Below are 230,686 nucleotides of genomic sequence, written 5' to 3' on the forward strand. Positions count from 1 at the left end.
ATATAAACGATCTGCTTTTAAAACAATAATCTGAGCTTAAAGTTCGTTAAGAATTTCGAGCATGGCATTGGTAGCCAGTTCCACATCAGCTACTGAAGTGCGCCAGTTTACAAAAGCAGCACGTATTCCTTTTTTCCCGTTATAAAACGTAGGGGTCATGAATACTTTTCCGCCTTTATTTAACTTATTCAGGAAAACTGCAACTAAACTTTCATCTCTTAACGAAAAACAAACGGTATTTAAACGTACAGGCGCCAACAACCCGAAGTTTGGATTTTCATTAATAAAATCAGCAAACTGTAAAGCCATTTCCACATTGGTTTCTATAATTTCCTGATAACCCCTTTTTCCATAACTTGTAAGGGTAAACCAAGCCGGTAAAGCTTTCAGGCGGCGGGAGTTTTCGGGCAGGAAATTGAGGTAGCTGAAGTTTTCCATCGGATCGCCCAGATAGGCTGCATTCGAGTTCTGAAACGTTTCTACCTGCAGCAACTGGTGTTTTTCTTTCACAAAAAACACAGCACTTTCATAAGGTACATTTAACCACTTATGGCAATCAACGGTAATACTATCGGCATTTTCCCAGCCTTTAAGCAGGTGGCGGTATTTCGGTGAACAGGATGCAAAGCCGCCAAAGGCGGCATCGATATGCCACCAAAAATTATATTTTTCTTTCAGGATATTAATCGCTTCAAAATCATCAAAATCTACTGTATTTACCGTTCCCGCACTCGAGATCAAGATAAAGGGTTCGCCGTTTAAGGCTTGTATTTTCAGTTCCAGATCAGCAACATCCAGCGCTTCTCGATTGCCTTCCATAACTTTTACCTGAATAAAATTACCACTTCCTAAACCCAGCATCGACAAGGATTTTACGGCAGATGAATGTGGTGTGGCCGATAATACTTTTACGGTTCCAGACACCCCTTCTCTTGCAAAATCTTTACCCAACTGTTTGCCAATCCATTGTCTGGCCACAGCCAGGCAGGTGAAATTAGACAGGGTTGCCCCGGTTACAAAACCACCAAAATAATCCTTAGGCAAGTTAAACAGGGAAAGCAATAGCTGGATGGTCTCCAGTTCGATAACTGCTGAAATATCGCCAGTACCCTTTGCGGTCTGTGTGTTTTGATCGTAGATGGTGGATAACCAATCGCCGGCAATGGCTGCAGGAGTTGTTCCTCCGGTTACAAAGCCCCAATATCTCGGGCCAGATGAAGCCACCATAACGGGTTCGAAACGCCGGTTAAACTGGGCGAAGGTATTTTTAACACCTATACCCTCTTCACTTAAATCAGGAATAATTTCCACTTCTGAGGGATTTGCTGTTGAGCGCTCATGAATATGATTTAAATAGTCTATGCCCTGTTGTTTCACTTCTGTTAATATGGCATCAAGGTTTTGTTGGTCGGTACTTAAAGTATTCATGATCATTTCAATTTTCCATCATCCTCAATTCAATCAGCATCTTTTGGTTAAGACCCTGAAAATAAATCAGATCAGTGGTTCTCTCCTTAAAAAATAGCCTTTGCAATCTTTTTAGTCTGCTTAGGGCGGCCCATGGTATAAAAGTGCAATACCGGAACTCCAAAATCAATCAATTCTTTACATTGTTTAATCATGGCTTCTGTACCGATTTCTTTTGCCTCGTTATTATTTTTAGCGTGAGCCAGGGCATCGGTTAACTCATCAGGTAAATCGATGTGGAAAACCTTAGGCAGCACATTTAACTGCGATAAGGTACTGATGGGCTTTAATCCCGGAATAATCGGGATATTAATATCATTTTCCCTGCATTTCTTTACAAAATCGAAATACTTCTGGTTATCGAAAAACATCTGTGTTACAATAAACTCTGCACCTGCCTCTACCTTCTTTTTCAGGTATTTGAAATCGGTATTCATATTAGGGGCCTCAAAATGTTTTTCGGGATAGCCGGCAACACCGATACAAAAATCGCTCTTAAAGGTTTCTACATCTTCATGCAAAAATTTACCTTCGTTATGGTTCTTAATGTGTTCAATCAGGTCTGTGGCATAACAATGTCCGCCCGGGGTAGGAACAAAATTTCCATCCGCTTTACGGGCGTCGCCGCGCAGGGCCAGTACGTTATCAATGCCTAAAAACTGGAGATCGATCAGGGCATTTTCCGTTTCTTCTTTGGTAAAACCGCCACAAATAAGATGCGGAACGGCATCAACCTTATATTTATGGATAATGGCTGCACAAATGGCAATGGTACCCGGACGTTTACGGTACGACACCTTTTCCAATAAACCATTTGCCTGTTCTTTATAAATGTAATCTTCGCGGAGCGAGGTTACATCGATAAAAGGCGGATTAAACTCCAAAAGTGGTTCTATGGCATCGTAAATCCATTGGATGCTTTGCCCTTTTATAGGCGGTAATAATTCAAAAGAAAATAAGGTCTTACCCTTCGCGTTTTTTATATGGTCTGTAATCTTCATAACCTAATTTAGTTGTGATGCCGGATGCTGATGAAACATCTCTAACACCATAGCAGTTCCTGTTTTTTGATGACTGCTCACATCAAAATCATCTGTTCTCCGCGCCCGGGTTCCTTCGTTGCACGCAGGATAACCAGGCGAAGGTTAATAAGCTAAATTCGGACTTAACCATCGCTCCACTTCTTCAATAGGCATGTTCTTCCTGATGGCGTAGTCTTCGATCTGATCTTTGGTAATTTTTCCCAATCCGAAATACCTCGAATCCGGGTGTGCGAAATAAAACCCGCTTACCGCAGCCGTTGGGTACATGGCATAACTTTCAGTTAAACGCAGGCCAATTTTATTTTCAGCATCGAGTAATTGAAATAAGGTTCCTTTTTCGGTATGCTCCGGGCAGGCCGGATAACCGGGTGCCGGGCGGATCCCCACATATTCTTCCTTGATCAGTTCCTGGTTAGTCAGGCTTTCATTCTGTGCATACCCCCAATATTCTTTACGTACACGTTCGTGCATGCGCTCGGCAAAAGCCTCTGCTAAACGATCGGCCAATGCTTTTGCCATGATGCTGTTATAATCATCGTAATTGGATTCGAATTCATTCACCAGCTCATCAATCCCAATACCTGCAGTTAAAGCAAAACCACCAAAATAATCCTGGATTCCGCTTTCTTTTGGTGCAATAAAATCAGATAAAGCGTAATAGGGCTGCCCATCTACTTTTTCGGCCTGCTGGCGGAGGGTGTGGATGGTTACCGGTCTTGGGTCCTGAGTCTCAAGTCCTGAGTCGCTGGACAAACTTCCGACTTCCAAAACAATATCATCTCCAACCGAATTTGCTGGCCAGAAACCGATTACAGCCCTTGCGGTTAGCAGTTTTTCGTCGAGGATGCGTTTTAGCAAAACCTGTGCATCATCAAAAAGTTTCCTTGCTTCGTCGCCTACATTTTTATCGTCGAAAATTTTCGGATAACTTCCACGTAGCTCCCAGGTATGGAAAAACGGTGTCCAATCGATATACGGAACCAATTCTTCTAAGGGATAATTATCAAACACCCTTGTGCCGGTAAATTCGGGAACAGGTAAGTTAGGTTGAAAATCAATCTTAAACTTATTATTCCGGGCCTCTTCCAACGTTTTAAACCGTTTATCTGATCGCTTATTTAAATGCGCTTCACGTGCCTTATCGTATTCAGCCCGGATGCCCGCAATATATTCATCCCTGGTATCGGGATTCATCAAAGTGCTGCAAACCGTAACACTCCTCGAAGCATCCAGTACATGGATAGCCGGGCCTGAATAATTTGGCGCCACCTTTACTGCAGCGTGGATCCTGGAGGTAGTTGCTCCACCTATGATCAATGGGATGGTAAAACCTTCGCGCTCCATTTCTTTGGCGAAGTGAACCATCTCATCCAATGACGGCGTAATCAACCCGCTTAAACCAATAATATCGGCATTTATTTCTTTAGCCTTTTTGATGATATCCTGTGCAGGAACCATCACGCCCATATCTACAATTTCAAAGTTGTTACAGGCCAGTACCACCCCTACAATGTTTTTACCGATATCGTGTACATCACCTTTCACTGTGGCCATCAATACCTTACCCGCTGAAGAATTCTGATCCTGGTCGGGATTACTCAGTTTCTCCTGCTCAATATAAGGCAACAGATAAGCAACTGCTTTTTTCATTACCCTGGCCGATTTTACCACTTGTGGAAGGAACATTTTTCCGGCACCGAACAGATCGCCAACAATGTTCATTCCATCCATCAACGGCCCTTCGATAACCTGTATCGGACGGTCGTATTTTTGCCGTGCTTCTTCAACGTCATCATCCAGGTACTCAACAAGGCCTTTTACCAGTGAATGTGATAATCTTTCTTCAACCGTTCCCTTACGCCACTCCTCATCTTTAACCACTTCTTTGCCTTTAGTTTTAACCGTATCGGCATATTCGACCAGGCGTTCAGTTGCATCTTCCCTGCGGTTTAAGAGTACGTCTTCTACCCTTTCCAACAGTTCGGGCGGAATTTCCTGGTAAACCTCTAACATCCCTGCATTTACGATTCCCATATCTAAACCAGCCTTGATAGCGTGATAAAGAAAGGCCGAGTGCATGGCTTCGCGTACCACATTATTTCCCCTGAAAGAGAACGAAATGTTAGAAACTCCTCCGCTCACTTTAGCATGAGGCAGGTTTTCTTTGATCCAACGGGTTGCATTAATAAAATCAACCGCGTAATTATTGTGCTCTTCCAATCCGGTGGCCACCGTTAAAATATTCGGGTCGAAAATGATATCCTCTGCCGGGAAACCGATTTCGTTTACCAGGATATCGTAACTGCGCTTGCAGATTTCTATCCTTCGTTCGTAATTATCTGCCTGCCCCTGTTCATCAAAAGCCATTACCACTACTGCAGCCCCATACTGCATAATTTTACGGGCACTTTCGCGGAATTTATCTTCGCCTTCTTTTAGAGAAATGGAGTTTACGATGCCTTTTCCCTGCAGGCATTTTAAGCCATTTTCGATCACTGACCATTTCGATGAATCGACCATAATCGGAAGTTTGGCAATATCCGGTTCGGAGGCAATCAGGTTCAGGAATTTGGTCATGGCTGCTTCTGAATCCAACATCCCTTCATCCATGTTCACATCAATTACCTGAGCACCACCTTCAACCTGTTGCAGGGCAACGGCCAAAGCAGCTTCATAATCGCCGCCCAGAATCAGTTTCGAGAATTTCGGAGATCCGGTAATATTGGTTCTTTCACCAATGTTTACAAAAATACTATCTGGGGTAATGGTTACAGGTTCCAATCCGCTTAAACGCATGTAAGGCTCAATAACCGGTACTTTCCGGGGTGCTGCTTTTCTTGCGTTTTTAGCAATACAACCAATGTGTTCGGGAGTAGTACCACAGCAGCCACCCACAATATTAACAAATCCCGAGGCAATAAAATCATCAACCAGGTGTGCGGTTTCGTGTGGTTGCTCATCGTAAGCACCAAATTCGTTTGGCAAACCGGCGTTAGGATAGGCTGATACATAACAGCCCGCTTTTGCAGCCAGTTCTTCAATATGCGGACGCATTTCTTTAGCGCCCAAAGCACAGTTAAAACCGATACTTAAAGGGTTGGCATGCCTTACAGAGTTTAAGAAAGCCTCAGCCGTTTGGCCCGAAAGCGTTCTTCCGGAGGCATCGGTAATGGTTCCCGAAATCATGATTTCGAGTTTACGGCCAATTACCTCCTCATATTTTTTAATGGCTACAATAGCCACTTTTGCATTTAAAGTATCAAAAATGGTTTCGATCAATAAAACATCCGAGCCTCCATCAACCAGGCCTCGTACCTGCTCATAATAGGCTTCTTCCAGCTCATCAAAATAAACTGCCCTGAAACCGGGGTCGTTTACATTCGGCGACATCGAAAGGGTACGGTTGGTTGGGCCAATGGCACCGGCAACAAAGCATTTACGATCGGGATTTGCCGCCATAAATTCTTCTGCAGCTTCTTTTGCCACGCGCGCGCCTTCAAAACTCAGCTCGTAAGAAAGGTCCTCCATCTGATAATCGGCCATGGAAATGCGCTGCGTACTGAAGGTATTGGTTTCGATAATATCGGCACCAGCCGCCAGGTACTCCAGGTGTATGGATTTTATAATATCCGGACGCGTGATGTTGAGCAAATCGTTATTGCCTTTTACATCACAGGGATGGTTTTTAAAGCGTTCTCCCCTAAAATCTTCTTCGGTTAATGTATAACGCTGAATCATGGTGCCCATAGCCCCATCAATCACCAAAATACGTTTCTCTAATTCTTCTCTTATGCTCATTCTTGTTGTTAGATATGAGAGATGAGAGGTTAGCTATAAGCTGTTAGGCATGAGATGGGCGATACGAGAATGGATAAACACAATGTCCCAAATCTCAAATCTGTGGTCTCAAATCCACTACTTTAATCTATTGTCTCAAATCTCAAAAAAAAGCTTATTTAAAAAGTTGGTACGTGAATCGTAATCCTAAACTTATCTGTTTCCGCTATTTGCAGAATAGAATTTAGCACCTTGTAAGGTTACAGGTTGCTAAGACTTCGTTGGGTCTAATCCCTCCGTCTTTCTTAATAAGCATACAAAAATGCAACAAAGCAACATCAATTCCAAAAATTATCGCTTTGCAACCAAATAAAATTACAAAGGCCATGCAAAACTGCACGGCCTTAAGAATATTGTTTTGTATTTGAAGGTTATCTTCTGCTACCGAAAATACGCAATAGCGATAAGAACAAATTAATAAAAGTGATGTAAAGCGATAAAGCGCCTAAAATAGCGAGCTTTTTACCTTCATTTACAGCCAGAGTATTACCATTTTCGTCTAATCCCTGACCAATTCTTTTTAGTTCCTGTACTTTATAAGCAGTTAATGCAGTAAAAACAGCAACACCGATAAATCCCATAATGTAACTTAAAGTGGAGCTTCCTAAAAAGAAATTAATGAAACTAATGATGACTAAACCAATTACTCCGGCAAATAATATTGGCCCAAACTTACTTAAATCTGTATCTGTGGTATATCCCATTACAGCCATCACAGCAAAAATTGCTGCTGCAGCAGCAAAACATATTACAACTGACGGCAAAGAATAAATTAACAAGATAAAGCTGAGCATTACCCCAGTTAATACCGAGTATAGCAAAAATACGCCTATTAATGCTTGATATGACATTCTTTGCATGCCAGCTCCTAATAGTAATACTAAGCCAAGCGGGGCGAATATGGCAATATAACCGAGCACGGTAAATCCACCTTTCCCTGTTTCAGGATTAGATGTTACAAGATAATTCATTACGGCTGGTGTACTTGCTATAAAATATGCTGCTCCGGTAGAGACTACCAATGCAACAAACATCCATAAAAATACATTCCCGAAAAAACGTTTAGATTCAGGTCTTGTCTGTACGAAAACACTGTTGTCCTGATATTGATAATTTTGTTGTTCCATTTTAAATTTGTGTATTTAACTATATAAAAATAATGGTTTAGCTCAGTCTTTTTGTCAGCAGTTCTTCAACTTTTTTGAAAAACTGCAGGGGTTTTAAGGTACGCCAAGGCAGACTATCAAATGCCCCGCCAAAGTTAATATAATAATCGATGTTATTATCTCGAAATTCAGCGATAACGTGTTCCTGAAAGTTCACTCCAACAATCCAGCCATCTTCCACTTCCTGAAACCATTCTTCATAATAACTGTCATCAGAGGCATGAAAATTCAGTACATTTTCACCGATCAGGATAAATTTATTGATTCCCTCATCCATCATCAGTTCCAGAATATCGCGCTTCAGCAACATAATATCGTTGTTAATGGCATCGTTCCATTCGCCTATAAATTCTATAATGACATAACCGCGATCGTAATCGGCATATAACACTTTTATATAAAGCGTATTGGATCCAAACTCATCCCACTGCGGATGCAGTAAAAAATTATAAATCTGCTTATCGAAATAAAGTTCTGAATATTCGGTATTATAAAACGGCGAACGTTCGTCTTCAGCCGAAATATAATCATCTCTCCATTGGTAATAAGGCTCTATCTCGTGCATATATTTTAATTATTGAATGAGTGAATTTTGGACGAGCGAACATATCATGGTGATTTCTACATCGCATCTCTCTTTCATTCAATCCTCTATCTTTCTCTAAATTCCCTAGTGCCCCGCTTCTACTGCTTTTCTTACACTTCCGTAACGGCTTAGCAATGCAGCAGCTTCATCGTAGGCAATATTCAGTTCATTGGCCACCATTTGCGTGCCACGGTCTACCAGTTTATGATTGGTTAACTGCATATCGACCATTTTATTGCCAACCACGCGCCCCAGCTGAACCATCACCGTGGTGCTTAACATGTTTAGCACCATTTTCTGCGCCGTACCCGATTTCATTCGGGTAGAACCGGTAACAAACTCTGGTCCAACCACTACTTCAACCGGAAAATCAGATTCGGCAGCTATCGGTCCACCGGTATTGCAAACAATGCAACCGGTTAAAATGCCATGCTTACGTGCCGTATTTAATCCGCCAACTACATATGGAGTAGTGCCTGATGCGGCCAGGCCTACCAGGCAATCTTTTTCATTGATCTTAAATTCCTGAAGATCTTTCCAGGCTTGTTCGGCATCATCTTCGGCAAATTCAACTGCTTTCCTGATGGCAGTATCTCCGCCGGCAATAATTCCTACAACCCAATCAAAAGGAACGCCATAAGTAGGCGGGCATTCCGAAGCATCGACTACACCTAAGCGACCACTGGTACCGGCACCGATATAAAAAAGACGACCGCCTTTTTTCATTCGCTCGGCAACGGCAGATGTTAATTTTTCGATCTGCGGCAAAGATTTTTCGACAGCAAATGCGACCGTTTTATCCTCGTTATTAATGCCCTGCAAAATTTCTAATACCGACATCTGATCAATATGATCATAGTTAGATTCTTGCTCGGTAACTCTATTCATAAATTTAATTTTGATAAAATTCGGTAAATTCTTTCTAAAAATTGTCTTAAAAAAACAAAAATATCACTTACAGCAGCCAACTACACTCCCTGGGCAATAATTTTTATTAAAATATTATAAACAAAAGACACTTAAATGCAATTATAAAATACATCAACCCGCTAATTTTCATAAATTTGCAACAACGCTGATGAAAAAAAATACCCGTACCAATATACTGATCGCCGCAAGCTATTCTGTAATCTTAATAGCCGGGATGTTTTTGGGCATAAAATTCATTAAAGACCAAGGTTTTGGCGTTAAAAAAAGTCCTCAGCTGGCCATTAACAGTGACGAAAAATTAAACGAAATCTTACACATCATTAATGGCAATTACGTTGATGATATTAATACCGATTCGCTCCAAAACTTACCCATCGACAGTGTTTTACACCAGCTTGATCCGCATAGCGTTTATCTACCGCCAACTGATGCGCAGGATATGGCCGATAACCTGGAAGGAAACTTTGAGGGTGTAGGGATAGAATACTACATGCTTAACGATACCATGATGGTTACCAGTGTGGTAAAAGATGGGCCTGCTTACCAGGCTGGGATAAAACTTGGAGATAAAATTCTAAGTATTGATACCGCAACAGTAAGTGGCAGAAACCTGCCAAAAGACCAGTTAACAGGGCGTTTTAAAGGCAAAGCCGGAACCGGGGTAAGTGTGGTGCTGTTGCACCCGGGTGCAGCACAGAGCAACCGCATTATGGTTACGCGCGGTAAAGTAAACATCAGTAGTATCGACGCTGCTTACATGATCAATAATGAAACGGGGTATGTGCGCATCAGTAAGTTTGGAGCCAATACCGATAACGATTTTTCTGTAGCAGCCAATAGCCTTAAAGCCAAGGGGATGAAAAAGCTCATCCTCGATCTGCGCGATAATGGCGGGGGCTATTTTACCGCTGCAACAGGCCTGGCCGATCAGTTTTTACCGGAGAATAAGCTTATTGTTTATACACAAGGCAAACACGAACCGCGTACTGATTATTTTTCGACCGGGACCGGCGCTTTTCAAAATGGAAAACTGGCTGTTTTGATCAATGAAAATACCGCTTCTGCAAGCGAAATTGTAGCCGGTGCGATCCAGGACCTCGGCCGGGGAATAATTGTTGGCCGCCGTTCTTTCGGAAAAGGCTTGGTACAGGAACAATTTGCCTTTGGCGACGGCTCGGCACTAAACCTGACCATTGCCCGCTATTATACGCCATCGGGCCGCAGTATTCAGAAATCTTATAAAAAAGGCTACGATGCCTATAAACATGAACTGGATGAACGTATGATGGACGGAGAGTTAACCGGCGACCGCACTTCATTCCAGGATTCCATAGAGAAAACGGAAGGTGTAAATATCCAGCCCGGTAAAAAGATTAAACCACTGGGCGGTATCCAGCCTGATATCTTTGTGAAGTTAGACACCAATGGCTATAATAAATTCTATAGCAATCTGGTGAGTAAAAAAGTACTTTCTGACTATGTTTTTAATGTATTGACAGCAAAATACAGTGCCAGTTTTGTAGAACAGAACATTAACATCTTCACCATAAACGATAACGATTTTAAAGACTTTATTGGCTTTCTTCAGCGCAAAAATGTGCCGATAGACCGTTTTCAATTATATAACGCCAAAAATGTAATCTTAAATGATTTAAAAGCACTGCTGTGCAGGTATTATTTGGGCGATGTTGGTTATTATAAGGCAGCAAACCAAACCGACAATACCGTAAGACAGGCATTACTGAACCTGCAATAGCCATATTTTATACTTTATCAGATTTAAATAAACCACCTAAAAAAGAATTAAATACTGAAAAAAATCATAAAATCAGCATAATATTCTTATTTAACCAAACAAACAAAAACTATATTCCGGATTGTTAACTTTGCCTGTAAATCATATTTTATGGAAACGAACAGGTTACAGGCAGAAGATCAGGAGGTTTTAGATCATTTGTTAGAAAAAGTTAAAGAGCAGACGGAATTGTTTCTTGGTTATCCCGTTTCGAAAGACTTCGATTATCAAAACCTGTATGATTTCTTCAAATACCCGATGAACAACCTGGGCGATCCTTTTGTGGCTTCCACTTACGGCGTCGGATCCCGTGAGCTGGAAAAAGAAGTAGTGCAATTTTTTGCCGAACTATTTCGCGCACCCCAAAATAACTGGTGGGGTTATGTAACCAATGGCGGCTCGGAAGGTAATCTTTATGGCTTATACCTGGCGCGCGAACTGCATCCAAAAGCAATGGTTTATTATTCGGAGGCTACCCATTACAGCGTACAAAAAAACCTGCATCTGCTTAATATGGGCAACATCGTAATCCGTACCCAGGAAAATGGCGAAATCGATTACGATGACCTAGAATATACCATTAGGATGAACCGCCACATGCCGGTAATCATTATGGCCAATATTGGCACCACCATGACCGAAGCGCGCGATGATGTAGCCAGAATTAAAGCTATTTTAAAAAAACTGGCCATTCAACATTATTATATCCATGCCGATGCAGCACTTTCCGGTACCTACAGCGCATTAATTGAACCAAGACCGGCATTTGATTTTGAAGATGGTGCAGACAGTATTGCCATTAGCGGTCATAAGTTTTTCGGTTCGCCAATGCCTTGCGGAGTGGTGGTTGCTAAAAAATCGAACCGCGACAGGATTGCCCGTTCGGTGGATTACATTGGCAGTGTTGATACCACCATTACCGGGTCGAGAAATGGCCACAGTCCGTTATTCTTATGGCATACCATTAAACGTTTGGGGATAGCAGGTTTAAAAAGCAGGGCCATGCAGAGCTTAGCCACCGCAGCTTATACCGAAATGAAACTTAAGGAGATCGGTATTGCTGCCTGGCGAAATCAGGATGCCATTACTGTAAATTTCCCAACCCCATCTGCTACCATCTGTAAAAAATGGCAACTAGCTGCAGAACAGGGGCATTCGCACATCATCTGCATGCCAAATGTAAGGCCATCGCATATCGACCTGTTGATTGCCGATCTCGAAGCTGAAATGGTGTTGCGGAATTAATGCGGCACAAACATTTCAATAACCCCAGGTGTTTAATCGGATACGAAATTAGTATTTACGCACGAAAAGGTCTAGATGAAAATAATAATTATAGGTGCAACGGGCACGCTGGGTAAAAAGGTGGCTGAAGCTTTTGCACAAAAACACGAAGTAATCCGGGTAGGAAACACCAGAGGTGAGGTTCAGGTAGATATTACCGATGAAGCATCGATTAAAAAGATGTTCGAGCAGATCGGTGCTTTTGATGCCCTGATCAGCACCAGCGGAAAAGGCCCTTTTAGCCCTGTAAGCCAAATGACGGGTGAAACATTTAAAAGCGGCCTGCTCGATAAATTATTGGGACAGGTTAATCTTGTGCTTATCGGTCAGCATTACATTAATAAAGGCGGCTCGTTTACGCTAACCTCTGGTATACTGGCCGAACATCCTGTTGCTGCAGGCGCAGCATTGAGTGCCATAAACGGTGGTTTAAATGCATTTGTTTTGGCCGCTGCCCCAGAACTCAAAAACGGGGTACGTATAAATGCCGTTAGCCCTAATGTGGTTGAAGATTCGCCTGCTTATTTCGATGCTTTTCCGGGAGAAGTTCCTGTTACGATGGAGAAAGTGGTTAAAGCTTACGAGAAAAGTGTACTGGGCATTTTAACAGGTCAGGTAATAAAGGTTTATTAATCAGGCCCGGCATTTAAAAATCCAGGGCGCGTTTTTTAATAAAACCTTATTATTAAATTTTGGTTATTCAAAACCCAAATTTTTATATTGGCCTGCTTAACAATCCAGAGCATGATAGAAACAAAGCGACTCATTTTAAGACCGTTAACACATGATCAGCTTTTGAAATACATCAAAGATGACCATTCATTAGAACAGGAGTTTGACCTTTTGCCCACCCGCAAAAATATCTCTCCCTCCCTGCAGGATGCCCTGGAACAAACGATTTTACCTAACGTTTTTGATAAGGACAAAGATTATTTATACCATACGCTGTGGACCATCATATCCAAACCCGACCATAGAATGGTAGGTGATATCTGTTTTGTTGGTGAGCCTGATGCAAATGGAGAAATTGAAATAGGTTATGGTACTTATGAAGAATTTAGAGGTAAAGGTTTTATGACGGAAGCAATTGGAAGGTTACTGGAATGGGCCAGGGAACAGCCTAAGGTAAAATCGGTTTTTGCCGCCACAACAAAAGACAATGTGGCCTCCTATTCTGTTCTGAAAAAAAACAATTTTGTTCATATTGGAGAAGTTGATGATATGTTAAGCTGGAAAGTTGAATTGAAATAATTTAACCCCATTACATTCGTTTGCATTGAAAGCATTCTCTTTTTTGAATCGATTATTAAACTTAACCTATGCGATTTCTTCTTTCTTTATTATTCTGTTTATCGGCATCAGCCTCTTTTGCGCAAAATCCAAAATTAAAAATCAAACATTTAACCGGCGATCTTTATGCCTACACCACATACAACACCTATAAAGGTACCTTAACAGATGCTAATGCCGTTTACCTGGTTACCAATAAAGGTGTTGTCGTAATCGATGCACCCTGGGATAGTACGCAATTCCAGCCATTTTTAGACTCCATCCAGGCCAAACACCACCAAAAAGTAGTGCTGGCCATTGCTACACATTCGCACGGCGACCGTGCAGGTGGCTTAGCTTTTTTTAAAAGCAAGGGTATAAAAACGTATACCAGTAAATTAACCGATGAACTATTGAAAACCAACAAGGAACCGCGAGCCGCTTATACGTTTACCAACGATACCACTTTTACAGTAGGACAGTATAAAATAAACACCTATTATGCCGGCAAAGGGCATACAAAGGATAACCTGGTGATCTGGTTTCCAAAGGATAAAGTTTTATTTGGCGGCTGCCTGATTAAAAGCCCGGAAGCCGATGATCTGGGTTATATTGGAGAGGCTGATTTAGCCGCGTGGCCAAAAAGTATCGAAAAACTGAAGCAGCAATATCCGTATACCAGATTTGTTATTACAGGGCACGATGCATGGGGTAACCGTGAATCTTTAGATCATACCCTAAAGTTGTTGAAGGAGAAAAAATAAGATCCTGAAACAGATTTTTGGTTATTACAGTACAATTTCGAACAGACTTAAACTGATACCTTCATAGTGTTTCGGTAACCCCTCAGTTTCATCCATGGTTACTACCCCAACATAATTAAAGCCACAACCCGTATAATATTCAAGCAGCTTTTTATTATCTGCCCAGGTGTCCATTCTGATAAATTTAATGTCATTCTTTATGGCGTAATCTTTTGCCCATTTGATAATTTCCTTCACAAAAGCATAACCCCGGAATTCGGGATGGGTTACAATCCTATGAATATAAATTGCATCCTGATCACGTTCTCCCCAAATTAACGGATCGTTAAACGTAACGGCAAATACACAGGCCACTGCACCATCAGCAAGAATTTTATATTGGCGGTATTCATCGATTTCGGTCTGCACCATCTCCCGGCTAAAGCCTTGCCAATGTTTGTTAAACACTCTCTTTTGATAGGCAATGGCCATATCATAAAATCTGAAAATGATATCGATATCAGCCGCCTGGCTATTTAGAACTTGTAACTGCATAAAACAAAGGTAAGGGTAAATTTTACGTCATGTTAGTTGAGATTTACAACCTCAACTCAGGAGCTGAAATACAAAATCAAAATTTACCATCGTTGATAGCTTTCCTGTATTCAGAATAAAAATAAAAAAAGGCTGCATTCAATCGCGAAAGCAGCCTTGTTTAAAGAATATCGTCTTTTTGGGTAATTGGCCTTTCGCCTTTAAACGCTCAACCCTAACTATTTCTGCCTGAAATAAATCTGGATCGGTGCACCAGAAAAATCGAAGTTTTCTCTTAATTTATTTTCCAGAAAACGTTTATATGGATCTTTGATGTACTGTGGCAGGTTGCAGAAAAAGGCAAACATTGGTGAAGTTGCATTAATCTGTGTAATGTATTTGATTTTAATATGCTTTCCTTTTAAAGCCGGTGGCGGGTAATTCTCAATCAACGGCAACATTACATCGTTTAATTTTGACGTAGGAATTTTCTTACCACGGTTTTTATATACATCCAACGCAGCCTCAACAGCTTTAAAAATACGTTGTTTATTCAGCACTGATGTAAAAATAATCGGCACATCGGTAAACGGACGGATGCGATCTTTAATCTCATCTTCGAAAGCCTTCATGGTTTTGGTATTCTTTTCAATCAAATCCCATTTGTTTATCAGAATCACAATACCTTTTTTATTCTTCTCGGCCAGGTGGAAAATGTTGATATCCTGGCTTTCAATCCCCTCTACAGCATCGATCATTAATACTACAACATCAGCTTCTTCCAGGGCTTTGATGGTACGCATTACCGAATAAAACTCCAGGTTTTCCTTAACCTTGGTTTTTTTACGTAATCCGGCAGTATCGATCAGCATAAACTCATGACCGAACTGGTTGTAGTGGATTTTAATTGAATCGCGGGTTGTACCGGCATTTGCAGTAACAATATTACGTTCTTTACCGATCAGTGCATTAACCAGGGAAGATTTACCCACATTCGGACGTCCTGCAATGGTAATTTTAGGCAATTGGTTTTCTTCTTCCTGAATATCTTCGAAATTTTTAACAATCTCATCCAATAATTCGCCCGTTCCGGAGCCTGTCATTGACGACAAGGGGTATACCTCACCTAATCCGAAGCCATAAAAAGTATGTATTTCGTTATACAAAGCAGTGTTATCTACTTTATTTGCACAAACAAAAACAGGTTTATTACTTCTGCGCAGTACCTGAGCAATATCGTCATCTAAATCGGTAATGCCTGTGGTTACATCCACCATAAAGATCAATACAGTAGCCTCTTCAATGGCAATCATTACCTGTTCGCGGATAGCTGCTTCATAAACATCTTCAGAGTTGGCTACATAACCACCCGTGTCAATTACGGTAAATTGTTTATCTATCCACTCGCCCACACCATAGTGCCTGTCGCGGGTTACGCCGCTCATATCATCTACAATGGCCTTACGGCTTTCTGTTAATCTATTAAATAGGGTACTCTTTCCTACGTTTGGCCTGCCTACGATGGCTATAATGTTACTCATGGGTGTTCTTTTGATAGTTAATGGCTATAGTTAATGGTCGTGGTGTTCAGGCAAGCTGCTCAAACTATTGGCTATCAGCCATTGACTATCAACTACTAACCGATTTATTTCGGGCTGCAAAGGTACGGTTATTTTTCGTAACCTCTATCAATATTAATTTTTATACTTTTCTAAAAGTCCTTTTATTACTTCCTCGGTTAATTGGTTTCCCTGCAATAATGGAAAGCCCTCCCACCTTACTATTCCTTTCGGATCGATAAGGATAGCATGCGGAATACCCTTAACCTGAAGCGAGTCTTTTATTACCCCTTTAGTATCTATGGCTTCAAAATAGTTGATTTTTGGATTATCAAAAGCTTCTACTTTTTCTGCCGCCTCATTAGAAAGGCCGATAATGGCCAGTTTATCGGCATATTTTTTCTGAAGGTTGTTCAAGGTCGGGATATAAGCCCTGCAGGGTCCGCACCAGGTTGCCCAAAAATCAATCAAAACAAATTTCCCTTTAGTATCGGGCTGTTTTGAAATCCATTTCTCCACAACCAGGTCTGGTGCTTTTTCATTCAGGATCGATTTGGCCCACAACCTTTTACCATTATTTGATTCCTGGGCGGCAACAAGCGTAGCCCAGAACAGCAATAAAACCGTTATGCTTTTCTTCATCCTTAAAAATCGAAATTAATTATCGTATCCGAAACTTTTTAAGTAGTTCTTTTTACTTCTCCAATCAGGGATAACCTTCACAAACAATTCGAGGAATACCTTGGCATCTAAAAACTTCTCGATTTCGAGCCTGGCTTCTGTACCTACTTTCTTTAACATACTACCGCCGGTACCGATCAGGATATTTTTCTGCGAATCGCGCTCTACCACCACCTCAGCATTGATGCGTACCATTAAACCCTTGCCGTTTTTAAGCGGCTCTTCTTTAAAACTCTTCACAATTACCTCTGTACTGTAAGGAATTTCTTTCTGGTAATTTAAAAAGATCTTTTCCCGTACAATTTCAGAAACAAAGAAACGCTCAGAGCGGTCGGTTAAATCTTCCTTATCGTAATATGGCGGATGCTCAGGCAACATTTCCAAAATACGATCAAGCAAACCATTAACATTATGGTTATGTAAAGCAGAAATAGCGTAAATGGCTACCGGTTTTAATTTTTCGTTCCAGTAAGCAATTTTCTCATCTACCTGCTCTTGCGTAGCCTGGTCTATCTTATTAATCAAGACAATGGTTGGAATGTTACGGTTGATGATCTTCTCCAGAACATCGTCTTCATCATGCTCCTCATTGATGTCGGTTACAAATAAAAGTACATCGGCATCGGTTAAAGATCCGTTAACAAAATCCATCATACTCTCCTGTAAACTGTATTTTGGCTTAATTATACCCGGCGTATCGGAGAAAACAACCTGGTATTCTTCTTCATTTACGATACCCAATATACGGTGCCTCGTGGTTTGCGCCTTAGGGGTTATAATGCTAAGCCGCTCGCCTACAAGCACATTCATGAGGGTAGATTTACCTACATTTGGTTTACCTATTATACTAACAAAACCTGCTTTATGCGCCATTAAAATATTTTTTAAAAAAAATTTGCAGTACAAAGAAACGAATTATATCTTTGCATTCCAATTCGGAAACAGCGTTAAGGATTTAATTCTGGCTAAAAACGAGTTGTATAGAATGCGGGGTGGAGCAGTTGGTAGCTCGTCGGGCTCATAACCCGAAGGTCGCACGTTCGAGTCGTGTCCCCGCTACCAATTCAGTTGGGAGTTGAGCATTTTTAGTTGGGGTTATTCCAAACTAGAAACTCAAAATCAAACTCAGATTAATGGCCCGTTCGTCTAGGGGTGAGGACGCCAGATTTTCATTCTGGAAACAGGGGTTCGATTCCCCTACGGGCTACATAAGAGGAATTTATTCCAAAAATCACAGGGCTGCTCCAAAAGAGCGGCCCTTTTTATTTCATTCCCCACAAATTATTTTCAATCATCTTATTCACCTGAAGAATTCTTGCAGATGAATTCGCTAATGTGATCTGGTTTCCCTTTCAGATCTATGCTTCCTGATTGCGATACTGGAAATAAAACAATATATTTATAGGCCACCAGGCTTGCCATAACGGTAGCGGGCCTGTTTTTTGCCTTTATATTACCGGTCATTATACAACAACATTAATCCAGATTTCATGTACCTATTTGCTTTTGTTATTCTGATAACTTTCTCCAAAAAGATAAATGACATGGTACGGGATTTTAGAAGAAAAGATATGGGTTAACTAAAAGCAGATGGTTTCTTTCTGATGCTGATGATTATAACGGTCCTATTGGTTTACCTGGCACTTTCAAAGTTCAATCCCGATAGTTAATTCTGTGAAGAACCTAGTTTATTAACCGATTTATCTTTTTGAACTCAGGCTGAACATCCATCTAAAAGGCCTTTTACCAACATTTTCCATTGCGGATAAGAAAGTCCGAATTTAGCGGCTAAGCCCACAATAAGATTACGCCCCCTATCCAGTAACTTACCTTCTGAAATATTAGGCCGCTCATTTCTTCCGTGTTCTTCGGCCGTTATTACGGTACCTTTTCTCCTGATCAGGAAAGTGGAAGTCGCCTCATCTTGCAAGAAATGTGCTGCAACCCTTTCATCTGACAAGGGAAATTCGGCCGGTCTGACCCGCACGCCCAAAAATTGCTCGTCTGCTTCATTTTTAGATACGATTTCCTCGACTTTAACCCAATCATACCCCTCACCGGATGAAGGGCCCGGGCCGGGAATATCAATACGGATATAATCTCCTTTTTCGGCTTTTCTGGCCACTTTAGATCCTCCCGCATCGAACAATACAAATGCAGACATCCCCGAAATTTCTCCCCAGTTGTTGACAGCCAATAAACGATCGCTGGCTGACTCGAAACACTTTTTCGCCGTTATTTCGTCCGGTGCCACCCTCTCTTCAACCACATCCATCTGGCTGCCTTTCTCTTGTTCAGGAATTAGCGCCTCTGCTTTTTTTAGTTTCATATTGGGACCCTCCGCTTGTAAAACCATTCCGGTTACTCAAAAGTTTTATAAATCACCTTTCCGGTATTCAAGCCCGAAACAGAAAACCTTTTAGACTTTCATAATGTTACATGGATAAATGACTTAAAACGCTATGAAAAAACAAGATCACTTAGAAAACATGCGGGATGGTCAAACAGAATCACCCTGGCAATCCTCTTTAAGCAGAGAAATTGAGCAGCCTGCTGCTGAAAATGGTGTAATTTATGATACGCTGATTGTTGGTGGTGGTATTACCGGGATAACGACAGCTTTTTTGCTGCAAAAATCAGGTCAAAAATGTGTGCTGGCCGAAGCACATTGCCTGGGTTTTGGCACCACCGGGGGAACGACGGCGCATTTAAACACTTTTTTTGATACTACCTATCCCGAAATTGATGGCGCATTTGGCACTGAAGCTTCCAAAATGATGGCCACCGCAGCAAAAAATGTTATTGATTTTATCCAGGCGAATGTTGATACATTGGGTATAAATGCAGATTTTGAATATAAAGATGCCTATCTTTTCTCGCAGACTGAAAAAGAAACTGCGCAGCTACAGGAAATCTTAAGCGCTGCCAAACAAGCCGGTGTAGCTGTTTCCGAAGTTTTTGAAAACGGCCTCCCAATCGATTTTGAGCACGCACTGCTGTTTAAAGACCAGGCGCAGTTTCATCCACTAAAATACATTTATGCCATGGCCGAAGCCTTTCAAAAGCTTGGGGGTATCTTATTGGAAAACACCATCATTACCGGCAGCAGCTTTAAAGATGAAATCCACAATGCTGAGGCTGAACACATTACCTTGCAAGCTAAAAATTTAGTATATGCCACGCACATCCCACCGGGGGTGAACCTGCTCTCTCTGCGTAACGCACCCTACAGAAGTTATGTTTTAGGTGTTAAACTGGAAGATGGCAACTATCCGGAAAGCCTGGCTTATGATATGCAGGAGCCCTATCACTACTTTAGAACCCATAAGATTAATGGCGAAAAGATATTGATTGTTGGAGGTGAGGATCATAAAACAGGCCACGAAGATCCTCAGCAAGCCTTTGAAAACCTTGAACAGTATGTGCGAAAGTATTTTAAAGTAAGTGATATTCCATATCGATGGTCATCTCAATATTATGTCCCGGTTGATGGTTTACCTTACATAGGCCATTTACCCGGCGGAGAAGAAAGGGTTTTCGCAGCAACCGGATTTAATGGAAATGGGATGATCCTGGGCACCTTGTCAGCCCTGATCCTTCACGATTTAATCCTTAAAAAAGAAAATCGCCTTGCCGATTTGTTTAAACCCTCGCGGCTTAAACCTGTAGCAGGGTTTGTAGAATTTATAAAGGAAAACGCAGATGTAGCCTATCATTTTGTTGCCGATAGGTTTTCTGCAGAAACACTTGATTCCATTAACCAGCTTGAACCGGATGAAGGCAAAATAGTTTCTTTTGAAGGACATAAAATGGCCATCTACAAAGATGCCAAAGGACAGGTAACAGCACTAAGTCCTACCTGTACGCATGCCGGGTGTACCGTAAAGTGGAACGGGACTGAAAAAAGCTGGGATTGCCCTTGCCATGGCGGGCGCTATGCCATTAATGGGAAAGTAATTACCGGCCCGCCCCAAAAAGACCTTGAGCAGATTAACATCAGTAAAATGACCTTTCTTAATGAGATTTAGTAATGGCCAAAGAGATTTTCGAAGCCGCCGGAAAAATACTTATTGAGCGGAAATTAACTATTGCTTTTGCAGAAAGTGCAACGGCAGGCAGACTGGCAGCCGAATTTTCTCTTATTACTGATGCCGGAAAATTTCTCAGAGGAGCGGTGGTTTGTTACGATGCCAATTTAAAAGTTGAACTTTTAAAGGTTAAAAAAGAATTGATAGACAAATATACACCCGAATCTATGGAAGTTACCCGCGCTATAGCGCTGGGACTAAGAAGTTTGATTGAAGCCGATATTTACATAGGAGTTACGGGTTTACCCGCACCGGGAGGAAGCGAAAATTCGGAAAAACCGGTTGGAACGATGTTTCTTTATGCGATAAAGGATAACGAAATCATCTTTGCTGAGCGTTGCAATTTCCTGGGCGAACCTGAAGCGATTATTATGGCTACCGTTAATCATTGTGCCAAATTATTATTGGAATATCTGGAGCATTAAACACAAAAAAATTATGACTGCAGTTAAAGAATATCCTAAAAAGACCTGGTTTTACCGCAATGGGCTTTCGATTGTATTTCTTTCCCTTTTCATTGTTACGCTCCTGGCCCAGGCCATTACCGGCTGGCATACACATAACGATGAGCTGCAGGAAGAAAATGGCCTGCCGCTTTCTTTTTCTACTTATTTAACTTCCGGGCATTTTGTAAGTGCAACATTCGAAAACTTTGAAAGTGAATTCCTCCAAATGGCTTTATACGTGTTATTAACCGTTCAGCTCAGACAAATCGGGTCTGCTGAATCTAAGAAACTGGATGAAGAGGAAGAAGTTGACCGCGAACCTGTAGCTTCTCCCCAGGCGCCGTGGGCAGTTAAAAAAGGTGGCTGGATTTTAAAGTTATACCGCAATTCATTGTCTATCGCATTTGTCATTCTTTTCCTGTTTAGCTGGGCAATGCATTTTTACGGCAGCTGGCAAGATCATAATGCCGAAAATTTACTAAAGGGAAAAGCGCTGATGAACGTGTGGGAGTATATTGGCCGTGCAGATTTTTGGTTTGAAACCTTTCAAAACTGGCAAAGTGAGTTTCTGTCGGTAGCTGCAATCGTGATTTTAACGATCTTTTTAAGACAAAAAGGATCACCAGAATCCAAACCAGTAGATGCTCCTGACCTGGAAACCGGCAAATAACCTTATAACTGCATTCATTTTAATTAAGGCTATGTTTAGGGCTTAAGCACAACCTTTACGCAATCGTCTTCCTTTTCATCAAATATTTTATAAGCATTGGTGGCATCATCAAGTGGCAGCACATGCGTAATGATATCATCCAGGACTACTTTATTATCACTAACCAAATCAATAAGCTTATCGATATAGTTTAATACCGGGGCTTGTCCTTGTTTGATGGTAATGCCTTTATCAAAAATCCGGTGTAATGGAAAATTATTGTACATAGAACCGTAAACCCCCATAATAGAAACGGTTCCCATTCGCCTCACGGCTTCGAAACACATTTCGAGCACTTTAATCGATCCTTTTTCAAAGTTAACCGTTGCTTTTACTTTATCCATAAAAGAACGTTCCGGCTCAAAACCGCAGGCATCAACACAAACATCGGCACCTCGCCCATCGGTCATCTCTCTTATGGCTGCCACTACATCATCTCTATCGGGGTTTAACGTGTCGACATTATTTACCTGCCTGGCCTTTTGTAAACGGTAATCCAGCGGGTCAATGGCGATTACCCGCCCGGCACCATTAATCCATGCCGCTTTTTGAGCCATAAGACCAACCGGCCCCGAGCCAAATATGGCTACCACCTCTTCTCCCTTTAGCTGGGCCCAATCTATTGCGGCCCATCCCGTCGGAAAAATATCCGTCAGGAACAACGCCTGCTCATCTTCCAGGAATTCAGGCACAATCCTGGGACTGATATCGGCATAAGGTACCCGCACGTACTGTGCCTGCCCTCCTGAATAACCTCCATACAAATCGGTATAACCAAATAATGCGCCGCCTTTTTGGTCCGTTAAATTCCCATTCGGCCCATAATTCTTGTAGTTGGAGTTTTCACACGCCGGTGAGGCCTGGTGGGTACAGAAAAAACATTGGCCACAGGCAATTGGAAAAGGAACAATTACGCGATCGCCCTTTTTTAGATTCAGAACAGCCGAACCGGTTTCTTCAACAATCCCCATAAATTCGTGCCCCATAATCATGGGATCTTTTTGTGGTACTGCTCCGCTTAAAATGTGAAGATCTGAACCACAAATGGCTGTAGATGTGATCCGGAGAATTACATCACGGGGATCAAGAATCGAGGGATCAGGTACGTTGTCTACCCGGATATCTCCGGGTTTGTGAAATACTGCTGCTTTCATAGTTAGTGATTTTTAGAACTTTTAACTGAATAAAAGTTTTGTGAATGATCAATAACTGGCTAACACCGGCAACTTTTGATTGGTTTATCTTATTCTAAAAACAGGTATATGTACCTTCATCAGCCAGAAAAGCCGCAACAGCTTATATTTTATTAAAACTTCCGGACGGAAAATGATTTCCAAAGGTTTTCTATCTGATGTGGCCTGTTGCTGATACCCGCTTTACAGCAATGGTTTTATTTTTTTCGGACTTAAGCGCTGTAAAGGTTATGGCACAACCGTATCCCTGCAGGCATTAGCAATCCATTACGTATAAATACGGGGTAATGATATAAATACCCTAAATGTAAAAAGCGTAAACCAATACTCCTTAAAGTTGTACTTAACAGTATAAATGAATAAGCTGCCATTAACGGCAAAGCAATACGGGATATTCATTTACAAATACGGTATCGATTAAACTATACACATGATAGCATAAACTAAAAATTTAAACCCCATCTACCTAAATCTAAACTTATGAACAGAACAGAATTCAGTAAACTCGTCATTATTAATTCAAGCTCTTTACAAATGCATGCTATGCAATTTACCAAAGACCTGGATGATGCCAATGATCTTGTGCAGGATACCCTGGTAAAGGCCATTCGTTTCTTTCATAAATTTCAGGAAGGCACCAATCTGAAGGGCTGGCTGTTTGTAATTATGCGTAATACCTTTGTTAACCAGTACAGGAGCAGCACCAGGAGAAAATCCATTATAAGTAACGAGGAAGAAATCAACGATTCGAGCCTTAACCATAGCGCCGAATATAATGCAGCAGAAAACAAGCTTTTAATGGATGATATTAACATGGCTCTTTCAAAGTTGCCCGATCAATATAAAATTCCCTTTATCAGGCATTTTGAGGGTTATAAATATTGTGAAATTGCAGAGGAACTGGATCTGCCTCTGGGTACCATTAAAACGCATATCCACCAGGCCAGAATTATGCTCAAGAAACAGCTTAAGCGTTATTCGATAAGCCATAGCGGATAATAAAAATGGCCTGTTGTAAATACCCCGTTCCTGGCTTTACCGTACCACTGGTAAAGAAATAAATAATGAACAGAACTTTTTTCCCTTGAAGTTGTTATAACTGGCATATAAGTCTTTTAGCTGGAATAGGCCCTCCCATTGCTAGTGGGCCCAACACTGCATCAGCATTTTAACGCCATTATCGAAAAAACAAGAAATAAAATTGAGTCACACTCAATAGGATTATTATTAATAATGTTTTGATTTTGAGGCTAAAAAAAACACGAAGAAAAGGACTGAGTAAAATCTCGAAAGAAGCAATTTTAACAGCACTCCGTTTAAGGGCAGAACAATTATCGGTTAAACAGAATGAATCTGACGATAATACGGGGACCGGAGAAGTTGCAGCCTTATTAAATGAACTCGAAATCCATGAGCTTGAACTGGAAATGCAAAACGATGAGCTTAAGGCTTCGTACAAGACAACAGAGATGGAACGTTCCAGGTTCGCCGATTTTTTCGATTCTGCCCCAATTAGTTATTTTATACTGGACGGCCAATGCATTGTTAAAGAACTCAACCATGCAGGTTCAAAATTACTTAAACAGCAAAAATGGGAGATTAAAGGCAGGTATTTTACTGATTGGTTATTGCCTGCTGTACGGGAAGATTTTTATGAATTTGTAAAAAGGCTTAAACATTCTGATAGTGGCAACTGCTACGAAACAAAATTAACAACAAGAGAGGAAAAGGTACTTTTTGTTCAGGTTGGGGGTACGGCGATAAAAAATCCCGATACAGAACAAATAGACTATTATATTACCTTAACTGATGTTACAGAATCTAAAAATGTGGCCCAAAACCTTACAGACACCACCGAAAGCTTAAATCAAATTCTTAAGGCATCACTTACAGGTACCTGGAGAATCTGGCCAAAACAAAACCGGGTTTTCCTTGATGAATTCAGTAAAAACATATTATCGATTAACAACGGGGAGTTGACTAATACGATTGAATCATTTTTAGATTTAATCGTGCCGCAGGACCGCCAAAAAGTCTGTTCGATTTGTAAAACATCAGGTTCGTTAAGGGAAGTAGACCTGGAATTAGGTTTGCAAACCCAAAAAAAGGAGCAGGAAACCATTCTGGTTAAAGGCAAAGAAGTAATTTCAAATGAAGGGGAGCATTATTTCACAGGCATTTTACTTGATATTTCTGAAAGGAAACGTGCAATTGCAAAAGAGTATGAAGATAAAAGCGAGCAACAGCGGCTTTTAACCGAGGCTTCGATCAATGCCCAGGAAAAGGAGAGAAATAAAATCAGTGCTGCGCTTCACGATAGCATCTGCCAGTTGCTTTATGGCATCCGCTTTAATTTTCATCATTTAAAAAAAGGAAAACATGAGCAGGAAGAGCTTAATAATATTACCATTTTGATTGATGAGGTTATCCGGGAGATCAGGGCAATATCTTATGAGCTTACCCCCTCTATCCTTAAAGATTTTGGTTTTACAGCAGGTATAAAAGAAATGGCCCACCGCCTTAGCCATGAAACCTTCAAAATTTATTGTAAAATCCATCATCACGCGGATAAGTTACCTGCCAATGTACAACTCTATGTATTTCGGATCGTACAGGAATTATTGAACAACTGCATAAAACATGCACAGGCGAGCGAAGTTCAAATTACAGTATGCCTGGAAAATAACATAGCCAGTGTCGTGATTTCGGATAACGGGAAAGGCTTTGATGAAGATATAGAAATAGCCCTGCGCAGGGGCTCCGGACTGAGGGGAATTAAAAACAGGGTATCGTTGTTGAACGGAGAACTTAAAATATATAACCACGCCGGTGCCCGCTTTAGTTTATCCTTTAACTTTTCAGATTTTAAGGAAGTTTTTCCATGATCGATACTGAAATGATGAAACTAAATATTTTTTAACCTAAATAAATATAACACATTGAAAATCATACTTGCAGAAGACCACATCATCGTACGCAATGGCATTAAGATACTGCTGGAATCACAGCCTGAAATTTCAGTAGTTGCAGAAGCAGCTCATGGCCTTGAGGTACTCTCCTACTTCGAAAACGGTGGGGAAGGTGATATTGTACTTGCAGATATCAATATGCCAGAAATGGATGGTATTAACCTGACTAAAAAACTCAAATCTTTAAAACCGCAGATAAAGGTAATTATACTCTCCATGCTGGATAATGAAAAATATGTTGCCCAGGCTTTTATGGAGGGAGCATCGGGTTATTTACTAAAAAGTATTGGAGCGGATGAGCTGGCCTTTGCATTAAAGTGGGTTTCAAAAGGGGGCCAATACCTTTGTGCCGAATTATCGCAAAAACTATTGGGACAACTCATTAAAAATGTATCAAGGCAGGCTGAAGAGCAGAACCTGCAAATCGATTTCTCACTAAGGGAAATGGAAGTACTTAACCTTATTGCAGAAGGTTATACCAATAACGAAATGGCCGATAAGCTTTTTCTAAGCAAACGAACTGTTGAAGGGCATAGACAAACGCTGATCGATAAAACCGGCTCTAAAAATACGGCTGCACTGATCAGGTTTGCCATCCAAAATGGCTTCCTCCATTAATTGAGGCCAGCAAATGCCTCATCAGCCAGCGCTTTTTTCACAAAAAATTCAGGTTAATGTTTTTATGGTTTAAACCGAAAGAAATTTAACTGTGATTTTATTCCTAAGTTGCTGGCTTATATATTCTCTCCAATCCCTTGTTAGGCATCCTTAGCGGAAAAAGAACAATATTATTTCCTACCCCCTTTTCCTTTGCTGTATTTTGTTTCAATTTTTAGCTGGCCATCTCCAGATACTCCATTAATAATACACAACCTTTTTTCTTTGTACTATTTCATTTGTAAAAGTTGAGGAATGGTCAAAATCCGTATTAATTCGCGAAATAACACGTACTTGTTACGTTTCGAGAATTAAATCATAGCCTTAAATTTATACTACATCCATAACCTAATTTATGCTACATCCACAACCTATGAAAATAAATCACTCCATATCGCCCAAAACCTTTAGCGGAAAGCAAACCAGACAAAAAATTTTGTTGATTGAAAATGATTTGCCCCTGCGCGAAATTTTAATCGAAATATTTGCTGATTACCATTTTAGCGTGAAAGGTTTTGAATATACGGAGAACCTGCATGAATTGGCTTTGCGGTTTCAACCTGATATCATTATCGTGGATTACCTGCTTCCCAAAATAAATGGCGATGAACTCTGCAGGCAAATAAAAACAAAGGCTGAAACGGCTACTATCCCTGTAATTCTTTTTTCAGCTTTTGACAATGCAGTAAAATCAAAGAAAGCTTCCAACTGGGATGCTTTTATCGCCAAGCCTTTTGATTTGGACGAATTAATCAAAACCATTAAAAGGCTCATTTTTAAACGAAAAAACAATACCCAGCTGCATCCTTCCCGTCACCTGTAAGTTTCGCCCAAATGCTGTATAAGACTATCTACCGGAGAAACAGTCTCATAAGATTTGAAGTTGTGCACTTACGAGTCCAATTAAAAGCATACAATTGTATATACACATACTGTATGCCTTCTAATTGGACCCGGTTTAGTTTAACTGAGTTCATTGTGCCCCTCTAACAGAACGGGTATATCCTTCCTCCTGTTGATTTTTAGTTTATGTTCCATATTCTTAATCAGTATGTTAACGATTAATTAAGATAAGGTACCAGGATAGCTGCTCCATTGATTTTCACTAGCCGGAACAGCAGCATCAATTTCTTCTTTTCTAATTTCCCCTAGCTTCTTTTCGGCTTCCTTTACATCTTGTGCCGAACGCTTTTGAGCATTTTCAGGGTTTAAATCCGTTAAACCCGCGGTATCCCTAACGGTCTGTATAGGGTCTGCCACGTAGGTCCATTCTTCGCCTAATTGGGAACTTTTGCCCTGATTCCATGGAGCGGATGCATTACCATCCTGCGACATATTGAAATAAAGATTGCTGTACTGTGGTTCTCCCTGAAGTATTCCCGGCGGAAAATTAGGTTGGATAGTAGCCAATGCGGCCTCAAACATTTGATAATGTGCAACCTCCCTTGTCATTAAAAACTTTAACGTATCTTTAACATACGGATCATCTGTAAATTTTAGCAAATACTCGTAAACGATTTTAGCCCTCGACTCTGCAGCCATATTCGATCTCATATCTACTGTTAAATCTCCATTGGCATTGACATAAGCTGCCGTCCACGGATTTCCATTACTGTCTGTTAATGCGGGACCACCACCATTTACTATAGCAAATTGAGGATTTACCATAGCTTCGTGTACATACTGATCTTTAGCTGCCTGTCCGTCAAGCAATGTCGATAGCTCATCTTTTTCTGCTGCATCCTTTAGTTCTCCGTTCACTCCGCCAAGAAGCATCTGGATGGTTGCACCGACGATTTCAAGATGGCTAAATTCTTCTGTGGCAATATCCATGAGCATATCATACTTATCCGGATGAGGCTGCCTGCAGGTAAAGGCCTGTGTAAAATATTGCATGGCAGCTTTTAATTCGCCATTCCCTCCCCCAAACTGTTCAAGCAACAATCTCGCAAAACGAGGATCAGGTTGGGATACACGGGCATTAAACTGTAGTTCTTTAACGTGGTAAAACATAATTTTTTAATTTAATAGTTAGACTTATTTAATGACATCCTGCCGTTTAAAAAGTTCCGCATAATGTCAAATCAAGTATTAAATGAAAATTTTTGCGCTAAATACGCTCCTAACCTGATTAATTACCGGATATAGCCCAGTCTAATCGCCAGCTTTACCAAGCGAGGCGTTATGCTTAACAATACACATAATAGATTAAATATCAGTCATTTACCCCCCCTGCAAACAGACCTCTTCTGACTATAATAACCCTGCCTCAATAAAGCCTGTTGCGGTAATCATATCACGGGAAATTCGGAAACTCATGTATTAAATACGTGATTACATTTTTCGCTAAACCTTTTTAAAAAAGGGACTGTTCTTTCAGTAAACCATTATTCACTTAAACAAAAACGATATGGCAAATCAAAAAAACAATGCAGAAATGCCGAATGCGCACCTGCACGAATTATTTGTAGATGAGCTGAGAGATATTCTTGGAGCAGAAAAGCAACTTTTAAAAGGTTTAAAAAAACTTGCCGGAGCTGCAGGCAGTGAAAAGGTTAGAGAAGCTTTTGAAACGCATTACAGCCAAACTGAAGGCCAGATAGACCGTTTAAAAGAAGTATTCTCTTCAATAGACCTCACGGCAAGAGGAAAAAAATGTAAAGCAATGGAAGGTCTTTTAGAAGAGGCTGATGAAATAATTGAAAGTTTTTCTGAACAACCGGAAGTATTGGATGCAGCACTGATCTCGGCCGCTCAAAAAGTAGAGCATTACGAAATTGCAAGCTATGGCTGTTTGGTTACTTATGCAAAATTAATGGGGCATACCGATGCTGAGCAGTTATTGGCAGAAACACTTGCAGAAGAAAAAGATACTGATGCACTACTGAGTGAAATTGCGATGAGCGAAGCCAATGTAAGTGCAACCGCTTAACATCATCAACCAAATTATCTGATCCCTTTTGGTCAATTTTTCAGTATAGCGAATGCCCTATAATTTAAGGTATGTTCGTTAGCTGTTCTGGCCAAAAGGGATCAATAGGTTTCGGCTTATCCGAAATGGTACGTGGGCGCTTGACTCCCCAATAACTCCCATATTTTTGCCCTCATAAAAATCATTAAACAGCAAAAATAATTCACTAAAAATCAAGCATATAATCCAAAAAATTAAATAAAAATCTATTAAGCCTTTTAAAAACTGAAAATAATGTATACTTTTGCACTCCTTCAAACGGAGTATTGAAGTAAGATAAAGTGCGGGGTGGAGCAGTTGGTAGCTCGTCGGGCTCATAACCCGAAGGTCGCACGTTCGAGTCGTGTCCCCGCTACCAATTCAGTTGGGAGTTGAGCGTTTTTAGGTAGGAATTACTCCAAACTAGAGAACTCAAAATCAAACTCAGATTAATGGCCCGTTCGTCTAGGGGTGAGGACGCCAGATTTTCATTCTGGAAACAGGGGTTCGATTCCCCTACGGGCTACTTAAGTGAACGACCTATTAGGGTTGTTCACTTTTTTTTATAAGACTACCCTGCTGACTATTAGCGATTTAAAATTGTAGTTTCTTCAAAATAAAGGTGTTCGACAATTCATCGAATCTTATCTAGATTCTAATCTCTTTTTAAAAAAAAACCTCTTGAGCTTAGTTATAGAGCCCTTTAGGTGTTCGATTTACCCTTAAGGTCTTTGACTATTCCGGGATCCTCGAGACGTCTAAATCTCTTAGCAAGCAAATAAAGAACGTCCAAAATTTTACCCGCCTGAGTTTCATCTGCCTCAATACCATTACGCTTTAATACTCTGATTGCTTGATTAACGGTAACCGCTCTGTTTGAAAAGTCTTTAGATTTATTATTTGTGGATGATTGCATATTCGTATGTTTTTAAGATTTATAATGAAAGACAATACACTGAGATGAAAACTGAGATAAGCTAATTTGTATCAGCAGTAATTGATAACAAGTGATAACGCTTCGTCAAATTGTAGGGACGCAAGGGTTTTAGTAACTGGATTAATCTTTGAGGGCATAAACAGGCTTATGATGCTACGCTTATCTTCAATGTCTTGATTGGCATAGGAATGAAAAACCGTCACATCTTCCCGAGGCCAAACCTCATAATTCCGGCAGGCACTTAACAGTCTGATGGTAGCTCTCTCTAATTGGCTATTCAAATAACCTGATATTTCATTATACTCTTTTTTAAAGCTGCCAAAATCTTCAAAGTCTATTTTCTCACTTAAATAAAACATCCTTGCCTTTGACATCAAATTTTGTTGTTTTGAAATTTTATCGAGGATCGCCTTTCGTTCATTGATATGTATTTTCCGAGTTGAATAAATATTTTCATCTTCAAGAATTAAATTAAAAAGCTCATGAATCTCTGGTCTAAGACGTATCTTCTTTAATTCATCCTCATAAGATTCATTTAATTTATCAGCTCTAAATCTACCCTTACAATTTGGTTTAGCACAATGGTAATATGCATATTTTGCCTTTTTGCCTTGAGAAAAACTCCCTGTTAACTTACTATGACAAAAAGGACAAATTAAAAATCCTCGCAGCGGAAACCACAGGAATAAATTTTTCTTTTTACCCTTTATCCTTCGTCTGCTGTTTAAAAAAGCTTGTACCTGGTAAAACAAACTTTCTGAAATTAATGGCTGATGATCACCCCTGATAAATTGCAGCTCTTCGATCTTGGAAGCGCGCAGGGTAATAATGCCACAATACATAGGATTGCGAATAAGTTTCCAAAAATTGGTCTTGCTACATTGAAAACCGTTGGCGCATGCCATTCTCCTAACTTCCTCAACATTTAGTCTGCCTTTAACTAATTCTTTAAAGGACCATTTTATATGATCTGCCTCTGGTTGTTTTGGAGCGATAAATTTTTTTCCATCCAAAGAGGTGAGGTTAATGTACCCAATTGGTGCTTTTCCGGCCCATCGACCCATTTTCTTTGCTCTTCGCATCCCATCAGAGGTATTTAATCCTCGTCTATGATTTTCTGCCTCAGGAATAGATAAATAGACCGCAAGCATTACAATGCTCTCCGGAATTTCAAAATCAATCGGCTGATCGATAGCCATGGCCTGCACGTTTAGACTTTTTAATATTCCCATCATCTGATACGCATATTGAATATTGCGACTAAACCGATCCCATTTAAGAAATAATATATTCTGTGCGTGCATATGCTTTTTCTTTTTAATCGTAACGATTAGTTTCTTCCATTCTGGCCGGTTAAAGTCCTTTGCAGAATAATCTTCACGGAAGACACCTTTGATCTCAATGTTGTTTATTTCGCAGTATTGAATCAGACGCTCCTCTTGTTCAACAAGGGAGTAGCCTTTCCTCTTTTGTTCATCGGTACTTACGCGTACATATAAATAAGCTGTTTCCATGATCCATTTACTTTACAATCTATCACTGGCTTATGGTTAAAACTCGATCATACCGATATTATTATCCCACACAGAGAGCTTGGTGGTATAAATAAAGTTCATCATTAAAAACGATAGTTAAATATCCATTTCGCAAATTCCTATCCATAATAAACAAGAAGATTGATACCGATTAATTATCTGCACGGGGATAAGTAGAGCTCTGCTGCTTAAAAATGATGCCTTGTTGTTTGGACAATCATGATTTGTTGACGAAAAACTATTGTAACTTATACGAAGATAAACATGATATTTTTTGACTATATTTTAAGTAACAAAAGACAAGCTATAGTCAAAGTAGAATTAAGTGTCCTTAGTGGGCATTCGGCAAAAATGGTTCTTCCCCATCTTCAATCCATTGAAAATGCTATTAATCTACATTGGAGCAATGGTCCAGTCGAAGGCAATATTAACAAACTGAAGACTATTAACGTTAAATGTACGGAAGGGCAAGCTTCGATTTACTCGGGAAAAGACTAGTGTTAGCACCGGATTGACCACCAAAATTGGGGAAGAACCACTTTCACCGAATTCACAAAATACCCTTTCCCTTTTTTCACTAAGAAAATTGGCACTTATTGTCTTTAATCGATTTTCGTTGACCACTCCTGATCACCTAATCCTGTCATATTTATAAGCATTTCAAATATTTTTTTATCTTTGTGACTGTTTAGTCAGTCACTAAAATTTATACTTATGTCAACAAAAGAACTAGTTGAAAAATATTTTGATGCAATTATCAATGGGCGGTTTGAAGAAATTTCAATGTACCAGTCACCATCCTATGTACGTTGGATAAGCGGTGAGGGATCCTGGCCTTTCGGAGGTTTTCAGGATGAGCAGCGCATGGCTCAGATTTTCGGAATTATCAGGGAGCGCTTTCCTGATGGATTGAAAATTACGATTAATTCCATTATCGTAGAAGGGAACAAGGCGGTAGTACAGATCCGGAATTATGCAAAAAGGATTGATGGTCGAATTTATGATAACCAGATTGTTTTTTTAATAACAGTTGAAAACGGTCTGATTACAGAGCAAAAAGAATTTCTTGATACGATAATGGTCAATGAATTATTTTGCGGGACACTTACCTAGATTATAATAATACATCCCCCATGGATAAAAAACAGCATTTGTTGGATACTGCCCTGAAACTATTTGTAGAGTTTGGTTTTCATGGTACGCCAACTGCAAAAATCGCAAAGGAGGCAGGGCTCTCCAGTGGCACACTATTTTATTTTTTTTCAACCAAGGATGAGCTGGTCACTTCTCTCTATGTTGATATTAAGGGAAAAATGACAGCTGCTATCATGGCCGATATTGAAGGTGAAACTTCTATAAAAAGGCTCATTGAGGGATATTTTAAGACCCCTTTATTTTGGGCACTAAACAATCCGATTGAATTCAGTTTTACCGTGCAGTTCAGTAATTCCCCATATCTGAATCAGCTGGCAGCCAAAGAAATTGACTCACATATCAAACCTTTCCTTACCATCCTTAAAAGAGGTGTAAAAGAAGGGGTTTTAAAAAAAATAGATCCGGAACTTATTTTTGCATTGGTCAGGGGACACACTTTTAGCATCCATCAATACCTTATCGAACATCCGGCAAGTTTAAAAAAACAGTCCCAAATTATTGAAACTGCATTTTCAATAATTTGGGATATGATTGCTGTTTAAGTGTTTTGCCTGCCCGCGAAAAGTTCCTGACGATGTGATGCCGCCCAATTGATCAGATCGTCCATCATCGGTGCCAGCGCCTTACTGTAATCGGTAAACCGGTATTCAGTCCATGAGGGATATTCTTCCTCATGGACAACTTTAGTAATGATATGGTTTACTTCCAACTCCTTCAATTCCTTGCTAAGCATACGGGGCGTAATGCTTTTCAGCGTATTTTTAAGGTCGGAAAAACGGTTATTCCCCTCTGCCATGGCGCGTACAATATAAAGTTTCCATTTGCCGTTCAGAACATAGAGTGCATCTTGCAAAAGACGCATTTCCGTATCAGAATATATTTTTTCACATTTCATTTCCATCTTACAAAAATTAGTATACAAAAGTATATCAACCTCAGTAGTGATCTTCTATGTCGCATCTTTGTAGAAATTAAATATCGATATGAGCATAGAAGAAAAAGTTCAGTATGCAGTGGATCGTTTCGAGATCCAGGATGTAATCACCCGTTATTCTTTTGGTCAGGACCTCCATCAGGGCGATGACCCTAATATCCTTGAAATATGGAAGGATATCTTTACCAAGGACGCAGTTTTGGATTACAGTGCCGCTGGTAACCCGCCCACATCTTATGAGCACATGGCTGTTATTATGCGTGGTGATAAACATACCGTGGGAAATATGAGCAGCTTTTCCAACTGGCAGCATCTGGCCGGAAATCCTGTTGTAAAAGTTGAAGGCGAAAAAGCGAGCGCACGTACCGATCTTTGGGCCACCCATAAAGGTAAGCTCACAGATGGTAAAATAACGCCTTCGCTGTATGTTGCAGGCGCCTTTACGGACGAGCTGGTGAAGACAGCCGATGGCTGGCGCATCAGTTACCGCAAACTAGAAATCCACTTTATGGACTTACTGCAGACCCTGCCACTTCCGTCCTGATAAAAAATGGCAGTGCATAGCACCGTTAGGCCTTTGCATTGCCATTTTAATATTTATTATAAAAAGATACGCTGGTAGCCTCTTCTGCCAGTTCCCATAACTGCGCAGCGAGCTGCGTGGACTTTGCTGTTTCTGTGATCAAGGCTGGAGCAGGACAGCCTGAGTATTCGTGCTCGCCATCAGGGCCATAATATGCCCCGCCGGTCGCCTCAGGCGATGTGGCGGCATAGAGTGCCGGCAAAGCCGCCTGTGTGGGAGGCATAGTCTCCCCAAATGCTAACATCCGCTTATCCAGTTCCTTTGGGTCAATATGTCGTTGGAGGCTTGTCCTGCTCACCCCTGGATGAGCTGCAATGGAAGCAGTCTGGTGCCCCATGGTTCTTATCTGCCTGTCTAATTCCAGTGCAAAAACAAGGTCTGCCAGCTTACTGGTAGCATATGCTTGAGCAGCATCGTAACCCTTTTCCATTTTATGGTTACTGAAATCTATGTTTTCTACCCGTTTATAAGCACCGCTGGACATTGTTACAATACGTGAGCCCGGTGTTTTAAAAAGTATTGCGGACAGCCGGGCTGAAAGGGCAAAATGGCCGAGAAAATTAACCCCGAATTGCAATTCAAACCCTTCCCGCGTCCGTGTTGCAGGTGGGTACATAACACCCGCATTGTTGACAAGGATATCCAGTGCCGGGTGATGATCACAAAAAGCTTCCGAAAACCGTTTGACCGAATCAAGGTCTGCCAGGTCAAGTGCGGCATATTTTATCGAGCCACGACCCTGCCCGGACGACATGTGTGCTATTGCAGCCATTGTCTTTGTTTCATCCCTTGCGGCAATGGTAACATCAGCCCCGGCCACATAAAGTGACCGCGCAATTTCATAGCCAATTCCGGTATTGGCACCGGTAACAATAGCAGCTTTCCCCCTAAGGTCAGGCATGTCGGCAAGGGTCCAACCTTCGTTTTTAATTAACATATTTCGAAGTTTTTATGGTTCTTTAATCCGCTGGGTTAGCGACAAGCTTGGTTAAGGATATGATGACGCCAAAGTGCCTGCCTTCGTGTACGGCATTGGTTGCTATGGCATCTTCAATGCCTTCAATGGCAATACCTGATGGTAGGTCCCATGCGGCGTAATGATCCAGCTTGCCTGAGGCTACATCATCTGCCAGCTTTTCAAAAGCTTCGGAAAATGCGTCCTTGATTTTTTCAATTTCTGTGTCGTTGATAAAAGCACCGGGATGTGTATCGGGCGAAAACTGCGCAAAATAAGGGATGTCTATTGTTGGTGTAATTCCACCAAGTTGGTAACATAACATTTGTTGGGTAAACACCAGATGACCCACGTTCCAGATCAGGTTGTTTTTCATATTGGTGGGTACCAGGTTCATCTGTTCCGTACTAAGGTCTGCTATCGTTTCGAGAATACTATGCCTTACATACCTGATAAGTTCCAGTTCTTTTTCTAATTTGACTTGCATCGCATTTAATTTTAAGATTGACAATCGATCATAATATTTTGAAGATTACCTGCGCTGGCTGCGGCATCCATAGCCTGGTGCAGTTCTGCCATCCGGAACACCTGCGGTGCTATGACATCGATAGGCAGCTGCCCGCTTTTTACCAGTTCAAGCATTTTTCTGGTGGCATCTTTGGGGTACATAAAATTGCCAATGATCGACCAGCTATTGATCATCACATAAGTATAAGGGACCGGCAGGTCCACCGCCATACTCCCCATAATAATCAGGCGGCCGCCCGGCACGAGGCTGAAAAGGGCAGCCAGCGTGGAATTGGGGTCTTTGGCGTTACCAACCATATCGAAAGCCATATCTGCGCCGCCTCCACAGGCATCCTTGATGGCCAGGGCATCTTCCTGTGGATTTCCTTTTAAGACAACAGGCACAACGCGTGGGCCTGCTTTTTGGGCTACTTCAGCTAACATTGTTTTATTCCGGCCAGTGATAATAATTTTGGAGGCACCCATAGCTACGGAAAGGAAGACAGCCGCAGAACCAAACGAGCCTGTTGCGCCATTGATGACAATGGTTTCACCTGCTGCCAGCTGCCCTTTGAGCAGGCCGCCATAAGGCACTACAAAGCGGGTCACTGCAGAGAGTTGTGCATCTGTATATTGCTCAAGTCCGTCCAGTGGGGTAAGTGTTTCTGCCGGAGCGAGTACATAAGGAGCCAGCGTACCATCGGGCCAATCCAATTGGGCTGGAAGTGCTGTGTCACCGTTTTTAGTAATCCCCAAAAGGATCATCATCGGGCTCTTAACATTTTCGCGTGCTGTAATGTGGGAGGAAAGTACCACTCGCTGCCCGGGTTTAAATGCCATACATCCTGTCCAACCGCTTCGACATAGCCAATGGCATTACTGCCCATTGTAAACTCATGGGGAGGCGGATTATAAACGGCTAATTGCCCTTCCGTATAACTTTTTAGATAGGATACCAAACCCGAAACGGCTACTTTTACCAGTACGCTTCCAGCACGGACTTCAGGAACCGGAATCTCTTTTAACTCCAGTTTACCGCCCATTTTTTCGAGCCGCCAGGCCTTCATTGTTTTTTGAATACTTTCCATAACAAATAATCTTTTTGTTATGGCAAAGGTAGTTTGCGACACAGTGGCGAGCCAGCCCGTATCAAAGCAATTTGTACAAAAATCAAAGGATTTCACCTGCGTAAGGAAAGTGGTGTTGCCCCCGTATGTTTTTTAAAGAAATTATTGAAATGATTGGGGTATTCAAAACCAAGGCAATAGGCAATATCGGCAATGCTCCAATTGGAGAAATGAAGCAGTGCCTTGCTTTCGGCGATCATCCGTTCTGCAATGTGGGTCCGCGTGGATTTACCAGTTACTTCCTGAACAACGGCGTTCAGGTGGTTGACATGGATCGCAAGCACAGCGGCAAAATCCTTGGGCTTCCTGAGCACTATCGGCTCCATGGGCGTTGCTATAGGATATTGTTTTTCAAGGGTATCTAAAAATTGTCCTGCTATGCGGAATGCCGCATTCTGCCTTGTGCCATTGATTTCCGCAGGCTGCATTTTTAATCCTTCATGCATCAGCAGGTCAATATAACTTTTCAGGCTTTCGTATTTTAAGGTATAGCCCGAATGATAAGTGGAAACAATATGCTGGAACAGGAAGCTGACTGTAGCATAGCCCTCATCCTGCAAAGTTAAAATAGTGGGAGATTCCATGCGGAATAAACTGTGTAAGGAAAATCTCTCAGCACGGGCATCGGTTCTTAAAAAAGCTTCCGTAAAAATTGCCCAGTAGCCTGACCGTTCTTTTTCGTCCGGCATAAAGGCATAGGGTAATAATGGATGCAGGAACAAAAGCGATGGACCGCTAATCCGGACTGACCTTTCTGGAAACGTTAACGTACCTGAATGGTTGACCAGCCATATTTTATAAAAATCCCTGCGGCTGTAGTCCGCCTGCGAAGGTCCAGCGGAAAACTGATAGAAAGCGGCCTTAAATGCAGGCAACTGCCCATTGATTTCGTTTCTTATATGATGCGTATCCATTATGCAAAGATACAAAAATCAAAGAATTGAGATAGAGAAGTCCGGAAGTCGTAAATCTTAATCGGTAACAGTCTTCAGTTTCCGTCGATGCTGCTTGCCCCACTTGATCATTTCCAAAATAATGTCACCAAATGAGTAGCAATAATCTGTCACCGTATATTCTACCAAAACGGGGTTAGAGGGAATAACTGTTCGCACAATAATCTGGTTTGCCTCCATCTCTTTGAGTTCCCTGGAAAGCATGCGGGTAGTGATACCTGGAATACTGCGTTCAATTTCCCTGAACCGCCTGTTGCCATTGCAAAGGGAATTGATGATTGGCAGCTTCCATTTTCCGCCAATAACATAGATAGCATCCTGAAGTGCCTGAACCTCCTCTTTCTGATTACGGGGTTCAGAAAGAATTTCTTTCGCCTTTTTGCTTTTGACTTGATTGCCCATAGTGGTATACTCTGTTATACTGGTAACAAAATTATATCATTTAGTTTATAATTTTGCCCTCAAATCAATAAAAAAATGAAAGCATTAAAGGACAAGGTTGCGGTGATAACCGGTGGAAATTCAGGGATTGGTTATGCAACAGCAAAAGAATTTAAAGAACAAGGGGCGACGGTTATTATTACCGGCCGCCGGAAAGAAGCTATTGAGATCGCAGCAAAGGAACTTGGCGTCACAGGTATGATTGCCGACCAATCAGACGTCCAGGCGGTTACAGGGCTTGCAGAGCAGGTCAATATACAATTTGGCAAAATCGATATTTTATTCATTAATGCAGGGATTATTGGCCGCACCACCATAGCAGACGCCACAGAATCCATGTACGATGAAGTCATGGGCATCAATTTAAAAGGCGCCTATTTTACTTTAAGCAAATTTATCCCGCTTTTAAATGACGGAGCCTCGGTAGTATTCCTTTCTTCGAATGTGGCCAGTACAAACAATATAGCTTCCTCGATCTATTCGTCAAGTAAAGCAGCGCTGAATTCTGTTATGCGGATAGCAGCCCTTGAACTGGCCCCAAGAAAAATCAGGGTAAATGCTGTAAGCCCCGGGCCTACCGAGACAGAAATACTCAATAAAGCCGGATTTGATGAAGCAACCTTAAAGGCGGTTAAAACCGGCATACTCAGCAAGATCCCATTAGGGACTATGGGCAAAGCCGGTGACGTTGGTAAAATGGTAGCCTATTTTTGCAGCGATGCCTCCAGCTTTATTACAGGCGCAGAAATTATCATGGATGGCGGTATGCGTTTGGCATAAATGTATATTTCATCATAGCGAAAGTTACCAATAGTTATTCTTTGAACATTTACCATTAGATAAAAGTTACCTATTGAACTTCCTTTCAAGTCCAACAGATAGATTTTATTAATTTATAGTAACTTAAAATTTTACCTAAAAGTCCTGTATTATTGAAATTATCTTGTGTTCCATGAATTTAAATTTCATGGAACCATATTTTAAATCTCAAAATAAACACGTCTTGCCTTTTTATCGCGGCCAGTTAAGTAAAGTGGCCATGGTATTGATTGACGCTACAATCATTATGTCTTATCTATTTTTCTGGGCAAAACCAGTAAAAAGGTTTAGATGTTATACTGTTAGTGCCATCTCTTCTCCGCTAACGCAACTAAAAACAGATATTTGCTTTTGCCAGATATCCGCACCGTAATGCAAATATGAAGCTCTTCATGTTAAAGATTATCCATTGAAAATGCGCTTCCGGTATATTCTTCCAACCAATTCCAAACTACTTTTTCATTTGCTACATTATCATATTTCGGATTCACTTCTGCCGTCTTTCGATCTATAAAATATTTTCCTGTTACCCCCTTTATGTCAGATGAAGTTGCCAGGTAGACTAAGGTATCAGCGCCTTGCTCGGGAGTACGAAAAAAACGGCGGGCAATTTTGCCTAAAAAGTTGAACAACCAACCTAAATCACTTTGAGTCGAAAAATTGGTGGCTACGGCACCCGGATGCATACTGTTAACTGTAATACTATCTACACCATTTTCTTTTAACAGCGCGGATAGGCGTTGGGATATCAGTATAAGATACAGTTTTGCGTTACCATAAGCTTTCATTGGCGAATAATCATCTTCGCTGATATTATTGAAATTCGGTTCTGCGTTTTGACGATGGGCAGAAGAAGAAACGTTTATAATACGACCTTTATCGCTTTTTATCAAGCACGGCAGTAATCCGGTCATAAGTAAAAAGGGAGCAATCAGGTTTAATGCGATCGTCTTTTCCGTTCCTTCTGATGTATTTTCCCTGTTTTTATTCATCATTACCCCGGCATTATTAATTAATATATCAACGACTGGAAACCGGGATTTAATTTCTGCAACCATAGCTTTTGTATCGGCTGCCAGAAACAAATCAGCTGTAACTATATCGACCTGCGTGTTTCCCGTCACACGAATTATTTCTTGCTGAACATGCTTCGTTTTTTCCTCATCACGCCCATGTATAATTAAGTGAGCTCCACCTTTGGCTAACTCTATTGCAGCGGCTTTTCCAATACCACCTGTTGCACCGGTTATTAAAATAATTTTGCTTTTCATTAATTCCATGTAGCAAAAGTATCACCAAAATGATATATTTTTGATACCAGTTACTTAAAGGATACCAAAAATGTTGGAAGAATTAACCATTCAGCAAAAAATCAAATACCTGCAGGATACACTGTATGTTATATCCGGTAAATGGAAACTACTGATTTTGATGTCAATGTACGGCGGCACCTGCCGCTTTCGTGAGTTGCAGCGCAGTGTTGAAGGAATCACGACGCGCGTGCTTTCAAAAGAATTGAAGGAGTTAGAAGTAAACAAGTTAATTGAACGAAAGATTGACAATACCTATCCTGTTTTAATCACTTATCAGCTGACGCCTTATAGCTTTTCACTTAAACCCATGGTAGACGAAATGATCACCTGGGGAGCCCAACACCGAAAAGAACTGAGCAAGCCATGAGATTAGCTACCACTAGAACACACTACCAAGCTACCATGAATGGGTATTTCAGGGAAAATGGCTCTTCCCCAGTTTTGGTGGTCTTTCAAAATGAAGTGAGTAATGTAAAATCAATGGATTAAGTGTTCATTAAGACTTACTGGTGTTTAAAGCTGTATGATTCACTAATATATATAGACAAGAATCATGATCAATGTTAGTTCTAGCAAAAAATACAAAGGAACTACCGATATAATAGGCTTGTAGCAATTTAAAGTACGGTTGTTTACAAAAAGAAAACACTTATTCGTCGTGTTTTTTTACCAACAAAATTAGGGAAGAGCCAGTTTAATTGAAATACACACTCAATCTTTGAAACTGCAAATCTTTCGTTTGTTTTGAACAACCAAATACACCTGTAAACTTTGTCGGTACAAATGCCGGTTTACTGTTGCCAGATAACCTGCTGAACAGTTTTCAGCAAATCATGCGGATAGCCGTATTCAAACGCACTTACACCGTCAAGTCTGTCGACCTGTTCGGCCGACAAACTGACGCTCAGCACTTGCAGGCTTTCCTGTAAATGCGATAATTTTCTTGCGCCGAGGATCGGAAATCCCTTTTTGGTCATTGACCACGCCAGCGCGATCTGCCCCGGGGTATTCCCGGTTTCCGAAGCGATAGACTCCAGTCCATCGATCAGGCTTTTTGTAGCATTATCTTCTGATCCGGTATCCTTACCCATCGCCGTCAGCCTGCCTGATTCACCTTTACGGTATTTCCCGGTAAGCAGTCCTCCGGCAAGCGGTGAATAGAACATCGTTCCTAAACCAAGATAGGCCGCCGCGGGAAGAAGTTCACGCTCCGCTGTGCGTTGCGCCAGATTGTATTGGACCTGCAGAGCGGTCAATTGTATTTCGCCCGCAATCGCAGCTACCTTCCAGGCCGGGAAATTGGCCAGGCCGGTGTATAGTATCTTGCCTGATCTTACCAGATCTTCGAGTCCCCTTGCTATCTCTTCGACAGGAGTCATCCCGTCATCGTAATGAGGCATGTAAATATCAATGTAGTCTGTCTTCAGGCGTTTCAGACTGGCTTCGACCGCCTGCCGCATGGCTTTGCGGTGATTCCCTGAATTGGCCGGTGCCGGACAGACTTCACTGCTTCGGGTATATTTGCTGCAGATCACAAAATTGTCGCGCTGGCCATCCAGAAAGCTGCCCACGATCTCCTCGGCCTGTCCTAACTGATACTGATCTGCCACGTCGATACAGTTACCGCCCGCGTCCGCGTAAGCGGATAATATTTGAGAGATCTCTTCCTGTGAAGCCCCGTAGCCGCGCCGGTCTCCTAAACTGGCTGCACCTAATATCAGCTCACTCACGGGAACGCCCGACGTCGTTCCGAATAACAGCATTTTCATAATCTAAAGTTCCGCATAACCGCTCTTTCAGGCAAGTACGGCTGAATTCAGCCGTATCGGATCAGACAGTAAGATGACTATATTTGTCTATGTACGAGCGAAAACTACCTGTGAATCTTAATTGCGGCCTGCATGTTTTTATGCATGTCCTGAACGGAAAGTGGAAAGCTAACCTGATCTGGAATATCCATAGCGGTATCAAAAGACCGGGTGAACTGCACCGGAGATTGTCGCAAGCTTCAAGGCGGCTGCTGGACACCCAGCTGAAGGAACTGACAGAAATTGGCATTCTTTCAAAAAAAATACTGGAACAGAAACCGCTGAAGGTAGAATATGAACTTACTGAACTGGGCAAAAGTTTGTTACCCGTTTTCGAGGTAACAGCACGCTGGGGCGAGGCTCACCGATACCTGCTCGAGCCTGCAGAAGCGACGGTCTAAAACTCCGTCAATGGTCACCACACTTTCGTTTAAAAGCAAGAATCAATGATATCATCAATAAAACATGTGACCACCTCAGCGCTGGAGCTCGCCTATCTCGATCTGGGTTCTGCACAGGGCTGGCCGGTCGTCCTGACCCATGGGTTTCCCTATGATGTCCATGCTTTCGATGAAGTAGCTGTGATGTTCGCAGGTAAAGGTGCCAGGGTGATCCTGCCTTATGTCAGGGGGTTTGGTCCAACAACATTTCTCTCAGATGCGACCATGCGCAGCGGGCAACAAACCGCCAGGGCAAGTGACCTTATTGAGCTGATCGACGCTCTAGGTTTGAGAAAGCCGATTATCGCTGGTTTTGACTGGGGCGGCAACGCCTCCTGTACTGCGGCGGCTTTATGGCCGGAACGCATCGGTGGTCTGGTATCTTACGCCGGTTATGATATTATCGATATTGCGGAACAGCAGCAGGCGTTCAGTCCTTCACTGGAACGTGTTTGCTGGTACCAGCACCTCTTTCAAAGTCAACGCGGACGGGAATGCCTGTTAAGAGACCGGCGCGCTTTATGCCTGTTGCTTTGGACAGAATGGTCTCCGAATTGGGATTTCGATGATGATACGTTTGAACGTTCAGCAGCTTCATTCGATAATCCTGATTTCGTCGATGTGGTGATCCATAGCTACCGGCACATGCACGGCCGGGAGAATGGCGATGCGCGATTTGAGTTACTGGAACAGAAACTGGCTCAGAAACCGAACATCAGGGTTCCGGCTGTTACTCTCGACGGCCGGTCTGATCCGCTTAAGCCCGGCGGGACCGCTGATCATGCGAAATATTTTACCGAAAGACATGAGCATCGCGTTTTTTCCTGCGGTCACAATGCTCCACAGGAAGATCCCCAGGCTTTTGCAGAGGCTGTTCTGACGGTACGGGACTGGATCAGTTAAGCGGTTCTTGATTATCTAACCAGCTCAACGATCCTGCTGCTAAACATGGCATCCCGTACCAGCCGGGCTATCCGCGTCTTTGATACCGAGGCTATTTACGAATTGAACGTAGACAGGACCTCGCAAAATTCCAGATAACTCACCTCCATTCCCAATTAAATTTTAATTTTATATTATTATTTTTAATAATTCATAAATGTTTATATCTTTGCCAACCGAAAGTCAAAAACGACTTGATTTTCTAGATACAGATCTCTGGAGTAATTTTTCCAAAAGATCTAAAAAATTAAAAAGCGGTTCAAAGAATTTCCCGTTAGGGCTACAAAAAAAGACCTCGCAATTGCGGGGTCTTTTTGTTTTTACCGGGCTTGCCTTAATGGCTTATGATTACAGAGACTGTCCTTCCTTTTTGGGATCAATACAATACCCTATAGCAAATGCAAGAGATAAATGCGTATCAAAGGAAAAGGCAATCTTTTTGCTTTTAGCAATGAGTTCTGTTACGAACTTGTCAATTTTTGGAAAAACCTATTTTTGCCATTCGTTATGATCTATAATCTTCCCGCCATTATATAAATGTGATAGGCAAAGCAAATCCTGAGTTTCATGGCGTGCCTTTCCACAATGTATGGAAATGCGTTTCCGTTGAAGATTTAAAAAAATTAAGTCCTTTTCCGACTCAAAAAACCAGACACTTCTTCTAAATCAATGGAATGATGAAATTGATTACCCAAACGCCAAAAGATCTCACGTCCAGATTACAAATATCAGGTCATTATCCAAGATCCTTTGAAAACCGTGATAAATGTCACGCTTAAATCGTGTCATATCACTTCGTTTCTGAAATACATCTACATCTAATTTTGTATCAGGCGCTGAAAGCAAAAAGCGCAAATTGAAAATTAAATGTAATAGAGTTATGAAAACACAGACAATCAACAGTGAGCCGCTCTTCTTTCAGGATGCAACCACGCTGGCAGAGCTGATCCGTACCAAAGAGGTGTCTCCGGTAGAAGTGATTAAAGCTCACCTTGATCGGATAGAAGCGGTTAACCCAGCTGTAAATGCCGTGGTAGTTGTAGCTGATTCGGCTATTGAAGCTGCAAAAAAAGCAGAAGCCGCAGTGATGCGCGGAGATAAATTAGGTCCGTTACACGGTGTTCCCTTCAGCGTTAAAGATTCAATAGACACAGAAAACATACTCACTCAACGCGGCTCACCAATCTTCAAAGGCCGTATACCGGATAATGATGCTACCAGTGTTGCCCGGATGAAAACGGCTGGGGGTATCCTGCTGGCCAAGACAAACCTGCCTGAATTCTCTTATTGGATTGAAAGTGATAACCTGTTGAGTGGACGGACTAATAATCCCTGGGACCTGACCCGTACTCCGGGCGGATCAAGTGGCGGTGAATCCGCCGCTATCGCAGCGGGCATGTCACCGTTAGGGCTGGGTACCGACCTCGCCATCTCCGTTCGCGGTCCGGCCGCACAGACAGGTATTGTGTCTTTAAAAGCGACGCATGGACGCATACCTATGACCGGTATTTGGCCGCGGGCTCCCCGCCGGTTTTGGCATGTTGGGCCAATGGCACGTAGCATTCGTGACCTGACACTGGCTTTTTCACTGCTTGCAGGCCCCGATGGTAAGGATGCGTATTCAACCAGTACAACTCTATTTGATAACGGTTCCGGTTTCCTGCCATACCGTCCGCTACGCATCGGCTGGATGGTCGGCCCCGGTTTTGGTCCCGTAGATTCCGAAGTAGCTGCTACAGTCAAGGCCGCTGCTGAAGCTTTAAAAAGTATCGGGTTGTTTGTAGAACCGGTAGGCATTCCGGCATTGGAAAAAGATTTTGCGTTGGATGTTTTTAACCGCATCCACGTGATGGAAATGAAACCAGCTTTCAGGGAAGCGATTGCTGGTCGTTCAGACAATGAGATATATAAGATGGCTAAAACCATGTTATCATTGCCGGATACCTCGATAACAGATTTTATTGATGCTGAACAGGCCGCAGAGCGCATACGCGATGGTTATGCGGAATATTTCAAGGATTATGATGCGCTGATTACCCATGTACTGCCGATCCCAGCCCATAAGCACGGAGAGACTGAATTTGTGATTGACGGCCAGAAGGTAGATGCCACTTACCTGCAGGGGGCTACCGTTCCGTTGAACGTGACTGGTCTGCCAGGTATATCCATGCGTTTTGGCACCAGTAAGGAGGGCATGCCGATCAATGTACAGATTGTAGGCAAATGGTCTGCTGAATCAACCATTCTGCATATCGCTTCCCTACTGGAAAGCATCAGCGCGGTACGAGGCCTATATGCTAAACTTTAGTTTCAAGGTATCTTAAATAGCAAGGTTATATTGACCTCCCTGGCTCAAGCCGGGGAGTCTTTGCAGACCTTGAAAAGTCTTTTCGAATTCTGCTCAGGGTTTCTCTGGAAATGCCCAGGTAAGAGGCAACCATGTGCAGGGGAACTTTATTAAATACATTGGGATACGCCCGTTGGAATTCCAGGTACCTTTCTTCTGCAGAGCCGCTGATGAGTGAAAAGATTCTTTGTTGGCTGGTCTCATATGCACTGGCATTCAGCCGGTCATAAAATTGTTTAAATGCAGATATTGTTACCAGTAGTTGTTCCCAGTCATTTTTGCCCCATATGATAACCGTACTCGAAGAGAGTGCTTCGATATTGTAATTGGATGGGGTCTGATGGTTAAAACTTTCGGTATCGGTCATCCACCAATTTTCAATCCCAAACCTGACTGTATGGTCAATTCCTTTTTGATCAAACCGGTAAAGCCGGAAACAGCCACTTACAACAAAGCACATAGATTTCCATACCTCACCATCGTGAAGCAGAGATTGCCATTTCCTGATTTTCTTGACAGTCGCTACAGACTTAATCCTTTCCAGGTCGGCCCCTGAGATCTGTACAAATCCGAGCAGGTATTTTTCAAAGGGTGCAAACATCCCATAAAGATAAAAAATTAACCATGGCGCAAAGCAATTGTAGTTTATTATTCGAAACCGGTTTATCTCTTTCAATTATTATAATGTATCCAGCCATCATCTATTCCTAAATACAACATAGGCTTATTGAAGGCCATGCGGGAACAACCTCTATAAAAGTGTTAATAAATCTCGCTCCTGCGCAGCGTTTATAACCTTTCCGTTAAGGTACAAGATTCAACCGTCCTTCAAACAATGAAACGATTATTTGCTAATAATTATTTAGACTTATTTTAAATTAGATATATTTGTGCCCATATTTTTCCCTTTAAATTGAATTTATGGTCAGTTATTTACGCCTGCTCTTAATTATTTCTATCCTATCAACCGCTCTGGCAGCAACCGCTCAAACCACTGGAAACATTACGGGTAAAATTCTCCTTGTAGATGGTACGCCTTATACCTCAGCATCCGTTACCATAACAGAACTCGCAAAGGGTACGCTTACAGATGAAAAGGGTACTTATCATTTCAATAAGGTTAACCCCGGCAATTACCATTTAAAGATTCAGGTTTTGGGTGCACCAGAATACATCATCAATGTAACCGTTGCGGCAGGTCAAACAGCCTTAGGCGACTTTCAGTTACCCAAGGAAAATGTTCAGGCTTTACAGGAAGTAACCATCGCTTCCAATATCAATAAATTTTCAAAACGGGAAAGCCGCTATGTGGCCCGTTTGCCGCTCAAAAACCTGGAGAACCCGCAGGTATACAATGCTGTATCGAAAGAATTGATGCAGGAACAAGTGGCGATTGATTTGGGTAGCATCTCTAAAAACGTGCCTGGAGCCGGCATCCCCCTGATCCTGAACCAAGGTAGGGTTACTTTCCGATCGCGCGGTTTTGAAACCGAGCCAAACGCCCGTAATGGTGTGGCCGGGCCTGCTTTTTCATTCATTGATCCGGTTAACCTGGAACGTATTGAAGCGATCAAAGGTCCTTCCACTACCCTGTTCGGTCCTAATATTTCAAGCAGTTACGGCGGCTTATACAACCGGGTGACTAAAAAACCTTATAATGATTTTGGCGGCGAGGTAGATTATACAGCCGGAAGCTGGAATCTTAACCGTCTTTCGGTAGATGTAAATACTCCCGTTAATCAGGATAAAACCGCATTATTCCGCCTGAATGCCGCTACTACCCATCAAAAAAGTTTCCAGGATCTGGGCTTCACCAATAACATCGCGATAGCACCGAGTTTCTCTTACCAGCTAACCGACAAATTATCGATGTTGATCGATGTTGAATTTGGACAGGAAAAAGGCACGTCTGTGGTGCGTTTCAATCCATTTATCATAGCCAACACCAATCAATCCGTTACCGATATCGGCTTTCCGTACAATAAGACCTTTCTGAGCAACGACCTTACTTATTCTACGCAGATGTTAAACATCTTTACGCAGGTAAATTATAAAATATCAGGCAGCTGGACATCTCAAACCATCCTTTCAAGAAACCGCTCAACCATTGATGGATACATTACCGCGCTGAACGGAAGATCTGCCACTACGGTACGCCCGCAGATCATCGTAGGAAATACCAATTTTATTGCAACCAATATACAACAGAACTTTATAGGCGATTTCAAGATAGGTAAACTTCGCAACCGCATTGTTGCCGGTATAGATTTTTATAATAATTTTAATGATTTTGACCGCGTTACGGTTAATTATAACCAGGATGTTAACTTTATTAACCCGCAGCCAACTTACCGTATTAGCCGTTTCAAGGTAGATTCCTTAAGCAGCAGGGGTTCTTTACGTAAAGAATATAACCGCGACAATACTTATGGCGCTTACGTATCAGACGTCATTAACCTTACCGAAAAACTGCTCGTAATGGGAAGTATCCGGGTAAATACATTCGATTACAAAGGTGTTTATAATGTTGTAACCGGGCAGATTACCGGAGGCCTGGGCTCAAGCGGCACATCAGCAGGTCCTTATAAACAAACCGCAGTTTCACAAAAGCTGGGATTAGTTTACGAAATCAGTAAAGACCGCCTGTCGTTATTCGGAAATTATATGGGCGGATTTTTTAACCGCAACGGGCAATCGCTGGATGGAACCGCATTTAAGCCAGAGCATGCCAATCAGCTCGAATTTGGTTTGAAAGGAGATCTGTTCAACAACCGTTTATCAGGAACGGTGAGTTACTATAATATCAAAGTGAATAATGTTTTGCGTCTGGACCCGAGGGATATTAATTATTCGATCCAGGATGGCGCACAACTCAGTCGCGGTGTAGAAGTAGATATCACTGCAAACCCGCTCAGCGGTTTAAACATTATAGCAGGTTATGCTTATAATCACAGCGTATTTACCAATGCTGATGCTACAGTAAATGGTCTGCGTCCGGCACTTTCCGGACCGGATAAAATGGTTAATTTCTGGGTAAGTTATCGATTGCCCGAAGGGAGCCTGCGCGGATTAGGGCTTGGCTTTGGCGGCAATTACGGGAGCATGTCTTACCAGACCAATACACAGAGCACCAAGATCACGATACCGGCTTACACCATGCTGGATGCCGCCCTCTTTTATGATCAACCCAGGTACCGCGTAAACTTTAAAGTAAACAACCTGACAAGTGAAAAAGCCTGGTCGGTTAGGTTAACCCCACAGGCACCGGCGCAATTTATTGGCAGCGTAGTCCTTAAATTTTAAAGGCATGGCAAAGAACCGGTTTAAAAAGGTAATGGGCTGGCTCCATTTGTGGTTGGGATTAATATCAGGTACCGTATTAATACTGGTTGCAATTTCGGGCTGTATACTTTCATTTGAAGCTGAGCTGGAACCGGTGCTTTTCAAAGAACGTCATTTTGTAAAAACGTTCCCTAACCGGCTGAGCGCCGACAGTTTACTCCTGATCGCCAACAGCGTTTATCCGGGTAAAAAAACTTCTAAATTGATTATTAACGCCGAGCCCGACAGGAGCGCTGAGGCGCGTATTGGTAAAGGGCCGGAAATGAAAGTGGTCTATATCGATCCATATACCGGAAAAGTATTATACAAGGGGCTTTTTCAAAAGCAGTTCTTCAGGGTGGTACGTAATGTACATCGCTATTTACTCCTTGGCGAAACGGGAAAGGCTATAACTGGTTTTTCCTGTATTATTTGTTTGTTTCTCTCCATTAGCGGTATTGTTATCTGGTGGCCGGCCAACAAAAGTGCTATCAAACAACGTTTTAAAATAAAGTGGAATGCCAAAAGCAAACGCCTCAACTGGGACCTGCATGCAGTAACCGGCTTTTACCTGTCTTTTTTCCTCATCCTGATCACCCTTACAGGCATAGTAATGAGTTACGACTGGGCAGAAAACCTGATCTATAAACTGGCAGACGGCAAAGTGCAAAAGGAGCTTACACCAAAAAATTTGGTCAGGATAAAACAAGCTAAGCCAGGAGTTTTGCAAAAGATAGAGGACAGTATGAATGCGTTGTACCCGAACGCAGGACGCCTTAACTTCAACATCCCACCAAAAGGCGGCCTGGCGATAATGGGGCAAAAGGAAAGCGAACAATTACCACCCGGATGTACAGATGCTGCTTATTTTGACAGCAAAACCGGACAACTCATCAAACAACAGCCATTTGCTGCAGTAAGCCTGGGTACGAAGATCAAGAAATATGTTTTGCCCCTGCACTCGGGAAGTATATATGGTTGGGGGACGAAAATTCTGGCCTTTGCCGTTTCATTATTTACAGTAAGCCTGCCGGTAACGGGTTTTCTGATATGGCTGGGTAAACGCAAAAAGAAAAAAAAGCCGCTGGCCATTAAACACACTTCAAAAAAATTGGCAACGGTTTAAGAATCCGTGGGGATCATGATTACCTGCTTAGAATTAAAATATTGGATCTGATTACCTGGGAAAAATTCACAAAAAATTAAACAGATTAAGAAATTTAGCTGATTTTTTACCGATTTGAAGGTAAATTAACTACTTTATTCAAAAAAAAATTGCCATAAGTCACTTTTTATATAAATTAGTATAACTAAACGACTATGGCTAAGTGAAGTCTATACCCATTACTGACGAAAAGGAATTATTAACTGGATTAAAGGCCGGGGATAAGGTCGCCTTTAAACAGTTATACGAAGTATATTCCGGTAGACTCGCCAGTAAATTAATATATCTGTTAAAATCTGAGGAATTAGCCCAGGATATTTTACAGGATGTGTTTCTAAAGATCTGGACCAACCGCGAAATGATCGATATTGAGCTCAGTTTTGGTGCTTTCCTCTATAAGATCGCTACAAATCTTTCCAAAAATGTAATCCGGAAAAATGTTTATGATCAGCTAATGCGCCATCAAATTGGCCAGGAGGAGGTTTATCACCCTATAGAGGAAGGCGATGATGCCGAAGAGGCCAAAGCTATTTTAGATCAGGCTATGGGTCAACTCACGGACCGGCAGCGGGAAGTTTACACCCTACACAAGATAGAAGGACTTAGTTATCAGGAAATAAGTGAAAAGCTGAATATCAGTCTTTCAGCCATTAATCATCACATTCAAAAAGCCAATAAACAATTAAAGGCTATTCTAAAATCAAGGTCGTTTGAGCTATTTATCTGTCTTTTGCCTGCCTTATTGAAAAAATAATTTAACAAGAGGTGCTATTTTTTCTTTTTCATGTGTATTCTATTCTAAAGGGGCGAAATTTCCCCTAGTTTAACATGATCAAGCCAACAAGAATCAAACTTTTATTTGATCGGTACCTCAACAATATCATCACAGCAGATGAATTGGCCGAGCTATACCAATATCTTGAGGATGACAGGCATCAGGCAGAATTTGATGAGGCTATTAGCGATTATTTTGATGCAACATCGCACACAGACCACCTAAAATCCGGAGAAGTTGGCGATTTAGCCTGGCAGAAAATTGCTCAGCATATAGATGACACGAATCCGGTTAAAAAGCTAAGGCTGTTTTCAATGCTTAAATTTGTAGCCGCCGCTGCTGCGATCGTGATTTTATTATGCACTACCTTTTATATCTATCAATCAAGCCGTACTCAAGACCATTCCAAAACAGCAGTTGCCCATGATATTCAGCCCGGCACCCATCGGGCAACATTGCAGGCCGCAAACGGAAAGGTATACCAGTTAGCAGGCAGCAAAGAAGAAATTATTGCTGGCGAAAAAGCGATCCGTTATAAGGATGGCACCGTGCTGGAAACGGAAGCTCATGTCGAAAACTTTATTTTAAGCACACCGAAAGGCGGGCAATACCGGATCACCTTAAATGATGGCACCAAAGTATGGCTGAATGCGGCCTCATCGCTTTCCTATCCAAGCCAGTTTACAGGAAAAGAAAGGCGTGTAGTACTTCAGGGAGAAGCCTATTTTGAGGTGGCGCATAATGCCCGTAAACCTTTTATCGTGAGCACCGAAGCACAAGAAATCAGGGTATTGGGAACCATGTTTAATGTTAATGCTTATGAAAATGAAGGGATGACGGTTACCACCCTGGTAAACGGCCGGGTGCAGCTTAATAGCCAAAATGTTTCAAAAGCAGCATATTTAAGCCCTGGGGAACAATCTGTACTCAACCAAAATACTTTCCGGATTAAATCCGTTGATGCAAGCTTTTACACCGCCTGGAAAGACGGGGAGTTTATTTTTAAAGCCACTCCACTTACAGCGGTCCTCCGCCAGCTTGAGCGCTGGTATAACCTGGATATTGATTACAGCGGCATCCCGGAAGATATCCAGATCCATGCCTCTATACAGCGCGACAAGCCATTATCTGCTGTACTTACCGCACTCGAAAAAATCACCAATTTAAAATTTGACATCAAAGGAAGGAGCATGAAACTGATGAAATAACTATATTATTCCAGGCCTACACCAGGGCAAGGAGAAAACGAATCCATGCCATAGCCTGACAACTAAAAACCAATCAACAACCAATAACCAACAAACTAATCACATTATGAACGATTTCCTTTTTCGTAAGGAGTATAGCGGGCGTATGTCCGGTCATAAAATTAATGGCGAAACCACTAATACCAATTCACGATCATCTTTTCGGTGGATTATCATTTTGTTTTTTGTGTTCGCGCTATCATTTTCGAATGAATTGTATGCACAAACCGTAACGCTCGATCTCAAGAACGCAACAATTATTAAGGCAACAACAGAAATAAGGAAGCAAACCAAATATGATTTCACCTATAACGACCTCATCTTAAAAAAAGCAAAACCTGTTACCATAAAACTTGTTAAGGAACCACTTAACAGTGCATTGAAAAAGCTGTTTTCAGGCCAGGATCTTGATTATGAAATTAAAGATCGGATTATCATTATTACGGAAAGAAAAGCTAGCGTGGCCAATGATAATAATGCTTTGAATGGTCCGGTAAACGGAAGTGTAACCAACGAAAATGGTAAACCGATGGAGGGGGTTACGGTAAGGGTTAAGGGCACAAAGTTCTCTACCCAAACTGATAAAAATGGTCATTTTACCATTCCTGCCCAATATTCAACCAGTTTGCTTGAAATTAATCATTTAGGTTATTCTCATTTGGAGATACCTGCTCAACGGGCACGGGTTGTCTCACTTAAAATATTTGCATCCGAGCTGGAAGATATTGTGGTAAATACAGGTTATCAGCAAATCGATAGCCGGCAGCTAACCAGTGCAGTTACCAGTATTAAAGTTGAGGATATTCTTACACCTGGCGTTAATACCATTGATAAGTTACTGGAGGGCAGGGTACCCGGACTGGTTTTTATGCAAAACTCAGGACAGGTTGGCGCAGCACCTAAGCTTAGAATACGTGGAACATCTACTATTTTAGGTAACCGCGAACCGCTGTGGGTACTGGATGGAATTGTACTTCAAGACCCTGTAAATATAGATCCAAAATCAATTAATGACCTTGACTTTGTTAACTTATTAGGTAATGCCATTGCAGGATTAAACCCTGAGGACATTGATCAGATTGACGTACTTAAGGATGCTTCTGCTACCGCTTTATACGGCGCCAAGGCAGGTAACGGTGTAATTGTAATTACTACAAAAAAGGGTAAGCCTGGTAAACCGACTATTTCCTATTCAGCCAATACAACTTTCAACAGGCGTCCGCGTTATTCGGACCGGAACATGAATATGATGAATTCTGAAGAACGCATGGATGTTTCAAAGGAAATGGTAGAACGAAGAATACAATACAACAATGTAACGCAATGGTCGGGCTACGAAGATGCACTTCAAAAATATTATAAAGGGACCATCGATTATAACGAATTTAAACGCCAGAGCGATTATTATGCCGGTGTAAATACAGATTGGTTAGGCCTGATTACTCAGGATTCTTATTCGCAAAATCACACTCTAACTTTATCTGGAGGTTCAAACCGCATCAAATTTTATTCTTCACTGGGTTATCTGGATGAGCGGGGGACAATTAAAGGGGAATACAATAAGCGGTATTCATCAGTAGTTAATGTTACTGCAGATTATGATCAGTTTCTGGCACAGGTAAGTTTTGCAGGAAACTACTCCTCCAGGAATTATTCCCCATCCGATCTCGGCATCATGAATTATGCCTATAATACCAGCAGAACATTGCCTGCTTACAATCCAGACGGCAGTTATTTTTACTATCCGATAACCAACGGAAGTCAGATTTTCAACTACAATATCCTGAAAGACAGAGAATACAGCGCCGATCACACAGACTTGATTTCAAGCAACTTAAAGGCATTATTAAGGTTAAAAATCTCTCCGAAGTTTAATTTAGAAGGTACTTTTGCCTATGCGATCAGTAATAACGACAGGCAATTGTATTATACAAAAGATTCGTATTACATCAATAAACTTCGCAGTGATTTTACTGCCCGTAATGACATGGCTCCGGTGGGAGGAGAATGGACAAAAAATGAAACCCGCAATAACAACTATACTGGCCGTTTGCAGGCAAACTACGCAACAACTTTCGGCACAGAAAACAGGCACTCTCTTACCGTTTCAGGAGGTGCGGAGATAAAATCAAATGAGTATAACGGCTTTGACATTACGCGAAGAGGATATTTCCCCGAGATGGGTGGCTACTTTGATATTGTACCCACTACAAATACAGGGTATTATACCCAATGGATGTCTGATAAGCGTGCTTTAGGTTCGTTCAATCGTCAGCTCACTAACGAGTTTGCCTGGTATGGTACAACCGGTTATTCTTACCGCGATAAGTATATTTTCAATTTCCATATTCGTGGTGAACAATCGAACCTGTTTGGCACACGCTCAAATAACAGATTGTTACCTATCTACGCCTTTTCGGGTAGGTGGAATATGAGAGAAGATGTAGCTAATCATACTTCATGGGTAAATGATCTATCCTTAAAAGCATCCTGGGGCTGGCAAGGCAATATGCTTCCGGGGCAGTCGCCATATATGATCATTAAACAGAGTCCATCTACTGATCCTTATTATAATTCTTCAACTGCAACTATTTCTAATTATCCAAATCCTGACCTCAGATGGGAAAGAACGTCTTCATCCAACGTTGCGCTGGATTTCGCCTTATTTGGCAATAAAGTAACCGGATCTGTGGGGTATTTCTATAAAAGAACGCAGGATGCATTTCTTAATAAAACAGTATCAGAAATCAATGGTGTTCAGTCTTATGTAATCAATAGCGGTACGTTGGAAAATAAAGGCCTGGAAGTAGCTTTAAGTATTACAGCCATTAACAATGCCGGTATGAATAAATCAAGGCGTGGTTTTGTATGGCGTTTTGATCCGCAACTGGGGCAGGTGCTGAATAAAATTATTAACCAGGCCATCAATAATAGAAATAACGTTCTTATTGATAATATCAACTATTCCAATTACCTGAGCGGCAATATTCAGCTGGCAGGTAAACCTATTAACACCTTTTATTCTTACAAATTCAAAAGTTTAAGTCCTGTTGATGGTTCACCGATTTTTTACGGTTTAGAAGATGAAAATTCGGCAGCATATCAGCAACGCTATTTAAATATGGACAGACAAGACGTTTACATGGAAATCATGAGTGAATCGGGTCGTCGCGAACCTTATATTCAGGGGGGCTTATCAAATTACTTTGGATACAGGAACTTCGGGTTATCTTTCAACCTAACTTATTCTTTAGGAAACAAAATCCGGTTGATGAAAATTGCTTCAGGTTATGCCACAACCAGTGCCTATCCGCAGCAGAATCTACGTAAAGAGTTCGTAAATCGTTGGCGCAGGCCAGGTGATGAGGCTTACACCAACATTCCAGGCCTTCAGGTGTCTACGAATGTAATTACTCCTTGGTGGCAAAACTATCCGGTAAGCAGTCTTGAACTGGGTGGCAGTGCTTACGATATGTATGATAATTCGGATATCAGACTGGTGAGTGGAGATTACCTAAAACTGCAATCGGCATCTTTCCGATACAGTTTTTCAGAATCTTTAATACGTAAATTAAAATTGAGTTCGGCCTATGTAAGCCTTACAGGTACAAATTTATTTACCCTCAGCAGTAAAATGTTAAAGGGACAAGATCCTACCCAATCGGGTTCTACCCCTAACATCAATTTATCCGTTAGGCCTACCTATACTGCAAGTCTTAATGTTTCATTTTAAAAGAGAACAAACTATGAAATATCTTTTAACCCTTTTAGCTTGCCTTTTGCTTCTGAGCTCTTGCAGCAAGTTTTTGGAAGAATATTCTACAGATCAGAAATACCTGGAAACCACCGACGACCTGAACAAGGTAATGATTGGAGAAGCATTCCTTAATAACGTATTTAGTTTATCCTTCACGAGTAATGTGGCAACCATGGGAAGTATCACTTCCGATAATGACCTTTCCGCACCGTGGCTTCATGTAATGGATGATGACAGTGAAGCCTTTGTGCTGGGCGCTACAGAGCGCGATCAGTCTACCCCGCTTTATATGCTTTCTGGCTTTCATAACTGGGGCCAGAACCCTACTGTTAATATCCTGGGTTTTTCCTGGAACGATGTCATGTGGAAAAAAGTGTATAAGCGTATTGGCGCAATTAATGCCCTGATTTATCAGGGAGCTCAAATAGCAGACAAAAATCCCGGCGATGTGAACCTGAAACACCTGCGCGGGGAAGCTTATTTTTTAAGGGCTTATTATTATTTTCTGCTCCAGAATATTTATGGATCTCCCTACCGCAAAGCAACGGCCTCCGCTGATGAAGGCGTGCCGCTGAAGATTTCGGAAAAAGTGGAAGATATTTATTTCAAACGGACGAATAATGAGACGGTGTATAACCAGATTGTGGCAGATCTTGACCAAGCCGCAGACTTACTTCAAGGTTACAACCCCGCTACTAAAATCAGGGTAGGTATTGCAGCTGTTAAATGCCTGCAAAGCCGGGTATATCTGTTTACCGAACAATATGATAAAGTGTTGCAGGCGACTACGGGATACGAAACCATGGGATATAGTCTCATCGATTTGAAGCGCTATATTGCAAACAGTAATTTCACTTACCGCAGTTCTACGGAAACCATATTTACCATGGCACCCAATGCTATAGTAGCGGTATTCCCCAACGACTCCTTATCTGCCTATTCCGGCAATGACCGACGTGCATCGGGTTTTAAAGCTGCAGATAATCTGATGCAGAATTATAGCGCTAACGATTTACGTCTGAATGCTTTTTTTATGAAGTCTGCTAAAACAAAGTCGTGGCTTCCGGCCAAATACCGTACCTGGAAAACTTATAACGATCCTGAACAGGTCTCCTGCCTTTTTTCCCTCAGGCTTTCGGAGATGTTGCTGAACCGTGCGGAAGCACAAGCCATGATGGGAGCTGACGGAGATGCATGGAGCGAGCTACAGAAGTTGCAGGCCATGCGCTTCAACAATAATTCGGGCAGTGCCCAACCTGCATCCAATCAGGCCCTGATAGAGTTTATCCGGAATGAGCGCAGGCGCGAATTGTGTTTTGAAGGCCATCGCTGGTTCGACCTGAGGCGGTATGCGGTTAATTCAAAATATCCGCTAGGGGCAGATTTCGAGATCAAACATCCAACTTACAACTACGATGCCCAAACCAATACTTACACCCGTGCAGGATATTATGTTTTAAAATCCATTGCTCAGGATGGAGCCAGCTGGCAGGTTCCTATTCCTAATTATGCCATAGAATTTAACAGGGGATCATTAACGAACCCCGTTCGCAGCGTCCGTAATATTCAACCTTAACTTGATAAAGATGAAAAATATTTTATTTGCTATAGCAACACTCTTTACACTTACGCTGGTTTCCTGCAGAAAAGAGCCCGTTACTGTATTCCCTGATTATGATAAAAACTGGTTGGCCATGGAAGATAATCCCAATGATCCGACTATCCATGCCAACTTCCAGTTTTATAAAGAAACCGGTATTCCGGTATTTGTTAACGATACCATAGGTTCGCAAACGCGCGTGGATGTTTTCGGAAAAACCTATACCTATTACGAAGTTTTATCATTAAGTTATTCGCTTGGTGGCTTGCAAAGCGGGCCGCCACCTATGGTGCAATCATTTACCTATTGTAATAAAGCCGATGTGCCAACTGCACTGGCCTTTTTAAGAGCTGAAATTATGCCCATAATAGCAGGCAAAATCCATGTTCCGAGTATTCTTTTGGTTGAGAACATGAGTACCAATGCTTTTGGAACATACGCTTATAAAGGACTGAATACCGTGGCAGTAGCACAGATTTCAAAAATCCAGGCCATGAGCCAAACCACCAAAGCCGATTACAAAGCCGCCATATTAAGGGCCATACTCACCAATACGGTATTGGATAATAAATATGCTGATATCCTGGATAAGTTTTATGCCGTTTCCAGAAAGTTTGTAAGCGGTAGGGATGCTTATGGATTAAACTCTTTCTACTTAACAAGCACTTATATTGTGGGTTTACCGGCGGGCACTCCCTTCACTTTCCAGGCGATTGGCTTTCTTGGGCCTGATGCCAGGATCACCTCGTCGTCGCCCATTTCTACCTGGCTGGATGTATGCATGTATATAGAGGCCGCTTCGGTAAATACGGATGCGCAATTCAAACAGAAATATGCTGCGTATCCCAATATTCTGACAAAATACGGCTACATCCGCCAAATTTTAACTGACATAGGCATAAAATAATCAATAAAAACACATAATCAACTGTTGGCAAGCACTATTCAGCTTGCCAATTTCAAAACAACTATAAATTTATAATGAAAAAAGCACTAATTTTTTCTGTGATGCTGGCGGTATCTGCATCATCATGGGCACAAACCGCTGTTATTAAAGGAAAATTCCACAAACTTCTGCCCAATGGCAGGGAAACTCAGGAGGTTTTCTTTTCCAAACCTGAAGAAGGTGAAATTCAGGTTATTCTCCCGATGATAAAAAGCAAGCCAGACCAAATCTTCCGTGGAGAAGTAAAGAAGGAAGATCTTAATACCATCCGTTATGTAGGGGTATTTGATGAACAGTACGCTGTTTACATGAAACCTGGTGAGGAACTGAATGTAGACGCCGGCGACGGACAAATTGCTTATTCAGGCAATGTCAATAAAGAGAACCAGGTATTTGCAGACTGGTATAAAATGATAAAGCCACTTAGACGTTATGGTTACACTAAAGACGGTTATAAATTACCTTCTGCCGGTTATCTTAAAACTATCGACTCATTGAAAGTACCGGTTGAGCAGTTTATTAAAAATATCAATACCGGAAATACAGCCTTTGATAAACAGGCTAAATATTTTTTAACCTATAGTTATAAATATGATGTGATTATCCCTACTGCCTCTGGTTTGAACATTGGAAAGAAAGATGAATATCCTGAGAGTCTGGTCAAATTTTATAATGATGAAAAATGGACAGATGCGAATATCTGGAACCTGCCTATGGGCTACCATTACATGCTTTACTTCGCCTTTGTGAAACATATCATCTATAATTCCAAACAAGGAATGGCTGCCGATATGCTAATCCCGGAAATTTCTAATAAAGAGCTGAAAGCTAAATTTATTGTGGCACAGGCAGAAAGAGGCGCAAACATGAACTTTGTTCAATACCTGGAGCGTAATGAGCAATTTATGCAGACTGATCAGCAACGCGACAAAATGAAAACAATGTTGAAAAGAGCCCGTATGCAAAAGCCTGGTGGCGATTGGATCGACTTTTCTTATCCTGATGCTGCAGGTAAGATGCATAAACTCTCAGATAACCTTGGCAAAGTTGTTTTAATTGATGTTTGGGCAACCTGGTGTGCTCCTTGCCTGCAAGAACAACCTGCTTTAGAGGAACTTGAAAAATCTTTTGAAGGTAAAGATGTTGTTTTTATCAGCTTATCTATCGATACCGACCAAGCTAAATGGCAGAAAATGGTAGCGGAGAAAAAACTATCCGGATTACACCTGTTCTCGAATAATAAAGGTCCGATCATCGCAGATTATGAAACAACCGAAATACCAAGGTTTATCCTGTTCGACAAAACCGGCAAAACGGTAAACTTTAACGCTCCTCGTCCGTCAGACCCGAAATTAAAAGCCCTTATTGAATCGAATTTATAACAGATAAGCACATGAAACATTTTTTTAAATTCATTTTTTTAATTGCTTGTACTTTAAATATACAAGCTGTACTGGCGCAAGGAATAAATTTCGAAACAACCAGCCTTGCTGTGGCCATGGGAAAAGCAGGAAATCCGGCTGAACCAAAATTGATTTTAGTAGACTGTTACACCACCTGGTGTATTCCGTGTTTGGAAATGTCTCAGCAAGAATTTCCTAAAAAAGTGGCCGGCGACTATTTTAACCCCAGGTTTGTGTCTATCAAGTTTGACATGGAAAAGGGAGAAGGTAAGGAGATTGGGAAAAAATACAATGTTACTACGTATCCTACCTTTCTCATTTTAAATGCTCAAGGTCAGGAAATTAACAGGATTGTTGGTAAAGCGAGTGCTGAAGAATTTATAGAAAAGGCGAAAAGTGCACTGGATCCCAAAAACTCTTTAGCTGGTTTAAAAGCCGCTTATGAGGAGAGCAAAAATATGCAAACAGGATTTCCTTACGCTTTAGCACTTTATCAAAGTTCAAAAGATCCTTCTCCTGTTCTTGAAGAACTATTTGACAACGCACAGGATTTTGAGCGGTTCAGTAAAGCTTACCTGGAGTTGGCTTTTGGCATTACGAAGTTCGGTAGCCCTTTCTTCAGAAAACTAATGTTAGAGAAAGCAAATATTGATGCAGCCTGGGGTACGGAAGTAACGAACCGAATCATATTTGATAAAATCCGTAAAGACATGTACCAAATTGCCAATGAAACTGCGGCAAAGTACAATATCGTTTATACGCCGAAAGAAGTAGAGGAGATTGCCTATACGGTATCCTTGCTGAAGTTACCTAAAGATAAAGCAGAATCACATATGTGCCGACTTGCGCTTTATGTAATTAACCAGGATTTAGATGGATTAATTGCTTACTATAAACGCCATATTGCATTGATACCAAATACTGATGTATTTAAAGATATGTTAGACGGGATGTTAATGCAAAAAATGGCTAAAGCCAATGAGAAACAAAAAATTGCCATCAAAGAATATTTTACCGGATTAGTGAAGGTTCATGATAGGGAAGCTCAAAGATATCGCTCTCTAACTGAAGCTTTGAATAGAACAGCTGTTAAATAGTCAAGAAGGCAAATGCATAAGAAGATGTCAGCACAAAAAACATTAAAAAAGGGCTTGTATATTGCAACTGCAATATTCTTTCTTGCAGTTGGTTCCGGCTATGCCCAAACCTTTACCGATGACGCAAAGATTTTAGCGGATTACCAAAAGTCATTAGATTCTTTGTTTCTAAAAGTAAAGACGATTACCGCTACCGATGCGCAAACCCAATTGGCAGAAAATACGCAAGCCATCTCCCTGAACCTGGTGAAAGCTAACAAAAAGTTACAAACCGGGAACGAAATCTACAAGCATGCAAAATCTGCAACGGTTACCGTTGGTATTGCCTACCTCTGCCCAAGATGCAGCAATTCTCATATCAGCGAATCTTCAGGGTACGTAATAGATCCTAAAGGAATTGTGGTCACAAATTATCATGTAGCCGCAATGTATGCCAATATTAAGGATGGAAACAAGCCTTTAGGGCTTACCGTCAGGATGGCCAATGGAAAGATTTATGCCGTAAAAAGTATACTGGCCTGTTCAAAAAACAACGATTTAGCGGTACTTGAATTAGTAACGGAGGGGGAGAAAATCCCTGCTTTGCCATTAGCGCAGGCCGGCAAGGTGGGTGATCAGGTATATGTATTAGGCCACCCTAAAGGCATGCACTACTTTTTTAGTGAAGGGATGGTAACCAACAAATACATGGAAGAAGCAGGAGAACATGACAAGAAATTTTTTCGTCAAATGATGGCTATTTCGGCTGATTATGCCACTGGTTCAAGCGGTGGTCCGGTAATGGATCATTACGGGAATGTAATTGGTACGGTATCCAACACCAAAATGTTTACCCATAGCGAAATGAACCCCAGCGTGCAGATGGTAGTAAAGAATACGGTCCCTGTAGAATCACTATGGAAACTGGTTCGATAGCGAACAAATCATTAAAATTTATTGAAGCTGTTTAAGCTTAACAGCACGCTCAGATGCCCGCGGTACTTACCGCGGGCATTCTTTTTACTGCTAAAATGGGCCTGGTTAAGCATTGTAGTTCAGCTGGCTTAAACCACCCTAAAATTGTCTGTTATCGGCACCTTATTTCCGCTGTAGCTTATTTAGATTTGTGTAGCAAATTTTACACTAAAACCGATGGCAACATACAACAAATCAGGATATGAAAAGGTAAATGGCATTAACATGTATTATGAAATTTACGGTGAAGGAGTAACTCCACTGGTATTGATACATGGCGGTGGTTCAACCATTCAATCTACATTCGGGAAACTTATTCCGTTTTTGGCGAAATCTAACCAGCTTATAGCTGTTGAACTTCAGGCACACGGACGTACCAGCGACCGCGACCAGGCCGAATCTTTTGAGCAGGATGCAAAGGATGTGACTACGTTATTAGGTCAGCTAAACATAACAAAGGCCAATTTTTTAGGTTTCAGCAATGGCGGTACAACAACCTTGCATATTGCAGCACACTATCCGGCGGTGGCGAATAAAATCGTTGTTATTTCGGCTAATTACCAAAGGGAAGGCTTAATCGAAGGTTTTTATAATGGCTTTGGAGATGCCACCATAGCGCATATGCCAGAACCGCTTAAAGCGGCTTTCTTAGCCGTAAATCCTGATCATAATGCGTTGCAAACGATGTTCGAAAAGGACAAACAACGCATGCTGGATTTTACCGATCTGAGCGATAACGACCTTAAAGGCATTACTTCCGATACACTTTTAATGGTTGGGGATCAAGATGTGATCAGGCCCGAACATGTGGTTAAAATGTCGGGATTGATTGCAAATGCGCAACTGGTGATTTTACCTGGCGCGCATGGTGCCATGATCGGCGAAAACCTTAATCCCGGTGTAAGCGACAAAACAATAGAGATTACTGCACATCTGATAGATACTTTTTTAAATCAATAAGTATGGCGATGAATTTAACAGGTTAACCTGAATAAAAATTACCCCCGTCTGATGAAGCATTTAATATCTTTACCGGATGGAATACGTATTGGATAATCCGATTTATTATGCCTTAACCTCCGCACACAGCCATATTGCAAAAGGATCTGATCAGGTAAAATATTATGTTGAAGACATCACGGCATTTGCCGGTTTAAGAGATAATTCTCCGGACGATCTAAATGCCCTTTACCAGGTCAGCCCTGCAGAAAGCCTTTTTGTATTTTTCTCAAAAACACCGGTCTATATCCCTGAAAAGTGGAAACTATTAACCCAGATCGACATGTTTCAATTTATTTTTCGTGGTAAAGAGATACCAATGGCAGATGCAGTGGGAATAACAAACCTCGATCTAGAACATGTTACGGAAATGATCGGCCTGGTGGAGCTGACCAAACCCGGACCGTTTCTGGCCAAAACCATCGAACTTGGCAATTACACCGGTATATTTGTTGAGGGAAAATTGGCCGCCATGGCCGGCCACCGTTTTTTCCCCAGCCCTTATCGCGAAATAAGTGCGGTTTGTACCCATCCCGATCATTTAGGTAAAGGCTACGCCTTTAAAATTTTACAGGAACAGGTTAAAAGAATATTGCTCCGTTCGGAAATACCTTTTCTGCATGTTAGAAATGACAATGATGGCGCAATTAAACTTTACCAGAAACTTGGTTTTGAGATCAGAACAGATATGATTGCCTACGTTATCAAAAAAGAGTTTTAAACCAAGAAGAGAATGGTTCTAAATAGAAATCTCACCAAAAATTGCAGTTTCTATGTTTTAGTTTTGTGGCAAACAAACACATACATGTCTAAAACAAAACTTACCATTAACAATAACGGCTCAGTTAAAATTGAGGGCGATTTCGAAATTGTAGATAGAGATGGCAATGCTTACGGCCTACAGGGCAGAGAAGTGGTTTCGATCTGCCGTTGTGGTTTATCCAAAAACAAACCTTTTTGCGATGGTGCACATAAAGGCCATTTTGAACACGAAGCAGTTGCATTCGATCTTCCCCCTAAAAAAGTTTAATAAACAACAATTTAAAAGCATCAATCTACTCAGATTGGTGCTTTTTTTTCAAAGAAGAAAATTGATGCCCAATCTGCATCCAAAAGTGGCCGACTAATCAGTAAAGTTTGGCTTTAAACTTAATAGGTTTGCCACATTTTTACTGGAACTTTTTATAGAATTCAATGTTAAATGAATAGATAATCTATACATTATGGCAAAAGAGAAGAAAAAGAGTAAAAAGAAAAAAGATAAAAAGAAAGGCAAGAAAAAGAATAAGTTGGGCGTTAAAAATTCACTGGTAAACAATATTAACGCCCGTAAGAAAAAAGGCAAATCAAGATCCAAGAAGAAATCAAAAATTAGTAAAAAGGCATACAAAAAAATGCAGGAAGGCTGGAAGAAATAGCTGGTGGTTTAGGTGCTTGCGCAGCGAAAGGTAGATAATGATAAAATTCGGCTATCTTTGCACAAAATAAAATCGATGGCGGTATTACATAAAAAAGAAGAAAAAATTCAGGCAGTGCTTGGCAGGTTGCCTAAAAAATATACAGACGAGCAATTTGTAGAGATGTTCATTAAGCTTTACTCTAAAGATTGGGGCAAAATTAAATCAGCGTACATCAAACAATCGCAGGATAAAGAACCCGGAGCCGTTATTAATATGCCTAAACCAGAAGTATATTTACGGCAAATCCTCTCCACCTACCTCCAACAGGATCATGCTCCTAAAGCAGTAGAGATGAAAGAAGAACCTGTTATCGAAGTTAAAAAAACGAAAGCACCTGCAAAGAAAAACCCCGAAGCTGCTGGACAAAACCAGGCAGTTGAAAAGAAAGCAAAAACGGCGGTAAAAAAAACAACAATAAAAAAATAAAAAATATTTTTCATCAGATATAATAAATCACCTTTTTGGTTGTTTATATATATGAGAGCGTTAATTTAGATGACGGGGATAGGTCGGTATGATTTATCCCCGTTCTTTTTTGGCATTTTTTCCATTCTATTTTTTGTTGTCATGCTGCTGAGTGAGCGAAGAATCTTTAGCTTTCAGCCCATACCACAATTCACTTATCCATCCCAAGTTTTACATCCAATTGTAAACTTTATTCCTTTAATTGGTATATCGGGAAAAGTCGATATACCTTTGTACCATGGAACAAGTAGAAATATTTAAAGCCCTTTCGAACAAAACACGTTTAGAGATTCTAGGCTGGCTAAAGGAACCGGCACTGCATTTCCCCGATCAGCCAAATCCCGATTTTGAAACGGTTGGTGTCTGCGTCGGTCAGATCCAGATTAAAAGCGGCTTATCTCAGAGTACCATCTCAGAATACCTTTCTATTTTACAACGTGCCGATTTAATCAGCTCTACCCGCGTAGGCCAATGGACTTATTACAAGCGCAACCAGGAAGGTTTAGAAAAATTAAGTAAAATCATTAATACCGAATTATAATTTAAAAACATATGAACACAGATAGTTTATTCAGGCCTTTTAGCCTTAAAACGTTAAATATCAAAAACAGAATAGTAATGGCGCCTATGACGAGGTCGTTTTCTCCGGGAGGTGTACCAACGGCTGAGGTTGCAGCGTATTACGCAAAGAGAGCAGCTGGAGAAGTGGGTTTAATTTTATCAGAAGGAACAGTAATTAACCGCCCCTCTTCATCTGCAGATCCCAACATTCCGCATTTTTACGGCACTGAAGCATTAGCAGGCTGGGAAAAGGTGATTAAAAGTGTGCACCAGGCTGGTGGTAAAATGGGTCCGCAGATCTGGCACCAGGGTATTCATGCCAATCACGCTTCCGGTTGGTTGCCAAGTGCGCCATTTGAAGGCCCCTCATCTTTTAACAGCCCGGGATTCGAAAACGGTGTAGCGATGACAGACGCGGCCATTGCTGATACCATCGCTGCCTTTGGCCAGGCTGCTGCAGACGCTAAAGCCCTGGGTTTCGACACTGTTGAAATACATGGCGCACATCAATACCTGATTGACCAGTTTTTCTGGGATGCCACGAATAACCGTACGGATATTTATGGCGGTAAAACATTGGCAGAACGTACCCGTTTTGCGGTTGAGGTAATTAAAGAAGTACGCAAAAGAGTTGGAGAAGATTTCGCCTTAATTATTCGCTTATCACAATTTAAACCCGCTGCTTACGATTTCAAACTCGCTAAAAACGAACAGGAATTAGAGCAATGGTTAACCCCGCTGGCCGAAGCAGGAATTGATATTTTCCATTGTTCGCAACGCCGTTTCTGGGAACCTGAGTTTGAAGGCTCTGACTTAAATTTTGCAGGATGGGCTAAAAAAGTAACAGGAAAAGCCACAATCTCAGTGGGCTCAGTTGGTTTAGACGGCGATTTCTTTGGCGCCTTCGCAGGTCAAAGCTCACAACCTAGCTCACTAGATGAATTGGTACGTAGAATGGACCGTGGCGACTTCGATTTAATAGCAGTTGGCCGTCCGCTCCTGGCAGATCCGAACTGGGTAGAAAAAATTAAACACAATCGCAAAGAAGATTTGAAAGGCTTTAGCAAAGAAGCTTTAGCGCAATTGGTATAATTCCCTATTTTTTTTCTTTTTAAGTTTAGAAGGGCATCCCGAAAGGGATGCTTTTTTGATAAATAGGTTAGTGGTGATGTCAGATGTTACCATCTGACATTATTTTTTTGCTACGCAAGACAGAAATCACGGAGTTAATTAATTCTTTGCTTGTCCGTTAGGATGAGTAATCTTTTCAGCCGGCAAAACAATCTTGATTTCCAGTAAGTGTCAGAGTTACATATAATCCTGAATTTAGTCCTTATCTATCTTTTATAGAAGTACCGATAAGAATAGAATTTTTCCTTATCGTCAGGAAAGCAATATCTGCAATACTTCGGTTACTCCAGCCCCGCCCTTTGCTTAATCCGACTGGAAAAGTCGGGATAACGCTGCCGGTCGGGTTTATTTAACTTTTGACAGCAGCACTTCTGCGGCTACCTAAACCTGATCTAAGCGGGATGCCAATTTTCTTCAACTTGGCAGAAGCGGGAGCGGGACTGCTGTTGGCTAAAAGCTTCTGCACCTGCTTTCCAAATAAAATTGAGCGCAAAATTTGGTCGCTTGAAGCCCAGAATAGCAAAGTATCGAAACACTCAACCAGCAGTAGGCCCTTCGACGGGCTCAGGCTGCAATTCTGCTTTTATGATATCAATCCCAGCCTTTTTCCTTAAATTCACCACATTAAAATTGATTATCCCATGTCGAACATTAAACTCATTATAGAAGAAAGGCCTGCAAATATTGGTAATTTCATGGTTGGCAGGCTCCTCCCTTTCAGAGAGAAACGGATGGTAGGACCATTTTCCTTTATTGACCATATGGGTCCCGCCGCGATGAGCGATCATGAGAACCTCGATGTTCCACCCCATCCGCATATCGGCTTATCTACTTTAACCTTTTTGTTCGAGGGCGAAGTTGCACATAAAGACAGTTTAGGATCAGATATTGTGATTAAACCCGGGCAGGTAAACTGGATGACATCAGGCAGCGGTATTGTACACTCAGAAAGAACACCGGAATACCTGCGTCATTCCGATAAAATGTTACATGGTTTACAGATCTGGGTGGCTTTACCGAAGGCCCTGGAACAAATGGAACCGGAATTTTTCCACGTAGAAGCTACCGATATCCCGGCATGGGAACAGGATGGTGTTGCTGTTAAATTAATTGCAGGAGAAGCTTTTGGCCGTAAATCACCGGTACCTGTTTATAGCCCGCTGTATTTTTTAGAGTTAAAAAGTACCGGTCGCCAAAAGGTAAATATCGGCAGTTCTCTCTTCGGGGAAAGTGCGCTGTATATTTTAGAAGGTGCTATTGAAAGTGATGGGCATATTTTCGAACCCCGCCAGATTTTAATAGCCAACGATGCCAAACTCTGCGAATTTACCATGCACGCCAATACCACGGTTTACATTTTCGGTGGCGAACCTTTTCCCGAAGAGCGCTTTATTTATTGGAATTTTGTGGCCTCTGACAGGGAATTAATCGAAAAAGCAAAGCAAAAATGGTTAGCACAAAGTTTTAAACCCGTACCAGGCGAGACCGATTTTGTGCCTTTGCCCGATTCAACCAAAAATATTAAGCATTAATTCTTTTTAAATAGGTTCATATTTACCGAAATGGCCACTCCGGTTGACGATAACCTCGAATTTCCGTAACCAATATCTGTTAGTGGGATTTTCATAAAAGGTTTAGCGCTGATGCTTAAATTATTATTTATTTTATGTTGAAACTCTAGGCCAACATTAGCAATACCCAGATAATGCTGGTTCTGGTTTCTTACTGTATAATCTTTTGGTCCCTTGTAAGCAGCTCCATCATATGAATAGGTGTATTGCTCTTTTAACATTAAATAGCTGGATAGGCCGGTACTTACCGAAATCGAATTTCTCCGCCCATTAAAAATTTTATAATTCACGTTTAAAGGAATATCGATCACATCACAGTTGGCATGGATATTTGATGGCGTAACACTAAAAACATATGTCGTATTGGGTTTGTATAAGCTAAAATCCGAATCGTAAATTTTCTTGGCATAAACCGCTCCGGTAGTAATGCTTATCCTTTTTGTAACCGCATAAGTTGCTTCTACCCCAAAACCACCGCTTAAACTACTTTGTCCGGATTTTTGCACACTGGTTAAATCCGGTGCAGCTAAAATACTCAGTACAAATCTCGATTTTTGCTTCACGGCAAGAGGTTTCATCCGATCAGGCTTGCCTGTTTCTACCTTGGTGCTTAAAGGCTGTTCCATAAACTCAACCTCATTAATTGTTGGGCTCAGCTCTGGCTTAAACCGTATGCCGGCCAGCATATTACCATTATTTTCTAAAATTTCTTTTGTTTTTTGCCCATTTTCTACATTTGGAGCAAAAATATCCTTGTTATCCTGTTTATGGCCTTCTTCTGTGCTTCTTCTGTTGATGGATAATGGGTTTTGAGCTACATTTACTCCCCTATCAACTTGTTTTTCAGGCACCTCATTTGGCTTTACAGCATTATCGCCCGATTTTTCAATATTATTTTGGTTTCTGTTACCTGTTTTGCTCCGGGCTATCGTCTCAATTTTACCGTTCGGTTTAATTAATAAAAATACGATCAGTAACATGGCTGCAATTCCGGCCGCTGCAGCATACCAAAACAAAGGTATCCCCCTTCTTTTTGGTGCCGGATGCAATCTTTCCTCCAGATTATCCCAATCTAAATCATTAAAAGGCAGATCAGGGTTTTCCAATCCGTCTTTAAATAATTTATCTATATCTTTTCCCTCTTTCATTGCATGTTTGTGTTTAGCCTTACCTGTAAAAGGTGCCTGTCTGTTTCCGAACCCCCAACCTGGTAAGTTTTTGCATCGGTAGCTTTTAGCATTTCCTGTAATTTCTGCCGGGCCTTAAACAGGTTCGACTTTGATGTTCCGATAGATATTCCAAGCATCGCCGCTATTTCTTCATGATTATAACCATCAATTGCATAAAGGTTAAAAACCGTCCGGTAGGCAGGGCTTAGGTTTTGGATCAGGGCTAACAGATCCTGGTAAGCCAGTTTATCGTAGATTGAGTTTGCCTGCGCAATATTTTCATGATCGTGTATATCTATATGATCTGCAAATTTTAAATTGGCGCGGTAATAATCAATGGCAGTATTGGTTATGATGCGGCCCAGCCAGGGCATAAAAGCCTTCGAAGATTCATATTTAGCTATATTTTTGAAGGCTTTAAAAAAGCCGTCGTTCAATATTCCCGCAGCATCCAGCCTGTCATTTGCATACCGCAAACAAATCCCCATAGCAAAGCTATAGAAATGTTTATATAGTGCTTTCTGACTATCTCTTTCATTTCTAATACAGCCTTGGATATACTCTTGTATAATATCTTCACTATCGCGGTTAGCGGTCACAAAGTTCTCCTTTCAAAACACATTACGATGAAGAACAACGAAAGGTTGCCCCAAAAATTACTTTTCTAAAAATATTTTACATTATTCATTTTGGTTTAAAAATCTTCGTTCTGCAAGCAACCATTTACAACTTGGGGGCGTAATAGCGGCATATCAATTTTTATTAAAGTTAAAACTAAAAACAAAAATCTTATGCTAAGCGACTTAAAAAAGAATCTATTGGCTGTTAGCTGTATAGCCATGGTATTTACTGCATGTAAGAAAAATAGTTCAGACGAGCCTACAACACCGCCTGCAAACAACAATAAAGGAATCCAATTGGCAACCGATGCCAAATTCGGATCAGTACTGACGGATAAAGATGGTAAGACCTTATACTTTTTTGCCTCTGACGCCGCTGGTGTGCCAACCTGTGTTGGCGGCTGCGAAACAGCCTGGCCGCTTTATTATTCTGCTGATGCCAGTACCGATTTAAACCTGAACAAAGCGGAAGTTGGTGAGGTAACCCGGGCCGACGGGCGTAAACAAAGCACTTACCGGGGTTATCCGCTTTATTATTATGCCGGTGATGCTGCAAAAGGCGATATTAAAGGTGACGGGGTTGGTGGAATATGGTTTGTAGCAAAACCTGATTATTCGTTAATGCTGGCCAATGCGCAGTTGTTTGCAAACAACACTAATTACACCAGCACTTATGCCGTAGGTACTGGCAACACCATTTACCTGACTGATAGCAAAGGTCGCACCTTATATGCTTTTGCACCAGATAAAAATGGCGTAAATACTTATACAAAGAGCACTACACAGGAAGGTATCTGGCCGGTTTATGAATCTGAAGTACTAAGCGTGCCCTCGGCTATTGCAAAGGCTGATGTTAGCGTAATTACTGTAGCAACAATAGGCAAAAAACAGTTAACTTATAAAGGATGGCCATTATACTACTGGATATCAGATGTAAAAAGAGGCGATAACCTGGGCATCGTAATTGGTAAAGGTCCGGGTTTAACCTGGCCTGTATTACAATTGAATGCTACTGTTGCTCCGGCACAATAAAAGATTTGAGTTAGGCGGGTAGAATGGTCGGCTGATGTTTTCACAGCCGGCCTTTTTTATACCTCCAGCAAGGCCTGCCTGATTTTTTCAGCTGCCTCAGCCAATTCTTCATTTGTTGGCTTTAATTTTTCTTTACTGAAATTCATATCGCTTACGTTATTCATTGGAATTAAATGAATATGTGCATGCGGAACCTCCAGTCCAATTACCGAAACGCCTACTTTTTTGCATGGAAAAGCTATTTTTACACCTTTTGCTACAATTTTAGCGAACATCCATAAACCAACATACAGGTCTTCGTCCATATCGAAGATATAGTCCACTTCAATTTTCGGAATTACCAGTACATGGCCTGCGGTTAATGGCGAAACATCTAAAAATGCTAAATATTCTACCGTTTCAGCAACCACATGTGCAGGAATTTCGCCTGCAACAATTTTTGAGAAAATAGTCATTTAAGGTATAGGGTTTAGGGGTATAAGGCTTAGGTTTTTATAGCGGAGTGTAGGCCTTAAGCCTTAAACCCTCCGCCTTTTACCTTATCTCGAAATCTCGAGTACTTCGAACTGCATTTTACCTGCAGGCACTTCAATTTCGGCAAATTCGCCTACCGATTTACCCAACAGGCCTTGTGCAATCGGCGATTTAACCGAAATTTTTCCTGTTTTTAAATCTGCTTCACTTTCTGCAACCAACTGATAGGTCATGGTCGCACCGTTTTTAACGTTCTTTATTTTAACAATGGATAGCGCAAGCACTTTTGATAAATCCAAACGCGATTCATCAATCAAACGTGCATTCGCTAACGTGTTCTGTAATTTCGCTATTTTCGCTTCGTGCAAACCCTGCGCCTCTTTTGCCGCATCGTATTCTGCATTCTCCGATAAATCACCTTTATCCCTCGCTTCTGCAATTGCTTTAGATATTAGCTGACGACCGGTGGTTGTTAAATAATGAACTTCTTCTTTTAATTTATCTAACCCCTCTTGGGTGTAGTATGTTACCTCTGTCATTGCTCTATTAATTTTATTCAAACGCTATAAAAAACAAACAAGACTATATAGTTGGCTTGCTACATAGTCTTGCTTCAATTATAACGAAGATAAAATGTGGAAATTACAAAAGCAAATAAATACTCATGATTTTTACGATTTAAGGATTAATCAGGCTTAATATTCCCTGATAGCTTAGATAAATGGCGGGGATATTACCAGGGCCTGTCCATAAACGGATATGGCTTTATATTCCAAAAACATAACATTTTACTCATACACACATTTAAAATTCATTAATTTTACTTTTAACTTAAATTATTCTTTAAAAATGAAAAAATTATTCTCTGTTGCCCTGCTTGTTTGTTTGAGCGGCTATATTGCTTCTGCCCAGGAACTTTATATGCCCAGGAATATTAAAGCGGCATATGCCAGCGGTACACGTGCCATAAACGGAAAACCCGGCCCAAATTATTGGCAAAACCATGGCAAATACAATATGGATATCAAGGTAGATGCCGAAACGAAAGTGGTAAGCGGTAAAGAAGAAATTTTATACAGCAACAACAGTCCCGATACCTTAAAAACCCTGGCCATCCGTTTTGTAAACAACCTGCATAAACCAACCTCGCCAAGAGGTGGCGCGGTAAGTGAAGATTTTTTGAGCACTGGTTTAAACATCGCAGCTTTTTCGGTTGATGGCGAAACATATAAAGTTGATAGCAAAAGCTGGGGAACAGTGGGTAGGGTAACGCTGAAAAAACCTTTATTGCCAAAATCGAAGATTACGATTAAAATAGAGTGGGATTATCCCCTATCAAAAGAAAGCGGCCGCGAGGGGCAAATTGATCCAAACTCTTTTTTTGTAGCTTATAGCTATCCACGTATTTCGGTGTACGATGATTATAATGGTTGGGATCGTATTCCACACACCGATAGAGCAGAATTTTATAACGATTTTAACGACTATGAATTCTCGGTTAAAGCACCGAAAAATTATGTCGTGTATGCAACAGGCGATTTCCTCAACCCGGATGAGGTGTTGCAACCGGAAATTTCTGCCCGTTTAAAAAAATCATATAATGGTGATGAAATAATCCATATTGCTACCGGGGAGGAAATGAAAAACGGTAAAGTAACACAGCAAAAAGATTGGAATACCTGGAAATTTGCGGTAAACCACATTACCGATGTTACTTTTGCCATGAGCAACCACTACGTTTGGGACGGTGCAAGCGTTATTGTAGATAAAAAGACCAACCGCCGTGCAAGTGCCCAGGCCGCCTATAACCCAACCACCGGAACAGATTTTATCAACTCGGTTAAATACAATCTTAATGCTTTAGATTGGTTCTCGAACAACTGGCCGGGAATTCCTTACCCATATACTAAAACAATTGCTTTTCAGGGTTTTGCCGATATGGAATATCCAATGATGGTTAACGATTCACAATTCGGGGATCCTGTTTTCGCGCAGTTGGTACAGGACCACGAAGTGGCGCATACTTATTTTCCTTTTTATATGGGGATTAATGAAACCCGTTATGCCTATATGGACGAAGGTTGGGCCACTACTTTCGAATATTTAATTGGCATTGCCGAGCATGGCAAACAGGCTGCTGATAATTTTTACAAAAAATTCAGGGTTAACAGCTATATCAGCGATAAATCTACTGAAGAAGACCAACCTATCATCTCGATGTCAGATCAGGTTTCGGGAGTGGGTTATGGTAATAACTCTTATGGAAAAGCCTCATTATCCTACCTGGCACTTAAAGATCTGTTAGGAGACGACTTATTTAAAAAAGCGCTTCATACCTACATGAGCAACTGGAATGGTAAACACCCAATTCCATGGGATTACTTTAATTCAATGAATGCAGGCTCCGGGCAGAATTTAAACTGGTTTTTCCAAAATTGGTTTTTCACAAACAACTATCTCGATTTAGCCATTGGCAAAGTAACGCCAGCAAAAGGAAAATCGACCCTTACGGTTAAAAATGTGGGTGGATTTGCCATTCCATTTGATGTTTTGGTTACTTACTCTGATGGGCAGACCGAAACCATCCATAAAACCCCGGCAGTTTGGAAAGCAAATCAAAAAGAGGTCAATGTAACGATTAATACAGCCAAAAAAATAAAATCAATTACTTTAGATAACGGTATTTATGTAGATGCTACGCCTAAAGACAACGTTTGGGAATTGAAATAGCAAATAGTTTATAATTTTCAGTTGGGAGTCTGATACAACTGCCAACTGAAAATTGTTAATGGAGAAACTGAAAACTAATAACTGAGAACCGGCTCGTGTTTAACCGGAAAATTTAATGAATTGGCAATGAAGCACATTTTATTAGCCTCTTTATGCAGCGCTTCTGCCAGTTCGTAATGTGCGCGGTCAGCAATTAAAACCTGAGGATGCAGGGTAACTTCTCTAAAACGGCCACTTCCATCAGCCGATTCTTCCATGGTACCTACCGCCTCATCTTTATAATCGATTACGACGATCTCGTTTTTAGAGCACAGGTGTAAATACCAGAGCATGTGGCAGCTGGATATCGAAGCCAGCAAAAGATCTTCCGGGTTATATTTAGATTTGTCGCCCAAAAAAGCAGAATCAGATGAGCCATAAATATCGGCTTTACCCTTTACAGAGATTACATAATCGCGATCGTAGGAACGGTAATCCATTGTACCCGAGCCTCTATTGCCCGTCCAGGTTACAGTAGTTGAATATGAGTGATCTTTCGGCATGATAAAATTGGTTAGATTGTATAGCCAATTTAAGAAATAAAACTAACTTTTTTAAAGGCCTTCCGCATTGAAGACCATCAGCTGTAAATGTTAATCTTCTCGTTTAAATACTCATGCTAATAAAGGCTCTGCAAATTGGATATGCCCCCGCCACTAAACTTCAGAATGTCTCGGTCAACCTGCAGTGGCTTGCCCGCTAAAAATTAAGCCCCTTTAACTTTTCGGCTAAAACCTCCGAAATCTTACGGTACGAATCGAACGTCCAACCGCCAACATGTGGAGTTAAAATAACCTGATCATTATTCTTTAATTCATCGTACCAGGACTGTTCGCCCAAAGCCGGGAACTTTTCGGTTTGCAGCACATCCAATCCTGCCCCTAAAATCTTTCCGTTTTTAATGGCATTAAGTACTGCCGTGGTCTTAACAATCTCTCCTCTTGCCGTATTGATAAAGAAAATGGGCTTTTTAAAATGGAAGAAATATTCGTCATCTACCATCTGTTTGGTTTCTGCGGTTAAAGGGATATGCAAACTCAGCACATCGCTGTGTTTCACAATCTCTTCCATGCTTACCTCACGCACAAAAGCATCAGAAAAGCCGGTTTTATATTTATCGTAAGCCATTACATCTGCTTCGAAACCAGCCAGTTTTTTGGCAAAGCTCTGCCCCATAAAACCATAACCGATAATGCCGACTTTTTTGCCTTTCAATTCGTAACCGCGGTTTCCTTCACGGTCCCACACTCCATTCCTGATTTCTATATCAGCCCTGCGGAAGTTATTCATTAACGATAAAAGCAAACCTGTTGCATGTTCGCCAACTGCATCACAATTGCCTTCAGGAGCATTAATCAGTTCAATATTTCTTTCAAAAGCAATCTTATCGTCAATATTATCCAATCCGGCCCCTGCCCTCGCTACGAACTTTAGGTTTGGGGCTGCAGCAAAAATTTCGGCATCGATCCGAAATTTCGTCCGAACGGCAATGCCGGTATAATCTTTTATTTTATCCAGTGTTTGTTGACGTGTAATCTGTGGTTCATCATCAACCTGGTAGCCCATAGCAATGGCCTGCTCTTTAAACGCCGGGTGTAAATCATCAACAATTAATATCCTCTTCATAATGAAGCAAAAGTAACATTTGCAAACTGTTCAATAGTCATATTCTTTTCTTGTTTTAACAAAATAATACGGATTACCACGGCAAGGCGGGAAACAATACCCACAAAAATATTACTATAAAATGGCTGTAATAAAATGGTTACGGCGGCTTAATTAAATATAGTTGCCGTTACTTTGTCTCCCTTTATAAAAACGATGCAAATTTTAATTTCTTAATGAGACTTTTACAATTAAAAACAATACAGGTAACCCTTTTACTTTTGAGCTTATCTTTTGGCCTTTTCGCGCAAACAGGCGGAAAAGCAAAAATTACCGGAGTACTTAAAGACGCAAAAACACAAGAAACCATTCCGTTTGCTACAGCAGTTTTAATTGATAAGGCTACCGCCAAAAACGCAAAAATAGTGCAGACCGATGTAAACGGTGCTTTTGTAATGGCCGATATCCCTGCCGGTACCTTTACCTTTAAAATAAGTTTTGTGGGTTACCAAACCATGGTGAGGGATAATATAGCCATCACCAGTGCTACAGGCACGTTAAACTTTGGCGAAATCAAGATGAATGCTGCAAAAGGCAATGTACTGAGCGAAATCACTGTAACGGGCCAAAAACAGGGCATGCAGATGGGTATCGATAAAAAGATTTTCGCAGTAGACCAGAGCGTTATCAGCGAGGGCGGTTCGGCAAGCGATTTATTGCAGAATGTTCCTTCTGTTTCTACCGATATGGACGGCAATGTGAGCCTGCGCGGATCAACCGGGGTAAAAGTTTTAATTGATGGAAAACCTTCTTTAATTGCAGGTGGTAATGTGGCACAGATTCTTCAGTCGATACCCGCCAGCTCTATCGAAAGTGTGGAGGTTATTACCAATCCGTCAGCCAAATATGATGCAGAAGGCCAGTCGGGTATCATCAACATTGTGTTAAAGAAAAACACCAAACTTGGTTTTAATGGTTCGGCAGCCCTAACCGCCGGTAACCGCAATAATTACAATGCCAACACCAACTTAAGTTTTCAAAACAGTAAGGTTAATATTTACGGGAACTATGGCTACCGTTATGGAAACCGGGTTGGAGGTGGTTTTCAGGACATTACCTATAAATCAGACTCGTTAAGAACAAGGTTTGCCAGCCAAAACACAGTTTCCGGTTCATTGGATAAAGGACACAATGCCAAAGCGGGTATCGATTATTACTTAGCACCAAAAAGCGTAATCAGCCTATCGGGTGGTTTTAACTCAAGAGATAATGAGCGTAACGACCAACTCAACATCAGGCAACTAGATAAAAACCAGTTGCCGGTTCTACTAAGCAACAGAACCAATAACACCGATGGTTTCGGAACAAGTTATGATGCCAATCTGGATTACGTACAGAAGTTTAACAAACCTAAGGAAGAACTAACCTTTAATTTCGGTTACTCTTACGGGACCAACAACAGCAATCAGTATTATAGCACCAATACCACCAACCGCAATGGAGTACCCATTGATGAAACCTTAAGTTTGCAGCGCGTATTTAATACCGGCAACAACACCAATTACAATATCCAAACAGATTATGCCTTACCTGTAGGTAAAGCGGGTAAAATTGAAATGGGTTACCGCAGCCAGATCCGTTTAGGGGAAAACGATCAGTATGCAGATTCGATCTTAACCAATAGCAGTATCTATATCACTAACAACAAGCTGATCAATGGCTTTAACAGTAAAGATCAGGTGCATGCCCTATATTTCAATTACCAGAACCAGATTAAAGATTTTGGTTATCAGATAGGTTTAAGGGGAGAAGATGCACGTTTAGATACGCATTTAGAAGGCTATTCGAACAATGTATTAACCGCTGCCGAAGGAAATATCCATTACAAAAGAATATATCCAAGCGTGTTCTTAACCCAGAAACTAAAAGGCGATAATCAGCTTCAACTGAGTTATACCCGACGTGTAAACCGTCCACGGCCATGGGATACCAATCCATTTTTAGATGTTTCTGATCCATTAAACTACAGAGGCGGTAACCCAAATTTATTGCCGGAGGATGTACACTCTTTTGAGTTAGGTTATAGCAAATACTGGGAAAAAGTAACCTTAACTTCAAGCCTGTATTTCCGTCAGACCAACGACGTGATCCAGCGCGTAAGAAGCACACCGGTTAACGGGATCATTACTTCAACCCCTCAAAACTTATCGCACCAAATTAATAGCGGACTAGAATTAATTGGCCGCTTTGATCTGGTTAAAGCGCTAAACTTTACCACTAACGTAAATTTATATCAGGCTAAGTTTGCCGGAGATGCGAGATTTGATATCCCATCAAGCAGTGGATTTAGCTGGAATGCCAACCTCACCGGAAATTTAACGGTAGTTAAAAATTTATCGTTACAGGTGCGCGGCGACTACAGGGCGCCGGAAGTTATGGCACAGGGAAAACGCAACGCCATGTACGGAATTGACGGCGGAGCCAAATACGATTTCCCAAATAAAAAGGCATCTTTAAGTTTTAATGTCAGGGATGTGTTTAACACCAGAAGATGGAGTATGACCACCGAAGACCGGTCAACAATTGTTGATTTTGAACGCCAGTTTCAGGGAACTATGGGAAATTTAACCTTCTCTTACCGTTTTGGAAAAACAACTTTTACTGGTACAAATAAAAAGAAAAAAGATGATCAACAGGACAACCGTCCTGATGAAGGGTCATTTTAATAGCCAAAGGGCTGTATCATAAATATAGCTCATCAATCGTCATTTGACCGCAGTGGAGAAATCTTTAACATTAGTTTAAAGATTTCTCCTTTTTCGCGATACCCCAGTTGCACCTGGTTGGGGTACAAATTTTTCTACATAAGCCAATTGAAGAAATCTTCGTTAACCATCATAAAATAGATCATTTCTTATCTTGCAGGCATGGAAGAGACCAACCCCTGGAAAACGCTTGAGAGCGATGTAAAATACGACAATAACTGGATCCGTTTAACCGAACACCAGGTGATTAATCCCTCTGGTGGGCAAGGCATTTACGGTACTGTTCATTTTAAGAACCTGGCCATCGGAATCCTTCCTTTGGACGAAAACTACAATACCTGGCTGGTTGGCCAATACCGGTATGCACTTAATGCCTACAGCTGGGAAATTCCTGAAGGCGGAGGCCCGTTCCACGAAGCGCCATTGGAAAGTGCCAGAAGAGAATTACTGGAAGAAACGGGAATGAGCGCCAAAAACTGGAAAGAGATACAAAGAATGCATCTTTCCAATTCAGTAAGCGACGAATTAAGTATCATCTATATTGCCACCGGCCTTATTCAAGGCATTGCCATGCCCGAAGAAACAGAACAACTCGCTATCAGAAAACTTACCTTTAACGAAGCTTATCAAATGGTTTTGGATGGAACGATTACCGATTCGGTGAGCGTTGCTGCAATTTTAAAAGCAAAGCTGATGATCATAAATGGCGAATTGTAATAATCACCAAAGGTTCCTAACCGAACATAAAAAATTGCATATTTTTTTTACCCGGGATATGTCCCGATGGGACCTCATTAGTCAATCTTTTTGACCATACAAACAGCGGGATTAATCTGGATTTTTAAACCCACTAAACCGCTGTTTCTTGGCTTATTTAAGCTCGGGCCGGAATAACAGGCATTAGCATTTCAGACAAAGCGTTGAAACTAAAATTGATATATTGTTCCATAGGAACAATCCCCCTCCGGTAGAAAAACAATTCAATTAATTATTTCGCTCCAGAGGAGCGTTTGATATTGATTTAATTTAGCCATAACCAACAGGTTATCCAATATATCCAAAATCAAGAACAGCACCATAAAAGCAAGACCTTTTTGGAAGAATACACCAATTATTAAAAATGTTTGAGATTGAATATGAAGAAAAATACATCTTCAAAGAACCAGAATAATTTATTATTATCTTTGCCTTCTATTAAATCGACCAGATGAGCAAGCTTTTCGGCTATATTTTAAGCCCTGTTTTTTATATCTTTTTTGGATTAATCCTTTGTATCTTCCATCCCATACAATGGCTTTGTTTTAAGCTTTTTGGTTATAAAGCGCATAAGGTTTCTGTAGATATCCTTAATTTTTTTCTAACCTATTGCCAGATTTTACTTTTCAATTCGATCTCTTTTAAAAACGAATACGATCTGCCAACGGATAGACCTATCATTTTTGCAGCTAACCACCAAAGCATGTACGATATCCCTTCGCTAATTTGGTTCTTAAGAAAACACAGTGCAAAATTTATTTCTAAAATTGAGCTGACCAAAGGTATTCCCTCGATATCCATTAACCTGCGTTTGGGTGGTGGTGCAAACATTAACCGGAAAGACAACAAGCAGGCCATTTCTGAAATTATAAAACTTGGCCGTAGAATGAAAGAGAATAATTGGAGCACTGTTATTTTTCCGGAGGGAACACGGGCAAAAGATGGTCAGTTGAAAACATTCCAGTATGGGGGTATTGCCACGATATTAAAAGTAGTCCCAAATGCATTGATCGTTCCGGTAGCTATAGAAAATTCATGGAAAATTGTTCGTTTTGGCAAGTTTCCATTATCCACAGGAAATGCCTTAAAATGGACAGTTTTAAAACCAATAGAACCAGGGGTAAAACCGCCGAACGATATTACACTGGAAGTAGAAAATGAAATCAGAAAGGTTTTGGGCCAACCCATGGCACAGCCTGCTTCCCAGTCAGTTTAATCGCTTTATTTGGTTAATCGATTGCTGTCAGACGCATCTTCCATTTTTACATTTCCGTACTTACATTACCCTGTTAGATGTTCTTATTTCCGATCACCCTGAAAAATTCATCGCGGTAGGTATCGCCAACAGGGATAATTTTTTGGTTAATGGTGATGCGGCTGCGTTCAATGCTTTCTATCTTATCAACCGCTACAATATAAGATTTATGCACCCTGATAAACTGGCTTTGAGGCAAGGCTTCTTCCATTTTTTTCATGCTCTGCAGGGTAATTACCCGCTCGTCTTTGGTAAAAATGGAAATGTAATCTTTTAAGCCCTCAATGAATAAAATATCGTGCAGGTAAATTTTTTGGATCTTATGCTCCGTTTTTACAAAAATATAATCCTGAACGGGATTTGGCGGGGCTGAAAACGGTGCTGGTGTAACAATCGGTTGTGCCACGCTGGCAGGAGCTTCAACCGGTTTTACCTGGTTGTGTACTTTTTCTACTGCTTTATAAAAACGGTCAAACGCAATGGGTTTCAACAGATAATCCGAAACATTCAGGTCGTAACTTTCTAAAGCATATTGCGGGTAAGCGGTAGTTAATATGTAATGGCATTTATTGCCGGCAATTTTCAAAAACTGGATTCCGGTTAGCTCGGGCATCTGAATGTCCAAAAATACCAGATCTATTCCCCCACCCTGAACAATCTGCAAAGCTTCAATGGGGTTTTCGCATCTTTTAACCAAGGTTAAAAATGGCACTTTCGAAATGTAGTCCTGTAAAATATCTAGCGCTAAAGGCTCATCATCAACAACAATACAGTTTAAATTCATTTTAGGTTATTATTTTAATTAATGATTTATACCCGGTTATGCTTGGTTATCGGATTATATATCAATCATCAGTTCACAGGTATAGTGAGTAGCCGAATTTACAACATTTAATTTATATCTGTCAGGATAAACCAATTGTAACCGACGTTCTACATTGGTTAAACCAACTCCGCCCTGTGCATCTTTATTCTGCTGGTTCTTTTTATTAACTACACTAAAATGCAAGATCTTTTGGTTGGCAATGATATTGATTTTTACCGGTTCTGCAGGATCAGTAACCACGCCATGCTTAAATGCATTTTCCACAAAAGAAATCAACATTAAAGGAACAATCTTTTGATTATCGATCTCGCCATTTAAAGTAAGCTCAATATAGGCGCCATCTTTAAACCGTATTTTCTGCAGTTCGATGTAACTGGTTAGATAATCTACTTCTTTGCTTAAAGCTACCGTAGGTGTATTGCTTTCATAGATCATGTAACGCATAATTTCAGAAAGTTTCATAATCGCATCGGCAGTTTTATCTGATTTTTGATAGGCTAACGAATAGATATTATTGAGCGAATTGAAAAGAAAATGTGGGTTTAACTGTGATTTTAGAAACTGCAGTTCCATTTCCCGGCGCTCACTTTCCAGGTTACGCTGAATTCTTTCGCTTGCAAACCAATCGATGGTGAATTTGATAATACAGCTACTAATCATGAAAAAGCCACCAACAAAAGCTTTACCGGCGAAATACTCATTCACATGATATTCTGCTTTACGGCCCCTCACGATCATCATATCCACCGGATTTAAAACTGCAATGATGGTCTTGATCAAGGCAAACACCGCAATCATCAGAAAAAAAGCAAAAACATAAAGCCAATACTTTTTTCTCCTCTTAATGAGTTCAGGGATCAAAAAAATGTAGTTGATGTAGAAAAGTGAAACATTTAGGATGCCAAATAAACCAAACGAGATAAACTCCCGCTTCATCGTTATTTCTGAGCCAGTTGTTATGATGGTAACTACAGCACCTATTATTATAGTCGCCCAAAAAATGCTGTGCAATATTAAAGCTCCCTTACCTTCTTTCATTTACAAATTGTTTACAGTTAAACAGCAGCTGATCGTATATTTCAGAACTGCCTTTTTCATGCATCCAAAATAAATAAAGTTTTATCGATTTACTTACACAATCTACCAACGGGCATTTTTTTTCTACCAACGGCCCAATGGGCAATTTTTATCGACCAACGCCAAAAATGTCTGTTGATCTAGAATCTTGAACGCTTGGTATAATAGATTTTAGCGGGTTGTTTTTCTTGAGTTTCTTTGAATCATCAAAACGAAAACAACATGAAAACTACATCAGCAATCAACTTAAAAAATCAACCATTACTTACTGATGGAGTTTTCGTAACCGCTCAAATAAAACAAACCATCATGAAAAAGTTAGGAAACACATCGCCATTTTTACTTTTATTAGTACCAGTATTTATGATGATCATTTTAACACTTACAGTAAGCACCAATCAAAATGATGCAGAAATAGTGGTTAAACCTGCTAAAAGCCCAAGTACCATCGTAACACAAGCTACCGCTATTTTTAAATAATAGCCATGCGCAATTACGCTATCGAAACTGTAGGCCTAAATTTTAACTTTGGCAATCAAACCATTGTAAAAGACCTTTCTTTACAAGTACCGAAAGGGAGCATATATGGTTTTTTAGGTCCAAACGGGGCTGGAAAAACAACCACCATAAAAATTTTGATCAACCTGTTGAAGTCGCCATCCGATCAGGTTTTTATATTTGGAAAAGAAATAAACAGCAACCGCATAGCCATTTTAAAGCGCATTGGTGCCCTGGTTGAACAACCTGCCATTTACGGACATTTAACCGGCCGCGAAAACCTGATTAATCGCTGTATCCTGTTGGGTATAAAAAAAAGCCGGGCCGACGAAATGCTATCCCTGGTGGGCCTGGCAGAAGCATCAAATAAAAAAGCAAACAACTATTCATTAGGCATGAAACAACGGCTAGGCATTGCCCAGGCGCTAATTTCAGATCCGGAGCTGCTCCTGTTGGATGAACCTACCAATGGCTTAGATCCAAATGGAATTATCGAGGTTCGGAACCTGATGATCGAGTTAGCCACAAAATACGAGAAAACAATCCTGGTTTCGAGCCACTTATTGGCAGAGATAGAAAGAACAGCAACCCACGTTGGGATTATAAATAAAGGTCAATTATTATTCCAGGGTACAATTAACGAACTTCATTTACTGAGCAAGCCCATGCTCGAAATAGAAGTAGACGATATTGAAAATGCAAGTGTCCTGTTAGCAAAACAGGGCCATGAAATTGCAGCAAAAACAGATAAGATAATTACTGTACCATTTATTTCACCGCAAAAAAGCGGAGAACTAAATGCATTATTGATCCAAAATGGTTTTACGGTCAGCAGTCTTTATCAGCAACGAAAAGATCTCGAAAATCTATTCCTCGACATTACTAAAACCAACTGACATGCACGCTCTTTATATTTCTTTAGTATCAGAATTTTACAAATCCAGAAAAACCTTAGCCTTTTGGGCTGCCATATTGTTGCCCGTTATTATTTGTGGCTTAATCAGCTTTGGTTTTTATCACGACGCTGAAAAAATTATCGCGAACCACTATCCGCCAATGATATTATGGGCAAAATACAGCGGAGCAGCGCTCGGCGTAATGGGATTCCTAATCATGCCTTTTTATGTAATATTCATGGCCTTTTCGGTTAATAACATCGAACATAAGAACGATACCTGGAAAATGTTGTTTGCGCAGCCTTTAAATAAATTTTCAATTTATGCCGCCAAATACCTGTATGCCGTATTTTTAATATTTATCTGTTTATTGTTATTTGCTGCACTTACTTACTCCTTTGGTCAGTTATTACAGGTAGTGGTTCCGAAGTTTAATTTTGATCAATACAACCCCTTAAATATTCTCATTAACTCTTATGCTAAATTATTTTTAGCTTCTTTAGGCATTTTATCGCTCCAGTTTATATTAAGCCTGCTATGGGCCGATTTCCTTAAACCGATGGGAACCGGTTTTGTTGGCACCATTATGGGCATTATTACAGCAAACGTAGGTTGGAAATATGCCTACCTGATCCCTTATTCTTTACCAGCATTGGCTTTAAAGATGACCAGGGTAAAAAAAGGAGGCGATCCAATGGATTTTGCAATTTTTACAGCGGAAATATGGACAAGTTTGATTTATGCTGTGGTATTCTTCATTATAGGGTATTTTATCGTAACCAAAAAGAGCATAAAGTAGTTGCAGTTAACAACCGCTGAAAGCGAGTTTGGCAATCCGTAATAAATACTTGCAAAAACAAAAGCCCGCTAATTTGATTTAGTGTCAAAATAGCCGGCTTTGTCGTTTAAAAATGAGAGGTTATATATATTTTAATCCTTAAAGGGATAATATTCTTTCTTTAAACGCCCAAACAATTAACTGATAAGAGTTTTTTAAATCTAATTTTCTCACCATATTTCTTCGGTGCGTATTAACCGTATGTTCACTGATAAAAAGCATCTCGCCTATTTCTTTACTGTTGTAACCCATGGATAACAAGTGTACAATCTCAACTTCTCTTTCACTGATCGAACTGTGATTTTCCTGTAGTAGGATATTGTTTATCATATCTGAAAGAATAAATAGGTTTACTGTTTATCGTCAATCTTTATCTTAAATAGACTTATTTTCGAACAAGTTCGAAAAGAGTCTTTTTTAAGGCATACAGCATTAATATGTGGTAACTCCAACTTATTGAGCTGTTATGATATACCAAAAGTAGTGGTGCAGCACAATTCAGCGTTAGTGCAAAACGCCCTAAATAAGAGGGTATTTTTACGGTATTATTGAATTTATTAAGCTCAATTACTTAAATAAGATAATGATAACTTAAATCATGAATTGTGATAAAAGACATTTTCGCTTTCAAACTACAAAAAATGTCCATATAAATATAAATAGGAGTATAATGAATGCGATTGATCGAAAGCACCGGTATATCCATCTTCGGATAAAAAAATGAGTTTCCACAACTGAGAAATTTATTTTCTATAAATCTAATTTTGGAAGCCAAATCTTACTAATAAAAAAGACTTCAATCGAGTATAATGCCAATTATTTACCATTAAGTAAACAAAAAAGTATAATTTAGTTTCTTAATTTACCAATCAAATAATGTTAGAAAAAGACTCTAAAAACAGCACAACAAATACAATACCGGTAGGTATTGCCAGCCAAATGACGGCTGCTTTCCGGAAAAGCCAGAACTCTGAAAAAGGTACTTATACGGAAGCGGCCTGGTTTCCTGCAGAACAAATTATGGCATTGACGAAAAAATTGGCAGAATTTGAAGGAGATGGCATCAGGATTTACTTCGGAAGATATACTGATGATATCATCAATCAGATCAATAACCTTGAGTATGGAGATAAAATCCCTCCAACTTATGCTGAAATGAATACATTACTTCTCGTGGTGACCAAAATAATTGATGGCAAACCCCGGGTGGATTATTTCATCGATAAAGGTGAGGGCTGTGAAGGCGACGCACCACAGCCTACCGACCCTGAGAACAGATCTGAATTATGTCCACAGGTATGTGATGATGACAGTAAATTAATGCTGTAAATAAATGATAGCGAAAACTGCCTCTCACTCAGACATACTGAATATCTTAAAATTTATTTTCCCAACCAGCAGCTCATATATTGAGCTGCTGTGCTTTATTTTTGCAATATACTTTTTAGCTAAAGACAAATCAGCATTTTGGCTAATAACGATATGCTATATGGCTATTGTAGTATTAACTGAAATGATTGGAAGGTACTTCGCCATAAAATATCATACAAATCTATGCATTTACAACATCTATTCAATATTTGAGATTTCTTTCATTACTTATGGATTTTTTACTTTTATAAAACAATACATAAATATAAAGTACTGGCTAACTGCAATATATGCAGCAACAATGATTATCTACACCACATTTACTTTTATGTATGGCATAAACATTTACAATGCTTTTACCATAAGTATAGCGTCTGTGGCTTTTGTAATCTATGGCCTATTATACTTTTATTTACTGCTCAAAGACGAAAATTATATAGATTTAAAAGCTCACCCAGCATTTTGGTGGGTCGGCGGAACATTAATATTCTATTTTGGAAGTACACTTGCCAATTTTTTCGATGATATAATTCAGCAAAAATTTTTGGGAAAATATAACACGCGAATAATAATCTATACAACACTAAATCTTTTTTTATATGGCTTTTGGGCCTACTCTTTTATATGCAGAGCTCGTCAACGGAAAATATGTCCTTAATAATATTGGCATCGTTTGTTTTTCTCTTGATGCCAATATTTCTACTCCTTTACGTCAGGTCTTACAACCGGCATAAAAAGAACCATTTTCTGGAAAAGCAGAATATGCAGCAAAAATTTGAATCCGAAATGCTTCAAACCCGGGTTGAAGTACAAGATCAAACCATGCAGAGCATCGCTACAGAATTACATGATAATGTGGGTCAGTTGCTCAGCCTTACCACCCTGACTTTAAACTCCGTAAATTTAGATGATGGAGAAAAGGCCAAAAAGAAAATCGACAATTCATTGGCACTTGTTAATAAATCCATTAAAGAACTAAGGGAGCTGGCCAAACTATTACATGGAGAGCAACTCGTACAAAATGGCATTGGCCATGCCATACATCAGGAAATTAACTGGCTTAATAAGGCAGGAACATATGAACTAAAGGTTAATAACCAACTGGCAGACCTGGGGGTCGCCTCTCCCGACAAGGATCTAATCATCCTCCGTTTATTGCAGGAAATCATCAATAATATTATAAAACATGCCCAGGCAAAACATATACAGATCGATTCTTATCTCGAGAAAAATGTATTATATTTAAGCGTAACTGATAATGGTGTAGGTTTTGTCCCAGATGAAGTTAAAACCAAAAGATCAGGAATGGGGCTGAATTCTATTTATAAAAGAATTGAGATGATCAATGGAAAATTAGCCCTAAATTCGGCGCCGGGCGAAGGCACGTCCATTTCAATTGAAATCCCCTACCCTTAAATATGCAGAACCAACGTATTTCTATCGCAATTGTTGATGATCATACCCTTTTCCGATCGGGATTAGCCAGTTTATTAGAAGAATTTGATGAAATAGAAGTGCTGTTCGAAGCCATTAACGGACTCGATCTTCAAACCAGGATCAATCACCGCCCAGAAGTTCAGCTTATTTTAATGGATATCAATATGCCTGTAATGGACGGTTTTGCTGCCACCAAATGGGTTAAGGCCAACTATCCAAACGTTCATGTACTCGCATTAAGCATGCTTGAGGATGAAAAGGCGATCATCAGCATGCTCAAAGCCGGTGCAGGAGGTTATATGCTTAAAGAATCTACACCATCTGATTTATTAATGGCTATTAAAGTGATTGTGGATAAAGGTTTCTATGTAAATGAACTCGTATCTGGCAGGCTTTTGGTGGCTTTAAAAGACAGCGATATTAAACCAACATTCTCTGCCAGGGAACTTACGTTTCTGCAACATTGCAGTACGGAGCTTACCTATAAAGAAATTGCCGATCTGATGAATGTTAGCCCCCGTACGGTTGATAACTACAGGGAATCGCTTTTTGCCAAACTGAATATTAAATCGCGCACCGGACTAGTGGTATACGGCATCAAAAACAACCTGATCACCATTTAGTCTCCGAAACCACTCAAAACGATCAATTTAAGTCCAATTCGTTCTCTGCGAAGAAAAATCTTAAGACAGCAGAAAAGCTTTAGCCATTAATTTCCAAAATAATCAAATAAAATTTGGGCAACTAATTAATTAGTTTTAACTTTAGTTAAGGCAACCTATTTGCCATCATCCTTATTATTATTAACTATCATGGAAATTAAAGATTTAACCAAGGCTGAAGAACAGATCATGCAGGTTTTATGGCAATTGGAGAAAGCATTTGTAAAGGAAGTTATTGATGAGCTCCCCCTCCCCAAACCTGCTTACAATACCGTTTCAACCATTATCAGAATTTTAGAAACCAAAGGTTTCATTGGTCACGAAGCTTTTGGCAAGGCGCATCAGTATTATCCTTTAATCAGCAGGGAAGAGTATAAACGCCATGCAACAGAAAAACTGTTAGGCAATTATTTTGAAAATTCGGTAGAAAGTATGTTTTCTTTCTTTGTTAAAGAAGAAAAGCTGGATTTAAGTGATGTTGATGAAATTTTAAAAATGATCAATAAAATTAAACATAAACCAAAATGAGTTCAGCCCACTACCTACTGCAGGTGAACTTATACTTAATTGTTTTTTTTGGCTTTTACAAATTACTGTTAGATAAGGAGACCTACTTTACTTTAAACCGCATTTATTTAGTATCTGCCGGTATTTTGTCTTTATGCATCCCCTTTATCCGTTTAGAATGGTTAACAGAACAGAAAGCGGCGCAGCAGGTCTATACATCCGTTAATTGGGAAGCCGTATTGGCACAGGCAACCGTTGTAACGGAACGTAATACTGGTTTTAACTGGGGAAATGTATTTGTTTATATTTATTGCGCAGGTATTTTTTTCTTCTTCGGTAGATTGGTGTTTAACTTAGTAACCGTTAAAAAACTCCTCAGCGTAAATAAATCCGGTTCGGCTTTTGCTTTTTTTGGAAAAAAAGTAATTGATCAGGAATTACCACAAATGGATGTGATCGATATCCATGAAGAAGCACATATCAAACAATGGCATACGGCCGACATTTTATTCTTTGAAATTATCGGGATCATTACCTGGTTAAACCCGGTTATTTATCTTTATAAAAAAGCCATTAAAAACATCCACGAGTTTTTAGCTGATGAACTTGCTGCGGAATTTCAGGGCGACAAGGCCGAATATGCCATGTTATTGCTCAGTAAGTCGTTTGGTATTTCGCCAAATAGCTTAACCAATGGCTTTTTAGAAAAATCATTGATCAAAAAAAGAATTTTCATGCTTCATAAAGAGCGGTCTAAAAAGATCGCCATTGTGAAGTATGGCATTTTCATCCCCCTCTTTGCCCTTCTAATTGTATTTTCGTCGGCTACTGTCCGTAAAAGCGAGAAGCTGATCTCCATTGCCGATCAAATCCCTATGGAAAAGCCGATCGAGATGGTTGAAAACCTGGTTACTGCACCTGAGAAAACAATTGTGGCGCCTAAAATTTCGATTGATGGCAAAACAGATCCCAACTGGAAAGGATTTTATCAGTTTCTAGGACGAAAAATCAAATATCCAAAGTCAGCCAATATCAATCAAATTCAAGGAAATGTACAAATAAGGTTTAATTTAAAAGGCGGCAAGGTTACCAATGTCAGATCAAATATAGAATTAGGTGCCGGCTGTGATGAGGAGGTAATGAAAGCAATTTTAGATTATAAAGGATTTAAAACGATAGCCGATGGCAAATATGCTTTAACGGTAAGTTTTAGAATTCCAGAATCTTCAGAAGAGTTTAAGAATAAATTATTACCTAAATCGGGCGATTATGTAAACCTGAACCAGATTAATGTCATATCCTATCTTCCCACTCCTAGTGAAACCGAAATCAGCTCGGTTAACGCCGAAAATACAGACAAAGTATACGATTTCGTTTCGATCGAGAAACAACCCGAATTCCCGGGTGGTATAACCAAGTTTTATCAATATCTGAGCGGCAGCATTAAGTATCCAAAAATGGCACAGGAAAATAATGTTCAGGGTAAGGTTTTCCTCAGCTTTGTGGTTGAAAAAGATGGCTCGCTATCGGATATCCAGATTACACGCGGTTTAGGAAGCGGCACTGATGAGGAGGCCATTAGGGTTTTAAAAGAATCACCTAAATGGAACCCGGGCATCCGGAATGGTTTAACGGTGAGGGTAAAATATAACATCAACGTTAATTTCAGGCTTAAAGATCCTATAAAAGAAGCGGATGTAAGCAATACCCAAACAGACCGGGTTATCTTTAAAGACGGCGCAGATCAAAATGCCCTGGTTATTTTAGATGGAGTTAAGCTGGCAAACAATAGTTATTTAAGCACTATAAATCCAAACACCATAGAATCTATTTCCGTCCTGAAAGATCAGGCTGCAATTAATTTATATGGCCCTAAAGCCAAAGCCGGTGTAATTGTAATTACAAGCAAAACAAAAAGTAACGTTTCCTACAAGCTTGGTGATAAGAGCTCGCCATAAAAAGCTCTAATTTTTTAAAACTCAAAAAAAATACTAACTAGATTCAATATGAAAAACATTATTATATTTAGTATGCTGATGGGCTTTGGTTTTACTGTTTTTGCTCAAAAAGCAGACAGTATTAAAACGCCTAAAATTACACTCAGGGGAATATCAACATCAGGGATTGAACCCTTAATCGTCATTGACGGGAACAAACAATATATCAGAGGCGCAGCATCACTAAACGGCGTTGATCCCAATAATATCGAATCGGTAAGTATCTTAAAGGATAGTTCAGCAACGGCCCAATATGGAGCTGATGGTTTTGCAGGGGTAATAGAGGTTAAAACCAAAAATGGTTTTCTGAGCAATAATGATGGGCTTAAAACCAACCCATTAAAAATTGATGAATCTAATTTGAATGGAAAAGTATCAGGATTTCACGTACGTCCCTTACCCAATACAGAAACTCCCGTGAAAAGGCGATACCTGCTGAACAGAGATTTCGATCCTAAAGCAAAACCACTTTACATTGTAGACGGAAAAGAGCTTACAGATCTTAACTTGAACGAAGAATCCATTAGATCGATAACGGTGCTAAAAGGTCCGGACCCGCAAAAAATATATGGAGAGAAAGGCAAAAACGGCGTGATTGTTATAACGACCAAAAAAGCAAGTTCCGGGAAAAACTAATATTTGACCCCCTTAATAAAAACAGCGATGAGAAAGCAAATCATTTTAGCCCAAACCGGCAGTGATGTGCTTTAATTCGGTAAAGGCAAAAAAAACTGGCAAAATTTAACTTTGTTAAGTTCCTTCCCAAACACAAAACCCCAGCAAAATTGCCGGGGTTTTATGTTTTCTCTCCTGTCTCGGAAGACTAAATTTAAGAAAATTTTAACGTATCTGCAAATATCACAGAATAAAATTTCTAAAAATACAAAATTTTAATATGCAAACATAAGATTATTGCGACTTTCGCAAACTTTTATTTTGAAGTAAGTTGGTTGTGCAAGCTTTCGGTTTTTAAAGCCTACAGTTTCATTTGTTTTCATAACGATTGGTAAATGGTTAATCTGTAGCAGTTTTAATTACCGGCTTGCTAACAAATCATTAAAAATTATTGATTGTTATATTTTATAATAACATCAATTTAGCAGCATTATTGTGCGATAATGATTATAAAACAAAAGCCCCCAAAAGGCGGGGGCTCAAGAACTCAGCGGTTAAGCTGAGTGCACAGTATATTTTATTTTAAACCGTTTCTTCTGAAATAAATTTTGCAGATGCAAAATCGCGGTTCATACGGGCAATGTTTTCTAAAGAGATTCCTTTCGGGCATTCTGCCTCGCAAGCTCCTGTATTGGTACAGTTACCAAAACCTTCAGCATCCATTTGTGCAACCATGCTCTGTACCCTGCGGTAGCGCTCTGGCTGACCTTGTGGTAACAATGCCAACTGAGAGATCTTAGCGGATACGAATAACATTGCTGAAGCATTTTTGCAGGTTGCCACACATGCACCACAACCGATACAAGCTGCGGCTTCGAAAGCAGCATCAGCCTGCATTTTAGGAATTGGCAGGTTGTTGGCATCTTGTGCGTTACCTGTATTTACCGAAATAAAGCCACCGGCAGCAATAATCCGGTCAAACGCAGAACGATCTACCGTTAAATCTTTCACTACCGGAAAAGCAGCGGCTCTCCAAGGCTCAACAACGATGGTATCGCCATCTTTGAACGAACGCATATGCAACTGGCAGGTAGTCACCAGGTCTTTTGGTCCATGCGGACGACCGTTGATAAACATGGAGCACATTCCGCAAATTCCTTCACGGCAATCATGGTCAAATACAACCGGCTCTTCTCCTTTGTTAATCAATTGTTCGTTTAATACATCAAACATCTCTAAAAAAGACATGTCTGGCGAAATATCGGTCAGTTTATAATCTACCAAAGCGCCTTTGGTTTTGTTATTTTTTTGACGCCAAACTTTTAGCGTTAAATTCATATTTCCTGTACTCATGGTATCTCAGATTTGAGATTTGAGAGGTTAGATATGAGGACCAAGATTTTCATCTCATGCCTCACATCTCACATCTCTTATCTATTTATAACTTCTTTGTGCTACTTTAATATTTTCAAACTTCAGCTCTTCTTTGTGAAGTTCGAAGTTTACACCTTCTTTAAATTCCCAAGCAGCTACATAAGCATAGTTCTCATCATCACGTAGTGCTTCGCCTTCTTCTGTTTGATACTCTTCACGGAAGTGTCCGCCGCAGCTTTCGTTACGGTTTAAAGCATCGATACACATTAACTCTCCAAGCTCGATAAAATCGGCTACGCGGCCAGCTTTCTCCAGTTCGGTGTTCAGCTCATCTGCTGTTCCCGGTACCCGTACATCGCTCCAGAATTCAGCGCGTAAAGCCCTGATTTCTTCGATCGCCTCTTTTAAACCTTTTTCGTTACGGGCCATACCACATTTCTCCCACATAATGTGACCTAAACGTTTGTGGAAGTGATCTACCGATTTGGTTCCTTTAATGTTGATTAAAGTATTTAAAATCCCTACAGCTCTTTCCTCGGCTTCAACAAAGGCAGGATGATCAGTAGGAATTGCTTTTATCGAAATCTCTTTCGATAAATAAGCACCAATGGTATAAGGAAGAACGAAATAACCATCGGCCAAGCCCTGCATTAAGGCAGATGCACCTAAGCGGTTTGCGCCATGATCTGAGAAGTTCGCTTCTCCTGTACAATATAAACCCGGCACGGATGTCATTAGATTATAATCAACCCAAAGCCCACCCATGGTATAGTGAACCGCAGGGTAGATACGCATTGGTGTTTCGTAAGGATTCTCACCGGTAATCTGTGCATACATATCGAACAGGTTACCGTATTTTTCCTTAATTACTGCCGTACCTAAACGCATGCAGGTTTCTTTATCCGGATTGTGATTACCTGCTTTAGCAGCTTCGATTCTTCCGTACCGCTCAGTATTGGCTTTAAAATCTAAGTAAACAGCCAGTTTAGAAGCACCTACACCATAGCCGGCATCGCAACGCTCTTTAGCTGCACGCGAAGCCACGTCACGCGGAACCAGGTTACCAAAAGCAGGATAACGTCGCTCTAAATAATAGTCTCTTTCATCTTCAGGAATTTCTGAAGGTTTACGGGTATCGTCTTTCTTTTTAGGCACCCAGATTCGTCCGTCGTTACGCAACGATTCCGACATCAGGGTTAATTTAGACTGGTGATCGCCTGAAACCGGGATACAGGTTGGGTGGATTTGGGTATAACAAGGGTTGGCAAAATAAGCACCTTGTTTATGGGCTTTCCAGGCTGCTGTAACGTTACTGCCCATCGCATTGGTAGAAAGGTAGAAAACGTTTCCATAACCACCGGTTCCCAATACTACTGCATGGCCGAAATGACGCTCAATTTCACCTGTAATTAAGTTACGGGCAATAATGCCACGTGCTTTGCCATCGATTTTTACCACTTCAAGCATTTCGTGGCGGGTATACATTTCTACTTTACCCATACCGATCTGGCGTTCTAAAGCAGAATATGCACCTAATAATAACTGCTGGCCGGTTTGACCCGCAGCATAAAAAGTACGTTGTACCTGGGTACCACCAAATGAACGGTTATCCAATAAACCACCATATTCGCGGGCCAAAGGAACCCCCTGTGCCACGCACTGGTCTATAATATTGGCACTAACCTCTGCCAAACGGTGTACATTGGCTTCACGTGCTCTATAATCGCCTCCTTTAATTGTATCGTAAAATAAACGGTATATGCTATCGCCATCATTCTGATAGTTTTTAGCGGCATTGATACCACCCTGGGCGGCGATTGAATGTGCCCTGCGAGGTGAATCCTGGAAACAGAAACATTTAACTTTATAACCCATTTCGGCTAAAGTAGCAGCAGCTGAAGCACCTGCCAAACCTGAGCCTACAATAATTACCTCAATAGTTCTTTTGTTCGATGGGTTCACCAAAGGCACAGAAGACTTATATTTTGTCCATTTGCTGGCTAATTCGCCTTCTGGAATATTTGAATTCATATCTGACATATCTTTTGTGCTGAAAATTATTGAATAAGACCGAAATAAACTGCAATCGGCATGGCTGCAAAAAGGATCGAAATAATGATCGAATACCAAACGCCTACACTTTTAATCATACCATTATATTTGGAGTGGTTCCAGCCCATAGTTTGGAAAGCTGATGCAAAACCATGTAACAGGTGATAGCATAAAGAGAACATGGCCAAAATGTATACCGCTAACCTTACCGGATCCTGGAATTTTTCTTTCATTACCGCGTAAAGATCCTCATGTCCGTTGGCATCAACCGTTGGGATACCTGTAAAACGGGAAACCACCCAAAAATCTTTCAGGTGAACCACCAAAAAGATCAATAAAAGTGTACCCAGCAAACCCATCGACCGGCTATACCATTTGCTATTTGCCTTTCCGTCGTTTACAGCATATTTAACAGGCCTGGCCTTTTGGTTCTGCAAGGTTAACCGTAATGCCTGAAAAATGTGCACAAGCAAACCAATAAACAACACTATTTCACCGGCCCGGATAATCCAGTTGGTGGCCATAAAGTGTGCGCCTACGTTGAATGTTAAACCACCGTCGTTAATAAAAATCAAAGCATTAATACCGCAGTGTACAATTAAAAAAAGTATCAGGAACAAACCTGTAATACCCATGATGAATTTCTTCCCTATTGATGAAGAAAATGCATTTCCGAAACCACTCATTTGATTAGGATTTATATCTAAATTTCTTGCAAAAGTATCTAATTATGAGTTTAATTTATAAACGAATATGACAAAACAACGATAAAACTTTTATTTAGAAACATTCTAAAGCATATTCAGATTTAATCGAAAGATTGAGGGGTTATTCGTGGTTTAAACATTGATTATGGGCGTGAAAAGAAAATTTAATCGGAACAAACAAAAAACAACTAATTTTTTAGTTATATTGCGTGATCAAACCTTCATCAATGAAAAAGTACCTCTGCATCATCGCCTTATCTGCCTGTTTATTTACAGCCTGCGATCCTAAACCTGCTGTATTTGAACTCGAAACCAAAAACTTCGGTCCCAACGCAGTAGTCTCTATCCAAAGTTCGGAAAACAATGAGACCTTAAAAGCCGAAAATATCACCAACGGCAATCAAACATTTAAGATCAATATACCCAAAAAGGGTTATGCCATATTGAAAACCCAAGACAACGAAAATAAAGAAGAATTTTATTTTTATCTGGACAAAGGCAGTTATAAAGGCATTCTGGACGGTGCAAAAAGCAACACTTACCCATTCACTGCTGTTCCAACACAGCAAGGAGAAGAATTTATCAATTTCTATAAGTTGAAAAAAAATATGAGTAAAAATTTGTTTGACAGTTTAGCTATCGCAGAACATGAATTTGACATCGCTACACGCAGTAATATAATGGAAAAGGCAAAAAAAGTGGATATCTGGAGGGAGAAAAAACATCAGTCCGAGCTGGAGGAGATTAAAGCTTTTGCTAAAAAATACCCAACATCTGAAGCAACCATTTTTTTACTGAACAGGTTTGGAAGAGCAGATTCTGAAACCAAAAAGTACCTGTCTATTTTTAAAAGTTTAGACCAGGATGTACAGGAAAGCAAAATGGGTAAAAAGCTATTCGCAGAAATTATGCAGGCCAACCAAATGATGGCCGGAAACAAAATGCCCAATATTGAGGGTGAAACACCTGATGGGAAAAAATTTGACCTGAGTATCCTGAAAAGAGTCAACCTGGTGATCTGCTGGGTTTCCTACAGTGGAAAAAGCAGAAAGAATAATAAGGTACTGGTTGATCTGTACGAGAAATACAGACATCAGAACGTAGAATTTATCGGCGTATCGTACGACAAGAACAAAGATAGCTGGGAAAAAATAATTAAAGCGGATAAACTTATTTGGCCGCAATACTCTGATCTTTTAGGGGCAAAATCGCCTAATGCAAAAAATCTGAGCAATTATAACGCAACCTACTTTTTTTTAGTCGATAAAAATGGTATCGTGTTAAGCAATAACGATCTAACGTTGGATTTTGTTGATAGTGAGCTCAGTAAATATCTGGCCGGGAGGAAATAAACAAAATCTGATTCCATAAAAAAGTCCCGGTTTGCACCGGGACCTTTTACGATTTATGTGTTGGAGTTTTCTTAAGCTACTTTAACATTTACCGCGTTTAGGCCTTTTCTACCTTCTTCTACATCGTAGTTTACGGTATCATTCTCGCGAATGTTGTCGATTAAGCCTGAAGCATGAACAAAAATTTCGGCATCGCCATTTGAAGGGATGATAAATCCGAAACCTTTTGTTTCATTAAAAAATTTTACTGTTCCTTGTTGCATTATATTGTATTTTAATTTGCACCAAAGATATACTTAAATACCTATAGATCAATTTTTTATTTTTTTTATTTAAATAAGGTCCAAATAGATTGACTATATGCCCTTTAGCTACCTTTTAAGCCTGAAGTTCACCCCATTAATACCCGATCCACCCCCCGGTTCTAACGGTAAATCAGGCTAAAAACTGACTTTCGTTCCGGTTTTCCAATCAAAAAAACATCGCCGGCGGCAAAAAAACACCTTGCCTTAATTGTTTTCTAATAGCGGATCACAGCGAAAAAGATAACCCTGCCACAGAATAAGTGTAAATTTAGCTGTAAACGAGGGTTTCTCGCTGCTCATAATTCACCGTCAGATTTTCGGTAATTTTTATTACCAGGGTTTCCTCTTCCTTACCACTATAGCTTAAAATCATTAAATCGCCGATGATTTCGTGCAGGATTAATTTCGGACTGGTATAGGTAATGGAAACTACATGAGCACCTTTATTCAGCAGGTCGGAATCATAGATATGTAATTCAGCCCAATCAAAAAGTACCGGGCGCTCTTCGAGATCGCTTAATACCGGCATTTTACCTTCTAATGCCGTGATATTGTTCATTACTGCGTATTGCAATTTCTGGTGCAAAGCATTCGCTTTACTATTGGCCTGCTGCATTTGCGAGAAAGTATGCAGGTGCCGGTCTAGGCTGTATATTTTTGATCTTTTTTGAAATTCTTTATAGGTATCGTGAAATATGCGTCTTTCAAAATCGGTTCTGCACATGAAATTAAAATATTGTACTACGCTGAGGTTGATGTGAGCTAAAGCCATAATAATAACACGGTTTGGGTTGTTGATTCAAATATGGAACAATAAAAAAAATTAATCGACAGAATATCGGTAAACACTGATTATCAATCGGTAAACAACTAAGCTAAATCATGATTATGAAAAACGGATGAATATTGGTTTGCGTATAACAAACATTACTGATCCGTGAAGATTTAAGGTATTTTAACAATTAAGCCCTGCAAATGCCTGATGATACCTCAGGGCAACTGCCGATAGTCACTAATCCATAGAACAGGGCATCTGGCATCCCCGGATATGTTCTCCATGTTCATGCCAATAAAAAGAACAAGCCGTTCATTTTTTAAAACCCTTTTATGGCCAGAGGGTTATTATTATACAAAACATTTATAACTAAATAATTACCGATATGGAAACGAGAAACAACCATGGTTTAATCCAGGCTTTATTGGATTGTGCGTTAGCATGCGAACATTGTGCTTCATCGTGTTTGAAGGAAGAAGATATTAACATGATGGTTGAGTGCATTAAACTCGACCGGGATTGTGCAGACATCTGTACCCAGGCGGCCAGGTTATTGCAGAGAGAGTCAGTTATTGCCCATCAATACCTGTTGCTTTGCGAGAAAATATGCAGGCTTTGTGCGGAGGAATGCAGCAAACATGACCATGAACATTGCAGACAATGTGCAGTAGCCTGTGAAGAATGTGCGGAGGCCTGCCATGCCCACCATGAACCGATCAATCAGGACTAAAAAGAAAAGCCTCCTGACGAAAATCAGGAGGCTTTATCAAAATTGATTACAACCAACTATTGTGCAGGGAAACTGTAGTTATACGAACCTTGCTCACCAACACCGGAAATACTCACCATGTTGTTTCTGCCTAAAGGCAATGCTTTTTGAACATCAGCCACAGAATTTACCGGTTGTCCGTTTACTTTGGTGATAATTAAACCTTTTTCTACCCCAATATTATCGAAAGCTTTGCCAGTAGTAACCGATGTTACCACCACACCACTGTTAATTCCATATTTCGATTTTTGTGCCTGGGTAGCCGGAGCGAAAGTTGCACCTAATTTACTTACCTCAGCACCTTTGCTTGCATTATTATTTGCAGTTAAACCTACACTGGCTTCGCCTTTAAGGGTAACAGTATAATCTTTTAAGGCGCCATCACGTAATATTGTCAATTTAACTTTATCACCAGGGTTTAAACGGCCAACTCTTTCCTGAAGATCAGGAGAATCGTTAATTACAACTCCGTCAACTTTTTTGATTACGTCGCCAGCTTTGATGCCTGCCGCAGCAGCACCACCACCAGGAACTACATCATTTACATATAAGCCACTGATTTCGTTTGTTTTAATGCCTTCTGGTTTTTCTTCGCCACTTAACGGCACGAAATTAACACCGATATAACCACGTTTTACCGATCCGTATTTCATAAAATCGTCAACGATTTTACGGGCAAGGTTAACCGGGATCGCAAATCCATACCCTTGGTTATAACCACTTTGTGAAGCAATTGCCGAGTTGATCCCTACAAGTTCGCCATTTGCATTTACTAAAGCACCACCGCTGTTACCCGGGTTAATGGCCGCATCAGTCTGGATAAATGATTCGATACTGGTGTTTGCCGGACGATCTGGTCTCTTACCAGTACGTTGATATTCACGGTACTCTTCTTCTGTGATCTCGTTACCTTGTTGTTCGCGGCCGATAATACCGATACTACGGTTTTTGGCACTTACAATACCTGCAGTTACTGTTGTATTTAAATCCAGCGGGAAACCGACAGCCAAAACCCACTCTCCTACCTGAACATTATCAGAGTTACCCATTTTCACTACAGGTAAACCTGTTGCATTTACTTTAATTAAAGCCAGGTCGGTATTTGGATCGCGGCCGATTACTTTCGCCTCCACCTTACGTCTGTCTGTTAATACCACCTCAACCTTCTCTGCATTTTCTACCACGTGATTGTTGGTTACGATATAACCATCCTGACTGATAATTACACCCGAACCTGATGCCGCTCTTGGCTGACGCTGCATCCGGCCGCCACCACCAAAGAAATCTTCCATCATATCAAACGGAGAAGAGCTTCTGCCGCCGCTTTGTGCGGCGTAAGTGGTTTTAATGTGCACCACACCCGGAGCTACAGCTGCCGCCGCCTGAGTAAAATCGGCTGTACCTGCAGATGATACTTTTAGTGGATTATTGGCAAAATATAAGTTCTGTTTTTCAGAAATTGTACTGCCAGTTTGATTACGCTCAAATAGTTTGTAACCTCCTATTGCTGCTGCCCCACCTATAAAAGCAGCCAACACGGTAATTCCTAATATCTTTTTCATGTTTCTGTATATTATTTTTTAAAGTCATGATAATAATATAAGCCAATTGCTAGCTAATTGTTTGTTAGCTTATCATATTTCATTTCTTAAATGTTATAATTAGCAAGAGCATATTCATTTTGATTTAAGCAGCGTGCTCCAGCAGTTTTTATCTGCTCAAATTTTCTTTAGTAAATTTATTCAAATTTAATACCATATAAACGATATTTGCATCCTCAAAGCACTTAGTTTTGTGTTAAAAAATGTTAAATTAAAAAACACAAACCGCTTATTACCTTTTGCAACTCGAATATTGCATAAAAAAATGAAGCTTTCATGAAAATTAATTTTTATAAATACCAGGGCGCAGGCAACGATTTTATTTTAATAGACCACACATCCGGTCCGTTAAAAAACATTGACAATCAACTAGTTGAACAATTATGTCATAGAAGATTTGGCATTGGTGCAGATGGATTAATGTTCATTACAAAGCACGAAAATTACGATTTTGAAATGCATTATTTTAATGCTGATGGTAAGCTGGGCAGCATGTGCGGAAATGGTGGCCGGTGTATCGTTGCTTTTGCCAAACAACTGGGCATGATTGATCGTGAAACCAACTTTTTGGCAGTAGACGGGCCTCACTATGCCAGAATTTCAGAAAATGGCGAATGGGTTGACCTACAGATGATTGATGTAGACACCATTACCAAAGATGGTGAAGCTTACGTGCTTAATACCGGTTCGCCACATTACGTGGCTTTACAGAGCGGATTGAAAGACCTGGATGTTTTTACTGCAGGAAAAAATATACGTTATAATGCCACTTATGCAGAAAAAGGAATAAACGTAAATTTTGTTGAGGATAAAGGCGACCATTTGTTTGTACGTACCTACGAGCGTGGCGTTGAAGATGAAACTTATGCTTGTGGTACCGGAGTAACAGCAGTTGCCATGGCTATGGCAAAACATAAAAACCAAACCGGCCATATTAAAACTGACATTAAGGTTTTGGGCGGAGATATTAAAATAGAATTCGACTACGATGGCAAAGCATTTACCAATGTATTTTTATGCGGACCGGCCAAATTGGTTTTTGAGGGAGACGTAGACTAGTCCTGTAGATTTCCTGGAGCCCACAAGTTTTGGCCGCCACACCAATATCCCGTATAAAATATACAACACCAACGCTTTCTGTTTGCTAAAATAAACAGGATTAATCGTTTAAAAAATGCATTAATACAAGCGATTTTAACACCATTTAACATCTGTCGCAAGATATTTACACATCGTTTTCAGCAAGAAAAAACCAACTTAACCAACTAAAAAACAGCTATTTAAACTCTTCCAGGCACATTTACATTCAAAATATAAATCAATCGATTGATTAAATTGACAGAATTTGGACGGATTTATTTTTGGTTAGGCTCTATTTTTGGGCGTTTATTGGCACGAATTGAAGTTCTATATTTTAACGACGCCCTTAATTCCGGAAATTTAAATTTATACACACAGAAATAACCCATGAGAAAAGTAACAACTCTCTTTTTTAGCCTGAGCATTGGTATGCTTTTAGTATCCTGCGGAAATAATGATGCAGCTAAAAAAGCTGCTGCCTCTGCAGCAGCTGGCCCTCAAGCCTATCCGGTTTTTACCGTAAGTACACAAAACACCACTTTAGATTCTGATTATCCGGCAACGATTGAAGGTATTCAAAATATCGACATCCGCCCAAAAGTTGATGGTTTTATCGAAAAGATTTTTGTAGATGAAGGCGCAGTGGTTAAAAAAGGCCAGTTACTTTTCACGATTAATGCACCTCAATACGAACAACAGGTACGCACAGCAAGGGCTGCCATCAGTAGTGCAGAAGCAGATGTTAACGCAGCCCAGTTAACCGTAAATAAAACGAGGCCCTTGGTAGAGAAAGATATTATCAGTAAGTATGATCTTGATGCCGCTCAATTAACACTCCAAAGCAGGAAGGCAGCATTGGCACAGGCAAAAGCCGAACTGGTGAATGCCCAGGTTAACTTAGGTTACACCTCTGTTAAAAGCCCGGTTGATGGTGTAGTTGGCAGCATCCCTTTCAGAAATGGAAGTTTGGTAAGCAGTACCAGTACACAGCCGTTAACTACAGTATCTAACATATCGAAGGTTTATGCCTACTTTTCTTTAAACGAGAAACAGCTTTTAGATTTTTCTAAAACCTACAAAGGAAAAACCCTAGCAGAGCAAATGAAAAATATTCCGCCGGTTAGCCTGGTTTTAGCAGATGGAACAGTTTATGCACAAAATGGCAAGATCGAATCCATCAACGGGCAGATTAATACCAGTACAGGTTCTGCAAGTTTAAGGGCAACCTTCCCCAATCCTACTTCTTTATTAAAAAATGGTGCAAGTGCATCTGTAAGGATTCCTCAGCACATCGAAAATGCAATTTTAGTCCCTCAAAAATCAACCATTGATCTGCAGGGCAAAAAATTTGTCTATGTTTTAGGCGATTCGGCTAAAATTACCAGTACCGAGATCGAAATTATGGATTTGGCCAAAGGAAAGTTCTATGTAGTAACAAAGGGGCTTAAAGCCGGAGACAAAGTTGTTCTGGAAGGCTTCCAATCGTTAAAAGATGGAACAAAAATCAAACCTGAAGAAAAAAGCGCCGATTCAGTTTATGCTGATATCAAGAAATAGCAATATAACCTTGCCAATTACACGATAGCATTGTAATCAATATTAATTATGTTTAAGAAATTTATAGAAAGACCGGTTTTATCAACGGTTATATCCATTATCATCGTTATACTCGGTGTTTTAGGTTTAGCTACGTTACCGGTTTCACAATATCCGGAAATTGCCCCGCCAACGGTGCAGGTTTCTACCTCATACCAGGGTGCAAATGCCGATGTGGTTATGAACAGTGTTGTTGTTCCGCTGGAAGAGCAGATCAACGGTGTGGAAGACATGACCTACATGACTTCCAGTGCCAGTAATGATGGTACCGCCACTATTACCGTAAACTTTAAACTGGGTACCAACCCCGATCTGGCAGCGGTAAACGTACAGAACAGGGTTGCACGGGCAACCAGTTTATTACCTGCAGAGGTAACCAGATCAGGAGTTATTACCGCTAAAAGGCAGGCGAGTAACGTACTGATATTTGGTTTGTACAGCGACGACCCTTCTTACGATCAGAAGTTTTTGCAGAACTACGCCAACATCAACATCATCCCGCAGATTAAACGTATTAATGGTGTAGGTGATGCCAGTGCATTCGGAACGTTGGATTATACCATGCGTATCTGGTTAAAACCTGATGTGATGGCAACCTACGGATTGGTTCCGAACGATATTAATGTTGCGCTTGCCGATCAGAATGTGGAGGCGGCGCCAGGTCAGTTTGGTGAGCTTGGTAATCAGGCATTTCAATATACCTTAAAATATACGGGCAGGTTAAAAGATGAGACGCAGTTTGGTAACATTATTATCCGCACTACCGATAACGGCCAGATACTCCGTTTAAAAGACATTGCAAGAATTGAATTAGGTGCACAGAGTTATGCCAGTTCAGTTAAATTTAACGGTAAACAGGCGCTGGGTATCGCCATTAACCAAACAGCCGGTTCTAATGCAAAAGAGGTAATCGAAAACTCCATTAAAACCCTCGATGAAGCTCAAAAATCTTTTCCGAAGGGTGTGCACTACTCAACCCTGGTTAATGTAAACGACTTTTTGGATGCCTCTATTGAAAAGGTGCTTCATACCCTGATCGAAGCATTCATTTTAGTGTTCCTGGTGGTGTTTATCTTCTTACAGGATTTCCGTTCAACCCTGATTCCGGCAATCAGTGTGCCGGTGGCGATTATAGGAACATTTTTCTTCCTGAGTTTATTTGGTTTTACCATCAACCTGCTAACCCTCTTCGCCCTCGTGCTTGCCATTGGTATTGTGGTGGATGATGCAATTGTGGTTGTAGAGGCTGTACATGCCAAGCTAGATGAAGGTTATACCGATGCCAAAAAGGCAACCATAGATGCAATGGACGATATCAGTGGAGCGATTATTTCGATCACCCTGGTCATGGCTGCCGTATTTATTCCCGTGAGTTTTATCTCTGGATCATCAGGCGTGTTTTATAAGCAATTTGGTTTAACGCTGGCCATTTCGATCATTTTATCGGCCATTAACGCCTTAACCTTAAGCCCGGCATTATGTGCTTTATTCTTAAAGCCGCATAAAGAAGAGCATGAAAAATCTAAAAACTTTTTAACCCGTTTTTACAGTGCTTTTAATACTTCATTCGATGCCGTAACCGGAAAATATAAAAAATCGATCGGCTTTCTATCCAGGAAAAAATGGATTGTTGGATTAGCCATTGCCTTCTTCGCGGTAGCATTGGTCTGGACGATGAACACCACACCTAAGGGTTTCGTACCGAATGAGGATTTGGGAACCATAATGAGCGATATTTCATTACCGGCAGGAACTTCTCAAGAGGAAACCAGCGTTATAATTACCAAAATCGATAGTATTGCGCACCAAATTCCTGAAATTAAAAATACCCTGAGGGTTGTTGGCCGTAGTATGATCAGTGGTTCGGGCAGTTCGTATGGTATGGTAATTTCGCGTTTAATCCCATGGGATGAACGTAAAGGCCGTGATGTAAAAACGATAATCGGCGAATTGTTTGCCAAAACAGCAGGCATTAAAGGAGCCAAAATAATTTTCTTTGCCCCGCCAACGATCCAGGGTTTTGGTACCAGCGGAGGTTTTGAATTTCAGTTACAGGATAAAACCGGTGGGGATATTAAAAAATTCAACGAAATCGGAAATGGATTTTTGGCCGCATTGAGTAAACGTCCTGAGATCCAATACGCTTCTACTTCTTTTAATCCAAATTTCCCGCAATACCAGATTGATGTAAATGTGGCAAAGGTTAAACAGGCCGGCTTAACGGTTAGCGATGTATTGGGAGTAATGCAGGGTTATTATGGTGGTGTTTATGCCTCCAACTTTAACAAATTCGGTAAACAGTTTAGGGTAATGTTCCAGGCTGATGCCCAATACCGTGCAAATGAGCAGACATTAACCCGCATTTTTGTTAGAAATTCATCAGGAGAAATGGCTCCGGTATCCGAGTTTATTACTTTAACCAAAGTATACGGTCCGCAAGCTATTTCGCGCTTTAATTTGTTTACTTCAATTTCGGTAACCGGTAATCCAAATGCGGGCTACAGTTCGGGTGATGCTTTAAAAGCTGTTCAGGAAGAAGCCGCTAAAAATCTTCCTGCAGGATACGGCTACGAATTTTCGGGTCTGTCACGCGAGGAGATGGCAGGCGGAAGTCAGACAGTTTTCATCTTTTTACTTTGCGTAATCTTCGTGTATTTCCTGCTTGCTGCACAATACGAAAGTTATATATTGCCGTTAGCGGTTTTATTCTCCTTACCGGTTGGTTTAGCAGGTGTATTCATTTTTGATAAAATTTTTGGGGTTGACAATAACATTTATACGCAGATTACCCTGATCATGCTTGTTGGACTGCTTGCCAAAAATGCCATTTTGATTGTTGAATATGCAGTAGACAGGAGAAGAAAAGGAATGAATATTGCCAATGCAGCAATTGATGGCGCAACGGCACGTTTACGTCCTATTTTGATGACCTCTTTCGCTTTTATTCTGGGATTATTACCGCTGATGTTATCGTCAGGTGTTGGCGCGGCAGGTAATACCTCCATCGGAACAGGTGCTGTAGGCGGTATGTTGATCGGAACAATTTTCGGGGTCTTTGTAATCCCGGCCCTGTTTATCGTATTCCAGTCCTTACAGGAGCGCATCAGTAATAAATCACCTTTTAACGAAGGCATTGACCGTGAACAAACGCCAGAGGAATATGAATTGGCAACCGCGAACAGCAAACATTAATATGAAGAAAATGAATTTTAGATATAAGCATTCCATTTTAACCGGCTTAGCCATTGTTGCCCTGAGTGCCTGCGTAACTAAAAAATACGAACGCCCCCAGTTAAAGAGCGAGGGTTTATACCGCGACAATAACACAACAGATACCACTACCATGGCAGATCTGCAGTGGAAAACGTTGTTTTCAGACACCACCTTACAATCGTTGATCCAACAGGGATTAAATGAAAATTTAGACTTGAAACAAGCGATCGAGAGGATCAAAATTGCAGAAGCGACCTTAATACAGAGTCGTGGTGCACTATTGCCAAGCTTACAGGCTGATGTAAACGTAACCGATAATAAACAATCGCAGGCCTCCTTAAACTTTCCTCCAGGGATTAACATTAATTTAGAAACCCAAACCTATAAAGCACAGTTGAGCACCAGCTGGGAAGCTGATATATGGGGAAAGCTTAGCAGTGCAAAACGCGGGGCCTATGCAACTTTACTGCAAACTGATGCAGCAAAAAGAGCGGTTCAGACGCAATTAATTGCCACCATTGCAAATAACTATTATTCCCTATTGGCGCTCGATAAGCAATTGGCCATTACCGAGCAAACCATTAAAGTGAGGACGCAGGACGTGGAAACCATGAAAGAACTAAAACAAGGGGCTGTGGTAAACGGTGCGGCGGTTGTACAGAGCGAGGCCAATTTATATGCTGCCCAGGTAACCTTGCCCGATTTAAAAAGAAGCATTAAGGAAGCCGAAAATGCATTGAGTGTTTTGGTCGCCAAAGCACCAGATGCAATTAAACGCACCACCTTAGATCAGCAGACCCCTTATGCGAATTTACAAACCGGTGTTTCTGCACAACTGTTAAAAAACCGTCCGGATGTGATTGCTGCTGAATTTGGTTTTAGATCAGCTTTCGAAAATACCAACGTAGCCAAAGCTTATTTTTATCCCGCTTTAACCATTACCGCAACCGGAGGGTTATCTAGTCTGCAATTACAGGATTTCTTCAGCAAATCCATCTTCTATAACTTAGTAGGTGGTTTAACGCAGCCAATTTTTGCAAAAGGTGCCAATAAGGCCCGTTTAAAAACTGCAGAAGCCAATCAACAGATTGCCCTCTACACGTTCCAACAAACACTTTTAACCGGTGGACAGGAAGTATCAAATGCTTTATATGCTTACCAAACCGCTGCTGAAAAAGAGGAAACCAGGGCAAAACAGATCGCATCGTTAACCAAAGCAGTTGATTTTACCAAGGAGTTGTTACGTTACAGCTCAGCAACCAATTATACTGATGTATTAACTTCAGAACAAAGTTTGCTAAGTGCTCAATTAAGCGGTATTAACGATCGTTTACAAAAATTACAGGCGGTGGTAAACTTGTACCGCGCGTTAGGCGGAGGCTGGAAATAAGCAATAATTAAATAAGCACATTGAAGGCATTCTGATTTTCAGGATGCCTTTTTTCATTCTATGGCATACGTTTCAACATTCTACAGCGTTTTTTTTGTCATCCTGAGCACAGCGAAAGATCTTTCTGGCGAACTTGGCAGTAAAAAAAGATGACACCTAATTTTCAGAAAAATTAATGTAGGTTTGTGAACTAAAACCCTAGCCACTAAACTTTTATTTGTATTTTGGCTACACCAAACAATTTTATGCGTCTCTCAAAACTACTGTCCCTATTTTTGGGCTTATTTTTTCTTAATAATATTTACGCTCAAACTTATGTGGTTACCAGTAATGCCGATAGCGGCCCTGGAACATTAAGGGAAGGCTTAACACAGGCCGCTATAGCCAATAGGACCACTACCTATACCATCAATTTTAACTTACCTGGTAACCCAAGCGATAATGCCAACCGTACCATAAGGTTACGTTCTGCTTTACCCGTTGTTTCTTCTAACGTGATTATCGATGGCAGCTCGCAAACAGCATGGCCAGTACTTGGTGTTTCGGGAGCGAAAGTAATTTTAGAGCCTGAATATCCCAACAGCACCTTTTCGGGTTTAACAATCGGCCAATCTTTAGACACTCAAATTCAGACCACAGGTGTAGAAGTTTATGGCTTGTATATCAGAAATTTCGCTACCATCACCAATTTACAAAATGTAAATACAGCACAGGGGTCAGGTATTGTGATCGACTACCGTGCAAATAACATTACCATTGGCGCACCTGGGAAAGGGAACGTAATTGGAGGGAATATTAACGGTATAGCCATTCGGAACAACTATATTTATTCAAATATAACCGCTACAAAAATTAATATCCAATCAAATTTAATCGGGGTAATATATGATGGGATCACCCCGAACACCAATGTTATCGGTATCTCTGCTAATTTATACGACAGTGCTTTGGATATTGGTGGCGATAATGCCGGCCAAGGTAACGTAATTGCCGCAAACCGAATCAATTTAGATATTACTCGCTCATCTTATTCTACCGCGGCAAGATTCGACATCAATATCATCAACAACAAAATCGGGGTCGATTATACGGGTAAAAAAGATTTTCATGAGCTACCTATTTTTCTCTCTTCCTCTTCCTTAGAAATAGCAGGTTTAAAGGTCAATGCGGTTAATACAGCACTTTATGTTCGCAATAATATTATTGGGGGGAATAGAACCACCGGTGTTTCGATTACCAATTCGGATTTTATTTTAACGGGCAATGCAATTGGAACAGATGCCGCCGGAGCTGTAATAATGGGCAATGGCATCGGTGTTAAAATAGAAACTGGTGCAGGTGGAACTATAGGTGGGGCAACGACTACTGAAACAAACTTAATTGCCAATAACAGCTTTGGGGTTGAAACTGTATCGTCAAAACCAGTAAAAATAACCAGGAATAGTTTTTTTTGTAACAGAACATTTGGGATTGGGAAAACCCTGACTATCCTTCAGCCCTATATTCAAATCCTCAAAAAAAGAAACGATTATGTTTCTGGTAGGGCTACACCAAACGCTGAAGTAGAACTGTTTTATACCGTAAACTGCCAGGGCATCTGTGAGGGTAAAACTTATATTGCCACGGTACAGGCTGGTAGTGACGGCCGATGGGAATACAATGGCAGCCTTAGCGGAATGGTTACTGCAACTGCCAGCTTGTTGAATGCCACAACTTCTCCATTTTCAACTGCAGAGTTATTGGCAAATGAAGCGATAGTAGAACCCGTAACCTGCAACGCCAATGGCTCAATCACCATCTCTGAACCGCGTGAGGGATTTACCTTCAGCTGGGTAAAGATAGAAACTGATGGCAGCCGTGTACCTAAAGGAAATACGCAAAGTATTGCTAATTTAGAAGTTGGTACTTACGAAGTAACGGTTGATGATGGTTGTAAAGCATTTCCAACTGTATTCATTATTAAAGATCAGAAGTTAACTAAACCAACTATTTTACCAATAAATCCGGTATGTGGGCAAACTTCTTTTACTTTTACTGCAGAAGTTTTAAGAGGAAAAGGAGTTTTAAAATACGAATGGATCAATACTGCGACAAATACAGTAGTAAGCAGGAGCAATCCAGCTACTTTACCCGAAGGTACTTATTACGTTAAAGTATCTGATGAGGCGAGTTGCTCATTGGATTCAGACCCAATTACCGTTAAAAGGAAGCCACAACCGAAAATAAGCGGACCAACATCAAACATTCCAGCTGCTTGTGGCAAAGAAAATGGAAGCCTAACAGGCTTTACAATTACCGATGCCACAGGAACTTTAAGTTACAAATGGTTCAAATACGATGCCGATGGAAAGCTCGGCACAGACGTCATTTCCGATAAGCTCGATCTGGTAAATGTAGGGGGAGGCAGATATAGTCTCTCTGTATATGATGAAGGCCCATGTTCTCCTGCTCCTGCTCAAACTTATTTCATAAGTACTTACAGCGATGTCGCCATTAATGGCGGATCGATTTTACCAGCCAGATGCGGGGTTAATAATGGTGTTATAGATAATGTTTCTATCGTAAATGCCGATACTTACGAGTGGTTAGATCCTGCCAAACAGCGTATTATAAAGGGAGTATACTCGCCAGGCATGTCAATCAAAATCTCGAACTTAGCACCTGGCACTTACACCTTGGTTGCCAGCAACTCTCTATATACCTGTACCAAAGAATTAACTTTTAGGGTGGACGCATTAACACCAACTGTTTACACCTTTACACCAACAGTAAATAACACCACCTGTGGATTAATTAATGGAAATATTAGTCTAAACTTTAGCTCAGTTCTTCCAACATCCTATAAATGGGTAGATGAATCAGGTACAACCATTAATGGATCAATCAAAACCGCAACTACAATTGAACTCAAAAACCTGCCAGGCGGTAACTACAGAATGTTTGCTTACGATATTAATAATTGCGAAACCATCTTAGGGCCATATCCCGTAAATGTTACCCCTCTACTTACCATTGTGCCTAATACCGGAACTGCAATTAAAGATGGTTGCTCTTTGCAGAGAGGTTCTGTTACAGGCGTTCAGGTCATTGGCGGTGTACCTGGTTACGATTTTAAATGGATAAATGAAAAAGGCGAGGCTATTCAATTTACACAGGATTTAACCAACATAGGTGCTGGCACCTACCGCTTGGAAGTGAAAGACAAAACAAGCTGTGGTTATGCCATTAGTGAGCCTTTTACCATAGTTGATGAATCTTTTAAAATCCTGGCTCCGGTTATACATGATTTACGTGTTTGCTACGTTTCTGATATTGTACTGCCCGTAATCGCTCCAGAAGAAGGCACTTATCAGTTGTTCGAAAAGCTTGACGATATCAAGCCATTTTTAGAAAGTACTACAGGTGTATTCAAATTTAAAGTGGCTAAAACCGCTGATTATTTTGTCCGCAGAAAACTCGGTTCCTGTACCAGCGAATTTACCAAAGTGCATGTAGAAGTAACACATGATAACCTGGAGATTACCAACACCATGACTCCAAATGGCGACGGCATGAACGATGTTTGGCAAGTACGTGGCTTACCCGATTTTAAAGGCACTAATATCAAAGTTTATACCCGTGGTGGTCAGTTGGTTTACGAATCTATCGGAAATTACAACAAACCATTTGATGGCCGTTTCAGGGATAAGGAATTACCGGCAGGTGTTTATTATTATGTAATCGATTTACGTGCCGAATGCAAACCACTAGGCGGCAGCATTACACTTTTGCGTTAAAACTGTCTGCTCGGGCAGGCTACCTGATAGCGGTTATTTAACAAAATGCCCAGTACAATTTCATGGGTACCATTATTTACCGAGCGCAAACCTGAAGTATTTACATCATATGAATAGCTCAGGTTTACCAGTGAGGCTACGTTAAATCCTGCCAGAAGCGAAAAAGAATCATTGTTCCTGAAACTTGTACCTAGCCAGAATTTGTCTTTATAGGCAAATTTCAGGTTGGCATCAAATGCGGCAGGCGCATTGGCCCAATAAGTAATCAATGCAGATGGAATCATGGCGATATCTTCATCCAGGAATATTTTATAACCAGCAGTTCCGTAAAAAGTTGCTGCCTGGTAAGCATCAATTCTAATTTTATTGCCTACAACACTACTCTTATTACCAATTAGCTGCTTGGCCGAAAGCCCTGCAAAAAACCTCGGGCTGTACAGCCAGATACCGGCGCCGATATCAGGTCTGATTTTATTATTATAATCGGCTGAAAATAACGGGTCTCCAGATTCGTCTGCAACAATTCCTCGTACATCCATATTGATCGATTTAAACCCTGCAGATAAACCTAACGACAAATTGATTTCGTTAGTAAGACCAAGATGATAAGCATAGGTTACACTCACATTAGTCTGCCTGATCAATCCCGCTTTATCCGTCATTGCTACAAGGCCGATACCATGATGTGGCTCAGCAGCCGTGTAATTGTTTACAAAACTCCTGCTCATCGGATTTTCGCCATTGCCAGCAAACGAGTTTACATTACTGCGTACAAAATCTTCGCCAATGGCAGTACTTAAAGAAAGGTATTGTGTGCTTGGTGAGCCTTCCAAACCGCTCCACTGTTTACGCAAACCGATCTTTAAATCGGTATAGTTATCAATACCCGATAAAGCAGGGTTTAGCAGGATATTGTTAAAAATATATTGGGTACTCCGTGGAGTTTCCTGTCCATAGCCAGAAAAAAACAGACAAGTGAACACAGAGAGCGCGTAAAAAAACTTCATTTAAGTTGGAATGATGCGTTAACTGACTGATAATAACATGCCTACCAATCAAAGGCCTAAGATAATAAGTTGTTGGCAATTATAAAGTATTAATATTGCTTGGAAAGCCAAATATTTCAGCATTGCAATTAATACCCCCCTAATTAAACTGCTGCCCCAGGCTGGTTTTTCAGTGCAGATTAAAAATTCATAATTTTTATCCCAAAAATGGTCAGTTCTTTTGATGTATTCGCAAAATATTGTAAGTTTAAAGTTTTTTAAGCGCTTAGCTTACCAAAATTTTAAACCAATCAATGTTACGTGTCGATAGTTCTAAAGCCTGTAAAGTGGTGTACTCTTTGTGCAAACATGAGTACCTTGGCTATCTAATTGAACCACACGTAGTTCAGCTTAACCCCCAAGGCGATTTTTCTTTTACCTACCAAAGAATTTTTACTCATACCGCCGAAGAATTTAAAGCCTGTTTAAGCGATATCGATTATAAACTGATCAAAATTTTAGACGACATTGAGCAGGATTCGCTGATTAAAAAATATTACAAGAAACTAATAAGGCCAACCGAGTTTTTCACCAAAGTTTTCGATGATAAATTCTATGAGAATGTGCGTCCGAAAATTGAGAAGAAGCTCGCCGAAGCCTTAGAGCTTTTAAAGGTTAAGAATGAGCTCTATGTAATGGATAAAGATGGCTGGCCGGTTGAGCGTAAAATTGAACTTGCCGGCGAACCGGCGTCTATCCTTTTCCACTTCAGGAGGAATGAAACCGAAACGCGCTACTTCCCTACTATCAAGTACCAGAACCTGCGCATTGAATTTATGTTTAAAGAAGCACAGATCATCAGCAACAAACCTGCCTGGTTATTGCTTAACGATGTATTGTACTTTTTTGATCAGGATATCGAAGGAAAAAAATTACAGCCTTTTCTGAACAAACGTTACATTGCCATCCCGAAAACTACCGAAGCGACCTACTTCGAAAAGTTTGTAGCGCCTTTAATCGAAAAACACCATGTATATGCAGAGGGTTTCGAAATCAGGACTGAACAGTTCGAGGCCACACCAGTAATCAAGATTTTATATGTTGATGGCGGTCTTTCGCAGATACAGCTGTACTTTAAATATGGTGAATATACTTTTCCGGTCGAAAATGCGCATAAAGTAACCGTACGTTTAGAAAAAACAGCCGATAACTATATTTTCCACCGGATAAAACGCTCGGCAGACTGGGAGAAAAAACAATTTAACCTGCTTTTATCCCTGGGTCTTAAAAAGACAAGCTCACTATTCAGCAACCTGGAAGTAGTCTCGGCCGAAGAAAACCCGAGTTACGCTGCCATAAACTGGGTAAATGAGCATATTGAAATATTACAGGCTTCGGGCTTTGAAATTGAACAAGCTACCGGACAAAAGAAATTTGTGTTTGGGGCAAGCAAAATCGATCTTCAGGTTAAAGAAGAAAATGATTGGTTCGATATTCATGCTGTAGTTTGGTTTGGCAAATACCAGATTCCTTTTCTCTCTTTAAAACAGCACATCCTGCATAAAAAGCGCGAATTTCTATTACCCGATGGTGAAGTAGCCATTATTCCGGATAAATGGTTTACGCAATACGGCAGTTTATTTAGTTTGGCTGAAGCCGGCAAAAGTTTAAAGCTCAAGAAGCACCACATCGGCTTAATCAACGATCTGGCTGAAGATAGCCTGGCCAATGTAACCCTAGAGCGCAAGCTTCAGCGCTTATCTGATTTTGAGGATATCGCCGATACGCAGATGCCCGCCAATTTTAAAGGCAGTTTGCGCGATTACCAGAAAGCCGGCTACAACTGGTTTAGCTTTTTGCGCGAATACAATTTCGGTGGTTGCCTTGCAGATGATATGGGTTTGGGTAAAACCATCCAAACGCTGGCCATGCTGCAAAAAGTAAAAGAGGATGATCAGGCACAGGGCCTGCGAACTTCCTCGCTCATTATCATGCCCACCTCTTTAATTTACAACTGGTTAACAGAGGCCAAAAAATTTACACCAAAGCTTAAAATACTGGCGCATACAGGGAGCAACAGAAATAAGGATGTTGCTAATTTTGCGAATTACGACATTATTATTACCACCTATGGGGTAACCAGGGTAGATGTAGATGAATTGAAAAATTTCTATTTCAATTACATCATTCTGGATGAAAGCCAGAACATTAAAAACCCTGCTTCCAAATCGTTCAAAGCCGTTAGAAGCCTTAAATCGAAACACCGTTTAATTTTGAGCGGTACACCGGTAGAAAATTCGGTTAGCGATTTATGGTCGCAGTTAACTTTTTTAAATCCTGGCCTGTTAGGAACCCAGGCCTTCTTTTTTGAAGAATACGTGCAGGCTATTGAAAAGAAAAAGGATGAAGAAAAAGCACGTAAACTGCAATCCATTATCAAACCTTTTGTGCTGCGCAGAACGAAAGAGCAGGTAGCTGCAGAATTGCCTCCTAAAACTGAACAGGTAATTTATTGCGATATGAGCGAAGACCAGGCGGCCTACTACGAAAAAACCAAATCGGCCTACCGCAATGATCTCTTACAGAGCATGGATGATGGAACTTTTGCACAAAAACAGGTGCAGCTTTTGCAAGGATTAACAGCCTTACGTCAGTTGGCCAACCACCCTGTAATGATAGATGGAGAGTACCTTTCCGATTCGGGAAAATTTGAAAACGTGATCCATACTTTAGATAACGTGCTTAAGGGCGGGCATAAGGTTCTGGTTTTTTCACAATTTGTAAAACACCTCGATATCTTTAAAAAACATTTTGAGACCGAAAACATTTCATTTGCTTATTTAGATGGAGCCACACGTAACCGTGGCGAAATTGTAGCCGAATTTCAGCAAAATATCGATTTGAAAGTGTTCCTGATTTCAATAAAGGCGGGCGGTGTTGGCTTAAACTTAACACAGGCCGATTACGTTTTCATTCTCGATCCATGGTGGAACCCCGCCGTAGAACAACAAGCTATAGACAGGACACACCGCATTGGGCAGGATAAAAAGGTTTTTATCTATAAATTCATCGCCAAAGACACCGTTGAAGAGAAAATTTTAGCCTTGCAAAACCGCAAAAAGTCACTGGCCAATTCACTCATCACCACTGAGGAGAGTTTCTTTAAATCGTTGAGTAAGGACGATATCCGGGAGATCCTGAACTAATAGAAGCAGCTTACCATGCCCCGAAATTCGTCGGCCGGAACCTGGTGTCAGCGAGCTATCTGAAGGTAATTTATTTCAAGGCTCTCCAGGGCTCAACACCAAAAGATGCTGATCTAAACCTGATGGCTGTCCGGCCAGCAAGGCCATAAGCTCAAGATCCTATGTTATCACCAAAAGAGATTCTTCATTACGTTCAGAATGACAGGATTACTTAATGCCTCATAGGTCTCAGGTGGTGAAATAATCGTTATTAGTTCAACAATTTAAATTACTTCAAACTCATTCCCTCCCAACTTGTTATAATGTAGAACACAAATTCTACCACCATGACAAATCAAGATTTTAATACTGCAGTAAATAATGTTAAAGAAGCCTGGAAATATCCCGAACTATTTCAGAACGTATCCCAATCCGAACGTTGGTTATCTGGTGTTACAGGTACCTATTTATTGTTTAAAGGCATTACAAGTATTTTTTCGCACCCTGTAATTGGGTTAACCGGCGCTGCCATTGGTGCCGGCCTGTTATACCGCGGTATTACCGGTTATTGTCCCATGCGCGACCTGGCAGAGCAAAGCAAAGAGGGTATTGCCCCTGATGAAGTGATTATAAGTGAAACCTATGTTGTTGATGATTTGGGGTAATATTTTAAATACTAAATTTCCATTTCTTAATAAACTGGTTAACTTTAAAAAGTTAAACCACAATTATGAACAAGTACACACTTTTATTTATTCCTGTTTTATTTGCAGGGCAGGCTATGGCACAGGATAAAAAACCAGATCCAGCCAAAGACCCAAAAACCACCGAGGTTTGGGAACCCGTACCAAAGGTTGTTACACCGGGCAAATTACCTCAGGATGCCCCTTCTGATGCGATTATTCTTTTTAATGGTCGCAATTTAGATGCTTGGCATTCAGTTAAAGATCCGTCAAAACCAGCCGCATGGACCGTAGACGATGGATTTTTTACCGTAAAAAAAGGCACAGGAAATATCGAAACCAATAAAAAATTTACCGATTACCAACTGCATTTGGAATGGAAAATTCCTGAAAACATTTCTGGCGAAGGGCAGGCGCGTGGAAACAGCGGTATATTTTTAGCTTCAACCGGCGGTGGTGATGATGGCTATGAAATCCAGATTTTAGATGTTTATAACAACAAAACCTATGTAAACGGACAAACAGGCAGCATTTATAAACAAGCGATTCCATTAGCCAATGCCAACAAAAAGCCGGGCGAATGGCAATATTATGATATCATTTGGAATGCACCACGTTTTAACGAGGATGGAACCGTACAAAAACCAGCAAGTGTTACAGTATTCTTAAATGGAGTACTTTTACAAAATGGTTTTGTATTAAAAGGTGCGACGAGGTATATCGGTGCTCCTGAATATAAAAAACATGGGCCTTCTTCGATCAAATTACAGGATCATGGCGACCCAAGCCCTGCCATTAGCTTCAGGAACATTTGGGTGAGAGAATTATAATTTCCATAAAACAACAATAAGGAACCTGCAGGGCAAAAGCCTGCAGGTTTTGTTTTATCAAATAATTTGATTGATAATTGTAGTAAATCTCAGGTATTTTATGAACAAAGGCAGATTGGAAGCTTTTAGTGATGGTGTAATCGCCATTATCATCACCATTATGGTTCTGGAGATTAAAGTGCCAGAACATGGCGAAACTTTAGCTACCTTAAAGCCATTGATTCCCAAATTCATCAGTTACATCCTAAGTTTCATTTATGTTGGCATTTACTGGAATAACCATCACCATTTATTACATGCCGTTAAAAAAGTAAACGGATCAATGCTTTGGGCCAACCTGAATTTCCTTTTTTGGCTTTCGCTATTTCCGTTTACGGCAGGCTGGATGGGTGAACACCACTTTGCCTTATGGCCCGTTATTACCTATGGCACGGTGCTACTTCTTGCTGCTATTTCATATACTTTATTGGTGATTATTATTAAAAAAACCGAAGGGCAACACTCTTTAGTGGTGCATGCCATTGGCAATGATACCAAAGGGAAGCTTTCACTGCCCTTCTATATTGCCGGTATCGGATTAAGCTTATAAACCCCTGGATTGGTTTTGCACTTTATTTCCTGGTGGCCTGTATTTGGTTTATTCCCGACAGAAGAATTGAAAACGCCATACGTGAGCAAAGTTTAATTGATGACAATAAACACTAACATAAAGTTTTAACACCATCAATCATATTAAATAGTACCCAACCGTTATAACGCCCTTACCTGCTAATTCTAACGGGAAATCGAAATCGCTACTCCTGGTTTATTGAGCAAAGGCCGAAAGAAAAATTTAATTCTACCACGATAAACCCAAGCTTTAGCATTAGGGTGCCTGAAGCATTTCCAGATACAATTCCCGGCTGATCATTTCGGCACCCAAACTCATTAAATGATCATTTGGCAACTGGCAATCGATTAAATCGATATTCATTTTGCTTAAAAAGATAAGGGCAGCTTTTGAACTATTACTGACATGACTAAACATGCTTTCTCCACAAAATACGCGGTTAAACTTAATGCCATATAAACCGCCCACCAATGTACCGCCCTGCCAAACTTCTACACTGTGTGCATAGCCCTGCTGATGAAGGTTGATGTAAGCCTGCTGCATTTCGTTGGTTATCCAGGTCCCATCCTGCCCTTTCCTTTCCGTAGTTGCACAGTTTCTGATCACTTCTGCAAAAGCCTGGTTAAAAGTAATTTCGAAAACCTTCTGCTTTAAAATTTTACGCATGCTTTTGCTGACTTTAATTTTAGACGGGTATATCACACACCGTTCGTGCGGCGAATACCATAGGATCGGTTCGCCTTCGCTAAACCATGGGAATATGCCATTAGAATAAGCAATCAACAATCTTTCCATACTCAGATCTCCACCAATGGCCAGCAAACCATCCTCTTCTGCCAGGGCCGGGTCAGGAAAGCCCGGATTGTCGTCTAGTAACTGAAAAAACATAGACAAAAATAAGAAAGAAAACAAAGATTAAACCCTGGCGTTTTAAATAAGTCATACTGTAAAACAGTTCATTATGAGCGCAAAAGATAATTTTTTAAAAGTAAAACATCTTTACAACCGGGCGGGTTTCGGAGTTTCTTATACCGACTTACAAAAATTAAGCAAAAAACGACTTGATAAGGTGGTTGATAACTTGCTTAAAGATTCTCAAAAAGACGATCCAATTAATTTGGTAAATGATTTTGAATCAAAACGACAGCTTTTGGTACAGGCAGGCTTATATGCTAAAAAAGACCTGACAGATGATGAAAAGAAAATGCGTCAGCAGATTATAAGAGAACAAAACGAAGTAAGCCGCGACCTCAATATTGCCTTCATAACCAAAATGATCAATACAGATGCTCCATTGAGGGAAAAGATGACACTCTTTTGGCATGGACATTTTGCCTGTCGCAGCAACAACCCGTTTTTTGCACAGCAACTAAACAATATTCAAAGAAAAAATGCCCTGGGAAGCTTTAAAACCTTATTGGTTGAAGTTTCGAAGTCGCCAGCGATGCTGCAATACCTGAACAACCAGCAGAATAGAAAGGGTAAACCTAATGAGAATTTTGCCCGCGAACTTATGGAACTTTTTACCTTAGGAAGGGGAAATTATTCAGAACAGGATATTAAAGAATCTGCCCGGGCTTTTACCGGCTGGATGTATGACAAGGATGGTTCTTTTATTTTTAGGGAAAACCTGCATGATACAGGAACCAAGACCTTTTTCGGTAAAATCGGGAATTTTGAAGGCGAAAACATTATCGACATCATTCTCGAAAAACCGGAAACCGCACAGTTTATTGCCTGGAAAGTATATAAATTCTTTGTTAATGACAGCCCAAATGAGGCACATGTTAAAGAACTCGCCACACATTTTTACAATTCGAAATACGACATCGCCTCGATGATGAAAAAAATGTTTACTTCCGATTGGTTCTATAGCCCCGAAAATGTAGGTACAAAAATTAAATCACCGGCCGAATTTTTGGTAGGCTTAAGTCGCGAGTTTTATGTTACCTATAACAAACCACAGGTTTTAATTCAGTTGCAGAGCAGTTTAGGCCAATATTTATTTAATCCACCCAATGTAGCCGGCTGGCCGGGCGGACAAAGCTGGATTGATAGTTCGTCGTTAATGCTGCGGATGCGTATCCCTTCTCTTGTTTTAAATGATGGAGAAATTGATTTTAGCGGTAAAGCCGATCCTGAAGATGAAGCAGTAATAGCCCTAAGCCGGACAGCTACCACCAAGGCAAATGCCAATATGAAACCAAAATCGTATGTAAATGCTAGTGTTGACTGGCCTAAATTTTTAAACACCTTGCCTAAGGGCTTAACACCATTGGCCCTTACCGAGTTTTTATTACAGCCAAAATTAAACGATAAAATTACGACCATGGTAAGTGATAATAAGGGACTTCGGAGTACCGCGGTTGAGATTACGAGCATGCCGGAGTACCAATTGTGTTAAAATGCTGTGGGTTAATGGTTAAATGGCTTATGGTTGATAGCCGTTTCGCTAAACATCCATGCCATCAGTTATCAAACTATATATAAACCATCAACTAATGAACCACTAAAACTTCATTAACTACTAACACCATGAACAGAAGAACTTTTTTAAGAAATACAGGCTTTGTTGCAGCAGGTTCGCTTTTCGTTCCCGCTTTCATGAAACCGCTTGAGGCCATGGCTCTTGATGAGTTGAGCCTTTACAAAAACCTGGTGGTGATACAGCTTTCAGGCGGAAATGATGGCTTAAACACTGTTGTTCCTTTCGGGAATGACATTTACTATCAAAAAAGAAAAAGTATTGCCATTAAACCTGATGAGGTAATTAAGCTGAACGACATGCAGGGCTTAAACCCTAATATGGCGGCATTACAGGAGATCTATGATCAGGGCTGGATGACCATTATTAACGAAGTTGGTTATCCCAACCCCGACCGCTCGCATTTCCGCTCGATGGACATTTGGCAAACCGGCAGCGATAGCAATCAATTCTTATCTACCGGATGGATTGGCCGCTATTTAGACAGCAATTGCCAAACCTGCAAATTCCCTTATACTGCAATAGAAGTAGACGATTCACTTTCTTTAGCCATGAAAGGGGAGACCAAAAAAGGGATTGCATTAAAAGATCCTGCAGCTTTATTCCGCAATACAAACGATCCGTTTTTTAAGGCCATGTTGCAGAATGATAAGGAACATTTAGATGAAGATAATTTAGGATACCTGTACAAAACGATGATTGAAACATCATCGTCTGCCAGTTATATCCAGAATACTTCGAAAATTTATCAGTCTAAATCAACTTACCCTAATTCTGGCTTTGCCAACCAGTTAAAAACGGTTTCAAAATTTATTTCTTCAGGACTAAAAACGAGGGTCTATTATGTTTCTTTAAGTGGTTTCGATACCCATGTGAACCAGGTTGGTCAGCAAGGGAACCTGCTTAAACAATACAGCGAAGGGATGGCCGCTTTCTTAAAAGATTTAAAAACGAATAATAAATTAGACGACACCCTGGTGATTACCTTCTCTGAGTTTGGCCGCAGGGTAGAGCAAAATGCCAGCAATGGAACCGATCACGGAACAGCAAACAACATGTTCATTTTCGGCGGAAAATTGAAGAAACAAGGTATTTTTAATGCTGCTCCAAACCTGAGTGATTTAGATACGGGCGATTTAAAATACCAGTTGGATTTCAGGCAGGTTTATGGTACCATTTTAGATAAATGGCTGGATGTAAACAATGCTGATATTCTGAATAAAAAATTTAATACGCTGGATTTTATATAGCGCTTACAAAGAAGTCAAGTTTAATAACCAACTTGCTGCAAAAAACTTGACTTCTTGTTATTATTTCCTTTTCAACACATATACAGGCCGGTTTGATGATGGGTCTACCTGTTCGGTGTATACACTCAGTAACTCGTAGCCGTAGGCTTTCATTTTGTTAACGGCATCAATTGCTGAATTAAATTCCATTTTTTTATCATTATCATCCCTGATATACAGTTCGCTGTAATCATTTACCTTTTGGCCATGTTCAAGCGCAATCCATTGTTTATCTGTTAAAAAACTTTTTACTGCAAGGATCTGGATATAATCTACGTGAATATCGGTCAGCTTAACGCCGTTTACATTTTGGGCTTTGGCATGCGACAGCCCAAAGCAGGCGGTGAGTGCCGCTGCAAAAATTAATTTTTTCATGTTGTGTTTCTTTTGTGTGTAATTCTAAATTACAAAGAAATCTGTTAAGAATACATGATGTTATCTGTAACAAAAAGCAAATTTTTAAATCTTAACTCAAACAAGCGAAATGAACTTTTTAGGCAATATCATCTGGATTATTTTTGGCGGGATCTTTATTTTTTTCGAATATATTATCGGAGGGCTGATCCTTTGCCTTACCATTATAGGTATTCCTTTTGGTATCCAATGTTTTAAATTTGCCATTGTTGGCCTTGCGCCTTTTGGGGTTAAAATAACCGATACCTCATCAAACACTGGCTGTTTATCTACCATCATGAATCTGATCTGGATTTTTTGTGGTGGCTTTTGGATTGCCTTAACCCATTTGTTTTTCGGTATCCTGCTCTGCATTACCATCATAGGTATTCCGTTTGGCCGCCAGCATTTTAAACTCATGAACCTGGCCTTTACCCCTTTTGGGAAGTCAATTTCTTAATTTAAAACACCTGCGTACATTCGTCATTTCGACCGAACTGCGGAATCTGTATCCATCTTTTTTGAAAAGCAGACTATTGAATTAATCCTATTGATTTGGAATGTTCAATAGCCTCTTCACTGGTATTAAATAAACAGGTGCAAACCCCTTCGCCCTCTACTTTTTTAAGCAACAGCATGGTTTCTCCGGCTTTTTGAGGCCGGATGTTCCGGATATACACCGCTTCAATATTTTTAGGATATTTTTCTACTATTGAGCTGTAAATTTCAGGATCCTGTTGCGAATTGTCCCCAAAAAACACAAATTTCTGGTTAGGGAAGGCATCAAGGATGCGCATTACCCTCAATAATTTCCCTTCATGCCCGGTTTTTCCCGTTTTGATCAGATCTTTCCATCTTTTCAGGGTATTTAAGAGAAAGGCGCCATCGGGCAATTTGTTAAACTTAAAGGTTTCTACCAGGTAATCGTACAGATTCCATTCACTACTGCTCACGTAAAAAAAGGGATTGGGCTGTACCACATCCGTATGAGATAAAGCCAATTGCTGATAATGACTCGCCGCATCGGGAAAGGTTTTGCGGGTATGTGGATTTTTAATGAAAAGTTCTCTTAATCGCCTCCCAATGGTTGCCGAATGTGAAATCATGATGGTATCATCCACATCAGAGATGAAAGCATATTGCGTAATATGAGGTACATACACCTTACCTTCACCTGCATTTAAAACAGAGCCGTCCCTGTTAAGCGCTTCCACTTTAACATCGTGCCAGCCTGCCGGGATATCCTGATTGGCTTTCCATTCAAATTTAAAAAAGCCATCGCTCTCTGTTTTGTTATAGATAACCTGATCAAAAAACCGCAAGCGAACATCAACAAAAGCATAAGGCTTTAAAATAAAAAGTTTTAACAGATGAGCGATATTAACCAGGATATTATTGCTGTAAACCTGCTGCGTTTTAGCCTTATATTTAAAAACATGACCATAAACAACTAAATTATGCGCATGGCCGTACCCATGATATACTTTTACACTAACAGATTTATTCATCCATATTAAAACAGAGTTTATTAAAAGTTGTTTGTGAGGTAAGATAAGGTAACTATAATGAAATTACTGTTCATCATCAATCCGGGTTCAGGTAATCACGGCATAAACTTAAGGGAAATAATTTCTGCACATTTCGATGCAAAAAAAATCGAAATCGATCTGTTCGAGCTGCCAAAAGACTGTTCGATAGAAAAAATAAAAGCAAGAATAGGCAGTTCTAAAGCCGACCGGGTGGTTGCTGTTGGTGGCGATGGTACATTAAAACTTGTAGCAGAATGTTTATTGCATACCGAAACGCCTATTGGCATTGTTCCTGCAGGATCGGCGAATGGAATGGCAAAAGAACTGGGTATACCAACCGATATTGAATTGGCTTTATCGCTTTTAGAAGGTGGCCGGTTACAGAAAATACATGTGGTTAAACTGAACGATGAAATCTGCATCCATTTATCCGATCTGGGTTTTAATGCCTACCTGGTAAAGAAATTCGACACCTTGCCCGAACGCGGTATGTGGGGGTATGCAAAAGCGACCTGGCACGCCTTGTGGAACCACCACCGAATGGACGTACAACTGAAGCTTAAAGACGAAACCATTACCTCTAAAGCAGCCATGGTGGCCATTGCCAATGCAACCATGTATGGCTCGGGGCTAAAAATCAACCCCGATGGAAAATTAGATGATCAGCTTTTTGAAGTGATTTTGGTAAAGGATTACTCCTATCTCGAAATATTAAAAATCTGGATCACAAAATTGCCTTTTAATCCTAAAAAGATAGAAGTGTTCCAAACGGCAGAGGTAAAAATTTCTTCAAAACACCATGCCCATTTTCAGATAGACGGAGAATACATCGGCAGGGTGAATACTGTAGAGGCAGGCATTCTTCCTGCGGCCATCACCGTGATTTTACCCGGCTTGTCAGAATGATGCGCGGTGAATTTTAATGCTGAAATATAACCTGAAAAACTCGGCAATAAAACAGATTCTGAACAATATATCAAACCAGCGATCGCCCAGGTTTAAAATTTCGGGTAAATAAGTAATAAAACCTATCGAAAAAACCCAAACCACTAAACGGAAGGGAAACTGGATGTAATAGGTGATAAAGCCAAATTTCTTATTCAGGATTAAACCGGCAGCAGAGATAAACAGCGAAACAAATAAGGGCAACAGCAATACTACCTTCGCCTGCGAAAGTACCTGATCGGGAATTTCGTTTAAGTGGGTTAAAATCTGCCAAAATTGTTTGGACAACAAAACGATACTGATGATATCCAGTAAGGCAAAAAACCGGGTCGTATTTTTCATTAATTTATCCTACTTACAATATTGAGCCAAATACTCATCAGCTTTTTTACTGCCCATATATTTAACAAAGGTAAAATCTTCACAGGCACCCTGTTTATCACCTTGCTTTATTTTTTTTAAGCCCATTTTTACCCGGTCATCCAGATACTCGTCATCAATACCCAACTGATTTTTAATGGCTATGATCTGAGCTTCTTGCCCTGGCTTAGCCTGATCGATGTTTTTATAAAAATTAATGACCGAATTGGTTAATGCTTCTTCTGCCTGATAGCTTCGGATAGACTCCTGCATCTCTTCGCTCGATTTTCCCTCGCAATTATAGCCCGAAAGCACAAAATTAACAGGAACGACAATCGAAACAGTAGTATCGTAGCCAGCCGGAATCTGCCATTTTCCACTGCTTAGCCGCACTAAACGCAGCGCTTCCTGATCAAGATCAGATAATATACCCTTGCTTATTTTCGAAAAATAAACCTTTCCCTGCTCGTTAAGCTTAAAACTTACGTTTACTGTACCCTGAACGCAGTTATTTTTAGAAAACCGCGGATAAACCGTATTATCTCTTAAAAAATCAGCAAAACCATTTTTACCTGATTTGAACTGAACCTGCGACATCGCCAGCGAACAGCAAAAAAGTAAAAAAATGGTGAACAGGTTTCTCATCCTACTAATTTACGGTTTATTCAGGTTTAACCACAGAGAACGCAAAAATTTTCGTAGCGGAATAGAAGTTTTGCGACGGAACTATTGCGGTCGTCATGCTGAATTTATTTCGCTCAGTCTCGATTTGGGTATGCTGTGGTTAAAAATAGGCGACTGAGAATAATGTTTGTTCATCTTAAAAACAGAGCAATGAGAGACACTAAAATAAATGCGGGGTAACGACATGATAGAAAGCTAAGAAAAATTAACCTTCAAAATTAAATTGGGGTCAGGACAATTGGCCAAATACTTTTCCCTTTCGCTAAACTTACACACCCCGGGATAATCGCCTTTTAGCCCTCCCATATCTTTGATCAATTGAAAATGAAGATGCGGTGGCCATGATCCGTTTTCTTCTTTTGCGCCGAGTTCTGCAATTTTTGTTCCTGCTGCAATAAATTTACCCTCCTTCAATCCATTTAAAGAGGCCAAACTTAAATGGCCGTACAAGGCATTGAATTTATATCCATTTATATCGTAAGTTAGAATGATGGTAGCACCATAATCGCCAAGGTTATCGTTGTAGGCAAAACTTTGCACGGTTGCATCGTAAAAGTTGTAGACCGGAGTTCCTGCCGGCGCCCAGATATCTACCCCTAAATGCAACCTTCGGGCTTCTTCTCCGGTATCAAAATGTGCACTTCGCGAATAAATGGTGCGGTGTTCATTGTATCCGCCAATTCCGTAACGGGCATGGTTTTTAGCCAGCTTTTCGTTAACCCAATCCGAGAACAGATCGGTATTACCTAAAATTTCATCTGTTAATTCCGTATTGGATGCTGTAAAGTCCAGAGGCAGAAGCTGATCTCTTTTTACATCGAAATCGACAACTTTTTGGATCCATGCGGCATTGGATTGAATAACCTGATCGAAAGTTTGCATCTGGAATTATTTAAAGATATATACAAAATTATAAATGTAGTGCGATAACGCTCCGCCAATCACAAACAGGTGCCATAATTCATGGCTGTGCATCCACCTGAACAGCTGTTTATCTTTGGCATAATAATAAGTTCCGCCGATATAAAAAACACCCCCGAGCAATAACCAGAAAATTGCACCTACAGGCAAAGCTACCAGCATTTTCTGTAACAAGGGAACAATTAAACAGCCCATTAAAATATAAATGGATAAGGATATAGCCGTACTTTTTAGGCGGTTAAAGATTTTGAGCAGGCAGCCTACAAGGGCGATAATCCACACAATGGCGAAAAGCCCCCAACGCAGCCAACCTTCAAACACCAATAAGGCTGTTGGCGTGTAAGAGCCTGCAATCATTAAATAAATGCAGCAATGATCAAATTTCTGCCAGAAACGAACCCCATAATCGGTAGCCGGGTAACCGTGGTACATGGCACTTACTCCAAAAAGAATAAAGGTTCCGATACTGTAAATCCACGCAGCCGTAAATTCGATGGGGATATGGCACTTTTGAAGCAATAGGTAGCCGGCCGGAACTGTAATTAATGCCGGGATAAAGTGTGTGAAGAAATTAACGGGTTCCCTTAGCTTCCTCACCAAAATTATTCGCTGTCTTCGTCTTTTTGCCTGGGTTCTTTTGCAATCTTATCGAAAAGATGGTCCATCCGTTCTACATATTCATTGGTATCATCCACAAAGAAAGTAAGCTCTGGCACCACCCTCACCTGGTGGCGAATACGACTACCGAGCTTATACCTGATCTCCCCGGCATGTGCATTAACCGTATTGATTGAAAGCGTGGTATTGTTGGTATTGAGAAAGCTCAGGTAAACCTTAGCTACGGCCAAATCAGGTGAAACCCTAACGCGGGTAATGGTTACCAATGTATTAGGCAAAAATGCAGCTCCTTCACGCTGAAAAACCTGGGCCAACTCCTCTTGTAATACTCCTGCAAATTTCTGCTGACGTTTACTTTCCATAATGTTATAATTATCAATTACCAATAATTAATTATCAGACCATATAGGGTCTTTTAAATTAAATTGATAAGGTTTAAAATTATCAATAACCAATTGTCAATTATCAGACCATAATAAATCTGCTAAAGGAAAAAGACAATAATATTAAAATGCTATCCTCGGGACAATTAACTCCCTTAGTTTTCTGTAAAAATACTTATATTTAATTAATGAGCAACGGAACAAATTTTAATCTTGAAGAAAGAACTTTCTTGTTCGCTCAATCTGTTAGATCTTACTGCAAAAAGGTTACCCATAACATCATTAATATTCAAGACATTAAGCAGGCAGTCCGGTCTTCCGGCTCGGTATCTGCAAATTACATCGAAGCCAATGAAGCACTAAGCAAAGCTGACTTTATTTACCGGCTAAAAGTTTGCAGAAAAGAGGCAAAAGAAACCAAACTTTGGCTTAATCTGATCGATATTGAAGATAAGAAAGACCTGGAACCTACAAAATTACTTTTAGTTAGTGAAGCAAATCAATTGATGCTGATATTTAATGCAATAATTAAAAAATCTCAATAGCTAATGACAAATTACAATCAACAAATCACAACAACCAAATTCAATTGAAAAAGACAATTTTTGATTATTTACTCATCTTTCTAGGCCCATTGCTATGGTTTGATCATTAAAAATTGGTGTTTATTATTAATCTACCAGATTCTTTTCCTAACAATTAATACAAAAGGTTACTATCATATGGGTACCTAGCTACATGTGCAGCTTTTACCTTATCATACAACAGCGTTTTAAATTCTTCAAGGTTTTCTTTTTGGGTAGCTGAAATAAACAGTACAGGTACTTTATCGTGGCTCATCCAGCTTTTTTTGAAGTCTTCCAAAGTGAGCTTGCCGTCATCCTCTTCATTATCCACCTCTGGCGAAACATAGGCATCAATTTTATTAAAAACCAAAATCATGTCTTTATCAATTGCGCCGATATCTTTTAATGTTTCGTTAACAGTATTGATCTGGTCTTCAAAGTTGGGATGCGAAACATCAACCACATGGACCAACAAATCGGCCTCACGCACCTCATCTAAAGTAGACTTAAAACATTCTACCAAATGGTGAGGCAATTTGCGGATAAACCCAACGGTATCTGAAAGCAGAAAAGGCAAATTCTCGATCACTACTTTACGAACAGTTGTGTCTAAAGTTGCAAACAACTTATTTTCTGCAAACACTTCTGATTTGGAAAGCATATTCATAATGGTCGATTTACCCACGTTGGTATAGCCAACCAAAGCTACACGGATCAACTGACCCCGGTTTTTACGCTGTGTTTCGTTCTGCCGGTCGATATTCCTTAAACGCTCTTTTAGCAACGAAATTTTATTTAAAATGATACGCCTGTCACTTTCAATCTGTGTTTCACCCGGACCACGCATCCCTATACCGCCTTTCTGGCGTTCCAAGTGGGTCCACATACCGGTTAAACGTGGTAAAACGTATTGTAGTTGTGCCAGCTCTACCTGTGTTTTTGCCTGTGCCGTTTGGGCCCTGTTGGCAAAAATATCGAGGATTAAATTACTTCTATCCAACACTTTTACACCAAGCTCGCGGTCGATATTACGCAGCTGCGACGGAGATAGTTCGTCATCAAAAACAACCACATCGATCTCTTCCGATTTCACGTAAGCTTTAATTTCTTCGAGCTTACCAGTACCAACAAATGTGGCACGGTCTGGTTTTAACATTTTTTGGGTAAAAACCTTTTCCACCTTCCCGCCAGCTGTATCAACTAAAAAGGCCAGCTCATCTAAATATTCTTTTGTTTGGGCTTCTTTTTCTCCTGGAGTAACTACTCCAACTAAAATTACCCTTTCCTGCACAATGGCAGTATCATAAAATTTTTGTTTTCCCATGTAATTGGTACAAAGATACGAAATTTGACATCGTAAATTTAAGCTGTAAAGGCTTCCGAAGTTTCTAAAGCCAGATAAACTAATAAACTCCGGAAGTTAGCGTTAACTAAATCTGCGCTACAAATTCTTTAATGGCAGTTCCAGGATGATCGGTTTTCATGAAATTCTCACCGATCAGAAACCCGTTAAAGCCTGCAATTTTTAACTCCTTAATGGTTTGCGGGTTACTGATGGCACTTTCTGAAATCTTTAAAAATTCATCCGGGATTTGGTTCACCAGGTTGAACGAGGTCTGGATATCGACCGTAAAATCGCCAAGGTTTCTGTTATTTACCCCGATAGCATCCAGGTTTGGACAGATACTTCTTTCCAGTTCTTCGAGGTTATGAACTTCTAAAAGTACATTTAAGCCCAAATTATGTGCAAACTTACCGAAGTCGTTAATCTGTTGCGGAGTTAATATAGAGGCAATCAATAAAATAATATCTGCTCCCCATGCTTTTGCTTCCAGGATCTGGTATTCATCGATCATGAAATCCTTTCTCAGAACCGGGATATTGTTTGCTGCCCTCGCGGCTAAAAGATCCTCCTTCTTACCGCCAAAAAAATCAACATCGGTTAATACCGAAAGTGCTGATGCACCGGCATGGTTATAGGCCTGTGTAACTTCAGCTACATCGGCTACACCATTAATCAGCCCTTTCGAAGGCGATCGGCGCTTGAATTCGGCAATAATACCGGTACGGTCTGCTGCCAGTAAAAAGTCTTTAAAAGAATGAGGTGTTCTTTTAAAATGCACCGCATTTTCTAAATCCCGGACAGAAACCAAAGCCTTGGCCGCCGCGACTTCTTCTTTTTTACGTAATACGATTTTATCTAAAATATTCATTATATCAATCTATCATGAGGGTGCATTATAAATATAAATTGTCATCCTGAGCTTGTCGAAGGACTTTTATTAACTACTTAAGAAGCGTTTCGACAGGCTCAATATTGAGAAAAATACTCGACGATATACCCTTATCTAAAATTTAACTAATCCCAGTAAGATCCTGAAATAAGTTCAGGATAACGACCTGATGATAAGCACTACAGGGTCGATGTTAACCAATTGGCCATCATTTGCTTACCGTATTCGGTAAGCACACTTTCCGGATGGAACTGTACCCCCCTGACATCCAATGTTTCGTGCCTCAAAGCCATAATTTCACTTTTGTGATCTCTTGCCGTAATTTTTAAACACGAAGGGAAATTCTCTTTACTCACTACCCAACTGTGGTAACGCCCAACATTTATGGTTTGCGGGCATTCCCAGAACAGCGGTTCATCACCATCTACAACCGTTACCGGTGTGGCAATTCCATGCATCGGCCGGCCCAGATTTAATAAGGTACCTCCAAAAACTTCGGCAATGGCCTGTTGGCCCAAACATACGCCAAAAATGCTTTTGGTCGGCGCATAAGTTCTGATTACATCTAACAATAAGCCGGCTTCTTCCGGAATGCCGGGCCCCGGAGAAAGTAAAATTTTATCGTACTTTTCTACATCTGCCAGATCGAACTTATCATTTCTCCAAACTTCGGCCTCATAACCAACTTCGTTAATGAGGTGTACCAAATTGTAGGTAAAACTGTCGTAATTATCGATAACCAGGACGGTTTTCTTATCTATATTTTCCATTGTATTTCTTCTTATCGGTGGAATTCATTCCAAACTAAAAATTCCCTATTCCAAACTAGATTTCTTCTGCCATTTCCACTGCTTTGCGCAATGCGGCGATTTTGTTGTTCACTTCCTGCATTTCTGTTTCGGGCACTGAATCGGCAACAATACCTGCGCCGGCGCGGTAATGCAGTTCATTATTCTTACTCATAAAGGTTCTGATCATGATGGCATGGTTAAAATCTTCGTTAAAGCCCATAAAACCGATAGCACCTGCGTAGAAATTCCTGCCCAGTTTTTCGTTTTCATCAATCAGCTGCATGGCTTTATATTTTGGTGCACCGCTTAAAGTACCTGCCGGATAGGTATCGGCAACCACTTTAAAAGCACTTACATTTTCCTGGAGGTGTCCGCTCACTTTACTTACCAGGTGGATCAGGTGCGAATAGTATTGCACCTCTTTAAAAGATTTCACTTCTACCCGGTTACAGTGCCTGCTTAGGTCGTTCCTGGCCAAATCGACCAACATCACATGTTCGGCACTTTCTTTAGGATCCTGCTCCAGTTTACGGGCCTGTTCCGCATCTTCGATATCGTTTCCGCTGCGCTTAAAGGTGCCGGCGATCGGGAAAATGTTGGCCGAATTATTTTTGATGGTGATCTGGGCCTCCGGTGAGGAACCAAATAATTTGAAATTGCCGTAATCGAAGTAAAACAGATAAGGTGAAGGATTGATCGAACGCAAACAACGGTATACATTAAATTCATCCCCCGAAAATGCCTGTTTAAATGCTCTTGATGGGACAATCTGGAAAACATCGCCACGGTAAATGTGCTTCTGTAATTTTGCTACCAGATCCATAAAACCCTGATCGGTCAAGTTTGATGATTCTTTTCCGCGCTTCTGGAATTTATATTCAGGATAATTTTTATTTTGGATCAGGTATTCTATTTTCTCCAATCCACCTTCCTCTTCGCCCTCGAAAGTATTTTTGAAAAGGGTAATTTCGTTTTTAAAGTGATCGATAGCGATGATGTAGCGGTACAAATGGTACTGCATCTCCGGAATCTCTTCTCCTTCCGGTGTTTCGGAAGTAAACTTAATATCCTCGAAATGCTGTACAGCGTTCCAGGTAAAATAGCCGAATAATCCGCTCGAGATAAACTTAATTTCAGGCAATTCGGTTTCTTTGAATTTGTCTTTAAAATCGGCGATCTCATCAATCAGGTTTTTACTTTCGGTAATTTCTACCGTTCCATCGGGAAAATAGGTTTCCAGGCGGGATCCCTTTAATATAATGCCGGCAACAGGATCAGCACAAACGAAACTCATGGAATTTTCTCTGCTGTGGTAATCTGAACTTTCCAATAAGATACTGTTCGGGTACACATCACGTAAGCGTAAATAAATGCTCACAGGAGTAGTGGTATCGGCGAGCATTTTTTTGTAAGTGGTATTTATTTTATACATGATAAAGCTAAAATGGTATAAGGCTTATGGTTTCTATTTTTGTATTTTTATTTAACAATAAAAAGCCCGGCGTGTGGTTCTACGCCGGGCTTTAATGGTTCTTTAATAAGGTTTAGGTTGATAAACTATATTTCTTTCATACGCAGCCAGCGCAATCCGTTTTCGAATTACTTTGCCAAAGCCATGTATGTATATTGTTGATCATTAGACACAAAAATATAAAGAATTTTGAAAACGCGAAATATTTATAAAAATAATTTAAACAAATCAGCAAACAACTGAAAACTTCGCAATGGTGCGTTTTTTTACCAAATAAGAAATGTAAGGAAATATAAGAAAGCAAGTTTCCTCTGTGCAAATCAGCGTAATCTGCGGCTCTCAACTTTGCGACCTCCGCGCCTTTTCTCTGCGTGCTTTGCGGTAAAAAACGAGTTTATTAAAAACAAAAAATCCCGCTCTGTTAAAACGGGATTCTATATCAATTACAGGATATTAAATTAGGAAACTCCAAAGAAAGATCTTCCTGGAACTTCCTTTACCATCAGTAACAGCGTTACAATAATAAGAATCAGGGCCAGCCCGAAGAAAACAGCAATGGTGCGGTGTTTGGCTACAGCATCAGCCACTTTTTTCGATTTCGCATTACCCACAGTAATCAGGATAATGGCGATAATCATCATACTGATATGTTCCATTTTAAAATAGCGTACCACCGGTGCGCCTGCACTGCTTAATTTATACCAGCCTTCGCTAAAATAAAGCACTAATCCGATCAACAGCTGAATGTGCGCGCTGATTAAAGTGAAAACATTAAGTTTCCGGTCGCCTTCTGTATAGGTTTTGTTGCCAAACCAGCCTGATAAGGCTTTAATAACCGCAATAACCAATAAAAGAAATACTACATAACGCCATCCCGAGTGTGCGCTTTTTAAAATATCGTTCATATCAATAAATTTCTATGTTTCAAAAATAGGCAATAATTGTAAAAAATAGGATATTCTTCAAAATGAACGCTTATTTATATTAGTTTTAAACAATTTAAACCCTAAAACTTATTATGAAGAAAATTTTACTTGCCATTGGGCTGGTAATTTCTACTACATTTCTGTTTGCACAGCAAACTACCTTTCCGGTTAATGGCTCTTTTGATACCAGGCCTGGAATGTTTGCCTTTACCAACGCAACAATTGTAGTTAATGCCAACCAAACCCTTAACAATGCTACCCTCTTAATTAAAGGACAAACCATTCAGGCTGTTGGAGCCGGTCTGGCCGTTCCCAAAGGCTATGTGGTGATTGATTTAAAAGGAAAATTTATTTATCCATCACTTGTTGATGCTTTTACCAGTTATGGCCTTAGCGAAACACCTGCAGCGCAGCGTGGTTTTGGCGGTCAGCGCCAATCTATTTTTGTTTCGACCAAAAAAGGTGCTTACGGCTGGAACGAAGCGATCAGGCCGGAAACTTATGTAAAAAATATTTTCTCAACCGATAGTAAAAAAGCAGACGAACTGCGCAAGGTTGGTTTTGGAAGTGTAAATGTGATTAACCGCGATGGTATTGCCAGAGGGGTTTCTGCAGCCGTTACCTTAAACGAAGGTGCAGATAACAGCGTGATCCTGAAAGACCAGAGTGCTGCCAATTATTCTTTTAACAAAGGGACTTCCTCGAACGATTACCCTACCTCGTTAATGGGTTCTATTGCTTTATTGCGCCAGACCTATTACGATGCGCAATGGTATGCCAAACAAAAAGAGGAATACAACATTTCTTTAGATGAATTCGGTAAACAGCAGGATATCCCCCAGATTTTTGAAGTAGACGGATGGCAGAATGTACTCCGCGCGGATAAGATCGGCAAAGAGTTTGGCAAAAAATACATCATCAAATCAACCGGCGATGAATATCAGCGTATTAATGAAGTTAAAGCTACTGGTGCGAGTTTAATTATTCCATTAACTTTCCCTAAAGCTTATGATGTAGAAGATCCTGCAGAAGCCAGAAACGTAAGTTTATCGCAGATGAAAGGCTGGGAACTGGCACCTACAAATCCTGCAGCACTTGAAAAAGCAGGGATTAAATTTGCACTAACAGCTTTCGGTCTGGAGAACAGCCGCGATTTTTGGGCAAATATCCGAACCGCAATCGAAAATGGGTTAAGCGAAAAACAGGCATTACAATCGGTTACCGAAATCCCTGCTTCCCTTTTGGGCATCAGCGATAAGGTCGGTTCGTTAGAAAAGGGCAAAGTTGCCAACTTTTTAATCTCATCTGATAACCTGTTTAAAAACGGAAACATCATTTTCGAAAACTGGGTACAGGGCAAACGTTTTGTGGTAAACAAAATGGACGTAAGCGATATACGTGGCACTTACAATTTAACTGTTGACGGTGTTGGTGCCTTAACCCTAAAAATTACCGGAACCGGTGGCGGATCTACCGCGGCGATTGAAAGAGTTGGTGCAGACAGCGTAAAAACGACCGCTAATTTTACCAGAAACGGCGATTGGATCAGCATTAATTTTAACTTAAAGAAAAATCCAAAAGGCGATATCCGTTTAAGCGGCTACCTTACTTCGGCAAATCCGGTTACGATTAAGGGCGAATCGGCATTGGCTGATGCTACTACCGGAAAGTTTACCGCCACTTACAAAGAACCTGCGAAAGAAACCCCTAAAAAAGACGAACCTAAAGCTACTTTAGCTTTAGGCCAGGTCATTTATCCCTTTTCAGCTTTCGGCAGCACTGAACCGCCTAAGCAAGAAACCGTACTGATTAAAAACGGTACCGTTTGGACCAACGAAAAAGACGGCATCCTTCAAAATGCCGATGTACTTTTAGAAAATGGGAAAATTAAAGCTGTTGGTAAAAACCTTTCAGCTAGCGGTGCCAAAGTGATCGATGCTACCGGTAAACATGTTACTGCAGGCATTATCGATGAGCACTCACATATTGCAGGCTCGGGAGGAATTAATGAAGGTGCACAATCCGTTTCGGCAGAGGTACGTGTTGCTGATATCATCAACTCTGAAGATGTAAACATTTACCGCCAGCTGGCCGGAGGGGTTACAACTTCACATATTCTACATGGTTCTGCAAACCCGATTGGCGGACAATCGCAGTTGATCAAATTACGTTGGGGCAAATCTCCTGAAGAATTAAAATTCGCAGGAGCCGATGGTTTTATCAAGTTCGCATTGGGTGAAAATGTTAAACAGAGTAATTTTGGTACAGGTGCCCGTTTCCCGGTTACGCGCATGGGTGTTGAGCAGACTTTTGTTGATGAATTTACCCGTGCAAAAGAATACGCCAAAGCCCTGTCGGTAAAAGGCAATAGTGTACGCCGCGATTTAGAATTGGATGCTATTGTTGAAATTTTAAACAACAAGCGTTTCATCACCTGCCACTCTTATGTGCAGAGCGAAATTAACATGCTGATTCACGTAGCTGATAGCCTTGGCTTTAAAATCAACACTTTTACACACATTTTAGAAGGCTATAAAGTGGCCGATAAAATGAAGGCGCACAGCATTGCTGGTTCAACTTTTTCTGATTGGTGGGCTTATAAAAACGAAGTGGCCGAAGCGATCCCTTATAACGGAAAAATTATGCACAACGTGGGTATTACCACTGCTTTCAATTCTGATGATGCAGAAATGGCCCGTCACTTAAACCAGGAAGCCGGAAAATCGGTTTTATACGGTAACGTTCCGGAAGAAGATGCACTGAAATTCGTAACGCTTAACCCGGCAAGGATGCTGCATATTGACGATAAAGTGGGAAGTTTAAAGGCAGGTAAAGATGCCGATGTGGTAATCTGGACGGCCAACCCGCTTTCTATTTATGCCAAAGCGGAAAAGACTTTTGTAGATGGTATTGCATATTGGGACATCGATAAAGATGCCCAGATGATCAAAGCACAACAGGTAGAGAAAGCCCGTTTGATCCAAAAAATGTTAGAAAGCAAGAGCAAAGGTGGCCGCATGCAGCGCCCAATGGGTGATACCCCGCGCTTATACAATTGCGAAACTTTAGAAAACTATTCAGCAGAATTAACCGGAAAAGAACATGCATATTGAAACCATCATGAGCCTTCAAATTACAATTTACAGGCCCACGATAGTTTGAATGCATTTGAAAAATATAAAAACGCGATGAAAAGATATATATTCAGTCTGGCTTTATCGGCAACAAGCCTGATATGCTTTGCACAGGCAAACATTTCGCCAGCTAAAAAACAAAGTAAAACCATTGCCATTACCGGTGCAACCGTACATGTAGGCAATGGAACAGTGATCGAAAACGGCACCATCCTTTTTGGCAAGGGAAAAATTATTTCGGTTACGGCCAACGGACAGGTACCACAGGATGATGTGCTTCGGATTGTAGCCACAGGGAAACATATTTATCCTGGTTTTATTGCTGCTACCACGAACCTGGGTTTAACAGAAATTGAAGCAGTAAAAGCAACTTTGGATTTTCAGGAAATAGGTGATTTTAATTCGCATATACGCTCAATTGTTGCCTACAATACCGACTCTAAGGTACCGGCTACCCTGCGCAGCAACGGCATTTTAATGGCACAGCCAACCCCGCAGGGCGGAACGGTTTCGGGCAGCTCGTCTGTAGTACAGCTTGATGCCTGGAACTGGGAAGATGCCGTTATTAAAACCGACGATGCCATGCACGTTACCTGGCCGGTTACCCCACGCTTCAGGGGTGGTTTTGGTGGTTTCGGCCGTCCGCAGCAATCGCCCGAAGCCTTAGCCGAAAGAACACAGGCCGCCATTGCGCAGTTAACTTCTTTTTTTGCCGAAGCAAAAGCCTATTCCGAAATGGGCAAGCCAGATGTAATCAATACCCGTTTCGAAGCCATGAAAAAGGTATTTGCAGGTAACGAGAAATTGTTTATTTCGGCCGACAGTCAGAAAGATATTGTTGCAGCGGTTAATTTCGCCAAAAAATTTGGCATTACACCAGTAATCACCGGCGCAGATGAAGCTTACCTGATTATCGATTTCCTTAAAGACAATAACATTACTTTGGTGGTAAAACAGCCTCATGCTTTACCCAACAACAATGATGATGATGTAAACATGCCCTATAAAAATGCTGCTGTACTGGCCAATGCAGGTTTAAATGTAGTATTGAGTATTGATGGCTACTGGCAACAGCGTAACCTGCCTTTTATGGCGGGCACAGTTACGGCCTGGGGCCTTGACAAAGAAAAAGCTTTATCCACCATTACCTTAAACGCAGCAAAAGCCATGGGTGTTGATAAAACTACGGGCAGTATAGAAGCCGGTAAAGATGCTACGTTCTTTATCTCTGCCGGCGATGCATTAGATATGCGCACCAATAAGGTAGAGCAGGCATTTATCCAGGGCAGAGATATCAATCTCGATAACCTGCACAAACAATTGGATAAAAAATTCAGCGATAAATATGCCGCTGAGAAGAAATAATGTAATTAACCGGTTAATTGTTTAAAGTGGTTAACCATTTATTCCATAAAATACAACGGCCGATATTCATTTATTGGCCGTTGTATTTTAAAACAACTCAGGATCATAAAGTTAAAGAGGCAAATGCAGACTTCTATCTAACCTTATCAGAATTAAAATGAAAAAAGTTTATAAACGATATTTCCATCATTAAATGTAATTTTTACTCCAAGTTGTAACGGATATTCATTTTTAGCAGCCCATATAAACCTTTCAGCTTGGTCAAATACAGATACTGGGACAAAATCAGCCCCTGTATTAGCACCCCACGCTTCTACACTTGCTATCTCATTAGCAATTGCCGGATTAATCACTAGCGAATTAGCAAAGAAATTTGGATTAAATTTTACTGACCTGCTAAATCCATCGTAAACCTCTCCTGGATAGCCATATTCATCTGTTACCCAAGTGTAATGGGTAACCTCTTCAACAACTGCATTTGAAGTTTCCAGATAAAAAATTCCCCAAGGGATATTTTGTACTGCCCGATAAGCTACACTTCCTGCTAATGGCTTTAAATATACGCTAAAGGATGTTTTTGGCGATGTTAACTTAATCGATCCAGTTTGATTGATTGTTCCCTTTAGTTTAATATTATAAGGAACTGCAGATTCTCCTCCCGAAAAACCTGTTACTAATCCCAATATACTTTTTAAAAATAGTGCACCACCTCCTGCAATTCTACCTGCAGCATCTGCCTCAGGTATTTTTAAAACATTTGCAACACCTTCGGCAGTTTTAGTATAAAAGCTTTCTGCATTTTTAATTATGCCTATTGCACTAGGGCCACCAGCTGCCTGTGGTTGAGCAGTACCATCCAGTTGTATATTTCCGTTCAAAACAACATCAGATTGTGTCACTTCAGAAACACTAATATTGAATGAGGTATTTTCATCAAAACTTGTGCTATATCCGCTAACATCAAAATCTGCAATCATCCATTGTTGTACTCCCGCAAAAGTAACGGCAGTTTGTTTGTAATCGCTACTTTGGGTATTAACAGGATTAGCCGGATATTCAGTAGTCCATGCATAAGGGGGCTTTGTACTGCTGTATAAAAAGAATTTTGGATAAGTTGCATTTGTAGCATAACCAAGTGTAATCTGTTGATAAGACGATTGAACATCATAAGTTCTTAATACACAAACTCTTAAAACACCTCTATGTTTATTATAAAGTAATAAAAATGGGTAAGCATTAGCTTCAGTTGGCGTTCCAAAATCACGCGATACCAGCATCCACCCTTGAGCAGGATACATATCCGCTTTTGAAACATCAACATTACCATAAACTTTTTGAGCTCCATCGATAAACGGATTCAAAGTAGTAACACTGCCAACAGCGCCATTGGCATTGTTAAAATAAGCAGTCCAACTGGGCTGTGTCCAGTCCCAAGAGGCATCCAAATTCGGATCGCCCGGATTTAATGGACGGGAACTGGTTAACTTGGATTTTGATCTGGAAAACAATTCTGTTTCTTTTGAAAGCTGTGGCTCTTTCTTACAAGATAAAATTAGTACCAACAGGACTAATAATAGAGTGTTAATTTTTTTCATATCTGATATTTTTCCATAAAAAGACAGTTTTAAAATTAATCCCATGTAAGACTAATATTACTTTATCGTAAATACTTTAAACACACCCGATTACTGATAACCACACAAACACCCAATATTGCTTATAAGAGCCATAGTAACAAAGCCAAAAACTATCTTAATGCAGTTTTCTTAACATTAAATAGAATTTCTAAATCATTTCATAATACAAAATCGCATTCGGCTTAACATTGCAGTAACATCTTTGTGGTCATAAATCAGAAAACTATTCATGATGATACCTGCTTGGGCAGCACACGAAATAACATGCTCAGGCGAGCTTCATGACAGCTAAAAAAATCAAAAGATGATGAAAAATTTACTTATTGCAGTGTTGCTAATGCTGTGTTGTACTTACAATGCAGCCCTGGCGCAAACTACACAGGCATCCATTTCGGGTATTATTACGGATCAGCAAAAGAAACCCATCCCTGGCGTTTCAGTACAGATCCGGAACAATTCAACCGGTTTTACTACCAAAACTTCTACCAATGCACAGGGAGAGTACACTTTTAAGGAACTTCCATTAGGTGGGCCTTATGCTGTAAAAGCCGTCTATGTGGGTTTTGGTGAGCAAACCAGAAGTGGTTATTACTTAAATCAGGGCGACGCGGTAAAAGTTTCCATCAATATGCAGGAAGCTTCCCAGGATTTGGAAGCAGTACAGGTAGTAGGCACCACCTTAAAAAACAAAATCGAAAATATCGGCGCAGCTACAGCCATTTCAGCAAAAGCAATTACACAGTTGCCTGTTAATGGGCGCAACTTTACCTCATTAATGGATTTATCTCCATTGAGCAGGGGTGGTAATATCTCTGGACAATTAGGATCTTCTACCAATTATACCATTGATGGTATGAATGCAAAAAACCCAACATCGGCTGGAAGTACAACCAGCCGCAGCGGTGCACCATATTCTATTTCAATCGAGGCTGTACGTGAGTTTAAGGTCGTAACCAATCAATACGATGTTACTTATGGACGTAGCGGTGGTGGTACGGTAAGTGCGGTAACCAAACAAGGAACCAACACTTTAAGCGGAAGTGCATTTACCTATGGCCGTGCCGATTGGTTATCAAGCGGATACGATATCAGGGGAAATAAACGTCAGGCAGATTTCTCTACCTACCAATATGGTTTCTCGTTGGGCGGACCAATTATTAAGGACAAATTACACTTTTTTGTAGCCTGGGATCATCAACGCGATGCACGTCCCTTGTTAATTGCTGATGTTCAATCTCCGGCTGATGAACTTCGTTACAACATTAACCGCTCTACTTTGGATTATTTTGTTGGGGTTGCCCGCTCTAAATATGGTGTTGCAAATTCTCCTCAATATGGTTCATTCCCTAAAAAAAGAGGTTCTGATGCAGCATTTGCACGTTTAGACTGGCAAATTGATGAGAAAAACTTGTTAACTATTCGCGACAATTATACCAACGATCGCAATAAATTAGGTTTGGAAGATAACACTGCCATCAACTTGTACGAATCAACCGGTAATGATAAAAACGTCGATAATAGTTTACTAGCTACTTTACGTACATCAATCAATTCGAAATTGACTAACGAATTAAAGGTTCAGCATTTATACACTTACCAAAAAAGTTCTCCTGGCGATCAATTGCCTTCAGCGAATATTCCACGAGTAATTGTAGAGGGTGTAACTTCTGTAATAAACGGCACAAACCGGGCAACCAATATCGAAATTGGCGGACACCGTTTCGCACAGGAAGGTTTTACCAACAACGTATTGCAATTTGTAGATAACCTTTATTATAATACCGACAAGATTAAATATACTTTCGGTGTCGATTTTATGTATACTCATGCCAAATCTTTATATGGCAGTGAGGTAAATGGTCGTTTCCATGTTCAGGCCGGCACAAAAGATGTAATTACCAGCGCTCCTGGGGTAACACCTGTAGTAACAACTAAAGTACCTAACTTTGATAATTATGAGAATGGGACAGCTTACCGTTATTTTAGGGAAGTACCTTTAGTGGCCGATCCAAGTGTCCGTTCGAACATTATCAATGCGGGTATTTATGCCCAAATGCAGACTAAGCTGGCTAAAGGTTTAGATTTAACTGCTGGTATCCGTTTAGATTATGCGCACTATCCTTCCTCACCATTAAATCAGCTGGTATTTGATGAATTGGGCGTACGTACCGATAATAAGCTAAAATCGTTCGTCATACAGCCGCGTGCACAGTTTAGCTGGGATATTAACGAGCAAAAAACAGACTTTGTACGTTTAGGGGCGGGTATCTTCGCTTCTGATATCAATAACTATGTTACCATTAACAACTTAACTTTTGATGGTAAACATTACGGAACCGTTGATACGCGTGTTGGCATACCTACAGCTTATTTAACAGGTTACAGAAACGATCCTTCAAGTACGCCAACATTAAGCCAATACCAAATTCCGACGATCAACACCTATGGTAAGGATGCTAAAGTACCCGTTGTTTATAAATCAAATTTATCTTATAGCCACTTCTTCACTCCAAAATTAAGGGTAGGTATTGCTGGCTATGCAACTTTAGGTAGAAACAACTACGTGTATGTAGACCGCAACATGGTTGCTAATCCATATTTCAGGTTATCGAATGAAGACAACCGTGGTGTATATGTTCCGTTAGCAAGTATCCCTCTTACCAATGGTGCAACCGATTGGCAAAAAGGGCGCATTAGCGATAAAATTGGTCGCGTGTTAGAAATGAACAGTGATGGTAAAGTGAACCAGTTTGCGGTTGTTCTTGATGCTACCTGGCAGTATTTCAGGGATGGCGAGGTTACTGTAAGTTACACCTATAATGATACAAAAGATAACACTTCATTTAATGGAAACGTTGCCAATACATCAACTTTATCATTACCTGTAAAAGATGATCCACGTAATTTAAGCAATATGACCTATTCTGATAACCAGTTCAGAAACAAGGTTGTTTTTTACGCAACATCACCTAGTTTGGCAGGGTTTAACATTGGTGTTCGTTACTCTGGCATTGGTGGAACGCGTTACAGTTTACTATCAGGTGCCAATACCAATGGTGATTTTGTAGGCACTAACGATCTTGCATTCATTTTCGATAGGAACAACCCAAACGTTGCCTCCAATGTGCGTAATGGCTTACAAGCTATCCTGGATAATCCTTTGGCCAGCCAGAGCTTAAAAGATTACATCAATAAATACTCAGGCCATATTGCCCAGCGTAATGGTGGTATTAATGGATTTTACGGCATTGTTGATGTGAGGGTAACCAAAAAATTCAAACTCTACAAAACCCATATTTTCGAATTATCTGTTGATGCATTTAACGTAGGCAATATCTTCAAAAAAACTTGGGGTGTTAACGAATCGTTGGGTTCGCAAGCCTTATATGCGTTGCAAAACCCTGCATTTGATGCCACCAACCAAAAATTTAATTACAACGTTAACAATGCCGGTATTGTAACCCCTTCAGGTAATCCTTACCAGTTTCAGATCGGTTTGCGCTACGGTTTTTAGCCTTTAGCTTAGCTAACTTTCTTAGCTTAAAGTCATAAAAAAAGGGAATGGATTTTTATCCGTTCCCTTTTTTTATGTTTGCATTAACAAACGACAAAACTTTAATGGGATTATTACTTAACTACCTGAAACAACACAAGTGGATTGTGGTTTTAGCGCTATTGCTTGCAGGTATAAATATCGGCTTTTCACTTTTAGATCCATATATCACCGGGCGGATTTTAGACCGTTTTATCAATAAAAAAGATACTTTAACTTATAACCAATATCTTTGGGGATCATTAGGTTTAATAGGCCTGGCTATCGGCGCTGCGATGGTTTCGCGTATTGCCAAGAATTTTCAGGATTATTTCACCAGCGTAATCGTTCAAAAGGTTGGGGCAAAAATGTATGCTGACGGATTACAGCATTCGCTAAAATTGCCATACCAGGTTTTCGAAGATCAGCGTAGTGGCGAAACTTTGGGCATTTTACAAAAGGTACGCTTAGATTCGGAGAAGTTTATTACAGCTTTTATCAGCATTCTTTTTGTAAGCTTGATCGGTATGATCTTCGTGATCGTATATTCTGTCTCGGTAAGTTATAAAGTTACTTTGGTTTATTTTTCTGCCATTCCGATCATCAGTTTCGTAAGCTGGTTTTTGAGCCGTAAGATCAAAATTATACAACGCTCTATTGTTGGCGAAACTACGGCCCTTGCAGGTTCAACTACCGAATCGTTAAGAAATATAGAGCTGGTTAAAAGCTTGGGGCTTGCCGATCAGGAAATCGAAAGATTGAACAAAACGACATATAAGATCCTGGGGTTGGAGCTTAAAAAGGTGAAATATGTACGCAGTATGAGTTTCGTTCAGGGTACTACGGTAAACCTGGTGCGCAGTACCATGGTATTGGTTTTATTGCTGCTTATTTTCGACAATACGATTTCTGCAGGACAATATTTCTCGTTCCTTTTTTATTCATTCTTCCTTTTCGGGCCGCTACAGGAATTGGGTAATGTAATTCTAACCTGGCGTGAGGCTGAAGTTTCGTTAGGTAACTTCAAAAAGATCTTAAGCACACCTGTTGATAAAAAGCCGGTGAACCCGACATCTATCGCCAAAATTAAAGACCTTACCTTTAGCGCTGTTGGCTTTAAACACCTTACCGCAAACAGGAATGCTTTAGAGAACATTTCGTTTAAAACCCAAAACGGACAGACCATTGCTTTTGTTGGTCCATCAGGATCAGGTAAAACTACTTTGGTGAAATTACTGGTGGGTTTATACCAGCCTAAAGAAGGTGAAATTTTATATAACGGTATTTCGAGCAATGACATAGACCTGGATGCCTTACGCGAAAAAATTGGTTTCGTAACGCAGGATACACAGCTGTTTTCGGGTACCATACGCGAAAACCTGTTATTTGTTAATCCAAGCGCAACCGACGATGACTGTTACAAAGTGTTAAATCAGGCGGCCTGTCAGACCTTATTGGCACGGGCAGATAAGGGGTTAGATTCAATTATCGGAGAAGGTGGCGTGAAGGTTTCAGGCGGTGAAAAACAGCGCCTGTCGATAGCAAGGGCATTGTTACGTCAGCCTGATATCCTGGTATTTGATGAGGCTACTTCTTCGCTCGATTCGATCACTGAAGAAGAAATTACCAAAACAATCCGTTCGGTTTCAGATTTGACCGATCACATCACAATTTTGATTGCGCACCGCCTGTCGACCATCAAACATGCAGATAAAATTTATGTGTTAGAGAAAGGGCATATCATCGAGCAGGGTAAACATGAGGAGCTGATTGCACAAAATGGCCTTTATCAGGCGATGTGGCGCCAACAAATTGGCGAAAGAGTTGTTGAAGCTTAGGAACAAAAGATATTTACCATGTTACTAGCACAAGTAGAAAGCAACCGGATCGCCATAATTATTATTATTGCAGCCATATTGTGGTTGGCTCTGATATTAACCGCATTATATCACATATCCAGGAATAGCAGTATGGCCTTCACGGTAAAAGTACTCTGGTTTATCATTATCCTTTTTGCCCCGTTTATAGGCTCAATTATATACCTCATCTGGGGCAAGAACAAGAAGTTTTAAAATGTTTTGAAATTTATATGCAAGGGCAGTGTTCCCGTCGCCAAGGTCAGTACCTCCACTTACCTTGTGCGTTTTTAGCACAACAATTAATCTAAAATAATTTTGAATCAGCTTTGAACGCCTTGCCTGGCAACCGCAAATAGCAGCAAAACCTTTACTAAAAAAACCTGACTGCACGGAATAATTTTGCAGCCCCTATCCTGCGGGCACAACCACGGCTGCCAAAAAGCTTGGAGGAAAGGCAGGACTAGCGCCAAACCTTGTAGGCCATTGCCTTCCTATCTATAAAGAAAATTATAATATTGGCATTTACATGATGGATGGCATAACAACTTCGGTAAATTAAGCGACCTTCGTGGTCTGCTTGTTAATGTCTTCTAAACTTAATTTGGTAAGCGGTTTAGTTTTTAACCAGGTAAAGAAAGCGATCCCAATGGTCATACTGCCTCCAAAAACGACAGCCGGTACCAGCGTTAACAGCCTGGCTGAAAGTCCAGATTCGAATTCGCCGATTTCGTTAGATGAGCCGATAAACATACTGTTTACTGCCGAAACCCTGCCACGCATATTATCGGGTGTAAGCAATTGCATAATGGTTTGGCGGATAATTACGCTAACGCTATCGAATGATCCTTCGAGGAATAAGAAAAACAAGGTTAAATAGAAGTTTTTAGATAAACCATAACAGATGATACTTAGGCCAAAACCGGTTACGGCAATCAGCAAATTTCTCCAGGGCCTTCCCATCGGCGAAAAGCGGGTCATGGCCAACATGGTAATTACTGCACCTAAAGAAGCTGCTCCACGCATCATGCCCAAACCATAGGAGCCAAGGTGAAAAACATCTTTGGCGAACATGGGCAACAGTGCCACAGCCCCGCCAAAAAATACAGAGAACAGATCTAAGCTCATGGCCCAAACCATCATTTTTGTTTTGAATACAAACTGGATACCTTCTTTTAAACTGTGAAATATATTTTCTTTCGGAACGTAAATTGACGGATGTTTTTTAAGTGTAAAAATACAGATCAAAGAAATCGAAATCAGCACTACAATAAAACCATAAGCGGCCGTAATACCCCATAACCAGTTTACAAAACCACCTGCAATGGGGCCGATAATTGTTGCCAATTGCCAGCTGCTGCTGTTCCATGTACTCGAATTTGGATACAGTTCTTTAGGTACGATTTTCGCCATCAAAGAGAAGGTTGCCGGCCCAAAAAAGCCCCTGGCAATCCCGATGCAGAACACCAAACCGTACATAATAAGTACCAGAAGATCTTCTTTAAGATGAAGGTATTTACTGGTTATGATGAGCATTAAAACAGATGCCAACCAAACCCCCGAAAAAATTTTAACAAGCAAACTGCGCTTTTCACTTTTATCAGCAATGTAACCGCCGTATAACGCAATTCCGATAGCAGGTATCGCTTCACAGAGACCTACCAAGCCCAGTTTTAACGGATCGTGTGTTAAATCGTAGATGTGATAGCCAATAACAACAGCCTGCATTTGGTATGCGAGTGTAAAAAAGAACCGCATACCGAGGAAAGATCTGAACTCTTTATAGCGCAATGCTGCAAAGGGATCTGGTTTTACAATAACGGGTTGGGGATCTGAATCTGCCACAGAAAAAAATTTATCTGCAAAACTAAGCTTTGAAAATTAAATACAGGAATATAGAAACGTTTAATATCGGTCCTTCCCTTTAAAAAGTAAAAATGCCTGTCTGTAGTTTCAGATTTTTGTAGCATAAAAAACCCGATGAATCGTTTGATCCATCGGGTTATCCAATAGGGTCAGTCTAGTAACCCGGATTCTGTTCAAGTAAATTATTTTTATTTACTTCATCGCGGCTAAATGGCCTGAAATAAAGTTTATCATTCCAACTCCTGTTCTCCTGTGCATTTTCCTCTACCGGGCTGTAGGTATAATCGTAAACGGTAGGATCGTAATGGTAAGGGGCCGACATGGTTTTACCAGCTTTAAATTTACCGGTAACTTTGATATAAGTAACTTTTCTACCCAGTGTTTCATTTGCGATTAACCACCTGCGGGTATCATGATAACGTTGTTCTTCGTAAGCCATTTCTATACGGCGCTCGTGGCGGTAAACCTGTCTAAGTCCATCCTGGTCTGTTGCGGTAACCGCTGGCATACCTGCCCTGAAACGGATTTTGTTTAACCACTCCGTTGCTTTACTTAACTCACCAAGCTCGATACTGGCTTCAATGAAGTTAAATACTGCCTCGGTATACCTGAAGAAAGGCCATGGTATATTCTGCGACATAGAAGCATCTACAATGGTTGGATCCGGATCGATAAATTTATGATAATAATAGCCTGTCCAGCTGCCGTTCCAGTTTTCAATCGAGCTTCCGCGGGTATCTAAGCCTTTAAAATCAATTCTGCTGCCATTATCAATTAAATCATAAATACCGGTCTGGATCTGGTTTGCCGGATCAACGTTTCCTGAAGCTTTATCGCGTGGTTTCCAACCTGCGCCATCGTATAAAATGGTCGCATAAAAACGAGGGTCTCTATTCTGATAAGGATTCGCTTTCTGCGCCGCATTTGCCCAGCTAAATTTACTGCCGTCTTTCATCTCATAATCATCGACCAATAAACCTATAGGCGTATTGCCGGCCCAGTTATGGTAACCATTAGGGCCATTCTGCTGCGCATGTTTAATGTTGTTCTGGATAATAAAATATCGGGCAAAAATAAGCTCTGATGCTGCTGTAGCATCTATGCCAGGTGCTTTACTTGCTCCGCCCATGGCAATGCTTTTATAGTTTGTCTGACCATCGGTAGCAGAAACCGGGGCGGTAAGGTTTAATTTATAACCTGTACCCAGTTTCATCACCGCATCTGCAGCAGCTTGTGCTAAACGGTAACGGTCAAGCTGGTTTCCACTGGCATAACTTAGAAAATCTAATTTTTGAGCAGCAATACCAGTAATTTTAGCCGTAAGCTTTGCCCTGTCATGCAAGTCGCTTGCAGCGTAAATCAACACTCTTGATTTTAGGGCCAATGCGGCAGTAGCTGTAGTTCGTCCTTTATCGAGTGTTTTACCGGTTAACAACCTGTTGGCTTCATCGCAATCTTTAACGATAAAATTTACACACTCTTCGTAAGTATTTCTTTTTACGTTATAGTTATCATCCAGCACATAAACTTTTGTAATAAGAGGTACAGCGCCGTAATAACGCAGTAATTGCTGATAAAAGTAAGCCCTTAAAAAATAAGCTTCACCTAACAACTGATCTTTTAACGATTGGCTGCTCAAACCATTATCGCCAGTGGTTATTCTTTCGATGGTAATATTACAGGCCCTGATGCGGTTATACATCTGTTTATATGCCCAGGTATCATTTACCCAACCCAATGTAGATGGGTTGATGGTGGCATTATTAACCAGGTCGATACCACGCGTTGGGTGTGTAAACAGGGCTTCATCCGAAACGGAAGCCAGCATTTCCTCAGAGAAACCACCATTACCCAACCCGTTATAAATATCATTAACGAAGGCCTGTGCAGTTGCCGGATCTTTCCATACCGATTCTGCTGGCACCTGACTAGGCGATTCTACATTTAAAAAATCTTTTTTACAGGATACTGCAAAAATGGTAGTGAAAATTAATATATAGAATTTTATATTTTTATTTATTGCTTTCATATTCTTGATTGTAACGGTTAAACTTGATTACATTTTAAAAAGCGGCTTTAATACCAAAGTTGATTACCCTGGCCTGCGGATAATACTGGCCGCTCGAATTGGTTGATTCGGGATCCCATATCTTGATTTTATCCAGCGTAAACAGGTTTAATCCGTTTGCATAAACCCTTACACTGTTCAGCCCCACTTTTTCTACCAGGGTATTTGGTAAGGTATAGCCTAACTCTACGTTTTTAAGTCTGATGTAATTATTGCTCCGCAACCAATAGGTATTGTTTAAGGCATTGTTGCCGTCGGTGTAATAAGTAGCCCCGCGATTAGATAAACGTGGATTTACTGAACTTGGGTTATCAATGCTCCAACGGTTCTTATACGACCACTCCAGGAAATTACCAATATCGCCCGATTCTGTTATACCTACAATCTGCATCCCGCCGGTTGCACCCTGAATCAGAACAGATAAATCGAAACCTTTATATTGCAGGTTTAAGTTAACTCCTCCGGTAAAGGTTGGCGTACCGTTTTTATCCAAACGTACCTTATCGTCTGCATTGATTTTGCCATCGCCGTTAATATCCTTAAACTTCATATCACCAGGGCGTAAATTGTTTGTTAGCGCTCCATAATTTAAAGTATTGGCACTAATTTCTGCCTGATCTTTAAAAACACCATCATATTCGTATACCAACCACGAATTGGTTACACGTCCGGTTGAGCGTTGCCATTCAGGTGCACCAGGGGTTTCATCCCAAAAAATAATTTTATTTTTCGCATAACCACCATTTACACTTACACCATAATTTAATTCGCCAACCTGGTCGTTATAGCTTAATTTAAATTCGAAACCTTTATTGTTTACCTTCCCTAAGTTAACAGGTGGCAAACGGTCAGTAATACCCGAGCTTTCAGGTACCGAACTCCCCCTGCTGATCAGAATATTAGTACGTTTATTATAGAAATAATCAAATTCAAGTGATAGTTTGTTATTGAGGAACGATGCATCCAAACCTACGTTCGTATTATTGGCCACTTCCCATCCAAAGTTGAAATTAGGCACTTTTCCTTCTGTTAACGTTTTAGTAACGAGATCATTAAAGGTATACGTTCCAAAATTCATTAAGCTGAGGTACTGATATTCTTGCAATGCATCTCCAAAATAGGCTTCAGCACCCATCTGGCCATACGATGCCCTCAGTTTTAAATTGTTTACGAACTTAACATTTTCTTTGAAAAACGGTTCTTCAGATAAGCGCCAGCCCACCGATACCCCTGGGAAGAATCCAAAACGCCTGTTGGTTGGAAAGATATAAGAACCATCTACCCGCCACAAAAATTCGGCAAGGTATTTTTCTTTATAGTTATATCCTGCCCTTCCAAAATAACTTAAACGAGCCCGCTTAAATAAGTTGTTCGGATCACCCGGATTATTACCTAATGATTGTTCGCGTTCATCACCAGCCAGTAATTCCTGAACAGACTGAGAAATAAAGTATCTTCTGAAAGCCGTAAAACCATCGTTATCAACTGTTTCACGGGTTACACCAGCCATTAAACCAATATTATGGTTGCCGATTTTCTTGTCATAATTGATCATTCCGGTTAAGTTGATGGCCAATTGTCCGCCAGCGGTTTCCCTCAGCCTTGGATCGGTATATTGCGACCTTACCGTACCCGTTAAAACAGGCGTTACACCATCAGCCTGGAAGGTTTTTTTATCCCAATCGTAAAGTGTCCAGGGTAATTGCCAATTTTTCTGCCTGCCGGAGTATTTATCTATCGCAGCAGTTCCTGTTACTTTTAATCCTTCAACACCCGGGATTTTGATTTCTACCTTACCGGTGGTTTGAAAGTAATCCCGCACATCTTTATTGTACCCGGTTAAATCAGTTGTAGATACTACCGGGTTATAACCATATTCAATATCCCTTCCCGGCTTGCCATCGGGCCATATTGCGATTTCATTAGGGCGCCCTCTCATCAGAAACCTGAATATATCGCCCGCACTAACGGTAGGGAAATTACGGTCTTCTTCCCTTGCCGATACGCCCAAAGTAGTGGTAATATATTTACTCAGCTTTGCTTCGAGGTTAAACCGCATATCGTACTGTTTATACCCGGTGGCAGAATTTTTATAATATCCGTCCTGATCAAGATAACCCAGCGAAACGAGGTACTTCACGTTTTCACTGCCCCCATTGATCTGAACATTGTGCCTTTGTTGTGGAGACCAATTTTGGAAAGTAGTTTTAAACCAATCGGTATTAGGATACCTAAGCGGATCTGATCCATCGCCAAACTTCCTGATTTCATCAGCTTTATAAGCAGCATTAATTGTTTTTCCAGTGGTAGAAGTATAAGCTCCTGTTGCTTTAAAACTGTTCCATGCTGCCGCCCACTCGTTAGGATTAAGATCGGATCCAAAAATGTTCAGTTCATTCAGAATCTCGGCATATTGTACCGAATTAGACATTTTAGGTATGCGTGTAGGCTGTTGTAAACCATAACTAAAATCGTAAGAAAACTGAGGCTTACCTGATTTACCTAATCTGGTGGTAATTAAAATTACCCCGTTGGCCGCCTGCGAACCATAAATGGCGGCAGAAGCATCCTTTAAAACCGACACACTTTCAATATCGTTTGGATTTAGCCTTTCAATACCGCCAGCACGGTTGGGAATACCATCGATTACAATTAATGCATTGTTGTTTCCAAGTGAATTTGTACCACGGATCCTGATGGTAGAGCCATCATAACCCGGTTCCCCACTGCTTTGCAAGGCCGTTACACCCGGTAAACGACCGGCTAAAGAGTTGGTTAAGTTTACGGATGATGATTTAGCAAGTTCTGTACCTTTAACTGAAGCAACCGCACCTGATACAACTGCTTTCTTCTGTGTGCCATAACCCACTACCACAACTTCTGAAAGGTTTTGGTTAGTTTCGGTCAGGCGGACATTAATATTTGTTTGATTTTTTACCTGTATCTCCTGATCTACATACCCCACATAGGTAAATACCAGCGTTGCATCTTCAGGTACTTTAATGCTAAAATTTCCGGAGCCATCGGTTACTGTAGCCGCTGTGCCTCCTTTCAACTTCACACTTACACCAGGAATCGGACCTTTGGCATCTGTAACTTTCCCCTTCACAATAATATCCTGTAGAGGAAGTTTGTAAAAATCAAAAGGTTCCTTTTCATGAAATGATGCTTTGGCAGACATGCCGGCAAGCGGAGAAAAAACGAGACAACCACCGCAAACAAGAAACATGCTACTTCTGGCAAAAGTCCTCAATAGATTTTTTTTCATAGTTTTTCAAATTATTATGGTTAGATATTGATTGTAATACAATTTAGTATTCATGAATTACCATGAACGGTCAGTAGTTGCATTAGTAATATTGATTTATTGAGCCAGCCACTAACTTTATCCCTTACGGGAAACGATTAGTTTGGATAAATTGGTCAATAAATCATGGTTAACCATTATGAATCCCCTTATCTGATACATAAACTAATTATGGTTAATAAAACTACCGAACAGGTACGTGCTGATTTAAGCTTGTTTACTGAAAAGGTTCATAATTGGTTATACGCAAGATAGGGATATTAGACATGTAAAAAAGGGGGTATAATAATAATTATAAGGGGCTGAATCGTAAAAAATCCATTACAAAACGACAGGAAGTAAAACAAATAATACAGCGTTAAATATTATTGTAAATAAGCAAAAAAACCTGCTGTTAATGCGTTAACTTATCTTATCGAAAGAAATCCCCCTATTTAATTTCTGAAGGTATGCTTTTAACGCTGCATGCTCGATTTTTTCCAATTGAGGATCTTCCGCGAAAAGTTCAATAACCGTATTCCGTGCTTCAGATAAAATAATCTGATCTTTGGCCAGATCGGCAAGCTTTAAATCTAAAACGCCGCTTTGCTGTGTTCCGGTAATATCGCCGGGGCCACGAAGCTGCAAATCAATCTCAGAAATTTCGAAACCATTGTTCGTTCTTACCATGGTTTCTAAACGAACTTTTCCTTCTTTGCTCAGCCTGTTACTGCTCATTAAAATACAAAAAGACTGTTCGGCACCCCGCCCAACCCTGCCCCGCAGCTGATGGAGTTGCGAAAGTCCAAACCGCTCGGCATTTTCGATTACCATTACTGATGCATTAGGCACATTAACCCCAACCTCGATTACTGTAGTGGCTACCATAATCTGGCTTTTACCCGCTATAAACTGCTCCATCTCGAACTGTTTATCTATATTAGCCATCTGGCCATGAACAATACTGATCTGGTAATTGGGGCGTGGGAAATGATAACTCAATTGTTCTATTCCTGCCTCAAGATGTAAAAGATCAAGTTTTTCACTTTCCTTAATCAAGGGATAAACGATATACACCTGACGCCCTTTGGCAATCTCCTGTTTCATAAAACCGAACATCCGAAGCCTTTGTCCTTCAAAAAGATGCCTGGTTTCAATAGGTTTTCTTCCTGCGGGCAGTTCATCAATGATCGAGACATCCAAATCACCATAAAGGGTCATCGCAAGGGTTCTCGGAATCGGAGTTGCTGTCATGACCAAAATATGTGGTGGAATAACATTTTTACGCCAGAGCTTGGCGCGCTGTTCCACACCAAAACGGTGTTGTTCATCAATAACCACCAAACCCAGGTTTTTAAACTGAACTTTGTCTTCGATCAGCGCATGGGTCCCAATTAATATATCAATTTCGCCATTTTCAAGCTGTTCATGTAAAATAGTTCGTTCTTTCTTTTTGGTATTGCCCGTTAAGATGGCAACTCTGACCAGGTCATCACTTACCAAGCCGGTTATCGATGCGTAGTGCTGTCGCGCTAAAATCTCCGTAGGGGCCATCATACAAGCTTGATAGCCGTTATCATTCGCCAAAAGCATGCTCATTAGTGCCACAGCTGTTTTTCCGCTGCCAACATCACCCTGAACAAGCCTGTTCATCTGTACACCGCGTTGGGTATCGAGCCTGATTTCCTTTACTACACGCTTTTGAGCATTGGTGAGTTCGAAGGGTAAAAATTCATTGTAGAAACGGTTCACTTTCTCGCCCACTTTATCAAAGGTTACGCCTTTAAATTTCAATTGCCTAAGCTGTTTGTTATGCAACAGCTGAAGCTGAATAAAAAACAGTTCTTCGAATTTTAAACGTCTTTCGGCAGCATTTAAATCTTTTTGGTTCTTTGGAAAATGTACATTAAGCAGTGCTATCCTTTTATCGGGAAGCTGGTATTTATCAATAATATAGGCAGGTAAATTTTCCGGCACCTGCTGTATCACCTGGTCAAGCAATCCGGCAATTAAACGCTGCAGGCCTTTAGAGTCGAGGTTAAACTTTTTTAATTTTTCTGTAGAGTTATAAACAGGTTGTAATGTTAAATTTCCCCTTCCAACCTGCCGGTTCTGGTACAGCTCCATCTCGGGGTGCGAAATGCTAAAGGTCCCGTTAAAAAAAGTTGGTTTACCAAAAGCCACATAAGCAGCCCCTACGGTAATATGATCTTCAACCCATCGTAAACTCTGGAACCATACCAATTCCATAATTCCGGTTTCATCTTTAAAAACAGCAACAATGCGTTTTGCCCTTTTATCGCCAATTACCTTTTTTCCTATCACCCGGCCAATAATCTGGATATATTGCGAATCGATATTGATCTGGTTGATCTTAAAATATTTTGTACGGTCGATGTAACGAAAGGGATAATGCGATAACAGGTCCTGATAGGTAAAAATGCCAAGGTCTTTTTTTAGCACATCCGCACGGCTTGGCCCAACGCCTTTTAAAAACTCAACAGGTGTATCTAAAACCGGATTAAACAAAATATTTACTGTTTCTTGTAAACAACACTTTTTAGCAATTGTGCATTAAAAATAACGATCGATAGCAGCAAAAGCAAATAAGCAAAAAGTTGGTGCAGATCTATTTTCTCTTTAAAGTAGAAAAATGCAACGGTAAAAGCAACAATTGGATTGAGGTAGATTAAAATACCCAAGGCAGAAGAGGGCATTCCTATCAGGGCATAGGAATTTAAAAAAAGTGGAATAATGGTAAATACAATGGCAATCAAAAATATATGCAACCAAAAAGAGGTTTGGATAGGAAAAGGCGCAGCATTGAAAAAATATAGTGGCAGCATCATTAACCCTGATAAAATTAGCTGAATGCCTAAAAGGTTAAATTTATCTACACCTTTAATTATTTTTAGCACAATAACATATATGGCATAAAAAGAGGCAACGATAATGGCCCATATTACTTCATGTAAAGACCCTGTTGCCAAAAGGATGATGCTTATAAACGCAACAACCAGCGCAATAACCTTTGCCTTGGTTAATTGCTCTTTTAAAATGATAAATCCGCAGAGTGCAGTTAATAGCGGACACACCATGTAAGCAAAGGCTGCTGCCTTTAAACTCACACTATTTACAGCATAAATATAAGTGAACCAATTTCCTGTAATTAGAAATGACGATACTACAGTAAGCAGCATGAGTCTGGTTTTCTTGCGGGAGCTTAAGGATTTGAAGAGATTCAGATCATTTTTTAAAGCTTCTTTTCTAAATAAAAAAATGATTCCCCAAACTACAAATATGGAAACAAGTATCCTGTAAAATAAAATTTCGTGTGGCGGAAAATCTTTTATGTTACGCAAAGGTACCGACATTGTTCCCCAGATGATGTATGGAACAATGCCCGATATAAAATATTTACGCTTATTTTCTGCCAAAACTAGCCTATAACGGCAATTACAGAGATTTCTAGATTAACATTTTTTGGTAATACAGAAACCTGAACCGTTTCACGAGCTGGAAAATCAGCAGTAAAGTACTGCCCGTAAACCTCGTTTACCTGAGCAAAGGTACCCATATCACTTAAGAAGATAGTAGACTTTACTACGTTATCGAATGTTAAACCCGCCTCAAGTAAAACTGCTTTTAGATTACGCATTACCTGGTGTGTTTCTTCTTCGATATTGCCAATATTCAATTCTCCGTTTTCAGGATTAATGGCTACCTGACCTGATACGAATAAAAAGTTTCCGGCCTGTACAGCCTGGCTATATGGCCCAATTGGAGCTGGAGCATTAGTGGTATTGATAATTTGTTTCATACTATTTTGAGGTTATTTGGCAAGCCACTGGATAAGCTTATAGATGATACCTGCCAGAAAAATTGAAATGGCCAATGCATTGATAAAATGCATAATTTTAATATTGATATTATTTGGCCTGTTTGGATCCTTTTTTCTAAAGAAGTACATGATACAAACTTAGCGAAAAAGCTTAACAGGCGAAACTGAATGGCATAAAAAAAGTCCCGATTTGCATCGGGACTTTCTTAATTTTTATATTGAAATACTAGTTTCTAGCAGTTTCAACACGACGGTTTTGGATACGACCTTCTTCAGTATCGTTAGAAGCAATTGGATTAGCTTCGCCATAACCTTTAGTAGCAACTTGACTAGCGTTAACGCCAGAGTTTACTAAGTAAGTTTTAACAGAGTTAGCTCTGTCTTTAGATAATTTCAAGTTATATGCAGCAGTACCTTCGCTTGAAGCGTAACCGTTTACAGTTACTTTACCACCGTTTTCACGTAACACTGAAGATAATTTATCTAAAGTAGGGTAAGACTCAGTTTTTAAAACTGAAGAGTTGAAATCGAAACCGATTTTTTCGAAACCAGTTACATTGCTAGTTGGAGCAGTAGGCTCTGGTGCTTTTGGAAGAGGACAACCTGAACCATCAACAGCAGTACCAGCAGGAGTACCTGGGCATTTATCGAACTGATCAGCAACACCGTCACCATCAGAATCTTTTTTCAAATCTTCAACAGATTTTTCAACAGCAGAAACACGGTTTTTCAATGCTTCAACTTCTTGACGTAAAGTTGGATCTTTTAACTCATCGTACATAGTAGCTAATGGGTTAGTCCATTCTAAAGTTGGTTTAGCAGAAGAACCTAAAGAGAATTCTAAACCAGCATAACCGTAAGAGAATTTATCTTTAGTTTGACCTTTTGCATAAACTCCGTCTAAGTTATCAGCATCAACAAAGTTCATGGTATAACCTAAGTTAAAGTTAACACGCTCAGAAACTTTGAATTTAACACCAGCACCTACTGGAATGTAGAAACCTTTTACGTAATCTTTAGCATCGTGTCTGTCATCAGCAGGACCAATAGCTTTACCTTTCCAATCGATTACTGAACCATTAGCTAAAGTAATTTTTGGAGCATAAGCCATATAACCAGCACCAGCTGTTACGAAGAAACCTACTGAGTTTTCACGACGTAAGAAATCGATAGAACCAACATTTACAACTCCACGTAAATCAACAGCATATTGTAATTGAGTTTCGAAATCTTTTACAGCTGGGTTAGAAATACCTTCGTTAGTACCTGAAAGTTTACCACGGGTTCCATTTAATTCTAAACCGAATGAGTGACCTAATTGTTTACGGATGTTTAAACCGTAACCTAAGTTAGCATCCCATTTGTTAAAGTCGTTTGAACCGCCGATTGCTACAACTGGCATTAAAACGCCACCATGTACACCAATAGACCAAGTTCTGTACTGTCCTCTACCGCCAAATACCTTAACAGCAGAAGAGGTTGCAGGAGCATCCTGAGCGACAGCAAGAGAAGCAACTCCTGTTAATGCCACTAAAGAAAGCGCAACACTTTTCTTTAAAGTAGAATAATTCATAATCTTTTTTTTCTTTTTTAAGGGTTAAACAATTTAATTGATTAATTTTTTAGTAATCGCAAAATTAAACAAAATTTTAAATTTTCAAACTTTTATACAAACTCCGTTCCAAACTTCACAGTAAATAATCATTTTATTACTTTTGGCCACTTCCATATAAAAATACCATTTTCATGAAATATCCTACTATTGATCAGTCATTATTTATTTTAAATAGAAAAAAATTTACTAATCACCTAAAAAACAACTCATTAGCTATATTCAATTCAAGTGATGAATTTCCTAGAAGTGGCGATCAGAACTTTATTTTTAAGCAAAATCCAGATTTATTTTATTTATCGGGAATTGATCAGGAACAAACCATATTGCTATTATTTCCCGATTGTCCTAATCCCCTGTACAGAGAAGTCCTGTTTTTAAGACAGACTAACGATTTCATTAAAATTTGGGAAGGATACAAGTATACCAAAGAACAAGCTAAAGCAGCATCGGGTATTCAGTCCGTATACTGGTTAGAGGATTTTGACAATATCCTGCATAGCATTGTGAACTATGCAGAGCATCTTTATTTAAATACAAATGAAAACGACCGATATGCCCACGAAGTCCCTTATCGGGATATGCGTTTCATTGAGAAAATGAGAGCAAAATATCCCTTGCATCATTATGAACGTTCGGCACCAATTATGCGAAATTTACGCGCAGTTAAATCTGAAATAGAGATTGAACTAACTAAAAAAGCATGTGCAATAACCCTCGATGCTTTTATCAGGGTATTAAAATTCACCAGGCCCGGCGTTAAAGAATATGAAATTGAAGCAGAGATTATACACGAATTTATCCGCCAGGGGGCAACAGGCCACGCTTATACACCTATTATTGCTTCCGGCCATAATGCAAATATTCTGCACTACAATGATAATAACCAGGAATGTAAGGATGGGGAGGTAATACTTTTCGATTTTGGGGCCGAATATGCCAATTACAATGCCGATATGAGTAGAGCGATTCCTGTTAATGGCAGGTTTACACAAAGACAAAAGGATGTATACAATGCCGTATTGCACGTAATGAAAGAATCGATCAAATTAATTGGCGAAGGAACCATATGGAATACCTACCACGAACAAGTTGGCGAAATCATGACTGAGCAGCTGGTTAATCTTGGGCTTATTTCTTTATCAGATGTAAAGAACCAAACGGCCGCTTGGCCAGCTTATAAAAAATACTTTATGCATGGCAACTCGCATCATTTAGGCATTGATGTACATGATTTTGCCGGAAGGTACACACCATTTGCAGCAGGCAATATCCTTACTGTAGAACCGGGTATTTATATACCAGAAGAAAATCTGGGCATCCGTTTAGAAAACAACATTCTCATTACTCCGGATGGAAATGTAGACCTCATGGCCGATATCCCATTAGCTGCTGAAGAGATTGAAGACATCATGAACAGTTAAATCGGTTTGCAATTTCCAGTAAAAAAGCCAACCCCTTAGCTTTCATTCACAAATTCTTCTGCAAAACGGTAAATATTAAAATTGTCAAGTTTAATGGCTGCCTGGATTCGTTCAAGCAGCCTTTTTTTATCAATGTGCTGCATTTTTTGATGCTGAATAATTTTCCAGGCTTTCTCCGCAAATAGAAAAACCCTTCGGCTGTGATCGGGAGTAAGAGGTTGGATTATCCAAGCGCACAATTCATCAATACCCGTATTTTTATCTGCCACTGTTTTTAATATCGGTATAGCTTTCGTCCCCTGATGAACAATTTTCTTCAGGTTATTGGCAAAAACATCGGCACCTTCCCTATCAGCCTTATTGATCACAAAACAATCGGCAATTTCCATCAGACCCGATTTTATGTGCTGAACTTCATCCCCCGATTCTGGCACCAATACAACAACAGTTTTATCCGCAAGTCCGGCAATTTCCACTTCTGATTGTCCAACACCAACCGTTTCAACAATGATCAGGTCAAAATTGGAGCCTTTTAAAACATCAACCATTTCGATGGTTTTTGCAGAAATTCCACCCAGCGCACCTCTCGTAGCCAACGACCGGATATATACATTTGGATTGTTAAACTGGTTGGACATGCGGATACGATCGCCTAGCAGAGAACCAAAATTAAACGGAGAAGTAGGATCGATCGCCAAAATTGCAATACATTTTCCAATCGCTGCAAAATAATTCGTTACCGCATTTACAAGCGTACTTTTACCTGCTCCCGGGGGGCCGGTAATCCCCAGAACAGTTGTATTGGCTTTACTGTCTAACCCCTTTAAAATGGAATCGGCCGGACCAATATTATTTTCGACGAATGTTAACGCTCTTGCTAAAGCTTTATAATTCCCTGCTTTTACTTCGCTTAAAATGGATAGATGCGTATTCATCAATAAAACTATCTTTGTACAAATAAACAAAAATTATCAGCTACCAAGCACGCCCATCATGAAAGTGACCGGTTTTTCCTTTTTAAGAAACGCAATTGTAAACGATTATCCGGCAAAAGAAGCCATACTTTCGATATTACCCCTGTGTGATGATTTTATAGTTGCATTGGGCAATTCATCTGATGAAACATCAGAAATGGTTAAAAGTATCGACCCGAAGATCAGGACAATTGATACAGTTTGGGATGACAGCATTCGCGAAGGTGGACGTGTTTTTGCCGACGAAACCAATAAAGCTTTGGCAGAAATAAGCGAAGATACCGATTGGATGATCTACATTCAGGGTGATGAAGCCATACACGAAGACTATCTTCCACTGATTAAAAAAGAAATGGAGCAGGAGCTGAACAACAGCAAGGTTGAGGCTCTACTTTTAAAGTATAAGCATTTTTATGCCTCTTATGATTATCTGGCAGAATCCAGGCGCTGGTACAGAAGAGAAGTCAGGATTATCAAAAACCTGCCTGGGGTTCGCTCTTACCGTGATGCCCAGGGCTTCAGGATTAATGACAGGAAGTTGAAGGCTAAATTAATCGATGCCTACGTTTATCATTATGGCTGGGTAAAACCGCCAAAAGGCCTGCAGGGTAAAGTGCGTAATTTTAACCAATTTTATCAAACACCGGAATGGATAGAGGAGAATTACCCTATCCAGGATACCTATGATATGCACAATGCCGACCGTTTGGTTCATTTTAAGGGTAGCCACCCAAAAGTGATGCAGGCCAGAATTGCCGCCGCAAACTGGAAATTTGATAAAGATTTAACTAAAGAAACCCCAAAAATGAATTTCCGCAGAAGGCTGCTACAGAAAATTGAAGATTTAACCGGATTGCGCCTGTTCGAATACCGTAACTATAAAATGGTAAAGTAGGCCACAACTTAAATCTGTCTATATTTGCATCAACTAATAAATGTTATTGAATGAAAAAGCCTAAAGTCTTAGTCACCTTTGATTCGATGAAAGATGCCAATTGTGGCTATTTCTCCTTTGGAAAAGGGCTGGGCGATGCACTGATCCAGGAAAACAAAGGTAAATTTGATTTAAAATTTTATCTCTTTAAACACACTCAATATCTTTTTAACGGCCTGGTTGATATCATCTATCTCTCCAGATTAGACCGGTTGTTCTTTAAGGGCAAAAATGATTTCGATGTGGTCCATTTATCCGATCAAACCTGCAGGTTAAGGCCCAAAAGGGTTAATGCAAAAAAAATAATGACCATTCATGACATGAATAAGGTACATTTAAAGTTTAGTAAGCCACACAGGATCAAAGTATATTTAAAAAAACTGGGTAAACTGATTTCACAATGCGACAAAATCGTATGCATTTCGCAGTTTGTTGCAAATGACGTAGCCCACTATTTTCCGGAGGCCAAAGCGAAAGTTAGCGTAATTTATAATGGTGCCGATAAGTTGATTTCGGATGAAAAACATCAACCAAGCTTTGTCCCACCAAAACCTTTCCTGTTTACCATAGGATTATTATCCGTACAAAAAGGATTCCACCTGCTGCCAGCCTTATTAAAAGATAACGACTTTCATCTTGTTATTTCGGGTAGGGAAACCCCACATAAACAAAGGATTTTGGAAGAAGCTGAAAAATACGATTGTTTAGACAGGGTACACATCACAGGGCCGATCTCTGATGAAGATAAGGCCTGGTATTATAAAAATTGTGATGCTTTTTTATTCCCTTCTGTTGCCGAAGGCTTTGGACTTCCTGTAATTGAGGCGATGCATTTCGGGAAACCCGTTTTCCTCTCAAAATTTACTTCACTCCCTGAGGTTGGTGGCGATGTTGCTTACTATTTTGATAATTTTGAGCCTCAACATATGCAGGAGGTGTTTACTGCCGGAATGGTTGATTTCATACAAAACAATCGTGGTGAAGAAGCAAAAGCCCAGGCCGAAAAGTTTTCGTGGGAAATTGCCGCGAAACAGTACATGAATTTATATCAGCACTGCCTGGGAAACAGCAAAGAAAAATAGGCTATTAATCAAAAACCAGCAATATAGAAAAAAGTTAATAGTGAGGACTATTAACGGTCTACTTTTTCTAAAACAGCATATCTGCCAATTCCAAAAAACCAAGAATTGTAATTTTAATTCTGCCAGGAGCCTGCATCTTATTGATATGTATGAAAAACCGTACATTTGCCTGAACTTTATTATATTTTTTACGGCGGGGTATTCCCCCTGAATTCCGTTACATACATTAACATTAATGAAAACTTATTTTCGTTTATTATCATTTGCCAAGCCTATTGAAAAGTTTGCAATACCTTATGTAATTACCACATTGTTTGCAATTTTTTTTAATACTTTTCTTTTTACATTGTTGGGCCCTTTAATGCAGGCCCTGTTTTTGGGGAAATGCGATCCGGCCAAAATTGCAGAAGAGAAAAGCGACTGGGATTTATTGGGCCGCTTTAACAATTACATAGATGGCATTATTGCAGAGGATAAAATCCTGGCGTTAAAAGTAATTTGCGTAGTTATTATTGGAACGGTATTTCTTGCTAATTTTTTCCGTTATTTTTCTCAACGTTTTATGGAAGATTTACGTGTACACACGCTCTTAAACATCCGTAAAACCGTTTTTAATAATGTAATGAACTTACATGTTGGCTACTTTAATAATGAGCGCAAGGGCGATATTATATCAAAAGTGGCCTCTGATGTTCAGGTGGTCCAGTTTACGGTTACCAACACGTTGCAGGTAGTTTTCAAGGAACCCTTACAACTACTTTTTTTTATTGGTGTGCTGATTTCTATATCTGTCAAATTAACCTTATTTTCTCTGCTGGTAATTCCGGTTTCGGGCTTTATCATCAGTAAAATCGTGAAAAGATTAAAACAACAGGCCACACAGTCACACGAATCTTTTGCAAAGATGATCGGCTTTTTGGATGAATCGCTTAGTGGCATAAAGATTATCAAAGCCTTTAACTCTACCGAACGTACAAAGGAAAAGTTTGATACCGAAAACAGGTTTTATTCGTTTTTAAATAGAAAAATGGCCAGAAGGCAACAATTGGCTTCTCCGGTTTCTCAAACGTTGGGTGTTTTGGTGGTTGTATTTATTCTTTTATATGGTGGTACCCTGATATTGAGTGGAGAAGGCGATTTGAAAGCAGCAGAATTTGTGGTTTACCTTGCTACTTTTTCACAGGTACTACAGCCGGTAAAAGCCCTTGCCGATTCTTTTAGCGGCATCCACTCTGGTATCGCTGCTGGCGAACGCGTATTAGACCTGATCGATACCGAACCTGCGCTTAAAAATAAAGCCGGAGCAGAAACATTAGGCGATTTCAGTACTGCCTTAACCTTAAAGGATGTTTCATTCAATTATGGCGATAAAGAGGTATTAAAAAATATTAACATTGATATAGAAAAAGGTAAAACAGTGGCTCTGGTGGGCCCTTCCGGAGGTGGCAAAAGCACGTTGATGGATTTACTACCACGTTTTCATGATCCAAAATCGGGGGTTATCAAAATCGATGGTCATGATTACCGGGACCTTACAGTAGAAAGTATCCGTTCGCAAATGGGTATCGTTAACCAGGAGTCGTTTTTATTTAACGACACCATTTTTAATAATATCGCTTTTGCGAAGCCAGATGCAACCGAAGAAGAAGTTATGGCGGCGGCGAAAATTGCAAATGCACACGATTTTATCCTCAATACAGAAAATGGTTACCAAACCAATGTGGGCGACAGGGGCAATAAATTATCTGGCGGGCAAAAACAACGGGTTTGTATTGCCAGGGCAGTTTTGGCCAACCCACCCATTATGCTTTTAGATGAAGCTACATCAGCCTTAGATACTGAATCTGAAAAACTGGTACAGGACGCGTTAAATAATTTAATGAAAAACCGTACTTCAATTGTCATAGCGCACCGTTTAAGTACCATACAACATGCGGATAAAATTGTGGTGATTGATAAAGGCGAAGTTGTAGAAAACGGAAGTCATAACGAATTGATGAATAAAAATGGTTTATACAGGCGTTTAATCGACATGCAGGCCTTTAACGATTAATATATCGGATGAAAAAAGTATTATTTTTTATGCCCGATAACCCGTTAAAAAAAAATGCGGGAAATAGAACCAGGGCCTTAAGTATGCTGGATTACTTCAAATCAAGAAATTTCGAGATTGATTTTGTAAGCGAATACTACACTGGGCAATGGAATGCATCAGATATTCAGGCATTTGAACAATCTGGCCTGGCAGATAAGACCTATGTGATCAAAAAAAAGCCTTCTAAAAAAAATATCCTCTTTTACCTGTTATTTTATAAGTTACCCAATTTTTTTTACCAGAACAAAGCCTGGTTTTTTCCGCTTAATTTTCCCGAACTGGTTACCTTGAGATTTAAGCGGGCTTTTAAAAAAATCCTGGAAAGCAAGGATTACGATTATATCTTCATCAATTATGCAAGCTGGGCCACACTGGTTGAGGATAACCCACTTGCAAAAAAACCGGTAAAAATAATCGATACGCACGATTTTATAACTGCCCAGCTTCAAAGAAAAGTAAATATCGGAAGTTCTTTTAAAGAAGAGATCCGCAGGATTTCATTATTTGATATTGCTTTGGCCATTTCTGTAGAAGAGCAATATATCTTTAGTCAGTTCTGTAAAAACAAGGTCGCACTTGCCCCCATGATGCTGGATAAGCCGGAGAACCGTCATTCTACTGAAGAGAAACCGTTTGATCTGATCTATGTGGCTTCCGATAACATACACAATCAAAAATCGGCCACCTGGTTTTTTAACAAGGTATACCCATTATTACCTGGCAATATACACATATGCATTATAGGGCAGATCAATAAGCATCTATCCGTTAAGGCACCCAATATTATTGCGGTAAACTTTGCTGAAGATTTATCAACTTATTATCAAAAGGCAAAAGTAGCCTTATGCCCAATGTTAACCGGCACCGGAACCAAAATAAAAGTGGTAGAGGCACTATCTTATGGCCTGCCCGTGGTATGTAATACGAGGGGCATTGATGGCTTGATCGACAAAACAAACAATGGTTGTTTAGTTAGCGATGATCCTGTCCAGTTTAAGAACAATATCCTCAGGTTATTAACTGATGATGCAACATATCAACAAGAGGCAAAAAATGCAGCCGCAGCTTTTAACCTCAACTATGAAAAAGAACAGTGCTTTAAGAATCTTGACACCGTTTTTGGTATAGTTTAATCACTCAAAATAAAATTTCTATGATGAGTAAAAAATTATCAATTATAACTATCAATTACAACAATAAGGCAGGGCTGGAAAAAACAGTTCAAAGCGTAGCAAACCAAACTTGGCAAGACTTTGAGTTTATCGTTATTGATGGAAATAGTTCGGACGGTAGCAAAGATGTTCTTAACGCCCACTCTTCATTTTTTAGCTATGCTGTATCTGAACCTGACAGCGGTATATATAATGCCATGAATAAGGGCATTAAGATTTCAACAGGTGATTATTTAATGTTTTTAAATAGTGGAGATGCTTTAATTGATAATACTATTTTAGAGAAATTGAATGCGGAATTAAATGGTCAATATGATATTTACTATGGTGATATCCTACAGGTAGATGGTATAAAACAAGAGATTCGCACTTTCCCAAAAAAGTTAAATTTTGCTTTTTTTTATGAACAAAACATCTCACATCAGGCAAGTTTTATTCGAGCTAAGCTGTTTAAGGATATTTTCTTATATAATGAAAATTTCAAAATCGTATCGGATTGGGAATTCTTCACTTATGCAATTTGTAAACGCGAGGCTTCATATAAGCACTTAGATTGCATAATTGTAACTTATGATGGAACTGGGATATCCGCAAATTCACAAAATCATCCGGAAATCAATAAAGAAAGAGAAGCTTCTTTGAACAGATATTTTCCAGAATTTGTCAAGGACTATGAATATTTGAAAGAGATAAAATTTAAAAAGGCAGAACAATTTATGCATATAAAAAAGTATCCGATCGCCTACAAAATTTTGAAAGCCTTCATGAATATTATACTGTTATTTTTGCCAAAATTCAATAGAAGCTAAAATGAATAGTTCTTGCGTTATTGTAATACCAATTTATAAATCCGAGCTTTCAATTTACGAAAAGATAGCATTGGCTCAATGTGGAAAGTTACTGTCTGACTACGATATTGTAATACTTAAACCAGATGACCTGGAAATATCGAATATACAGATAGCATTTTCTTATAGTGAAGTGTCTTTCCCAAGCTTTTATTTTAAAAGCGTGTTTAGTTACAACGATTTAATGCTTTCGGAACTCTTTTATGAGAAATTCTTGAATTACAACTATCTGCTTATCTACCAATTGGATGCTTTCGTATTTAAAAATGAATTAGCATATTGGTGCAGCTTGGGTTATGATTATATAGGTGCGCCATGGTTGAGAGAAAAAGAATTTCCAACTTTATTTAAAAGAACTAAAGAGAAACTTAGGTCGTACCTGCATAGGAGATATAATCTACTTGATAAACAAGGTAGGCCTGACATTGAACGACAATTGTACAATTACGTCGGCAATGGAGGCTTTTCTTTGAGAAAAGTTGAATCCTTTTATAATGTTTGTATCCAGGAAAAAGAACTCATAGAAAATTATATTGGTAGGAAAAGCAGCGACTATAATGAGGACATGTTCTGGACCGTAGAAGTGAATCGAAAGAAAAAAAGAATAAAGATTCCTACTTATAAAAAGGCATTGAACTTTTCTATTGAAACAGCTCCGCAAAGGGCAATGGCTTTACTTAAAGGAAATATGCCTTTTGGTTGTCATGCATGGGACAAAAACATTCATTTTTGGAAACCGTACTTTAAACAAGCAGGTTACCAGATTTAACTACGCCAAATTTCTTTATTTAACATTAAAAACAAGCTAAAGTTGTTTTTAAGTTTACTTCGCCAAAATATTTTGAATATTTCTATCTTTTTATATCCAGTTATTTTCATCTGCTTTAGAAAGAATTTAAGTGAATGTTTTTCAGCAAAGAAAATTTCTTTTTTTGATAACCCTTCTACATCTATCGGTAAATCAGCTACCCATTTTTCATGTAATTTTAATGTTTCCTCTACCCAGGTTTTACCATAATTTCCTTCTGAGAAATGTTCTAATAATACCTGAAAAGTTACAACTGCACGGTATGTTTTTTGTACTTGAAGTGAAAAATCGAGATCATAACAGTGAAACTTTTTAAATGTTTCCTCATCAAACTTATGAACTTTAACGATTTCTTTTTTTGTACAGAACCAAACGCCATCTACCACAACTACACTCGAATATTTTTCATTTTTTACATTTTGAGAAATGTGTTGTGTTTTCTCTTCGCTAAATTTATAGCGTTGAAGAATATTAATATAATTGATTTTTTTTTCACCTGCGCTGCAAAACCATCCAGACGGAACTTGAGTTTTATAACTGCTCCCGGCTATGCCAATCAGTCCTATTTTCTGATCTTCATTAAAAATAGCTGCAACAATACTACCCCAGTCTTTCGTTCTAATACTGATATCCTCGTGCATATAGCAAAGTAGCTCATATTTGGCCCGCTTTGCTCCTTCATTGTAAATTTCGCATAATCCACGTTTCCCATCAGCATTATCAAAACTGATAATTTCATGATCTACTCCTATGGTTGCAGCAATGTTCTCCTTTATATCAGAAAGCTGATCTTTATTTACGGAGGCTATAATTATTGATATCATCTCCTTCAAAAATAAAATAAAAAACAGTACCTATTGTAGAAAATCAGATACCTTTGCATCCAAATTTATAATTCGATATGGGTTTAACCTCGTTTCTTTATAAGAAGATCGACAAAATAAGCATTAGCCGTAAGTTTCTGGAAAAAAAGTACAGAAACCTATGGCCACATGTAGAACTCGTAAAAAAGAATGGTTTTACGGCAGTTAACCTAGTAGGCAAGAGTCAGACCAGGGGACAAGCTACAGCCAAGATTTTGCTCGACTGCCTTAAAGAACTGGTTACGGATAAGGAACTGTACTTTAAATTTTTCATCAATGATAAACCTGCAGGCGGATACGAAGATGATTCTTTTTATTATTGCATAGACGACGATCAAAAGCAGGATTTTCTGATCCCTGATTTTGCCTTTGAAAGTTGGAAAGAAGCAGGGATTAACAGTTTTTCAAATACAGTGGCAGAAATTGAGGCCAAAGGAAAAGAAACCTGGCTCGACCCACGTATATTTTGGGCCGGAAATGTCAAAACCAATATGATAAGGGAGAAATTGATAGAAATCGGAAATCAGGCCCCCGAGATTTTTGACTTTTATAATACCTACGTGGATGATTATTTTATCCATAAAAAGGATGTTCCATATTTTACCCTGCCCCAACATACACAGTATAAATATTTAATCGATGTAGAAGGAAATAGCTATTCTGCCCGCCTAAAATTTCTTTTTTACAGCCAGAGGGTTATATTTTTACAGGAAAGGAAATGGAAAGAATACTTTCATTACGATTTAAAGCCCTACGAGCATTATATCCCTGTAAAGAACGACCTGAGCGATCTGGTAAATCAATATTACCAGATTGAGAAAGATCCCATGCTTTATAAACAGATTACGGAGAACGCATTAAAATTTGCCCATGAGAAGCTCACATACCAATGCGCAGTTGCCAAAATGAGATCTGCTATCGAAAACAGAATCAATAAGCCACAATATAATAAATGAAAAGTGAGAAAAAATATGATTATTTAATTGTTGGTTCTGGACTTTTTGGTGCCACTTTTGCACACGAGATGACCAAAGCTGGCAAAAAATGCCTTGTTATTGATAAAAGGGATCATACAGGAGGCAATATTCACTGTAAAAAAATAGAGGATATAAATGTGCACTGGTATGGTGCCCATATTTTTCATACGAATGATAAGTTTTTATGGGACTTTGTCAACCAGTTTACTGATTTTAACCGCTATACTAATTCGCCCATAGCCAATTACAAGGGAGAACTGTATAACCTGCCGTTCAACATGAACACCTTTTATTCACTTTGGGGAACAAAAACTCCGAAAGAGGCTAAGGAAGAAATTGCCAGACAGATTAAACATCTGAATATTGGGGAACCACAAAACCTGGAAGAGCAGGCCTTAAAACTTGTAGGTACAGATATTTATGAAAAGTTGATCAAACATTACACCGAAAAACAATGGGGAAAAAAAGCAACGGCACTGCCTGCCTTTATCATTAAACGTCTTCCTGTTAGGTTTACCTACGATAATAATTATTTTAACGATAAATACCAAGGAATTCCCATTGGTGGATTTAACAAGGTAATAGATGGTTTATTAGCTGGCTGTGACCTAAGATTAAATACCGATTTTTTTGACAATAAATCTGAATGGCTAAATGCGGCAGAAAAAATTGTATACACCGGAAAGATAGATGCTTATTACGATTACCGTTTTGGTGAGCTTGAGTATAGAAGCTTAAGGTATGAGCTGGAAGTTCATGATACCGAAAACTACCAGGGCAATGCTGTGATGAATTTTACAGATGCAGAAACCCCTTATACCCGTGTATATGAACATAAGCATTTTGAATTTGGTACGCAGCCTAAAACGGTAATTACAAAAGAATATCCAGTAAAAGATGCCCAGAATGCAGAGCCCTATTACCCCGTAAACGACGAGAAAAATATGCATATCCTGAAAAAATACCAGGATTTGGCCTCAAAAGAAGAAAAAGTGATTTTCGGAGGCCGGCTGGCTGAATACCGCTATTATGATATGCACCAGGTAATTGCCTCGGCGCTGTTAAAATCGAAAAATGAATTAAAAAATGAGTAGTTCGGACTTAAAAATATTCTCCGTTTTCCACAAGGAGTACCCTATTCCTGTGTGCGATTACATTGTGCCGATACAGGTAGGTAAAGGAAGCTCAGGCATTGATCTGGGTTTTATAGCCGATAATACCGGAGACCATATAGCGAATAAGAACAGTACTTACAGTGAGCTTACTGCTTTGTACTGGATATGGAAAAATCTCGAAAGCTTCGACTGTAAATGGGTTGGATTGAGCCATTACCGTAGGTATTTTATCGTTCCCGAAACCATTGTTAAAAAGAAACTGCTTCTGACCAAGATAATAACCGATGAGCGGCCAGTTTATGAAAAAGAGCTTAGCCAGGAAACGCTAGATTTTATTGCTTCTGATAAGGTAAAAAATGCATTATTGGAAAAATTGATGGCTAATAAAATAATTGTGCCAACAGCATTACCATTGCGTATTGATATGACGTGCAGGTGCTCAATCAAAAACCATTATATCTTTTATCATATTAAGGAAGATTGGTATTTAATGAGGGATGTAGTTACACAGATGTACCCCAACCAAACGCAATCTTTTGACGACTTTTTTAACAGTAGGGATATGATGTACTGCTGTAATATGTTTATTGCAGATAAAAACACATTTTCAGATTATTGTGCCTGGCTATTCCCCATCCTGTCAGAGTTGGAGAAAGTGGTTAAATTAAGCGAATACCCATATCAACGCCGAATTTTCGGTTTCTTTTCAGAACGTTTGTTAAATTTTTACCTTTACCAGAAAAAAGCAGAATTGGCGGAGTTTCCGTCACTATACTTAATATAATTATCCACCCACGGTCCATTTTAGCCTTGTCTTCAACAACAGTCTTGTCAAAAAGAAACTCAGGCCATAAACCAATGTAAAACGCAATATTGAGTATAAAATATTCTCGGTTACCGTAAAAGTGGTGGTATTCCACTTATTCCATTTAAAAATTTCTGGCATTAGCCTGATAATCAGAATCTGATGCAGCAGATAAATACCAAATGTGGTTTTGCGGGGCTCGAGGTTTTTGTCGATAAATTTCACACTGCCCATCTTTAATAGCAACACAAACATGCTTAGCGAATAAAGGATATTTGAGATACGCAGCGTATTATACTCATCCTTCGATCCATGTTTAGCCAGGTAGATCACCTCCAGGCAGGACAAGAGAAAAAACAGCACATTGACTATAGCAACATAGGACCATTTTATTTTTTTAATATAGCTCATTACCTGCTCGTAATACCGGTTGAGGTATACGCCAAGCCACAAATAGAACACAAAACCGAACAGGGCTGCCGAATGATGTGTTACAAACCATTCAAAATAGAGGTTAACACTATATACCAAAGAAACTGCAGCCCATATCAATCCAAACCAAAGCTTATATAAATGTTTTTTAAAAATCAACAGAATGCTTATACAGATGAGAAAATTTAGGATAAACCAAAAGCTACTTTCAAATAGAATATACCTAAATTCTTCAGTAAAATAAGCGAGCGGACTGGTTAAAAAAACGGCATCACCTCCCCTTGATGCAATTATGATCCGCTGTATCAGGGTTGCAATTACCAGGAAAAATATCCAGAACAACCAGGGTTTAATCGTGTTTTTAAATCTGCGAACCAGATATTGCCCCGGTGTGTATTCTGTAAATTTATAATTGATCAGAAACCCACCAATCAGAAAAAAGGCAATTGTGGCAAACTTCCAAAACTGCATGGTAACCACCTGTAACCAGGTATCCCCAATGGCCGAATATTTTATTCCCCACAATACCGCTGAGTGTTCGAAGACAATGCCAAACATAGAAATGCACCTTATTGTATCAACAAAATCAAAATTCTTTTTCTCTGGTGTTGTCTGCTGGTTTATAACTGTATTCATTTAATGCGTTTGGTAGATGAACAGGCAAATATCCGTTAAAAAAAAGAGTCCTGAATTAATTTGGAACTCTTTTAACATTTATGTACGTAAAATATTACAGGAACAATATGACCATTTTATTATAACAGATAACTTTAACATACTAGTTAGCGCTACTAAATTATTTAATCTGATTTTAAGCAGAGCAAGATAATTTTACTTTACAAAGCACATAAATATTTAGTGGATTAATATTTCGGTAGCAAGCTATAATCTAATGGCCTCTATTCCTCCTTCTTTGGTAATTATCTTACAGACACATTTCAAGTTAAAATTGGGATAGGCCTCTGCAAATTTCTTGTACTTGTTAGGTTTAAACTGAGCATCGTTATATTTAACCTCGTAAGCAGGGCCTGTTTTTAATTGTTCTTCTACTACAAAATCAACTTCGTTACCATCGGCAGTACGCCAAAAATGCAAGCTATCAGCATCGTATAACTGTCTTAATCTACAGTATGTATAATTTTCTAATAATTCGCCTTTATCTGCTCTATCGGCTAACTTCGAAAAGTTATTTAACAAGGCATTACGCAAGCCGTTATCGTTAAAATAAACCTTTGGCATTTTGGTTAATTCTTTACGCACGTTACCATAAAAAGGAGACAATAATTGTACAATATAGGTTTTCTGCATCAGGTAGATATAATTTTCTACCGTAGAACTGGCCATCTGCAGGGTATTTCCCAACTCATGGTTATTTACGAGATTCCCAGTCTGATCGGCCAACAGCCTAGCCAGTTGAAAAAATTTGAGTTCTTCTTTAATACCGGCTTCCAAGGCGTCCTTCTTCATATAACTGTTTACTAGCTCCTTAAGCATTTCCTGCTTTTCCTGCTCGGTACCTGCTAAAACAACAGCCGGATAACCACCATAAACCAGGTATTCATCAAACAAAGCATTTATACGACTGAATTGAAGTCCTTGATAGGCAGGCCTTCTGGTCATCTGTTCCCACTCAGTGATTAAGCCATCCTCACCTTTAAAATGGAGAAATTCATCAAAAGCCAAAGGGAAAAATTCAAATACCTTTTTCCTGCCCGCCAGGCTATCCTTAAAACTTTTATCGATATAAAAGGCACTGCTCCCTGTTGCAATAATTTTTAGTTTTGGCGAATATTTATCATACAGCAGCTTTAAAAAATTACTAGGATCTTTTGCATACTGCACCTCATCGATGATAATGTACAAGCGCTTATCTACCGGTACGTCAGCCGGTAATAAGGTATAATTGAATATATTTTCTGCATGCTTGTTTACAGCCTCTAAAATGGCAGGATCTTCGAAAGTTAAGAAATAGACAAACTCATTATCATTCTGCAACTGCGCTGCCAGCTGTTTAACAAGTGTGGTTTTACCGATCTGCCTTGGTCCTATCAAAATGGTGTGCTGGGGCTTAGCTAGGTGATTTTTGAGAGATTTTAATGCCGTTGACCTTTCCATAAAATAAATCTTAAATGCAAATATCGATATTTTTAAGACAAAAAACTAAAATTATCAGATATTTTTAATATACAAACTTAAAATTATCTGATAATTTTAACATGAATAATTTAACAGCATAAAAAAAAGTGGCCATTTCGGGCCACTTTAAATTTTATATTATTAAGATATTATAGCTTTCTAGCTACTTCTACCTGTTCGTAAGCTTCTACGATATCGCCCACTTCGATGTTGTTAAAGTTCTGGATATTTAAACCACACTCGTAACCTTTGGCTACTTCTTTTACATCATCTTTGAAGCGTTTTAACGAAGCCAATTCACCGGTATAAATTACCACACCGTCACGCACTACACGGATTTTGCTGTTACGGGTAATTTTACCATCCAGTACCATACAACCTGCAATGGTACCCACTTTAGTGATTTTGAAGGTTTCGCGGATCTCCACATTAGCCACGATTTTCTCTTCAAATTCTGGATCCAGCATACCCTCCATTGCCGATTTAATCTCGTTGATGGCATCGTAAATGATAGAATATAGACGGATATCGATTTGCTCAGCTTCTGCCAGTTTACGTGCACCTGTTGATGGACGAACCTGGAAACCGATAATAATCGCATCTGAAGCCGAAGCTAATAATACATCGGATTCTGAAATCTGACCAACACCTTTGCTGATCACATTGATCTGAATCTGCTCGGTAGATAATTTCAGTAATGAATCTGATAAGGCTTCGATAGAACCATCCACATCACCTTTAACGATAATGTTAAGCTCTTTAAAGTTACCGATTGCCAAACGACGGCCAATTTCATCCAAAGTAATGTGTTTCTGCGTACGCAAGCCCTGTTCGCGCTGTAACTGCATCCGTTTGTTTGCAATATCACGGGCTTCGGTTTCACTTTCTAAAGCATTAAATCGATCACCTGCTGTAGGAGCACCCTGCATACCCAAAACCTGTACCGGTTGTGATGGGCCTGCCGAATCTACTTTAGCACCACGCTCATTGGTTAACGCTTTTACACGTCCGCTATAGCTACCCGCTAAAATCGGATCTCCAACTTTTAAGGTACCGCCCTGAACAAGTACCGTAGTTACAATACCACGTCCTTTATCTAATGCCGATTCGATTACCGTACCTGTAGCACGCTTGTTAGGATTGGCTTTCAATTCCAACAACTCAGCCTCTAATAATACTTTATCTAAAAGTAAATCAACATTTAAGCCGCTTTTGCTCGAAATTTCCTGTGATTGATATTTACCACCCCAGTCTTCAACCAAAATGTTCATTACTGATAATTGCTCACGTACTTTATCTGCGTTTGCACCTGGTTTATCCACTTTAGTGAAAGCGAATACCAACGGTACACCTGCAGCCTGTGCGTGGTTAATTGCCTCTTTTGTTTGAGGCATCACGGCATCATCCGCAGCGATTACAATAATGGCAATATCGGCAGCCTTAGCACCACGTGCACGCATCGCAGTAAAAGCTTCGTGACCCGGAGTATCCAAGAATGTTACTTTTTTACCAGAAGGAGTCGTTACCATATAGGCACCAATGTGCTGGGTAATACCTCCCGCCTCACCAGCTACTACGTTGGCTTTACGGATATAATCCAGCAATGAGGTTTTACCATGATCTACGTGCCCCATAATCGTAACCACCGGAGCCCTTTCGATTAAATCTTCTTCGTTATCTTCTTCCTCAATTACATTATCTTCTTCTTCATCCGGTTTAACGAATTGGATTTCGTAACCAAACTCATCTGCAACAATGGTTAAGGTTTCAGCATCCAAACGCTGGTTAATAGAAACGAACATACCTAAACTCATACAGGTTCCAATAATTTTGGTTACCGGTACATCCATCATGTTCGCTAACTCATTAGCCGTAACAAATTCTGTTACTTTTAATATTTTCGATTGCGATTCAAGCTCATTTGCAGCCTCTTCAGCATTAGATGCAACATCATCACGTTTCTGACGGCGTAATTTAGCACGCTGTGCAAACTTACCTGATTTACCGGCACCACTTAAACGGGCAAGTGTTGCCTTAATCTGATCTTGAATTTCCTTTTCAGTAGGTTCCTCTTTAGGTCCGCTTGGTGCGGCATTTCTATTTTGGAAACCTGGCCTGTTATTGTTATTATTTCTATTTCCTTGGTAAGGGGTTCCACCTTGTCCGGCTGGTTTGTTACCCTGGTATGGTGTACCACCTGGTCTGTTGCCTTGATAAGGCTGACGAGGCTGTCCTGGTGCACCTCCCTGACCCTGACCTGCAGGATTATTTTGTCCTTGCTGGCCTTGACCACCGTGTTGACCTGGGGCTCCCGGAGTTTTTTTACGTTTACGCTTACGTTTTGCGGCCTCGCTATCGCTAGACGAAGCAACCGGACCGTTTCTGCGGTCTGGTGAGGTTGGCAAATCAATTTTACCAATAATATTCGGACCAGATAATTTAACGGTACGTGCTTTAATTACCTCCGGTTCATTATTTGCCGGTCTTGCATCAGCAGGTTTCTCTTCCGCTTTAGGTTGCTCAACTGGTTTTACAGGCTCAATTGTTTTAACTACCGGTGTTTCAGTAACTGGTGTTGATGCAGAAGGAACTTCTTCCTTTCTAGCCTCAACCGGTTTTTCTTCCACTTTAGGTTGTTCAACCGGCTTTACAGGTTCTGGTGATTTAACCGCTGGTTGTTCTACAACCGGTGCTGATGCAGCAGGTGTTTCTTCTTTCTTAGCCGGGCGTGTTTTCGGGTTAAGATCATTTAAATCTATCTTTCCTACAATTTTAACCCCTGGCAACCCGGTTTCTTCCGCCTTGGTTTCCTTTACCGGCTCTACTGCTGCCGCAGGTGCAGGTGTATCTGCCTTAGGGCTTTCTGTTACCTTTGGCTTTTCTACCGGAGGATTAAATGATTGAGCATTTTTAATTAAAATCTCTTCATTTTTCTCAAAATCGGCATTTTTTTTCGGCGCTTCTACTGGCTTTTCAGTCTCAGGCTCATCACGACGTATTTTACCAATCACTATTTGTTTGGCTTCTTCTCTTACGATCTTATCTCCCTGATACTCTTTTAATAAGGCATTATACATGTCTCCCGTAAGTTTAAACATGGGACTTTTCTCGGCAGAGAACCCCTTTTTGTTTAAAAACTCAACGGCCGTACCCATGCCTATATTAAGTTCTTTAATAGCTTTAATTAAAATGATTGGTTTGTCGTCTGACATTTAGCTCCTATTATTGTTTTTATTTAATACAAAAGTAGTGTTTATTTGGCAATTACACCACTCATTCAAATTCTGACTTCAAAATTTGAATCACTTCTTTAATCGTTTCCTCTTCAAGGTCGGTGCGTTTTACCAAATCTTCAACTGTAAGGGCTAATACACTCTTAGCAGTATCGCAACCGATAGCCTTTAATTCATCAATGATCCAGCTGTCAATCTCATCTGAGAATTCTTCTAAATCAACATCCTCGTCGCTTTCTTCTCCGGCTTCGCGGTACACATCAATTTCGTAACCGGTTAATTTACCGGCCAGTTTAATGTTGTGTCCACCACGTCCAATGGCCAATGAAACCTGATCCGGTTTTAGGTAAACCGATGCATGTTTAGTTTCATCATCCAGCTTAATGGAAGTAATTTTTGCCGGGCTTAAAGCACGGGTGATGTATAATGAAATATTATTGGTGAAGTTAATCACATCAATGTTTTCGTTTTTCAATTCACGAACAATACCGTGAATGCGGGATCCTTTCATACCCACACAGGCGCCAACCGGATCGATACGGTCATCGTACGATTCAACCGCAACTTTAGCACGTTCTCCCGGCTCGCGGACAATTTTTTTAACGGTAATTAAACCATCAAAAATTTCTGGCACTTCCTGTTCAAACAGGCGCTGTAAAAATTCCGGCGCCGTTCTCGAAATAATAATTTTAGGGTTGGCATTGATCATTTCCACTTTAGAGATTACTGCTCTTACAGAATCGCCTTTTTTGAAATAATCAGCAGGAATCTGCTCTGTTTTAGGCATTAAAAGTTCGTTACCTTCATCATCTAAAACCAAGGTCTCTTTTTTCCAAACCTGGTAAACTTCACCGGTGATGATTTCACCCACCCTATCTTTATATTTTTTGAAGATTTCATCTTTCTCTAATTCCAATACTTTAGACACTAAAGTTTGGCGGGCAGCTAAAATTGCCCTACGGCCAAAACTTTCTAAAGTAATCTGTTCGATATAATCGTCGCCAACTTCTAAAGTCGGGTCAAGTTTGTGTACATCAGCAAGCTCGATCTCTAAATCATCATCTTCAGAAAACCCATCTTCCATTACTCTTCTCGTTCTCCAAATCTCCAAATCCCCATTATCAGGATTTACAATTACATCACAGTTTTCGTCTGTTCCGTATTTTTTACGCAACATGCTACGGAAAACTTCTTCCAGCACACTGATCACTGTTGGGCGATCTATATTTTTGAAATCTTTAAACTCCTGAAAAGAGTCGATCAAATTAATTGTTGTAGTACTCATTTTTACTTAAATGAAATTAACACACTTGTTTCTAATATATCATTAAACGGCACATCTGTTTGAACTGCTACCGCCTTTTTCCCTTTTTCTTTAACCGACTCTTCAATCAGTAGGTTATTTTCTGTAACCGCCAGCAGTTTTCCTTCTTTTTTCGAGCCTTCTTTCAGCTTGATGCTCACCGTACGACCAATGTTTTTATTGTATTGACGGATCAGCTTTAAAGGCTCGCCAACACCCGGCGAGGAAACTTCCAGATTATAAGCCTGCTCTATTGCATTTTCTTCTTCAAGATGAAAACCAACGTGCCTGCTTATGGCCACACAATCCTGAATATTAATCCCTTCATCACCATCAACCTGTATAATTAATTTATTGTTTGGCAACATTTTTACTTCTACCAGAAACAACTCCGGACGGTCCGCTATTTTTTCCTCAACGAGGGCCGCAACTCTCTTTTCTACCTGCATATTTTAACCTGATTTCATAGAAAAAGGGGACTGTGTCCCCTTCTCTTTTCTTCGATTACAATGCAAATGTAGGAATTTTTTAAGAAAAATCAAACACCTGTATTAATTATTATGCTGATTATTACCGTTTAAGTGTTTGTTTTTGGGGCTGTAAGTTATGCTTTGCACTGCTTGTAATGAGGTTACCAATGGTAGCAAATTTGACACCGATATAACTTTGCACCAGATAATCTTTACCTTTAATAAAGGGTTGATCCGGGTTAAATACTAGTGAGTCTCCAAGGATTTTAACTTTTCCAGTCACCTCCAATTCGTCCTGGATGCTGTCTAACTCGCCTGGTTTTATTAAAACTGAAATCAGGTTAAGTGTATCGCTCTTAGCCTGATATGCATTTTTAACCTGCAAGAGGCTTGCCTCATCAATATTTTTAATTATTATTGAGGAGCTATCTCCCGAAAACTTAATGACCGGTCTGTTGTTTCTATTCGAACAGGAAAGTGCGGATATGACAACAGCAACTACGATCAAATAGTTGAAAAAGAATTTGAACATTTACAAAAATAAACAATTATGAAATTTATTATCGAAATCCTTTTAACAGGACTGGCATTCTTCATTGGGGCGAAACTCGTACCAGGCGTAAGCATTGATGGCTACGGCAATGCAATTATCGCCTCAATATTGATTGCTCTTGCGAATGCAACCATTGGATTTATTTTAAGGTTGTTAACTTTTCCGATCAACTTCTTAACTTTAGGACTGGTATCATTTATCATCACAGTTTTAATGATTTTATTGGTTGATAACATGATGACTTCTTTTAACACCTCAGGCTTTATTGCTGCTGCATTTTTGGCCATTGTGGTAGCCCTGATCAAGGCAGTATTTAGCGCAGTAGCCGGAGAGAAAGATTAAGTTTTGATCCGGGAGTCTGTAGTCTTGAGCAGGATCGGACTCAAGACTACTGACTTTGAACTAATGACTAACGGATCACTTCTCTCGAAATCACCATTTTCTGGATCTCTGAAGTACCTTCGTAAATCTGGGTGATTTTGGCATCACGCATCAAACGCTCAACATGGTATTCCTTTACAAATCCATAACCGCCGTGTACCTGCACCGCTTCAATGGTTACATCCATGGCCACTTTTGAAGCATAAAGTTTTGCCATGGAGCCAGCCTGCGTATAAGGCAAGCCCTGATCTTTCAGCCATGCTGCTTTATACACCAATAACCTTGCTGCTTCGATTTGTGTGGCCATATCAGCCAGTTTAAAGGCAATGGCCTGGTGCTCTGAAATTGGTTTGCCGAATGACTTCCGTTCTTTTGCATATTGTGTGGCCAGCTCAAAAGCACCCTGTGCAATACCCAAAGCCTGGGCAGCGATACCGATACGGCCGCCTTCTAAAGTTTTCATCGCGAATTTAAAGCCAAAGCCATCTTCACCTATCCTATTCTCTTTGGGTACTTTTACATCATTAAACATCAAAGAATGTGTGTCCGATCCGCGGATACCCAGTTTATTTTCTTTTGGACCGACAGTAAAACCTTCCATCCCTTTTTCTACAATAAAAGCATTTATACCTTTATGCTTTAATTCGGGATGGGTTTGGGCAATAACCAGGTAAGTTGATGCCGTACTGCCGTTCGTAATCCAGTTTTTGGTGCCATTAAGTAAATAATAATCTCCTTTATCTTCTGCCGTGGTTCGTTGCGAGGTAGCATCCGATCCGGCTTCAGGCTCGGAGAGGCAAAAAGCCCCAATTTTTTCGCCTGCAGCCAATGGCTTAAGGTATTTTTCTTTTTGGGCTTCGCTCCCATATTTTTCCAGGCCATAACAAACGAGCGAATTATTTACCGATACCACTACAGAGGCAGAGGCATCGATTTTAGACAACTCTTCCATCACCAATACGTACGATATGGTATCGAGACCGCTACCGTTATATTTTGGATCAACCATCATCCCCAGGAAACCAAGTTCTCCGAGTTTTTTAACCTGCTCGGCCGGAAATTTCTGGTGTTCGTCTCGTTCAATTACTCCAGGCTTTAATTCCTGCTGCGCAAAATCGCGGGCCGCCTGTTGGATCATTAATTGCTCTTCATTTAATTCAAAATGCATAACATTTAGTATAAAGGGTTAGTAAATCAAATGTAGCATTTCTGTTCTAAATTACTATGGCTGCATAGTAAATTATTTTGAGTGATACTATTCTTAATACTATGGTGTTTGGTTTTTCCGCACAGTTATCTGGTTTTTATGGAAATTTTAAAAAGATCAAAAATCCGGAAAAAGTATAGGATTTCTATCATTATTTCGCTTCCAACAAACTGGCCTTTAGCTTGACTTATAACTTAGGAAATTCTACTTACAATGCTAAGGAAAACAAGAGGAACGAGGATGAAAACAGGGTAAATTAACTGGATTTTACCGCACCTGTTTTTTTAAACAGAATACGGCTTAAACTAAAACCGCCCAATACCAGGATGAGCAAAACCTGCGAAGAATGGATGATGGTTGAGTAGGCTAGCCCATCTTTAAACGAAATACCGTAGAGCACAAGCGATTGGGCAACCATCCAGTGGAAAACGCCTATACCACCCTGTACCGGTGCTGCCATGGCAAAGCCCGAAAACACAATTGCGGTAAATGCAGCATTAAAATGCAAACCGGCTGTGGCCTGTATGGATGAAAAAGCAAAATACATCGAGAGTGAGTAGAAGATCCAGATCCCTAGGGTATAGGTTAAGAAGATGCCTTTTTGCCTGAGCTTTCCATAAGAACCAAACCCCTGGCGCAGGCTCACAAAAATACGCAGGAATTTTTTACTGAATTTTTTCCGCAGGAAATAAACAGCTATTAAAACCGATACTGAGATGGTAATAGTGAGGCCAACGAGCCACCAATAATTTAAACTGTCCAGTTTTTTAAGAAGATTCAGATAAATGGCATCATATAAAAAATCCGAAACAATATCGTACTGTAAGGTAACCATAGCCAAACTGGTGAAGAAAAGCATCAGCACATCAAAAAGCCTTTCGGTAATTACAGTGCCTATGGAGGCAAACATGGGTACTTTTTCGGCTCTATGGATCACCGAACAACGGCCAAGCTCTCCAAAACGCGGCAATGCAAGGTTTGCAAGGTAACCGATCATTACGGCATGATAGGCATTCCAGAAACTTACTTTGTAGTGGATAGAATGATAAAGCATCTGCCAGCGCAGTGCCCGCAGTATGTGGGCAATCCAAACAGCAAAAGCAGAAGTGATTACCCAAAAATAATCGGCAGTTTTAATTTCCTGCCAGATCTTTCCTAAATCCTGACCCCGAAACGCTAAATATAGTACCCCTATCCCGATTAAAAACAGGATGATGTATTTTAGCGCTGTTTTGAGGTCGAAGGTCACAATTTATTTTAGCAAGTGGTTGTTATCATCAGGAAAAACAAGGATAGGATTGTATTTTTTGGCTTCTTCTATAGGCAATGCACCGTACGACATGATGATCAGGATATCGCCAAGCTGTGCCAAACGTGCTGTAGCACCATTTAAACAGATGGTTCCGGTGCCGCGTTCGCCCTTAATTACATACGTTTCGAAACGTGCACCATTATTATTATTTACGATCTGCACCTTTTCATTTGCAATAATGTTAGCTGCATCCATTAAATCTTCATCTATCGTAATACTGCCTACATAATTTAATTCGGCTTGTGTTACCCTAACACGGTGTATTTTCGATTTTAATATTGTAATAACCATTCGGCAAAGTTAGTAATAAAGCACTGGATGAAAAAAATGTAAAATGTAAGTGCGATGTAATATGGGAAATGGATGATAGTTAGTATAATATGTAAAACAGATAAGGGTTTATTGCTGATGATTGGACGCAGCAGGTTATGAACTACACGCCACCATCATCCACCTTACCTCTTCCAACTTATATTACTTAATAATCATATTATCAATCAGCTTTTTGAAATACTTTTTGGATAATCTTATTATTCATCTACATTTTGTTGATTAAAACGAGACAGATAAAAACCAACTAAATAACCAGTTAAAAACATATCTTTATAGTGCACTACGAAATTAAATATAAACCATTATGAAAAAAATTAAAATTATTACTTTTTCAATAATTTTTGCCCTAGTTAATATAACTACTGCAAACGCATCTATTACTAGCAGCATCGAAATTACAAGCAAATATAAATTTTCAAATCCTCCACTAATTGAAGGTTACCTCTACAGAGATAGTAGTGATGGAAAAATTTATTGGAATGTTGGTGGAGTTCTATATCATATACAAGATTATGGATCATATCAATACCTATTTTCTAACCCAGAACATTATCAATTTGAAGTTAGTAACTTTCAACAACTGATAACATTACCATTTCCATACACCGGTACATATCCTGTTGGAATTATAAGAGGGGGAGTAGACCTAGTAAATGCTGCAGGAAGTGTCTATTTAAGATTTTACGGACAGAATGGCATACATTATAAAATACCCAACCCAGCGACCATGGATAATTATCATATTAGATGGGATTCTATAATAAATGTGAATTATGTACCCGAGATTAATATCAAACCTTTTCCTTTATCAGCAAGCTATGAACGTTTTCCTAACTAAATAAATCAATAATTATCGTAGTGCACATAATTTAATCTCTAAAAGAGACATAATTGATGATGATAAATTTACCTAATAATCATATTATCAATCAGCCTGGTAGAACCTACCTTAGCTGCAACCAAAGCAACGAGGTTGTCTTCATCTTTCGATTTTGCTGGTTCAAGCGTATTGCCGTTTGCAATGGTAAAATAATCGAGGGCAACGTCTTCAACATTATCGTACAATGCTTTGGCTTTACTTTCGAGCTCAGTGAGGGTGTATTCTTCAAAGTGATCGATTACAAACTGCAGCGATTTACTCAAAACCAGCGAGTGCTTCCGGTCTTCGGGGCTTAAATGAATATTTCGGCTGCTCATGGCCAGGCCATCATCTTCCCTGATAATCGGGCAGACAATAATGGTAATGGGCAGGTTAAAATGCGCCAGCATATTCTTAATCATCAGCACCTGCTGAAAATCTTTCTGCCCAAACATGGCCACATCGGGTTCAACCGCATCAAATAGTTTTTTTACAATCTGGGTTACGCCCTGGTAATGTCCTTTCCTGAACGCGCCTTCCAGCAGAAATTCGGCATTTCCTAAATCGATGTGCCATTTTTCGTCGGCCCCCTGAGGGTACATTTCCTCCACATTTGGCATAAAAACACCATTGCAGCCGGCATCCCGCAGCATCGCCAGATCATGCTCAATCGGTCGTGGGTATTTTTCCAGGTCCTTCGGATCGGTAAACTGGGTGGGGTTAACAAAAATACTGCAGATAATGATATCGGCATGTTGCTGGGCCAGTTTTATCAACGAGATATGGCCATTATGCAGAGCGCCCATTGTAGGCACTAATGCTATTTTTTTAGCTGATGCTTTTAACGGCTGTAAAAAAGCCTTAAGCGTTGCTTTGGTTTTAAATATTTCCAATTTGGACAATCTAAATTAAAGCCGTAAAGGTGTAAATTAATCTAAACGAAACCAAACAAATGCTTGCTATATTGATAAATAGTATTATTATGCTTACCTTTGCAGCTCATTATCTTTTATTTAACTTAATATTTTCTTAAAATATGGAGATGGCAAAAACGAAGCTGCTGATTGTTACACATGAAATGTCGCCTTTCCTCGAGCTTACTAAAATTTCTGAAATTACGCGCCAGTTACCACAGGCTATGCAAGAAAAAGGATTTGAAATCCGTATCTTGATGCCGAAATTCGGTAATATTAACGAAAGAAGAAATCGTTTACACGAAGTGATACGCTTGTCGGGAATGAACATCATTATTGATGACAATGATAATCCTTTAATCATTAAAGTAGCCTCCATCCCAGCTGCACGCATGCAGGTTTATTTCTTAGACAATGAAGAATATTTCCAGCGCAAACAGGTATTTAGAGATGCCAGTGGAAAATTCTTCGACGACAACGACGAACGTACGATTTTCTTTTGTAAAGGCGCACTGGAAACCGTTAAGAAATTAGGTTGGGCACCGGATATCGTTCACTGTCATGGCTGGATGAGTGCATTAGTACCTGCCTACATCAAAACCACTTATAAAAACGATCCTACTTTTAAAAATTCTAAAGTAGTATATTCTATTTATGAGGATGGCTTTACAGAAAAGCTGAATACCAATTTCGCCGCTAAAGCAGTAATGTCTAATATGACGGAAGATGATACTAAAGCATTCTTACCTGCTGATTGCGAGAGCATGCACATTGGTGCGGTAACACACTCTGATGCAGTAGTTTTAGCAGACGAAAACCTAAATAAAGATGTGTTAAAATTTGTTAAAGATTCCAATAAGCCAACATTAGCTTTTAACTTAACCGAGAATTTTGAAAACTTCTATACTTTTTATGAAGAAATTTCGAATGATGAATTGGTTTCAGTAGCTTAATCAGGTATTATTATTTAAAATATGAAATTTACAAAACAAGACTTATTAACCCTGTTGATAGGTCTTTTTCTTTTTGCATCGTGTAAAAACCCGGACGGTGTTGGTTTGGACGTTGATCCGAATGCTGCCATTACCGGAACATTGGTGGTGTCTCCTGTTAGCACGCAATTGGTTCCGGAAACTGCTGCAAATACCTTCGGACAGCCCCGTTATCCGTTAGGCTATATGGTTGATCCTGTTTTTGGTAAAACAGAAGCGGGTATAGCCATGACTGTTTATCCTGTAATTAATACTGATTTTGGAACAGCGCCTCAGCTTGATTCAGCTGTTTTGGTATTAAAATTCGACGAATCCAGCGCGGTAACCAAATTTTATGGAGATACCATTAACTCCAAATACAGCATAGATGTATTCCAATTGGCCAATAAAGTAACAACATATCAAAGTTCGGATGTTCAGTCCATTAACAATACTTTATTAGGGAATTTCACAGGCAAATTAGCCCCGAATACCAAAGCTAAGGTGTATGATATTGTTACCGGTAAAGCTGATACTTTAAAGACAGTACCGGCACAGGTCAGAATTCCGCTTAACAAAACATTCATTCAGAACAACATTTTAAACCTGGGTACAGCCGGCACCTCATCAAATGCAAAATTTATAGATGCTTTTAAAGGTTTATATGCTCAGGTAAATAAATCTTCGGCAACAGGTACGGGTGGCATTGGTTTCTTTAGCTTCTCAGGAACAGATTCTTATCTGCAGCTGGTTTGGAAAAAAACCAATTCATCCAACGGAATTGATACCGCTACTGTAAACTTCCCTATTGGTGCATTAAACACCAGTGGTCAAATTAGCGGTGTGGCCGCAAATATCAAACACGATTATGCTGGCACGCCTGTACAGGAACAAATTCTTACACCAGGCGGCTCATATAATGTAACTTATCTACAGGGTCTGGCCGGCGTTAAAACCAAAATCAGCTTTGATGGACTGACATCTTTTACAACCAGTTACGGAAAAGTAATTGTTAATAAGGCCGAGCTGGTTATAGAACTTGGTGGGGGAGCGCCTGCATACCCTTTTAACGCCGCACAGCGACTTTCGTTGTACCGTTGGGATATTGCACACCAACCGGCTAACCTTCCCGATTACACGAATTTTGCGTTAAGCTCTTCGGGTATTTCTGCAGCAGGTGAGGCGCTTTATGGCGGATACTTCGATTCAGTTAAAAACCGTTATATCTTTATCATAACCAATTATGTCCAAAGCTTAATTGATGGCACCACAAAAGACGAAGGCACATTCCTGGCGCCAACTTCTTTTAACCTTTTCCAAACCGTGCCAACAGCAATTTCAGCAGAGAGATCGATTATTGGAACCGGTAATACAGCCACAAATAAAATGAAACTAAATATCTATTATACCAAGATCAATTAGGTATTGATATTATCGATTTCGAAAACTCCTGTTCTTAAAAGAGCAGGAGTTTTTTCTTTATACGACAATTGGATTTTATTATCAATGAAGCGCAATAATCGTCTCTACCAAATCCTGAATTGATTCTTAATTGCGCGTCGTTTAAACCTGCATTCCCAAACAAAAAGAGCCGCCATTCGGCAGCTCTCTTAATTTAAAGCATTTTATATTAAAAAGGAAGGTCCCCATTTTCGTCAGACGATCCAATGGTAAATTCATCCTCAATTTTAGCTTCAGGACTTTGATGTGCCGGTGCAACCGGACTTTGTTCGAAATCGCTTTTTCTGCCTAACATGGTAAAGTTTTCCGCTACAATTTCTGTTACATATTTTTTTACTTTTTCTTTATCTTCAAAGGACCTTGTTCTTAATTTGCCTTCAATATAAACCAGTTTACCTTTCTGAAGGTATTTGGAAGCTACTTCTGCCAAGCCACGCCACAGTACAATATTGTGCCACTCCGTTTGTTCTACTCTTTTTCCGTCTTTGTTGTATGTTTCAGATGTAGCTAATGGAAAACTGGCTACTGTTACGCCACCGTCTAAATGCCGTACTTCAGGGTCTTTGCCTAAATGGCCTACTAAAATAACTTTGTTAATCCCAGACATAAATATTTTTGGTTAGTTGTTTCGTTTTCTAAATGCACACCGAAAAGATGGTAATTACTCCATATTGTCACTACAAAAATATTCCTGAACAAAATCATGGATTACTTTTGGCTGCGGTAGCTCATCTAATTTACTTAAAGATACCCAATTAAGTTCCTTTTGTATACTAAAGTTAAATATATAATTTTTTAATGCAAAAAATTGAACGTGGATTATTTGGTGGGTTAATACGTGTTTTTTTGAGCTGATCAGCTCAAAATCTGAAGCATTTCCAAAAGTTTTTTTCACTAAAGCCGTAAATAAACTGCCATCTGTATTTTCATGTGTGAGCGTTTCTACGCTTGGAAAATCATATAAATGCTGCCAGACATCTCCAGCCTGCCTTTCCCTTACCAATACTTTTTCACCATCAAAACAAATAAAATAATTGATATAGCGGTGCTTCTGTGCAGTTTTTTTTAACTTAACAGGTAACTCATTTACCATTTTATGGCTAAAGGCGTAGCAGGTTTGGTTAAGCGGGCAAATGCCGCAGTTCGGCGATTTAGGTTTGCACTGCATTGCTCCAAATTCCATTATTGCCTGGTTATAGAGGGCAGGATCATCCTGATAAAGCAACTCGTTTGCCAAGATAAAAAATTTCTTTTTCCCTGCAGGCGAATTGATCGGGGTATCAATACCATAATACCTGGAAAGCACCCGGAATACGTTTCCATCTACCACAGCCCTCGCTTCTCCAGATGAAAATGAAGAGATGGCAGCAGCCGTATATTCGCCAATTCCCTTTAATTTTATTAATTCATCATGCAGTTTTGGGAAAACACCATTGTAATCTTTCATCACAATCTGTGCAGTTGCATGCATATTTCTTCCTCTTGAATAATACCCCAAACCTTGCCAGAGTTTTAAAACTTTGGCTTCGGTTGCCCTGGCAAAATCATTAACAGTAGGAAAATTTTCTAAAAATTTATTGAAATAAGGAAGGCCCTGCTCTACCCTTGTTTGCTGTAATATAACCTCTGATAACCAGATGGTATAAGCGTCATTGGTATGCCTCCAGGGCAAATCTCTCTTGTTTATCCGGTACCAATTGATGAGTTCATCTTGAAATGTCATTACTGCAAATTACGATCTATTTTTCTGATTAAAAAAAAACTTGCAATTGCCTGATAAGTCTAACGATAAAAAAATCATCTTTTATTTCCCTATCTCATTAAAAAGCAATACTTTTGCAACCCCAAAACAGTAGTAATATTAAAACATAATAATATAATAAATAATAAAATATGACTAAGGCAGATATTATTTCAGAAATATCAACAAAAACCGGAATTGAGAAGGTTGATGTACAGGAAACAGTTGAGGCATTTTTCAAGGTTATCAAAACCAGCATGATTGGCGGTGAAAATGTATATGTTAGGGGCTTCGGAAGCTTTGTTGTTAAAAAGAGGGCGCAAAAAACTGCGAGAAATATCTCAAAAAACACTGCAATAATTATCCCAGAACACTTCGTTCCTAGCTTTAAACCAGCAAAAGTATTTGTTGATAAAGTGAAAAGTAATTCAAAAAAAATTAAGGTAGAAGCTTAAGTCTTATATATGGATAGCAACATCAGATCAAAACAAACCATTATTATTGGAGCGATTGTATTGCTTGTTGCATTCTTATTTACAAGAGACATAAAGGGTTTGGTTAAACCAACGGAAGAAAATGGAAAAATGCCTTCAAGCGGCAGTGTCGCGGGAACAGCTGCTCCATCATCCACCTCGGCACTAAACCTCGAAACTTCGTCTACTGCTGCAAAGAATGTGATCAACAAAAATTTGGCTACAGATATTACAGCTTTAGAAAATAGTTACAAAGGCGCAAATGGCGCAGAAAAGATTGAACTTGCTAAACAACTGGCTCAGAAATGGGACGATGTTGAGCAGATTACTCCATCTGCCCTGTATTTAGAAATTGTAGCCGAAAACGAACCATCAGCAAAATCGTGGTTAGCGGCCGGTAATCAATTTATAAAAGCTTTTGAAAGCACACAAGATAGTATTGCACAGCCTGCTTTATTGCAGAAAGCGAATGCATCTTACAAAAATGCATTAGAGAAAGACTCAACAAACATTGAAGCTAAAACAGGCTTAGGGGTAACAATAGTAAATGGCTTAGGCGCACCAATGCAAGGTATTGCAATGTTGCTGGAAGTTGTAGCTAAAGATCCTAAAAACGTAAAGGCGAACATGAATTTAGGATTATTCTCTATAAAATCAGGTCAGTTCGATAAAGCAATTCCCCGTTTTAATACGGTAATTGCCACTGCTCCAACCCCTGAGGCCTATTTTTATTTAGGCACTGCATTAGAAAATTTAGGCAGAAATAAAGAAGCAGTAAATGCTTACCTATCAAGCAAAAAATTAGCGGCTAACCCTACCTTATCATCTTTTATTGATAAGAAGGTGGCTGAACTAAAGAATAAAAATTAATTAACAGATTAATAAAAACATTTAAAACTTAAAACTATGCCAAGCGGTAAAAAAAGAAAGAGACATAAAATGGCTACCCACAAACGTAAAAAACGTTTAAGAAAAAACAGACATAAGAAAAAATAGTTTCTTATTTTGATAAAGCCAGTTAAACCTCATAGTAAACACTATGAGGTTTAAACAATTTATATGATTTTCTTATTGTATAGGTTTTTGGCTATATCACTGTTTTTTATTTACTATCCATTTGTTAATAGGCGAAAGCCTTAAATCTGTAGCTGTTGGTAAAAGAATTAATTATCAATTCGACTCCTGCCGGAGTTACCATAGCGTTGATTGAAGACAAACAACTTGTTGAGCTTCACAAAGAACAAATTAATACCAACTACGCCGTAGGGGATATTTATTTAGGCCGCATTAAAAAAATTATGCCCGGCCTGAACGCTGCTTTCGTGGATGTTGGTTATGAAAAAGATGCATTTTTGCATTACTTTGATCTGGGCCCACAGGTGCAATCTTTAATTAAGCTAACTAAGATCAAGCGTAATGGCTCGGTTACAGGCACATTATTAGATAATTTAAAGCTGGAAGCCGATATTAACAAGGCAGGCAAAATTTCTGATGTGCTCAGTAAAAACATGCTCCTACCTGTTCAAATTGCCAAAGAGCCAATTTCTACAAAAGGACCACGGTTAAGTTCCGACATTTCGATTGCCGGCAGGTATGTGGTACTGGTGCCATTCTCCAATACCATATCTGTATCAAAAAAAATAAAAAGTAATACAGAACGTAATCGGTTAAAAAAGATTATCGAAAGTATCAAACCTCAAAATTTTGGGGTTATTATCAGAACTGTTTCGGAAGGCAGAGGAGTTGCCGAAATGCAGAAAGATCTTTTGGATCTGATTGCTAAATGGGAAAACTTCATTAAAAAAATACCTTCTACCGAACCTTCGAAAAGAGTTTGGGGAGAAATGGACAGATCATCAACGTTAATCCGTGATATTCTGAATCCTGATTTTACAAACGTTTACGTAAGTACACCAGAGCTGTACGACGATATCCGTTCTTATGTTCACGATATTTCTCCTGAAATGGAAAAAATCGTTAAACTATATAAACAAAAAGAGCCGATCTTCGATCACTTTGGAATAGAAAAGCAGATTAAAAATGCTTTCGGAAAAACAGTAAACTTACCCGGTGGTGCATACCTGGTGGTAGAGCACACCGAAGCGCTGCACGTAATAGACGTGAACAGTGGAAACCGTACTGCCAGTAAAGAAAATCAAGAAGAGAATGCTTTACAGGTAAACAAAGAGGCGGCTAAAGAAATTGCCCGTCAACTGCGCTTGCGCGATATGGGCGGTATTGTGGTAATCGATTTTATCGATATGCACAAACCAACAAACCGAAAAATGCTATTCGATTATTTGCGTGAGCTGATGTTATTGGATAGGGCCAAACACACTATTTTGCCTCCAAGCAAATTTGGTTTGGTACAGATTACCCGGCAGCGTGTTCGTCCGGAAATGAATATTGTTACGGTAGAAAAATGTCCGACCTGCGATGGGACGGGAGAAATTAAAGCGAGTATCGTTTTAATGGATGATATTGAGAACAACCTTAATTATATTTTAAGAGAGCAGAATGAAAAAGGGGTTACACTTTGCGTGCACCCTTATATTGAAGCTTATATTACAAAAGGCATTTTCAACCTTCAACGCCGTTGGTTCTTTAAATATGGCCAATGGATCAAAGTTAAGGCACAATCATCGTATCACTTAACCGAGTTTCACTTTATCTCCTCAAAAGATGAAGAGATTAAATTATAACTCAAAACACATTTAACAGAAAGCCCGGATTTAAAAATCCGGGCTTTTTTATTTTGCAATAAAACCTTGCAGGTTTCAAAAACCTGCGAGGTTTATCCACGAGAAAGGTTAAATTCGTAATCTAAATTTTAATCAATTGGCAAAATCAAAAACCGCTTATTTCTGTCAGAGCTGTGGCTACGAATCTGCAAAATGGCTGGGTAAATGCCCGTCATGCAACCAATGGAATACCTTTGTAGAAGAAATTGTAGAAAAAAGCCCGGCATCTGTTCCAACCTGGAAAAGCGATACGGCCAGCCGTAAATTAAACAAACCAAGCAAGGTTGATGAAATACAATCATCAACAGAACGCAGGATATTAACCGGCGACAGAGAATTAGACCGTGTTTTAGGCGGCGGATTGGTGGAAGGATCGTTAGTGCTCATTGGCGGCGAACCGGGTATCGGAAAATCGACGTTGATGTTGCAACTCGCGTTAAATTTAAAGGGCAAAAAACTGCTCTACATCTCCGGTGAAGAAAGCGAACAGCAAATCAAAATGCGGGCAGAACGAATCCAGGAATCGGCATCATCCAACTGTTATATTTTAACAGAAACATCTACGCAAAATATATTTAAACAGATCGAAATCCTGGAACCTGAAATTCTAGTTGTAGATTCTATCCAGACCCTGTATTCTGCCCATATCGATTCAACACCAGGCAGTGTATCTCAGGTTAGGGAATGTACTGCCGAATTGTTGCGTTTTGCAAAGGAAACCGGGGTACCCGTTTTCTTAATTGGCCATATTACCAAAGACGGCGCTATTGCAGGGCCTAAAATACTCGAACACATGGTTGATACGGTTTTACAGTTTGAAGGCGACAGGCACCACGTTTACCGCATTCTACGATCTATTAAAAACAGATTTGGTGCAGCAGCAGAACTGGGTATCTACGAAATGCAGGGAGCTGGTTTAAGGGAGGTTTCTAATCCTTCTGAAATTTTATTATCCCAGCGCGACGAAGAGCTGAGCGGAATTGCAATAGCCGCAACGTTAGAAGGTGCAAGGCCCATGTTAATTGAAACACAGGCTTTGGTAAGTCAGGCAGCGTATGGAACCCCACAACGTTCTGCAACAGGCTTTGATACCAAAAGAATGAACATGCTATTGGCTGTTTTAGAAAAACGCTGTGGTTTTAGGTTGAGTACACAAGATGTTTTCCTCAATATTGCGGGAGGGATCAGAGTAGAAGATCCGGCAATTGACCTGGCAGTACTGATTGCGATTATTTCTTCCCACCAGGATATTGCCATTTCCTCGAAAAACTGCTTTGCTGCCGAGGTAGGTTTATCAGGCGAAGTAAGGGCCGTTAACCGTATAGAACAACGTATCGCCGAAGCAGACAAACTGGGTTTCGAAAGCATTTTCATCTCTAAATACAATCTGAAAGGAATTGCAATAGAAAAATACAAACTTGAGATTAAAGCTGTAAGTAAAATAGAAGAGGTATTCAGCCTGGTTTTCGGATAAATAAAAATGGGGAAACTGCTCAACAAAATTCCACAGTAAGAAGATAATATTCTACGCTTTCATTATACTATTGGATATTGGCAAACTGAACAGTAACTCAACAATAACCTGAATATCAAAACATTACCAACAACCAAAATAAAAATTAAACTTTTGGATTTTTGTTTGCCTATAAAAACCTGGATGTGCATAATAAAATGACATCTACACAATTATAGGGATGATTTTCCTCGTTAACGGATGTTAGCGAGGATTTTTTGTTTTCACTACTTAGAAAAATTTTAAATAACTTTGAGTAGATCATAACCGGATAATTATAAAATCATGAAAAAAATCATTCTAAGTTTGGGCTTCTGCCTATTTACAGCATTTTCATTTGCCCAAACCGCATACACTGGTCAAAAATTTGGAGAAGAAGTTAAACCAGGCGATGTAAAACCAGCTGCAAAAATGGAAGCTGCTATGGGGGATAAAAAAACTGTCGACATGAAAATCGAAGGCAAAGTGGTTGATGTATGTAAGAAAAAAGGATGTTGGATGACTTTAGAAATGCCGAATGGTGATCCAATGCGGGTAACTTTTAAAGATTATGCATTTTTTATGCCGATGGACATTGTTGGCAAAAAAGTAATTTTAGATGGATTAGCTAAAAGACAAACTATATCAGTAGAAACTTTACGCCACTATGCAGAAGATGCTAAAAAATCTCCCGCAGAAGTAGCCAAAATTACCGAGCCTAAAAAAGAGCTTGCTTTCGAAGCCAAGGGCGTAGTGATTTTGGATAAGTAAGATATCCTCTTCCCTCTATCCATTACCCTGAATTTAAAATGCTGAAATAATTCAGCATAACGATAATAAAAAAAAGAAACCCCGGTACAGCATATGCACCGGGGTTTCTTTGTTATAAAGTTTTCAGGTTACAAAACCCAGTTCCAGCCAAACTCATCAGGCGCTAAACCGTAACGGATATCGTTCAATTTTTTAGCAATGCCATTCGAGATTTGTCTTGTTGATGGATCAGTTAATTTATAAGTCTGGCCATTGTAGCCCAGTTCGCCAATGTGCGTTACCGTTGCGGCAGTACCCGCGGCAAAAGCTTCAGTTAAACTGCCATTTTCAATGCCTTCGATCACTTCCTTAACCGAAATCCTGCGTTCTTCAACTGCTACGCCAGCTTCTTTAGCCAGTTTGATAATGGTATCGCGTGTAACACCATCTAAAACGGTACTGCGTACCGATGGCGTGATCAGTTTCCCATCGATCACGAATAGTAGGTTAGCAGTTCCGGCTTCTTCAATAAACTCATGTGTTACCGAATCCGTCCAGATCAATTGATCATAACCTTCTTTTTTAGCCTGTTCGAAAGGATATAATGAACGGGCGTAATTTCCGGCAGTTTTAGCAAAGCCTACACCACCTTCGTCAGCACGTGTAAATTCAGTCTCAATTTTAACTTTTAATGCACTGCTGTAATATGGCCCTGTCGGAGTAGTTAACAAAGCAAATTTATACGTATCAGATGCCTTAACACCTAAATAAGGATCCATTGCAAACATTACCGGACGGATGTATAAGGCATAATCTTTCTGGTTAGGCACCCATTTCTCATCAACATTGATTAAAGCAGCCAAACCCTGCATAAAAATTTCTTCCGGAATAGTTGGCATCGACATTCTAGCGGCCGATTTATTAAAACGTTCGAAGTTTTTATCGGCACGGAATACACTGATCCTTCCATCAGGCTGACGATAAGCTTTTAGTCCTTCGAAAATTGCCTGGCCATAATGAAGTGCAGAAATTGCGGGGCTCATCGGAATGGGGCCATAAGGAAGAATTTGTAAATTTTTCCATTCGCCGTCTTCATAATTGGCAGTAAACATGTGATCGGTAAAAACCTTACCGAACGGTAATTGCGAAAAATCAGTAACAGTCAAACGCGTTTCGTTTGCTTTAGTGATTTTTATATCTAATGTCTCGGTCATTGTATTTGAATTTTGAATGGATGAATGATAGAATGAAGGAGTGTTTTACCCATTCACCCCCTAATTAACAACTCATCCACCCTGTCATTAACTATTTCGTGCAAATTAATAAAAAAGAGGCTTTTTTAATAGTTTTTTACAATATTATTCTTTGTTTTTGAGTGTTTTAAGTACACTAAGAACCCACCCTTTCCCCCATTCTTCCATCTGCTCAGGGGTCCACAGGAACGGATAAAAAATTCGCTTCTGAAAACGTGGAGGCAGGTATTTCTGCCAGTTGGTTCCGCCTGTTGCCGCAATATCAACGGGATCCTTCTCTAAATAGCGCACAGCCGATTTGTAATGCGATAAAGGCCACTCTACGTTCACATACAGATCCAGCTTGCGCAATTCTTCAGCTAGGGCCGAAACGTCGGCTCCCTGGCGCTGCAGTTGATGGTATAGCGCCGAAAAATTAGTTAACGACCGGTCTTTTGCCAATTGTAAAAACTGGGCAGCATATTTTTTAATAAACTGCTTTAACGTTAAGGTTTGTTTGCCTGAAGCCAGCTCGGTTGCGCCAAATTTCCAATAAATATGCTCAAACTGTTCTTCAATAGTGGCATCACTTAATTCTTCCCGTTTGGATTTATCTACCAGGCGGATGAAATCAGTAGCGCAGATCTCAATCATCCTGTATTGGCCGGATTGGAAGCCACTGGCTGGCAATAAAGACATGCGGAATTTTAAAAACTGTTCTTTCTCCATTCCATCAACCATTACGTCGAACGAAGTAGTTAAAGCGTTAAAATATGCATTGATTCTTTTTACCCGGGCAGTAAAAAACTCTACGGTTAAATTTTCGTGCTCGGCCAACTGTTTGCATTCGTGTAAGGCGAGTTTAAAATAAAGTTCCGTAATCTGATGGTACATAATGAAAATCTCTTCATCCGGAAACGGTGTTTTAGGGCTCTGCAGGCTCAATAAGGTATCCAAATGAATGTAATCCCAGTAGGTAAGGAAATCGGCATATAACAGGCCGTCGAGGTAGGATGCCATATCCTGCCCCATCGCAGTATACTTTTCCTGTAATTGGTTTAGTTTGTCTTTTATTTCTGGTGTGAAATCCATAATTTAAAGTTAGTTGTACAAAGGTGATAAGATTTTGCAACAAATAACTAAATTTTATACATTTGAAACGATGGCGATGGGGTTCCGCCAAAACCGCCAGAACAGGCTGATGACTCCTACGATTTTTATTTAAAATTGATTTTAAATGCCTGTTAAAAACATCTCAGAAGGGTTTCTTCTGTATATTAAAACCTTTATTAAGCGCGATTTCGGATTACTTTTAATCAGTTCCATTAAATGGCTTTTTGTCTCCTGCCTGCTTGGTGGGATCATCGGCTCTGCCTCAGCCCTATTTCTAAGTACCTTAAACTGGGCAACAGACTACCGTGAGCAACACGTCTGGATTATCGCTTTTTTACCCATAGCCGGTTTAATGATCGGTCTGGCTTACCATTATTGGGGCACTGCCGTAGTAAAAGGAAATAACCTGTTAATCGAAGAACTGCAATCGCCTAAAAAAATAATCCCCATTATTATGGCACCGCTCATTTTTACAGGCACAATTATCACCCATTTATTTGGTGGATCTGCAGGAAGAGAGGGTACAGCGGTACAAATTGGGGGTGCTTTTGCCGATCAGTTTACAAAATTGTTCAAACTTAAGGCAAGGGACAGAAAAATTATCCTTATTTGCGGCATCAGTGCGGGTTTTGCCTCTGTTTTCGGTACGTCTTTGGCCGGTGCGGTATTCGGGCTCGAGGTTTTCGTAGTAGGAAGTTTAACTTATGGTTCAATTCTGCCTTCATTTATGACCGCAGTTATTGCCGATTATGCCTGTAAAGCCTGGGGGGTTGGCCACACGCATTATGCCATATCCAGTGTGCCCGAAATGGATTCGGTTAACCTGCTGTTATCATTGGGCGCCGGCATATTATTTGGCCTTGCCGCGAGAAGTTTTTCCGCGCTAAATCATGCGCTATCTAGCCTTTTTTCGAAGATTAAATACCCTCCCCTGCGGCCTTTTATTGGTGGGATCATGTTAATTGCAATCATTTACCTGATCGGCAACACACGCTACATAGGTTTAGGTATCCCGGTAATTTCTGAGGCCTTTACACAGCGGGAAGCTTATTATACTTTCGCCATAAAATTACTCTTAACGGCCCTTACACTCAGCGCGGGTTTTAAGGGTGGTGAAGTAACGCCACTTTTCTTCATCGGGGCTACATTGGGCAGCTTTTTAAGCTTATTTATCCCCTTGCCTATTGGCTTATTGGCCGGAATGGGATTTGTAGCTGTATTTGCAGGAGCAGCCAACACGCCTTTGGCCTGTATTTTTATGGGCGTTGAGCTTTTTGGTACCGCATCGGGCATTTATATTGCACTGGCCTGTGTTACGGCTTATTTATTTTCAGGACACACCGGCATCTATAAATCCCAAACGATCGGGGCACCAAAACATTTGTTGCTGAAAAGGCACCAGTTTTTGAGGTAGCGAAGAGCGTGTGTAGCGAAAAGCGCCATATTTTGTCATTCCGAACGCGATACCTTTGTAACATAGTGTTTGCTTCGCTGAACTATCACGTTAGCGAAGCTTTACATACCACAATCTTTAGCAGACTTAAAATAAAAAAGATCGTCATCCCGACTGAAGCGCCGCGAACGGAGAGATCCGCCCAAGCAGATTTAACTTCGCTGAGTACTTCGTGGTTCCCGACTACATTACAATCCGCTAAAAATGACGATATTTAGGTTATTCCATTACCCCTCTTACATTTTACATCTAGTACAGCACCCTGAACTTTATCGTCTGCTCAATCTTTTTAAGCGATTTGAACAGCTGTTTATCGTACTGGGTATTGATATCGGTAATGGCGTAACCAATTTCAGAATTGGTCATTAAAAATTGGCTTACGATATTGATATCGTGCTTGGCAAAAACAGTATTGATTTTTGCCATAATCCCCGGCACGTTTTTGTGGATATGGATTAAGCGATGCGATTTCTCGATTTTTGGCAATTGCAGGTTCGGGAAATTACTGCTCAGATAAGTGGCGCCGGTATTCATAAAGTCGGCCACACGCCTGGGGATAAAATCGATATTACGCGGGTTGTTTTTTGGATCGTCAAAAACCACAATACCTTGCCTGGTGCAGAGGTTCAGGTCTATTTTGTTTTTTGCACTACCTAAATAACCGATGGTTTTCAGTTTAGCGGCATTTTTTAACTGCTCTCTATCTATTTTTTCGCCATTAGCCAGAAGGATAATCCCTACATCTTTTACATATTTTTCCTCAAAAGAGGTTTTATGGCGGATGGATAAACCATCGTTTTTAAGGATAGAAATGGTTAAAGGATCAACTTCCCCGATTACCAGGCAGAGAATCCTGTTTTTTGGATAAGAAATGGCCCTGGGCAGGTCATTTACATATAAAAACTCATCAAAACTTGGTGTAACATGATCGGCTTTTGAAACAATGCTCTCGCGGGCAATATTTTCCGTAAAAGCAAAAAACTTATTGATCATACCACTTTCGCGCAGTTGAAAATCAGAATAACCATCGCCGATACCAAATAATTCACCTTCCAATTTTAAATGCTGGAGCAACTTTACCTTTCCGCCTTCTTCACTTAAGGGATTGGCATGGTCATAATCGATAATTTTACCATCGCCTGTGGTTACAAAGGTATTGGCGTAGATATTTTCCTTTTTAATATGGTATTGGCTTACTACGGGCGTAATAAACTCTTTAAAGCCGCCGGAAACGATCAAAACCTCATCAGCATGTTTTTTAAAGAACTCGGCATTACGGGAAAAAGAGGTTGAAACTTTCTTTTTTAAATGCTTGATCAGCTGTTTTAAATGATCTTCATTTGCTTCGAGCAGTTTAACCCGCTGTGCCAAACTTTCGGAGAAGGACAGTTTTCCTTCCATGGCAAAATTGGTATAATCTTCTATTTTCTGGAAAATCGCTTCTTTATCGGGGTGGTTCTTGAGCGAAATCCTGGCAAGTTCATCAAGCGCTTCAACCTGTGTAAAGGTACTATCAAAATCGATGATGTAATAGGCTTTTTGTTTGGGCATTATTTTAAATGTTGGGTAATTTCTTTTATGCTTTCGGCAACAGGCTTAAAAACTATTCCAGTTTCCGATTTTACTTTATCGTTGTTATAATAACTTAAGGTAACACTGCTTTTTGCGGCATCTTTGGTAATGGAGGGTTCTTTTCCTGTAAAAACAGACACAAATTTTAAGGCACGCCAGGCTATCCCGAGCATCCATGGCTTTGCTTCTTTGGCAGGTGCCTTAACTCCAAAACCTTGTGCAATTTCGCTGAAGAGGGTTTTATAATGATAATCATCGGCAGAAATGATGTAACGTTCTCCCGAAACCTCGGCATCCATCAATAAAATCATTACTTTGGCTACATCCTCCACATCAACAAAACCTGATGCCCCATCGGTGTAAAATGGGAAACCACCCTTTACCAATTTAAAAATGGCACCACTTCCTTCAAAACCTGCATTTTTACCGATAATAACCGATGGATTAACGATGATGGCCGCTAAACCTTCGGTTATGCCGCGCCAAACTTCCATTTCTCCTTCATATTTGGATAAACCGTAGGCATGGGCATGGGCATCGTACTCCCAAAAGTCTTTTTCATTTATTTTTTGACCTTTTTTAGCATTGCCAAGCGCAGCAACCGAACTTACATGCAACAACCTGCAATGATTTTCTGTACATAAGTTAACAATGTTGGAAGTTCCTTCAATATTGACGTGAAAAAGCTGTTTTTTATCTTTTGGGTTAAAGGATACAAATGCGGCACAATGATATACTTTGGTGATCCCCTCAAAAGCATCTTCTAAAGCAGCGGGCTCGTTGATATCTGCCACGAACCATTCAATCAGCGATATATTCTGGATCAGTGGAGGAATTTTAGATTTTTCCCGCCTTAAGGCCCGTACAGTTAAACCTTTATCAGTTAACTGTTTAATTAATTCAGATCCTAAAAATCCAGTTCCTCCGGTTACCAGTATCATTTTATTTTTTTCGGGCTATATGTGGAAATACGCATTCAAAAATAGATATTTGAGCCGAGAGTTTTAAATATATGTCATTAACGGATTTCTTTTCCCCAATAAACCCCGGTAGTTTTACGCCCAAACAAGGATTTTTTACAAGTCAGTTGGGCTTAAAAGCGCATATTTACACCGAATCGTTTCCCGATCTTGAGGAACACACTTACGATTTGGCTATTTTTGGAGTGCTTGATGGAAGAGGTGCCGTTAATAATGAAGGTACTGCCCTTGCTCCGGACTATTTCAGGGAGAAGTTCTATAAACTCAACGAAGGTGCCTTTAACAGTCGGATTGTTGATTTAGGCAACATTAAGCATGGTGCTACCATTGCCGATACCTACATCGCTGTTAAGATGGTGGTTTCGGAGCTGATTAAAAAGAATATCATCCCGATTATTATCGGTGGCGGACAGGATTTAACCTACGGACAGTACCTGGGTTATGAAGAATTAGAGCAAAAAGTAGACCTGGTGATTATTGATAATCAATTTGATATAGGCGATGATGACCATGAAGGCATTGCCACCCGGTCGGACTGTTACCTGAACAAGATTTTTCTGCACCAGCCCAATTACCTGTTCAATTTTAGCAATGTGGGTTACCAAACTTATTTTGTAAACCAGGAAAGTTTGAGTGTAATGGACAAATTGTATTTTGATGTACATCGCTTGGGCGAATTTGCCCAGGATATTACCTTAACCGAACCCATTATCCGCAATGCAAACATGATCAGTTTTGACATGGGCGCTATCCGCTCTGCTGATGCTGCTGCAAATGCCAACACTACACCAAATGGGTTTGACGGGGAAGAAGCCTGCCGGATTGTTCGTTATGCCGGTATGAACGACAAGCTGACCTCAATCGGATTCTATGAATTTAATCCTGCTTACGATAACAACGGGCAAACTGCTTTCTTACTGGCACAAATGGTATGGTATTTTGTTGAGGGATTTTATGCCCGTAAAAAGGATTTTCCTTTAACACCAAAATCGCAGTTTATGATTTACCGTACCAGCTTAAAAGATGGCTCGGGTGAGATGATATTTGTGAAAAGTAAAAAATCAGACCGCTGGTGGATGCAGGTTCCGTATCCATCGGGGCAATCCAAAAATGAGCGTTACCACCTCGTGCCCTGCAGGTATGATGATTACCAAACTGCTGTTAACGGCGAAATGCCCGATTTATGGTGGCGAACCTACCAAAAGTTGAATTAAATTTGTTTAATTTCAACACTACAATTGTATCTCTCTGCTTTTTATTGTATTTTTAATAAAAAAATCAGCTATTAATCAACCAGTTAAAAGGATACAACCTAAAATAAAAAGCAAACCCTATTACTGCGGTTACTGATTCCCCACAACAGCTTTCAGCTTTATGGCAGCTTGGAGCATCAAAAACGTAGTCAATAAACGTATTAAACCGGAAATCTATAAAATACAAGGTTGTGTCGTATTAAACAGTATATCATAATTTTACATAGTAATATGCGTTTAAGCGGTACAGATTTCTATATTTGAAGAACGATTAACTTATCCCACATGAAAAAAATATTATTATCAGCAATGGCTTTATTGCCGCTTGCAGCATTGGCCCAGAAGCCATTTACAGTTAATGGCGATATAAAGGGCCTAAAAACCGGAGATAAGGTTTACCTTATTTATCAGACAGAAGGAAAAAGTGTTACCGATTCGGCAACTGTAACAAACGGGGCTTTTGCTTTTAAAGGAACACTTGCCGCTCCTGCTCAGGGAAGCCTCTTTCTAAATAAAAACCCTTATGTAAACCGCCCCGCTCAAGGAGAAAAATTAGACGCTTTATCATTATATGTAGAGCCGGGAAATATAAAACTGGCTGCGGCAGATTCTTTAAAGAAAGCAACAATTACCGGTTCTCCTGTTAATGATGATGCAAAGAAATTAAAAGCATTAACAAAACCTGTAGCAGATAAACTTGCGGCCATCAATGCAGAATATGCGGCTTATACGCCCGAGCAAAAACAAGACAAGGCTGTTATGGGAGCCTTAAGCGCCCGCTATGAAAAAGAAGCTGCAGCAATGCCTCCATTATTATTGCAGTTTGCCAACAGCAATCCAAAATCATTTATCAGCTTAAATTCAATTAGCCAGTTGGCCTCAGACCCAGATCAGGCTACCGAAGCAGAGAAAGCTTTTGTAGCACTCTCACCTGAACTTAAAGCCACTTACACAGGCAAAAAAATTGCTCAAATATTTGATGCAGGAAGAAAGACAGCTATTGGCGTAATGGCCATGGACTTTACACAGGCTGATACGGCTGGTAAACCGGTAAAATTATCTGATTTTAAAGGTAAATATGTATTGGTAGATTTTTGGGCATCGTGGTGTGGTCCATGCCGTCAGGAAAACCCAAATGTGGTAGCTGCTTACAACAAATTTAAAGATAAAGGTTTTACTGTTTTAGGCGTTTCGTTAGACCGTCCGGGTAAAAAAGATGCCTGGTTAAAAGCCATTGCTGATGACAAATTAACATGGACACATGTTTCTGACTTGAAATTTTGGGATAACGAGGTAGCTCAATTATATGGTATCCGCTCCATTCCAGCCAACTTCTTAATTGATCCAACAGGTAAAATTATTGCCAAAGGCTTAAGGGAACAAGCTTTACAGGATAAACTTCAGGAATTATTGGGAAGCAAATCGAAGTAAGAAGATTTTGTTAAAATACCAATAGCCGGATAGAAATAACAAACCCGCTGATTGATAATCAATCAGCGGGTTTCTTTTTATAAACGCTTTGGTTAAATTAAATCAAAGCCGATATCTTCCCTGAAATATTTTCCGTCAAAATAAATTCTCCCGGCATCAGCTGTTGCCGATTGTAGCGCAGTAAACAGGTCTTTTTGTAAACTGGTAATGGCAATTACCCTTCCGCCATTGGTTTTCACCACATCATTTTCTAACAACGTTCCGGCATGGAACGCGTAAGAATGGCGCAGGTTCTCAATTCCGGTAATGGCTTTACCTTTCAGGTAATCGCCCGGGTAACCTCCTGCCACAATCATTACCGTAGCAGCTGTTTGTTCAGAAATAACCAGGTTAACCTGGTTTAATTGTTGGTTAGCAGCAGCTAAAAACAGCTCTACCAAATCGTTTTCAATTCTCGGGATGACACTCTCGGTTTCAGGATCGCCCATACGTGCATTGTATTCGATCACGAAAGGATCTTCCCCTACTTTAATCAGTCCGAAAAAGATAAAACCGGTATAATTAATATGATCTTTCTTTAAACCCTCAACCGTTGGCTTAATAATGCGTTCTTCTACTTTAGCCAAAAATTCAGGTGTAGCGAAAGGAACCGGAGAAACCGATCCCATACCCCCGGTATTCAGACCGGTATCGCCCTGACCTATCCGCTTATAATCTTTAGCAGAAGGCAATGTGATATAATTTTCACCATCGGTTAAAATAAATACTGAAAGTTCTATCCCGCTTAAAAATTCTTCAATAACGACTGTTGCCCCGGCTGCTCCAAATTTACCGCCAAGCATCAGCTTTAATTCTTCCTGCGCTTCGATGGTTTCGGTACAGATTAATACACCCTTACCAGCTGCTAAACCATCTGCTTTTAAAACAATCGGTAATGCATGGTTTTGAAGATAAGCCAGGCCATCTTCCAAAGTTTCGGGGGTAAAAGATTTTGAGGCCGCCGTAGGGATACCATGACGCTCCATAAACTGTTTAGAAAAATCTTTACTTCCTTCTAAAATAGCACCTTCCTTTTTTGGGCCGATTACCGGAATGTGAGCAATGGCCTTATCTGCAAGGAAAAAATCATGAATACCATTTACAAGGGGTTCTTCCGGACCTACTACAACCATTTCGATGTTTTCGGTAAGTACCACTTTTTTAATGGCATCAAAGTCGTTCACATTGATATTGATATTGGTGCCATACGCTCCGGTACCACCGTTTCCGGGAGCAATAATTAATTTATCACAGTGCGAAGACTGGCTTATTTTCCAAGCGAATGCGCTTTCTCTGCCGCCTGAACCTAAAAGTAAGATATTCATACCGGCAAAGATAAATAAAAATGTAAGAGGGAAAATGGAAAAAGATGTATGACGGAAAATGGAAAAAGGTAGAAAAACCAAGATGGATATTGTGCCTGGCGATCGCCCCCATCTCTCCTCTTACGTCATCCCTCTTACACCCTACATCATCCACCTTACATTATCACTTCGCGCTTCTTGTCATTTGCTCAAGCATATCCCACATTTCATTAGGGATGGCTTCCAGGCCGTTCATTTGCCCGGCCCCCTGTAGCCATTCACCACCATCAATGGTAATCACTTCTCCGTTGATATAGCTTGAAAAATCGCTTACCAGAAATGCAGCTAAATTAGCCAGTTCCTGATGATCGCCAACTCTTTTTAGAGGCACACGGTTTTTAAAATCGAATTTTTTAGCCAGGTCGCCCGGTAACAGACGCTCCCATGCCCCTTTTGTTGGGAATGGCCCTGGTGCAATGGCATTGGTGCGGATGCCATATTTGCCCCATTCAACCGCTAACGACCGTGTTAAAGCCAGAACACCACCTTTTGCACAAGCGGAGGGTACGACATAAGCCGAGCCTGTAAAGGCATAGGTGGTAATGATATTTAAAACCGTTGCGGCCTGTTTTTCTTTGATCCAGTGCTTGCCAAAAGTAAGTGTACAATTCACGGTTCCTTTTAATACGATATCGATAATGGATGAAAATGCATTTGCTGATAAACGCTCAGTTGGCGAAATAAAATTTCCCGCAGCATTATTCAACAATACATCAACCGAACCAAATTTCTCCAGGGCTTTAGCCAGTACATTTTCTACCTGCTCAATCGCCCGCACATCGCAAGCTACTGCCAATACTTTGCCGCCGGTTTTTTCTTCCATTTCATCGGCAGTTTTTTGCAATACATCCTGTTTACGGCTGGTGATCACTAAATTAGCGCCCAACTTCAAAAAATAAACGCCCATTGCTTTACCTAGTCCGGTTCCGCCACCTGTAATTACGATGGTTTTCCCTTTTAAAGCATCTTCTCTGAGCATTGGTGAATTATAATTGAACATCATATCTGGTTAATTGTTGAAATCGGTTAATTGTTTGAACGGGTTAACTGTTCATGCAAATTGCCAGCTGTTAACATCTGGCTTACTTCCGCTGCAGGTTAGCTAAAATGGTTTTCAAAATATGACGTGTTGACGGGGACCACCATTGAGCCAACATTTTTTCTAAAGCAGCAGATTGGTCAGCAGAGGCCGCAGCAATGAGTTCTTCGCGGATATTCACTTTACTTTGCGACCAGGTATTGCTTTCCAGTTCCATGTATTTTTTTATTTTACGTTCGGCTGCAGTTAACAAACTCTCGTTTTTTACCACTTCATCCACCAAACCCACTTTTAATGCTTCTTCGGGATTATACAACCTGCCAGAAAGTAAGCTACGGGTAGCTTCAGCTTTACCAATCCAAAAGGCGTACAACTGAAAAATACTATTGGGCACGATAATCCCTACCGGAACTTCGTTTAAACCAATAATGTACTGCCCTTCGGCCATAATACGGTAATCGCAAGCTAAGGCCATTACACAACCGCCTGCAGGGCTATGTCCGCTTATTGCTGCGACCATTGGCTTTTTAAAGGAAATCAGATTGGCAGTAAAACCTAAAAATAACTCCCAAAACGATTTTGTTTCTTCTTCGTTATAGTTATACAGTTCTATCAGATCTAACCCGGCGGAAAAGAATGGTGAAGCTCCGGTTAAAATTACGCCGCCAATATTATCATCGGCAGCAATATTTTTAAGCATATCATCCAGCTCGGTAATCAATTCGCGGTTTAAGGCATTCGATTTACCCCTGCTTAAGGTAATCGTTGCCAAACGGTCTTTAACACTTACTTTTATTGTATTCATATGTTAAATAGTATCAGGATTAAAGCATTTAGTATCAGGACATAAAATATATCCAAGCAAAAACTATGCATGCATACTAATTCAAATTTATTTATTTTTTACTATTTAACATCATAAGTGTACACTTTTCTTGCTAAATGACCTGTAGCATCTATTCCTTCTATTACTACGCGGTAGGTTCCGGGCTCATCGGCATTATAAAACTCGAATTGTGCTTTTCCATCTTTATCTGTAATCACCTGTGGATTCCAGTAAATAGTTGTTCTTAAATCAGTCCTGCTACTATTTGAATTTCCGGTATCATATTTTGGTGAATAGAACTCTCTTGAAACCGTAAATCCTTTCGGATTAAAGGTTACGATACCCGGAGCATAACGGGCGGAGCTTGTACCTCCATCGCCACGCTTGGTGGTAATGATGATCACACCTCCACTCCCCCGTGAACCATAAATTGCCGTATTGCCAATATTTTTTAAAAGCTCTATAGATTCTACATCGTTAGGGACAACATTATCCAAAAAATCGGCTTCCATTTGCATACCGTCAACAATAATGCTCACAGGTATATTCTGGCTGCGCATTAAATACGGTACGTTGCCCCTGAAAATTACCCCCGGCAAACGGCCCTGTAAACATTGCGACAAAGTAACACAGGTGGACAGTTGATCAGCTGTCAATATAAAATCGGCCCTGCCGGCTCCATTTAGGTTGGAAGAGTTTTTAGCCGGGTTTTTCTTTTCGGTAATGGTTACTTCGTCAAGTTTAATTGTTCGCTCTAATAAGCCTAAACGGGTCATCTCGTTAAAATAATTGTCACTTTCTTTGATATACCTCATCAGGCTATTGTTCACATTAATGTCGATATCGGCACCGTTTTTATTTTTGGTTACAATCTGCCCGGGTACCACGTCGAGATTAATATCTACAAATTTACGTTCTGTTTTAGTCCTCGCCTGTACCACAAACTTGGTACTATCGCCAAAACTTAAATTATCGAAAACAAATTTTCCTTCTGCATTGGTTACGGTATCTAAAATATACATCGTTCCTTTTGTAGCCATAAGCATTACTTTTCCACCGGCTACAGGTTTATTGCCTTTGGTTACTGTTCCGCTAATGGTAATAGACTGCTCGGGCTTAAAGGTAATGTTAGGGGCCGCATTATTGATGATGTTTTTCCAAAGAAACCTTCTCCAACCCTGGGTAAGCATCAGGTTATCGAGTTCCTTCTGTGTTTGAAGATCATCTTTTAAAAAATAATGATTGGGTTTTTCTACGTATCCGGCCAAATCAGAGGTAAGTAACAATGAAGTGAGTATATTCGACTCATTATTTTCATCGGGTGCTACTTTCGCCGCATTGGTTACAGCGACCGAAAAACTACCTAAAACGGGTTTATTATCATTGGTTGCATCGAAAGTGAAAGCCGTTTTTCCTCTTTTTGAGGTAGAAATTCCCGAAGCATTAAGCGATACATTAATTAAATCGGCCTTGTTTTTAATAAAAACCAATCGTTCTGCCAAAGGTTGGTTGCTGTTCGAAAACAACGTAAACTGGACAATACCGGTTGGCAGGTTCTTTTTAGGAATATTGGCCATGAGTACCTGTTTGTCCATCTTAGCTTTCGAAATATAATATACATTGCCTCCCGATTGAGCAACAACTTTAAGTTCATTGCTATTCACAAGATCGGCGCTGGCCATAATTTTAGCTACTACTTTACCGGTGTCTAAAGCGTTTACAGAAAGTGCATAACCACTTTTTACGGCTACAGGTAATTTTAATGTTTTTTCTGATCCATCCTTAAACTTAACCTTCGCCGAATATAGTTTGCCGGCCTGGTTGTTAAACACAAAGTTTCCCATGCCCAAATAATTGGTAGTAAAGTTGGTTACTTCATTACCGCCTTCATCTACTATTGCTCCCTCTACATCTTCGCCATGGCCATCGGCATTAACGGCTTTAATGGCAACTTTTTGTGGCAATTCTTCAACAAGCGTCCCACCCTCAGGCATAAACTGTACATCAACATTGTTGGAGGTAGAAGTAATCGGGATAGATTTGATTACTTTTTGTTTGTTAGGCAGCATGATGGTCGCAATAATCTTCCCTGATTTATTTTGGAAAGATTGGTTATTGGTAAAACTGATCACAGCATCGCCGGTTAAACTGGTTTTTACCTTGCCTTTGGCAACCGAGCGATAATCTAACTGTACGTCGTAACTTACGTCGTTTTCGCTATAGGCTACACCATTTTTATCTTCGAAATGAACCGTAGCCGTAACTTTATCGGCATTGTTCTCTTTTGTAAAGTTATAGGAGGTTTTTGTAAAAACTTTGTTAGCCCAGCTATTGCCAATCTTAATGGTCTTATCGTAAAAGAATTCAGTGCCAAAATTTCTCATGTAATTGGTATAGGCCCTGATTCTGTAGTTACCCTCGCCAAGTGAATCTGTCAGCTTAAAATCGCCCCAGGTAATCCCGCCCATTATCGGCAGTTTAACCTGCTTTTTTATCGAATCCTTTTCATTGATCAGTTCTACATACAGGATTTTACTGATATTCGAAGGCGCCGAGGTTTTGGTATTCACCACATAGGCTTTAAACCAAACATCGTCTCCAATGGCATAATAAGGCTTATCTAAATGGAGGTGAACTTTTTCCTGGGGGTATTTGCTGGTGTAATCTTCGAACTTTTGTAAGAGCTGAGCAAAAGGATCATCATCCATTTTAAATGCAGCAAAAACAAGTAGAGATAGAAAACTGATGGCGAGAGTAATTTTGAATTTCATGTGGTTAGGTAACAAATAAATACATGTCAAGGTACAAAACCTAAGGCATATTTTCATGAAGATACCGTGAAATTTAGTCTGGCTTCTAAGTTTTTAGTTAACCATGCTAAAAATGCTTCAATTTATTAAATGGTTGGGCTAAAGCAATCTTTCATTTCCCCTAAAGAAAGTATCAATGTTTTGGAAATGAACAGCCAGTAATACTTGGCAACATCAGCCCCGCTTTGCGCTTTACTTCGTTGCACTCCGTGTTCGCTACAATCGGGTTTAGGAACAAAGGTTTGTGCACCCTGCAATCCTCAAAAATGAAATGCTGTTTTGGCCACTTAGCCCCGGCTGAAGCGTTACCCTGCAGCGACGAGGTATCCCGAATTTTCGGGAAAGCGTATAAGCGTAAAACGGGAAGAAACTTGCTGTTTTGCACTAGCATTCCGCTCCTTATAAAAAAATAATTTTAGGATTGAGAAATGAGCGGATTGTAGTTCTTGGCGGTGGACAGCCCCGATTAAACAAATTTAAAACTTATTCTTCCACATCATGCTTTCTACCGGCCTGGTGGTTTTATTGTTGTACTTGGCGTTACCTTTCGAATTGTACATCGTTTCGATCTTACCCTCAACAACAAAATAAATCAATTGGCCAATGGGCATTCCGGCATAAACCCTTACCGGTTGTGCTACTGATATTTCCAAAGTCCAGGTATTGCAAAAACCAACGTCGCCCTTACCTGCTGTTGCATGGATATCGATCCCTAAGCGCCCCGTGCTGCTTTTACCTTCTAAAAAAGGTACATGTCCATGCGTTTCGGTATATTCTACGGTAACTCCAAGATACAGCGTGCCCGGATAAAGTACATAACCATCTTTAGGAATTTCGAAATGTTCGATTTCGTTATGCGCCTTCGCATCAAGCACACGGCTTTTATAAGTAGCCAGGTATTTCCCTAAATGAACATCATACGAGTTGGTTCCTAAACATTCGCGTTTAAAAGGCTCAATGATGATTGTACCCTTCTCAATTTCTTCTAATATCCTGCTATCAGATAATATCATTTTTATGCGTATTTTTGGCCTAAATTATCATTTATTTAAGATAATTTTACATGTAATCTCCAATTTAATCAATGCCAATTGTTTACAATAAAAATATTGACCAGCATTCCGTTTTAGCAATCTGGAAAATTGAGGAAACAGAAGAGGAACTATTGGCCGGATTGCAGCTTAAGCAGCATGAACGCGATATCATATCTTCATTAAACAGCGGGAAAAGGCTGCTGCACTGGTTGAGCACGAGGCTTTTGTTGAGAACAATGCTTAACACCAGTGAATACATCGATTGCCAGTTTGATGAACATGGTAAACCGTACCTGGTTAATTTCGATTATCATATTTCGTTAAGCCATTCTTTCGATTATGCTGCTGTAATGATCAGCAAAGACCATCCTGTTGGTGTAGATATCGAACTGATCAAACACAAAATAAAGAGTATTAAGCATAAGTTTCTGAGCGATGTAGAACTTGCACAGAAACAGATTGGCGATAATACAGAAGGGTTATATGTGGCCTGGTGTGCAAAGGAGGCCATTTATAAATGGCATGGCAAAAAAGGGCTTGAATTTAAGCAGCATATCCACATCAAACCTTTTAAGCTTAAAAAAGAAGGTTCTTTAAATGCCATAGTTGAGCTTCCTAACGGCACCCGTGAGCTCAGCGTAAATTATTTTAAAACCAAAGATGGCTACATGTTGGGTTATGTAGCAGGCAATTCTTAAAACATACCGCGATGAACGAGACAGCAGAAAAAGTGATTGCAGCAGGTTTAATACCTACCAATTTTATCGATTGGGGCTTAACTGATTACCAGGAAGCCTGGGATAAACAGGAAGACCTATTGAATAAAACAGTGGCCATTAAAACCGAAAACCGGGTAAACAACACCCAAAACCCTACGCCTAACCACCTTATTTTTTGCGAACATCCGCATGTGTATACCTTGGGCAAAAGTGGTCACCCAGAGAATTTATTGTTGGATGAACAGGGTTTAAAAGATAAAGAGGCTACCTATTACAAAATAAACCGCGGTGGGGATATTACCTACCATGGTCCGGGGCAGATAGTAGGTTACCCTATTCTTGACCTTGATAATTTCTTTACCGATATCCATTTATACCTGCGCACCCTGGAAGAGGCCATAATCCTTACCTTAAAAGATTATGGTATCGAGGCCGGACGTTACCCAGGATATACCGGTGTTTGGCTGGATGCCGACAACGAAAAAGCCCGTAAAATATGTGCAATGGGTGTTCGTTGCAGTCGCTGGGTTACCATGCACGGTTTTGCCTTTAATGTAAATGTAGATTTAGATTACTTTAAAAATATTGTTCCCTGCGGTATTGATGACAAGGCGGTAACCTCTCTGGCAAAAGAATTGGGTTACAAACCGGATATGGAGGAAGTGAAAGGCAGGTTGAAAAACCATATTGCCGAACTTTTCAAAATGGAGCTGATTTAACCGACCGGGTAAAACTAAGCTGAAAGTTATTTCGTAGGTTAAACTATGAAGATCTTATTAAGCGCTATTTTATTTTCTTTCTTAACTTCGGGCTGCACAAAACAAGCGCCCATGATTAACGAATCAACAACCAATCCAGTCACAAATCCACCGAAAACAACAGGGAATTTTACCTATTTAGCCCTGGGCGATTCTTATACCATCGGCGAATCGGTACAACCGTCAGAGTCTTTTCCTTATCAGCTTCAGAAGCTACTAAAAAATAATGGCAGCGAAGTAGCCAACCCTAAAATTATTGCAACTACGGGCTGGACAACCGACGAGCTCCAGGCGGCCATTAAAAAGGAAAACTTAAGCGGCACTTTTAGTTTTGTTACGCTGCTGATTGGCGTAAACAACCAGTACCGTGGTTATCCGATCAGTACGTATAAACAAGAGTTTTCAGAATTGTTACAAACGGCCATTACTTATGCAGGCGGTACTAAAAGCAGGGTTTTTGTGATTTCTATTCCTGATTGGGGCGTTACTCCTTTTGGAAAAAACTCTGGAAGGAGCCCAGAAACTATTGCCGCTGAAATTGATCGTTTTAATGCCGTAAATCAGGAAATCACGCTTGCTGCAGGTGTGAGCTATACCAATATTACACCAGCATCGAGAACCGCAGCTACAGATATTTCGCTGATCGCAGCTGATGGACTGCACCCAAGCGCTAAAATGTATAGCCAATGGGCCGAAGCTCTATTTCCAAAAATAGCCGCTGTGTTGAAATAATTTAATACGTGTTTATTCTATTTTTGAATTAAAAAAATTACTTTAGATTAACTATTTAAATTAAAAATCTTAAAGTTGATACTATGGAAGATCAAAAACCTCAAGAACAAGCACCTTTCGGGCAGCCTCCTTTCGGACAACAGCCATTCGGAAATCCTGCCCCAAAAAACTGGCTTGTAGAATCAATCCTTGTGACCTTATTCTGCTGCTTACCATTCGGAATTGCTGGTATTGTAAATGCTGCCAATGTAAATAGCAAATATGCTGCTGGCGATTACGCCGGAGCTCAAGCTGCATCTGCCGCTGCCGGAAAATGGACAAAAATCGGCTTTTTTATTGGAATCGGTGTTTATGTTTTATACATATTATTCTTTGTAGTACTTGGCTTAGGCGGTGCCATGATGGGTAATTACAGATAATGAAATTATTGTACATCTTAGGATCAATTTTATTGTTATCACTTGTGATAATTTATTATAAATTCAATCCTGAGGTGTACAATTTCTTTCCTGAGTGCCCTTTTCACAAATATCTTCACTTAGATTGCCCGGGTTGTGGCTCTCAAAGAGCTGTACATGCCCTTCTTCATTTAAACCTTCAGAAAGCGATGGGTTACAATCTGCTGCTTGTACTCAGTTTGCCCATCCTCATTTTACAATTATTCTTCAAAATATACGCTTACTTCACTAAAAGAAACCTGGTATTACGTTTCTGGTACAACCCAAATACACCGAAAATAATCTTTGTTATCGTAATGATATTCTGGATTGCCAGGAATTTACCATTTATCCCATTTAAATATCTGGCCGCTTAAACACTCATATTAGCGGTAAGGAAGTTATAATCTTTTAACACCGTATCTAAAAACTGTAGCTCGTTCATCTTGTCTGGCGGGCTTACGGCAATATATTCTTTGATTTTAGCAGCCATGGTATAAATCAGTTCGGCATTTCCGGTCTGGTAATAGCCTGTTAATACTTCGTGGATCAATTCTATATCCCTATCGTTTAAATGGAGTACTTCTTTAAATTGGGGCTCGTATTCTTCAGGCAGGCTAAAGCTAAAAACTACATTTGAAAGCTCCGTACGAGGCTTGGTTTTAATCAACGTGGTTTTGGCCAATATATCGCCCACCCTTTGATGATTTTTGGTTACCGCTACCGAAACCAGTGCCACAACACCCCAGCCAAAAGGAAAGCCGAAATCGATCATCCTGAACAACCACCTAAAAATGTACTGGCTTAAAGTAGGTTGTGTGCCATCAATGCTGATTACTTTTATTTTTAACACCTTTTTACCAAATGTTTGCCCATCCATCGTGATCTCGCAAACCAGGTCGTAAAAAACAAAAATTGCTAAAAAAACAAACAGGACAATCATCCCTGCGCTACCTGATACGCCTGCCGATACTGCGCCCATCACAATAAGTGTAATTACAGCAATTACCAGAAATCCGGCCAGGTCGATGCACCTTGCGGCAATACGCTCCCCAAGTCCGGCAATTTCATAATCAATATCAATATTTTGAGCAGTGCTAATCCTGATGCTATCCATATTCAAACATAATTTTTTTTAAAGATAGTTTCGATACATCAGCCGGTAATTTTTTACACCTAAGCTTTTCTTCTATATTTAAGTTTAAATGATACATCTGCGGCCTGGTATGTTTCGCAGGCAAGATCTACCGAGGTTTCATTTCCATAAAAAATTAACTATTTTAACGCCAGATTTGGTAATGCCTTTAAATGAGAGAAGCTTTATTTGTTAAACAGAATTCGGAGAAATGGAAGCATTACGATTCCATGCAGCAGGCAAATCCCGATGAGGTAGCCAATCAGTTTATCGAAATCACCAACGATTTGGCTTACTCAAAAACGTTTTATCCAAATTCCAAAACAACAGCCTACCTCAATGGCTTAGCTTCCAAATTACATCAGGCTGTTTACAAAAACAAAAAGGAAAAATCGAACCGGTTTATCTATTTCTGGAAAACGGAACTTCCTTTACTGTTCCTGCAACATAGAAAGCAGGTATTTTATGCATTCGCATTTTTCCTGATTTCTTGTGCTATTGGCGCATTATCAGCCAAATACGACGATACCTTTGTGCGATTGATAATGGGCGACAGTTATGTAAACATGACTAATGAAAACATCGCTAAAGGCGATCCTTTTGGGGTTTATAAAAAGGATAACGGGTTTATGATGTTTATGCAGATAGGCGCCAACAATATTTATGTAGCCCTCTATACCTTTGTTTTGGGTATTATATTTTCATTTGGCGCTATTGTTTCATTATTCAGAAATGGCGTGATGCTCGGCTCCTTCCAATATTTCTTTTTTAGTAAGGGTTTGGGCCTTCAATCGGTACTGGTGATCTGGATCCATGGAACACTCGAAATTTCTGCCATTGTTTTGGCTGGTGCAGCCGGTTTAATTTTGGGCAATAGCTTTTTATTCCCCAAAACCTATACCCGTATGGCTTCAGTTTTAAAAGGAGCAAAAGATGGATTAAAAATTGTAATTGGACTGATCCCGATTTTTATCGTTGCCGCCTTTTTCGAAAGTTTTGTTACGCGACATACCGAAATGCCTGTAGGGTTAAGTATATTTATTTTATTATCCTCCGCAGCTTTCATCATATGGTATGTTATTATTTACCCTATTAAAATCCACCGTAAGGAACCTACATTAGATTAACATGACCGGCAAATTAGAATTTAGAAAAAAAAGAGACTTTGGACAGGTGATCAACGATACTTTTACCTTCATTCGTCAAAACTTCAAACCCCTCATTAAAATATATTTCACATTTTGCGGTTTATTTGTACTGGCCAGTATGTTAACCATGTTATTGCAACAATACAAAATGGTTAATATCATCAATACTGTTGGTAATGGAACAAACACCAAAGGGATCGGCTTTTCAACTTTATATGGACTGGAATATTTCTTATCTATTTTATTCTCTTTGGCAAGCTATGCCAGCATGAGTGTTGCCATACTTTCTTATATCGCCATATATGTACAGAAAGGCAATCAAACACCAACCACCGACGAGGTATGGGGATTCTTTAAGTATTACTTTTTCCGGATTTTCGGCAGTTCCATCCTGTTAATTATCCTGGTAAGTATTGCCTTTCTGTTCTGCCTTGTACCGGGCTTTTGGCTATTCCCCTATGTTGCTATGATATTCCCGATAATGGTCATCGAAAATGGTGGGTTAAATTATTCATTTAACAGGAGCTTCGCAATTATCAAAGATAATTTTTGGATTACTTTCGGTACACTGATCGTGGTATGGATTATTGTGTATGCCTGCATGAGCATGATCATTTTACCTACAAGTTTATTTAACATGATTGGGATGTTCTCGCATAAAACACCGCACATGTCTTTAACACTCACAATGATTACAACTGTTTTGCAGTCCTTATGCCAGGTATTTACCATTATACCAATCATCACCATTACGTTAACTTATTTCAGTTTGGTTGAACAGAAAGAAAATCCTGGATTGATGGAACGCATTTCCAATTTTGGCAATACTGAAAAACCTATAGATACCAGACCTGAAGAATATTAAAATGCAGTGTATTTTTACCCGATATCTTCTCGTTTTCCTTTTGTTTTTTATCCCGGTAATCAGCAATGCACAAACGGTTAAGCCTGTACCTGTGGTTAAGGAAGTGAGGATTGACAGTTCTAAAATCACCCCATCAAAATTTGACAAAGATTCCATCAGTGTTTATAAGGAGCAGAAAGAATTTAACTATGATGAAATTGGCCGGCAACAGCTGTCATGGTGGGAGAAATTCTGGATGTTGTTTTGGCGTTTAATAGGCTCGCTGATCCAGGGGGCAACCTCTAATCTAATTTCGAGGTATATTTTTATCGGGCTAGGTATAGCGGTTATCCTTTATATCGTGATCAAAAGCATCGGAGCCGAGAACATATTCAGGAAAAAATCAAAAGAAACTATTCTTCCTTATGATGTGATTACTGAAAACATCCATGAGATTGATTACGAACGGGAACTGCAGCGATTGGTTGCCGAAAGGAAATTCCGATTGGCGGTTAGGCTTTTATATTTAAGGACACTTAAAAGATTAAGTGATGCCGAAATCATCAATTGGCAGCCCAACAAAACCAATTACAATTATTTAATGGAAATCGATAAACCCGAACTTAGAAATGATTTCGGCAAACTGACCTTGCAATTCGATTACATCTGGTATGGTGATTTCCCTATCGATGAGGTGAAATTTGATCCTATTAACCAATCGTTTAACCAGTTTAACAGCCAGATTAAATGAAAGGTTATAAAATATATCTGATTATTGGTTCTATCCTGATCCTTTTTTATTTAATTGCCCAGTACAACAAACCCACACCAACAAACTGGGCACCTACTTACGCTGCAAAGGATAAAATCCCATACGGAACGTACATTTTGTACCATCGGATAAAGGATATTTTACCGAACGCTACTGTCCGGCAATCTGAGGCGGCCATTTATAATACTTTAAAAGACAAAAACTTTAACAAAACGGTATATCTGATCATTGCCCAAAAAGCAGAGATCAGCAGAACAGATTTCGATCAGCTGGTTCACTTTATGCAGGCGGGGAACGATGTTTTTATTGCCAGTTACGACCTGGGAAAAATAGAAAAGGGGCTTAAGCTACAAGCGGTTAGCACGATGTCTGCCGAAGGCAGCACGCTGAATTTTACAAACCCCAATCTAAAAACGGAGGCAAATTATGGTTTCGAAAGGGGAATTGGCACTCAGTTTTATAATAAACTTGATACCAATAAGGCTACAATACTTGGTTTAAATGGGAATGGCAAGCCTAACTTTATCCGTTACAATTATGGAAAGGGGTACCTGTACCTGATTGCGGAACCAGGTTTTTATACCAATTTTAACCTCTTGAATAAATACGGGGCAGAATATGCCGCAAAAACCCTTAGTTACCTGCAGGGAAATACCCGTGTAATTTTTGATGAATATTTTGTCCGCCAGGAAAACACCACAACCGATGTACTGCGGGTATTTTTCAAACATCCCGAACTTAAATTTGCTTATTACCTGGGCATTTTCAGTCTGATTATTTTTGTACTCTACGAGATTAAACGCAGGCAAAGGGTTATTCCAATAGCCGATCCGCTCAGCAATTCGTCATTGGACTTTGTTCATGTAGTTGGCAGTGTGTACTACAATGAGCGGAATAACCTCGATTTAGCCTTAAAAAAGATTAACTACTTTATGGAGCATCTGCGTAGCAGGTATTACCTTAAAACCAACGATATTGACAGTAAATTTGCCCAATCATTAATGGACAAAACGGGAATTAATGAAGCCCTTGCCAAAACATTAACCAAATATTTTGTCGAAATACCTAAAATGGGCGACTTGAGCGACACACAATTGATCAATTTAAACGAAAGCATAGAACAGTTTTATAAAATTACGCAAAGCCATGGAACAAGAACAGTTTAACCCACGTACCGATTTAAGTGTCTTACATACAGCTGTAAATCAGATTAGATCCGTACTTGGAAATATCATCGTAGGCCAAAAACAGGTGATCGATTTTTTGATTGTTGGCCTGCTTGCCGATGGGCACATCTTAATTGAAGGCGTTCCGGGTATAGCAAAAACGTTAAGTGCCAAACTGCTTGCCAAGTCGATCGATGCCCAATTTTCGAGGGTACAGTTTACGCCCGATCTGATGCCTTCTGATGTATTGGGAACGCCGATTTTTAACACCAAAACCGGCGATTTTGAATTCAGAAAAGGTCCGATTTTTGGAAATATTATTCTGGTCGATGAGATTAACCGCGCTCCGGCCAAAACGCAATCTGCACTTTTCGAAGTGATGGAAGAACGCCAGGTAACCATTGATGGTCAAACCTACCTAATGGATGAGCCTTTTATGGTGTTGGCTACGCAAAATCCTATCGAACAGGAAGGAACTTACCGCTTGCCTGAAGCCCAGTTAGACCGTTTTCTTTTCAAAATCGAGGTTAAATACCCATCGCTGGAAGAAGAAACAGCCATTTTAACCGCACAGCATGCTTTGGTGAATAAAACGCTGTTAAATGAGATAAAACCGGTATTATCCATACAACAGATCCAAAATGCAAGGGCCATTATCCGCAACTTGTTTGTAGAACCGAAGTTATTGGAATTTATTGCTAAGATCGTAACCGAAACCCGCAACAATGCTTCCCTTTACCTGGGTGCTTCGCCGAGGGCATCTTTAGCTATTGTACACAGTGCAAAAGCTTTTGCCGCGATACAAGACCGCGATTTTGTAACGCCAGAAGATATTATTGCTGTTGCCGTACCGGTATTGGCGCACAGAATTTTATTATCGCCTGAAAAAGAAATGGAAGGATTAACCACAACCGATATTGTAAACCAGATTATTAAAAAGATTGAAGTACCGAGGTAAGTTAGTTTGCAGTTGCCAGTTTTCAGTTCACAGCTTACCGGTTTAAAGAATTACTAATGATCAGATCACAATATTCAGATCTAGTGATCAGTTTAGCCATCAAAAATTTAGCAATTGCCATAATACAGTCAACCATTTCAAACAATTAACCGATTAACCCGCTTTGAAAAAATTCTTTCAGCAATATTATACCAATCTATTCCTAACTGGCCGTTTATTTACGGCTTTAGGCTTTTGTATTGTGCTCTTTTTGCTTAAGTTCTTTTTTGCCTGGCTGGGCGATATCCCTGAAATTGCAACCGGAACTGTAGCGGTGCTGTTTTTTATTGATCTTTTTATCCTGTACCGGAGCGGCAACTGGATTGAAGTAAAAAGATTTACGGCAAAGCGTTTGAGCAACGGTGATGAAAACCCGATCCAGATTGAAATTGCAAACCGTTATGGTTTTGGGGTAAACGTGAGGGTAATTGACGAAATACCTTTTCAGTTCCAGATCCGCGATAAAGATTTTAAACTCCATTTAAAACCGGCAGAAATAAAATCAATCCATTATAATCTACGCCCAACCAAACGTGGTGAATATGATTTTGGATTTATCCGCACTTACGTCAGTTCGCCATTGGGTTTAATCAGCCGGCGTTATAATTTCGATGGCGCGAAAGTTCTGCCTGTTTATCCTTCATTTATCAACCTCGGCCAGTACGAATTGATGGCTGTTTCGCGCTATTTAACCGAGTTTGGTATAAAAAAAATCAGAAAGCTCGGGCAAAGCAGTGAATTTGACCAGATCAAAAACTATGTAGGTGGCGACGATATCCGAACAATCAACTGGAAAGCTACCGCCAGAAAAGGCGGCTTAATGGTGAATACTTATACGGATGAGAAATCGCAAAATATCTATTGCATCATCGATAAGTCGCGCGTGATGCGCATGCCTTTTGAAGGTTTAAGCCTGCTTGATTATGCCATCAATGCAAGTGTTGCCCTTGCCAAAGTAGCCATGCTTAAAGAAGATAAAGCGGGTTTAATTACCCTATCGGAAACGATCGGAGCTATAGTGCCCGCCGACCGTAAAGCTTCGCAGCTGGGCAGCATCATGAACGTACTTTATAAAGAGAAAACAAGATACCTGGAAAGTAACCTGGAAGCCCTGTATGCTACCGTCCGCTCGATAATAAAACAACGTGGGCTTTTGGTATTCTTTACCAATTTCGAAAGTTTATCGGCACTGCAACGTCAACTACCCTATCTAAAAAGAATTGCGAAGTACCACTTATTGGTTGTTGTATTTTTCGAAAATATCGAACTCAAAGATTTAAGCACCGACCCGGCTAAGGATGTGGAGGGCATTTACCATAAAACCATTGCAGAGAAGTTTATTTACGAAAAAAAGCTGATGGTTAAAGAATTAAATGCACATGGTATTTTAGCAATTCTTACACCGCCACAAAAACTAACGGTAAATGTAATTAACCAATACCTGGCTCTTAAAGCCCAACAGCGTATTTAAGCCACAGTCTTAAGTTTATAGTCGACTTATGACTCAAGACTAACCTACGCTTCTTCCCTAAAATATACCTTGTAAAAGTTCATCGATTTATCATCATCGTAACCTTTTTCGATCATGTCTTTGTTTCCGTGGATGTAGATGTGGAAATTTTTATCCAGTTTTAACACACTTTTATAGGCTCGGGCCTGTTTTTTAACAGCAGTTTCAGCAATCTCAAAATGATCGGCAATCGGACTCTCGAACTCCTCTTCGTAGCTTTTCTTATAGTTTTTAAACGATTCGATCCCTTCGGCATTACCGATCACTTCATTCCCGAATTCTTCAATATCAAAGGTTTCCTTCTCTTTGAAATACTTCATCGAACGGTTTAACAGGTCAATCTTGTCTGCTTTGCTGATTTCGTACTCATCATCGAGCTTCTGTGTGACGAAGTTTTTATAAATCCCCAGTACGTTATTGGTTTGGTTATAACTATCGTTCCTGATTTTCAGTTTTAAGAATTCATCTTTCCAATAAACGGCAGAGTCGTTGCTACTTTTCGCCTGATCCAGCACCACCACTTTATAGCCTTCCTCCTTTTCTACATTAAAAATGAGGCAGCCCTTGTCTAATTTATTAATGCTGATGGCCTCTTGTTCATAACTTACATTAAAGCCATCCTGTTCGGGATACACTTTTAAGTAGGTATCTTTAGTTTCGGATTTAAAAATTCCAACAACATCCAACTGTTCGCCTTCTATCTGCACCTTTTCGAAATAAGCGACATACAATTCACCCGATTTAATTTTAGGATGATTGGCTACATCATATAAATGTTTGGCCAGTTGTTGTGAATCTTCATGAAAAAGCGCATTATTTTCGAAAATTTCATGAACGAAATGAAATACTTCGTTCAGCTCTAAATTATCATTGGGATGATAAAAACGATATACCTCATTAACTTTTTCAAAAGGTTTTAAGAAATACTGCAGCAGCAGGTTTCCCAACATTTCATCGTCTATTTTTAAAGGTGCATCAGATAATTTGTAATACTCTTCAAGCAATTTATTGCCTGTGTGATGGATAGAAAGTTGCTTAAGCGAAGCCTCAAAGAATGAAATCATGGCAGCAAAAATAGCAAAATGATCGGTTAACCTTACTCAAAATCTGCTCATTCCATCCGGGCACAATCATTTATTCATATAAGCTTGGGCCCTTAGCAAAAAACTTTTCTCCTGCAGTGCAGCTTCTACCTCGTTTATGGCTTTCATCAGGTTATTTTCGGTGTTTGTAACCTCTTCGGTGGCCTTAATAATCACCTGCCAAACCGGCTCCATGGTTGATAACAGCGTTTTGCCCTTTTCGGTAAGTTCTACCAGGCGTTTCCGGGTATCAATTTTATCCTTCTTAGAGCGGATAAGTTTCTCTTTTTCCAGTTCTTTTAGCAAACTGATGGTAGAAGGGTGCGCATAACCGATCTCATCAGAAAGGGAAACCACGCTCATGGTCGATTTTTTATATAAAGTATACAACACGGGGAACCATTTGGGTTGAAAATCGATGCCAAAGGCTTTGTAAATTAACAGGCCATCCCTGCGGATCTGGTCGCTGAGCCTTTGTAAACGCGTAGAAATGGCCAGTAAGCCAGAAGCATCAATTACATTTTGTTCCATTAAACAGGTTTTAAATCCAAACCATAAAACACATTGTCAACCGGCATCCGGGGAAAATAAACCGGCAGATCTTCCATCCTAACCTGTTTAAATCCATTACGTTCGTAAAATCGACAGGCTGCCTGCAATATATCTTTGGTACCCAAATATACCTTATTCAGGTTATTATCCCCGCAATATACGATAAGAGTCTCTAATAAAGCCTGTGCTATACCCAGGTCTTTTCCCCTGAATTCTTTTTTAACAAACATCTTTCTGATGGCTCCGGCGTGGTGTTCTGCCTGTGCAATCAAGGCAATGGTACCAATAAGCTCACCGTTTAGTTTGGCACCCCAGAATGCACCTCCCGAACCGTCGTAGTGTTTTTCGATATCCAGCAGATCGGGTTGTGCAGCCAGATCGATATCTACCTTAAATTCTATTTGTTGTATGGGCAGAATTAACCCGATAACCGCTTCACAGAATCGATTATCCAACCGTTCAATTTTAAATCCGTTTTGCATTTTTAATAAGTATAAAAACAAATATATGTAGTTAACTACATATATTACAACTGCCAATGTCACTTCTCTATCACATTCGATTCTCTATACTTTAGAAAAGCCTTAAGATTGTTAAAACTAACGGCTATTTTTTAGTTTCTTGATGAAATCAATAACTTTTGGATCGGCGTAATTGGCTACGCCTTCATGTTTGAACGATAACCTGCCCTGCTTATCAAAAATGACCGTTGTGGGTAAAGCGCCGGCAAATACTTTCTCCGGAATATCGCTTTGTACTTTATAAATGGGCATTTCATATTTACGGTCGGACATAAATTTGCCTGATCTGGCAAAATCACCGTCAGCATCAGCAAAAATGAATACAATATCAGTATCGTCTTTAAATTGATTGTAAAGCTTGTTAACAGAAGGCATTTCGGCCCTGCATGGCGGGCACCAGGTGGCCCAAAAGTTGAGAAAAATAACTTTACCTTTTAAATCACCAAGATCGACCAGGTTTCCTTTTGCATCTTTAAACCGGATCCCGTTAAGTTCTGCAACATGTTCCTTCGGCGCTTCAATATCAGGCTTATAAAAACCAATCTCCATTAAACCCCTAATAAAAAATGCCTTTGCACCGGGAACAAAAACAATTACAAGCAGGAAAATGACAAATAAAGCGTTAAATATATTTTTTTTGATAAATTTCATTTACTGGTTGATTTTCTTTCCTTAAACAATAACGAAGCCTATTTACAATTGGCATGTCAATAATTTATTAAAGTGTATGCTATTCCTTTGTTAAGCAAATTAAACTATTGGTTAAAACCCCGGTCAATAACACTATAAATACAATGTTACTTTGTAAATATATATAATTGCTTAGGAATTACTACTTTTGGCCTGTTGAAAAAGCATAGACAAAATATTCAGAAATATTTATCAGTATTTATGCTGATGGTGTTTGCTATTGCTTTAACTCCATGGAGTGTTCTTCACCACCACACCCCTCTTCCTGTTGTGCAGAAAGAGGTCAACTGTAAACATGTTAGCCACGTACAGGCACATGGCGAAACCTGTTTAATCTGTAATGCAAGTTTTGAAAAAAACTATGTTCAAACGCACCACATTTACAGAATCTTCTTATCAGCCAAAATTTTTAACCGTACAGAGCCTACCTTAAAGAATGCTTTTACCGAAATAAAGCGCACCTGCTTACGTGGTCCCCCGTTAGCTTAATTTTTTCTTCGAAAGCGCACCTGCGCTCTATCTAATTTTTATGATGTAAAACCTGTAAATAGCCTCAAATCAGCTATCTATCAGGCTTTTCAATTTATTTTATTTATACCCAACACATGAAAAAATTACAGCTTATCGGCTTGGTAATGCTATATACGTTATTAAGCAGCACCGCTTTTGCTGCCGCTTTAAAAAATATAAAAGGTAAGGTTATCGATGCCAGCACTCAACAAACGTTGCCAGGGGCAACCATTTTTATTCCGGATTTAAAGGTTTCAGCCGTAACCAACAATGATGGCGAATTTACACTGAATAACCTTCCTTCAAAAGGAAGTTACCTGATCGAGGTTCATTATATAGGCTATAAAACTGCTACAAAAGTGGTAAACCTTGCCAATGCAGACGGATTGGCATTTTCTCTACAGCCCACCACGATTGAAACCAAGGAAATTGTAATTACCGGAAGTTTAATCAGCAGTACCAGTAAAAGGAACAGCGCCTCATCTGCAGTTGTGGGTAAAGATCAGCTTTTGCAACCCTCTACCAATTTAATCGATGCGTTGAGCAAAGTGCCTGGTGTATCGCAGATCACCACGGGCCCTTCTATCTCTAAACCTGTAATCAGGGGTTTGGGTTATAACAGGATTGTAACTTTAGACGACGGGATAAAACAACAGGGACAGCAATGGGGTGATGAACACGGTATCGAAATCGATCAGTTTAAGTCAGACCGTATCGAGGTTTTAAGGGGCGCAGCATCATTAATGTATGGATCGGACGCTCTTGGTGGTGTGATCAACCTTTTAGAGCCCAGCACCGCACCTGAAGGACAAGTAAAAGGCGAATTTATCAGTAATTACTCAACCAACAACGGACTTACTGCTAACTCCTTAATGTTAAACGGTAACGAAAACGGTTTTGTTTGGAGGGCCCGTGGTACCTATAAAAATGCCTATTCTTTTAAAACGCCAACTGGGTATTTCCCTAATTCGGGTTTTAACGAAGCCGATTTAAGCGGTATGATAGGTTTGAACAAAAGCTGGGGTTATACCCACTTAAATGTTTCCAACTTTCGTAACAACATTGGCTTTTATGAGCCGAGTTTAGATGACAACGGAAATTTTGTGAAAGAAGATGGTAGTGCATTTACCAACGATGATTATAAAAACCGTACTTTAGAATTTCCGCGCCAGGATATCAGGCACTTTAAAATTGCTTTGAACAACAACTTCATTATCGGCAATGGTAATTTAAAGGTTGATTTAGGTTATCAGCAAAATCAACGCCGCGAGCTCGACGAGCCAACCCCAGCTTTGTTTTTTGATCTTAAAACATACAACGCGGATCTGAAATATTATATCCACGAAACCAACGGATGGCAGCCCGTTTTTGGTGTAAGTGTTGATGACGGACACAGTCAAAATAAAGGAACAGAATTTTTAATCCCGGCATATGATACTTTTGGTTTAGGTGTTTTTGCCTATGCTAAGAAAAACTGGGAGAACAATACTTTTAGCATTGGTGCCCGTTACGATTTCAGGAAAAACAATGGAAAACAATTAATTGTAGATGACGAAGAGCAATTTGCACCATTTAAAAATCAGTTTTCTAATGTGAGCGGTGCCTTAGGCTTTACTCACCAGTTTAATGATGAGTTAAACTTTAAAGCCAATGCAGGTTCGGCTTTCCGTGCACCAAACCCGGCAGAGTTAGGCTCAAATGGCGTGCATGAAGGTACATTTAGATACGAGATCGGTAATGCAGATTTAAATCCTGAGCGCAGTTACCAGGTTGACGCTGCTTTAGAATATGAAGGCAAAATTGTAAGTGCCAGCGCAAGCATTTACAACAACTATATCCACAATTATATTTATGCATCGAATAACGGCGAACAAAGGGTAGCAGACGGCACCCTTTATGATGTTTTCCGTTACGGACAGGTAAATGCAAACCTTTATGGTGCCGAGGCCAGTTTAACCATTCACCCGGTTCCGTTTATTCATTTTGAAAATACTTTTGGATACGTTCATGCACAGAACACGACTTTAAACAAGCCACTTGCTTTTATTCCGGCCGGAACGTTGAGGAATGAATTACGTTTCGAACCTAAACTTAAGGGAACAAATGATGCATACCTTTCTGTAGGCATCAACTCTGCGTTTAAACAAACCCGTGTTGATGATGTTTTCGAAACGCCAACCAGCGGTTATACTTTGTTAAATGCCGGAATCGGCGCTACCTTTAATTTAGGCAAGCAGCCGGTTAAATTATCGGTATCGGCAAATAATCTGCTAAATCAAAAATATTATGATGCCTTAAGCAGGTTTAAACCAGGCCGTTTTGACCAGGAAAACCTAAATTTAGGTGTTTATAATCCTGGTAGAAACATTACTTTCGGGTTGTATATTCCTTTTACAGTAGTTAAATAAAATTCACCGATTATATTTACAGAACAAAAAAGCGGAGCTGATCGATGAGATCATACTCCGCTTTTTGTTTACCTACGTTTAAGAGAATCGTCATCTCAATCGGAGCAATGCAAAATGGAGATCTTTTACCATGTTTATTAAAAAGTTAAAGATTTCTCCATTATGCAACCGATGAACATCGGCGAACCTTCAGTCGAAATGACGATTTATGGAAGGTTATTAATACAAGAACACTTCTTAAATATCTATCTTTTAGCCCTTACATATTGATTCGGCCATTCAACGTCATCGCCAAGAACCTGTGCCGCATGGGTTGGAAAATAAGCATCACGCAACGATTCGCGTGCAATGAAAATTAAATCGGCTTTGCCTTGTTCTAAAATTTCCTCTGCCTGTTCTGCTTCAACAATCACACCTACTGCACCAGTATAAATACCAATTTCATTCCTGATTTTATCTGCAAAAGGAACCTGGTAGTTTGGTCCGGCCGGAATGAAAGCGTCGGGTACATTTCCCCCCGAAGAGGTATCAATTAAATCTACTCCGCGATCTTTTAACACGGCTACCAATTTTAACGAATCATTCTCGTTCCACCCACCTTCTGTCCAATCTGTTGCCGAAATACGGACAAATAAAGGTAAATTTTCTGGCCATACCGATTGTACTGCTTCAACCACATCGATTACCAAACGGATCCGGTTTTCGAAACTTCCTCCATAAATATCTGTACGTTTATTGCTCAATGGACTAAAAAACTGGTGCAGTAAATAACCATGCGCGGCATGTATTTCTACTACTTTATAGCCTGCATCGAGCGCCCGTTTTGCAGCTGCCCTGAACGCAAAAACAATATCCTGAATTTCCGAAACCGTTAATTCGTGTGGCTCTGCCTGCCCTGGCTTAAAAGGAATTGCCGATGGTGCAACAGGTTTCCAGCTATTTTCACCTTCAACAATCTGCGCTCCGCCGTCCCAGGGCACTTCGCAGCTGGCCTTTCTGCCTGCATGTGCCAATTGAATACCCGCAACAGCACCGTTATTATGGATAAAAGAAACGATCTGTTTCAGTTTTTCTACATGTTCATCTTTCCAGATGCCCAGATCTGCGTAAGTAATTCTGCCATCTGCAGTTACTGCCGAGGCTTCCTGAATAATCAATCCTGCCCCACCAACGGCGCGGCTGCCTAAATGCACCAAATGCCAATCGTTGGCAAAACCATCAACCGCAGAATACTGGCACATTGGCGAAATCACTATTCTATTCTTTAAGGTTACATCCTTTATAGTTAAAGGAGAAAATAATTTAGACATATCTTTTTTAATATTTTAACCACATAAAATACACACCGCACACGGAATGCTTTTTCTGTAAAAAACTTTGTGTGCCCTGTGGTTATATGACCATTAAAAGCCAGCGCGCGCTAATTCGGTATTAATTAGCTGAATTTCTCCGGCACTTAATTTTACATTTATTGCCGCTGCATTTTGCACCGCTTGTTTTTCATTTCTTGCACCTGCCAAAGCAATGGTGATGCCCGGGCGTTCAACTGTCCAACGCAATACCAGTTGAGATAAGGTGGCATTTTTCTCATCGGCCAACGGTTTTATCTTAGCCAAAAATGCATTTGTTTTTTCGATACTTTCTGGCGAGAAAAATTTATTTCCCTGGCGGTGATCCCCCTCTTCAAATTTGTAACCGGCCGTCATTTTTCCGGTTAATAAACCGCGTTCCATCGGGCTATAAGCTAAAACCGATTTATTTTTTTCAATGCAATAGGGAACAATTTCCTCTTCAACATCCCGGTTTACCATGCTAAATGGAATCTGGTTAGAGATAATTTCCAACGTCTGGTCTGCTTCTTTTAACTGTGCTACATCATAATTACATACCCCGGCATAACGTACCTTACCCTGTTCAATCAGCCTGCTCACGGCTTCGAAAGTTTCGCTGATCGGTGTGGTTGTATCCGGCCAATGGATCTGGTAAAGATCTATATAATCCGTTCCCAGGCGTTTTAAAGATTGCTCGCATTCGTAAATCACACTTTCTTTCCCGGCATATTTATAAATATCAATCTCTTTCCCCTCGTTGTTTTTACTCTTAAAGCCAAAATCGCCCCTGGCCAGGTCCCACCGCATCCCGAATTTGGTTACCAGCTGTAATTTATCGCGCGAGATGCCTTTTATTGCATCGCCTACAATTTCTTCACTATCACCCTGACCATAAATGGGTGCGGTATCAATTGAGGTAACCCCTAAATCGTAACTGGCTTTAATTGCCTTAATTGCATCATTTCTATCTGTGCTTCCCCACATCCAGCCTCCAGCTGCCCAGGCGCCAAATGTGATTACCGAAAGTGCTAAATCTGAATTTCCAATTTTTCTGTATTCCATAATTATTTTTTAAAGATGTTATCAACCGCATAACTGTTATGAGGTATGTAAGCAAGTAGTACCGATAAAAATGCCACATGAATGAGTTGAGAAGGCAGTGCATCCCAGTTTTCAATCATTGTTGTTCCGAAAATCAATGCTAGTGAAATCACTCCGGCCAATAATAAACCTTGTCGGGTAAATAAACCCAGTATGATCATAAACCCTGCTATAAACTCGGCAAATGGCAAAATATAACTAAAGGGAATAATCAATGTATCAGGTAAATATGATTTCGAAAATTGCCCAACCATCCAGCCACTAAAACCGGCAAGTTTTGGTAAACGCACCAAGCCGTGCCCGAAAAAACTCAAACCAATGGCTAAGCGGCTAAGCAGATATGCCCATTTTGGATCCATATTCTATCGATTTACTACAAACATACAATCTCCACTGTCAGGATGTTTCAATGCAACAACTATTAAACTGATATTTTACCTTTCAATGGCTAAGGAGAAAGCGCAGAAAAGGAAGTTGCATTAGGTGTCTGCCGTGCAATAGAACGGCAACCGCAGTGTGCTAAACGCTGATCCCGAATTTTTTTATTTAAAAATTTGGAGATAAGGAAACAAGATTATACTTTAGTGTATTATTTAACTAATACAGTAGATATGATCAATATTAACAATCTTAATTTTGGCTACAGCAAGCAAAAGCCATTATTTAAAAATATGAGCATGCGGTTAAGCAACGGCCATATTTATGGTTTGCTCGGTAAAAACGGAGCCGGCAAATCAACTTTATTAAAAAACCTCGCCGGTTTGGTGTATGCGCAGAGCGGTACATTGGATGTAATGGGTTATGACCCTGCAAAAAGACAGCCTGCACTTTTAGAGCAGATCTGTTTTATTCCGGAAGAATTTTATTTGCCATCGGTAAAAATTGACGCTTATATAAAGGCTAATGCCCCATTCTATAAAAATTTCGATCACAATTATTTCGCTGATCTGATCAAAGAATTTGATATTCCTGTTGAACAGAAACTCATCAATATGAGTTACGGGCAGAAGAAAAAAGTAATTATCGCCTTCGGGTTGGCTACCCAGGCGAAGCTGGTAATTATGGATGAGCCTACCAACGGGTTAGACATCCCATCGAAGGCCCAGTTCAGAAAAATTATGGCTTCGGCCATGACGGATGAGCGCTGCATTATCATTTCTACCCACCAGGTAAGAGACCTGGATAACCTGATCGACACGGTGATTATGCTTGATGAGAACGATATTGCTCTTAAAGCTACTGTTGAAGAAATTACCGCAAAATTAACCTTTAAAAAAGTAAAAGAGATTGATAACAGCATTATTTATGCCGAGCCATCCCTCTCTGGTTATAATGCCGTGATGCCGAACTACCACCAGGAAGAAAGCAAATTAGATATGGAGCTCCTTTTTAACGCCATACTTGCAGAAAAAATCAAATTTAAACCCTTATTCAGTTAAGCGATGAACAACACATTTAATATTAACCGGTTTAGCTTATTGCTTAAAAGACAATGGTTAGATTTTGGAAAAATTTATTTAATCAGTCTTATTGTACTGCTCGGAATTGTAGTGGGTTTTTATAGCTACAATATTCCATCACCCTTAAAAGATAATAATTTTGATTACGATGGCAACCTCGATATGCGTTTCCGTTATCCTCTTTTCCTGATTCTGGGTTTTGTTTTTATCAGTATTGTAGCCAGCAGCTATTTTAACATCCTGGGACAAAAATCAAGGGCAATTTTAGAACTGATGACACCGGCATCGACTTTCGAAAAATTCCTTGCAGGCGTAACCTACACTGCTATCATAAGCCTTTTCAGTTATTTATTGATTTTCTATTTAACAGATCTGGCTTTTGTAAAATATCTCAACAGCCATCTCAATG

Annotated in this window: 205 protein-coding genes, 4 tRNA genes and 2 riboswitches (1 of these 211 cut by a window edge); of the genes, 116 read left to right on the forward strand and 93 right to left on the reverse strand. The window is 40.0% G+C overall.

Translation table 11 applies throughout. The annotated features are described in order from the left end of the window. Positions 1 to 36: 36 nt before the first annotated feature. From GGQ60_RS14690 to murQ, 6 genes are all read right to left on the reverse strand, one after another. Positions 37 to 1,428 carry a pyridoxal phosphate-dependent decarboxylase family protein gene (locus GGQ60_RS14690; RefSeq protein WP_183765777.1) on the reverse strand — a complete coding sequence of 464 codons (1,392 nt, stop codon included), beginning with the start codon at positions 1,426 to 1,428 and terminating at the stop codon, positions 37 to 39. A gap of 86 nt (positions 1,429 to 1,514) precedes the next feature. Continuing rightward, positions 1,515 to 2,468: a methylenetetrahydrofolate reductase [NAD(P)H] gene (gene metF / locus GGQ60_RS14695; protein WP_183765780.1), complete on the reverse strand. Its 954-nt coding sequence runs from the start codon at positions 2,466 to 2,468 to the stop codon at positions 1,515 to 1,517. A gap of 144 nt (positions 2,469 to 2,612) precedes the next feature. Next, positions 2,613 to 6,308 carry a methionine synthase gene (gene metH, locus GGQ60_RS14700; protein ID WP_183765783.1) on the reverse strand — a complete coding sequence of 1,232 codons (3,696 nt, stop codon included), beginning with the start codon at positions 6,306 to 6,308 and terminating at the stop codon, positions 2,613 to 2,615. Between the two features lie 189 nt (positions 6,309 to 6,497). Continuing rightward, a riboswitch (SAM riboswitch) is annotated at positions 6,498 to 6,602 on the reverse strand. A gap of 116 nt (positions 6,603 to 6,718) precedes the next feature. Continuing rightward, positions 6,719 to 7,474, reverse strand: a complete 756-nt coding sequence (locus tag GGQ60_RS14705; RefSeq protein WP_183765786.1) for a Bax inhibitor-1/YccA family protein — start codon at positions 7,472 to 7,474, stop codon at positions 6,719 to 6,721. A gap of 37 nt (positions 7,475 to 7,511) precedes the next feature. Beyond that, positions 7,512 to 8,078 (reverse strand): hypothetical protein, encoded by a 567-nt coding sequence (locus GGQ60_RS14710; RefSeq protein WP_183765788.1) that lies wholly within the window; start codon positions 8,076 to 8,078, stop codon positions 7,512 to 7,514. A 105-nt stretch (positions 8,079 to 8,183) separates the two neighbouring features. Further along, entirely contained in the window at positions 8,184 to 8,987 is an 804-nt protein-coding gene (murQ, locus tag GGQ60_RS14715) for an N-acetylmuramic acid 6-phosphate etherase (RefSeq protein ID WP_183765791.1), read from the reverse strand. A gap of 190 nt (positions 8,988 to 9,177) precedes the next feature. Between murQ and GGQ60_RS14720 the strand changes: the two genes are divergently transcribed. The 5 genes from GGQ60_RS14720 to blaB1PEDO all read left to right on the forward strand — a co-directional run bounded on the left by GGQ60_RS14720 (position 9,178) and on the right by blaB1PEDO (position 14,141). Continuing rightward, complete coding sequence (locus GGQ60_RS14720; protein ID WP_183765795.1) at positions 9,178 to 10,785, forward strand: S41 family peptidase; 1,608 nt, start codon at positions 9,178 to 9,180, stop codon at positions 10,783 to 10,785. 150 nt (positions 10,786 to 10,935) lie between these two features. Continuing rightward, positions 10,936 to 12,069 carry a histidine decarboxylase gene (locus tag GGQ60_RS14725; protein WP_183765798.1) on the forward strand — a complete coding sequence of 378 codons (1,134 nt, stop codon included), beginning with the start codon at positions 10,936 to 10,938 and terminating at the stop codon, positions 12,067 to 12,069. A 75-nt stretch (positions 12,070 to 12,144) separates the two neighbouring features. Further along, positions 12,145 to 12,741 carry a short chain dehydrogenase gene (locus tag GGQ60_RS14730; RefSeq protein ID WP_183765802.1) on the forward strand — a complete coding sequence of 199 codons (597 nt, stop codon included), beginning with the start codon at positions 12,145 to 12,147 and terminating at the stop codon, positions 12,739 to 12,741. A 111-nt stretch (positions 12,742 to 12,852) separates the two neighbouring features. Continuing rightward, on the forward strand, positions 12,853 to 13,359 hold the full coding sequence (locus GGQ60_RS14735; RefSeq protein ID WP_183765805.1) for a GNAT family N-acetyltransferase: 507 nt from the start codon (positions 12,853 to 12,855) through the stop codon (positions 13,357 to 13,359). 68 nt (positions 13,360 to 13,427) lie between these two features. Beyond that, entirely contained in the window at positions 13,428 to 14,141 is a 714-nt protein-coding gene (blaB1PEDO, locus tag GGQ60_RS14740; protein ID WP_183765808.1) for a PEDO-3 family subclass B1 metallo-beta-lactamase, read from the forward strand. Positions 14,142 to 14,165: 24 nt separating this feature from the next. Here blaB1PEDO and GGQ60_RS14745 read toward each other — a convergent pair whose 3' ends face one another. The 4 genes from GGQ60_RS14745 to era all read right to left on the reverse strand — a co-directional run bounded on the left by GGQ60_RS14745 (position 14,166) and on the right by era (position 17,767). After that, complete coding sequence (locus tag GGQ60_RS14745; protein ID WP_183765812.1) at positions 14,166 to 14,675, reverse strand: GNAT family N-acetyltransferase; 510 nt, start codon at positions 14,673 to 14,675, stop codon at positions 14,166 to 14,168. A gap of 218 nt (positions 14,676 to 14,893) precedes the next feature. Next, positions 14,894 to 16,195, reverse strand: coding sequence for a ribosome biogenesis GTPase Der (der, locus tag GGQ60_RS14750; RefSeq protein ID WP_183765815.1), 1,302 nt, complete (start codon positions 16,193 to 16,195; stop codon positions 14,894 to 14,896). Between the two features lie 153 nt (positions 16,196 to 16,348). Next, a complete protein-coding gene (locus GGQ60_RS14755) occupies positions 16,349 to 16,855 on the reverse strand; it encodes a TlpA family protein disulfide reductase (protein ID WP_183765818.1) in 507 nt (168 codons plus the stop codon). A gap of 15 nt (positions 16,856 to 16,870) precedes the next feature. Continuing rightward, positions 16,871 to 17,767, reverse strand: a complete 897-nt coding sequence (gene era, locus GGQ60_RS14760; RefSeq protein ID WP_183765821.1) for a GTPase Era — start codon at positions 17,765 to 17,767, stop codon at positions 16,871 to 16,873. 113 nt (positions 17,768 to 17,880) lie between these two features. On the opposite strand from era, the gene GGQ60_RS14765 reads away from it, so the two are divergent. Next, a tRNA-Met gene (locus GGQ60_RS14765) sits at positions 17,881 to 17,956 on the forward strand. A 73-nt stretch (positions 17,957 to 18,029) separates the two neighbouring features. After that, positions 18,030 to 18,101, forward strand: a tRNA-Glu gene (locus tag GGQ60_RS14770). 507 nt (positions 18,102 to 18,608) lie between these two features. Here the strand turns inward: GGQ60_RS14770 and GGQ60_RS14775 are convergent. Further along, positions 18,609 to 19,223 carry a hypothetical protein gene (locus tag GGQ60_RS14775; RefSeq protein WP_183765824.1) on the reverse strand — a complete coding sequence of 205 codons (615 nt, stop codon included), beginning with the start codon at positions 19,221 to 19,223 and terminating at the stop codon, positions 18,609 to 18,611. A 133-nt stretch (positions 19,224 to 19,356) separates the two neighbouring features. Here GGQ60_RS14775 and GGQ60_RS14780 point away from each other — a divergent pair, with 133 nt between their 5' ends. From GGQ60_RS14780 to GGQ60_RS14790, 3 genes are read left to right on the forward strand one after another with little or no spacing between them, the layout of a single operon-like run. Then, positions 19,357 to 20,922, forward strand: coding sequence for an FAD-dependent oxidoreductase (locus GGQ60_RS14780; RefSeq protein WP_183765827.1), 1,566 nt, complete (start codon positions 19,357 to 19,359; stop codon positions 20,920 to 20,922). A gap of 2 nt (positions 20,923 to 20,924) precedes the next feature. Continuing rightward, a complete protein-coding gene (locus tag GGQ60_RS14785) occupies positions 20,925 to 21,407 on the forward strand; it encodes a CinA family protein (RefSeq protein WP_183765830.1) in 483 nt (160 codons plus the stop codon). Positions 21,408 to 21,420: 13 nt separating this feature from the next. Beyond that, entirely contained in the window at positions 21,421 to 22,098 is a 678-nt protein-coding gene (locus tag GGQ60_RS14790) for a DUF6766 family protein (protein WP_183765832.1), read from the forward strand. Positions 22,099 to 22,133: 35 nt separating this feature from the next. Here the strand turns inward: GGQ60_RS14790 and GGQ60_RS14795 are convergent, their stop codons facing one another. Further along, positions 22,134 to 23,291: a zinc-dependent alcohol dehydrogenase gene (locus GGQ60_RS14795; protein ID WP_183765835.1), complete on the reverse strand. Its 1,158-nt coding sequence runs from the start codon at positions 23,289 to 23,291 to the stop codon at positions 22,134 to 22,136. Between the two features lie 519 nt (positions 23,292 to 23,810). Here GGQ60_RS14795 and GGQ60_RS14800 point away from each other — a divergent pair. From GGQ60_RS14800 to GGQ60_RS14815, 4 genes are all read left to right on the forward strand, one after another. Next, positions 23,811 to 24,329, forward strand: coding sequence for an RNA polymerase sigma factor (locus tag GGQ60_RS14800; RefSeq protein ID WP_183765838.1), 519 nt, complete (start codon positions 23,811 to 23,813; stop codon positions 24,327 to 24,329). A 245-nt stretch (positions 24,330 to 24,574) separates the two neighbouring features. Next, positions 24,575 to 26,215, forward strand: a complete 1,641-nt coding sequence (locus tag GGQ60_RS14805; protein ID WP_183765841.1) for a PAS domain-containing sensor histidine kinase — start codon at positions 24,575 to 24,577, stop codon at positions 26,213 to 26,215. Between the two features lie 54 nt (positions 26,216 to 26,269). Beyond that, positions 26,270 to 26,917, forward strand: a complete 648-nt coding sequence (locus GGQ60_RS14810) for a response regulator transcription factor (protein WP_183765844.1) — start codon at positions 26,270 to 26,272, stop codon at positions 26,915 to 26,917. A gap of 412 nt (positions 26,918 to 27,329) precedes the next feature. Next, positions 27,330 to 27,779 (forward strand): response regulator transcription factor, encoded by a 450-nt coding sequence (locus GGQ60_RS14815; protein ID WP_183765847.1) that lies wholly within the window; start codon positions 27,330 to 27,332, stop codon positions 27,777 to 27,779. Between the two features lie 242 nt (positions 27,780 to 28,021). Here GGQ60_RS14815 and GGQ60_RS14820 read toward each other — a convergent pair whose 3' ends face one another. Then, complete coding sequence (locus GGQ60_RS14820) at positions 28,022 to 28,969, reverse strand: manganese catalase family protein (protein ID WP_183765850.1); 948 nt, start codon at positions 28,967 to 28,969, stop codon at positions 28,022 to 28,024. Positions 28,970 to 29,366: 397 nt separating this feature from the next. Between GGQ60_RS14820 and GGQ60_RS14825 the strand changes: the two genes are divergently transcribed. The 3 genes from GGQ60_RS14825 to GGQ60_RS14835 all read left to right on the forward strand — a co-directional run bounded on the left by GGQ60_RS14825 (position 29,367) and on the right by GGQ60_RS14835 (position 30,432). Continuing rightward, a complete protein-coding gene (locus GGQ60_RS14825) occupies positions 29,367 to 29,888 on the forward strand; it encodes a YciE/YciF ferroxidase family protein (protein ID WP_183765853.1) in 522 nt (173 codons plus the stop codon). 321 nt (positions 29,889 to 30,209) lie between these two features. Further along, a tRNA-Met gene (locus GGQ60_RS14830) sits at positions 30,210 to 30,285 on the forward strand. A gap of 75 nt (positions 30,286 to 30,360) precedes the next feature. Further along, positions 30,361 to 30,432: transfer RNA gene (locus GGQ60_RS14835), tRNA-Glu, on the forward strand. Between the two features lie 461 nt (positions 30,433 to 30,893). On the opposite strand, the gene GGQ60_RS14840 is transcribed toward GGQ60_RS14835, so the two are convergent. After that, the gene (locus GGQ60_RS14840; protein ID WP_183765856.1) at positions 30,894 to 32,357 is read right to left on the reverse strand and encodes a recombinase family protein; all 1,464 of its coding nucleotides are present in this window, start codon (positions 32,355 to 32,357) and stop codon (positions 30,894 to 30,896) included. Positions 32,358 to 33,092: 735 nt separating this feature from the next. Here GGQ60_RS14840 and GGQ60_RS14845 point away from each other — a divergent pair. Both GGQ60_RS14845 and GGQ60_RS14850 read left to right on the forward strand, forming a co-directional pair. After that, positions 33,093 to 33,491 carry a nuclear transport factor 2 family protein gene (locus tag GGQ60_RS14845; RefSeq protein WP_183765858.1) on the forward strand — a complete coding sequence of 133 codons (399 nt, stop codon included), beginning with the start codon at positions 33,093 to 33,095 and terminating at the stop codon, positions 33,489 to 33,491. A gap of 20 nt (positions 33,492 to 33,511) precedes the next feature. Beyond that, a complete protein-coding gene (locus GGQ60_RS14850) occupies positions 33,512 to 34,075 on the forward strand; it encodes a TetR/AcrR family transcriptional regulator (RefSeq protein ID WP_183765860.1) in 564 nt (187 codons plus the stop codon). Here the strand turns inward: GGQ60_RS14850 and GGQ60_RS14855 are convergent. Next, positions 34,072 to 34,434: a winged helix-turn-helix transcriptional regulator gene (locus tag GGQ60_RS14855; RefSeq protein WP_183765862.1), complete on the reverse strand. Its 363-nt coding sequence runs from the start codon at positions 34,432 to 34,434 to the stop codon at positions 34,072 to 34,074. The genes GGQ60_RS14850 and GGQ60_RS14855 overlap by 4 nt on opposite strands. A gap of 82 nt (positions 34,435 to 34,516) precedes the next feature. Between GGQ60_RS14855 and GGQ60_RS14860 the strand changes: the two genes are divergently transcribed. After that, positions 34,517 to 35,011: a nuclear transport factor 2 family protein gene (locus tag GGQ60_RS14860; RefSeq protein ID WP_183765864.1), complete on the forward strand. Its 495-nt coding sequence runs from the start codon at positions 34,517 to 34,519 to the stop codon at positions 35,009 to 35,011. Between the two features lie 46 nt (positions 35,012 to 35,057). On the opposite strand, the gene GGQ60_RS14865 is transcribed toward GGQ60_RS14860, so the two are convergent. The 6 genes from GGQ60_RS14865 to GGQ60_RS14885 form a co-directional block, all read right to left on the reverse strand. After that, positions 35,058 to 35,987, reverse strand: a complete 930-nt coding sequence (locus GGQ60_RS14865) for an oxidoreductase (protein ID WP_183765866.1) — start codon at positions 35,985 to 35,987, stop codon at positions 35,058 to 35,060. Between the two features lie 22 nt (positions 35,988 to 36,009). Further along, positions 36,010 to 36,492, reverse strand: coding sequence for a DinB family protein (locus GGQ60_RS14870; RefSeq protein ID WP_183765868.1), 483 nt, complete (start codon positions 36,490 to 36,492; stop codon positions 36,010 to 36,012). A gap of 11 nt (positions 36,493 to 36,503) precedes the next feature. Next, on the reverse strand, positions 36,504 to 37,328 hold the full coding sequence (locus tag GGQ60_RS14875; protein WP_221235976.1) for an MDR/zinc-dependent alcohol dehydrogenase-like family protein: 825 nt from the start codon (positions 37,326 to 37,328) through the stop codon (positions 36,504 to 36,506). After that, positions 37,277 to 37,600, reverse strand: a complete 324-nt coding sequence (locus GGQ60_RS22920) for an alcohol dehydrogenase catalytic domain-containing protein (protein WP_221235977.1) — start codon at positions 37,598 to 37,600, stop codon at positions 37,277 to 37,279. The genes GGQ60_RS14875 and GGQ60_RS22920 overlap by 52 nt, the downstream gene beginning before the upstream one ends. Positions 37,601 to 37,692: 92 nt before the next feature. Beyond that, a complete protein-coding gene (locus tag GGQ60_RS14880; protein ID WP_183765871.1) occupies positions 37,693 to 38,553 on the reverse strand; it encodes a helix-turn-helix domain-containing protein in 861 nt (286 codons plus the stop codon). A gap of 57 nt (positions 38,554 to 38,610) precedes the next feature. After that, the gene (locus tag GGQ60_RS14885; RefSeq protein WP_183765874.1) at positions 38,611 to 38,994 is read right to left on the reverse strand and encodes a winged helix-turn-helix transcriptional regulator; all 384 of its coding nucleotides are present in this window, start codon (positions 38,992 to 38,994) and stop codon (positions 38,611 to 38,613) included. A gap of 75 nt (positions 38,995 to 39,069) precedes the next feature. Here GGQ60_RS14885 and GGQ60_RS14890 point away from each other — a divergent pair, with 75 nt between their 5' ends. Then, positions 39,070 to 39,813, forward strand: a complete 744-nt coding sequence (locus GGQ60_RS14890) for an SDR family oxidoreductase (protein WP_183765877.1) — start codon at positions 39,070 to 39,072, stop codon at positions 39,811 to 39,813. Between the two features lie 434 nt (positions 39,814 to 40,247). Here the strand turns inward: GGQ60_RS14890 and GGQ60_RS14895 are convergent, their stop codons facing one another. After that, complete coding sequence (locus GGQ60_RS14895) at positions 40,248 to 41,123, reverse strand: SDR family oxidoreductase (protein WP_183765880.1); 876 nt, start codon at positions 41,121 to 41,123, stop codon at positions 40,248 to 40,250. A 70-nt stretch (positions 41,124 to 41,193) separates the two neighbouring features. Between GGQ60_RS14895 and GGQ60_RS14900 the strand changes: the two genes are divergently transcribed. Further along, entirely contained in the window at positions 41,194 to 41,532 is a 339-nt protein-coding gene (locus GGQ60_RS14900) for a winged helix-turn-helix transcriptional regulator (RefSeq protein ID WP_183765883.1), read from the forward strand. A gap of 424 nt (positions 41,533 to 41,956) precedes the next feature. Here the strand turns inward: GGQ60_RS14900 and GGQ60_RS14905 are convergent, their stop codons facing one another. Beyond that, complete coding sequence (locus GGQ60_RS14905; protein ID WP_183765886.1) at positions 41,957 to 42,934, reverse strand: aldo/keto reductase; 978 nt, start codon at positions 42,932 to 42,934, stop codon at positions 41,957 to 41,959. 110 nt (positions 42,935 to 43,044) lie between these two features. Between GGQ60_RS14905 and GGQ60_RS14910 the strand changes: the two genes are divergently transcribed. The 3 genes from GGQ60_RS14910 to GGQ60_RS14920 all read left to right on the forward strand — a co-directional run bounded on the left by GGQ60_RS14910 (position 43,045) and on the right by GGQ60_RS14920 (position 46,663). Next, positions 43,045 to 43,374: a winged helix-turn-helix transcriptional regulator gene (locus GGQ60_RS14910; RefSeq protein ID WP_229685129.1), complete on the forward strand. Its 330-nt coding sequence runs from the start codon at positions 43,045 to 43,047 to the stop codon at positions 43,372 to 43,374. Between the two features lie 45 nt (positions 43,375 to 43,419). Continuing rightward, positions 43,420 to 44,316: an alpha/beta fold hydrolase gene (locus GGQ60_RS14915; protein WP_183765891.1), complete on the forward strand. Its 897-nt coding sequence runs from the start codon at positions 43,420 to 43,422 to the stop codon at positions 44,314 to 44,316. Positions 44,317 to 45,235: 919 nt separating this feature from the next. After that, positions 45,236 to 46,663, forward strand: a complete 1,428-nt coding sequence (locus GGQ60_RS14920; RefSeq protein WP_183765893.1) for an amidase — start codon at positions 45,236 to 45,238, stop codon at positions 46,661 to 46,663. 25 nt (positions 46,664 to 46,688) lie between these two features. Here the strand turns inward: GGQ60_RS14920 and GGQ60_RS14925 are convergent, their stop codons facing one another. Further along, on the reverse strand, positions 46,689 to 47,303 hold the full coding sequence (locus GGQ60_RS14925) for a Crp/Fnr family transcriptional regulator (protein ID WP_183765895.1): 615 nt from the start codon (positions 47,301 to 47,303) through the stop codon (positions 46,689 to 46,691). Positions 47,304 to 47,623: 320 nt separating this feature from the next. On the opposite strand from GGQ60_RS14925, the gene GGQ60_RS14930 reads away from it, so the two are divergent. The 18 genes from GGQ60_RS14930 (at position 47,624) to GGQ60_RS15015 (ending at position 69,115) form a co-directional block, all read left to right on the forward strand. Further along, entirely contained in the window at positions 47,624 to 50,005 is a 2,382-nt protein-coding gene (locus GGQ60_RS14930) for a TonB-dependent receptor domain-containing protein (protein WP_183765897.1), read from the forward strand. A gap of 4 nt (positions 50,006 to 50,009) precedes the next feature. After that, positions 50,010 to 51,149, forward strand: coding sequence for a PepSY-associated TM helix domain-containing protein (locus GGQ60_RS14935; protein ID WP_183765899.1), 1,140 nt, complete (start codon positions 50,010 to 50,012; stop codon positions 51,147 to 51,149). Between the two features lie 202 nt (positions 51,150 to 51,351). Beyond that, positions 51,352 to 51,942, forward strand: a complete 591-nt coding sequence (locus GGQ60_RS14940; protein WP_183765901.1) for an RNA polymerase sigma factor — start codon at positions 51,352 to 51,354, stop codon at positions 51,940 to 51,942. 74 nt (positions 51,943 to 52,016) lie between these two features. After that, positions 52,017 to 53,171, forward strand: a complete 1,155-nt coding sequence (locus GGQ60_RS14945) for a FecR family protein (protein ID WP_183765902.1) — start codon at positions 52,017 to 52,019, stop codon at positions 53,169 to 53,171. A gap of 106 nt (positions 53,172 to 53,277) precedes the next feature. Next, a complete protein-coding gene (locus GGQ60_RS14950; protein ID WP_183765903.1) occupies positions 53,278 to 56,943 on the forward strand; it encodes a SusC/RagA family TonB-linked outer membrane protein in 3,666 nt (1,221 codons plus the stop codon). A gap of 13 nt (positions 56,944 to 56,956) precedes the next feature. Further along, positions 56,957 to 58,543, forward strand: a complete 1,587-nt coding sequence (locus tag GGQ60_RS14955; RefSeq protein ID WP_183765904.1) for a RagB/SusD family nutrient uptake outer membrane protein — start codon at positions 56,957 to 56,959, stop codon at positions 58,541 to 58,543. A 10-nt stretch (positions 58,544 to 58,553) separates the two neighbouring features. Next, positions 58,554 to 59,474, forward strand: coding sequence for a hypothetical protein (locus GGQ60_RS14960; protein WP_183765905.1), 921 nt, complete (start codon positions 58,554 to 58,556; stop codon positions 59,472 to 59,474). A 74-nt stretch (positions 59,475 to 59,548) separates the two neighbouring features. Beyond that, entirely contained in the window at positions 59,549 to 60,895 is a 1,347-nt protein-coding gene (locus tag GGQ60_RS14965; protein WP_183765906.1) for a TlpA family protein disulfide reductase, read from the forward strand. Between the two features lie 11 nt (positions 60,896 to 60,906). Beyond that, entirely contained in the window at positions 60,907 to 62,013 is a 1,107-nt protein-coding gene (locus tag GGQ60_RS14970; RefSeq protein ID WP_183765907.1) for a thioredoxin family protein, read from the forward strand. A 24-nt stretch (positions 62,014 to 62,037) separates the two neighbouring features. Then, positions 62,038 to 62,928 carry a S1 family peptidase gene (locus tag GGQ60_RS14975; RefSeq protein WP_183765909.1) on the forward strand — a complete coding sequence of 297 codons (891 nt, stop codon included), beginning with the start codon at positions 62,038 to 62,040 and terminating at the stop codon, positions 62,926 to 62,928. A gap of 216 nt (positions 62,929 to 63,144) precedes the next feature. Further along, entirely contained in the window at positions 63,145 to 63,927 is a 783-nt protein-coding gene (locus GGQ60_RS14980) for an alpha/beta fold hydrolase (RefSeq protein WP_183765911.1), read from the forward strand. Between the two features lie 76 nt (positions 63,928 to 64,003). Then, entirely contained in the window at positions 64,004 to 64,687 is a 684-nt protein-coding gene (locus tag GGQ60_RS14985; protein ID WP_183765913.1) for a GNAT family N-acetyltransferase, read from the forward strand. 84 nt (positions 64,688 to 64,771) lie between these two features. Then, positions 64,772 to 64,996 carry a CDGSH iron-sulfur domain-containing protein gene (locus tag GGQ60_RS14990; protein ID WP_183765915.1) on the forward strand — a complete coding sequence of 75 codons (225 nt, stop codon included), beginning with the start codon at positions 64,772 to 64,774 and terminating at the stop codon, positions 64,994 to 64,996. Between the two features lie 193 nt (positions 64,997 to 65,189). Beyond that, a complete protein-coding gene (locus GGQ60_RS14995; RefSeq protein WP_183765917.1) occupies positions 65,190 to 65,384 on the forward strand; it encodes a hypothetical protein in 195 nt (64 codons plus the stop codon). Between the two features lie 75 nt (positions 65,385 to 65,459). Continuing rightward, positions 65,460 to 65,852, forward strand: a complete 393-nt coding sequence (locus tag GGQ60_RS15000; protein ID WP_183765919.1) for a hypothetical protein — start codon at positions 65,460 to 65,462, stop codon at positions 65,850 to 65,852. Positions 65,853 to 66,129: 277 nt separating this feature from the next. Further along, positions 66,130 to 66,432 carry an ArsR/SmtB family transcription factor gene (locus GGQ60_RS15005; RefSeq protein ID WP_183765921.1) on the forward strand — a complete coding sequence of 101 codons (303 nt, stop codon included), beginning with the start codon at positions 66,130 to 66,132 and terminating at the stop codon, positions 66,430 to 66,432. A gap of 11 nt (positions 66,433 to 66,443) precedes the next feature. Then, positions 66,444 to 67,544, forward strand: coding sequence for an NADH:flavin oxidoreductase (locus tag GGQ60_RS15010; RefSeq protein ID WP_183765923.1), 1,101 nt, complete (start codon positions 66,444 to 66,446; stop codon positions 67,542 to 67,544). 680 nt (positions 67,545 to 68,224) lie between these two features. Beyond that, positions 68,225 to 69,115, forward strand: coding sequence for a pirin family protein (locus tag GGQ60_RS15015; protein ID WP_183765925.1), 891 nt, complete (start codon positions 68,225 to 68,227; stop codon positions 69,113 to 69,115). Here the strand turns inward: GGQ60_RS15015 and GGQ60_RS15020 are convergent. Continuing rightward, on the reverse strand, positions 69,112 to 70,302 hold the full coding sequence (locus GGQ60_RS15020) for a hypothetical protein (RefSeq protein WP_183765927.1): 1,191 nt from the start codon (positions 70,300 to 70,302) through the stop codon (positions 69,112 to 69,114). The genes GGQ60_RS15015 and GGQ60_RS15020 overlap by 4 nt on opposite strands. Further along, positions 70,299 to 70,922, reverse strand: a complete 624-nt coding sequence (locus GGQ60_RS15025; protein ID WP_183765929.1) for an RNA polymerase sigma factor — start codon at positions 70,920 to 70,922, stop codon at positions 70,299 to 70,301. Before GGQ60_RS15025 ends, GGQ60_RS15020 begins: the two co-directional genes overlap by 4 nt. A 192-nt stretch (positions 70,923 to 71,114) precedes the next feature. Here GGQ60_RS15025 and GGQ60_RS15030 point away from each other — a divergent pair, with 192 nt between their 5' ends. Continuing rightward, positions 71,115 to 71,975: a hypothetical protein gene (locus GGQ60_RS15030; RefSeq protein WP_183765931.1), complete on the forward strand. Its 861-nt coding sequence runs from the start codon at positions 71,115 to 71,117 to the stop codon at positions 71,973 to 71,975. A gap of 56 nt (positions 71,976 to 72,031) precedes the next feature. Here the strand turns inward: GGQ60_RS15030 and GGQ60_RS15035 are convergent, their stop codons facing one another. Then, on the reverse strand, positions 72,032 to 72,430 hold the full coding sequence (locus tag GGQ60_RS15035) for an HIT family protein (protein WP_183765932.1): 399 nt from the start codon (positions 72,428 to 72,430) through the stop codon (positions 72,032 to 72,034). A gap of 84 nt (positions 72,431 to 72,514) precedes the next feature. Further along, the gene (gene greA, locus GGQ60_RS15040) at positions 72,515 to 72,988 is read right to left on the reverse strand and encodes a transcription elongation factor GreA (protein ID WP_039472782.1); all 474 of its coding nucleotides are present in this window, start codon (positions 72,986 to 72,988) and stop codon (positions 72,515 to 72,517) included. A 310-nt stretch (positions 72,989 to 73,298) separates the two neighbouring features. On the opposite strand from greA, the gene GGQ60_RS15045 reads away from it, so the two are divergent. Then, positions 73,299 to 75,179 (forward strand): M1 family metallopeptidase, encoded by a 1,881-nt coding sequence (locus tag GGQ60_RS15045; RefSeq protein ID WP_183765934.1) that lies wholly within the window; start codon positions 73,299 to 73,301, stop codon positions 75,177 to 75,179. A 74-nt stretch (positions 75,180 to 75,253) separates the two neighbouring features. Here the strand turns inward: GGQ60_RS15045 and GGQ60_RS15050 are convergent, their stop codons facing one another. Further along, on the reverse strand, positions 75,254 to 75,721 hold the full coding sequence (locus tag GGQ60_RS15050) for an OsmC family protein (protein ID WP_183765936.1): 468 nt from the start codon (positions 75,719 to 75,721) through the stop codon (positions 75,254 to 75,256). A 196-nt stretch (positions 75,722 to 75,917) separates the two neighbouring features. Continuing rightward, positions 75,918 to 76,844: an NAD(P)-dependent oxidoreductase gene (locus GGQ60_RS15055; RefSeq protein ID WP_183765938.1), complete on the reverse strand. Its 927-nt coding sequence runs from the start codon at positions 76,842 to 76,844 to the stop codon at positions 75,918 to 75,920. 215 nt (positions 76,845 to 77,059) lie between these two features. On the opposite strand from GGQ60_RS15055, the gene GGQ60_RS15060 reads away from it, so the two are divergent. The 3 genes from GGQ60_RS15060 to GGQ60_RS15070 all read left to right on the forward strand — a co-directional run bounded on the left by GGQ60_RS15060 (position 77,060) and on the right by GGQ60_RS15070 (position 81,560). Then, positions 77,060 to 79,549, forward strand: a complete 2,490-nt coding sequence (locus GGQ60_RS15060; protein ID WP_183765940.1) for a TonB-dependent receptor — start codon at positions 77,060 to 77,062, stop codon at positions 79,547 to 79,549. Between the two features lie 201 nt (positions 79,550 to 79,750). Then, a complete protein-coding gene (locus tag GGQ60_RS15065; RefSeq protein ID WP_183765942.1) occupies positions 79,751 to 80,305 on the forward strand; it encodes an NUDIX domain-containing protein in 555 nt (184 codons plus the stop codon). A 490-nt stretch (positions 80,306 to 80,795) separates the two neighbouring features. Next, positions 80,796 to 81,560 carry a lysophospholipid acyltransferase family protein gene (locus GGQ60_RS15070; protein WP_183765944.1) on the forward strand — a complete coding sequence of 255 codons (765 nt, stop codon included), beginning with the start codon at positions 80,796 to 80,798 and terminating at the stop codon, positions 81,558 to 81,560. A 73-nt stretch (positions 81,561 to 81,633) separates the two neighbouring features. Here GGQ60_RS15070 and GGQ60_RS15075 read toward each other — a convergent pair whose 3' ends face one another. Next, positions 81,634 to 82,383, reverse strand: coding sequence for a LytR/AlgR family response regulator transcription factor (locus tag GGQ60_RS15075; protein WP_183765946.1), 750 nt, complete (start codon positions 82,381 to 82,383; stop codon positions 81,634 to 81,636). Positions 82,384 to 82,437: 54 nt separating this feature from the next. Next, entirely contained in the window at positions 82,438 to 83,463 is a 1,026-nt protein-coding gene (locus GGQ60_RS15080) for a sensor histidine kinase (protein WP_221235978.1), read from the reverse strand. Positions 83,464 to 83,724: 261 nt separating this feature from the next. Between GGQ60_RS15080 and GGQ60_RS15085 the strand changes: the two genes are divergently transcribed. The 3 genes from GGQ60_RS15085 to GGQ60_RS15095 are packed head-to-tail and all read left to right on the forward strand — an operon-like array spanning position 83,725 to position 85,695. Then, a complete protein-coding gene (locus GGQ60_RS15085) occupies positions 83,725 to 83,982 on the forward strand; it encodes a hypothetical protein (protein WP_183765948.1) in 258 nt (85 codons plus the stop codon). A 5-nt stretch (positions 83,983 to 83,987) separates the two neighbouring features. Beyond that, positions 83,988 to 84,896, forward strand: coding sequence for an ABC transporter ATP-binding protein (locus GGQ60_RS15090; protein WP_183765950.1), 909 nt, complete (start codon positions 83,988 to 83,990; stop codon positions 84,894 to 84,896). Position 84,897: 1 nt separating this feature from the next. Next, entirely contained in the window at positions 84,898 to 85,695 is a 798-nt protein-coding gene (locus GGQ60_RS15095) for an ABC transporter permease (protein ID WP_183765952.1), read from the forward strand. 138 nt (positions 85,696 to 85,833) lie between these two features. Here the strand turns inward: GGQ60_RS15095 and GGQ60_RS15100 are convergent, their stop codons facing one another. Beyond that, on the reverse strand, positions 85,834 to 86,064 hold the full coding sequence (locus GGQ60_RS15100; RefSeq protein WP_086548800.1) for a response regulator transcription factor: 231 nt from the start codon (positions 86,062 to 86,064) through the stop codon (positions 85,834 to 85,836). 546 nt (positions 86,065 to 86,610) lie between these two features. Between GGQ60_RS15100 and GGQ60_RS15105 the strand changes: the two genes are divergently transcribed. The 7 genes from GGQ60_RS15105 to GGQ60_RS15135 all read left to right on the forward strand — a co-directional run bounded on the left by GGQ60_RS15105 (position 86,611) and on the right by GGQ60_RS15135 (position 92,344). Further along, positions 86,611 to 87,063, forward strand: coding sequence for a hypothetical protein (locus GGQ60_RS15105; RefSeq protein ID WP_183765954.1), 453 nt, complete (start codon positions 86,611 to 86,613; stop codon positions 87,061 to 87,063). Between the two features lie 4 nt (positions 87,064 to 87,067). Next, the gene (locus GGQ60_RS15110; protein ID WP_183765956.1) at positions 87,068 to 87,763 is read left to right on the forward strand and encodes a hypothetical protein; all 696 of its coding nucleotides are present in this window, start codon (positions 87,068 to 87,070) and stop codon (positions 87,761 to 87,763) included. 104 nt (positions 87,764 to 87,867) lie between these two features. Continuing rightward, complete coding sequence (locus tag GGQ60_RS15115; RefSeq protein WP_183765958.1) at positions 87,868 to 88,521, forward strand: sensor histidine kinase; 654 nt, start codon at positions 87,868 to 87,870, stop codon at positions 88,519 to 88,521. Between the two features lie 2 nt (positions 88,522 to 88,523). Continuing rightward, positions 88,524 to 89,165 carry a response regulator transcription factor gene (locus GGQ60_RS15120; RefSeq protein WP_183765960.1) on the forward strand — a complete coding sequence of 214 codons (642 nt, stop codon included), beginning with the start codon at positions 88,524 to 88,526 and terminating at the stop codon, positions 89,163 to 89,165. A gap of 189 nt (positions 89,166 to 89,354) precedes the next feature. Next, positions 89,355 to 89,732 carry a BlaI/MecI/CopY family transcriptional regulator gene (locus tag GGQ60_RS15125; protein WP_147227562.1) on the forward strand — a complete coding sequence of 126 codons (378 nt, stop codon included), beginning with the start codon at positions 89,355 to 89,357 and terminating at the stop codon, positions 89,730 to 89,732. Further along, positions 89,729 to 91,669, forward strand: a complete 1,941-nt coding sequence (locus GGQ60_RS15130) for a M56 family metallopeptidase (protein ID WP_183765962.1) — start codon at positions 89,729 to 89,731, stop codon at positions 91,667 to 91,669. The genes GGQ60_RS15125 and GGQ60_RS15130 overlap by 4 nt, the downstream gene beginning before the upstream one ends. 48 nt (positions 91,670 to 91,717) lie before the next feature. Then, complete coding sequence (locus GGQ60_RS15135; RefSeq protein ID WP_183765964.1) at positions 91,718 to 92,344, forward strand: TonB-dependent receptor plug domain-containing protein; 627 nt, start codon at positions 91,718 to 91,720, stop codon at positions 92,342 to 92,344. Between the two features lie 561 nt (positions 92,345 to 92,905). On the opposite strand, the gene GGQ60_RS15140 is transcribed toward GGQ60_RS15135, so the two are convergent. The 3 genes from GGQ60_RS15140 to GGQ60_RS15150 form a co-directional block, all read right to left on the reverse strand. Further along, positions 92,906 to 93,676, reverse strand: coding sequence for a succinate dehydrogenase/fumarate reductase iron-sulfur subunit (locus GGQ60_RS15140; protein WP_183765966.1), 771 nt, complete (start codon positions 93,674 to 93,676; stop codon positions 92,906 to 92,908). Positions 93,677 to 93,757: 81 nt separating this feature from the next. Beyond that, entirely contained in the window at positions 93,758 to 95,737 is a 1,980-nt protein-coding gene (locus tag GGQ60_RS15145; RefSeq protein WP_183765968.1) for a fumarate reductase/succinate dehydrogenase flavoprotein subunit, read from the reverse strand. Between the two features lie 17 nt (positions 95,738 to 95,754). Further along, complete coding sequence (locus tag GGQ60_RS15150; RefSeq protein WP_183765970.1) at positions 95,755 to 96,435, reverse strand: succinate dehydrogenase cytochrome b subunit; 681 nt, start codon at positions 96,433 to 96,435, stop codon at positions 95,755 to 95,757. A gap of 248 nt (positions 96,436 to 96,683) precedes the next feature. Here GGQ60_RS15150 and GGQ60_RS15155 point away from each other — a divergent pair, with 248 nt between their 5' ends. After that, positions 96,684 to 97,808, forward strand: a complete 1,125-nt coding sequence (locus tag GGQ60_RS15155) for a TlpA family protein disulfide reductase (protein WP_183765972.1) — start codon at positions 96,684 to 96,686, stop codon at positions 97,806 to 97,808. Between the two features lie 71 nt (positions 97,809 to 97,879). Here the strand turns inward: GGQ60_RS15155 and GGQ60_RS15160 are convergent, their stop codons facing one another. Further along, positions 97,880 to 98,071 carry a cold-shock protein gene (locus GGQ60_RS15160; protein ID WP_090984599.1) on the reverse strand — a complete coding sequence of 64 codons (192 nt, stop codon included), beginning with the start codon at positions 98,069 to 98,071 and terminating at the stop codon, positions 97,880 to 97,882. A 310-nt stretch (positions 98,072 to 98,381) separates the two neighbouring features. Further along, positions 98,382 to 98,885 carry a hypothetical protein gene (locus GGQ60_RS15165; RefSeq protein WP_183765974.1) on the reverse strand — a complete coding sequence of 168 codons (504 nt, stop codon included), beginning with the start codon at positions 98,883 to 98,885 and terminating at the stop codon, positions 98,382 to 98,384. Between the two features lie 388 nt (positions 98,886 to 99,273). On the opposite strand from GGQ60_RS15165, the gene GGQ60_RS15170 reads away from it, so the two are divergent. Further along, entirely contained in the window at positions 99,274 to 99,618 is a 345-nt protein-coding gene (locus GGQ60_RS15170) for a four-helix bundle copper-binding protein (protein WP_183765976.1), read from the forward strand. A gap of 56 nt (positions 99,619 to 99,674) precedes the next feature. On the opposite strand, the gene GGQ60_RS15175 is transcribed toward GGQ60_RS15170, so the two are convergent. Then, the gene (locus GGQ60_RS15175) at positions 99,675 to 101,219 is read right to left on the reverse strand and encodes a trypsin-like peptidase domain-containing protein (protein ID WP_183765978.1); all 1,545 of its coding nucleotides are present in this window, start codon (positions 101,217 to 101,219) and stop codon (positions 99,675 to 99,677) included. Positions 101,220 to 101,534: 315 nt separating this feature from the next. Here GGQ60_RS15175 and dapF point away from each other — a divergent pair, with 315 nt between their 5' ends. The 5 genes from dapF to GGQ60_RS15200 all read left to right on the forward strand — a co-directional run bounded on the left by dapF (position 101,535) and on the right by GGQ60_RS15200 (position 112,313). Then, positions 101,535 to 102,317 carry a diaminopimelate epimerase gene (gene dapF / locus GGQ60_RS15180; RefSeq protein ID WP_183765980.1) on the forward strand — a complete coding sequence of 261 codons (783 nt, stop codon included), beginning with the start codon at positions 101,535 to 101,537 and terminating at the stop codon, positions 102,315 to 102,317. Positions 102,318 to 102,725: 408 nt separating this feature from the next. Next, positions 102,726 to 103,895, forward strand: a complete 1,170-nt coding sequence (locus GGQ60_RS15185) for an efflux RND transporter periplasmic adaptor subunit (protein ID WP_183765982.1) — start codon at positions 102,726 to 102,728, stop codon at positions 103,893 to 103,895. Between the two features lie 48 nt (positions 103,896 to 103,943). After that, on the forward strand, positions 103,944 to 107,126 hold the full coding sequence (locus GGQ60_RS15190; RefSeq protein WP_183765984.1) for an efflux RND transporter permease subunit: 3,183 nt from the start codon (positions 103,944 to 103,946) through the stop codon (positions 107,124 to 107,126). 10 nt (positions 107,127 to 107,136) lie between these two features. Beyond that, on the forward strand, positions 107,137 to 108,537 hold the full coding sequence (locus GGQ60_RS15195; RefSeq protein ID WP_183765986.1) for an efflux transporter outer membrane subunit: 1,401 nt from the start codon (positions 107,137 to 107,139) through the stop codon (positions 108,535 to 108,537). Between the two features lie 245 nt (positions 108,538 to 108,782). Continuing rightward, positions 108,783 to 112,313: a T9SS type B sorting domain-containing protein gene (locus GGQ60_RS15200; protein ID WP_183765988.1), complete on the forward strand. Its 3,531-nt coding sequence runs from the start codon at positions 108,783 to 108,785 to the stop codon at positions 112,311 to 112,313. Here GGQ60_RS15200 and GGQ60_RS15205 read toward each other — a convergent pair. After that, entirely contained in the window at positions 112,310 to 113,320 is a 1,011-nt protein-coding gene (locus tag GGQ60_RS15205; RefSeq protein WP_183765990.1) for a PorP/SprF family type IX secretion system membrane protein, read from the reverse strand. The genes GGQ60_RS15200 and GGQ60_RS15205 overlap by 4 nt on opposite strands. Before the next feature lie 293 nt (positions 113,321 to 113,613). Between GGQ60_RS15205 and GGQ60_RS15210 the strand changes: the two genes are divergently transcribed. The 4 genes from GGQ60_RS15210 (at position 113,614) to GGQ60_RS15225 (ending at position 118,586) form a co-directional block, all read left to right on the forward strand. Further along, positions 113,614 to 116,505 (forward strand): DEAD/DEAH box helicase, encoded by a 2,892-nt coding sequence (locus GGQ60_RS15210; RefSeq protein ID WP_183765993.1) that lies wholly within the window; start codon positions 113,614 to 113,616, stop codon positions 116,503 to 116,505. A gap of 326 nt (positions 116,506 to 116,831) precedes the next feature. After that, positions 116,832 to 117,149 carry a YgaP family membrane protein gene (locus tag GGQ60_RS15215; protein WP_183765995.1) on the forward strand — a complete coding sequence of 106 codons (318 nt, stop codon included), beginning with the start codon at positions 116,832 to 116,834 and terminating at the stop codon, positions 117,147 to 117,149. 65 nt (positions 117,150 to 117,214) lie between these two features. Continuing rightward, positions 117,215 to 117,997 carry a 3-keto-disaccharide hydrolase gene (locus tag GGQ60_RS15220; RefSeq protein ID WP_183765997.1) on the forward strand — a complete coding sequence of 261 codons (783 nt, stop codon included), beginning with the start codon at positions 117,215 to 117,217 and terminating at the stop codon, positions 117,995 to 117,997. A 100-nt stretch (positions 117,998 to 118,097) separates the two neighbouring features. Next, positions 118,098 to 118,586, forward strand: coding sequence for a TMEM175 family protein (locus GGQ60_RS15225; RefSeq protein WP_229685130.1), 489 nt, complete (start codon positions 118,098 to 118,100; stop codon positions 118,584 to 118,586). A 276-nt stretch (positions 118,587 to 118,862) separates the two neighbouring features. Here the strand turns inward: GGQ60_RS15225 and aat are convergent, their stop codons facing one another. Further along, on the reverse strand, positions 118,863 to 119,495 hold the full coding sequence (gene aat / locus GGQ60_RS15230; RefSeq protein WP_183765999.1) for a leucyl/phenylalanyl-tRNA--protein transferase: 633 nt from the start codon (positions 119,493 to 119,495) through the stop codon (positions 118,863 to 118,865). A gap of 73 nt (positions 119,496 to 119,568) precedes the next feature. Here aat and GGQ60_RS15235 point away from each other — a divergent pair, with 73 nt between their 5' ends. Further along, complete coding sequence (locus tag GGQ60_RS15235; RefSeq protein ID WP_183766001.1) at positions 119,569 to 121,011, forward strand: DUF1800 domain-containing protein; 1,443 nt, start codon at positions 119,569 to 119,571, stop codon at positions 121,009 to 121,011. Between the two features lie 131 nt (positions 121,012 to 121,142). Beyond that, positions 121,143 to 122,342, forward strand: a complete 1,200-nt coding sequence (locus GGQ60_RS15240) for a DUF1501 domain-containing protein (RefSeq protein WP_183766003.1) — start codon at positions 121,143 to 121,145, stop codon at positions 122,340 to 122,342. A gap of 60 nt (positions 122,343 to 122,402) precedes the next feature. Here GGQ60_RS15240 and GGQ60_RS15245 read toward each other — a convergent pair whose 3' ends face one another. Further along, entirely contained in the window at positions 122,403 to 122,756 is a 354-nt protein-coding gene (locus GGQ60_RS15245; RefSeq protein ID WP_183766005.1) for a hypothetical protein, read from the reverse strand. 109 nt (positions 122,757 to 122,865) lie between these two features. Here GGQ60_RS15245 and GGQ60_RS15250 point away from each other — a divergent pair, with 109 nt between their 5' ends. Further along, the gene (locus GGQ60_RS15250; protein ID WP_183766007.1) at positions 122,866 to 123,234 is read left to right on the forward strand and encodes a YccF domain-containing protein; all 369 of its coding nucleotides are present in this window, start codon (positions 122,866 to 122,868) and stop codon (positions 123,232 to 123,234) included. A 73-nt stretch (positions 123,235 to 123,307) separates the two neighbouring features. On the opposite strand, the gene GGQ60_RS15255 is transcribed toward GGQ60_RS15250, so the two are convergent. After that, positions 123,308 to 124,282, reverse strand: a complete 975-nt coding sequence (locus tag GGQ60_RS15255) for an App1 family protein phosphatidate phosphatase (protein ID WP_183766009.1) — start codon at positions 124,280 to 124,282, stop codon at positions 123,308 to 123,310. Between the two features lie 57 nt (positions 124,283 to 124,339). Here GGQ60_RS15255 and GGQ60_RS15260 point away from each other — a divergent pair, with 57 nt between their 5' ends. Further along, entirely contained in the window at positions 124,340 to 125,209 is an 870-nt protein-coding gene (locus GGQ60_RS15260; RefSeq protein WP_183766011.1) for a diacylglycerol/lipid kinase family protein, read from the forward strand. Here GGQ60_RS15260 and GGQ60_RS15265 read toward each other — a convergent pair. The 5 genes from GGQ60_RS15265 to rbfA all read right to left on the reverse strand — a co-directional run bounded on the left by GGQ60_RS15265 (position 125,201) and on the right by rbfA (position 128,193). Further along, on the reverse strand, positions 125,201 to 125,590 hold the full coding sequence (locus GGQ60_RS15265) for a hypothetical protein (protein ID WP_183766013.1): 390 nt from the start codon (positions 125,588 to 125,590) through the stop codon (positions 125,201 to 125,203). The genes GGQ60_RS15260 and GGQ60_RS15265 overlap by 9 nt on opposite strands. Before the next feature lie 9 nt (positions 125,591 to 125,599). Further along, positions 125,600 to 126,253 (reverse strand): TonB family protein, encoded by a 654-nt coding sequence (locus GGQ60_RS15270; RefSeq protein WP_183766015.1) that lies wholly within the window; start codon positions 126,251 to 126,253, stop codon positions 125,600 to 125,602. 234 nt (positions 126,254 to 126,487) lie between these two features. Continuing rightward, entirely contained in the window at positions 126,488 to 127,174 is a 687-nt protein-coding gene (locus GGQ60_RS15275; protein ID WP_183766017.1) for a peptidoglycan DD-metalloendopeptidase family protein, read from the reverse strand. Between the two features lie 6 nt (positions 127,175 to 127,180). Then, entirely contained in the window at positions 127,181 to 127,810 is a 630-nt protein-coding gene (gene trhA / locus GGQ60_RS15280; protein WP_183766019.1) for a PAQR family membrane homeostasis protein TrhA, read from the reverse strand. Between the two features lie 5 nt (positions 127,811 to 127,815). Further along, a complete protein-coding gene (gene rbfA, locus GGQ60_RS15285; protein ID WP_147227499.1) occupies positions 127,816 to 128,193 on the reverse strand; it encodes a 30S ribosome-binding factor RbfA in 378 nt (125 codons plus the stop codon). Positions 128,194 to 128,402: 209 nt separating this feature from the next. Here rbfA and GGQ60_RS15290 point away from each other — a divergent pair, with 209 nt between their 5' ends. Beyond that, positions 128,403 to 128,759, forward strand: coding sequence for a four helix bundle protein (locus GGQ60_RS15290; RefSeq protein WP_183766020.1), 357 nt, complete (start codon positions 128,403 to 128,405; stop codon positions 128,757 to 128,759). Between the two features lie 154 nt (positions 128,760 to 128,913). On the opposite strand, the gene hflX is transcribed toward GGQ60_RS15290, so the two are convergent. The 5 genes from hflX to GGQ60_RS15315 all read right to left on the reverse strand — a co-directional run bounded on the left by hflX (position 128,914) and on the right by GGQ60_RS15315 (position 134,181). Continuing rightward, on the reverse strand, positions 128,914 to 130,104 hold the full coding sequence (hflX, locus tag GGQ60_RS15295; protein WP_183766021.1) for a GTPase HflX: 1,191 nt from the start codon (positions 130,102 to 130,104) through the stop codon (positions 128,914 to 128,916). A 106-nt stretch (positions 130,105 to 130,210) separates the two neighbouring features. Continuing rightward, positions 130,211 to 130,993 (reverse strand): indole-3-glycerol phosphate synthase TrpC, encoded by a 783-nt coding sequence (trpC, locus tag GGQ60_RS15300; RefSeq protein ID WP_183766022.1) that lies wholly within the window; start codon positions 130,991 to 130,993, stop codon positions 130,211 to 130,213. Positions 130,994 to 131,193: 200 nt separating this feature from the next. Continuing rightward, entirely contained in the window at positions 131,194 to 131,784 is a 591-nt protein-coding gene (locus GGQ60_RS15305) for an anthranilate synthase component II (protein WP_183766023.1), read from the reverse strand. A gap of 55 nt (positions 131,785 to 131,839) precedes the next feature. Further along, positions 131,840 to 133,237, reverse strand: a complete 1,398-nt coding sequence (locus GGQ60_RS15310) for an anthranilate synthase component I family protein (protein WP_183766024.1) — start codon at positions 133,235 to 133,237, stop codon at positions 131,840 to 131,842. Positions 133,238 to 133,734: 497 nt separating this feature from the next. Further along, positions 133,735 to 134,181: a cytochrome B gene (locus tag GGQ60_RS15315; protein ID WP_183766025.1), complete on the reverse strand. Its 447-nt coding sequence runs from the start codon at positions 134,179 to 134,181 to the stop codon at positions 133,735 to 133,737. A 113-nt stretch (positions 134,182 to 134,294) separates the two neighbouring features. On the opposite strand from GGQ60_RS15315, the gene GGQ60_RS15320 reads away from it, so the two are divergent. Both GGQ60_RS15320 and GGQ60_RS15325 read left to right on the forward strand, forming a co-directional pair. After that, positions 134,295 to 137,315, forward strand: coding sequence for an amidohydrolase family protein (locus tag GGQ60_RS15320; RefSeq protein ID WP_183766026.1), 3,021 nt, complete (start codon positions 134,295 to 134,297; stop codon positions 137,313 to 137,315). Between the two features lie 75 nt (positions 137,316 to 137,390). Continuing rightward, on the forward strand, positions 137,391 to 138,701 hold the full coding sequence (locus GGQ60_RS15325) for an amidohydrolase family protein (RefSeq protein ID WP_183766028.1): 1,311 nt from the start codon (positions 137,391 to 137,393) through the stop codon (positions 138,699 to 138,701). 152 nt (positions 138,702 to 138,853) lie between these two features. Here GGQ60_RS15325 and GGQ60_RS15330 read toward each other — a convergent pair whose 3' ends face one another. Then, a complete protein-coding gene (locus GGQ60_RS15330; RefSeq protein WP_183766030.1) occupies positions 138,854 to 140,341 on the reverse strand; it encodes a hypothetical protein in 1,488 nt (495 codons plus the stop codon). Positions 140,342 to 140,642: 301 nt separating this feature from the next. Between GGQ60_RS15330 and GGQ60_RS15335 the strand changes: the two genes are divergently transcribed. From GGQ60_RS15335 to GGQ60_RS15345, 3 genes are all read left to right on the forward strand, one after another. Next, positions 140,643 to 143,852 (forward strand): TonB-dependent receptor, encoded by a 3,210-nt coding sequence (locus GGQ60_RS15335; protein WP_183766032.1) that lies wholly within the window; start codon positions 140,643 to 140,645, stop codon positions 143,850 to 143,852. A gap of 104 nt (positions 143,853 to 143,956) precedes the next feature. Further along, positions 143,957 to 145,708 (forward strand): ABC transporter ATP-binding protein, encoded by a 1,752-nt coding sequence (locus tag GGQ60_RS15340; RefSeq protein ID WP_183766034.1) that lies wholly within the window; start codon positions 143,957 to 143,959, stop codon positions 145,706 to 145,708. Positions 145,709 to 145,726: 18 nt separating this feature from the next. Then, positions 145,727 to 145,942 (forward strand): PLDc N-terminal domain-containing protein, encoded by a 216-nt coding sequence (locus tag GGQ60_RS15345; protein ID WP_183766036.1) that lies wholly within the window; start codon positions 145,727 to 145,729, stop codon positions 145,940 to 145,942. Between the two features lie 342 nt (positions 145,943 to 146,284). Here GGQ60_RS15345 and GGQ60_RS15350 read toward each other — a convergent pair whose 3' ends face one another. The 8 genes from GGQ60_RS15350 to GGQ60_RS15380 all read right to left on the reverse strand — a co-directional run bounded on the left by GGQ60_RS15350 (position 146,285) and on the right by GGQ60_RS15380 (position 158,360). Beyond that, complete coding sequence (locus tag GGQ60_RS15350; protein ID WP_183766038.1) at positions 146,285 to 147,571, reverse strand: MFS transporter; 1,287 nt, start codon at positions 147,569 to 147,571, stop codon at positions 146,285 to 146,287. A 175-nt stretch (positions 147,572 to 147,746) separates the two neighbouring features. After that, positions 147,747 to 149,621, reverse strand: coding sequence for a RagB/SusD family nutrient uptake outer membrane protein (locus GGQ60_RS15355; protein WP_183766040.1), 1,875 nt, complete (start codon positions 149,619 to 149,621; stop codon positions 147,747 to 147,749). A gap of 34 nt (positions 149,622 to 149,655) precedes the next feature. Next, positions 149,656 to 152,928, reverse strand: coding sequence for a SusC/RagA family TonB-linked outer membrane protein (locus GGQ60_RS15360; RefSeq protein WP_229685131.1), 3,273 nt, complete (start codon positions 152,926 to 152,928; stop codon positions 149,656 to 149,658). 441 nt (positions 152,929 to 153,369) lie between these two features. Then, positions 153,370 to 155,475 carry an ATP-dependent DNA helicase RecG gene (gene recG / locus GGQ60_RS15365; RefSeq protein ID WP_183766042.1) on the reverse strand — a complete coding sequence of 702 codons (2,106 nt, stop codon included), beginning with the start codon at positions 155,473 to 155,475 and terminating at the stop codon, positions 153,370 to 153,372. Positions 155,476 to 155,480: 5 nt separating this feature from the next. Continuing rightward, positions 155,481 to 156,383, reverse strand: a complete 903-nt coding sequence (locus GGQ60_RS15370) for an EamA family transporter (protein WP_183766044.1) — start codon at positions 156,381 to 156,383, stop codon at positions 155,481 to 155,483. Between the two features lie 2 nt (positions 156,384 to 156,385). After that, positions 156,386 to 156,766, reverse strand: a complete 381-nt coding sequence (locus GGQ60_RS15375; protein ID WP_183766046.1) for a RidA family protein — start codon at positions 156,764 to 156,766, stop codon at positions 156,386 to 156,388. Between the two features lie 12 nt (positions 156,767 to 156,778). Continuing rightward, entirely contained in the window at positions 156,779 to 156,916 is a 138-nt protein-coding gene (locus GGQ60_RS23115) for a DUF6728 family protein (protein WP_308421194.1), read from the reverse strand. 97 nt (positions 156,917 to 157,013) lie between these two features. Beyond that, the gene (locus tag GGQ60_RS15380; RefSeq protein ID WP_183766048.1) at positions 157,014 to 158,360 is read right to left on the reverse strand and encodes an OmpA family protein; all 1,347 of its coding nucleotides are present in this window, start codon (positions 158,358 to 158,360) and stop codon (positions 157,014 to 157,016) included. Positions 158,361 to 158,533: 173 nt separating this feature from the next. Between GGQ60_RS15380 and GGQ60_RS15385 the strand changes: the two genes are divergently transcribed. Next, positions 158,534 to 159,823, forward strand: coding sequence for an aminopeptidase P family protein (locus GGQ60_RS15385; protein ID WP_183766050.1), 1,290 nt, complete (start codon positions 158,534 to 158,536; stop codon positions 159,821 to 159,823). Positions 159,824 to 159,858: 35 nt separating this feature from the next. Here the strand turns inward: GGQ60_RS15385 and meaB are convergent, their stop codons facing one another. Beyond that, on the reverse strand, positions 159,859 to 160,758 hold the full coding sequence (meaB, locus tag GGQ60_RS15390) for a methylmalonyl Co-A mutase-associated GTPase MeaB (RefSeq protein ID WP_183766052.1): 900 nt from the start codon (positions 160,756 to 160,758) through the stop codon (positions 159,859 to 159,861). 58 nt (positions 160,759 to 160,816) lie between these two features. On the opposite strand from meaB, the gene GGQ60_RS15395 reads away from it, so the two are divergent. The 6 genes from GGQ60_RS15395 to GGQ60_RS15420 all read left to right on the forward strand — a co-directional run bounded on the left by GGQ60_RS15395 (position 160,817) and on the right by GGQ60_RS15420 (position 167,697). Then, positions 160,817 to 161,692, forward strand: a complete 876-nt coding sequence (locus GGQ60_RS15395) for a glycosyltransferase family 2 protein (protein WP_183766054.1) — start codon at positions 160,817 to 160,819, stop codon at positions 161,690 to 161,692. Positions 161,693 to 161,742: 50 nt separating this feature from the next. After that, entirely contained in the window at positions 161,743 to 162,813 is a 1,071-nt protein-coding gene (locus tag GGQ60_RS15400; protein ID WP_183766056.1) for a glycosyltransferase family 4 protein, read from the forward strand. 235 nt (positions 162,814 to 163,048) lie between these two features. Further along, positions 163,049 to 164,866 carry an ABC transporter ATP-binding protein gene (locus GGQ60_RS15405; protein WP_183766058.1) on the forward strand — a complete coding sequence of 606 codons (1,818 nt, stop codon included), beginning with the start codon at positions 163,049 to 163,051 and terminating at the stop codon, positions 164,864 to 164,866. A gap of 8 nt (positions 164,867 to 164,874) precedes the next feature. Beyond that, a complete protein-coding gene (locus tag GGQ60_RS15410; protein ID WP_183766059.1) occupies positions 164,875 to 166,041 on the forward strand; it encodes a glycosyltransferase in 1,167 nt (388 codons plus the stop codon). 20 nt (positions 166,042 to 166,061) lie between these two features. Further along, on the forward strand, positions 166,062 to 166,889 hold the full coding sequence (locus GGQ60_RS15415; protein WP_183766060.1) for a glycosyltransferase family 2 protein: 828 nt from the start codon (positions 166,062 to 166,064) through the stop codon (positions 166,887 to 166,889). A 1-nt stretch (position 166,890) separates the two neighbouring features. Next, positions 166,891 to 167,697: a DUF5672 family protein gene (locus GGQ60_RS15420; RefSeq protein WP_183766061.1), complete on the forward strand. Its 807-nt coding sequence runs from the start codon at positions 166,891 to 166,893 to the stop codon at positions 167,695 to 167,697. Here the strand turns inward: GGQ60_RS15420 and GGQ60_RS15425 are convergent. Then, positions 167,694 to 168,560, reverse strand: a complete 867-nt coding sequence (locus GGQ60_RS15425; protein ID WP_183766062.1) for a glycosyltransferase — start codon at positions 168,558 to 168,560, stop codon at positions 167,694 to 167,696. The genes GGQ60_RS15420 and GGQ60_RS15425 overlap by 4 nt on opposite strands. 77 nt (positions 168,561 to 168,637) lie before the next feature. On the opposite strand from GGQ60_RS15425, the gene GGQ60_RS15430 reads away from it, so the two are divergent. Genes GGQ60_RS15430 through GGQ60_RS15440 form a run of 3 tightly spaced genes read left to right on the forward strand, consistent with a single transcriptional unit; the run spans position 168,638 to position 171,475 of the window. Further along, entirely contained in the window at positions 168,638 to 169,555 is a 918-nt protein-coding gene (locus GGQ60_RS15430) for a glycosyl transferase family 90 (protein WP_183766063.1), read from the forward strand. Then, positions 169,552 to 170,670, forward strand: a complete 1,119-nt coding sequence (glf, locus tag GGQ60_RS15435; RefSeq protein ID WP_183766064.1) for a UDP-galactopyranose mutase — start codon at positions 169,552 to 169,554, stop codon at positions 170,668 to 170,670. The genes GGQ60_RS15430 and glf overlap by 4 nt, the downstream gene beginning before the upstream one ends. Beyond that, a complete protein-coding gene (locus GGQ60_RS15440) occupies positions 170,663 to 171,475 on the forward strand; it encodes a DUF4422 domain-containing protein (protein WP_183766065.1) in 813 nt (270 codons plus the stop codon). Before glf ends, GGQ60_RS15440 begins: the two co-directional genes overlap by 8 nt. Here the strand turns inward: GGQ60_RS15440 and GGQ60_RS15445 are convergent, their stop codons facing one another. The 6 genes from GGQ60_RS15445 to GGQ60_RS15470 form a co-directional block, all read right to left on the reverse strand. Next, positions 171,476 to 172,564, reverse strand: a complete 1,089-nt coding sequence (locus tag GGQ60_RS15445; protein ID WP_183766066.1) for an acyltransferase family protein — start codon at positions 172,562 to 172,564, stop codon at positions 171,476 to 171,478. 246 nt (positions 172,565 to 172,810) lie between these two features. Then, complete coding sequence (locus GGQ60_RS15450; RefSeq protein ID WP_183766068.1) at positions 172,811 to 174,043, reverse strand: ATP-binding protein; 1,233 nt, start codon at positions 174,041 to 174,043, stop codon at positions 172,811 to 172,813. Between the two features lie 170 nt (positions 174,044 to 174,213). After that, entirely contained in the window at positions 174,214 to 177,276 is a 3,063-nt protein-coding gene (infB, locus tag GGQ60_RS15455) for a translation initiation factor IF-2 (protein WP_183766070.1), read from the reverse strand. A 61-nt stretch (positions 177,277 to 177,337) separates the two neighbouring features. Continuing rightward, the gene (gene nusA, locus GGQ60_RS15460) at positions 177,338 to 178,582 is read right to left on the reverse strand and encodes a transcription termination factor NusA (RefSeq protein WP_183766072.1); all 1,245 of its coding nucleotides are present in this window, start codon (positions 178,580 to 178,582) and stop codon (positions 177,338 to 177,340) included. 2 nt (positions 178,583 to 178,584) lie between these two features. Beyond that, on the reverse strand, positions 178,585 to 179,049 hold the full coding sequence (gene rimP, locus GGQ60_RS15465; RefSeq protein WP_183766074.1) for a ribosome assembly cofactor RimP: 465 nt from the start codon (positions 179,047 to 179,049) through the stop codon (positions 178,585 to 178,587). Positions 179,050 to 179,170: 121 nt separating this feature from the next. Next, positions 179,171 to 179,602, reverse strand: coding sequence for a hypothetical protein (locus tag GGQ60_RS15470; protein WP_183766076.1), 432 nt, complete (start codon positions 179,600 to 179,602; stop codon positions 179,171 to 179,173). Between the two features lie 18 nt (positions 179,603 to 179,620). Between GGQ60_RS15470 and GGQ60_RS15475 the strand changes: the two genes are divergently transcribed. Continuing rightward, positions 179,621 to 179,965, forward strand: a complete 345-nt coding sequence (locus GGQ60_RS15475) for a phage holin family protein (RefSeq protein ID WP_183766078.1) — start codon at positions 179,621 to 179,623, stop codon at positions 179,963 to 179,965. A 67-nt stretch (positions 179,966 to 180,032) separates the two neighbouring features. On the opposite strand, the gene GGQ60_RS15480 is transcribed toward GGQ60_RS15475, so the two are convergent. The 3 genes from GGQ60_RS15480 to panD all read right to left on the reverse strand — a co-directional run bounded on the left by GGQ60_RS15480 (position 180,033) and on the right by panD (position 182,814). Then, entirely contained in the window at positions 180,033 to 181,172 is a 1,140-nt protein-coding gene (locus GGQ60_RS15480) for an acyl-CoA dehydrogenase (protein ID WP_183766080.1), read from the reverse strand. Between the two features lie 295 nt (positions 181,173 to 181,467). Beyond that, positions 181,468 to 182,460, reverse strand: coding sequence for a lysylphosphatidylglycerol synthase transmembrane domain-containing protein (locus tag GGQ60_RS15485; RefSeq protein WP_183766082.1), 993 nt, complete (start codon positions 182,458 to 182,460; stop codon positions 181,468 to 181,470). Positions 182,461 to 182,463: 3 nt separating this feature from the next. Beyond that, complete coding sequence (gene panD / locus GGQ60_RS15490) at positions 182,464 to 182,814, reverse strand: aspartate 1-decarboxylase (RefSeq protein ID WP_090769374.1); 351 nt, start codon at positions 182,812 to 182,814, stop codon at positions 182,464 to 182,466. 346 nt (positions 182,815 to 183,160) lie between these two features. On the opposite strand from panD, the gene GGQ60_RS15495 reads away from it, so the two are divergent. After that, the gene (locus GGQ60_RS15495; protein WP_183766084.1) at positions 183,161 to 183,694 is read left to right on the forward strand and encodes a hypothetical protein; all 534 of its coding nucleotides are present in this window, start codon (positions 183,161 to 183,163) and stop codon (positions 183,692 to 183,694) included. A gap of 68 nt (positions 183,695 to 183,762) precedes the next feature. Here GGQ60_RS15495 and panC read toward each other — a convergent pair whose 3' ends face one another. Further along, positions 183,763 to 184,608, reverse strand: coding sequence for a pantoate--beta-alanine ligase (gene panC / locus GGQ60_RS15500; protein ID WP_183766086.1), 846 nt, complete (start codon positions 184,606 to 184,608; stop codon positions 183,763 to 183,765). Positions 184,609 to 184,757: 149 nt separating this feature from the next. Between panC and GGQ60_RS15505 the strand changes: the two genes are divergently transcribed. Together GGQ60_RS15505 and GGQ60_RS15510 are read left to right on the forward strand one after the other, a co-directional pair. Further along, entirely contained in the window at positions 184,758 to 185,582 is an 825-nt protein-coding gene (locus GGQ60_RS15505) for a glycogen/starch synthase (RefSeq protein WP_229685132.1), read from the forward strand. 21 nt (positions 185,583 to 185,603) lie between these two features. After that, on the forward strand, positions 185,604 to 187,022 hold the full coding sequence (locus tag GGQ60_RS15510) for a DUF4270 domain-containing protein (protein WP_183766090.1): 1,419 nt from the start codon (positions 185,604 to 185,606) through the stop codon (positions 187,020 to 187,022). A gap of 208 nt (positions 187,023 to 187,230) precedes the next feature. On the opposite strand, the gene GGQ60_RS15515 is transcribed toward GGQ60_RS15510, so the two are convergent. Beyond that, positions 187,231 to 187,668, reverse strand: coding sequence for a single-stranded DNA-binding protein (locus GGQ60_RS15515; RefSeq protein WP_183766092.1), 438 nt, complete (start codon positions 187,666 to 187,668; stop codon positions 187,231 to 187,233). A gap of 54 nt (positions 187,669 to 187,722) precedes the next feature. Continuing rightward, positions 187,723 to 188,784: an A/G-specific adenine glycosylase gene (gene mutY, locus GGQ60_RS15520; RefSeq protein ID WP_183766094.1), complete on the reverse strand. Its 1,062-nt coding sequence runs from the start codon at positions 188,782 to 188,784 to the stop codon at positions 187,723 to 187,725. 170 nt (positions 188,785 to 188,954) lie between these two features. Between mutY and GGQ60_RS15525 the strand changes: the two genes are divergently transcribed. The 5 genes from GGQ60_RS15525 to GGQ60_RS15545 all read left to right on the forward strand — a co-directional run bounded on the left by GGQ60_RS15525 (position 188,955) and on the right by GGQ60_RS15545 (position 194,279). Next, on the forward strand, positions 188,955 to 189,257 hold the full coding sequence (locus GGQ60_RS15525) for an HU family DNA-binding protein (RefSeq protein ID WP_055909222.1): 303 nt from the start codon (positions 188,955 to 188,957) through the stop codon (positions 189,255 to 189,257). 9 nt (positions 189,258 to 189,266) lie between these two features. After that, positions 189,267 to 190,145 (forward strand): tetratricopeptide repeat protein, encoded by an 879-nt coding sequence (locus GGQ60_RS15530; protein ID WP_183766096.1) that lies wholly within the window; start codon positions 189,267 to 189,269, stop codon positions 190,143 to 190,145. Positions 190,146 to 190,426: 281 nt separating this feature from the next. Then, a complete protein-coding gene (locus GGQ60_RS15535) occupies positions 190,427 to 191,977 on the forward strand; it encodes an Rne/Rng family ribonuclease (RefSeq protein WP_183766098.1) in 1,551 nt (516 codons plus the stop codon). A 136-nt stretch (positions 191,978 to 192,113) separates the two neighbouring features. Next, positions 192,114 to 193,490: a DNA repair protein RadA gene (radA, locus tag GGQ60_RS15540; RefSeq protein ID WP_183766101.1), complete on the forward strand. Its 1,377-nt coding sequence runs from the start codon at positions 192,114 to 192,116 to the stop codon at positions 193,488 to 193,490. Positions 193,491 to 193,814: 324 nt separating this feature from the next. Beyond that, complete coding sequence (locus GGQ60_RS15545) at positions 193,815 to 194,279, forward strand: DUF4920 domain-containing protein (RefSeq protein WP_183766102.1); 465 nt, start codon at positions 193,815 to 193,817, stop codon at positions 194,277 to 194,279. 128 nt (positions 194,280 to 194,407) lie between these two features. Here GGQ60_RS15545 and GGQ60_RS15550 read toward each other — a convergent pair whose 3' ends face one another. Together GGQ60_RS15550 and GGQ60_RS15555 are read right to left on the reverse strand one after the other, a co-directional pair. Then, positions 194,408 to 195,472, reverse strand: a complete 1,065-nt coding sequence (locus tag GGQ60_RS15550; protein ID WP_183766103.1) for a branched-chain amino acid aminotransferase — start codon at positions 195,470 to 195,472, stop codon at positions 194,408 to 194,410. 144 nt (positions 195,473 to 195,616) lie between these two features. Further along, the gene (locus GGQ60_RS15555; RefSeq protein ID WP_183766104.1) at positions 195,617 to 196,582 is read right to left on the reverse strand and encodes a tryptophan 2,3-dioxygenase family protein; all 966 of its coding nucleotides are present in this window, start codon (positions 196,580 to 196,582) and stop codon (positions 195,617 to 195,619) included. 63 nt (positions 196,583 to 196,645) lie between these two features. Continuing rightward, a riboswitch (Fluoride riboswitch) is annotated at positions 196,646 to 196,708 on the forward strand. 19 nt (positions 196,709 to 196,727) lie between these two features. Here GGQ60_RS15555 and GGQ60_RS15560 point away from each other — a divergent pair. After that, complete coding sequence (locus GGQ60_RS15560) at positions 196,728 to 198,017, forward strand: voltage-gated chloride channel family protein (RefSeq protein ID WP_183766105.1); 1,290 nt, start codon at positions 196,728 to 196,730, stop codon at positions 198,015 to 198,017. Between the two features lie 288 nt (positions 198,018 to 198,305). Here GGQ60_RS15560 and GGQ60_RS15565 read toward each other — a convergent pair whose 3' ends face one another. Further along, complete coding sequence (locus tag GGQ60_RS15565) at positions 198,306 to 199,607, reverse strand: HAD-IB family phosphatase (protein WP_183766106.1); 1,302 nt, start codon at positions 199,605 to 199,607, stop codon at positions 198,306 to 198,308. Next, positions 199,607 to 200,569: an NAD-dependent epimerase/dehydratase family protein gene (locus GGQ60_RS15570; RefSeq protein ID WP_183766107.1), complete on the reverse strand. Its 963-nt coding sequence runs from the start codon at positions 200,567 to 200,569 to the stop codon at positions 199,607 to 199,609. The genes GGQ60_RS15565 and GGQ60_RS15570 overlap by 1 nt, the downstream gene beginning before the upstream one ends. Before the next feature lie 71 nt (positions 200,570 to 200,640). Here GGQ60_RS15570 and GGQ60_RS15575 point away from each other — a divergent pair, with 71 nt between their 5' ends. Together GGQ60_RS15575 and GGQ60_RS15580 are read left to right on the forward strand one after the other, a co-directional pair. Then, a complete protein-coding gene (locus tag GGQ60_RS15575) occupies positions 200,641 to 201,822 on the forward strand; it encodes a formimidoylglutamase (protein ID WP_183766109.1) in 1,182 nt (393 codons plus the stop codon). A 324-nt stretch (positions 201,823 to 202,146) separates the two neighbouring features. Beyond that, positions 202,147 to 203,292, forward strand: coding sequence for a TlpA disulfide reductase family protein (locus GGQ60_RS15580; RefSeq protein ID WP_183766111.1), 1,146 nt, complete (start codon positions 202,147 to 202,149; stop codon positions 203,290 to 203,292). 92 nt (positions 203,293 to 203,384) lie between these two features. Here GGQ60_RS15580 and purD read toward each other — a convergent pair whose 3' ends face one another. From purD to dcd, 5 genes are all read right to left on the reverse strand, one after another. Then, entirely contained in the window at positions 203,385 to 204,656 is a 1,272-nt protein-coding gene (gene purD, locus GGQ60_RS15585; protein ID WP_183766112.1) for a phosphoribosylamine--glycine ligase, read from the reverse strand. A gap of 163 nt (positions 204,657 to 204,819) precedes the next feature. Continuing rightward, positions 204,820 to 205,695: an SDR family oxidoreductase gene (locus tag GGQ60_RS15590; protein WP_183767209.1), complete on the reverse strand. Its 876-nt coding sequence runs from the start codon at positions 205,693 to 205,695 to the stop codon at positions 204,820 to 204,822. Between the two features lie 82 nt (positions 205,696 to 205,777). Continuing rightward, entirely contained in the window at positions 205,778 to 206,539 is a 762-nt protein-coding gene (locus tag GGQ60_RS15595; RefSeq protein WP_183766114.1) for an enoyl-CoA hydratase/isomerase family protein, read from the reverse strand. 101 nt (positions 206,540 to 206,640) lie between these two features. After that, the gene (locus GGQ60_RS15600; protein ID WP_221235979.1) at positions 206,641 to 209,331 is read right to left on the reverse strand and encodes a carboxypeptidase-like regulatory domain-containing protein; all 2,691 of its coding nucleotides are present in this window, start codon (positions 209,329 to 209,331) and stop codon (positions 206,641 to 206,643) included. 515 nt (positions 209,332 to 209,846) lie between these two features. Continuing rightward, the gene (gene dcd, locus GGQ60_RS15605; RefSeq protein WP_183766116.1) at positions 209,847 to 210,383 is read right to left on the reverse strand and encodes a dCTP deaminase; all 537 of its coding nucleotides are present in this window, start codon (positions 210,381 to 210,383) and stop codon (positions 209,847 to 209,849) included. Positions 210,384 to 210,454: 71 nt separating this feature from the next. Here dcd and GGQ60_RS15610 point away from each other — a divergent pair, with 71 nt between their 5' ends. From GGQ60_RS15610 to GGQ60_RS23185, 5 genes are all read left to right on the forward strand, one after another. Then, entirely contained in the window at positions 210,455 to 211,102 is a 648-nt protein-coding gene (locus GGQ60_RS15610) for a 4'-phosphopantetheinyl transferase family protein (RefSeq protein ID WP_183766118.1), read from the forward strand. An 11-nt stretch (positions 211,103 to 211,113) separates the two neighbouring features. Beyond that, a complete protein-coding gene (lipB, locus tag GGQ60_RS15615) occupies positions 211,114 to 211,842 on the forward strand; it encodes a lipoyl(octanoyl) transferase LipB (RefSeq protein WP_183766120.1) in 729 nt (242 codons plus the stop codon). A 45-nt stretch (positions 211,843 to 211,887) separates the two neighbouring features. After that, positions 211,888 to 212,613: an SGNH/GDSL hydrolase family protein gene (locus tag GGQ60_RS15620; RefSeq protein ID WP_183766122.1), complete on the forward strand. Its 726-nt coding sequence runs from the start codon at positions 211,888 to 211,890 to the stop codon at positions 212,611 to 212,613. A gap of 83 nt (positions 212,614 to 212,696) precedes the next feature. Continuing rightward, a complete protein-coding gene (locus tag GGQ60_RS15625; protein ID WP_183766124.1) occupies positions 212,697 to 213,032 on the forward strand; it encodes a CD225/dispanin family protein in 336 nt (111 codons plus the stop codon). Then, positions 213,032 to 213,427 carry a DUF2752 domain-containing protein gene (locus tag GGQ60_RS23185; protein ID WP_183766126.1) on the forward strand — a complete coding sequence of 132 codons (396 nt, stop codon included), beginning with the start codon at positions 213,032 to 213,034 and terminating at the stop codon, positions 213,425 to 213,427. Before GGQ60_RS15625 ends, GGQ60_RS23185 begins: the two co-directional genes overlap by 1 nt. On the opposite strand, the gene GGQ60_RS15635 is transcribed toward GGQ60_RS23185, so the two are convergent. Continuing rightward, positions 213,424 to 214,167 carry an RDD family protein gene (locus GGQ60_RS15635; protein WP_183766128.1) on the reverse strand — a complete coding sequence of 248 codons (744 nt, stop codon included), beginning with the start codon at positions 214,165 to 214,167 and terminating at the stop codon, positions 213,424 to 213,426. The genes GGQ60_RS23185 and GGQ60_RS15635 overlap by 4 nt on opposite strands. A gap of 191 nt (positions 214,168 to 214,358) precedes the next feature. On the opposite strand from GGQ60_RS15635, the gene GGQ60_RS15640 reads away from it, so the two are divergent. From GGQ60_RS15640 to GGQ60_RS15665, 6 genes are all read left to right on the forward strand, one after another. Next, positions 214,359 to 215,312 carry a stage II sporulation protein M gene (locus GGQ60_RS15640; RefSeq protein ID WP_183766130.1) on the forward strand — a complete coding sequence of 318 codons (954 nt, stop codon included), beginning with the start codon at positions 214,359 to 214,361 and terminating at the stop codon, positions 215,310 to 215,312. 1 nt (position 215,313) lies between these two features. Continuing rightward, positions 215,314 to 216,198: a hypothetical protein gene (locus tag GGQ60_RS15645; RefSeq protein ID WP_183766132.1), complete on the forward strand. Its 885-nt coding sequence runs from the start codon at positions 215,314 to 215,316 to the stop codon at positions 216,196 to 216,198. A gap of 1 nt (position 216,199) precedes the next feature. Next, complete coding sequence (locus GGQ60_RS15650) at positions 216,200 to 216,928, forward strand: DUF4129 domain-containing protein (protein ID WP_183766134.1); 729 nt, start codon at positions 216,200 to 216,202, stop codon at positions 216,926 to 216,928. Next, entirely contained in the window at positions 216,925 to 218,115 is a 1,191-nt protein-coding gene (locus GGQ60_RS15655) for a DUF4350 domain-containing protein (protein WP_183766137.1), read from the forward strand. Before GGQ60_RS15650 ends, GGQ60_RS15655 begins: the two co-directional genes overlap by 4 nt. After that, positions 218,096 to 219,073, forward strand: coding sequence for an AAA family ATPase (locus GGQ60_RS15660; RefSeq protein ID WP_183766139.1), 978 nt, complete (start codon positions 218,096 to 218,098; stop codon positions 219,071 to 219,073). The genes GGQ60_RS15655 and GGQ60_RS15660 overlap by 20 nt, the downstream gene beginning before the upstream one ends. A 163-nt stretch (positions 219,074 to 219,236) precedes the next feature. After that, on the forward strand, positions 219,237 to 220,583 hold the full coding sequence (locus tag GGQ60_RS15665) for a DUF58 domain-containing protein (RefSeq protein WP_183766140.1): 1,347 nt from the start codon (positions 219,237 to 219,239) through the stop codon (positions 220,581 to 220,583). Between the two features lie 44 nt (positions 220,584 to 220,627). On the opposite strand, the gene GGQ60_RS15670 is transcribed toward GGQ60_RS15665, so the two are convergent. The 4 genes from GGQ60_RS15670 to GGQ60_RS15685 form a co-directional block, all read right to left on the reverse strand. After that, positions 220,628 to 221,686: a nucleoid-associated protein gene (locus GGQ60_RS15670; RefSeq protein ID WP_183766142.1), complete on the reverse strand. Its 1,059-nt coding sequence runs from the start codon at positions 221,684 to 221,686 to the stop codon at positions 220,628 to 220,630. A 66-nt stretch (positions 221,687 to 221,752) separates the two neighbouring features. Further along, positions 221,753 to 222,235: a transcriptional regulator, SarA/Rot family gene (locus tag GGQ60_RS15675; protein ID WP_183766145.1), complete on the reverse strand. Its 483-nt coding sequence runs from the start codon at positions 222,233 to 222,235 to the stop codon at positions 221,753 to 221,755. Beyond that, positions 222,235 to 222,738 (reverse strand): GNAT family N-acetyltransferase, encoded by a 504-nt coding sequence (locus GGQ60_RS15680; protein ID WP_183766147.1) that lies wholly within the window; start codon positions 222,736 to 222,738, stop codon positions 222,235 to 222,237. Before GGQ60_RS15680 ends, GGQ60_RS15675 begins: the two co-directional genes overlap by 1 nt. Positions 222,739 to 222,855: 117 nt before the next feature. Continuing rightward, complete coding sequence (locus GGQ60_RS15685; RefSeq protein WP_183766149.1) at positions 222,856 to 223,428, reverse strand: TlpA family protein disulfide reductase; 573 nt, start codon at positions 223,426 to 223,428, stop codon at positions 222,856 to 222,858. Between the two features lie 195 nt (positions 223,429 to 223,623). Here GGQ60_RS15685 and GGQ60_RS15690 point away from each other — a divergent pair, with 195 nt between their 5' ends. Further along, positions 223,624 to 223,956 carry a hypothetical protein gene (locus tag GGQ60_RS15690; RefSeq protein WP_183766151.1) on the forward strand — a complete coding sequence of 111 codons (333 nt, stop codon included), beginning with the start codon at positions 223,624 to 223,626 and terminating at the stop codon, positions 223,954 to 223,956. A 116-nt stretch (positions 223,957 to 224,072) separates the two neighbouring features. Continuing rightward, on the forward strand, positions 224,073 to 226,385 hold the full coding sequence (locus GGQ60_RS15695; RefSeq protein ID WP_183766153.1) for a TonB-dependent receptor: 2,313 nt from the start codon (positions 224,073 to 224,075) through the stop codon (positions 226,383 to 226,385). A 245-nt stretch (positions 226,386 to 226,630) separates the two neighbouring features. Here the strand turns inward: GGQ60_RS15695 and namA are convergent, their stop codons facing one another. From namA to GGQ60_RS15710, 3 genes are all read right to left on the reverse strand, one after another. Next, entirely contained in the window at positions 226,631 to 227,695 is a 1,065-nt protein-coding gene (gene namA / locus GGQ60_RS15700) for an NADPH dehydrogenase NamA (protein ID WP_183766155.1), read from the reverse strand. Between the two features lie 93 nt (positions 227,696 to 227,788). Beyond that, entirely contained in the window at positions 227,789 to 228,778 is a 990-nt protein-coding gene (locus GGQ60_RS15705) for an aldo/keto reductase (RefSeq protein ID WP_183766157.1), read from the reverse strand. A gap of 2 nt (positions 228,779 to 228,780) precedes the next feature. After that, positions 228,781 to 229,176, reverse strand: a complete 396-nt coding sequence (locus tag GGQ60_RS15710) for a DoxX family protein (protein ID WP_183766158.1) — start codon at positions 229,174 to 229,176, stop codon at positions 228,781 to 228,783. 252 nt (positions 229,177 to 229,428) lie between these two features. On the opposite strand from GGQ60_RS15710, the gene GGQ60_RS15715 reads away from it, so the two are divergent. Together GGQ60_RS15715 and GGQ60_RS15720 are read left to right on the forward strand one after the other, a co-directional pair. Further along, on the forward strand, positions 229,429 to 230,256 hold the full coding sequence (locus GGQ60_RS15715; protein WP_183766160.1) for an ABC transporter ATP-binding protein: 828 nt from the start codon (positions 229,429 to 229,431) through the stop codon (positions 230,254 to 230,256). Positions 230,257 to 230,259: 3 nt separating this feature from the next. Then, on the forward strand, positions 230,260 to 230,686 hold the 5' portion of the coding sequence (locus GGQ60_RS15720) for a hypothetical protein (protein ID WP_183766162.1). The gene runs 377 nt beyond the window's last position; only the first 427 of its 804 coding nucleotides appear in the window; its start codon is at positions 230,260 to 230,262; its stop codon lies off the right edge, out of view.

The organism is Pedobacter zeae (assembly GCF_014196715.1).
GTDB classification, from domain to species: Bacteria; Bacteroidota; Bacteroidia; order Sphingobacteriales; family Sphingobacteriaceae; genus Pedobacter; species Pedobacter zeae.

What these genes read in the sequence shown, in the direction of transcription:
- GGQ60_RS14690 (WP_183765777.1), bottom strand. Translation starts at nt 1,428, where the DNA reads ATGAATACTTTAAGTACCGACCAACAAAACCTTGATGCCATATTAACA.
- metF (WP_183765780.1), bottom strand. Translation starts at nt 2,468, where the DNA reads ATGAAGATTACAGACCATATAAAAAACGCGAAGGGTAAGACCTTATTT.
- metH (WP_183765783.1), bottom strand. Translation starts at nt 6,308, where the DNA reads ATGAGCATAAGAGAAGAATTAGAGAAACGTATTTTGGTGATTGATGGG.
- GGQ60_RS14705 (WP_183765786.1), bottom strand. Translation starts at nt 7,474, where the DNA reads ATGGAACAACAAAATTATCAATATCAGGACAACAGTGTTTTCGTACAG.
- GGQ60_RS14710 (WP_183765788.1), bottom strand. Translation starts at nt 8,078, where the DNA reads ATGCACGAGATAGAGCCTTATTACCAATGGAGAGATGATTATATTTCG.
- murQ (WP_183765791.1), bottom strand. Translation starts at nt 8,987, where the DNA reads ATGAATAGAGTTACCGAGCAAGAATCTAACTATGATCATATTGATCAG.
- GGQ60_RS14720 (WP_183765795.1), top strand. Translation starts at nt 9,178, where the DNA reads ATGAAAAAAAATACCCGTACCAATATACTGATCGCCGCAAGCTATTCT.
- GGQ60_RS14725 (WP_183765798.1), top strand. Translation starts at nt 10,936, where the DNA reads ATGGAAACGAACAGGTTACAGGCAGAAGATCAGGAGGTTTTAGATCAT.
- GGQ60_RS14730 (WP_183765802.1), top strand. Translation starts at nt 12,145, where the DNA reads ATGAAAATAATAATTATAGGTGCAACGGGCACGCTGGGTAAAAAGGTG.
- GGQ60_RS14735 (WP_183765805.1), top strand. Translation starts at nt 12,853, where the DNA reads ATGATAGAAACAAAGCGACTCATTTTAAGACCGTTAACACATGATCAG.
- blaB1PEDO (WP_183765808.1), top strand. Translation starts at nt 13,428, where the DNA reads ATGCGATTTCTTCTTTCTTTATTATTCTGTTTATCGGCATCAGCCTCT.
- GGQ60_RS14745 (WP_183765812.1), bottom strand. Translation starts at nt 14,675, where the DNA reads ATGCAGTTACAAGTTCTAAATAGCCAGGCGGCTGATATCGATATCATT.
- der (WP_183765815.1), bottom strand. Translation starts at nt 16,195, where the DNA reads ATGAGTAACATTATAGCCATCGTAGGCAGGCCAAACGTAGGAAAGAGT.
- GGQ60_RS14755 (WP_183765818.1), bottom strand. Translation starts at nt 16,855, where the DNA reads ATGAAGAAAAGCATAACGGTTTTATTGCTGTTCTGGGCTACGCTTGTT.
- era (WP_183765821.1), bottom strand. Translation starts at nt 17,767, where the DNA reads ATGGCGCATAAAGCAGGTTTTGTTAGTATAATAGGTAAACCAAATGTA.
- GGQ60_RS14775 (WP_183765824.1), bottom strand. Translation starts at nt 19,223, where the DNA reads ATGAAACTAAAAAAAGCAGAGGCGCTAATTCCTGAACAAGAGAAAGGC.
- GGQ60_RS14780 (WP_183765827.1), top strand. Translation starts at nt 19,357, where the DNA reads ATGAAAAAACAAGATCACTTAGAAAACATGCGGGATGGTCAAACAGAA.
- GGQ60_RS14785 (WP_183765830.1), top strand. Translation starts at nt 20,925, where the DNA reads ATGGCCAAAGAGATTTTCGAAGCCGCCGGAAAAATACTTATTGAGCGG.
- GGQ60_RS14790 (WP_183765832.1), top strand. Translation starts at nt 21,421, where the DNA reads ATGACTGCAGTTAAAGAATATCCTAAAAAGACCTGGTTTTACCGCAAT.
- GGQ60_RS14795 (WP_183765835.1), bottom strand. Translation starts at nt 23,291, where the DNA reads ATGAAAGCAGCAGTATTTCACAAACCCGGAGATATCCGGGTAGACAAC.
- GGQ60_RS14800 (WP_183765838.1), top strand. Translation starts at nt 23,811, where the DNA reads ATGAACAGAACAGAATTCAGTAAACTCGTCATTATTAATTCAAGCTCT.
- GGQ60_RS14815 (WP_183765847.1), top strand. Translation starts at nt 27,330, where the DNA reads ATGAAAATAAATCACTCCATATCGCCCAAAACCTTTAGCGGAAAGCAA.
- GGQ60_RS14820 (WP_183765850.1), bottom strand. Translation starts at nt 28,969, where the DNA reads ATGTTTTACCACGTTAAAGAACTACAGTTTAATGCCCGTGTATCCCAA.
- GGQ60_RS14825 (WP_183765853.1), top strand. Translation starts at nt 29,367, where the DNA reads ATGGCAAATCAAAAAAACAATGCAGAAATGCCGAATGCGCACCTGCAC.
- GGQ60_RS14840 (WP_183765856.1), bottom strand. Translation starts at nt 32,357, where the DNA reads ATGGAAACAGCTTATTTATATGTACGCGTAAGTACCGATGAACAAAAG.
- GGQ60_RS14845 (WP_183765858.1), top strand. Translation starts at nt 33,093, where the DNA reads ATGTCAACAAAAGAACTAGTTGAAAAATATTTTGATGCAATTATCAAT.
- GGQ60_RS14850 (WP_183765860.1), top strand. Translation starts at nt 33,512, where the DNA reads ATGGATAAAAAACAGCATTTGTTGGATACTGCCCTGAAACTATTTGTA.
- GGQ60_RS14855 (WP_183765862.1), bottom strand. Translation starts at nt 34,434, where the DNA reads ATGGAAATGAAATGTGAAAAAATATATTCTGATACGGAAATGCGTCTT.
- GGQ60_RS14860 (WP_183765864.1), top strand. Translation starts at nt 34,517, where the DNA reads ATGAGCATAGAAGAAAAAGTTCAGTATGCAGTGGATCGTTTCGAGATC.
- GGQ60_RS14865 (WP_183765866.1), bottom strand. Translation starts at nt 35,987, where the DNA reads ATGTTAATTAAAAACGAAGGTTGGACCCTTGCCGACATGCCTGACCTT.
- GGQ60_RS14870 (WP_183765868.1), bottom strand. Translation starts at nt 36,492, where the DNA reads ATGCAAGTCAAATTAGAAAAAGAACTGGAACTTATCAGGTATGTAAGG.
- GGQ60_RS22920 (WP_221235977.1), bottom strand. Translation starts at nt 37,600, where the DNA reads ATGGAAAGTATTCAAAAAACAATGAAGGCCTGGCGGCTCGAAAAAATG.
- GGQ60_RS14880 (WP_183765871.1), bottom strand. Translation starts at nt 38,553, where the DNA reads ATGGATACGCATCATATAAGAAACGAAATCAATGGGCAGTTGCCTGCA.
- GGQ60_RS14885 (WP_183765874.1), bottom strand. Translation starts at nt 38,994, where the DNA reads ATGGGCAATCAAGTCAAAAGCAAAAAGGCGAAAGAAATTCTTTCTGAA.
- GGQ60_RS14890 (WP_183765877.1), top strand. Translation starts at nt 39,070, where the DNA reads ATGAAAGCATTAAAGGACAAGGTTGCGGTGATAACCGGTGGAAATTCA.
- GGQ60_RS14895 (WP_183765880.1), bottom strand. Translation starts at nt 41,123, where the DNA reads ATGAAAAGCAAAATTATTTTAATAACCGGTGCAACAGGTGGTATTGGA.
- GGQ60_RS14900 (WP_183765883.1), top strand. Translation starts at nt 41,194, where the DNA reads ATGTTGGAAGAATTAACCATTCAGCAAAAAATCAAATACCTGCAGGAT.
- GGQ60_RS14905 (WP_183765886.1), bottom strand. Translation starts at nt 42,934, where the DNA reads ATGAAAATGCTGTTATTCGGAACGACGTCGGGCGTTCCCGTGAGTGAG.
- GGQ60_RS14915 (WP_183765891.1), top strand. Translation starts at nt 43,420, where the DNA reads ATGATATCATCAATAAAACATGTGACCACCTCAGCGCTGGAGCTCGCC.
- GGQ60_RS14920 (WP_183765893.1), top strand. Translation starts at nt 45,236, where the DNA reads ATGAAAACACAGACAATCAACAGTGAGCCGCTCTTCTTTCAGGATGCA.
- GGQ60_RS14925 (WP_183765895.1), bottom strand. Translation starts at nt 47,303, where the DNA reads ATGTTTGCACCCTTTGAAAAATACCTGCTCGGATTTGTACAGATCTCA.
- GGQ60_RS14930 (WP_183765897.1), top strand. Translation starts at nt 47,624, where the DNA reads ATGGTCAGTTATTTACGCCTGCTCTTAATTATTTCTATCCTATCAACC.
- GGQ60_RS14935 (WP_183765899.1), top strand. Translation starts at nt 50,010, where the DNA reads ATGGCAAAGAACCGGTTTAAAAAGGTAATGGGCTGGCTCCATTTGTGG.
- GGQ60_RS14945 (WP_183765902.1), top strand. Translation starts at nt 52,017, where the DNA reads ATGATCAAGCCAACAAGAATCAAACTTTTATTTGATCGGTACCTCAAC.
- GGQ60_RS14950 (WP_183765903.1), top strand. Translation starts at nt 53,278, where the DNA reads ATGAACGATTTCCTTTTTCGTAAGGAGTATAGCGGGCGTATGTCCGGT.
- GGQ60_RS14955 (WP_183765904.1), top strand. Translation starts at nt 56,957, where the DNA reads ATGAAATATCTTTTAACCCTTTTAGCTTGCCTTTTGCTTCTGAGCTCT.
- GGQ60_RS14960 (WP_183765905.1), top strand. Translation starts at nt 58,554, where the DNA reads ATGAAAAATATTTTATTTGCTATAGCAACACTCTTTACACTTACGCTG.
- GGQ60_RS14965 (WP_183765906.1), top strand. Translation starts at nt 59,549, where the DNA reads ATGAAAAAAGCACTAATTTTTTCTGTGATGCTGGCGGTATCTGCATCA.
- GGQ60_RS14970 (WP_183765907.1), top strand. Translation starts at nt 60,907, where the DNA reads ATGAAACATTTTTTTAAATTCATTTTTTTAATTGCTTGTACTTTAAAT.
- GGQ60_RS14975 (WP_183765909.1), top strand. Translation starts at nt 62,038, where the DNA reads ATGTCAGCACAAAAAACATTAAAAAAGGGCTTGTATATTGCAACTGCA.
- GGQ60_RS14980 (WP_183765911.1), top strand. Translation starts at nt 63,145, where the DNA reads ATGGCAACATACAACAAATCAGGATATGAAAAGGTAAATGGCATTAAC.
- GGQ60_RS14985 (WP_183765913.1), top strand. Translation starts at nt 64,004, where the DNA reads ATGGAATACGTATTGGATAATCCGATTTATTATGCCTTAACCTCCGCA.
- GGQ60_RS14990 (WP_183765915.1), top strand. Translation starts at nt 64,772, where the DNA reads ATGTCTAAAACAAAACTTACCATTAACAATAACGGCTCAGTTAAAATT.
- GGQ60_RS14995 (WP_183765917.1), top strand. Translation starts at nt 65,190, where the DNA reads ATGGCAAAAGAGAAGAAAAAGAGTAAAAAGAAAAAAGATAAAAAGAAA.
- GGQ60_RS15000 (WP_183765919.1), top strand. Translation starts at nt 65,460, where the DNA reads ATGGCGGTATTACATAAAAAAGAAGAAAAAATTCAGGCAGTGCTTGGC.
- GGQ60_RS15005 (WP_183765921.1), top strand. Translation starts at nt 66,130, where the DNA reads ATGGAACAAGTAGAAATATTTAAAGCCCTTTCGAACAAAACACGTTTA.
- GGQ60_RS15010 (WP_183765923.1), top strand. Translation starts at nt 66,444, where the DNA reads ATGAACACAGATAGTTTATTCAGGCCTTTTAGCCTTAAAACGTTAAAT.
- GGQ60_RS15015 (WP_183765925.1), top strand. Translation starts at nt 68,225, where the DNA reads ATGTCGAACATTAAACTCATTATAGAAGAAAGGCCTGCAAATATTGGT.
- GGQ60_RS15020 (WP_183765927.1), bottom strand. Translation starts at nt 70,302, where the DNA reads ATGAAAGAGGGAAAAGATATAGATAAATTATTTAAAGACGGATTGGAA.
- GGQ60_RS15030 (WP_183765931.1), top strand. Translation starts at nt 71,115, where the DNA reads ATGCTAAGCGACTTAAAAAAGAATCTATTGGCTGTTAGCTGTATAGCC.
- GGQ60_RS15035 (WP_183765932.1), bottom strand. Translation starts at nt 72,430, where the DNA reads ATGACTATTTTCTCAAAAATTGTTGCAGGCGAAATTCCTGCACATGTG.
- greA (WP_039472782.1), bottom strand. Translation starts at nt 72,988, where the DNA reads ATGACAGAGGTAACATACTACACCCAAGAGGGGTTAGATAAATTAAAA.
- GGQ60_RS15045 (WP_183765934.1), top strand. Translation starts at nt 73,299, where the DNA reads ATGAAAAAATTATTCTCTGTTGCCCTGCTTGTTTGTTTGAGCGGCTAT.
- GGQ60_RS15050 (WP_183765936.1), bottom strand. Translation starts at nt 75,721, where the DNA reads ATGCCGAAAGATCACTCATATTCAACTACTGTAACCTGGACGGGCAAT.
- GGQ60_RS15055 (WP_183765938.1), bottom strand. Translation starts at nt 76,844, where the DNA reads ATGAAGAGGATATTAATTGTTGATGATTTACACCCGGCGTTTAAAGAG.
- GGQ60_RS15060 (WP_183765940.1), top strand. Translation starts at nt 77,060, where the DNA reads ATGAGACTTTTACAATTAAAAACAATACAGGTAACCCTTTTACTTTTG.
- GGQ60_RS15065 (WP_183765942.1), top strand. Translation starts at nt 79,751, where the DNA reads ATGGAAGAGACCAACCCCTGGAAAACGCTTGAGAGCGATGTAAAATAC.
- GGQ60_RS15070 (WP_183765944.1), top strand. Translation starts at nt 80,796, where the DNA reads ATGAGCAAGCTTTTCGGCTATATTTTAAGCCCTGTTTTTTATATCTTT.
- GGQ60_RS15075 (WP_183765946.1), bottom strand. Translation starts at nt 82,383, where the DNA reads ATGAATTTAAACTGTATTGTTGTTGATGATGAGCCTTTAGCGCTAGAT.
- GGQ60_RS15080 (WP_221235978.1), bottom strand. Translation starts at nt 83,463, where the DNA reads ATGAAAGAAGGTAAGGGAGCTTTAATATTGCACAGCATTTTTTGGGCG.
- GGQ60_RS15085 (WP_183765948.1), top strand. Translation starts at nt 83,725, where the DNA reads ATGAAAACTACATCAGCAATCAACTTAAAAAATCAACCATTACTTACT.
- GGQ60_RS15090 (WP_183765950.1), top strand. Translation starts at nt 83,988, where the DNA reads ATGCGCAATTACGCTATCGAAACTGTAGGCCTAAATTTTAACTTTGGC.
- GGQ60_RS15095 (WP_183765952.1), top strand. Translation starts at nt 84,898, where the DNA reads ATGCACGCTCTTTATATTTCTTTAGTATCAGAATTTTACAAATCCAGA.
- GGQ60_RS15100 (WP_086548800.1), bottom strand. Translation starts at nt 86,064, where the DNA reads ATGATAAACAATATCCTACTACAGGAAAATCACAGTTCGATCAGTGAA.
- GGQ60_RS15105 (WP_183765954.1), top strand. Translation starts at nt 86,611, where the DNA reads ATGTTAGAAAAAGACTCTAAAAACAGCACAACAAATACAATACCGGTA.
- GGQ60_RS15110 (WP_183765956.1), top strand. Translation starts at nt 87,068, where the DNA reads ATGATAGCGAAAACTGCCTCTCACTCAGACATACTGAATATCTTAAAA.
- GGQ60_RS15115 (WP_183765958.1), top strand. Translation starts at nt 87,868, where the DNA reads ATGCAGCAAAAATTTGAATCCGAAATGCTTCAAACCCGGGTTGAAGTA.
- GGQ60_RS15120 (WP_183765960.1), top strand. Translation starts at nt 88,524, where the DNA reads ATGCAGAACCAACGTATTTCTATCGCAATTGTTGATGATCATACCCTT.
- GGQ60_RS15125 (WP_147227562.1), top strand. Translation starts at nt 89,355, where the DNA reads ATGGAAATTAAAGATTTAACCAAGGCTGAAGAACAGATCATGCAGGTT.
- GGQ60_RS15130 (WP_183765962.1), top strand. Translation starts at nt 89,729, where the DNA reads ATGAGTTCAGCCCACTACCTACTGCAGGTGAACTTATACTTAATTGTT.
- GGQ60_RS15135 (WP_183765964.1), top strand. Translation starts at nt 91,718, where the DNA reads ATGAAAAACATTATTATATTTAGTATGCTGATGGGCTTTGGTTTTACT.
- GGQ60_RS15140 (WP_183765966.1), bottom strand. Translation starts at nt 93,676, where the DNA reads ATGAGTACAGGAAATATGAATTTAACGCTAAAAGTTTGGCGTCAAAAA.
- GGQ60_RS15145 (WP_183765968.1), bottom strand. Translation starts at nt 95,737, where the DNA reads ATGTCAGATATGAATTCAAATATTCCAGAAGGCGAATTAGCCAGCAAA.
- GGQ60_RS15150 (WP_183765970.1), bottom strand. Translation starts at nt 96,435, where the DNA reads ATGAGTGGTTTCGGAAATGCATTTTCTTCATCAATAGGGAAGAAATTC.
- GGQ60_RS15155 (WP_183765972.1), top strand. Translation starts at nt 96,684, where the DNA reads ATGAAAAAGTACCTCTGCATCATCGCCTTATCTGCCTGTTTATTTACA.
- GGQ60_RS15160 (WP_090984599.1), bottom strand. Translation starts at nt 98,071, where the DNA reads ATGCAACAAGGAACAGTAAAATTTTTTAATGAAACAAAAGGTTTCGGA.
- GGQ60_RS15165 (WP_183765974.1), bottom strand. Translation starts at nt 98,885, where the DNA reads ATGGCTTTAGCTCACATCAACCTCAGCGTAGTACAATATTTTAATTTC.
- GGQ60_RS15170 (WP_183765976.1), top strand. Translation starts at nt 99,274, where the DNA reads ATGGAAACGAGAAACAACCATGGTTTAATCCAGGCTTTATTGGATTGT.
- GGQ60_RS15175 (WP_183765978.1), bottom strand. Translation starts at nt 101,219, where the DNA reads ATGAAAAAGATATTAGGAATTACCGTGTTGGCTGCTTTTATAGGTGGG.
- dapF (WP_183765980.1), top strand. Translation starts at nt 101,535, where the DNA reads ATGAAAATTAATTTTTATAAATACCAGGGCGCAGGCAACGATTTTATT.
- GGQ60_RS15185 (WP_183765982.1), top strand. Translation starts at nt 102,726, where the DNA reads ATGAGAAAAGTAACAACTCTCTTTTTTAGCCTGAGCATTGGTATGCTT.
- GGQ60_RS15190 (WP_183765984.1), top strand. Translation starts at nt 103,944, where the DNA reads ATGTTTAAGAAATTTATAGAAAGACCGGTTTTATCAACGGTTATATCC.
- GGQ60_RS15195 (WP_183765986.1), top strand. Translation starts at nt 107,137, where the DNA reads ATGAATTTTAGATATAAGCATTCCATTTTAACCGGCTTAGCCATTGTT.
- GGQ60_RS15200 (WP_183765988.1), top strand. Translation starts at nt 108,783, where the DNA reads ATGCGTCTCTCAAAACTACTGTCCCTATTTTTGGGCTTATTTTTTCTT.
- GGQ60_RS15205 (WP_183765990.1), bottom strand. Translation starts at nt 113,320, where the DNA reads ATGAAGTTTTTTTACGCGCTCTCTGTGTTCACTTGTCTGTTTTTTTCT.
- GGQ60_RS15210 (WP_183765993.1), top strand. Translation starts at nt 113,614, where the DNA reads ATGTTACGTGTCGATAGTTCTAAAGCCTGTAAAGTGGTGTACTCTTTG.
- GGQ60_RS15215 (WP_183765995.1), top strand. Translation starts at nt 116,832, where the DNA reads ATGACAAATCAAGATTTTAATACTGCAGTAAATAATGTTAAAGAAGCC.
- GGQ60_RS15220 (WP_183765997.1), top strand. Translation starts at nt 117,215, where the DNA reads ATGAACAAGTACACACTTTTATTTATTCCTGTTTTATTTGCAGGGCAG.
- GGQ60_RS15225 (WP_229685130.1), top strand. Translation starts at nt 118,098, where the DNA reads ATGAACAAAGGCAGATTGGAAGCTTTTAGTGATGGTGTAATCGCCATT.
- aat (WP_183765999.1), bottom strand. Translation starts at nt 119,495, where the DNA reads ATGTTTTTTCAGTTACTAGACGACAATCCGGGCTTTCCTGACCCGGCC.
- GGQ60_RS15235 (WP_183766001.1), top strand. Translation starts at nt 119,569, where the DNA reads ATGAGCGCAAAAGATAATTTTTTAAAAGTAAAACATCTTTACAACCGG.
- GGQ60_RS15240 (WP_183766003.1), top strand. Translation starts at nt 121,143, where the DNA reads ATGAACAGAAGAACTTTTTTAAGAAATACAGGCTTTGTTGCAGCAGGT.
- GGQ60_RS15245 (WP_183766005.1), bottom strand. Translation starts at nt 122,756, where the DNA reads ATGAAAAAATTAATTTTTGCAGCGGCACTCACCGCCTGCTTTGGGCTG.
- GGQ60_RS15250 (WP_183766007.1), top strand. Translation starts at nt 122,866, where the DNA reads ATGAACTTTTTAGGCAATATCATCTGGATTATTTTTGGCGGGATCTTT.
- GGQ60_RS15255 (WP_183766009.1), bottom strand. Translation starts at nt 124,282, where the DNA reads ATGAATAAATCTGTTAGTGTAAAAGTATATCATGGGTACGGCCATGCG.
- GGQ60_RS15260 (WP_183766011.1), top strand. Translation starts at nt 124,340, where the DNA reads ATGAAATTACTGTTCATCATCAATCCGGGTTCAGGTAATCACGGCATA.
- GGQ60_RS15265 (WP_183766013.1), bottom strand. Translation starts at nt 125,590, where the DNA reads ATGAAAAATACGACCCGGTTTTTTGCCTTACTGGATATCATCAGTATC.
- GGQ60_RS15270 (WP_183766015.1), bottom strand. Translation starts at nt 126,253, where the DNA reads ATGAGAAACCTGTTCACCATTTTTTTACTTTTTTGCTGTTCGCTGGCG.
- GGQ60_RS15275 (WP_183766017.1), bottom strand. Translation starts at nt 127,174, where the DNA reads ATGCAAACTTTCGATCAGGTTATTCAATCCAATGCCGCATGGATCCAA.
- rbfA (WP_147227499.1), bottom strand. Translation starts at nt 128,193, where the DNA reads ATGGAAAGTAAACGTCAGCAGAAATTTGCAGGAGTATTACAAGAGGAG.
- GGQ60_RS15290 (WP_183766020.1), top strand. Translation starts at nt 128,403, where the DNA reads ATGAGCAACGGAACAAATTTTAATCTTGAAGAAAGAACTTTCTTGTTC.
- hflX (WP_183766021.1), bottom strand. Translation starts at nt 130,104, where the DNA reads ATGGGAAAACAAAAATTTTATGATACTGCCATTGTGCAGGAAAGGGTA.
- trpC (WP_183766022.1), bottom strand. Translation starts at nt 130,993, where the DNA reads ATGAATATTTTAGATAAAATCGTATTACGTAAAAAAGAAGAAGTCGCG.
- GGQ60_RS15305 (WP_183766023.1), bottom strand. Translation starts at nt 131,784, where the DNA reads ATGGAAAATATAGATAAGAAAACCGTCCTGGTTATCGATAATTACGAC.
- GGQ60_RS15310 (WP_183766024.1), bottom strand. Translation starts at nt 133,237, where the DNA reads ATGTATAAAATAAATACCACTTACAAAAAAATGCTCGCCGATACCACT.
- GGQ60_RS15315 (WP_183766025.1), bottom strand. Translation starts at nt 134,181, where the DNA reads ATGAACGATATTTTAAAAAGCGCACACTCGGGATGGCGTTATGTAGTA.
- GGQ60_RS15320 (WP_183766026.1), top strand. Translation starts at nt 134,295, where the DNA reads ATGAAGAAAATTTTACTTGCCATTGGGCTGGTAATTTCTACTACATTT.
- GGQ60_RS15325 (WP_183766028.1), top strand. Translation starts at nt 137,391, where the DNA reads ATGAAAAGATATATATTCAGTCTGGCTTTATCGGCAACAAGCCTGATA.
- GGQ60_RS15330 (WP_183766030.1), bottom strand. Translation starts at nt 140,341, where the DNA reads ATGGGATTAATTTTAAAACTGTCTTTTTATGGAAAAATATCAGATATG.
- GGQ60_RS15335 (WP_183766032.1), top strand. Translation starts at nt 140,643, where the DNA reads ATGATGAAAAATTTACTTATTGCAGTGTTGCTAATGCTGTGTTGTACT.
- GGQ60_RS15340 (WP_183766034.1), top strand. Translation starts at nt 143,957, where the DNA reads ATGGGATTATTACTTAACTACCTGAAACAACACAAGTGGATTGTGGTT.
- GGQ60_RS15345 (WP_183766036.1), top strand. Translation starts at nt 145,727, where the DNA reads ATGTTACTAGCACAAGTAGAAAGCAACCGGATCGCCATAATTATTATT.
- GGQ60_RS15355 (WP_183766040.1), bottom strand. Translation starts at nt 149,621, where the DNA reads ATGAAAGCAATAAATAAAAATATAAAATTCTATATATTAATTTTCACT.
- GGQ60_RS15360 (WP_229685131.1), bottom strand. Translation starts at nt 152,928, where the DNA reads ATGAAAAAAAATCTATTGAGGACTTTTGCCAGAAGTAGCATGTTTCTT.
- GGQ60_RS15375 (WP_183766046.1), bottom strand. Translation starts at nt 156,766, where the DNA reads ATGAAACAAATTATCAATACCACTAATGCTCCAGCTCCAATTGGGCCA.
- GGQ60_RS23115 (WP_308421194.1), bottom strand. Translation starts at nt 156,916, where the DNA reads ATGTACTTCTTTAGAAAAAAGGATCCAAACAGGCCAAATAATATCAAT.
- GGQ60_RS15380 (WP_183766048.1), bottom strand. Translation starts at nt 158,360, where the DNA reads ATGAATTATTCTACTTTAAAGAAAAGTGTTGCGCTTTCTTTAGTGGCA.
- GGQ60_RS15385 (WP_183766050.1), top strand. Translation starts at nt 158,534, where the DNA reads ATGAAATATCCTACTATTGATCAGTCATTATTTATTTTAAATAGAAAA.
- meaB (WP_183766052.1), bottom strand. Translation starts at nt 160,758, where the DNA reads ATGAATACGCATCTATCCATTTTAAGCGAAGTAAAAGCAGGGAATTAT.
- GGQ60_RS15395 (WP_183766054.1), top strand. Translation starts at nt 160,817, where the DNA reads ATGAAAGTGACCGGTTTTTCCTTTTTAAGAAACGCAATTGTAAACGAT.
- GGQ60_RS15400 (WP_183766056.1), top strand. Translation starts at nt 161,743, where the DNA reads ATGAAAAAGCCTAAAGTCTTAGTCACCTTTGATTCGATGAAAGATGCC.
- GGQ60_RS15405 (WP_183766058.1), top strand. Translation starts at nt 163,049, where the DNA reads ATGAAAACTTATTTTCGTTTATTATCATTTGCCAAGCCTATTGAAAAG.
- GGQ60_RS15410 (WP_183766059.1), top strand. Translation starts at nt 164,875, where the DNA reads ATGAAAAAAGTATTATTTTTTATGCCCGATAACCCGTTAAAAAAAAAT.
- GGQ60_RS15415 (WP_183766060.1), top strand. Translation starts at nt 166,062, where the DNA reads ATGATGAGTAAAAAATTATCAATTATAACTATCAATTACAACAATAAG.
- GGQ60_RS15420 (WP_183766061.1), top strand. Translation starts at nt 166,891, where the DNA reads ATGAATAGTTCTTGCGTTATTGTAATACCAATTTATAAATCCGAGCTT.
- GGQ60_RS15425 (WP_183766062.1), bottom strand. Translation starts at nt 168,560, where the DNA reads ATGATATCAATAATTATAGCCTCCGTAAATAAAGATCAGCTTTCTGAT.
- GGQ60_RS15430 (WP_183766063.1), top strand. Translation starts at nt 168,638, where the DNA reads ATGGGTTTAACCTCGTTTCTTTATAAGAAGATCGACAAAATAAGCATT.
- glf (WP_183766064.1), top strand. Translation starts at nt 169,552, where the DNA reads ATGAAAAGTGAGAAAAAATATGATTATTTAATTGTTGGTTCTGGACTT.
- GGQ60_RS15440 (WP_183766065.1), top strand. Translation starts at nt 170,663, where the DNA reads ATGAGTAGTTCGGACTTAAAAATATTCTCCGTTTTCCACAAGGAGTAC.
- GGQ60_RS15445 (WP_183766066.1), bottom strand. Translation starts at nt 172,564, where the DNA reads ATGAATACAGTTATAAACCAGCAGACAACACCAGAGAAAAAGAATTTT.
- GGQ60_RS15450 (WP_183766068.1), bottom strand. Translation starts at nt 174,043, where the DNA reads ATGGAAAGGTCAACGGCATTAAAATCTCTCAAAAATCACCTAGCTAAG.
- infB (WP_183766070.1), bottom strand. Translation starts at nt 177,276, where the DNA reads ATGTCAGACGACAAACCAATCATTTTAATTAAAGCTATTAAAGAACTT.
- nusA (WP_183766072.1), bottom strand. Translation starts at nt 178,582, where the DNA reads ATGAGTACTACAACAATTAATTTGATCGACTCTTTTCAGGAGTTTAAA.
- rimP (WP_183766074.1), bottom strand. Translation starts at nt 179,049, where the DNA reads ATGCAGGTAGAAAAGAGAGTTGCGGCCCTCGTTGAGGAAAAAATAGCG.
- GGQ60_RS15470 (WP_183766076.1), bottom strand. Translation starts at nt 179,602, where the DNA reads ATGTTCAAATTCTTTTTCAACTATTTGATCGTAGTTGCTGTTGTCATA.
- GGQ60_RS15475 (WP_183766078.1), top strand. Translation starts at nt 179,621, where the DNA reads ATGAAATTTATTATCGAAATCCTTTTAACAGGACTGGCATTCTTCATT.
- GGQ60_RS15480 (WP_183766080.1), bottom strand. Translation starts at nt 181,172, where the DNA reads ATGCATTTTGAATTAAATGAAGAGCAATTAATGATCCAACAGGCGGCC.
- panD (WP_090769374.1), bottom strand. Translation starts at nt 182,814, where the DNA reads ATGGTTATTACAATATTAAAATCGAAAATACACCGTGTTAGGGTAACA.
- GGQ60_RS15495 (WP_183766084.1), top strand. Translation starts at nt 183,161, where the DNA reads ATGAAAAAAATTAAAATTATTACTTTTTCAATAATTTTTGCCCTAGTT.
- GGQ60_RS15505 (WP_229685132.1), top strand. Translation starts at nt 184,758, where the DNA reads ATGGCAAAAACGAAGCTGCTGATTGTTACACATGAAATGTCGCCTTTC.
- GGQ60_RS15510 (WP_183766090.1), top strand. Translation starts at nt 185,604, where the DNA reads ATGAAATTTACAAAACAAGACTTATTAACCCTGTTGATAGGTCTTTTT.
- GGQ60_RS15515 (WP_183766092.1), bottom strand. Translation starts at nt 187,668, where the DNA reads ATGTCTGGGATTAACAAAGTTATTTTAGTAGGCCATTTAGGCAAAGAC.
- mutY (WP_183766094.1), bottom strand. Translation starts at nt 188,784, where the DNA reads ATGACATTTCAAGATGAACTCATCAATTGGTACCGGATAAACAAGAGA.
- GGQ60_RS15525 (WP_055909222.1), top strand. Translation starts at nt 188,955, where the DNA reads ATGACTAAGGCAGATATTATTTCAGAAATATCAACAAAAACCGGAATT.
- GGQ60_RS15530 (WP_183766096.1), top strand. Translation starts at nt 189,267, where the DNA reads ATGGATAGCAACATCAGATCAAAACAAACCATTATTATTGGAGCGATT.
- GGQ60_RS15545 (WP_183766102.1), top strand. Translation starts at nt 193,815, where the DNA reads ATGAAAAAAATCATTCTAAGTTTGGGCTTCTGCCTATTTACAGCATTT.
- GGQ60_RS15550 (WP_183766103.1), bottom strand. Translation starts at nt 195,472, where the DNA reads ATGACCGAGACATTAGATATAAAAATCACTAAAGCAAACGAAACGCGT.
- GGQ60_RS15555 (WP_183766104.1), bottom strand. Translation starts at nt 196,582, where the DNA reads ATGGATTTCACACCAGAAATAAAAGACAAACTAAACCAATTACAGGAA.
- GGQ60_RS15560 (WP_183766105.1), top strand. Translation starts at nt 196,728, where the DNA reads ATGCCTGTTAAAAACATCTCAGAAGGGTTTCTTCTGTATATTAAAACC.
- GGQ60_RS15565 (WP_183766106.1), bottom strand. Translation starts at nt 199,607, where the DNA reads ATGCCCAAACAAAAAGCCTATTACATCATCGATTTTGATAGTACCTTT.
- GGQ60_RS15570 (WP_183766107.1), bottom strand. Translation starts at nt 200,569, where the DNA reads ATGATACTGGTAACCGGAGGAACTGGATTTTTAGGATCTGAATTAATT.
- GGQ60_RS15575 (WP_183766109.1), top strand. Translation starts at nt 200,641, where the DNA reads ATGTCATTAACGGATTTCTTTTCCCCAATAAACCCCGGTAGTTTTACG.
- GGQ60_RS15580 (WP_183766111.1), top strand. Translation starts at nt 202,147, where the DNA reads ATGAAAAAAATATTATTATCAGCAATGGCTTTATTGCCGCTTGCAGCA.
- purD (WP_183766112.1), bottom strand. Translation starts at nt 204,656, where the DNA reads ATGAATATCTTACTTTTAGGTTCAGGCGGCAGAGAAAGCGCATTCGCT.
- GGQ60_RS15590 (WP_183767209.1), bottom strand. Translation starts at nt 205,695, where the DNA reads ATGTTCAATTATAATTCACCAATGCTCAGAGAAGATGCTTTAAAAGGG.
- GGQ60_RS15595 (WP_183766114.1), bottom strand. Translation starts at nt 206,539, where the DNA reads ATGAATACAATAAAAGTAAGTGTTAAAGACCGTTTGGCAACGATTACC.
- GGQ60_RS15600 (WP_221235979.1), bottom strand. Translation starts at nt 209,331, where the DNA reads ATGAAATTCAAAATTACTCTCGCCATCAGTTTTCTATCTCTACTTGTT.
- dcd (WP_183766116.1), bottom strand. Translation starts at nt 210,383, where the DNA reads ATGATATTATCTGATAGCAGGATATTAGAAGAAATTGAGAAGGGTACA.
- GGQ60_RS15610 (WP_183766118.1), top strand. Translation starts at nt 210,455, where the DNA reads ATGCCAATTGTTTACAATAAAAATATTGACCAGCATTCCGTTTTAGCA.
- lipB (WP_183766120.1), top strand. Translation starts at nt 211,114, where the DNA reads ATGAACGAGACAGCAGAAAAAGTGATTGCAGCAGGTTTAATACCTACC.
- GGQ60_RS15620 (WP_183766122.1), top strand. Translation starts at nt 211,888, where the DNA reads ATGAAGATCTTATTAAGCGCTATTTTATTTTCTTTCTTAACTTCGGGC.
- GGQ60_RS15625 (WP_183766124.1), top strand. Translation starts at nt 212,697, where the DNA reads ATGGAAGATCAAAAACCTCAAGAACAAGCACCTTTCGGGCAGCCTCCT.
- GGQ60_RS23185 (WP_183766126.1), top strand. Translation starts at nt 213,032, where the DNA reads ATGAAATTATTGTACATCTTAGGATCAATTTTATTGTTATCACTTGTG.
- GGQ60_RS15635 (WP_183766128.1), bottom strand. Translation starts at nt 214,167, where the DNA reads ATGGATAGCATCAGGATTAGCACTGCTCAAAATATTGATATTGATTAT.
- GGQ60_RS15640 (WP_183766130.1), top strand. Translation starts at nt 214,359, where the DNA reads ATGAGAGAAGCTTTATTTGTTAAACAGAATTCGGAGAAATGGAAGCAT.
- GGQ60_RS15645 (WP_183766132.1), top strand. Translation starts at nt 215,314, where the DNA reads ATGACCGGCAAATTAGAATTTAGAAAAAAAAGAGACTTTGGACAGGTG.
- GGQ60_RS15650 (WP_183766134.1), top strand. Translation starts at nt 216,200, where the DNA reads ATGCAGTGTATTTTTACCCGATATCTTCTCGTTTTCCTTTTGTTTTTT.
- GGQ60_RS15655 (WP_183766137.1), top strand. Translation starts at nt 216,925, where the DNA reads ATGAAAGGTTATAAAATATATCTGATTATTGGTTCTATCCTGATCCTT.
- GGQ60_RS15660 (WP_183766139.1), top strand. Translation starts at nt 218,096, where the DNA reads ATGGAACAAGAACAGTTTAACCCACGTACCGATTTAAGTGTCTTACAT.
- GGQ60_RS15670 (WP_183766142.1), bottom strand. Translation starts at nt 221,686, where the DNA reads ATGATTTCATTCTTTGAGGCTTCGCTTAAGCAACTTTCTATCCATCAC.
- GGQ60_RS15675 (WP_183766145.1), bottom strand. Translation starts at nt 222,235, where the DNA reads ATGGAACAAAATGTAATTGATGCTTCTGGCTTACTGGCCATTTCTACG.
- GGQ60_RS15680 (WP_183766147.1), bottom strand. Translation starts at nt 222,738, where the DNA reads ATGCAAAACGGATTTAAAATTGAACGGTTGGATAATCGATTCTGTGAA.
- GGQ60_RS15685 (WP_183766149.1), bottom strand. Translation starts at nt 223,428, where the DNA reads ATGAAATTTATCAAAAAAAATATATTTAACGCTTTATTTGTCATTTTC.
- GGQ60_RS15695 (WP_183766153.1), top strand. Translation starts at nt 224,073, where the DNA reads ATGAAAAAATTACAGCTTATCGGCTTGGTAATGCTATATACGTTATTA.
- namA (WP_183766155.1), bottom strand. Translation starts at nt 227,695, where the DNA reads ATGTCTAAATTATTTTCTCCTTTAACTATAAAGGATGTAACCTTAAAG.
- GGQ60_RS15705 (WP_183766157.1), bottom strand. Translation starts at nt 228,778, where the DNA reads ATGGAATACAGAAAAATTGGAAATTCAGATTTAGCACTTTCGGTAATC.
- GGQ60_RS15710 (WP_183766158.1), bottom strand. Translation starts at nt 229,176, where the DNA reads ATGGATCCAAAATGGGCATATCTGCTTAGCCGCTTAGCCATTGGTTTG.
- GGQ60_RS15715 (WP_183766160.1), top strand. Translation starts at nt 229,429, where the DNA reads ATGATCAATATTAACAATCTTAATTTTGGCTACAGCAAGCAAAAGCCA.